The 230,686-nt window shown below is 62.6% G+C and carries 190 protein-coding genes, 3 tRNA genes, 1 other RNA gene and 3 pseudogenes (1 of these 197 cut by a window edge); 97 read left to right on the plus strand and 100 right to left on the minus strand.

What is annotated here, in order from left to right; all coding sequences use genetic code 11:
- Positions 1 to 200 precede the first annotated feature (200 nt).
- Positions 201 to 1,601, minus strand: coding sequence for an aminotransferase-like domain-containing protein (locus ACQ4WP_RS09940; RefSeq protein ID WP_436520131.1), 1,401 nt, complete (start codon positions 1,599 to 1,601; stop codon positions 201 to 203).
- Between the two features lie 166 nt (positions 1,602 to 1,767).
- On the opposite strand from ACQ4WP_RS09940, the pseudogene ACQ4WP_RS09945 reads away from it, so the two are divergent.
- The 9 genes and pseudogenes from ACQ4WP_RS09945 to ACQ4WP_RS09985 form a co-directional block, all read left to right on the plus strand.
- Positions 1,768 to 1,965, plus strand: a pseudogene (locus ACQ4WP_RS09945) (ubiquinol oxidase subunit II); the annotation flags it as partial.
- A gap of 245 nt (positions 1,966 to 2,210) precedes the next feature.
- Positions 2,211 to 2,564: an ElaB/YgaM/YqjD family protein gene (locus ACQ4WP_RS09950; protein ID WP_436520133.1), complete on the plus strand. Its 354-nt coding sequence runs from the start codon at positions 2,211 to 2,213 to the stop codon at positions 2,562 to 2,564.
- Between the two features lie 242 nt (positions 2,565 to 2,806).
- Positions 2,807 to 5,218 carry a catalase gene (locus tag ACQ4WP_RS09955; RefSeq protein WP_436520135.1) on the plus strand — a complete coding sequence of 804 codons (2,412 nt, stop codon included), beginning with the start codon at positions 2,807 to 2,809 and terminating at the stop codon, positions 5,216 to 5,218.
- 145 nt (positions 5,219 to 5,363) lie between these two features.
- Positions 5,364 to 7,118: an MFS transporter gene (locus tag ACQ4WP_RS09960; RefSeq protein ID WP_436520137.1), complete on the plus strand. Its 1,755-nt coding sequence runs from the start codon at positions 5,364 to 5,366 to the stop codon at positions 7,116 to 7,118.
- Positions 7,105 to 8,319 carry an HlyD family secretion protein gene (locus tag ACQ4WP_RS09965; RefSeq protein WP_436520139.1) on the plus strand — a complete coding sequence of 405 codons (1,215 nt, stop codon included), beginning with the start codon at positions 7,105 to 7,107 and terminating at the stop codon, positions 8,317 to 8,319. The genes ACQ4WP_RS09960 and ACQ4WP_RS09965 overlap by 14 nt, the downstream gene beginning before the upstream one ends.
- Positions 8,316 to 9,716, plus strand: a complete 1,401-nt coding sequence (locus ACQ4WP_RS09970) for an efflux transporter outer membrane subunit (RefSeq protein WP_436520141.1) — start codon at positions 8,316 to 8,318, stop codon at positions 9,714 to 9,716. The genes ACQ4WP_RS09965 and ACQ4WP_RS09970 overlap by 4 nt, the downstream gene beginning before the upstream one ends.
- A 910-nt stretch (positions 9,717 to 10,626) precedes the next feature.
- A complete protein-coding gene (locus ACQ4WP_RS09975; protein ID WP_436520143.1) occupies positions 10,627 to 19,248 on the plus strand; it encodes an SdrD B-like domain-containing protein in 8,622 nt (2,873 codons plus the stop codon).
- A 14-nt stretch (positions 19,249 to 19,262) separates the two neighbouring features.
- Positions 19,263 to 23,714, plus strand: a complete 4,452-nt coding sequence (locus ACQ4WP_RS09980; protein ID WP_436520145.1) for an OmpA family protein — start codon at positions 19,263 to 19,265, stop codon at positions 23,712 to 23,714.
- 161 nt (positions 23,715 to 23,875) lie between these two features.
- On the plus strand, positions 23,876 to 24,616 hold the full coding sequence (locus tag ACQ4WP_RS09985) for a hypothetical protein (protein ID WP_436520147.1): 741 nt from the start codon (positions 23,876 to 23,878) through the stop codon (positions 24,614 to 24,616).
- A gap of 29 nt (positions 24,617 to 24,645) precedes the next feature.
- Here ACQ4WP_RS09985 and ACQ4WP_RS09990 read toward each other — a convergent pair whose 3' ends face one another.
- The 13 genes from ACQ4WP_RS09990 to ACQ4WP_RS10050 all read right to left on the minus strand — a co-directional run bounded on the left by ACQ4WP_RS09990 (position 24,646) and on the right by ACQ4WP_RS10050 (position 42,101).
- On the minus strand, positions 24,646 to 25,617 hold the full coding sequence (locus ACQ4WP_RS09990) for a hypothetical protein (RefSeq protein WP_436520149.1): 972 nt from the start codon (positions 25,615 to 25,617) through the stop codon (positions 24,646 to 24,648).
- A gap of 131 nt (positions 25,618 to 25,748) precedes the next feature.
- Entirely contained in the window at positions 25,749 to 28,865 is a 3,117-nt protein-coding gene (locus ACQ4WP_RS09995) for an efflux RND transporter permease subunit (RefSeq protein WP_436520151.1), read from the minus strand.
- Positions 28,866 to 28,873: 8 nt separating this feature from the next.
- Positions 28,874 to 30,037, minus strand: a complete 1,164-nt coding sequence (locus ACQ4WP_RS10000; protein ID WP_436520153.1) for an efflux RND transporter periplasmic adaptor subunit — start codon at positions 30,035 to 30,037, stop codon at positions 28,874 to 28,876.
- 13 nt (positions 30,038 to 30,050) lie between these two features.
- Positions 30,051 to 31,466: an efflux transporter outer membrane subunit gene (locus ACQ4WP_RS10005; RefSeq protein ID WP_436520155.1), complete on the minus strand. Its 1,416-nt coding sequence runs from the start codon at positions 31,464 to 31,466 to the stop codon at positions 30,051 to 30,053.
- A gap of 17 nt (positions 31,467 to 31,483) precedes the next feature.
- A complete protein-coding gene (locus ACQ4WP_RS10010) occupies positions 31,484 to 32,191 on the minus strand; it encodes a CerR family C-terminal domain-containing protein (protein ID WP_436520157.1) in 708 nt (235 codons plus the stop codon).
- A 264-nt stretch (positions 32,192 to 32,455) separates the two neighbouring features.
- Positions 32,456 to 33,817 carry a hybrid sensor histidine kinase/response regulator gene (locus tag ACQ4WP_RS10015; RefSeq protein WP_436520159.1) on the minus strand — a complete coding sequence of 454 codons (1,362 nt, stop codon included), beginning with the start codon at positions 33,815 to 33,817 and terminating at the stop codon, positions 32,456 to 32,458.
- Between the two features lie 142 nt (positions 33,818 to 33,959).
- Positions 33,960 to 34,694 (minus strand): 2OG-Fe dioxygenase family protein, encoded by a 735-nt coding sequence (locus ACQ4WP_RS10020; RefSeq protein ID WP_436520161.1) that lies wholly within the window; start codon positions 34,692 to 34,694, stop codon positions 33,960 to 33,962.
- Positions 34,695 to 34,799: 105 nt separating this feature from the next.
- Positions 34,800 to 36,833, minus strand: coding sequence for a TonB-dependent receptor (locus ACQ4WP_RS10025; protein ID WP_436520163.1), 2,034 nt, complete (start codon positions 36,831 to 36,833; stop codon positions 34,800 to 34,802).
- A gap of 21 nt (positions 36,834 to 36,854) precedes the next feature.
- Positions 36,855 to 37,343, minus strand: a complete 489-nt coding sequence (locus ACQ4WP_RS10030; RefSeq protein ID WP_436520165.1) for a DUF6702 family protein — start codon at positions 37,341 to 37,343, stop codon at positions 36,855 to 36,857.
- Positions 37,340 to 39,715 carry a M1 family metallopeptidase gene (locus ACQ4WP_RS10035; protein WP_436520167.1) on the minus strand — a complete coding sequence of 792 codons (2,376 nt, stop codon included), beginning with the start codon at positions 39,713 to 39,715 and terminating at the stop codon, positions 37,340 to 37,342. The genes ACQ4WP_RS10030 and ACQ4WP_RS10035 overlap by 4 nt, the downstream gene beginning before the upstream one ends.
- A 165-nt stretch (positions 39,716 to 39,880) precedes the next feature.
- Entirely contained in the window at positions 39,881 to 40,342 is a 462-nt protein-coding gene (locus tag ACQ4WP_RS10040; protein ID WP_436520169.1) for a MarR family winged helix-turn-helix transcriptional regulator, read from the minus strand.
- A 101-nt stretch (positions 40,343 to 40,443) separates the two neighbouring features.
- Complete coding sequence (locus ACQ4WP_RS10045; protein ID WP_436520171.1) at positions 40,444 to 41,262, minus strand: sugar phosphate isomerase/epimerase family protein; 819 nt, start codon at positions 41,260 to 41,262, stop codon at positions 40,444 to 40,446.
- Positions 41,262 to 42,101 (minus strand): phytanoyl-CoA dioxygenase family protein, encoded by an 840-nt coding sequence (locus ACQ4WP_RS10050; protein ID WP_436520173.1) that lies wholly within the window; start codon positions 42,099 to 42,101, stop codon positions 41,262 to 41,264. The genes ACQ4WP_RS10045 and ACQ4WP_RS10050 overlap by 1 nt, the downstream gene beginning before the upstream one ends.
- A 109-nt stretch (positions 42,102 to 42,210) precedes the next feature.
- On the opposite strand from ACQ4WP_RS10050, the gene ACQ4WP_RS10055 reads away from it, so the two are divergent.
- Positions 42,211 to 43,170, plus strand: coding sequence for a LysR family transcriptional regulator (locus tag ACQ4WP_RS10055; RefSeq protein ID WP_436520175.1), 960 nt, complete (start codon positions 42,211 to 42,213; stop codon positions 43,168 to 43,170).
- Positions 43,171 to 43,173: 3 nt separating this feature from the next.
- Here the strand turns inward: ACQ4WP_RS10055 and ACQ4WP_RS10060 are convergent, their stop codons facing one another.
- Positions 43,174 to 44,244 (minus strand): M29 family metallopeptidase, encoded by a 1,071-nt coding sequence (locus ACQ4WP_RS10060; RefSeq protein ID WP_436520177.1) that lies wholly within the window; start codon positions 44,242 to 44,244, stop codon positions 43,174 to 43,176.
- Between the two features lie 291 nt (positions 44,245 to 44,535).
- Here ACQ4WP_RS10060 and ACQ4WP_RS10065 point away from each other — a divergent pair, with 291 nt between their 5' ends.
- Positions 44,536 to 44,982, plus strand: a complete 447-nt coding sequence (locus ACQ4WP_RS10065) for a hypothetical protein (protein WP_436520179.1) — start codon at positions 44,536 to 44,538, stop codon at positions 44,980 to 44,982.
- A gap of 268 nt (positions 44,983 to 45,250) precedes the next feature.
- Here the strand turns inward: ACQ4WP_RS10065 and ACQ4WP_RS10070 are convergent, their stop codons facing one another.
- Positions 45,251 to 45,655, minus strand: coding sequence for a hypothetical protein (locus ACQ4WP_RS10070; RefSeq protein ID WP_436520181.1), 405 nt, complete (start codon positions 45,653 to 45,655; stop codon positions 45,251 to 45,253).
- Here ACQ4WP_RS10070 and ACQ4WP_RS10075 point away from each other — a divergent pair.
- Entirely contained in the window at positions 45,654 to 46,409 is a 756-nt protein-coding gene (locus ACQ4WP_RS10075; protein WP_436520183.1) for a hypothetical protein, read from the plus strand. The two genes, ACQ4WP_RS10070 and ACQ4WP_RS10075, sit on opposite strands and share 2 nt — an antisense overlap.
- A 72-nt stretch (positions 46,410 to 46,481) precedes the next feature.
- On the opposite strand, the gene acpA is transcribed toward ACQ4WP_RS10075, so the two are convergent.
- Positions 46,482 to 48,602: an acid phosphatase gene (gene acpA / locus ACQ4WP_RS10080; protein ID WP_436520185.1), complete on the minus strand. Its 2,121-nt coding sequence runs from the start codon at positions 48,600 to 48,602 to the stop codon at positions 46,482 to 46,484.
- Positions 48,603 to 48,741: 139 nt separating this feature from the next.
- On the opposite strand from acpA, the gene ACQ4WP_RS10085 reads away from it, so the two are divergent.
- Complete coding sequence (locus ACQ4WP_RS10085) at positions 48,742 to 50,043, plus strand: cytochrome-c peroxidase (protein WP_436520187.1); 1,302 nt, start codon at positions 48,742 to 48,744, stop codon at positions 50,041 to 50,043.
- A gap of 137 nt (positions 50,044 to 50,180) precedes the next feature.
- The gene (locus ACQ4WP_RS10090) at positions 50,181 to 50,510 is read left to right on the plus strand and encodes a hypothetical protein (protein WP_035821678.1); all 330 of its coding nucleotides are present in this window, start codon (positions 50,181 to 50,183) and stop codon (positions 50,508 to 50,510) included.
- Positions 50,511 to 50,555: 45 nt separating this feature from the next.
- Here ACQ4WP_RS10090 and ACQ4WP_RS10095 read toward each other — a convergent pair whose 3' ends face one another.
- From ACQ4WP_RS10095 to ACQ4WP_RS10110, 4 genes are all read right to left on the minus strand, one after another.
- Positions 50,556 to 52,625, minus strand: coding sequence for a sensor domain-containing diguanylate cyclase (locus ACQ4WP_RS10095; protein ID WP_436520189.1), 2,070 nt, complete (start codon positions 52,623 to 52,625; stop codon positions 50,556 to 50,558).
- 173 nt (positions 52,626 to 52,798) lie between these two features.
- Complete coding sequence (locus ACQ4WP_RS10100) at positions 52,799 to 54,607, minus strand: ABC transporter ATP-binding protein (protein ID WP_436520191.1); 1,809 nt, start codon at positions 54,605 to 54,607, stop codon at positions 52,799 to 52,801.
- Positions 54,597 to 56,348, minus strand: a complete 1,752-nt coding sequence (locus ACQ4WP_RS10105) for an ABC transporter ATP-binding protein (protein ID WP_436520193.1) — start codon at positions 56,346 to 56,348, stop codon at positions 54,597 to 54,599. The genes ACQ4WP_RS10100 and ACQ4WP_RS10105 overlap by 11 nt, the downstream gene beginning before the upstream one ends.
- Before the next feature lie 165 nt (positions 56,349 to 56,513).
- Positions 56,514 to 57,395: a phasin family protein gene (locus ACQ4WP_RS10110; protein WP_436520194.1), complete on the minus strand. Its 882-nt coding sequence runs from the start codon at positions 57,393 to 57,395 to the stop codon at positions 56,514 to 56,516.
- A gap of 396 nt (positions 57,396 to 57,791) precedes the next feature.
- Between ACQ4WP_RS10110 and ACQ4WP_RS10115 the strand changes: the two genes are divergently transcribed.
- From ACQ4WP_RS10115 to ACQ4WP_RS10140, 6 genes are all read left to right on the plus strand, one after another.
- Positions 57,792 to 59,066, plus strand: a complete 1,275-nt coding sequence (locus ACQ4WP_RS10115; protein WP_436520196.1) for an amidohydrolase family protein — start codon at positions 57,792 to 57,794, stop codon at positions 59,064 to 59,066.
- 36 nt (positions 59,067 to 59,102) lie between these two features.
- Positions 59,103 to 59,621 (plus strand): GNAT family N-acetyltransferase, encoded by a 519-nt coding sequence (locus ACQ4WP_RS10120; protein ID WP_436520198.1) that lies wholly within the window; start codon positions 59,103 to 59,105, stop codon positions 59,619 to 59,621.
- 8 nt (positions 59,622 to 59,629) lie between these two features.
- Positions 59,630 to 60,163 carry a GNAT family N-acetyltransferase gene (locus tag ACQ4WP_RS10125; protein WP_436520200.1) on the plus strand — a complete coding sequence of 178 codons (534 nt, stop codon included), beginning with the start codon at positions 59,630 to 59,632 and terminating at the stop codon, positions 60,161 to 60,163.
- Between the two features lie 134 nt (positions 60,164 to 60,297).
- The gene (gene xylB, locus ACQ4WP_RS10130; protein ID WP_436520202.1) at positions 60,298 to 61,773 is read left to right on the plus strand and encodes a xylulokinase; all 1,476 of its coding nucleotides are present in this window, start codon (positions 60,298 to 60,300) and stop codon (positions 61,771 to 61,773) included.
- A 226-nt stretch (positions 61,774 to 61,999) separates the two neighbouring features.
- Complete coding sequence (locus ACQ4WP_RS10135) at positions 62,000 to 63,613, plus strand: methyl-accepting chemotaxis protein (RefSeq protein ID WP_436520204.1); 1,614 nt, start codon at positions 62,000 to 62,002, stop codon at positions 63,611 to 63,613.
- Positions 63,614 to 63,781: 168 nt separating this feature from the next.
- The gene (locus tag ACQ4WP_RS10140; protein ID WP_436520206.1) at positions 63,782 to 65,584 is read left to right on the plus strand and encodes a putative bifunctional diguanylate cyclase/phosphodiesterase; all 1,803 of its coding nucleotides are present in this window, start codon (positions 63,782 to 63,784) and stop codon (positions 65,582 to 65,584) included.
- Here ACQ4WP_RS10140 and ACQ4WP_RS10145 read toward each other — a convergent pair.
- From ACQ4WP_RS10145 to ACQ4WP_RS10195, 11 genes are all read right to left on the minus strand, one after another.
- Positions 65,575 to 65,805 (minus strand): hypothetical protein, encoded by a 231-nt coding sequence (locus ACQ4WP_RS10145; protein WP_436520208.1) that lies wholly within the window; start codon positions 65,803 to 65,805, stop codon positions 65,575 to 65,577. The two genes, ACQ4WP_RS10140 and ACQ4WP_RS10145, sit on opposite strands and share 10 nt — an antisense overlap.
- Entirely contained in the window at positions 65,802 to 66,257 is a 456-nt protein-coding gene (locus ACQ4WP_RS10150) for a TonB-dependent receptor domain-containing protein (RefSeq protein ID WP_436520210.1), read from the minus strand. The genes ACQ4WP_RS10145 and ACQ4WP_RS10150 overlap by 4 nt, the downstream gene beginning before the upstream one ends.
- Positions 66,254 to 66,433: a hypothetical protein gene (locus ACQ4WP_RS10155; protein ID WP_436520212.1), complete on the minus strand. Its 180-nt coding sequence runs from the start codon at positions 66,431 to 66,433 to the stop codon at positions 66,254 to 66,256. The genes ACQ4WP_RS10150 and ACQ4WP_RS10155 overlap by 4 nt, the downstream gene beginning before the upstream one ends.
- A gap of 136 nt (positions 66,434 to 66,569) precedes the next feature.
- The gene (locus tag ACQ4WP_RS10160; RefSeq protein ID WP_436520214.1) at positions 66,570 to 67,511 is read right to left on the minus strand and encodes a FecR domain-containing protein; all 942 of its coding nucleotides are present in this window, start codon (positions 67,509 to 67,511) and stop codon (positions 66,570 to 66,572) included.
- On the minus strand, positions 67,508 to 68,050 hold the full coding sequence (locus ACQ4WP_RS10165; RefSeq protein ID WP_436520518.1) for a sigma-70 family RNA polymerase sigma factor: 543 nt from the start codon (positions 68,048 to 68,050) through the stop codon (positions 67,508 to 67,510). The genes ACQ4WP_RS10160 and ACQ4WP_RS10165 overlap by 4 nt, the downstream gene beginning before the upstream one ends.
- 11 nt (positions 68,051 to 68,061) lie before the next feature.
- A complete protein-coding gene (locus tag ACQ4WP_RS10170) occupies positions 68,062 to 68,415 on the minus strand; it encodes a DUF3325 domain-containing protein (RefSeq protein WP_436520520.1) in 354 nt (117 codons plus the stop codon).
- Entirely contained in the window at positions 68,415 to 70,046 is a 1,632-nt protein-coding gene (locus ACQ4WP_RS10175; RefSeq protein ID WP_436520216.1) for a PepSY-associated TM helix domain-containing protein, read from the minus strand. Before ACQ4WP_RS10175 ends, ACQ4WP_RS10170 begins: the two co-directional genes overlap by 1 nt.
- A complete protein-coding gene (locus ACQ4WP_RS10180) occupies positions 70,043 to 70,399 on the minus strand; it encodes a DUF3649 domain-containing protein (protein WP_436520218.1) in 357 nt (118 codons plus the stop codon). The genes ACQ4WP_RS10175 and ACQ4WP_RS10180 overlap by 4 nt, the downstream gene beginning before the upstream one ends.
- Before the next feature lie 2 nt (positions 70,400 to 70,401).
- Positions 70,402 to 71,148 carry a DUF4198 domain-containing protein gene (locus tag ACQ4WP_RS10185; protein WP_436520220.1) on the minus strand — a complete coding sequence of 249 codons (747 nt, stop codon included), beginning with the start codon at positions 71,146 to 71,148 and terminating at the stop codon, positions 70,402 to 70,404.
- A 62-nt stretch (positions 71,149 to 71,210) separates the two neighbouring features.
- Positions 71,211 to 73,472, minus strand: a complete 2,262-nt coding sequence (locus ACQ4WP_RS10190; RefSeq protein ID WP_436520222.1) for a TonB-dependent siderophore receptor — start codon at positions 73,470 to 73,472, stop codon at positions 71,211 to 71,213.
- 293 nt (positions 73,473 to 73,765) lie between these two features.
- Positions 73,766 to 73,900: a hypothetical protein gene (locus ACQ4WP_RS10195; RefSeq protein WP_436520224.1), complete on the minus strand. Its 135-nt coding sequence runs from the start codon at positions 73,898 to 73,900 to the stop codon at positions 73,766 to 73,768.
- 168 nt (positions 73,901 to 74,068) lie between these two features.
- Between ACQ4WP_RS10195 and ACQ4WP_RS10200 the strand changes: the two genes are divergently transcribed.
- Entirely contained in the window at positions 74,069 to 75,712 is a 1,644-nt protein-coding gene (locus ACQ4WP_RS10200) for an alpha-D-glucose phosphate-specific phosphoglucomutase (RefSeq protein ID WP_436520226.1), read from the plus strand.
- A gap of 67 nt (positions 75,713 to 75,779) precedes the next feature.
- On the opposite strand, the gene ACQ4WP_RS10205 is transcribed toward ACQ4WP_RS10200, so the two are convergent.
- The gene (locus ACQ4WP_RS10205) at positions 75,780 to 77,354 is read right to left on the minus strand and encodes a POT-type proton-dependent oligopeptide transporter (RefSeq protein ID WP_436520228.1); all 1,575 of its coding nucleotides are present in this window, start codon (positions 77,352 to 77,354) and stop codon (positions 75,780 to 75,782) included.
- A gap of 81 nt (positions 77,355 to 77,435) precedes the next feature.
- The gene (locus ACQ4WP_RS10210; RefSeq protein ID WP_436520232.1) at positions 77,436 to 78,005 is read right to left on the minus strand and encodes a GNAT family N-acetyltransferase; all 570 of its coding nucleotides are present in this window, start codon (positions 78,003 to 78,005) and stop codon (positions 77,436 to 77,438) included.
- 99 nt (positions 78,006 to 78,104) lie between these two features.
- Between ACQ4WP_RS10210 and ACQ4WP_RS10215 the strand changes: the two genes are divergently transcribed.
- Positions 78,105 to 78,644 carry a PadR family transcriptional regulator gene (locus tag ACQ4WP_RS10215; protein ID WP_436520234.1) on the plus strand — a complete coding sequence of 180 codons (540 nt, stop codon included), beginning with the start codon at positions 78,105 to 78,107 and terminating at the stop codon, positions 78,642 to 78,644.
- Complete coding sequence (locus tag ACQ4WP_RS10220; protein WP_436520236.1) at positions 78,641 to 79,879, plus strand: MFS transporter; 1,239 nt, start codon at positions 78,641 to 78,643, stop codon at positions 79,877 to 79,879. Before ACQ4WP_RS10215 ends, ACQ4WP_RS10220 begins: the two co-directional genes overlap by 4 nt.
- A gap of 6 nt (positions 79,880 to 79,885) precedes the next feature.
- On the opposite strand, the gene ACQ4WP_RS10225 is transcribed toward ACQ4WP_RS10220, so the two are convergent.
- The 3 genes from ACQ4WP_RS10225 to groES form a co-directional block, all read right to left on the minus strand.
- Positions 79,886 to 80,362 (minus strand): hypothetical protein, encoded by a 477-nt coding sequence (locus ACQ4WP_RS10225; RefSeq protein ID WP_436520238.1) that lies wholly within the window; start codon positions 80,360 to 80,362, stop codon positions 79,886 to 79,888.
- A 253-nt stretch (positions 80,363 to 80,615) separates the two neighbouring features.
- Entirely contained in the window at positions 80,616 to 82,265 is a 1,650-nt protein-coding gene (groL, locus tag ACQ4WP_RS10230) for a chaperonin GroEL (RefSeq protein ID WP_436520240.1), read from the minus strand.
- Positions 82,266 to 82,315: 50 nt separating this feature from the next.
- Positions 82,316 to 82,606 (minus strand): co-chaperone GroES, encoded by a 291-nt coding sequence (gene groES / locus ACQ4WP_RS10235; RefSeq protein WP_010400979.1) that lies wholly within the window; start codon positions 82,604 to 82,606, stop codon positions 82,316 to 82,318.
- Positions 82,607 to 83,140: 534 nt separating this feature from the next.
- Here groES and ACQ4WP_RS10240 point away from each other — a divergent pair.
- The 5 genes from ACQ4WP_RS10240 to ACQ4WP_RS10260 all read left to right on the plus strand — a co-directional run bounded on the left by ACQ4WP_RS10240 (position 83,141) and on the right by ACQ4WP_RS10260 (position 85,394).
- Positions 83,141 to 83,887, plus strand: a complete 747-nt coding sequence (locus tag ACQ4WP_RS10240) for a hypothetical protein (protein ID WP_436520242.1) — start codon at positions 83,141 to 83,143, stop codon at positions 83,885 to 83,887.
- Positions 83,888 to 84,043: 156 nt separating this feature from the next.
- Positions 84,044 to 84,307, plus strand: coding sequence for a DUF904 domain-containing protein (locus tag ACQ4WP_RS10245; RefSeq protein ID WP_099378049.1), 264 nt, complete (start codon positions 84,044 to 84,046; stop codon positions 84,305 to 84,307).
- A complete protein-coding gene (locus ACQ4WP_RS10250) occupies positions 84,307 to 84,618 on the plus strand; it encodes a cell division protein ZapA (RefSeq protein ID WP_034747344.1) in 312 nt (103 codons plus the stop codon). The genes ACQ4WP_RS10245 and ACQ4WP_RS10250 overlap by 1 nt, the downstream gene beginning before the upstream one ends.
- Positions 84,619 to 84,672: 54 nt before the next feature.
- A non-coding RNA gene (gene ssrS / locus ACQ4WP_RS10255) (6S RNA) lies at positions 84,673 to 84,850 on the plus strand.
- Positions 84,851 to 84,929: 79 nt separating this feature from the next.
- Complete coding sequence (locus tag ACQ4WP_RS10260; protein WP_436520244.1) at positions 84,930 to 85,394, plus strand: EVE domain-containing protein; 465 nt, start codon at positions 84,930 to 84,932, stop codon at positions 85,392 to 85,394.
- 9 nt (positions 85,395 to 85,403) lie between these two features.
- Here the strand turns inward: ACQ4WP_RS10260 and lgt are convergent, their stop codons facing one another.
- Together lgt and ACQ4WP_RS10270 are read right to left on the minus strand one after the other, a co-directional pair.
- A complete protein-coding gene (gene lgt / locus ACQ4WP_RS10265; protein WP_436520246.1) occupies positions 85,404 to 86,234 on the minus strand; it encodes a prolipoprotein diacylglyceryl transferase in 831 nt (276 codons plus the stop codon).
- Positions 86,235 to 86,313: 79 nt separating this feature from the next.
- The gene (locus ACQ4WP_RS10270; RefSeq protein ID WP_436520248.1) at positions 86,314 to 87,225 is read right to left on the minus strand and encodes a LysR family transcriptional regulator; all 912 of its coding nucleotides are present in this window, start codon (positions 87,223 to 87,225) and stop codon (positions 86,314 to 86,316) included.
- Positions 87,226 to 87,398: 173 nt separating this feature from the next.
- On the opposite strand from ACQ4WP_RS10270, the gene ilvD reads away from it, so the two are divergent.
- Both ilvD and ACQ4WP_RS10280 read left to right on the plus strand, forming a co-directional pair.
- Positions 87,399 to 89,264, plus strand: coding sequence for a dihydroxy-acid dehydratase (gene ilvD / locus ACQ4WP_RS10275; protein ID WP_436520250.1), 1,866 nt, complete (start codon positions 87,399 to 87,401; stop codon positions 89,262 to 89,264).
- Between the two features lie 223 nt (positions 89,265 to 89,487).
- Positions 89,488 to 89,799 (plus strand): c-type cytochrome, encoded by a 312-nt coding sequence (locus tag ACQ4WP_RS10280; protein WP_034747381.1) that lies wholly within the window; start codon positions 89,488 to 89,490, stop codon positions 89,797 to 89,799.
- 228 nt (positions 89,800 to 90,027) lie between these two features.
- Here the strand turns inward: ACQ4WP_RS10280 and ACQ4WP_RS10285 are convergent, their stop codons facing one another.
- From ACQ4WP_RS10285 to folD, 5 genes are all read right to left on the minus strand, one after another.
- Complete coding sequence (locus ACQ4WP_RS10285) at positions 90,028 to 91,170, minus strand: branched-chain amino acid ABC transporter substrate-binding protein (RefSeq protein ID WP_436520252.1); 1,143 nt, start codon at positions 91,168 to 91,170, stop codon at positions 90,028 to 90,030.
- A gap of 368 nt (positions 91,171 to 91,538) precedes the next feature.
- Positions 91,539 to 91,892, minus strand: a complete 354-nt coding sequence (locus ACQ4WP_RS10290) for a DUF2486 family protein (RefSeq protein ID WP_436520254.1) — start codon at positions 91,890 to 91,892, stop codon at positions 91,539 to 91,541.
- The gene (locus ACQ4WP_RS10295; RefSeq protein WP_436520256.1) at positions 91,889 to 92,326 is read right to left on the minus strand and encodes a DNA polymerase III subunit chi; all 438 of its coding nucleotides are present in this window, start codon (positions 92,324 to 92,326) and stop codon (positions 91,889 to 91,891) included. The genes ACQ4WP_RS10290 and ACQ4WP_RS10295 overlap by 4 nt, the downstream gene beginning before the upstream one ends.
- A gap of 7 nt (positions 92,327 to 92,333) precedes the next feature.
- Complete coding sequence (locus ACQ4WP_RS10300; RefSeq protein ID WP_436520258.1) at positions 92,334 to 94,403, minus strand: M3 family metallopeptidase; 2,070 nt, start codon at positions 94,401 to 94,403, stop codon at positions 92,334 to 92,336.
- A gap of 49 nt (positions 94,404 to 94,452) precedes the next feature.
- Positions 94,453 to 95,298: a bifunctional methylenetetrahydrofolate dehydrogenase/methenyltetrahydrofolate cyclohydrolase FolD gene (folD, locus tag ACQ4WP_RS10305; RefSeq protein WP_436520260.1), complete on the minus strand. Its 846-nt coding sequence runs from the start codon at positions 95,296 to 95,298 to the stop codon at positions 94,453 to 94,455.
- Between the two features lie 472 nt (positions 95,299 to 95,770).
- Between folD and aceE the strand changes: the two genes are divergently transcribed.
- The 4 genes from aceE (at position 95,771) to ACQ4WP_RS10325 (ending at position 103,574) form a co-directional block, all read left to right on the plus strand.
- Entirely contained in the window at positions 95,771 to 98,467 is a 2,697-nt protein-coding gene (aceE, locus tag ACQ4WP_RS10310) for a pyruvate dehydrogenase (acetyl-transferring), homodimeric type (RefSeq protein ID WP_436520262.1), read from the plus strand.
- Positions 98,468 to 98,561: 94 nt separating this feature from the next.
- Positions 98,562 to 100,193 (plus strand): dihydrolipoyllysine-residue acetyltransferase, encoded by a 1,632-nt coding sequence (gene aceF / locus ACQ4WP_RS10315; protein ID WP_436520264.1) that lies wholly within the window; start codon positions 98,562 to 98,564, stop codon positions 100,191 to 100,193.
- A 10-nt stretch (positions 100,194 to 100,203) separates the two neighbouring features.
- Complete coding sequence (gene lpdA, locus ACQ4WP_RS10320) at positions 100,204 to 101,979, plus strand: dihydrolipoyl dehydrogenase (RefSeq protein ID WP_436520266.1); 1,776 nt, start codon at positions 100,204 to 100,206, stop codon at positions 101,977 to 101,979.
- A gap of 425 nt (positions 101,980 to 102,404) precedes the next feature.
- Entirely contained in the window at positions 102,405 to 103,574 is a 1,170-nt protein-coding gene (locus ACQ4WP_RS10325; RefSeq protein WP_436520268.1) for a hypothetical protein, read from the plus strand.
- Positions 103,575 to 103,596: 22 nt separating this feature from the next.
- Here ACQ4WP_RS10325 and ACQ4WP_RS10330 read toward each other — a convergent pair whose 3' ends face one another.
- Positions 103,597 to 104,316 (minus strand): TetR/AcrR family transcriptional regulator, encoded by a 720-nt coding sequence (locus ACQ4WP_RS10330; protein WP_436520270.1) that lies wholly within the window; start codon positions 104,314 to 104,316, stop codon positions 103,597 to 103,599.
- A 144-nt stretch (positions 104,317 to 104,460) separates the two neighbouring features.
- On the opposite strand from ACQ4WP_RS10330, the gene ACQ4WP_RS10335 reads away from it, so the two are divergent.
- From ACQ4WP_RS10335 to ACQ4WP_RS10345, 3 genes are read left to right on the plus strand one after another with little or no spacing between them, the layout of a single operon-like run.
- Positions 104,461 to 105,669, plus strand: coding sequence for an HlyD family secretion protein (locus tag ACQ4WP_RS10335; protein WP_436520272.1), 1,209 nt, complete (start codon positions 104,461 to 104,463; stop codon positions 105,667 to 105,669).
- 6 nt (positions 105,670 to 105,675) lie between these two features.
- Complete coding sequence (locus ACQ4WP_RS10340) at positions 105,676 to 107,274, plus strand: DHA2 family efflux MFS transporter permease subunit (protein WP_436520274.1); 1,599 nt, start codon at positions 105,676 to 105,678, stop codon at positions 107,272 to 107,274.
- Positions 107,275 to 107,314: 40 nt separating this feature from the next.
- Complete coding sequence (locus ACQ4WP_RS10345; protein ID WP_436520276.1) at positions 107,315 to 108,778, plus strand: efflux transporter outer membrane subunit; 1,464 nt, start codon at positions 107,315 to 107,317, stop codon at positions 108,776 to 108,778.
- Positions 108,779 to 108,786: 8 nt separating this feature from the next.
- Here ACQ4WP_RS10345 and ACQ4WP_RS10350 read toward each other — a convergent pair whose 3' ends face one another.
- Positions 108,787 to 109,704, minus strand: coding sequence for a LysR family transcriptional regulator (locus tag ACQ4WP_RS10350; RefSeq protein WP_436520278.1), 918 nt, complete (start codon positions 109,702 to 109,704; stop codon positions 108,787 to 108,789).
- 114 nt (positions 109,705 to 109,818) lie between these two features.
- Between ACQ4WP_RS10350 and ACQ4WP_RS10355 the strand changes: the two genes are divergently transcribed.
- From ACQ4WP_RS10355 to ACQ4WP_RS10380, 6 genes and pseudogenes are all read left to right on the plus strand, one after another.
- Entirely contained in the window at positions 109,819 to 110,418 is a 600-nt protein-coding gene (locus ACQ4WP_RS10355) for a short chain dehydrogenase (RefSeq protein ID WP_436520280.1), read from the plus strand.
- Between the two features lie 109 nt (positions 110,419 to 110,527).
- Positions 110,528 to 112,249: a dipeptidyl-peptidase 3 family protein gene (locus ACQ4WP_RS10360; RefSeq protein WP_436520282.1), complete on the plus strand. Its 1,722-nt coding sequence runs from the start codon at positions 110,528 to 110,530 to the stop codon at positions 112,247 to 112,249.
- Between the two features lie 155 nt (positions 112,250 to 112,404).
- Positions 112,405 to 113,097: a hypothetical protein gene (locus tag ACQ4WP_RS10365; RefSeq protein ID WP_436520284.1), complete on the plus strand. Its 693-nt coding sequence runs from the start codon at positions 112,405 to 112,407 to the stop codon at positions 113,095 to 113,097.
- Between the two features lie 103 nt (positions 113,098 to 113,200).
- Positions 113,201 to 113,932 (plus strand): BON domain-containing protein, encoded by a 732-nt coding sequence (locus tag ACQ4WP_RS10370; protein WP_436520286.1) that lies wholly within the window; start codon positions 113,201 to 113,203, stop codon positions 113,930 to 113,932.
- Between the two features lie 155 nt (positions 113,933 to 114,087).
- A pseudogene (locus ACQ4WP_RS10375) lies at positions 114,088 to 114,375 on the plus strand (MFS transporter); the annotation flags it as partial.
- 13 nt (positions 114,376 to 114,388) lie between these two features.
- The gene (locus ACQ4WP_RS10380; RefSeq protein WP_436520534.1) at positions 114,389 to 114,580 is read left to right on the plus strand and encodes a hypothetical protein; all 192 of its coding nucleotides are present in this window, start codon (positions 114,389 to 114,391) and stop codon (positions 114,578 to 114,580) included.
- Positions 114,581 to 114,635: 55 nt separating this feature from the next.
- Here the strand turns inward: ACQ4WP_RS10380 and ACQ4WP_RS10385 are convergent, their stop codons facing one another.
- Positions 114,636 to 116,795, minus strand: coding sequence for a prolyl oligopeptidase family serine peptidase (locus ACQ4WP_RS10385; protein WP_436520288.1), 2,160 nt, complete (start codon positions 116,793 to 116,795; stop codon positions 114,636 to 114,638).
- 173 nt (positions 116,796 to 116,968) lie between these two features.
- On the opposite strand from ACQ4WP_RS10385, the gene ACQ4WP_RS10390 reads away from it, so the two are divergent.
- Together ACQ4WP_RS10390 and ACQ4WP_RS10395 are read left to right on the plus strand one after the other, a co-directional pair.
- On the plus strand, positions 116,969 to 118,015 hold the full coding sequence (locus ACQ4WP_RS10390) for a lysozyme inhibitor LprI family protein (RefSeq protein ID WP_436520290.1): 1,047 nt from the start codon (positions 116,969 to 116,971) through the stop codon (positions 118,013 to 118,015).
- A gap of 3 nt (positions 118,016 to 118,018) precedes the next feature.
- Positions 118,019 to 118,522, plus strand: coding sequence for a hypothetical protein (locus ACQ4WP_RS10395; protein ID WP_436520292.1), 504 nt, complete (start codon positions 118,019 to 118,021; stop codon positions 118,520 to 118,522).
- Between the two features lie 2 nt (positions 118,523 to 118,524).
- On the opposite strand, the gene ACQ4WP_RS10400 is transcribed toward ACQ4WP_RS10395, so the two are convergent.
- The 5 genes from ACQ4WP_RS10400 to ACQ4WP_RS10420 form a co-directional block, all read right to left on the minus strand.
- Positions 118,525 to 118,935 carry a hypothetical protein gene (locus ACQ4WP_RS10400; RefSeq protein ID WP_436520294.1) on the minus strand — a complete coding sequence of 137 codons (411 nt, stop codon included), beginning with the start codon at positions 118,933 to 118,935 and terminating at the stop codon, positions 118,525 to 118,527.
- 106 nt (positions 118,936 to 119,041) lie between these two features.
- A tRNA-Lys gene (locus ACQ4WP_RS10405) sits at positions 119,042 to 119,117 on the minus strand.
- Positions 119,118 to 119,185: 68 nt separating this feature from the next.
- Positions 119,186 to 120,943: a GspE/PulE family protein gene (locus ACQ4WP_RS10410; protein WP_436520296.1), complete on the minus strand. Its 1,758-nt coding sequence runs from the start codon at positions 120,941 to 120,943 to the stop codon at positions 119,186 to 119,188.
- A 47-nt stretch (positions 120,944 to 120,990) separates the two neighbouring features.
- The gene (locus ACQ4WP_RS10415) at positions 120,991 to 121,779 is read right to left on the minus strand and encodes a class I SAM-dependent methyltransferase (RefSeq protein ID WP_436520298.1); all 789 of its coding nucleotides are present in this window, start codon (positions 121,777 to 121,779) and stop codon (positions 120,991 to 120,993) included.
- Between the two features lie 97 nt (positions 121,780 to 121,876).
- Positions 121,877 to 122,389 carry a glycine zipper 2TM domain-containing protein gene (locus ACQ4WP_RS10420; RefSeq protein ID WP_426085934.1) on the minus strand — a complete coding sequence of 171 codons (513 nt, stop codon included), beginning with the start codon at positions 122,387 to 122,389 and terminating at the stop codon, positions 121,877 to 121,879.
- A 399-nt stretch (positions 122,390 to 122,788) separates the two neighbouring features.
- Between ACQ4WP_RS10420 and ACQ4WP_RS10425 the strand changes: the two genes are divergently transcribed.
- The 5 genes from ACQ4WP_RS10425 (at position 122,789) to ACQ4WP_RS10445 (ending at position 128,115) form a co-directional block, all read left to right on the plus strand.
- The gene (locus ACQ4WP_RS10425; protein WP_436520300.1) at positions 122,789 to 123,187 is read left to right on the plus strand and encodes a barstar family protein; all 399 of its coding nucleotides are present in this window, start codon (positions 122,789 to 122,791) and stop codon (positions 123,185 to 123,187) included.
- Between the two features lie 156 nt (positions 123,188 to 123,343).
- On the plus strand, positions 123,344 to 123,952 hold the full coding sequence (purN, locus tag ACQ4WP_RS10430; RefSeq protein ID WP_436520302.1) for a phosphoribosylglycinamide formyltransferase: 609 nt from the start codon (positions 123,344 to 123,346) through the stop codon (positions 123,950 to 123,952).
- Positions 123,953 to 123,973: 21 nt separating this feature from the next.
- Positions 123,974 to 125,293 carry an RsmB/NOP family class I SAM-dependent RNA methyltransferase gene (locus tag ACQ4WP_RS10435; protein WP_436520304.1) on the plus strand — a complete coding sequence of 440 codons (1,320 nt, stop codon included), beginning with the start codon at positions 123,974 to 123,976 and terminating at the stop codon, positions 125,291 to 125,293.
- A gap of 122 nt (positions 125,294 to 125,415) precedes the next feature.
- Positions 125,416 to 126,774 carry a mechanosensitive ion channel family protein gene (locus ACQ4WP_RS10440; protein WP_436520306.1) on the plus strand — a complete coding sequence of 453 codons (1,359 nt, stop codon included), beginning with the start codon at positions 125,416 to 125,418 and terminating at the stop codon, positions 126,772 to 126,774.
- A gap of 132 nt (positions 126,775 to 126,906) precedes the next feature.
- Positions 126,907 to 128,115, plus strand: coding sequence for a DesA family fatty acid desaturase (locus ACQ4WP_RS10445; RefSeq protein WP_436520308.1), 1,209 nt, complete (start codon positions 126,907 to 126,909; stop codon positions 128,113 to 128,115).
- A 142-nt stretch (positions 128,116 to 128,257) separates the two neighbouring features.
- On the opposite strand, the gene rpmG is transcribed toward ACQ4WP_RS10445, so the two are convergent.
- From rpmG to radC, 3 genes are all read right to left on the minus strand, one after another.
- A complete protein-coding gene (rpmG, locus tag ACQ4WP_RS10450) occupies positions 128,258 to 128,425 on the minus strand; it encodes a 50S ribosomal protein L33 (protein WP_010400929.1) in 168 nt (55 codons plus the stop codon).
- A 22-nt stretch (positions 128,426 to 128,447) separates the two neighbouring features.
- Positions 128,448 to 128,684 (minus strand): 50S ribosomal protein L28, encoded by a 237-nt coding sequence (gene rpmB, locus ACQ4WP_RS10455; RefSeq protein ID WP_010400928.1) that lies wholly within the window; start codon positions 128,682 to 128,684, stop codon positions 128,448 to 128,450.
- A gap of 247 nt (positions 128,685 to 128,931) precedes the next feature.
- Positions 128,932 to 129,606, minus strand: a complete 675-nt coding sequence (radC, locus tag ACQ4WP_RS10460) for a RadC family protein (protein WP_436520310.1) — start codon at positions 129,604 to 129,606, stop codon at positions 128,932 to 128,934.
- A 179-nt stretch (positions 129,607 to 129,785) separates the two neighbouring features.
- Here radC and ACQ4WP_RS10465 point away from each other — a divergent pair, with 179 nt between their 5' ends.
- From ACQ4WP_RS10465 to ACQ4WP_RS10500, 8 genes are all read left to right on the plus strand, one after another.
- Positions 129,786 to 131,228 carry a hypothetical protein gene (locus tag ACQ4WP_RS10465; RefSeq protein ID WP_436520312.1) on the plus strand — a complete coding sequence of 481 codons (1,443 nt, stop codon included), beginning with the start codon at positions 129,786 to 129,788 and terminating at the stop codon, positions 131,226 to 131,228.
- Complete coding sequence (locus ACQ4WP_RS10470; RefSeq protein WP_436520314.1) at positions 131,120 to 131,695, plus strand: LamG-like jellyroll fold domain-containing protein; 576 nt, start codon at positions 131,120 to 131,122, stop codon at positions 131,693 to 131,695. Before ACQ4WP_RS10465 ends, ACQ4WP_RS10470 begins: the two co-directional genes overlap by 109 nt.
- A gap of 127 nt (positions 131,696 to 131,822) precedes the next feature.
- Complete coding sequence (locus ACQ4WP_RS10475; protein ID WP_436520316.1) at positions 131,823 to 132,278, plus strand: FKBP-type peptidyl-prolyl cis-trans isomerase; 456 nt, start codon at positions 131,823 to 131,825, stop codon at positions 132,276 to 132,278.
- 12 nt (positions 132,279 to 132,290) lie between these two features.
- Positions 132,291 to 133,238, plus strand: a complete 948-nt coding sequence (gene ispH, locus ACQ4WP_RS10480) for a 4-hydroxy-3-methylbut-2-enyl diphosphate reductase (RefSeq protein ID WP_071075777.1) — start codon at positions 132,291 to 132,293, stop codon at positions 133,236 to 133,238.
- Between the two features lie 297 nt (positions 133,239 to 133,535).
- A complete protein-coding gene (locus ACQ4WP_RS10485; RefSeq protein WP_034785168.1) occupies positions 133,536 to 134,465 on the plus strand; it encodes a branched-chain amino acid ABC transporter permease in 930 nt (309 codons plus the stop codon).
- Between the two features lie 23 nt (positions 134,466 to 134,488).
- Positions 134,489 to 135,706 carry an ABC transporter permease subunit gene (locus tag ACQ4WP_RS10490; protein ID WP_436520318.1) on the plus strand — a complete coding sequence of 406 codons (1,218 nt, stop codon included), beginning with the start codon at positions 134,489 to 134,491 and terminating at the stop codon, positions 135,704 to 135,706.
- A 12-nt stretch (positions 135,707 to 135,718) separates the two neighbouring features.
- Entirely contained in the window at positions 135,719 to 136,492 is a 774-nt protein-coding gene (locus ACQ4WP_RS10495) for an ABC transporter ATP-binding protein (protein WP_436508374.1), read from the plus strand.
- 11 nt (positions 136,493 to 136,503) lie between these two features.
- Positions 136,504 to 137,226 carry an ABC transporter ATP-binding protein gene (locus tag ACQ4WP_RS10500; RefSeq protein WP_436520522.1) on the plus strand — a complete coding sequence of 241 codons (723 nt, stop codon included), beginning with the start codon at positions 136,504 to 136,506 and terminating at the stop codon, positions 137,224 to 137,226.
- 133 nt (positions 137,227 to 137,359) lie between these two features.
- Here the strand turns inward: ACQ4WP_RS10500 and ACQ4WP_RS10505 are convergent, their stop codons facing one another.
- Positions 137,360 to 137,923: a phasin family protein gene (locus tag ACQ4WP_RS10505; protein ID WP_353660300.1), complete on the minus strand. Its 564-nt coding sequence runs from the start codon at positions 137,921 to 137,923 to the stop codon at positions 137,360 to 137,362.
- Between the two features lie 350 nt (positions 137,924 to 138,273).
- Between ACQ4WP_RS10505 and ACQ4WP_RS10510 the strand changes: the two genes are divergently transcribed.
- The 3 genes from ACQ4WP_RS10510 to ACQ4WP_RS10520 all read left to right on the plus strand — a co-directional run bounded on the left by ACQ4WP_RS10510 (position 138,274) and on the right by ACQ4WP_RS10520 (position 141,192).
- Positions 138,274 to 139,200: a DMT family transporter gene (locus ACQ4WP_RS10510; protein WP_436520320.1), complete on the plus strand. Its 927-nt coding sequence runs from the start codon at positions 138,274 to 138,276 to the stop codon at positions 139,198 to 139,200.
- A 63-nt stretch (positions 139,201 to 139,263) separates the two neighbouring features.
- Entirely contained in the window at positions 139,264 to 139,941 is a 678-nt protein-coding gene (locus ACQ4WP_RS10515; RefSeq protein WP_436520322.1) for a nitroreductase, read from the plus strand.
- A gap of 177 nt (positions 139,942 to 140,118) precedes the next feature.
- Positions 140,119 to 141,192: a serine hydrolase gene (locus tag ACQ4WP_RS10520; RefSeq protein ID WP_436520324.1), complete on the plus strand. Its 1,074-nt coding sequence runs from the start codon at positions 140,119 to 140,121 to the stop codon at positions 141,190 to 141,192.
- Between the two features lie 33 nt (positions 141,193 to 141,225).
- Here ACQ4WP_RS10520 and ACQ4WP_RS10525 read toward each other — a convergent pair whose 3' ends face one another.
- Positions 141,226 to 142,005 (minus strand): IclR family transcriptional regulator, encoded by a 780-nt coding sequence (locus ACQ4WP_RS10525; RefSeq protein WP_152250343.1) that lies wholly within the window; start codon positions 142,003 to 142,005, stop codon positions 141,226 to 141,228.
- A gap of 153 nt (positions 142,006 to 142,158) precedes the next feature.
- Here ACQ4WP_RS10525 and ACQ4WP_RS10530 point away from each other — a divergent pair, with 153 nt between their 5' ends.
- From ACQ4WP_RS10530 to ACQ4WP_RS10565, 8 genes are all read left to right on the plus strand, one after another.
- Positions 142,159 to 142,542, plus strand: a complete 384-nt coding sequence (locus tag ACQ4WP_RS10530) for a diacylglycerol kinase (protein ID WP_436520326.1) — start codon at positions 142,159 to 142,161, stop codon at positions 142,540 to 142,542.
- 130 nt (positions 142,543 to 142,672) lie between these two features.
- Entirely contained in the window at positions 142,673 to 143,677 is a 1,005-nt protein-coding gene (locus ACQ4WP_RS10535; RefSeq protein ID WP_436520328.1) for a sulfate ABC transporter substrate-binding protein, read from the plus strand.
- Between the two features lie 53 nt (positions 143,678 to 143,730).
- Complete coding sequence (locus ACQ4WP_RS10540) at positions 143,731 to 144,297, plus strand: RBBP9/YdeN family alpha/beta hydrolase (RefSeq protein ID WP_436520330.1); 567 nt, start codon at positions 143,731 to 143,733, stop codon at positions 144,295 to 144,297.
- 42 nt (positions 144,298 to 144,339) lie between these two features.
- Positions 144,340 to 144,978, plus strand: a complete 639-nt coding sequence (locus ACQ4WP_RS10545; RefSeq protein ID WP_436520332.1) for a peroxiredoxin — start codon at positions 144,340 to 144,342, stop codon at positions 144,976 to 144,978.
- 229 nt (positions 144,979 to 145,207) lie between these two features.
- Positions 145,208 to 146,017 carry a sulfate ABC transporter permease subunit CysT gene (cysT, locus tag ACQ4WP_RS10550; RefSeq protein ID WP_099408869.1) on the plus strand — a complete coding sequence of 270 codons (810 nt, stop codon included), beginning with the start codon at positions 145,208 to 145,210 and terminating at the stop codon, positions 146,015 to 146,017.
- The gene (gene cysW / locus ACQ4WP_RS10555; protein WP_436520334.1) at positions 146,014 to 146,940 is read left to right on the plus strand and encodes a sulfate ABC transporter permease subunit CysW; all 927 of its coding nucleotides are present in this window, start codon (positions 146,014 to 146,016) and stop codon (positions 146,938 to 146,940) included. Before cysT ends, cysW begins: the two co-directional genes overlap by 4 nt.
- A 2-nt stretch (positions 146,941 to 146,942) precedes the next feature.
- The gene (locus tag ACQ4WP_RS10560) at positions 146,943 to 148,013 is read left to right on the plus strand and encodes a sulfate/molybdate ABC transporter ATP-binding protein (protein WP_034747519.1); all 1,071 of its coding nucleotides are present in this window, start codon (positions 146,943 to 146,945) and stop codon (positions 148,011 to 148,013) included.
- A gap of 14 nt (positions 148,014 to 148,027) precedes the next feature.
- Positions 148,028 to 148,960, plus strand: coding sequence for a CysB family HTH-type transcriptional regulator (locus ACQ4WP_RS10565; protein ID WP_436520336.1), 933 nt, complete (start codon positions 148,028 to 148,030; stop codon positions 148,958 to 148,960).
- On the opposite strand, the gene ACQ4WP_RS10570 is transcribed toward ACQ4WP_RS10565, so the two are convergent.
- Both ACQ4WP_RS10570 and ACQ4WP_RS10575 read right to left on the minus strand, forming a co-directional pair.
- The gene (locus ACQ4WP_RS10570) at positions 148,957 to 149,310 is read right to left on the minus strand and encodes an MmcQ/YjbR family DNA-binding protein (RefSeq protein ID WP_436520338.1); all 354 of its coding nucleotides are present in this window, start codon (positions 149,308 to 149,310) and stop codon (positions 148,957 to 148,959) included. The two genes, ACQ4WP_RS10565 and ACQ4WP_RS10570, sit on opposite strands and share 4 nt — an antisense overlap.
- Positions 149,307 to 149,918: an immunity protein Imm33 domain-containing protein gene (locus tag ACQ4WP_RS10575; RefSeq protein WP_436520340.1), complete on the minus strand. Its 612-nt coding sequence runs from the start codon at positions 149,916 to 149,918 to the stop codon at positions 149,307 to 149,309. Before ACQ4WP_RS10575 ends, ACQ4WP_RS10570 begins: the two co-directional genes overlap by 4 nt.
- 325 nt (positions 149,919 to 150,243) lie before the next feature.
- On the opposite strand from ACQ4WP_RS10575, the gene ACQ4WP_RS10580 reads away from it, so the two are divergent.
- Positions 150,244 to 150,801 (plus strand): PEP-CTERM sorting domain-containing protein, encoded by a 558-nt coding sequence (locus ACQ4WP_RS10580; RefSeq protein WP_436520342.1) that lies wholly within the window; start codon positions 150,244 to 150,246, stop codon positions 150,799 to 150,801.
- Between the two features lie 82 nt (positions 150,802 to 150,883).
- Here the strand turns inward: ACQ4WP_RS10580 and ACQ4WP_RS10585 are convergent, their stop codons facing one another.
- A complete protein-coding gene (locus tag ACQ4WP_RS10585; RefSeq protein WP_436520344.1) occupies positions 150,884 to 153,301 on the minus strand; it encodes a TonB-dependent receptor plug domain-containing protein in 2,418 nt (805 codons plus the stop codon).
- A gap of 500 nt (positions 153,302 to 153,801) precedes the next feature.
- On the opposite strand from ACQ4WP_RS10585, the gene ACQ4WP_RS10590 reads away from it, so the two are divergent.
- The 4 genes from ACQ4WP_RS10590 to ACQ4WP_RS10605 all read left to right on the plus strand — a co-directional run bounded on the left by ACQ4WP_RS10590 (position 153,802) and on the right by ACQ4WP_RS10605 (position 161,332).
- Positions 153,802 to 154,968 carry an efflux RND transporter periplasmic adaptor subunit gene (locus ACQ4WP_RS10590; protein ID WP_436520346.1) on the plus strand — a complete coding sequence of 389 codons (1,167 nt, stop codon included), beginning with the start codon at positions 153,802 to 153,804 and terminating at the stop codon, positions 154,966 to 154,968.
- Entirely contained in the window at positions 154,968 to 158,144 is a 3,177-nt protein-coding gene (locus ACQ4WP_RS10595) for an efflux RND transporter permease subunit (protein ID WP_436520348.1), read from the plus strand. Before ACQ4WP_RS10590 ends, ACQ4WP_RS10595 begins: the two co-directional genes overlap by 1 nt.
- Complete coding sequence (locus tag ACQ4WP_RS10600; RefSeq protein WP_436520350.1) at positions 158,141 to 159,643, plus strand: efflux transporter outer membrane subunit; 1,503 nt, start codon at positions 158,141 to 158,143, stop codon at positions 159,641 to 159,643. The genes ACQ4WP_RS10595 and ACQ4WP_RS10600 overlap by 4 nt, the downstream gene beginning before the upstream one ends.
- 279 nt (positions 159,644 to 159,922) lie before the next feature.
- Positions 159,923 to 161,332 carry an MFS transporter gene (locus tag ACQ4WP_RS10605; RefSeq protein WP_436520352.1) on the plus strand — a complete coding sequence of 470 codons (1,410 nt, stop codon included), beginning with the start codon at positions 159,923 to 159,925 and terminating at the stop codon, positions 161,330 to 161,332.
- Positions 161,333 to 161,494: 162 nt separating this feature from the next.
- Here the strand turns inward: ACQ4WP_RS10605 and ACQ4WP_RS10610 are convergent.
- Positions 161,495 to 161,617 (minus strand): annotated as a pseudogene (locus tag ACQ4WP_RS10610) (aldo/keto reductase); the annotation flags it as partial.
- Positions 161,617 to 162,666 (minus strand): quinone-dependent dihydroorotate dehydrogenase, encoded by a 1,050-nt coding sequence (locus ACQ4WP_RS10615; RefSeq protein WP_436520354.1) that lies wholly within the window; start codon positions 162,664 to 162,666, stop codon positions 161,617 to 161,619. The gene ACQ4WP_RS10615 and the pseudogene ACQ4WP_RS10610, both read right to left, overlap by 1 nt.
- Before the next feature lie 206 nt (positions 162,667 to 162,872).
- Between ACQ4WP_RS10615 and ACQ4WP_RS10620 the strand changes: the two genes are divergently transcribed.
- Positions 162,873 to 166,184: a S41 family peptidase gene (locus tag ACQ4WP_RS10620; protein ID WP_436520356.1), complete on the plus strand. Its 3,312-nt coding sequence runs from the start codon at positions 162,873 to 162,875 to the stop codon at positions 166,182 to 166,184.
- 79 nt (positions 166,185 to 166,263) lie between these two features.
- Here the strand turns inward: ACQ4WP_RS10620 and ACQ4WP_RS10625 are convergent, their stop codons facing one another.
- Genes ACQ4WP_RS10625 through ACQ4WP_RS10635 form a run of 3 tightly spaced genes read right to left on the minus strand, consistent with a single transcriptional unit; the run spans position 166,264 to position 168,372 of the window.
- Positions 166,264 to 166,986 (minus strand): arginyltransferase, encoded by a 723-nt coding sequence (locus ACQ4WP_RS10625; protein WP_436520358.1) that lies wholly within the window; start codon positions 166,984 to 166,986, stop codon positions 166,264 to 166,266.
- A 60-nt stretch (positions 166,987 to 167,046) separates the two neighbouring features.
- The gene (aat, locus tag ACQ4WP_RS10630) at positions 167,047 to 167,763 is read right to left on the minus strand and encodes a leucyl/phenylalanyl-tRNA--protein transferase (RefSeq protein WP_436520360.1); all 717 of its coding nucleotides are present in this window, start codon (positions 167,761 to 167,763) and stop codon (positions 167,047 to 167,049) included.
- 30 nt (positions 167,764 to 167,793) lie between these two features.
- Positions 167,794 to 168,372 (minus strand): NUDIX hydrolase, encoded by a 579-nt coding sequence (locus ACQ4WP_RS10635; protein ID WP_436520362.1) that lies wholly within the window; start codon positions 168,370 to 168,372, stop codon positions 167,794 to 167,796.
- 186 nt (positions 168,373 to 168,558) lie between these two features.
- On the opposite strand from ACQ4WP_RS10635, the gene ACQ4WP_RS10640 reads away from it, so the two are divergent.
- Both ACQ4WP_RS10640 and ACQ4WP_RS10645 read left to right on the plus strand, forming a co-directional pair.
- Positions 168,559 to 168,635 (plus strand) — tRNA-Met (locus ACQ4WP_RS10640).
- Positions 168,636 to 168,777: 142 nt separating this feature from the next.
- Positions 168,778 to 168,854, plus strand: a tRNA-Met gene (locus ACQ4WP_RS10645).
- A 59-nt stretch (positions 168,855 to 168,913) separates the two neighbouring features.
- Here ACQ4WP_RS10645 and ACQ4WP_RS10650 read toward each other — a convergent pair.
- Positions 168,914 to 169,702, minus strand: coding sequence for a helix-turn-helix transcriptional regulator (locus ACQ4WP_RS10650; protein ID WP_436520364.1), 789 nt, complete (start codon positions 169,700 to 169,702; stop codon positions 168,914 to 168,916).
- A 110-nt stretch (positions 169,703 to 169,812) separates the two neighbouring features.
- Between ACQ4WP_RS10650 and ACQ4WP_RS10655 the strand changes: the two genes are divergently transcribed.
- On the plus strand, positions 169,813 to 171,015 hold the full coding sequence (locus tag ACQ4WP_RS10655; RefSeq protein ID WP_436520366.1) for an MFS transporter: 1,203 nt from the start codon (positions 169,813 to 169,815) through the stop codon (positions 171,013 to 171,015).
- Here ACQ4WP_RS10655 and ACQ4WP_RS10660 read toward each other — a convergent pair.
- The 7 genes from ACQ4WP_RS10660 to ACQ4WP_RS10690 form a co-directional block, all read right to left on the minus strand.
- Entirely contained in the window at positions 171,012 to 173,321 is a 2,310-nt protein-coding gene (locus ACQ4WP_RS10660; protein WP_436520368.1) for a xanthine dehydrogenase family protein molybdopterin-binding subunit, read from the minus strand. The genes ACQ4WP_RS10655 and ACQ4WP_RS10660 overlap by 4 nt on opposite strands.
- The gene (locus tag ACQ4WP_RS10665; protein WP_436520370.1) at positions 173,318 to 173,794 is read right to left on the minus strand and encodes a (2Fe-2S)-binding protein; all 477 of its coding nucleotides are present in this window, start codon (positions 173,792 to 173,794) and stop codon (positions 173,318 to 173,320) included. The genes ACQ4WP_RS10660 and ACQ4WP_RS10665 overlap by 4 nt, the downstream gene beginning before the upstream one ends.
- Before the next feature lie 151 nt (positions 173,795 to 173,945).
- Positions 173,946 to 174,731 (minus strand): anti-sigma factor family protein, encoded by a 786-nt coding sequence (locus ACQ4WP_RS10670; RefSeq protein WP_436520372.1) that lies wholly within the window; start codon positions 174,729 to 174,731, stop codon positions 173,946 to 173,948.
- Positions 174,728 to 175,255, minus strand: a complete 528-nt coding sequence (locus tag ACQ4WP_RS10675) for an RNA polymerase sigma factor (protein ID WP_436520374.1) — start codon at positions 175,253 to 175,255, stop codon at positions 174,728 to 174,730. The genes ACQ4WP_RS10670 and ACQ4WP_RS10675 overlap by 4 nt, the downstream gene beginning before the upstream one ends.
- A 21-nt stretch (positions 175,256 to 175,276) precedes the next feature.
- Positions 175,277 to 175,642 (minus strand): COG4315 family predicted lipoprotein, encoded by a 366-nt coding sequence (locus tag ACQ4WP_RS10680; RefSeq protein WP_436520376.1) that lies wholly within the window; start codon positions 175,640 to 175,642, stop codon positions 175,277 to 175,279.
- Positions 175,643 to 175,699: 57 nt separating this feature from the next.
- Positions 175,700 to 176,623, minus strand: a complete 924-nt coding sequence (locus ACQ4WP_RS10685) for a DNA-3-methyladenine glycosylase family protein (protein ID WP_436520378.1) — start codon at positions 176,621 to 176,623, stop codon at positions 175,700 to 175,702.
- A 67-nt stretch (positions 176,624 to 176,690) separates the two neighbouring features.
- Entirely contained in the window at positions 176,691 to 177,698 is a 1,008-nt protein-coding gene (locus ACQ4WP_RS10690; protein WP_436520380.1) for an XdhC family protein, read from the minus strand.
- A 100-nt stretch (positions 177,699 to 177,798) separates the two neighbouring features.
- Between ACQ4WP_RS10690 and ACQ4WP_RS10695 the strand changes: the two genes are divergently transcribed.
- A complete protein-coding gene (locus ACQ4WP_RS10695) occupies positions 177,799 to 177,939 on the plus strand; it encodes a hypothetical protein (protein ID WP_162835767.1) in 141 nt (46 codons plus the stop codon).
- Between the two features lie 31 nt (positions 177,940 to 177,970).
- Here the strand turns inward: ACQ4WP_RS10695 and ACQ4WP_RS10700 are convergent, their stop codons facing one another.
- The 15 genes from ACQ4WP_RS10700 to ACQ4WP_RS10770 all read right to left on the minus strand — a co-directional run bounded on the left by ACQ4WP_RS10700 (position 177,971) and on the right by ACQ4WP_RS10770 (position 195,437).
- Complete coding sequence (locus tag ACQ4WP_RS10700; protein WP_436503661.1) at positions 177,971 to 179,074, minus strand: M48 family metalloprotease; 1,104 nt, start codon at positions 179,072 to 179,074, stop codon at positions 177,971 to 177,973.
- A gap of 10 nt (positions 179,075 to 179,084) precedes the next feature.
- Positions 179,085 to 179,534, minus strand: coding sequence for a dUTP diphosphatase (gene dut, locus ACQ4WP_RS10705; RefSeq protein ID WP_436520382.1), 450 nt, complete (start codon positions 179,532 to 179,534; stop codon positions 179,085 to 179,087).
- A gap of 30 nt (positions 179,535 to 179,564) precedes the next feature.
- Positions 179,565 to 180,785 (minus strand): bifunctional phosphopantothenoylcysteine decarboxylase/phosphopantothenate--cysteine ligase CoaBC, encoded by a 1,221-nt coding sequence (gene coaBC, locus ACQ4WP_RS10710; protein ID WP_436520384.1) that lies wholly within the window; start codon positions 180,783 to 180,785, stop codon positions 179,565 to 179,567.
- Positions 180,786 to 180,802: 17 nt separating this feature from the next.
- The gene (lspA, locus tag ACQ4WP_RS10715) at positions 180,803 to 181,312 is read right to left on the minus strand and encodes a signal peptidase II (protein WP_436511946.1); all 510 of its coding nucleotides are present in this window, start codon (positions 181,310 to 181,312) and stop codon (positions 180,803 to 180,805) included.
- Between the two features lie 83 nt (positions 181,313 to 181,395).
- Positions 181,396 to 184,296 carry an isoleucine--tRNA ligase gene (gene ileS / locus ACQ4WP_RS10720; RefSeq protein ID WP_436520386.1) on the minus strand — a complete coding sequence of 967 codons (2,901 nt, stop codon included), beginning with the start codon at positions 184,294 to 184,296 and terminating at the stop codon, positions 181,396 to 181,398.
- Positions 184,297 to 184,377: 81 nt separating this feature from the next.
- Positions 184,378 to 185,349 carry a bifunctional riboflavin kinase/FAD synthetase gene (locus tag ACQ4WP_RS10725; RefSeq protein WP_436520388.1) on the minus strand — a complete coding sequence of 324 codons (972 nt, stop codon included), beginning with the start codon at positions 185,347 to 185,349 and terminating at the stop codon, positions 184,378 to 184,380.
- 177 nt (positions 185,350 to 185,526) lie between these two features.
- Positions 185,527 to 186,738 (minus strand): tetratricopeptide repeat protein, encoded by a 1,212-nt coding sequence (locus tag ACQ4WP_RS10730; RefSeq protein WP_436520390.1) that lies wholly within the window; start codon positions 186,736 to 186,738, stop codon positions 185,527 to 185,529.
- A 78-nt stretch (positions 186,739 to 186,816) separates the two neighbouring features.
- Positions 186,817 to 187,248: an ExbD/TolR family protein gene (locus tag ACQ4WP_RS10735; protein ID WP_180979394.1), complete on the minus strand. Its 432-nt coding sequence runs from the start codon at positions 187,246 to 187,248 to the stop codon at positions 186,817 to 186,819.
- A gap of 105 nt (positions 187,249 to 187,353) precedes the next feature.
- Entirely contained in the window at positions 187,354 to 187,782 is a 429-nt protein-coding gene (locus tag ACQ4WP_RS10740) for an ExbD/TolR family protein (protein ID WP_436520392.1), read from the minus strand.
- Between the two features lie 5 nt (positions 187,783 to 187,787).
- Complete coding sequence (locus tag ACQ4WP_RS10745; RefSeq protein ID WP_436520394.1) at positions 187,788 to 188,717, minus strand: MotA/TolQ/ExbB proton channel family protein; 930 nt, start codon at positions 188,715 to 188,717, stop codon at positions 187,788 to 187,790.
- An 86-nt stretch (positions 188,718 to 188,803) separates the two neighbouring features.
- Positions 188,804 to 189,460 (minus strand): energy transducer TonB, encoded by a 657-nt coding sequence (locus ACQ4WP_RS10750; protein ID WP_436520396.1) that lies wholly within the window; start codon positions 189,458 to 189,460, stop codon positions 188,804 to 188,806.
- 538 nt (positions 189,461 to 189,998) lie between these two features.
- Complete coding sequence (locus tag ACQ4WP_RS10755; protein ID WP_436520524.1) at positions 189,999 to 191,600, minus strand: SpoVR family protein; 1,602 nt, start codon at positions 191,598 to 191,600, stop codon at positions 189,999 to 190,001.
- Complete coding sequence (locus tag ACQ4WP_RS10760) at positions 191,600 to 192,868, minus strand: YeaH/YhbH family protein (protein WP_436520398.1); 1,269 nt, start codon at positions 192,866 to 192,868, stop codon at positions 191,600 to 191,602. Before ACQ4WP_RS10760 ends, ACQ4WP_RS10755 begins: the two co-directional genes overlap by 1 nt.
- A gap of 72 nt (positions 192,869 to 192,940) precedes the next feature.
- The gene (locus ACQ4WP_RS10765; RefSeq protein WP_436520400.1) at positions 192,941 to 194,863 is read right to left on the minus strand and encodes a PrkA family serine protein kinase; all 1,923 of its coding nucleotides are present in this window, start codon (positions 194,861 to 194,863) and stop codon (positions 192,941 to 192,943) included.
- 328 nt (positions 194,864 to 195,191) lie between these two features.
- On the minus strand, positions 195,192 to 195,437 hold the full coding sequence (locus tag ACQ4WP_RS10770; protein WP_436520402.1) for a hypothetical protein: 246 nt from the start codon (positions 195,435 to 195,437) through the stop codon (positions 195,192 to 195,194).
- Here ACQ4WP_RS10770 and ACQ4WP_RS10775 point away from each other — a divergent pair.
- Both ACQ4WP_RS10775 and ACQ4WP_RS10780 read left to right on the plus strand, forming a co-directional pair.
- A complete protein-coding gene (locus ACQ4WP_RS10775; RefSeq protein ID WP_436520404.1) occupies positions 195,436 to 196,467 on the plus strand; it encodes an adenosine deaminase in 1,032 nt (343 codons plus the stop codon). The genes ACQ4WP_RS10770 and ACQ4WP_RS10775 overlap by 2 nt on opposite strands.
- Before the next feature lie 36 nt (positions 196,468 to 196,503).
- Positions 196,504 to 199,035 (plus strand): ABC transporter permease, encoded by a 2,532-nt coding sequence (locus ACQ4WP_RS10780; RefSeq protein ID WP_436520406.1) that lies wholly within the window; start codon positions 196,504 to 196,506, stop codon positions 199,033 to 199,035.
- Here the strand turns inward: ACQ4WP_RS10780 and ACQ4WP_RS10785 are convergent.
- Positions 199,032 to 200,033: a response regulator gene (locus tag ACQ4WP_RS10785; RefSeq protein ID WP_436520408.1), complete on the minus strand. Its 1,002-nt coding sequence runs from the start codon at positions 200,031 to 200,033 to the stop codon at positions 199,032 to 199,034. The two genes, ACQ4WP_RS10780 and ACQ4WP_RS10785, sit on opposite strands and share 4 nt — an antisense overlap.
- A 3-nt stretch (positions 200,034 to 200,036) precedes the next feature.
- Positions 200,037 to 201,263 (minus strand): sensor histidine kinase, encoded by a 1,227-nt coding sequence (locus ACQ4WP_RS10790; RefSeq protein WP_436520410.1) that lies wholly within the window; start codon positions 201,261 to 201,263, stop codon positions 200,037 to 200,039.
- Between the two features lie 224 nt (positions 201,264 to 201,487).
- On the opposite strand from ACQ4WP_RS10790, the gene cqsA reads away from it, so the two are divergent.
- Positions 201,488 to 202,735 (plus strand): alpha-hydroxyketone-type quorum-sensing autoinducer synthase, encoded by a 1,248-nt coding sequence (gene cqsA, locus ACQ4WP_RS10795; protein ID WP_436520412.1) that lies wholly within the window; start codon positions 201,488 to 201,490, stop codon positions 202,733 to 202,735.
- A gap of 37 nt (positions 202,736 to 202,772) precedes the next feature.
- Here cqsA and ACQ4WP_RS10800 read toward each other — a convergent pair whose 3' ends face one another.
- Genes ACQ4WP_RS10800 through ACQ4WP_RS10810 form a run of 3 tightly spaced genes read right to left on the minus strand, consistent with a single transcriptional unit; the run spans position 202,773 to position 204,910 of the window.
- Entirely contained in the window at positions 202,773 to 203,222 is a 450-nt protein-coding gene (locus ACQ4WP_RS10800; protein ID WP_436520414.1) for a MarR family winged helix-turn-helix transcriptional regulator, read from the minus strand.
- Between the two features lie 57 nt (positions 203,223 to 203,279).
- The gene (locus ACQ4WP_RS10805) at positions 203,280 to 203,627 is read right to left on the minus strand and encodes a GIY-YIG nuclease family protein (protein ID WP_436520416.1); all 348 of its coding nucleotides are present in this window, start codon (positions 203,625 to 203,627) and stop codon (positions 203,280 to 203,282) included.
- Between the two features lie 23 nt (positions 203,628 to 203,650).
- Positions 203,651 to 204,910: an MFS transporter gene (locus ACQ4WP_RS10810; protein WP_436520418.1), complete on the minus strand. Its 1,260-nt coding sequence runs from the start codon at positions 204,908 to 204,910 to the stop codon at positions 203,651 to 203,653.
- A gap of 135 nt (positions 204,911 to 205,045) precedes the next feature.
- On the opposite strand from ACQ4WP_RS10810, the gene ACQ4WP_RS10815 reads away from it, so the two are divergent.
- Complete coding sequence (locus ACQ4WP_RS10815) at positions 205,046 to 205,441, plus strand: group II truncated hemoglobin (RefSeq protein ID WP_034754244.1); 396 nt, start codon at positions 205,046 to 205,048, stop codon at positions 205,439 to 205,441.
- A 4-nt stretch (positions 205,442 to 205,445) separates the two neighbouring features.
- Positions 205,446 to 206,825: a DNA recombination protein RmuC gene (locus tag ACQ4WP_RS10820; RefSeq protein WP_436520420.1), complete on the plus strand. Its 1,380-nt coding sequence runs from the start codon at positions 205,446 to 205,448 to the stop codon at positions 206,823 to 206,825.
- Positions 206,826 to 206,834: 9 nt separating this feature from the next.
- Here the strand turns inward: ACQ4WP_RS10820 and ACQ4WP_RS10825 are convergent, their stop codons facing one another.
- The 6 genes from ACQ4WP_RS10825 to ACQ4WP_RS10850 form a co-directional block, all read right to left on the minus strand.
- A complete protein-coding gene (locus tag ACQ4WP_RS10825; protein ID WP_436520422.1) occupies positions 206,835 to 207,749 on the minus strand; it encodes an MHFG family PEP-CTERM protein in 915 nt (304 codons plus the stop codon).
- A 302-nt stretch (positions 207,750 to 208,051) separates the two neighbouring features.
- Positions 208,052 to 208,834, minus strand: coding sequence for a hypothetical protein (locus tag ACQ4WP_RS10830; RefSeq protein WP_436520424.1), 783 nt, complete (start codon positions 208,832 to 208,834; stop codon positions 208,052 to 208,054).
- Complete coding sequence (gene moeA, locus ACQ4WP_RS10835) at positions 208,831 to 210,678, minus strand: molybdopterin molybdotransferase MoeA (protein WP_436520426.1); 1,848 nt, start codon at positions 210,676 to 210,678, stop codon at positions 208,831 to 208,833. The genes ACQ4WP_RS10830 and moeA overlap by 4 nt, the downstream gene beginning before the upstream one ends.
- A gap of 61 nt (positions 210,679 to 210,739) precedes the next feature.
- A complete protein-coding gene (moaA, locus tag ACQ4WP_RS10840; protein ID WP_436520428.1) occupies positions 210,740 to 211,861 on the minus strand; it encodes a GTP 3',8-cyclase MoaA in 1,122 nt (373 codons plus the stop codon).
- 29 nt (positions 211,862 to 211,890) lie between these two features.
- A complete protein-coding gene (gene chrA, locus ACQ4WP_RS10845; RefSeq protein ID WP_436520430.1) occupies positions 211,891 to 213,270 on the minus strand; it encodes a chromate efflux transporter in 1,380 nt (459 codons plus the stop codon).
- Between the two features lie 60 nt (positions 213,271 to 213,330).
- Positions 213,331 to 216,465: an Rne/Rng family ribonuclease gene (locus ACQ4WP_RS10850; RefSeq protein ID WP_436520432.1), complete on the minus strand. Its 3,135-nt coding sequence runs from the start codon at positions 216,463 to 216,465 to the stop codon at positions 213,331 to 213,333.
- 693 nt (positions 216,466 to 217,158) lie between these two features.
- Between ACQ4WP_RS10850 and ACQ4WP_RS10855 the strand changes: the two genes are divergently transcribed.
- The 4 genes from ACQ4WP_RS10855 (at position 217,159) to ACQ4WP_RS10870 (ending at position 220,320) form a co-directional block, all read left to right on the plus strand.
- Entirely contained in the window at positions 217,159 to 218,154 is a 996-nt protein-coding gene (locus ACQ4WP_RS10855; RefSeq protein ID WP_436520434.1) for an RluA family pseudouridine synthase, read from the plus strand.
- Between the two features lie 90 nt (positions 218,155 to 218,244).
- Complete coding sequence (locus ACQ4WP_RS10860) at positions 218,245 to 218,904, plus strand: HAD-IIIA family hydrolase (RefSeq protein WP_096237515.1); 660 nt, start codon at positions 218,245 to 218,247, stop codon at positions 218,902 to 218,904.
- Positions 218,901 to 219,278 carry a Rieske (2Fe-2S) protein gene (locus tag ACQ4WP_RS10865; RefSeq protein ID WP_436520436.1) on the plus strand — a complete coding sequence of 126 codons (378 nt, stop codon included), beginning with the start codon at positions 218,901 to 218,903 and terminating at the stop codon, positions 219,276 to 219,278. The genes ACQ4WP_RS10860 and ACQ4WP_RS10865 overlap by 4 nt, the downstream gene beginning before the upstream one ends.
- A gap of 40 nt (positions 219,279 to 219,318) precedes the next feature.
- Positions 219,319 to 220,320, plus strand: a complete 1,002-nt coding sequence (locus ACQ4WP_RS10870; protein ID WP_436520438.1) for a S49 family peptidase — start codon at positions 219,319 to 219,321, stop codon at positions 220,318 to 220,320.
- A gap of 384 nt (positions 220,321 to 220,704) precedes the next feature.
- On the opposite strand, the gene ACQ4WP_RS10875 is transcribed toward ACQ4WP_RS10870, so the two are convergent.
- Positions 220,705 to 221,097, minus strand: coding sequence for a hypothetical protein (locus ACQ4WP_RS10875; RefSeq protein WP_436520440.1), 393 nt, complete (start codon positions 221,095 to 221,097; stop codon positions 220,705 to 220,707).
- 256 nt (positions 221,098 to 221,353) lie between these two features.
- On the opposite strand from ACQ4WP_RS10875, the gene ACQ4WP_RS10880 reads away from it, so the two are divergent.
- The 9 genes from ACQ4WP_RS10880 to motD form a co-directional block, all read left to right on the plus strand.
- Positions 221,354 to 222,064, plus strand: coding sequence for a pseudouridine synthase (locus tag ACQ4WP_RS10880; RefSeq protein WP_436520442.1), 711 nt, complete (start codon positions 221,354 to 221,356; stop codon positions 222,062 to 222,064).
- An 88-nt stretch (positions 222,065 to 222,152) separates the two neighbouring features.
- A complete protein-coding gene (locus ACQ4WP_RS10885; RefSeq protein WP_436520444.1) occupies positions 222,153 to 223,151 on the plus strand; it encodes a fumarylacetoacetate hydrolase family protein in 999 nt (332 codons plus the stop codon).
- A gap of 139 nt (positions 223,152 to 223,290) precedes the next feature.
- A complete protein-coding gene (flhB, locus tag ACQ4WP_RS10890; protein ID WP_436520446.1) occupies positions 223,291 to 224,484 on the plus strand; it encodes a flagellar biosynthesis protein FlhB in 1,194 nt (397 codons plus the stop codon).
- Positions 224,481 to 226,577 carry a flagellar biosynthesis protein FlhA gene (gene flhA / locus ACQ4WP_RS10895; protein ID WP_436520448.1) on the plus strand — a complete coding sequence of 699 codons (2,097 nt, stop codon included), beginning with the start codon at positions 224,481 to 224,483 and terminating at the stop codon, positions 226,575 to 226,577. The genes flhB and flhA overlap by 4 nt, the downstream gene beginning before the upstream one ends.
- Positions 226,578 to 226,889: 312 nt before the next feature.
- Entirely contained in the window at positions 226,890 to 228,218 is a 1,329-nt protein-coding gene (gene flhF / locus ACQ4WP_RS10900; protein WP_436520450.1) for a flagellar biosynthesis GTPase FlhF, read from the plus strand.
- Complete coding sequence (locus ACQ4WP_RS10905; RefSeq protein WP_436520452.1) at positions 228,211 to 229,074, plus strand: MinD/ParA family ATP-binding protein; 864 nt, start codon at positions 228,211 to 228,213, stop codon at positions 229,072 to 229,074. Before flhF ends, ACQ4WP_RS10905 begins: the two co-directional genes overlap by 8 nt.
- Positions 229,075 to 229,118: 44 nt before the next feature.
- Positions 229,119 to 229,850 (plus strand): RNA polymerase sigma factor FliA, encoded by a 732-nt coding sequence (locus ACQ4WP_RS10910; RefSeq protein WP_436520454.1) that lies wholly within the window; start codon positions 229,119 to 229,121, stop codon positions 229,848 to 229,850.
- Positions 229,832 to 230,578 carry a flagellar motor protein gene (locus ACQ4WP_RS10915; protein ID WP_436520456.1) on the plus strand — a complete coding sequence of 249 codons (747 nt, stop codon included), beginning with the start codon at positions 229,832 to 229,834 and terminating at the stop codon, positions 230,576 to 230,578. Before ACQ4WP_RS10910 ends, ACQ4WP_RS10915 begins: the two co-directional genes overlap by 19 nt.
- 5 nt (positions 230,579 to 230,583) lie before the next feature.
- On the plus strand, positions 230,584 to 230,686 hold the start of the coding sequence (gene motD / locus ACQ4WP_RS10920; protein WP_436520526.1) for a flagellar motor protein MotD. 698 nt of this gene lie beyond the right edge of the window; only the first 103 of its 801 coding nucleotides appear in the window; it begins with the start codon at positions 230,584 to 230,586; its stop codon lies beyond the right edge, outside the window.

The raw sequence follows: 230,686 nt of genomic DNA on the forward strand, positions 1-230,686 counted from the left end.
TGGTTAGTCTTCTGAATGACGAACGGCCCGATCGAAAATTCGACCGGGCCGTCAAGGCAAAACCAAAGCGCTATGCCACTCGAGTTCTACGAAAAACTGCTTAAGTGAACGGCATTACCGCTCAAACGGTGGTTTTTTTTCGCCTGCAGCTTTGTCGCCGCCCGCCTGCGCTGGCGGGATCTCAGCCACCTCGCGTCTGCTTAAATCACGAACTCGCGGCGCACGGCCGGCTTGTGCGCCAGCAGCAGCAACAGCTTTTTCAAGGCGTTGGCCAGGAGCGCGCGGTCACGGATGCTGCCCAGCGAGATGCGGATGGCGTTTGGCGGGCGGCTGTCGTAGAAGGCGTCCGAGGCCGTGACGGCCACGCCCTGGGCGCGGGCGGTGGCGGCCAGTTCGCGCGAGGTCCAGTAGCTGGGCAGCGAAAACCACACATGGATGCCGTCGTTGCGCGGATGGCTGGTGCCGGTCAAAATCGTGCGGATGACGTCCTGGCGCGCATCGGCCTCGCTGCGTATGCCGGCCAGCAGTTCGTGCGCGGAGCCGTCGTGTATCCATTGCGTCGCCAGTGCCGTCGTCAGGGGTGTCGCCATCAGGGAAAACGAGCGCAGGGCTTGCACAAAGCGTTCGCGCAGCTGCGCGTCGGCGATCAATGTGTAGGCCATGCGCAAGCCCGGTGCCAGGCATTTCGACAGCGTGGCAATGTACGACACGTTGCCCGGCGCGTAGTGGGCCAGCGGCGGCGGCGCGTCGGAGGCCAGCAGCCAGTACGGATCGTCCTCGATGATGTGCATGCCGCAGCGCCGGGCCACTTCCGTGATGGCCTGGCGCCGCGCGGCGGGCATGGTGTGCGCCGTAGGGTTTTGCAGGGTGGGATTCAGGTAGACGAGGCGCGCATGGTGCTTGCGGCAGGCTTTTTCCAGCGCTTCGGGCAGCATGCCGTCCGCATCCGTTTCCACGATGATGGCTTTGCGATTGAGTTGTCCCGCGGCCAAGCGCAAGCCCGGATACACGGCCGGCTCCGTCAAGATGGTATCGCCGGGCCGGCTCAAGGTCAATATCAGCGCCGCCAGCGCCGCCTGCGCGCCGGGGCAGGCCACCACGTGCTCCGCCTCGACGTGGTCGAACATGGGCGCCAGCCAGACGGCCCCCGCCGCGCGGTCGGCTTTGCCGCCGCCGCCCAGGTGATAACTCATCAACAAATCGCTGTCCGTGCGCATCAGCACCTGCGCCACACCCTGTTTCAGCAGGTCGTCGAAATCCACGCCCACGGGCGGCGGCGGGATGTTCATGCTCAGGTCCAGCATCTGCGTCAATTCCACTTTCGGCGCGGCCACATAGGTGCCGCGCGCCCCTTGCCCTTCCAGCAGATTCCTGCGCTTGGCCTCGTCGTAGGCGCGCGTCACCGTCGTCAGGTCGACCTGGAGCAGGGCGGCCAGGCGGCGCTGCGGCGGCAGGCGGTCGCCCGGGCGCAGGCTGCCGTCGGACAGCGCGCGCTCCAACATGTCGGCGATCTGCAGGTAGCGCGGACCGCCGTACTGCATGAAGGGCGTGATCCACGCGCTGGCCTGGCTTCCTTCTTGTATGGATTTTGACTGTGACATTTTGTCTAAATGTATGGATATTTATTCCCATTATTATGGGGAAATGCCTGGTAAAAATCCATACATATGTGTGTGGAACAGGCTTTATCTTCAGGTAAGGACTATGCATAACTCATCGTTACTCCCCCCACGACGCCTGGCCGCTGCCGGGCGTTTTGTATGCTGCATGGCGCTGCTGGCGCTGGGCGGCTGCAGCACCCGGCTGCTCAATCCCAAGGGCGACATCGGCCAGCAGGAAAAAATGCTGATCCTGATTTTCCCCGGCCTGATGCAGCTGGTGGTCATCGCCGTCATTTTCCTGACCCTGTATTTCGCCTGGCGTTATGGTGCCAGCAATACCAAGGCCACGTATTGGCCAAAATGGCACCAGGCCGGTGGGGATTGTTATTTCCTACAGGCATTTAAGTCTGAGTCGCAAGGTGTGACAGCGCACAGTGGCGTACGGCAGGCGCGGTTAAGGTGGTGTCAACAGCTTGCTGCTGATCCAGTATTTGATATGGCTCAGCCCGGCAGCGTTTAGCCGCTTCTTTTTCCCCGAAGCGAGGAGAATCATGATTCGGTCACGGCATCGAGCATGGTTGAAATTATTCACTGTTAAAGGAAACCATCATGAACGCGATTGAAAAAACCAGCTCCGACCTGAACGGCACCACCCAGGATACCCGTCAGGATTTGCACCGCACCATCGACAAGGTGGCAAGTCAGGCCCAGCCCTTGGCCGACAAGGTGGCCACGCGCGCCCACGACGGCGTGGACCAGGTGGGTGAGCGCATCGAGCAGGTCAGCGATACCGTCAGCAAGGCCTCCGAAACTCTGATGGCGCGCGGCAAGCAGTTGGGCGCCGCCTGCCAGCGCGCCGGCGAGACGGGGCGCGGCTATGTGCGCGAGCGCCCTGCCGTGTCCCTGCTGATTGCCGCAGCGGCAGGTTATGGCCTGTCCAAACTGCTGGGTTCGCGTAAATAAGTTTTACGCAGTCCGGCAAGGTAGTTGTCGTGGGCGCCGTTCCCTTCGCCGTCATGGCGGAGCGGGCCAGCGCCCAAGCGCACAAGGTAGTGGCAAGCAGTAAAGCAGAGTGACGATGCGCTCCGTTTTGTTGTGGTTGATCGGCATACCTATTCCCATCATTATTTTGATTGCCCTGTTCGTGCGCTGAATGAGGGAGTTGTAGCGTTACTTCCCGGGGCAAACTACTCACAGGAGATGTAATGGCTAGCAACAAGAAAACGCCGTCCACGGACGGTGCGGGTTCCGTCTTGAGCAGCATGTCCGGTCCATCCGACAGCAAGGCGCCGTACAGCCTGGGCGCGGACAATGATGTGACCCGCTCGCTGCTGCAAAAAACGGCCGCCGGCCAGCAGCTGGCCGCCGCCATGGCGGTCAATCCCAAGGAAAACGGCCAGTATGGAGACGCGGCGCGCACGCCGGCCGAAGGCGTGCATGTGGCAGCCGGCGAACCGCTGGCCACGGCCAGCACCACGGGTGAAACGACAGCGTCGCCGAAGACCGGCGATGGCCATCCCGCGCTTGGAGAGAGTGCCGCGAATGCCTCGCTGGACCGCGCCAGGTCCGATGACAGTGGCTGCGTGCTGACGACTAACCAGGGCGTGCCCGTGGGCGACAACCAGAATTCGCTGAAGGCGGATTTGCGTGGCCCCACCCTGATGGAAGATTTTATTCTGCGTGAAAAGCTCACGCATTTCGACCACGAGCGCATCCCCGAGCGCGTCGTGCATGCGCGCGGTTCGGCCGCCCATGGTTACTTCGAATGTTACAAGGAGCAAAGCAAGCATACGCGCGCGGCGCTGTTCGCCAAGGCGGGCAAGCGCACGCCCGTCTTCGTGCGTTTTTCCACCGTGGCCGGCGAACGCGGTTCGACCGATACGGCGCGCGATGTGCGGGGCTTCGCAGTGAAGTTTTATACGGATGAAGGCAACTGGGATTTGGTGGGCAATAACATTCCCGTCTTCTTCATCCAGGATGCGATGAAATTCCCCGACCTGGTCCACGCAGTCAAGCCCGAACCGCACAATGGCATGCCGCAGGCGGCCAGCGCGCACGACACCTTCTGGGATTTCGCCTCGCTGTCGCCGGAAATCACGCACATGCTGATGTGGGCCATGTCCGATCGCGCCATCCCGCGCAGTTATCGGATGATGCAGGGCTTCGGCGTGCACACTTTCCGTCTCGTGAATGCCAGGGGACAATCCGTCTTCTGTAAATTCCACTGGTCGCCCATGGCCGGCACGCATTCCCTCGTGTGGGACGAAGCCGTCAAGATCAGCGGCGCCGATTCCGATTTCCACCGGCGCGACCTGTGGGAAGCCATCGAGTGCGGCGAGTATCCCGAATACGAGCTGGCCTTCCAGGTCTTCACGGAAGCGCAGGCCGAAGCGTTTCCCTTCGACGTGCTCGATCCGACCAAGCTGATACCCGAAGAACTGGTGCCTTTGATCCCCGTCGGCAAAATGGTCTTGAACCGCAACCCGGATAATTTTTTTGCCGAGACGGAGCAGGTGGCCTTCTGCACGGCGCACATCGTGCCCGGCATCGATTTTTCCAACGACCCGCTACTGCAAGGCCGCATCCACTCGTACGTGGACACGCAGATCACGCGGCTGGGCGGCGCCAACTTCCATGAAATTCCTATCAATGCTCCGCTGGCGCCGCTGCACAACAACCAGCGCGACGGCATCCACCGCCAGGCCATCAACCGTGGCCGGGTCGCGTACGAACCCAATTCGCTGGCGGGCGGCTGCCCGTTCCAGGCGGGCTCCAGGGGTTTCAACAGTTTTCCCGCCTCCGCCGAAGGCGACAAGGTGCGCGGCAAGCCCGAGAAATTTGCCGAGCATTATGGCCAGGCGCGCCTGTTCTGGATCAGCCAGACGCCGGTCGAGCAAGACCATATCGTGCATGCATTCCGTTTTGAACTGAGCAAGGTGCAGACGGTGGCGATTCGCCAGCGCATCGTCGCCATGCTGCGCAATGTCGACGAAACCCTGGCGCAGCGCCTGGCCGATGCGCTGGGTCTGGCGCTGCCGCCCGTCATGCCGCGCGCCTCCCTGCAACCGCTGCCGGCGTACCCGCCGTCGCCAGCCTTGTCGCTGACGTTCCGTCCCGGTAAAACGGGCATCCATACCCTGCGCGTGGCCATCCTGGTGGGGCCGGGCAGCGATGGCGCCCAGGTACGCAACATTTATGCCGCGCTGCTGGCCGACGGCGCTGTGCCGCGCCTGGTGGGTAGCCAGCTTGGCCGGGTCGACACCAGCGGCGGTGCGCCGCTCGATGTGGAAATCTCGCTCGAAGCGGGACCGTCCGTGTTGTTCGACGCCGTCGTGCTTGCCGACGGCCAGGGCGCCGTGCAGCAACTGGGCGATGATGCCAACGCGCTCGACTTCGTGCGCCTGCAATACCGCCACTGCAAGCCGATGCTGGCTATCGGCGCGGGCAAGGGCTTGCTGGACAAGGCAGGCGTGCCAGCGGCCCTGCCCGATGGCAAGCCGGATCCTGCCGTCATCGTCGCGCCGTCCGGTGACGTGGTGAAAGCCGTGGCCACCTTCAAGAAGGCGCTGGCAGCGCATCGGGCGTTCGCGCGCGAAACGGACCCGCCGAGGGTGTGAGTGACTGCATCAGCACAGGGGCCGGCCTCGCCGGTCCCGTTGCCTACCGTGTTTGCCCTGCCTGCGCAACGCCACCCAACAATGTAAACAATAAAAATGTCTTGCGGTGATATGCTGCGCATGAGAACTGTTCATTTGCAACTGTTTGCTTGATAGCAAAGCAGCAGCAAAGAACAGCTTCAGCAAACCGGATCGCGATTACCGCATGGACAAGTACACACCTCGCACCTGGGGGCCGGGCGAACGCCCGACCTTGCCCGGGTCGCCATCGATGCCCGAACATTCGACGCCCAAGCGTGTCGCGTATTTCATCGTCGGCCTGATCGTCGCGCTGACGGGGGGGCTGGGCAACGGCCTGGTGACGGCCAATTTGCTGAACCTGCAAGGTTCACTGGCCGCCTATGCCTACCAGATGCAGTGGCTGCCGGCCGCCTATGTGATGACCATCGTCTCCATGAACCTGCTGCTGGTGAAATTCCGCCAGCAGTTCGGCCTGCACCTGTTCACGGAAGCGTTCCTGGTGCTGTATGCGCTGGTGACGTTCGCTCACCTGTATGCCAATACCTTGCCGTCGGCGATCGCCGTGCGCGCCGCGCATGGCATGGTGGGCGGCGCCTTGGGGGTACTGGGCCTGTACTACACCTTGCAGGCGTTTCCTGCGCGGCACCGCCTGAAAGGCGTGGTGCTGGGCCTCGGTTTTGCCCAGCTGGCGTTGCCGCTGGCGCGCATCTTTACCTCCGAACTGCTGCAGATCGGCGAATGGCACGGCCTGTACCTGTTCGAACTGGGGCTGGCCCTGCTGGCGCTGGGCTGCGTGCTGGCCCTCAAATTGCCGCCCGGCGACCGCGTGCAAACCTTCGAACCGCTCGATTTCCTCACCTTCATCCTGTTCGCGCCCGGCGTGGCCTTGCTGTGCGCCGTGCTGGCGCAGGGGCGCACGGCATGGTGGATGGAGTCCGAATGGGTGGGCGTGTGCCTGGCGTGCTCCATCGTGCTGATCGCCGCCTCGCTGGCCATCGAGCATAACCGCGCGCGTCCGCTGCTCAACACGCGCTGGCTTACCACGAGCAAGATCGCCAAGCTGTTTTTATCTGTGCTGCTGTTTCGCATCGTGCTGTCCGAATCGACGGGGGCGGTGGGCTTCCTGCAAGCGCTGGGTTTGAACACGGACCAGATGCAGAACCTGTTCATCGTGGTGCTCTTGGGCAGCGTGGCAGGCCTGGTGGTCAGTGCGCTGACGATCAATCCGGCGGCGCTGAACCGCTCGCTGATGTTCGCGCTGCTGCTGATCGCCGCCGGGGCGCTCATCGACGCGCACGCCACCAGCCAGACGCGCCCCGTCAACATGTATGTCAGCCAGTTCCTGCTGGCCTTTGGCGGCACGTATTTCCTCGGTCCTACCATGGTGGCCGGCATGGGCGCCGTGATCGCCGAACCGCGCAACCTGGTGAGTTTTTCCGTGATGTTTACCATGACCCAGAACCTGGGCGGCTTGCTCGGTTCAGCCATCGTCGGCACCATCCAGACGGCGCGCGAAAAATACCATTCCAGTTACCTGGTCGAGCACCTGACCATGCTCGATCCGCAGGTGGCCGCGCGCGCGCAGTCCGGTGCGGCAAGTTATGGCGGCGTGCTGACGGACCCTGCCTTGCGCAGCGCCCAAGGCGTGGCGCGCCTGGGCGCCATCGCCACGCGCGAAGCCAATGTGCTGGCCTACAACGATGTTTTTTTGATGATCGCTGGCGTCGCCCTCGCTACTTTACTGTGGATGCTGGTCAGCCAGTCCTGGACCCGTATTACTACCGGCGCGCGTCGCCTGGTCGGCCCCGTGCGCGATGCGCAGACGGCCATGGCCATCGTCCCCATTACCAATTCGGAACCGAGCAATGACAGAAAATAACACCGCACCGCCAGCACCGACCCCTGCACCGACATCTGCACCAGCGTCACCGCCTGCACCTGCGCCCGCGGCCAGCGCCACGCCGCCGCAACCGGACCGGCGCCACCAGTGGCTGTCCGCGCTGACCTTTGCCGCCGTGGCTCTGGTGGGTGTGCTGATCGTGCTGTATGCGTGGCGTTTGCCGCCGTTCACCAGTCCCATCGTGACGACGGAAAACGCCACCGTGCGGGGACAGGTGACCATCATCGGCACGCAGCTGTCCGGCTATGTGGTGGAAGTGACGGTGCAGGATTTCATGGATGTGAAGGAAGGGCAGCTGCTGGTGCGTATCGACGACCGCATCTACCAGCAGCGCTACGAGCAGGCGCAGGCCCAGCTGGCCGCGCAGCAGGCGGCGCTGTCGAACTGGGCGCAGCAGAAGGCCAGCGCGCAGGCGGGTATTTCCGTCAGCGAAGCGGCCCTGGCCAACGCGGAAGCGCAGGCACGCAAGGCCAGCGCCGACTTGAATCGCGTGGAACAATTGGTGGCCGATGGTTCACTGTCGCAGCGCGAACACGACCAGTCGCGCGCCACGCAGGCGCAGATGGCGGCCGCGCTGGCGCAGGCGCGGGCCAATCTCGACATCGCCCAGCAAAGCGTGCATAGCGTGGTGGTCAACAAGCAGGCGCTGGAAGCGGCCGTGGCGAACGCGCAGGCGGCCGTCAAGGCAGCGAAGATCGACCTCGAAAACACGCGCATCGTGGCGCCTTCAGATGGCCAGCTGGGCCAGGTGACGGTGCGCCAGGGCGCGTACGTGAACTCCGGTGCGCAGCTGATGGCACTGGTGCCGCGTCAGATGTGGGTCATCGCCAATTTCAAGGAAACGCAGATGAATGGCGTGCAGGAAGGGCAGAGCGCCACCTTCCACGTCGACGCGCTCGATGGCGCCGTGCTGACGGGCCAGGTGGAGCGCATCTCGCCGGCCACCGGTTCCGAATTTTCCGTGCTGCCGGCCGATAATGCGACGGGCAATTACCTCAAAATTGCTCAGCGCATTCCCGTGCGCATCCGCATCGATGCGGGGCAGGCGAACGCGCGCCGGCTCGTGCCGGGCATGTCGGTGGTGGTCAGCGTCGACACGTCCGCCGTATTGAACGACTCGGCGGACAATCCCGCGCCACCGCCAGCACCGAAAAAGACGACAGTGAAGGCCAAACCATGAAGCGTCGCCTCCTGCAGATTGCCTGCGTGCTGGCGCTGGCCGGCTGCGCCGCCAACGCGCCACCGCAGCCCGCAGCGGCCCTGCAACTGCCGTCCGGCTGGCGCGCGCAAGGCGAGGGCGGTGTAGCGTCCTCGCATGACACACAGGTGGAACAGCTGTGGTGGCAGGCCTTCGGCGATCCCGTTTTAAGTGATCTGATGGGCGAGGCGCTGGCGCGCAATGGCGACTTGCGCGTGGCGCGCGCCCGCGTGCAGGAATACCGCGCACGCCTGGCGCAGGCCGATGCCAACCGCGCGCCGAACCTGGCGTTCGACGGCTCTCCCACGCGCACGCGCACGCTGGCGTCGAGCGGCAAGCCGTATGTGACGAATGTCTTTCAGGCCGAACTGCAGGCCAGCTATGAAATCGATGTGTGGGGCCGGTTGGCCAATCTGAGCGACGCGGCCGGCGAAAGCTACCGCGCCGAGCAGGCCAGCCTTGATGCGGCGGCCCTGTCGATCGCCGCCAGCGTGGCCACGGCCTACCTGAATTTGCGCGGACTCGACGCACAGCTGGTGCTGACGCAATCGACCTTGCAGCTGCGCGAACAGTCGCGTGAGCTGGCGCGCAAGCAGTTCGAGGTGGGCTACAGCTCGCGGCTGGAATGGTTGCAGGCGCAATCGGAATACCATGCGGCGGCCGAGCAGGTGCCGCAGCTGCAGCGGCAGATCTTTGAGCAGGAAAACGCGCTGGCCGTCCTCGTCGGCGGCAATCCCGGCCCCATCGCGCGCGGCTTGCCGCTGGCCGAGCTGGCGCCGCCGGCTGTGCCGGCCGGCCTGCCGTCCGAATTGCTGCGCCGGCGGCCCGACATCGCGCGCGCGGAACATAAGCTGGCTGCCGCCAATGCCAGCCTGGCCGCCACGCGCGACCAGCTGCTGCCCTCGTTCAAGCTGACGGCGACGGGCGGCGGGCAAGCCACGACGCTCACCGATTTCCTGCATGCGCCGACGGCCCTGTGGCGCCTGACGGCGCTGGCGGCCGGCCCCCTGTTCGACGGCGGGCGGGTGCAGGCGCAAACGGATGCGGCCGGCGCGCAGCGCGACCAACTGGCATACACGTATGAAAACGTGGTGCGCAACGCCTTCGCCGAAACGGAGAATAGCCTGGGCGCCATCTACCGGCTGCAGCAGCAAGCCGTGGAAAACGATGCGCGCCGCGCCACGGCGCTTGACACTCTGCGCATCGCGCATAATCGTTACCGCAATGGCTATGCATCGTACCTGGAAGAACTCGACGCCCAGCGTACCCTGTACAGCGCCGACGTGGGGCTGCTGCAGTTGAAGACGCGTATCCTGGTTGCCTCGGTCGACCTGTACCGGGCCATGGGCGGCGGCTGGTCGGCGGCTGCCCGCCCTTAGAGCCTGTCCCAGCAGGGGATGTATTTATCTGCCGGGACACCCTCTTCATCGCTGTTGTGGCGGGCAGCTTGCCGCTGCCTGCCTGTTGCCCGCAGCATCCGGTTTTTTTGCCAGGATGCATGCTGAATCAGTACCCTCTTGCCTCCCTGTCTCTCCAGAAATCCCTCCCTTTCCCGGGCCGTGACGGCGCGCCGCCGATTTTCCCATGTTGTATTTAGACAACATCAATTTCATGGTGATGTACATGAAAAATTTCCGCATGGAATTATTGTGTGGCTTTTAATGTGTATTGCTGGCGATGCCAATAAATGTTGCATTTGAATTATTGTAAATATCATATGGCAACCATTCCATTTTTTCTATGTACGGTAGCGTACATAGTGGCACATTGAGCGAAATTGGTATCTTTAGCGCCATTTTGTGCAGTTTAATGGTTATTAAGACAAGAAAGCTATTTTAATGCTAATTGTAAAAAGTAATAAAATGGACACACTTATTATCTTGAGCGCAAGTAGCTGTGGGGAATTTTTGTGTTTTCTTGCTCATTCTCAATTTATTGATTATTTAACATTCTCATTGCTTGTCATGCATCAAAAAATGCACCAAAATGTCGCAGATCATCAATGTTGTCAAAATTACACATTGAATATTTGTTGACTTTCGTGCCGCCTTTCCATGCCAGGAAGGTGAAAAAACAGGCTGTTCGCTGTTTTTTCTGAGCCGGAAGTGCCGTTGCAGCACACCGCACAACCTCCTGACGACTGCCATGCTTATGTCCTCCTTTTTGCGAACTTTCTTTTCCTGTCTGATCTCCTGCAAGCGGGGAGGACCGCGCGGTCTCCTGCAACGGCTGCTATGGCTGATCGTCTGCATCTGTACCCTTGGCGGGGCGGGCACGGCGTCGGCGGCGATGGTTGATTTGTCCGTTTCCGCCTATCTGCAAACGCCGGACCCCGTGCCGCGCGGCGGCAAGGCCAGCTTTTCGGTGGTCGTGACGAACAATGAAGATCTGGTTGATGCGACGGGCACCGTGCGCCTGGCAGTGGAACTGCCTGTCAATGTGAATTTTGCATCGAGCACGGCACCGAGCGGTTGCGCCTTCAATCTGGCGGCCAGTCCGCAACTGCTCAATTGCACGCGTAGCGGACTGGGTAAGACAGCGAATTGGATAGTCAATTTCAGCGGTAACGGCTCGACGGCTTCTGCCGTGGCGACCAAGGCCAGCGTGTCTTTTGCCAACGTGGACACGGACGGTAACAACGTCAACAACGATTCGATCAAGACGGTCACCGTCATCAAGGGTGCCGACCTGAGCGTTGCCACCAGCGGCACGACCGGCTTGAGCGGTTGCCCCGCAGCTTGTACGGCACAGGCCGGCGCAGCTGTGGCTTACCGGGTGGACGTGGCGAATGCCGGTCCGGACAGCGCATCGCAATTCAAGGTTACGTATAACTTGCCGGCCAGCGCGGATTTTACCTATGCATCGGCGTCAGGTACTGGCTGGACATGCGCCCCTTCGGGCACCGTGCTGACCTGTGCTTACAGCGGTGCGGCCATCGGCGTCGGGCAGCAGGCTCCCCCCATCACGATCGGCGGACGCATCGTGAAGAACATCGCCGGCACCATCACCAATGGCGCGTCGGTGGCCTCCAGCGACTTGCAGACCGGTGATCCGGAAGACCGCAACAATGGGCCCAGCCAGGTCATCGTCACAGTGAAGCCGGGCACCGACCTCGATGCCCGTCAAACCCTGGTGTCGAATGCCAGCGGCCTGAGCTCGTTGACGGAAGGCGAGGCAGTCAGCCTGAACTTGTGGGCCGCCAATAGCGGCACGCAGGACGCCAGCGGCGTCACCGTGAAGACGACGGTTTCCAGCGATTTCATTATCGGCATCTTGCCGACCGGCTGCGCCAAGGCTGGCCGCACGATCACCTGCAGTGTCGGCGCGCTGGCGCATGGCAGCACCTCTTCCAAGTTCCTGATTCCGCTGACCGTCGCCGCAGGTGCGACTGGCGGCGCCAACGTCGTGGACGTGGCACGCAGTGCACCGCTCGATGGCTTGAACAATCCGGCCTCGGCCACCTACACCATCGTCGCGCCATTCGCCCACCTGACCCTGACCAAGAGCAAGTCGCCAGGGCTGGTCGCGGCCAATGGCCTGATCACCAATACCATCACGGTCACCAATGCGAGCACCTCCACCAGCGCCGCCAGCGGTACCGTGACCGTGACCGATACCTTGTCGTCGCAAGAAAGCTATGTCAGCGCCAGCGGCACCGGCTGGACATGCAGCGTGGCCGGGCAGCTGGTTACCTGTACCTACACGATCCCTGGCAGCCTGGCGCGCGGCGCGAAACTGCCTGCCCTGGTTCTGACCACGCGCGCGCAAGCCGGTTTTACTGGCACCTTGAGCAATACCGCCTGCACCGGCATGGCCGCCGGGTCGGCGCACCAGCCGCCGGATAATGCGAGCACGGGCAATTGCGCCACCGCCAGCGTCACATCGACGCCGCTGAACGTCGACCTGGCCATCGTCAAGACGGCGTCCCTGGTCAGCTTGCCTGCCGCGTCCACTACCTTCAGCTATACGCTGACGGTCAGCAATTCCGGTCCCGATCACGCACCGACCGTCAAAGTGGTCGATGCCTTGCCACACTGGTACAACCGCAGCGGCACCACCACGGTTGGTAGCGCCGTACTGGCCGGCAGTGGCGCTGGCGAAAGCTGCAGTTTCGGCTCGACCGTGACGTGTACCGTGCTCAATTTGGCCAATGGCGCGTCGCGCACCATCACCATCACGCTCAACCGCCCATTGAAGGATGGTGGTTTGCTCAATACCGCCACGGTATCGAGCCCGAATGCCATCGACACCGATACGTCCAATAACAGTTCCAGCATCGCTGTCACCGTGGTGCCGCAGGCCGATGTCGGCGTCACGGCGATGGCCGGTGCGCCGAACCCCGTGCGTGTCGGCGTGCCGCTGGTGTACACCACCTCGATCCGCAACAATGGGCCCAGCAGCGCGGCCAATGTGGTGCTGCGCCAGGTCATCGATCCGGCCCGCATGGCCTATGTGATGGCCGGCTCGGCCAGCATCGCGGGCAGCGTTGCCCAATGCACGCTGGTGCCCGCCTTCAGCGGCGCGCCATATGCGGGACAGTCTGGCATCGAATGCAAGAACTTTGCGCTCAGCGACGGCGAGACGCGCCAGCTGATTTTCTCGGTCATTCCTGTGTTCCCTTACCCGGATGCGCTCGACGCGACCTATATCAGCAGCGCTACCATCAGCACGACGACCGACGACAGCAATGCGGCCAACGATAGCAACAGCACCACGGTCACCGTGATCAGCAAGGAGCTCGATCTGAGTGTGTCGGCCGTCGATACGGGCTACGAACAGAGCCCGTTCGGTGATGCGCTGGAGTACCAGGTCAGCGTGCAAAACAATGGACCTTCGCTGGCCACCGGCCTGAAGCTGGTCGTGACTCCCGTGCCGCCTCCGCAAAACGGCGCGGCCGTGCCCTATACCATGCTGTGGAATACCGCCGGCAGCAACTTGCCGGCCGGCGCCTCGTGCAGCCAGCCAGGCGGTGCGGGCATGAATGTGGTGTGCTACCTGGCCAGCTCGCCCGGCGGCAGCACCTTGGCCAGCGGCGTCAATCGCGTCTTTGGCCTGAAGTTCGATACGGGTCCCGTCAGCAACGCGCCGCTGGGATCAATCACCTACAAGATCAGCGCCAGCGTCGAATCGCTGGAAACGGGTGCGGCGCCGTTTGCCGGCGACAAGCTGGCGACGAACAACGTGGTGGAGGAAACCACCACCGTGCTGCCGAAGACGGATCTGATGCTGGTATCGAAAACCGTTTCGCCTGCATCGCCGTTCAGCATCAACCAGCCTTTTACTTACACCCTGGTAGTGGGGAATCTGGGTCCCGCCCTCGCGGCCAGCACGGTTGTCACCGATGTGCTGCCGGCCGGCTTCGTGCTGACGGCCGCACCGACGGCGCGCCTCGGCTCCGGCGCTCCGCTGACCTTGAACAACTGCGTCAGCAGTGGTTCGCCGGTCACCGTGACCTGTACGCTGGGCGTGCTGCCGATTGCGTCCGGCGCAGCTGACACGGCCAATCTGGTCACCGTCACCATCCCCGTGAAGGCGCCATACCCGGCCTATGCGGGACCGTTCGCCAGCAATATCACGAATACCGCCAGCATCGTGCCGACGCCGGGTACCTCGCGCGATCCGAATGCCGGCAACAACAGTTCCAGCGTCGACGTGCAGATCGTCAAGTCGAGCATCACCGGCTCTGTCTATAACGATGCGAACCGCAGCAACAGCATGGATGCCGGTGAAAAAATTACCAGCAGCGTAACATTCTCGCTGTACGGCCAGGATTTCTGGGGCAACGATATCGGCACGGCGGGCGCACCGCTGACCCTCAATACCAGCAGCGGCGAGTTTCTGTTTGACCGCCTGCCGCGTTCCGCAGCCGGCGGCTACACCCTCGTCGAGACACAGCCGGCCAATTATGCCGACCTGTTTGAAGTCGCGGGCACGGCCGGTGGCACGCCGCCGCCGGCCAGCTGCGACGGCGGCGTCAACTGCTCTGCCAGCGCTGCGCACAACACCATCAGCCAGATCGTGCTGGCGCCGAATACCGCGGCGACCGGCTACTTGTTCCAGGAATACGCACATGCTGCCATCAGCGGCTACGTGTACGCCGACAAGAACAATAATGGCTTGCGCGAGGCGGGCGAAAACGGCATCGCCGGCGTGCAGGTGAAGCTTTCCGGCCAGACCTTCTGGGGCGCCGACGTGTGCGCCGCGATGGGCAGTGCCTGCACGGCCACCACCGACGCAAATGGCAAATACAGTTTCATCAATGTGCCGCCAAGCCGTCCGGGAGAGCCCTATACGCTTACCGAACTGGCCCAGCCTGCCGCTTATGCTGATGGCAAGGAGCAGAACGGTGCCTCCGAGGTGGTGGCAAACAGTGCGGGACGCGCGGCGCCGGAAGGCATCGTCGTCGGCAGCATCGAACCGGGCCTGAGCTACACCGAGCGCAATTTTGGCGAACTGGCGTTGGCGTCGATTGCCGGCAGCGTCTACATGGACAGCAACCGCGATGCGGTGCGCCAGGGTGCCGAAAGCACGGGCGTGCCCGGTGTCACGCTGACCTTGAGCGGCAACGACTATCTCGGTCATCCAGTCTGTCCAGGCAGTGCTGTACCGAGCTGCACCTTCCAGACGGGCGCGGATGGCAGCTACCTGATTGCTGGCCTGGCGCCGAGCGACGCCACCGGCTATGCCGTGACGGTAACGCCGCCGGCCAGCCTGTATCACACGGGTGCGCAGGCTGGTAGCCTGGGTGGCCTGATCGACGGCGCGGTGCGCGTGCCTGGCACCGGCGTGCCGGGTGCGGCTATCCGGACTGCTGGCACCATCGTGCTGCTGCCCGGTGCCACGGCGACGGGCTACCATTTCGGCCAGGCACCAGGCGCGGCGGGCGGCGTGGCGCAGTCGCTGTCCGGTTACGTGTATGTTGACGCGAACCGCAACGGCCGCAAGGATGCGGGCGAGGCGGGCATTGCCGGCGTGACGGTCACCCTGTCGGGCACCACGGCTGACGGCTTCGATGTCTGCAGCGTGATTGTGCCTGCCTTGTGCACGCTGCAAACGGCGGCCGACGGCGCCTACAGCTTCACGGGCCTGCCGCAAAGCGACAGCAGCGGCTATGCCGTTGTCGAAATCCAGCCTGCCGCCTACCTCGATGGCGCGGAAAGCGTGGGTACTGTGAATGCTGTCGCGACAGGCCGCATCGGCGGCAGCGCACCCCGTTTCGACCAGTTCAGCGGCATCGTGCTGCCGAACGGCGGCAGCGCGCGTGATTACAATTTTGGCGAACTGACAGGCAGCATCGCCGGCAAAGTCTACCTCGATGTGGATGGCAATGGCGCGGCCAGCAGCAGCGACACGCCGCTGGCGGGCGTGACCTTGACATTGACGGGTGGCGCAGGCGGTCCGGTGACGGTGCTGACCGATGCCAACGGCGCCTACCATTTCGACGGCCTGCTCGCTGGTAGTTATACCGTGACACAAACGCAGCCGGTCAATTACGCCGATGCGGGCCAGGTAGCCGGCAACGGCGGTGGCAATACCAGCGTGGCCAACGTGGTCAGCGCCATCGCACTCGTACCGGGTGCGCAATTGACGGGCTATGATTTCGGCGAGAAGACAGGCGCCATCAGTGGCGCCGTCTACGTCGACGCCAACGATAACGGTGTACGCGATACGGGTGAAACCACGGGTATCGCCGGCGTTACCATCAGCCTGTCCGGCATCGCCCACGATGGCGTCACGCCGGTCAACCGCACGGCCATCACGGCCGCCGACGGCAGCTACAGCTTCCTCGACCTGCCGAACGCGAATGCGGCCGGCTATACGCTGGTGGAAACGCAACCGGCCGCCTATCTGGACGGACGCCAGCGCAAGGGTTTGATCGACGGCGCCGCATCCTGCGGCTATCCTGCCTGCGACATCGGCACGACCAACGCCATCGCGCGCATTCCTTTCGACGCGGCAAAGAGCCATACGCGTTTTGACTTCGGCGAACTGCTGGCGGCGAGTATTTCCGGCCGCGTGTACGGCGATGCGAACGACAGTGGCAGTTACGAGAAGGGCGAGGGCTTGCCTGGTGTGAGCCTGACGCTGAGTGGCGTCGACAGCCACGGCAAACCGGTCAATGTCAGCGTCGTCACGAGTGCCGATGGCAGCTACACTTTCCCTGGCCTGTATCCATCGGGTCCGGGCGGTTACACGGTGACTGAAACGCAGCCGGCCGGCCTGGGGAATTATCCTGGCGCGACGGGTACCTTTGTCGGCAGCATCAACGGCAAGCCGGTCGGTACCGGCGTGGTGGATGTCATCAGTGCCATCGTTCTGCCGCCCCAGGGCAATGGTAGCGGCTATGATTTCCGCGAGCAGGTGTCGTCGTTGCGGGGTTTCGTGTATCGCGACCTGAACGATAACGGCGCCATGGATGCGGGTGAGGCGGGCATCGCCGAGATTGAAATCACCTTGCGCGGCGCGAACGGTTTTACCCGTACGATGCTGACGGGAACCGATGGCGGCTACCGCTTCGACAGCCTGCCTGCCGGTACGTACAGCCTGCTGGAAAGCCAGCCTGCCGTGTATCTCGACGGCCGCGAAACGGCCGGTAGCGCTGGCGGCAAGGTGAACAACGCCAGCTTCGGCGCGGCGCCAGAACACAATACGATCAGCGATATCGTGTTGCCGGTGGCGACGCAGGCGAGCGGCTACCTGTTTGGCGAACGCCATATGCTGGGCAAGCTCGGTGGCGTGGTGTATGCCGACCTGAACAATGACGGTGTCCAGAACGATGGCGAGAAAGGCATTGCCGGCGTGACGGTGGCCCTGAGCGGCATTTCCGTCGATGGCAAACCGGTCAAGCTCAGTCTGGTGACCGGTGCCGACGGCAGCTATCTGTTCGATACGGTGCCAGTCAGCGATGCCGCCGGCTACACCCTGACGGAAACGCAGCCGACCGGTTATTTGGACGGCAAGACGGTGGTGCTGCCAGGATCGGTTGGTACGGCCCACGCCAACAAGCCTGTCGGCGTGGGCAACAAGGATACGATCACCGGCATCAAGCTGGCGGCGGGCGACGACATGCGCGGTTATCTGTTCGGCGAGAAGGGCATACCGCAATTGAAGCCGCCCATCATTAACGGCTACGTATGGCTGAACTACGACGGCAGCCGTGTGCGTCCGCTCGACGGCAGCCAGGCTGGCGTGGCTGGCTGGACGGCCGAACTGCACCAGGAAGGCAGGTTGATCTGCCGCGCCATCACGGATGAGAAAGGCTTCTACCAGTTCGACAACCTGCATTGTCCCGGTTACGAGGCAAGTGGCTTGCCGACGGGTTCCGGCTACGCGATCACCTTCCTCAAGGATGGCAACAACATGCCGAACGTGCCCGTTTCGACGGGAGGCGAAGGCCTGGTGGTGCCAGGTGGCAGCCGCATCACCAACCTGACCTTGCGTGACGGCGACCGTGTCGTCGAGCAGAACTTGCCGCTTGATCCGGCCGGCGTGGTGTACGACTCCGTGACACGCAAGCCGGTGGCTGGCGCCGTGGTGTCGATCAGCGGCCCTGCCGGTTTCGACGGCGCCACGCACCTGGTGGGTGGTGTTGCCGAGCAGACGCAAATCGTGGGCAGCGACGGCATGTACCAGTTCCTGCTGCAGAACGGCTTCCCCAGCGGCGTGTATACGCTGAGTGTGGTGGCACCGGCGAACTACCTGCTGGCGCCGTCGGGCAGCCTGCCGGCCTGCAAGGGACCATTGACGGTGGGCCTGGTACCGGATCCCGCCTTCATCCAGGCCAGCGAATTGGCGCCAGCATTGTCGACGAAGATGGAACTCGATCCGAATAACTGCACGGGACTGATCGCCGGAGGCGCCAGGACCACGCAGTATTACCTGAGTTTTGTTATCACGAATGGCGGTTCGGCACCGATCCTGAACAACCATATTCCGCTCGACCCGCTGGGCAGCGACAGCATCATGGTGACGAAAACGACACCGATGCTGAACGTCACGCGCGGCGACCTGGTGCCGTACACGATCACGGCCAGCAATGCGCAGGCGGCAACGCTGGGGGCGATGGAAGTGCGCGACCTGATACCGGCCGGCTTCAAGTACCGCGTCGGCAGCGCTACCCGCAATGGCGTGCCGGCGGAACCTGTCGTCGATGGCCGCAGCCTGCGCTGGAAGGAAAGCGGTTTCGCGCCGAAGGAGAAGAAGACCTACAAGCTGATGCTGATGGTGGGCAGTGGTGTCGGTGACGGCGAATACGTCAACCAGGCCTGGGCAGCGACAGGCGGGACGCGTATTTCGAACCTGGCTTCTGCCACGGTGCGGGTGGTGCCGGATGCCACTTTCGATTGTCCCGACATCATCGGCAAGGTATTCGACGACCAGAACGCGAATGGCTACCAGGATGAAGGCGAAGCGGGTATTGCCGGGGTGCGCATGGCTACGGCGCGCGGCTTGCTGGTGACGACGGATGCGGAAGGACGCTTCCATGTGGCTTGTCCGGCGATTCCGAATGCGGACCGCGGCTCGAACTTCGTCATGAAGCTTGACGACCGTACCCTGCCGAGCGGCTACCGCGTCACGACGGAAAATCCGCGCGATGTACGTCTGACCCGAGGCAAGGTGGTCAAGCTGAACTTCGGCGCCACCATCCACCGTGTAGTGCGTCTTGAGTTGAGCGACGCTGCATTCGTCGCGGGCGAAACAGCCTTGCAGGCGGAATGGGCCGGACGCATCGAAGGACTGTTGGCCAACTTGCGCGCCAAGCCATCGGTACTGCGCATCGCGTATGCCGGTGGTGACGATGCCGCGCTGGCGCAGCGCCGCAGCAAGGCGCTCGAAAGCGAGATGCAGGCGCGCTGGCAGGCACTGCAAAACGAATACCCCCTCGTTATCGAGATCGAGGGCGCACAATGAAACCGAAAATGACCATGAACGTTAGCAATCAAGGCACCCTCAAAGCGGCAGCCAGGCCGGCCCCCAAGCGGCTCGTGTATTTGCTCGGCAGCATAGGCTTTGTCTGTCTGGGCGCGCATGCGCAACAGGCAAATGAGCACGCGCTGCGGGGGAAAATGCGGGATCACGGCCAAAGCATGGGGGCGCAGCAGCCCTCAAGCGGCGAGCAGGAGTCGCCGGCTTTCAGCGGCCTGGCGCCGTCTGGCCTGAGCCGCGCCGAGCGCCGCTTGATCCTGGAAGCGGTGCCGCCGGCCGCGCCGGCGCAGCAGAGCGTGACCTTTGACGACCTGCTGTCGGGCACCAATTTCAAGTCTGGCCGCGATGTGCCGCTGCCGGCCGCCACGGCCCGGCTAGAGGCGCTTGCCGCACGTTTGCGCGGCAAGCAGAAGGTGCGCGTGCAGGTGATCGGGCATACGGACAAGCAGCGCATCGCCGCCTGGCTGAAGCCGACTTTTCCGACGAACCAACATCTGTCGGAGGCGCGCGCGCTCGCCGTCACGGCCTATCTGATGCGAGCACTGGACTTGCCGGCATCGGCCTTTTCCGCCAGCGGCAAAGGCGAGAGCGAGGCAATCGCGTCGAACGCCACGCCGCAAGGCATGGCGCAGAACCGCCGCACGGAAATCCGTGCCTGGTACGAGGAAGCGGTCGAACTGCCTGCCGTGGCCAGCCCGCCCGCCAGGCGTATCGAAACGGTGGTGCAGATCGACGATTGCGCCGTCGCCAGTCAGGCGGCCAACCGCGATGCGGCCTTCTCCATCAGCATTGACGGCGTGGTGCAGGACGCCGATACGCAGCAGCAGGAGGCTGATCGCCAGCGTTGCGTCGACGTAGCGCTGGAGCGTTCCGACATCCAGGTCAAGTACGATCCCCTGAACGTTGCGCCGGCCTTGAATGTCTGGCTGGCGGCACCCTACGCGCAGCGCCAGGCGCCTGTGCGTTTTGGCACCTACACCAATTACGCTTTTTTCCAGCAGCGCGCCGAGATCCGCATTTTCGCCAAGGGACAGGGTACGCAGGAACAGCCATTTGCCATCGTGCCCGCGACGATGGGGGAAGCCACGGCCTGGCAGGCGCCGGCTGATGCGCCGGAGCAGATAGGCTACCTGCTGCGCGTGTACGACAGTAGCGGCAAGTTCGACGAGACGCGCCTGCAGCCACTGCGCCTGCTCGATGTTGCGCCGGTCGAAGCGCCGGGCAAGAAGGCCGGCGGCGAAGCTTTGGCCGGCTGGGGCGAGTCGAGTCTGATCCTGCGCAATATCGATGCATCGGGCGGCAGCGTCACCATCAGCGGCGAGAAGATCAAGCCTGGCCAGCAGGTGACGGCGCTGGGCATGGCCGTGCCGGTCGACGCCAACGGCAAGTTCGCCATGCGCCAGATCATGCGTCCCGGCCCGCATACGGTGGAAGTGGCCGTGAAGGATGACAGCGGGGCGGGCATGACCTTCCGCCGCAACTTGAATATTGCCGACAGCGACTGGTTTTATGTGGCGCTGGCCGACCTGACCATTGGCCGCGACCGCACCAAGGGGCCGGCTGAACTGGTCACGGGCGACACGCAGCACTATAAAAACGAGACCTGGGCCGACGGCCGTGGCGCGTTTTATTTGAAGGGCAAGATCAAGGGCGACTATCTGCTGACGGCGAGTGCCGACACGCGCGAGCAGCCGCTGCGCGACCTGTTCCACAACTTCCAGAGCAAGGACCCGAACTATCTGTTGCGCCGCATCGATCCGGATAAATACTATCCCGTGTACGGCGACGACAGTACCACCGTCGACGACGCGCCAACCCAGGGGCGCTTTTACGTGCGCCTGGAAAAAGGCGATTCGTCTGTCATGTGGGGTAATTTCCAGACCACCTGGAGCGGCTCGGAACTGGCCCAGTACAGCCGTGGCCTGTATGGCGCCAATCTGCTGTGGAATGGCGCCGCCAGCACCAGCCATGGCGAAAAGGCCAGCACGGTCAACGCCTTTGCCGCTTCGCCGGGCACCTTGCAGTCGCGCGAGGAATTTCGCGGCACGGGCGGTTCGCAATACTATCTGCGCCACCTGGATCTGACCCAGGGTTCGGAACGCCTGTGGGTGGAAGTGCGCGACAAGGATTCGGACCTGGTGATCGAACGCATCCAGCTGACGCCCTCGCAGGATTATGAAATCAACTACCTGCAGGGACGCCTGACCTTGCGCTCGCCGCTGTCCTCCGTGGCCGATGGCGGCGCACTGGTGCAAAGCGCCAGCCTGAGCGGTAACCCCGTGTACCTGGTGGCGACATATGAATATGTACCGGGCCTGAGCGCCATTTCCGGCACCTCGGTGGGGGTGCGCGCCAGCCACTGGTTCAACGACCATGTGCGCATCGGCGTCAGCAATTACCACCAGGGCGAACAGGGTTCGGACCAGACCCTCAAGGAGCTGGACCTGACCTTGCGCTACAAGCCGGGCACCTGGATCAAGGCCGAGGCTGCCCGTTCCAGCGGCGACGCCAGCAGCGTGCTCAGTTCATCGAGCGGCGGTTTTGATTTCAACCAGACGACGGCGGGCGGACGCCCCGCCAATGCGAAGCGCTTCGACGGTGCGCTGGACCTGGCTGACCTGGGTGGCGCGGCGCGTGGCCGTATCGCTGCCTACTGGCAGGACCGCGAAGCCGGTTACGCGGGACCAGGCATGCAGACCCTGAACGGCGAGGCCGTGCGGCAAACGGGCCTGGCGGCGACCTTGCCGCTGGGCGAACGCACGGAAATGTCGCTGAAGGCGGACGACCGCACGGCCACCAGCCAGGATGCGCGCGCAGTGGAAGCGGCACTGCGCCACAAGCTCGATGCCGAGTGGGGTGTGTCGGCAGGCCTGCGGCACGACCGCCGCGAGAATGCCGCCGGCGCGGGTGGGGACAATGCCAGCGCCATCCTGAGCCAGGATGGCGGGCGTAGCGACGCCGTGTTGCGCATCGACTATCGGCCACTGCAGGAGGGCCAGCAAGCCCGGGACGGCGCGCTGGAAAAGACTCCGGCATCGAGCACCGTGCCGCAGCAGGGCCTGGAAGGCGGCATCACGGGCCAACTGGTGACGCAGGGCCGTGAGGCGGGCATGGCTGGCGGTCCGCAGTACGGCCCCGACACCACGCTCGCTTCCGGCGTGGCATCGGCGCGCGTGGCAGGATTGCTGTATGCACCGTGGGACATGTACGGCTTCGTCCAGCATACCTTGTCGCGCAGCGGCAACCGTGCCCTGAATGACCGCGCGGGACTGGGTGGCACCTACCAGGTGAGCGAACGCCTGCGCCTGGGGGCGGAAGCGTCGGGCGGCAGCGGCGGCGTGGGTGGCCAGCTGTTCGGAAACATGCAGATGGATGAGCGCAGCAGCGTATACCTGAACTACCGCATGGAGACGGAAACGCCCGATGTGAACTACAGCGGCCGCCAGTCCACATTGACCGCGGGTAGCCGCTATCGCCTGAATGACAAGGCGGGCCTGTTTGCAGAAAGCCGCTGGGGCAATGGCGCGGGGCCGCAAAGCCTGACGCATGCGTTCGGGGTGGACCTGGCGCCCACCGAGCGCTGGATCACGGGCATCAAGTTCGAGACGGGCACCCTGTCGAATCCCCTGTCGGGCGACTTGAAGCGCGATGCCATCGGCCTGACGGCGGCGTATGCCTACGAGCGGCTGAAATTTTCCAGCGCGCTGGAGTTCCGCACCGACCGTACAAAGTCGCTGGGAACGGTGGACGGCAGCTGTGCCACCGTGCCGGCTGACGGCGGCTGCGTCACGGACGCGAACAGTGAACACCGCAAGGTGTGGCTGACGCGCAATGCGCTGAGCTACCAGTTGGACCGCGATTGGCGCCTGCTGGGCAAGTTCAACCTGTCGCGCAGCAGCTCCACGCGAGGCGCCTTCTACGATGGCGATTACACGGAAGTCGTGACGGGCGCGGCCTATCGTCCGGTCGACAACGACCGCTGGAACACCCTGTTCAAGTACACGTACTTTTACAACCTGCCATCGCCAGGCCAGGTTGACGGCGTCACGGGCGGGGTGCTCGATTACACGCAGAAAAGCCATATCCTGAATGTCGATACGACGTATGACGTCAGGCCATGGCTGTCCGTTGGCGGCAAGTTCGGTGTGCGCACAGGCCAGCTGCGGGCGTCGAAGACTCAAGGCGACTGGTTCTCCAGCCGCGCGGAATTGCTGGTACTGCGCGCCGATATTCATATCGTCAAGGAATGGGATGCCCTGATCGAGGGACGCAGGCTGAAGGCGCGCGAGGCGGGGGATGCGCGCGCCGGCGCCCTGATCGGCGTCTACCGGCACGTGGCGAAGCACGCCAAGATCGGCATCGGCTACAACTTCACGACCTTCTCGGACGATTTGACGGATTTGTCGTATCGCAGCCGGGGCTGGTTCCTGAACGCCATCAGCACTTTCTGACGCCCATAGACGCGCCAGGAAAGCAGGACAGTCTCGCGGCTGTCCTGCTTTCGCCGTTCGCGTGCCTCCCCGGCGAGCTTGCCGGGGCGGCCGGTGTAATATTGAGTCAGGGAAAGCGGTGGCATGGTGCCAGCGGCTCCCGTCACGAACGAGGTTGTAACATGACGATTTTTGGCATAGGCATCCACATACTGATCGCGGTATTTTTTGCGATTCACGTGGTGCGCAACGGGCAGCAGTTGTACTGGCTGCTCATTTTATTCATGTTCCCGCTGCTGGGCAGCGTGGTGTATTTCTTCGCCATTTACCTGCCCAATTCGCGCCTGCCGCAAGGTGCGCGCAAGGTCGCTTCGGTAGCCGTGCAGGTACTCGATCCCAACCGCGAATTGCGCGAGGCGAAGGCCGCCTTCGAGTACACGCCGACGGCGCAGAACCAGATGCGCCTGGCCAGCGCGCTGCTCGAAGCGGGCGATGCGCAGGAAGCGGCATCGACGTATGAAGCCTGCCTGCGGGGAGCATTTTCATCGGACCTGGAAATTCGCCTGGGCGCGGCACGCGCCTGTCTGGAATGCGCGCGCGGCGCCGAGGCCTTGATGCACCTGGAATTCATCCGCCGCAACGACATCCATTTCCGTCCCGAGATGGTGTCCCTGCTGACTGCGCGCGCGCTGGCGCAAAGCGGGCGCCAGGCCGAAGCGAAGGCGGAATTTGACGATGCGCTGACGCGCTACAACAGCTTCGAGTGCCGCGCCGAGTGCGCGATCTGGGCGCTGCAGCAGGGCGACAAGGTGTTGTCGGAACGCCTGCTGCTCGACATCGACAGCGCCATGGCCCGCTGGAGCAGCCATACGCGGGCCATGTATGCGCCGCTGCTGGTGCGCCTGGAGGCGGCACGCAGGTAGCGGCATGGCGGTGCCTGGTGGGTATTTGCTTACACGCCAGGCACCGTATTCTTCCCTTCCACCAATTTATATCCCTTGCCATCGAAGCCGTAGCGCGCGCGGCCGTTCAAGGGCGTGGCGATGCGTGGCGGGTCTTCATCCGGCTTGACCTTGACGCCGGGTTTGATCTTTTCGGACGCGCCCGTGAAGTCGATCAGCAAGTCGTCGTGGGCGCCGCCGTTGCGCGCGGGGGCGAAGCGCCACTTGCCGTCGACCATCCAGCACTCGTCCATGTCTGGCGTGCAGGCGCCCATATTGTCCGAGTACAGGTCGATGCCGCCATCGAGCGCGGTTACCTTGCCATCGCCGATTTCAAACAGGGCCAGTTGCGTGATGGTGTAACCCTGGCCCGTATAGCCGTGGCGGATCGCCAGTCCCGGCTTGTTCGCACCCAGCATGATCCAATGGACTTCGCCCAGCTGCCCGGACGAACCCAGGGCTGCGATGTTTTCCAGTCGTTTCACGACTTGCCACTGGCCGTCTTCCGGCTGACCCTTGGGTGCCAGGAAAAAAACGTTCAACAGCCCCGACGAGGCGTGCGCCGATTCTGCCGTGCCTTCCGTGTTGGCCGTTTCCGCATTCGCCACCAGGATAGCGCGGCCATCGGGCAGCAGCCTGTGGCTGACGGCACTGACCACATAGCTGAGTTTGTCGACATGGTTGTCCGGATCGGGCAGGTCGGCCAACGCATCGTCGCTGTCGCCGCGGTAGTCCTTGCCAAAGACGGCACGCATCATGCCCGCCTCGCGCTTGCGCGCCTGCGGCGTGTTCATCTCTTCCGTCTTGGGCGCGGTGGCGGCCGGCGGCGGCACGTGCTCTGCCGATGCCGTATCGGCAGCGGCGGCGGGGACATCGGCTACCACGTCAGCTGCCAGGTCGGCGCTGGCGGGGGCGGTCTTGTCCGAGCAGGCGCCGAGCAGTGCGGATACCAGTAGCAGGACGAGCGGGGTGCGGTAATTCATAGGCAGGGCAGATTGCGTTCATGGAGAATGGCCGCAGTATGCCAGATAGATGGAAGCGAGGGAGCGCGGCCTGCCGGCCGGTCCTTCGCTTCCTTGCCCGCAGGGGGCGATTTTGCCATCAGGTGTGGCGCTTATTTTTCCAGCGCCACCTTGTCGTCGCGCCGCGCCGGCGCTTTCTGGCGGCGCAGTTTCGCCATGCCGCGCTTGAGCAGGTGTTCGAGGTCGTCGATGTAGGTGAACACGGCCGGCACCACCAGCAGGCTCAATAAAGTCGAGGTGATCAGGCCGCCGATGACGGTGATGGCCATCGGCGAACGGAAGCTGGGGTCGGCGCCCCAGCCCAGCGCCAGCGGCATCATGCCGGCGCCCATGGCAATCGTCGTCATCAGGATGGGGCGGCTGCGCTTGTGGCAGGCGTCGACCAGCGCATCGAAGCGGTTCATGCCGGCCTGGCGCGCCAGAATCGCATAGTCGACCAGCAGGATCGAGTTCTTGGTGACGATTCCCATCAGCATGATCAGGCCGATCATCGACGGCATCGACAGGGCGCTGCCCGTGATCAGGAGCGCCACGAAGGCGCCGCCGATCGACAGCGGCAGCGCCGCCAGGATGGTCACCGGCTGCATGAAGTCCTTGAACAGCAGCACCAACACGCAGTAGATGCACAGCACGCCGATCAGCATGGCCAGGCCGAAGCTGGCGAACAGCGAGGCCATCTCCTGCGCGTCGCCCAGTTCGGCGATCTTCACGGACGGCGGCAAATTCTTCATCGATGGCAGCGCGCGCGCTTCCTCGTTCAGTTCGCCGAGCGTGCGCGAACCGAGTTCCACGTCGAGCGTGACGTTGCGGCTGCGGTTCAAACGGTCGATCTGCGCCGGGCCGCTTTCCATCGTCACGCTGGCCACATTCGCCAGGCGCACGGGGCCATTCTTGCCGGGCACGCTCAGGCGCTCGATGGCGGCCAGGTCGGCGCGCACGCTGTTGGGCAGCTTGACGCGGATCGGCACCTGCCGCTCGGGCAGGTTCATCTTCGTCAGGTCCGTGTCGTAGTCGCCAGCCGTGGCTACGCGCACCGTCTCGCCGATGGCTGCTGCCGTCACGCCCAGGTCGGCCGCCTTGGCGAAATCAGGACGCACGATGATTTCCGGGCGCACCAGCGAAGCGCTGGAATTGACGTTGCCGATGCCTTTCAGGCCGCGCAGTTCACGCTCGACCTTTTGCGCCGCCGCCATCAGCGCCACCGGGTCTTCCGAGCGCAGCACCAGTTGCATCTTGACGCCAGTGTCGGGCGGTCCCACCGTGAAGCGGGCGCCGGGTATCGTATCGAGCTTGTGGCGCAGCTGCGTTTCCAGGTCCGCCATCGATTCCTTGCGCTCCGTGCGGTGCACGGTGGTCAGGGTCAGCACGGCGCGGCGCGCCTCGGCCGCTGCGCCGGGGGCGAAGGCGTCGCCGCTGGAGCCACCGCCAATCGAACTGAAGACGCCCTGGATGCCCGGCGTGCGCATGGCAGCATCGCGCGCCAGCGCCGCCACGGCCTGTGTTTCGCCCAGGGTGGAGCCGGGCGGCAGTTCCAGGTTGATCTGTGTCTGCGCGCGGTCGGCGGCCGGCACGAAGCCCGTCGGCAGCAGCGGCACGAGGGCGATGGCGCCGACAAAGAACAGGGCTGCGGCGATGGCCGTGATGCCACGGTGGTTCAGGCACCAGCGCATGACCGTCAGGTAGCGCGTCATCAGCCAGCCATCCTGCTCTTCCTTGTGCGGCAGGGGTTTCAGGAGGTAGGCGGCCATCATCGGCGTGAGCAGGCGCGCTACCACCAGGGAAGCCAGCACGGCCAGCACGGCCGTCCAGCCGAACTGCTTGAAGAACAGACCGGGAATGCCGCTCATGAAGGCCGTCGGCAGGAATACGGCCACCAGTGCGAAGGTGGTGGCGATCACCGCCATGCCGATTTCGTCGGCCGCTTCCATGGCCGCTTCCATGGGCGACTTGCCCATGCGCAGATGGCGCTCGATGTTTTCGATTTCCACGATGGCATCGTCGACCAGCACGCCGACGACCAGCGCCAGCGACAGCAGGGTGACGGTATTGAGCGTGTAGCCGAACCAGTAGATGCCGAGAAAAGCCGGCATCACGGACAGGGGCAGGGCGGCCGCGGCCACCAGGGTGGCGCGCCAGTCGCGCAGGAACCACCACACCACCAGTACGGCCAGCAGCGCGCCTTCGTACAGCAGCTCCATCGAGCCCACGAAGTTTTCCTCGACGGGGAAGGCATTGTCGATCGACTGCTGCAGCACCACGCTGGGGTTTTCCTTCTGTAGGTCGGCGATGGCGTCGCGCGCGCCCTTGGCGACTGCCACTTCGCTGGCGCCCTTGGTGCGGAACACTTCAAAGGCGACCACGGTCTTGCCATCCTGTTCGGCCAGCGCGCGCGGTTCGGCGACCGTGTCGCGCACGGTGGCCACCTGGTCCAGGCGCACATGGCGTCCATCCGGCAGCGGCACTTCCACGCGCGACAGTTCATCGGCCGTTTTGACGGTGGCGATGGTGCGCACCGACTGCTCGGCGCCGCTGATGTCGCCCCTGCCACCGGGCGCTTCGCGCTGCACCAGGCGCAGCTGGCGCGAGACGTCGAGCGCCGATACCTTCAACGCCGCCATGCGCGCTTCGTCGAGTTCCACCTGGATCTCGCGGTAGACGCCGCCGACGCGGGTAACGGCGCCCACGCCAGGCACCGTCAAAAGGCGCTTGGCCACCGTATTGTCGACGAACCAGGACAGGTCGGGAGCATCGAGCGGGTTGTCCACGCCCCCTTTCGCCGTGGCGATAAAGGTCAGTACCACGCGCCCGGCGGTGGAAGCCTTGGTGACGGTGGGGTCGCGCAGCTCGGCCGGCATGTCCGCCTTGACCCGCGCGACGGCGTCGCGCACGTCGTTGACGGCTTCGGCGATCTGCTTTTCCAGGATGAATTCGACGGTCACCGTGACGACGCCATCGAGCACCTTGGTGTAGATGTTTTTCACGCCTTGCAGGGTGGCGACGGAGTCTTCGATCTTGCGCGCCACTTCCGTTTCCAGCTGGGCCGGCGCGGCGCCGGGCAGCACCGCGCTGACGGTGACGATGGGCAGTTCGATGTCGGGGAAATCCTGCACCGGATTGGCCTTGTAGGCCAGCAGACCGGCCAGGGTCAAGAGCGCAAACAGCATGATGGCCGGGATCGGGTTCTTGATCGAGAGGGAGGAAAAATTCATGATTTTCCTTACTTTTTCGCCGCGGCCGGCCTGGCAGCTGCTGCGACCGGGGTTTGTACATTGCGTACCAGGTCGCCGTCGTTGAGGAAGCCTGCGCCGCTGACGACAATCGTCGTGTCGGCCGTGATGCCGCCTAAAATCTCGATGCGGTCGCTCAGGCGCCGTCCGGCCTGCACCTTGATCTGGCTGACCCGCTGGTCGGCATTCAGGCGGAAGACATAGCTGAAGCCATCGCGCACGGCAATGGCCTGCTGCGGCACCGTCAGCGCGCCCGACGTGCCCAGTTCAAATTCGCCGCTGGCGTACATGCCGGCCTTGAATGGCGCATTGTTGCCGCTGCTGGCCGGCAAGTCCACATACACGAGGGCGGACCGGGTTTGCGGGTCGACCGTGGGAGCGATCATGCGCACCTTGCCCGTCAAAATGCTGCCGTTGGCCGCCTTGACTTGCGCCAGGGTGCCCGGTTTCAGATTCAGCAGCTCGGTGGCCGTCACTTCGGCGCGCCATTCGAGGCGGCCTTGGCGGATCATGCGGAACAGTTCCGTGCCGGCGCCCACGACGGAGCCGACGGTGGCCGAGCGCGAGGAGATGATGCCGCTGTCGGGCGCCACCACCTGTGTGTATTTCAGGCGCAGCTGCTGCGACGCCAGTTGCGCCTTGGCGGACGCGATGCGCGCGTTGGCTGTCTGTTCGGCCGTCAGATACTGGCTGATCTGCTGTGCGCTGATGGCGCCCGTGCTTTGCAGCGAGCGGGCGCGCTGGGCATTGGCAGCTGCTTCCGCCGCATTCGCTTCGGCCTCCAGCATCGCCGCTTTCGCCTGCGCCACGTCGGCGTTCACCGTGTCGTTCGAGAACACGGCCAGCACCTGGCCGGCGCGCACCACGTCGCCCACGTTGACGCGCACGTCCGTCAGGCGCAAGCCGTTCGATTCGCTGCCGATGACGGCTTCCTGCCAGGCGGCCACGTTGCCGTTGGCCTTCAGCTTGATGGGCAGGCTGGCCGTTTGCGGCTTGGCCGTGGTGACGGTGAGCGCAGGCTTTTGTGCCGCGCTTTTATCCTTGGCATCGTCGGCCGCCGTGGAGGAAGGGGAGTACAGGGAAACGCCGGCGCCCAGCACCACACAGAGGGCGGCCAGCGCCAGTGCCATCGGTTTCAAGGTCATTTTTTTCATGTTGTCGTATCCGTCAAGGTGTGTTGTTGGCGATGGCGCTGCTGCTGTTCCAGCCGCCGCCGGCGGCGCGGTACAGCGCCACCCAGGCGACGCTGCGTTCGCGCTCGAGGTTGACCATCGTGTTTTCGGCGGCCAGGCGCGTGCGGCGCGCGTCTTCCAGTTCGATCAGGCTGGCCAGGCCATTCTTGTAGCGGTCTTCGGTGGCGACAAACGAGACGCGGTAGCCTTCCAGCGCCGTTCTGGCGTGGGCGCTGCGCGCGTCCGTGCTGGCCAGGTTGACCAGCGCTTCTTCCACTTCGCGCACGGCCTGGCGCACGCCGGCGCGGTATTTCACCACCGCTTCGTCGTAGCGCGCCGTGGCCGCATCGACCTGGGCGCGGCGCGTGCCGCCGTCGAAGATGGGCAGGCTGACGGCCAGCGGGCCGATGCTCCAGGTGCTGGCCGTGATGCTGTCGCCGCCGCTGCGGATATTGCCCTTGCCGATGGAGCCGGCCAGGCTCAGACGCGGGTAGCGCTGCGCCTGCGCGCCGCGCACTTCGAAGCTGGCCGCCGCCACTTCGCGTTCGGCGCTGTAGATGTCGGGACGCTGGCCCAGGGTTTGTGCCGGCAGTTCCACAATCGCCACGGGCGAGGGCGCAACAAAGGGGCTGGCCGCCAGCTTCTGGCGCAGCGACGCTTCCGGCATGGCCGACAGGGCCACCAGCGCCTTGATATTGACGTCGCAGGCGGCGCGCTGTTCGATGGCGCGGCTGGCGCCTTCGGCGGCGCTGGCACGGGCCAGGGCCGCATTGGCGGGCGGCTGGAAGCCGGCACCGGCGCTCAGTTCCGTCAGGCGTGCCGAGTCGCGGCGCGAGACGGCGTCCTGTTCGGACACGGCCTGCAATTGCTGGCAGGTGCGCAAGGCGTAGTACTGGTTCGCCACCTCGGCGGCGACCGAGACGCGGGCATCATGCCAGCCTGCGCGGGCGCTGTCGTAGCGCTCCTGCGCCGCATCGCGCGTGGCGCGCTTGGCCCCAAACACATCGATTTCCCACGACGCCTGCAGCGCTGCCTGCGAGGTGGTGCCGCTGGGCTGGGCCGATTGCTGGCTGGTGCGCACCACGCTGCCTGTCGCATCGAGCGTGGGCGCCAGCGCGGCGCCGCTGGCGATGCTGTCCACGCGCGCCTGCACGATGCGCGTGCCGGCGGCGGCGATGGTAGGGCTGACCTGCTGCGCGTCGGTGATCAATTCCACCAGCAGGCTGTCGCTCTGGCCTTGCCACCAACTGGCCAGGTCCGTCAGCTTGCCGTTATGCGGCAACGGCGCCTGCCACTGCGCGGGTGCGCTGGCGGCCACTGCTGCGGGCGGCCCTTGCAGGGCGCAACCGCCCAGCGCCAGCATGATGCTGGCGGCCACGGCGCGTTGAACGGTGCATCGAATAGTCGTCATGCTGGTCCTCGTGCTTGTCATTGAGCGGTAGGGGTAGAGGGGGGGATGGCCAGGCGTCGGCGCTCCACATCGGCCATGGCCAGCGCGTAGTCGGTCATGCGCGCCAGCCAGGTGTCGATGGCGTGCGGCGATTCCAGCAGTTGCGGACGCAAGGTTTGCAGCACTTCGGCGCCCACCATGTGTTGCAGCGCCAGCGAAGCGATGGAAAACGCCAGGCGGTGCATGTCATCGCTGTTGTCGGGCGCGCCCAGGTGGCGCGCCAGTACGCGCGTCAGCGCCTCGTGTTCGGGACGGATGTTCTGGTCGATCTCGCGTGCCCACAGGCCCGTCGGTTCGAGCATTTCGCGGCACCACAGGCGCATGCAGTCGCGTGCGATCTCGCCTTGCTGCATGGGGGCGAGCAATTGCGCATAAAAGCCTTCCAGGCTTTGGCGCAAGGTGAAATGCGGTTGCTCGTACAGGGCGATATTGTCTTGCGGGTTCGACGACTGCTGCGCAAAGGCGGCACGGTACAAGCCCGCCTTGTCGCCAAAATAGTAGCTGATGGCGGCCGCGTTGGTGCCGGCCGCCTGCGCCAGTTCTCGCGTGGAAGTCTTGGCGTAGCCCTGCTCGGCAAACAGGCGGATGGCGCTATGCAGCAGCCGCTCGCGCGATTGCTCGCCGTCGGAACGGGGCTTGCGCCCGTCGTCGGCATGGGAAGTGGGGATGGTGTTTTTTTCAATCATGCCGGAGATTTAATCATATATCTCAAACGATTGATATAACTAAATCGATTGATTTAGTTAAGGGAAGATGAAGATAATGTAAAACGCGGGCAAAAAAAAGCCCGCGGTTGTATTCGCGGGCGTAATCCAATGTTCGGAGAACGAATTGGAGGAGACAGTTCTACTATAGCGCTGAAAATGGTGCAGTGCAATACAGTAGAACTACTATGTTGGTCTCTTCTAGTTGGCAAAAAATCAGCATTTCATGTTGCGGCGCACAGAAGCTCAGGCCCTGCTGCGCAGGGCCAGCGTAAACGTGCTGCCCGAGCCGTAGTCGCTGTTGAAGAATAGGGCGCCACCGATGGCGTTGGCCAGGTTCTGGCACAGGTACAGGCCCAGTCCAGCGCCTTCCACGTGGCGCGTGGAGGTGGAATCGAGTTGCGAGAAGGCCTGGAACAGCTTGGCCTGGTCTTCTTCCTTGATGCCGGCGCCGCTGTCGGCGATGCTCATTTCCGTCACCAGAACGCCGTCTTCCTCGCGCTGGGACAGGCTGATGCGCACCGTGCCCTGTTCCGTGAACTTGATGGCGTTGTTGAGCAGGTTGATGAGGATTTGCGTCAGCGCGCGGCGATCCGTGTCGATGATGGCGGGCGGGCGGCCCGCTTCTCCCAGGGCCATTTCCAACGCCAGGCCTTTTTGCTGGGCCAGGGGGCGCAAGGTGTCGGCCACTTCGGCCATCAGCGCCTGGCAGTGCACGGGCTCGATCGACAGGGTCAGTTTGCCTGCCTCGATCTTGGCCACGTCGAGGATGTCGTTGATCAGCGAGAGCAGATGGCGCGCGCTGGCGCGGATGGTGTTGAGTTGCTTGTCCTGATCCGACGTCAGGGGGCCGGGCAGTTTCATCAGCAGCGCGCCCGTGAAGCCGATGATGGCGTTCAGCGGCGTGCGCAGTTCATGCGACATATTCGCGATGAAGGCGGACTTCATGCGGCTCGCCTCGGCCAGTTCCAGGTTTTTCAGGGCGATTTCGCGGTTGATGGTTTCCAGTTCGGCCGCATGGTGCGCCAGGCGCATGTTCAACTCGATTACCTGGCGCTCGCGCGCCTGCAGTTCGCCGTTGACCTGTACCGCCTGTTCATACGTGGAAATGAGCAAATCGAGGATTTGCTGGCGCTCCGCATTGATGAAGTGCTTCTGGTCGCCCAGGTACAGGGCGATGCCGATTTCCACGTTCTGGTTCTTGCGCAGCTTCTGGTTCATCAGCATGTGGCTGATGCGGTTGAGCAGGTAGTCTTCCGCGTAGGGCTTGCGGATGAAATTGTCGGCACCGCACTCGATGCCGCGGATGATATCCTTCGGGTCGTTGAGCGAGGTGACGAGGATCACGGGGATGTCGCGCAGGGTCGGATCGGACTTGATGGCGCGGCACAGGTCGTAGCCATTCATTTCAGGCATGACGATATCGGACAGCACCAGGTGCGGCTTGCGCTCGCGGATGGCGGCCAGGGCCAGCTGGCCATTCGCCGCCACGCGCGCATTGTAGTGCAGCGACTGGATCAGGCGGCGCAAGCGCTCCGCCTGGGTCGGGCTGTCCTCGACGATCAGGATCTCGATTTCGTCAGGCTTGATTTGGTTGTTGGAGTCCACAGACCTCTCCTAGAATTTCAGTGTGGTGATGCTGGGCGCGGTGAGCACGCAATATCGACATCCTGTGACTATATCGGATTTAAGTCTGCAAAAGTAACTTACAAGTAACTATTTTGGCCACAGGGAATGCTGTGGCCAACGCTTAATTCTCGCCCTGGAACTGGCCCGCGCGATAGGTCAGCACGAGCGTATCGCGGTGGCCATGTTCGCCGATGGGCTGGATCGGCGTCGATTCGTGGATCACGGCGGCATCGTCGAGCAGCAGCAGCGACCATGGCTCGGTCAGGGTAAAGCGCTTGCCGTTGGGGCCGTCTGCCTCGAAGATGCGCGTCTCGCCGCCCTTGACCTGTTCGCGTCGGATCAGCAGCACGGCGACGAAATCGACGCCGTCGCGGTGCGCGCCTTCCGGCGTGGGGCGGCCGATGCCATCGGTCGTATCGATGCGGAACTGGTGCGCCTCGATGAACCACGGCTGGCTGCCCTTGACCTGCGAGCAGGCGTCGCCCAGCGCGCGGATCAGCTGTTGCCAGGCTGGTTGTGCGACGATGGCCGGCTCGACTGGCTCGAACAGGCGGTGCATGCCGCCGTGCAGGGCGTTGTATTCCACCGGTTGCCAGTGCGGACGGTGCGCCGTCTGCGTCAGGCGCGCGCCATCCTGCACGAAGCATGAGTGGCGCCGGCGGCGATAGCGGCCGCCATCTTTCAGGTAATTGTCCAGCGCCAGCGCGTTCCAGCTGGGTTCGAGCGCGCGCAGCGCGGCCAGCGGGCAGCCGGCCAGCGCCGCCACGTCCTGCGGGCGCAGGACGGCATAGCCGTCATCGCGCAAGGCGTCCTTGACGTGGGACGGGTCGGTAAAGATCGGTGCGGAAGTGCTCATGGCGGTGCGGGCCGCAACGCGGCCTGTCTCAGTTTATCCAGCCTGGCATTCTACGACTTCGCGGCGTTTCCTGTGCAGCGTCCGCCAGGAATTATGCTTGTTGAGTTAAAAATTCTTTACCAGGGTCAGACGCAGCGAGCGCGATTCCACCGGATGGAAGTGGATATCGTCGACCGGCTGCGCCTCGCCGGGCAGGCGCGAGGCATAGTAGTAATCGATGGCCGAGTCGCGCCGGTTGGCCAGGTTGTAGCCTTCCACCTCCACGCGCAAGGTCCTGTCGATCTGGTAGGCGATGCGCCCGTTCAAGCCCACGCTGGCCGACGAACGCACGCTGTTGTCTTCAATCAGGGGGCGTGGACCGAAGTAGCGCAGGCGCAAAGAACCCGACCACGGCCCTGGCGGCGTCACCGTCATGGCCAGCTGGGCCACGCCTTCGATGGCGCCGGGGATGAAGTCGCCCGCCGGGTCGCTGCCGCGCGAGCGTGCCCGCGCATACGCCAGGTCCACGTCCAGCGACAGCCAGCTGGCCGCCTTGTAGTAGCTGGAAAACTCGATGCCGTAGCGCCGGCTGGGGCGGCCCGCCTCGGTGGCGCCCGCGTCGCCGATGAACAGCAGCTCGGAATCGAAATCCAGGCGGTACAGCGACAGCGACGTTTGCAGGCCGGCGACGGTGGCGCTGCGCAAGCCCAGTTCCAGCCCCCGCGAGCGCACCAGGGGCGTGACCTTGTCGGCCGCTACACCCGTCTTCGGGTCGACCGTGATCGTCGTGCCGCGCGCGTCGTTGCTGTGAAAACCATTGCCGATGTTGATGTACGCTTCTGTGTCGCGCCACGGACCGGCGATCACGCTCAGGCTGGGGCTGAACAAATGGTCGCTGGCCTGGCCCGAATTGGCGGCGCGGTCGCTGCGCACGTCGAAGCGGTAGGCGTCCGCGCGCAGGCCGGCCACGGTGCGCAGCCAGCGCGACCAGCGCGTGCTGTTTTCGCCATACACGCCGATACTCGATTCGACGATATGGTCTTGCCGCGTGGTCGACACGATCTGGCGCTGGCGCGTGTTGTACAGGCCATTGTGGATATTGTCGTTTTGTAGCTGCAGGCCGATGGTGGTGTCGCTGCTGCCCCTGTCCGTGTGGCGGTGCCAGGTATGGCTGGCATCGAGGCCGGCCGTCACGCGCCGGTCGGGCTGGGCGAACTGGTCGCCGTTATCGGGGTCGTCCAGCGCATACGTAAAATTCGAGAACAGGGCCAGGCGGTTGGCGATCACATACGCGCTGACCTTGGACGATATATCGTCCCTGGTCTGGCGCCAGGCGCCCGACAGGCTGTAGCGCTGCGCCTTGCCGCCGTCGCTGGCATCGATGGCGTCGAAGCGACCCAGCGTGCCGTCCTGCACGGCCCGCAGCGGAATCTGGTCGGTGGCATTCCAGCTGGCGTCGTACGCCATGGCCGTGACGTTGAAGCCGTTGTTGGCATAGCCTACACTGTAGCGCAGTACGCCATTGAGCTTGCGGTAGCGGTCCGGCTGCGTGAACGGGCCATCGTTATGCTGCGCTTCGAGCGCGTACAGCAGGCTGCCGTCGCCCGCATCGAGTGTATCGGCCAGCAGGGCGCGGCGAAAGCCGTTTTGCCCGATGCCCACGCTGGCGATACCCTGCGTCAGGCGGTTCGCGTAGACGATGGAGGCCGCTCCCGCCGAGGAAAAATCGCCTTGCACCGCCGAATACGGCCCCTTTTTGTAATCGAGGCGCATGGCCAGTTCTGGGATCAGGAAGTTCAGGTCCGTCCAGCCCTGTCCGTGGCCATGGCTGCGCTGGTTCACGGGCATCTCGTCGACGGTGGTGCGCAAGTCCGTGCCGTGATCGAGGTTGAAGCCGCGCAGGTAGAACTGGTTGGCCTTGCCTTCGCCGCTATGCTGGCTGACGATCAGCCCCGGCACGGCTTCGAGCAATTCGCCGGGCCGGTAGCTGGTGCGCGCGTCGAGCTGCTTTTGCGTGACGCTGCCCGCGTTGGCCGAATCGGCCACGCCCAGTTGGTTCAGGCGCGAACCGTCGACCAGCACGCGCTGGAAGATGTCGTCGGCATGCGCGGCGGGTGAAAACAGGGCGGCGAGAAGGAGAGGAAGATAGCGTGGCGTCATGGGTGTATGGGTGTGGCGGGCTTACCGGATCGGCAGTTCCGTGTTCTGGCGGTCGAAAATCAGCGTCTGGATGGTGCCGCTGTCCTGCACGTTGAGGGTATTGCGCTGGCTGGGCAGGAAATCGATCAGCAGCTGGTTGTGGATGCGCGTGGCGGGGGCCAGGCGCGTGCGTTCGATCTCCTGGAAGATCACCACGTTGTCGGCATTGACCTTCATGCCGACCCAGTTCAGGCGCAGGCGCTTGCCGTCCGGTCCCACGAGATAAAACTGTTTTTCGACATAGCGGCGCAGCGCCGCTTCGCTGTCTTCCTGGCCCAGGTCGAACTGGCGCTGGTACAGGTTCGTCAGCAGCGCCTCGACATCGTGGCCCGTGTAGGTGTGCACTACTTCCGTGGCCCCGCTGGCCACGTTATAGCTGATGTCGGCGATGCCCATGTGGAAGTTATGGGCGCCGGCCGTCATGCTGGCGCAGGCCAGCAGGGCGGCGGCCTGCGCGCGCCAGCGCTTCACGCCTCGTCGCCCTTGGCCGAGCCGCCGTTCTTGCCTTTCAACGGCGTATGAAAATCGCGCATCAGGTTATCCTTGGGCGACTTCTCGCTCTTGAACAGTTCCAGGCGCGATGGCGTGACTTTTCTCGGCCAGCTATTGTTGCTGGTGTCGATGTCGGCCGTTTCCCAGTACGGGTCCTGCACCAGGCCCACCATCGGTTCATCCGTGATGACGACCTTGGTGATCTTCTTCGGCGAGTAGCGCCACACTTCGGCCGGCACGCGCTCGACGTACTTCTTGCCGCTTTTCAGTTCGATTTCGAGTATCAGGGGCATGACCATGCCGCCCACGTTCGACAGGTCGACCAGGTACAGGTGCTTGCCCTGTTTCAGCAAGTCCTTTTCCCACGGTTCCAGGCCGGCCAGCGCTTCGGCATAGCTGTTGCGGTCCTTGTTGGTCACCGTGAAATCGTCGTGCTGGTTGTAGAAATCCTTCAGTTCCGGATGCGCGTCGACGCGGCGCGGCATGCCTTTGTTGGCGCGGCTCGTGACGGATTCCGGTTGGGCGTCCTTTTGCGCCTTTTTCCAGGCTTTTTCCGTTGCCGGATCTTTTGAGCTCACGCCGTATTCGCTGATGCCGTCGATGCTGATGTCGACCGGGTCGGTCGTATAAAACCAGCCGCGCCAGAACCAGTCCAGGTCCGTGCCGGAGGCGTCTTCCATGGTGCGGAAAAAGTCGGCGGGCGTGGGGCGCTTGAACTTCCAGCGCTGCGCATATTCCTTGAACGCGTAGTCGAACAGTTCGCGCCCGAGGATGGTCTCGCGCAGGATATTCAGACCCGCCGCCGGCTTGGCGTAGGCGTTGTTACCGAACTGCAGCAGCGATTCGGAGTTCGTCATGATGGGCACCTGGTCGCGGCTACGCATATAGTCGACGATTTCGCGCGGCTCGCCGCGCGAGGCCGGGTAGTTTTCCTCCCACGCCTGCTGCGCCAGGTATTGCACGAAGGTGTTGAGGCCTTCGTCCATCCACGTCCACTGGCGCTCGTCCGAGTTGATGATCATCGGGTAGTAGTTGTGGCCCACCTCGTGGATGATCACGCCGATCAAGCCATACTTGGTGCGCTTGGAGTAGCTCAGCTCGCCCGTCTTCTTATCCTTGACGGGGCGCGGGCCGTTGAATGAGATCATCGGATATTCCATGCCGCCCACGGGGCCGTTGACGGAGATAGCTGTCGGGTACGGGTAGGCTATGCTGTACTTGTTGTACTGTTCAATCGTGTGCACGATGGCTTGCGTGCTGTACTTTTCCCACAGTGGATTGCCCTCTTTCGGATAGTAGGACATGGCCATCACATCGCTGCCGCCCTTCTTGTAGCCCTGCGCATCCCAGATGAACTTGCGGCTCGAGGCCCAGGCGAAGTCGCGCACGTTGGCCGCCTTGAAGTGCCACGTTTTTTGCGCGCGGCTGACGGACTTTTCGGCCGCCTCGGCTTCTTTTTGCGTGACGATGACGACGGGCTTGTCGCTGCCGCGGGCTTTTTCCAGGCGCTCGCGCTGCGCGGCGGACAGCACGTCCTGCGGATTTTGCAGCGCGCCCGTGGAGGCGACGATATGGTCGGCAGGGACGGTGAGCTGCACGTCGTAGTCGCCAAATTCCAGCGTGAATTCGCCCGAGCCGAGGAACTGCTTGTGCTGCCAGCCGGCCGCGTCGTAATAGGCCGCCATGCGGGGGAACCACTGCGCCACTTCGAACAGGGCGTTCTTGTCATCGAAGACTTCATAGCCGGCGCGCCCGCCCAGCACCTTCTGTTCGTTGATGCGGTAATCCCAGTCGATCTGGAAGACGAAATCCTGGCCCGGCTTCAGGGCTTGCGGCAGGTCGATGCGCATCATCGTGCGGTTCACTACGTATTTCAAAGGCTGGCCATCCGCGCCTGTCAAGCGGCGGATATGGAAGCCGCCCTGGAAGTCGCCGCGCGCCAGGATGCCGCGCAAGCCTTCGAATTTCATGGTGTCTTCGCCCGCCGTTTTGGCCCACGCCTGGCGCGAGGGCGCCGTGGCCATGCGGCGCGCGTCGGAATCGGGCTGGTAGATGTTCTGGTCCAGCTGCACCCACAGGTAGCCGAGGGTGTCGGGCGACTGGTTGTGGTAGGTGATACGGCCGCTGCCAGCGATCTCGCGTTTGGCTTCGTCCAGGGTGGCGCGGATGGTGTAGTCGGCGCGCTGCTGCCAATAGGCGTGGCCCGGCGCGCCGGACGCTGTGCGGTAGGTATTCGGGGTGGGCAGCACTTCTTCGAGCTGGCGGAACTTGTCGTCGAATGGTTCTGCGGCGAAGGCCGACACGGTAAAGCAGAGAGCCAACGAGGCTACGGAGCCGAAAGGTATGCGCATAGTCACCCTGATGTTGTTGTAAGGAAATAGTGGCAACTATTCTATACGCAGGGTGAGGCCATCCATGTATCGATTTGTAATAAAGAAAGGCGGATTTTGCGCCAGCTTTTGCCTGGCGCTGTCAGGGGGATGTTTTGCCTGATTTTGCTTGGAAAAGCAGCGCTTTTACTCACTTTTCATCAAGCTGTCGCGCAACTGGTTCAGCTGTTGTTTCATGTCCACAACCTGTTCCACGCTGCAGTGGCTGGCCGTCAGTATGGCTTCGGGCAACAGAGCCGCTTCGTGGCGCAGCTGGTCGCCCTGTTCCTTGAGGGAAATGATGACCTGGCGCTCGTCGCTGGCGGCGCGTGTGCGCGTCAACAGGCCCGCTTGCTCCATGCGCTTGAGCAGGGGCGTCAGGGTGGCCGAGTCGAGGAACAGGCGCTCGCCCACTTCCGATACCGTCAAGCCGTCGCGCTCCCACAGCACCATCATCACCAGGTATTGCGAATAGGTCAGGCCGAGTTTGCGCAGCAGCTTGCGGTACAGCTTGTTCATGGCAAGCGAGGTCGAGTACAGCGCAAAGCACAGCTGGCTGTCCAGGCGCGGCACCTGGTGCAAGGGGTTGGGGGCGGTGGTGGTATCCATGGGCACAGTATATATAGTGCGCTACTTAATGACAAGCGTGGCTGGCCTGCGCCAGGGCCCCGGACCGGCTGGCCCGGGGCATGGGGAGCGGTCGTGGCGTACTACTGCGCGTACCGCGCGCGCAGCAGATTGAGCATGGCGACGTTCTGTTCCCAGGCATCCGTCACCGGTTGCTGCGTCCAGGGCAGGGTTTGCGTGTATGGTGCGGGGCCGAATTCCGGCGTGAATGTCATGCGCTCGGCGCCGGCTGCGCGGCGCAGGGCGACGATGGCATCCCACCACGCCAGGTGGGCGTCGAGCGCCTGCTTCGCTTCCGGCGCGCGGAAGTCGGCCACCTGCGGCCCCTGCGCATGGCCCACGCGCGCATGCACGTGGCGCACCAGCGGCAGTACTTGCGCCAGGGTTTGCGGCTGGTCTTCCAGCAGGGATTCGCAGGCGCAGCACCAGTGCGACAGGTCGGCCGTCAAGGGCAAATCCGGGTACTGCGCCAAATAGGGCAGCAGCAGCATCGGGTGGCCGCTGAAGCGGCTGCGGTGGAGCTCATGCACGATGGGCACGCCGTGCTTAGCCGAGATGGCGGCGGCCAGGTCGAGCAGCTCTGCGTTCTGCGCCTGGCTGTAGTAATCCTTGCCCGTGTGTGTGTTGACCAGCACGGGACGCGCCAGGCAGGCGTTTTCCAGCAATTCCGCCAGAGCGGCGCGGTGCATGGTGAAATCGCGGTGGAACACGGTTTCCCACTGCGCGGCGATCAATTCCAGGCCTGCTTGCGCGATGCGGTCCGTCCATTCCTCGCGCAGGGCCGCGTCCAGCGGCAGCGACATTTCGATGCCGTCGAAACCGGCCGCCAGCACCTTGTCGATGAAGACATCGGGCGCCAGGTGGTTATTGCCCCAGTGGGCGGCGAAAACCTGGATGCGCATCAGACGAAGCCCCGCACGGGGAACGCCGCGTCGCGCTGGATCCAGTTGTGGGCTGCGTACTCGGTCTGGCCATCGGTGGCGTGCAAAGTATACGCGTGGCGCGAGACGGGCGAGCGGTTCGGCGCGCTGTAATGGGGCAGCAAGCCGTGGAAGCAGACGAGGGCGCCCGCCTTGACTTCCAGTGGTACGGCCGTGCTGTCGTCGGGCCACGGCATGGCATCGAGTTTTTCCACGCGCACGGCGTCGCCGTTGCGGATGAAGCGCTCGCGCAGGGGGCCGCGGTGGCCGCCCGGTTCCGCCCACAGGCAGCCGTTGTCCAGTGTTGCGTCTTCCAGCGCGAACCAGAAGGTGGTCACGCTGATGGGCGTGGTTTCAAAATACGTGGCGTCCTGGTGCCAGCGCACTTCGCCGCCGATGCCGGGCTGCTTGAAAATGTACATTGATTGCCAGACCTGGGCGTCTGCCAGGCCCAGGTCGCGCGCCACTTCGGCCAGTTTCGGGTCGCTGGAAAAGCTGCGGAAGACGGGGTCCAGGTCGTGCATGGCGTGGCCGATCTTGTTGATCGACAGGGACTTGGCCTGCTTTAACTGTCCATCCGCGCCGAACGCCTCTTCCTCGAAGAAGCAGCGGATGGTGTTGTCGGAGGCGAGAAAATAATCGTTGGTGTTTTTTGCCTGGTCGCGCGTGGTGAAGATGGACTGGCTGACGCTGGGATCGAATTCGTTGACAATCTGCTCGGCGCGCGCGCGCAAGGCGGCGATTTCGTCCGCACCCTTGAAATCGGGCAGGATGATGTAGCCGTCGCGTTGGTATTGTTCTTGTTGAGATTGATTCAGCATGGCGGCGGCTCCGGAGGTCAATGGAAAGCGCCATTGTAGGATGGGCGAGGGCGGCAAACAATCGCCCTGCAGTTGACAGATTGTCGCTAAAACGAAGACAATCTTTGACATGGATCAACTAAAAGCGATGGAAATCTTTGTCGAAGTGGCGCGCCAGCGCAGCTTTACGCTGGCCGGGCAGCGCCTGGGCCTGACGCGGGCCATGGTCAGCAAGACCATCATGCAGCTGGAAGAGCGCCTGCATGCGCGGCTGCTGCACCGCTCCACGCGCGAAGTGAGCCTGACGGATGCGGGCCGCGCCTACCTGGCGCCGTGCATGGCCACCGTCAGCCAGGCGCAGGAGGCGGCGCGCATGGTGGCGCACGTGGCGCAGGCGGGAGCGGGGGCGGAGCTGGCCGGGCCGCTGCGCATCCAGGCGCCATCGAGTTTCGGCAGCGCGTGGCTGGCCGATGCCGTCGCCCGTTTCAGCCTGCTGCACCCGCAGGTGCGGGCCGAGTTGTTTGTCGACGATGCTCTGCTCGACCCGATACGCCACGGTTTTGATTTGACGATACGGGTCGGCGGCATCCCGGACAGCAGCGCGCTGGCCATGCGCCCGCTGGCGCCGTGCCGCGCCGTGCTGTGCGCCAGCCCCGCCTACCTGGCGCAATGGGGCGTGCCGCAGACGCCGCAAGACTTGTTGCAGCATCAGTGCCTGCATTTCAGCCACCTGACCGATGGCACGAACTGGCATTTCCAGCGGGGAGAAGGGGAGCAGCGCGAGGAGGTGAGCGTGCGCGTGCAGGCGGGCTTCACGGCGAATAACGGGCTGGTGCTGCACCAGGCGGCGCAGCGGGGACTCGGCATCGTCTACAGCACCACCTTCCTCGCCTGGTGCAAGCTGCTCGATGGCAGCCTGCTGCCCGTGCTGTCCGACTGGGACCTGCCGTTGAACCACCTGAGCGCCCTGTATCCGGCCAGTCGCCAGCCATCGCTCAAGGTGCGTGCGCTGATCGATTTCCTGGTGGCCGAATACCAGCCCGTGCCGCCGTGGGACCGCGAGCTGGAGGCGGCGGGATTCTTCAGATGAGTGTCAAGTGAAGGCGACGGGTTCCACGGTCCACGCGCCATCCGCATACACGCGCTCGTCGTCCAGATAAACGGCTTCGGTGACGGCGAAGATGTCGACGTGGTAGCGCGCATCCTTGCGCTTGAATTGCGGCTTGGCGTACACGCCATGCTTGGCGCCCAGTGACAGATGGATGCCGCACATGCGTTCATACGTGCCGATGTCGTTGACCAGCTGTTCGCGCGAAAAGGCGCGGTTCATGCCGAAGCCCAGTTCGCGCACCCACACATCGCCTTCATGGGCGCGGATGATCTCCAGCATGGCGGTAAATTCCGGCGTGGCGTGCTCGGTGCCCGTCACACGGCCCTTCTCGATGATCAGGGTGATCGGCGTGTCGGGGCGGTTGACCATGAAGTGCGTGTCGCCAAAGACGAAGATGCGCACGCGCCCGTTCACCGCTTCCAGGTCCTGCGCTTCCGTAAACACTTCGCCCAGGGGGAACTGGCCGCCGATATTGTTCATGCCGGCGTAGTCGCCGATATTCAGCTTGGCCGATTCGAACGGCGAAGCGAACACCAGCTGCTCGCCGCCGCTGTCGAGCATGCCGTGGCGGGCGCCGTCGATGCGCGCCTTCAGCGCATGGCCGACGCCGCGATAGTAGGCCGGGTCGTAGGCCAGCGAGGCAATGTAATGCAATCCCTGAACGCCGGGCATGCGCGACAAATGCACGTGTTCGATCACTTTCAAGCCCCGCTTGAACAGCTCGATGCGGATGCGGAACGCTTCCAGGCGGAAGCTGGTCGACTGGATCAGCACGACGAGGCTGCCGGCGGGCAGTTCGGCAAACGCGGCCAGCACGGCGTCGGGCGTGACATCGTCGAAATCGATGAAGCTCGCGTCCGGTAAGGCCTGGCGATAGGCTTCCGTCAACACGACGTTGAGCCAGCTGCGCTTGTCGCAGACGATCAGGGCCGGTTCGTCCGGGCGGTGACAGATGGCCATGGCCAGCAGGTCGGCCACGTTTTGCGCGGCCACTTCGGTGGCGGCGGCGCTGATGGCATCGAGCCGGCTGGTGTCATTTTCGGGAAGCGTCATGGTGCGGATTTCGTCTGGCGTATGGTAAGCCAGGCATTATAAGGCGATTGCCGGGCGTGTCGTCGATACCGCGCCGTTTCAGGCTTGCTTCTGTGGCAAGGATGCTCAAGCCCCACCGGGGAAGGCCGATTATCTTGTGTAGTGCCGTATGGCAATGTATTATTTGTAAAACAGGCCAGATACACGAGTGGCATGCGGCGCGTACGCATGGCCTCTTGTGCAATGTGATGCAGGACGACACCCATCCTGATGAGGATGGTGCAATGAATAGACTTCGACGAGTGTGATGCGATGAGTGTGATTGGACAAGATATTCCGATGGAACGGCCCGATGCGGATGGTCGCGCGGCCCTGCTTGTGCCCATCGCAAGCATCAAGGAAGATGTGCTGTTGACGATACGCAGGGGCGCAGCCATCGTCGGCTTTGCCAACCACGACCGTACCGTCACCGTGTATTTTGAAAGCAACCGTTTCGACGATCCCGCGCTGGCGAAGTGGGAACACAAGGCGCGCAAGGCCTATGATCGCCTGATCGATAATGCCCCCACCGTATCGAAGCTGACCACCAGCCCCGCCAATTTCGAGCAAATCGGCTATATCAATGGCAAGGGCATCACCATCCGCCATATGGATAGCCTGAAACGCTGGCTGACGTATTCGGAGGCGATGCAGACTTGTCCCGAGAGTGAGATTATTCCCCGCACTGTTATCGCCAAAGCCGAAAGCGTCAAAGTCTGATCGCTGCTGAAAAATGTCCAGGGCGTTGTTGCCTGTGCCTCGCCGTACTAACGTACTGTCTTCGGCGTGGCGCCTAGCCCTGGGCATTTTTCAGGCGTTCATGGCATGCGGACGATTGGCCAGGGCGTTGTTGCTTTGCCTCGCCGTACTGGCGTACTGTCTTCGGCGTGGCGCCTAGCCTTGGGTATTTTTCAGGCGTTCATGGCATGCGGACGATTGGCCAGGGCGTTGTTGCTTTGCCTTGCTGTACTGGCTGAGGGTACCCTCCCTACACCACGATAATATTCGCCTGCGCCTGGAGCGGGCAGGGCTGGTCGTCTTCGACGATCGGCCGGCCTGGCGTCGTCTCCCCTCCCAGCGCCAGGTCGTCGTGCCGTTTTTGCTGTCGCGTAAGGTAATATTGCAACAAGGCGCAGCCGGGATCTGGCGACAGCATTGGCCGCTGCGCTTGCCAAGAGGAATGACGATATGAACCAGCAAGACGTGCGCAGGGCGACGGGGCGCAGCCAGGAAAAGGTTGGAATGTGCTTGAAAAAGTGAATGAACGTTGTATTAACGCCGCTTGCGGCCGGGAATTGCTGCTGCGCGTGGCTTGTTGTCCATTTTGCGGCACGCGCCAGGCGGCCGAACCCATTGTTTTGCAGAAAGTAGTGCCGCCGCCGGTGCCGCGCATGCCGCCGCCGGTGCCCGTCGCCCCGCCCATTCCCGTGCCGCCGCCCGCGCCTCAGTCCGCTCCCGCTCCCCAGCCCGTGCCGCCGCCGGTTCCCGCGCCAGCCAAGGCGCCGCCCGCGAAACCGGCCGCCAGGGGGTCGGTGCCGCCACCGCGTCCGCCCGTGCGCTTGCGCACCTGGATCGCGGCGGCAGTGGTGCTGACCGGTATCTGGTTCTTCAACAAGCCCGCCGACAAGCCGGCCAGCGTGGCGGAACAGGTCGAGGCCGCTACCGCGCTGGCGGCGCAGTGCGACCTGGACGGGGCGCGCAGCGCGCTGGCCGTGCTGAAAAGCGCCAAGGCGCCCGCCGCGCACATCAAACGCTTGCAGGCGAGCATCACCAAGTCTGCCGCTACTTGCGACGGGCAACAGCAGCGGGCACAGGCGTGGACGGCGCTGCAAGACAGCGTCAGCCAGGCGCTCGATGCGGGCAAGCCGGATCTGGCCGCCACGCGCCTGGCCATCTACGTGAAACGCTGGGGCGACGATCCCGACAGCCTGGAACTCGACGCCAAGGTGAAAGTGGCGCAAGCCAGCGCCCAGCTCGACGCGGCCGACGCCTGCCTGGCCAGGTCGGACCGCGTCTGCCTGGAAAGCAGCCTGATCGCCGCCGAGCGCTACAAGCGACCGGAACTGGCGGCGCGCACGCAGGCACTGCGTACGGCCTTGTCGCAACTGCTCGAGCGTTCGTTGCTGGACGCGGCGCCGGGACAATAACCTGGCGCCAACAGGTAAAGCGCCCGCCGCGGCCAAGCCGGGCGGGCGTCGCGTTGCCGTTTGAATCGATGCTTACTCTTGTGGCACCAGCGCCAGCGCCGCGCTGAAGTCGCCCATCGGCTTGCCGCCATTGGCTACCAGCGCCTTGTCGCGCGTGTTCAAGCCGTCGAGCACGGGTAGCGCAAAGCGGTGCGTGATGGCGCGCAGGATCGATGCCGAATCGTATTGCGTATGGTCAACCAAGCCCTTTTTCACGTACGGCGAGACGAGGACGGTCGGCACGCGCGTGCCCGGACCCCAGCGGTCACCCTTCGGCGGCGCAGCGTGGTCGTAGAAGCCGCCGTTTTCATCGTAGGTGACGATGATCAGCATGTTTTTCCATTGCGGACTCTTTTTCAGCTGGGAGATGACGCTGGCGATATGCGCGTCGCCGTCGGCCACGCTGGCGTAGCCCGCATGCTGGTTCAAATTGCCCTGCGGCTTGTAGAAGGCCACGGGCGGCAGCTTGCCGACGCCCGCGTCGGCCAGGAACTGGCTGTCGAAGTCGCGCAGGTGGGCGGCGCGGTAGGCGGGCGCCTTCACCGGGTCCATATTCGCAAAGTAATTGAACGGCTGGTGATGGAACTGGAAGTTCGGCGGATTCGGGAAGCTGCCGGCGCGCGCGCTGGCCGTGGCCAGGGCCATCGTATCCTTCCAGGCGCCCGCATACCAGGCCCAGTCGATGTTTTTGCCAGAGAGCAGGTCGCCGATATTCGTCTGCGTCTGCTGCGGCAGGGTGTTGGCCTTGCCGGTGTCCGCATACAGCTTGCTGCTGTCGCCGGACGCGGGGGCGTTGCTGCTGGGCTGGAATGGCGGCTGCATGGTATTGACGGCGTAGAACATGCCCGTGCTGTCGGCCGGCGTCAGCGCGCCGTCGTTGGCATAGGCGGGCGCGCCGTTCAGGACCGTGCCTGGCGCCGTGGCGGACGGTGTCAGGCGCAGGAAGTTGCCGTTGGCATCGACGTCGATCTTCGCGATCGATCCTTTTGCCACCGAGGTATCGGCATTCGGATAGGTGGGTGCGCAGGCGCAGATCAGGTACTGGTGCGTGAGGAAGGAGCCGCCGAAGGCGCCGATGAACAGATTGTCGGCCAGCGCATATTGTTTGGCGATGTCCCACAGCTGCATCTTGCTGCCGTCGTAATAGCCCATGGACAGGCCGCCCGCATCGGAATAGGCGGCGAACTTGTCGTTGGCGCCGCCGTTGATCTGCATCTGGTTGTTGTAGAAACGGTGCACCAGGTCGCGCGTGATCACCGATTGCGGCAGGTACAGGGGGCTGCTGGCGTCATCGATCTGGAACGGTTTGTTCGGCAAGTTGGCCGACTGCGCCTGGGTGATGACGCTGCCCTGGCCGGCCGCCGTCATGCCGCCCCAAGTGGGCGGCAGCACGGGCAGGGTGCTGCCGTCGATGTCTTTTTGCGGCACATAGGCGGTGCTGGAGGTGGGGTTGACGCCCGGTACGCCGTTCGCGCCCGGGAACAGGCCGTACAGATTGTCGAAGCCGCGGTTTTCCGCGTAGATGACGACGATGGTCTGGATGTTGTTCAGCGCCAGTGCGCCGTTCAGGGCGGCCAGCGCGTCGGCGGGCGCCGCCTGTGTGCTGGCGCTGGCGATCAAGGCCGTCACGCTGGCGTTTTCCGCCTTCAGTTTCGCCAGCTCGTCGCCGCTGGCCTTGTTGAAGTCGGACGCCAGGCCCGCTTCCGACACGCCCAGGCGCGCCGCCAGCTTGCTGCTGGCGGCCGTAAAGTCGCCGCCGTTGCCGTCCATGATTTGCGCCAGTTCCGTCGACAGGGCGCTGACGAAGGTGCTGTGCCCGACGGGTGCGCGCAGCAGCAGTTTTTGCGTGACCTTGGCGCCCGCGTCGCCGATGGTTTCATGGCGGATGGCGTCCGTGCCGATGGTCACGAGCACGGCGCCCTGGCCGTCGAGTGTGTAGCTGCCGTTGGCCGCCGTGCGCACGGCGGCCGAGCCGCTGTCGCACGTCAGTTTGGCGGTGGCGCTTTCCAGGCACACCTGGGCGTTTTCATAGTAGCTGCCGATCACCTGACCCGTGGTGCTGGGCGTGATCGCATAGTTGCTGCCGCAGGCGGCCAGGCCCAGCGACAGTAACAACGGCAAGGGCCGTAAAGAGGGTTTTGCGTGCAAGTTCATGTTCATGCCTTCTGGGTGGAAAACGTCGCATGCTAGGCAGGCAATATGTCAGCTCTGTGACATGTCAGCGCCTGTTACATGACGTAATGTACGGACTTGATACATTAGGTTTTGCAGGGTTTTGTCACGCAGTTGTCACATGCCGTTGCTACGCTGCCAGCCCATGATGAAAACGATTCCTCCCCTGCTGCTGGCCATCTGCGTGCTTTCCGCCTGCCAGCCCGCGCCGCCGAAAGACGCCCAGGCCGCGTCCGTGCCCGCCTACCTGGCCGGGGCCTACGCGCCCACCCTGAAACGCCAGCCTTCGGTGGCGGCAATAACGGCCATGGGCCGCGCCATGTTTTTCGAGGCTAGCCTGTCCGTGTCGGGGAAGATGTCATGCGCCAGTTGCCACAGTCCCGAACACGCGTATGGTCCGCCGAACGCGCTGGCGGTGCAGCTGGGCGGCCCGGAACTGAAGGACGCGGGCACGCGTGCCGCGCCCTCGCTGCGCTACCTCCAGAACGCGCCCGCATTTACCGAACATTTTCATGATGACGATGGCGACGACAGCGTCGACGCGGGCCCCACGGGCGGGCGCAACTGGGACGGTCGCGCCCAGTCCGGCCACGAACAGGCGTTGGCGCCCTTGCTGTCGCCGCGCGAGATGGGCAACCGCGATGCGGCCGCCGTCGTCGCCAAACTGCAGGCCGGCCCCCTGGCGGCGCAGTTTCGCCAGACGTATGGCGCGGATATCTTCGAGCAGCCGGGCCAGGCCTTGCGCTGGGCGCTGATGTCGCTGGAAGTGTTCCAGGAAAGCCCGTTGGACTTCTATCCGTACACCAGCAAGTACGACGCCGTGCTGCGCAAGCAGGCCAGCTTGACGCCGCAGGAAGCGCGCGGCCTGGCCCTGTTCAACGCTGAAGCCAAGGGCAATTGCGCGTCCTGCCATATCAGTCAGGTGACTTCCGGCGGCGTCTTTCCCCAATTTACGGACTATGGCTTGATCAATATCGGCGTGCCGCGCAACGGCAAGTTGCCGGCGAATGCCGACCCGGCGTTCTTTGACCAGGGATTGTGTGGTCCGGATCGCACCGACTTGAGAGAGCACAAGGAATACTGCGGCAGTTTCAAGACGCCGTCCCTGCGCAACGTCGCCCTGCGCAAGGTGTTTTTCCACAACGGCAGCTTTGACAGCCTGGAGCAGGTGTTGCGTTTTTATGTGCGGCGCGACACGGCGCCGCAAAAATGGTATCCGAAAGATAAGAGTGGCAAGGTGCGCAAATACGACGACCTGCCGCCCGGCTTGGCGGCGAACGTGAACGTGGAAGCGCCGTTCGATCGCCAGCCGGGCCAGGCGCCCGCCCTGAACGAAGGAGAGATCGCCGACGTGATCGCCTTCCTGCGCACGCTGACGGATGGCTATCAGGCGCCCCATCCGGCGCAGGGAAAACATGGTTGAAAAATATCAAGATACCATTGCTTACAACTACGCCACAAAAGCCTGTTTTTATGTGCGTTAGCGCACGCTAGAAAATTTTAGGCAGGTGTATATTGCGAACTGATCTGTGTCTTTTGATAACAATGAAAGGGAATATCATGAAAGTAAGCAAAAATTGGATGACCGTATGCGCCGCCGGGATGATGGTCGTGGCACTGGCTGCCTGCCAGAAGAAGGATGATGTCGCTGCCGGTCCTGCTGAACAAGCGGGCCAGAAGATCGATGCGGCCGCTGCCAAGGCTGAAGCCGACATCAAGGCCGCCGCTACCAAAGCCGACGCCGCCGTGAGCCAGGCCGCTGCCGATACGGGCGCCAAGATGGACCAAGTCGCCGCTGACGCCGACAAGAAAATGAGCGAAGCGGCCGATGCCGTCGGCAAGAAAGTGGAAAAAGCCGGCGAAAAGATGCAGGACGCCGCGCACAAGTAATCGCGCCAGGGCCGGCCAGCGCCGGCCCGGTCCCCGCAGCTGTCGTCAGGTGATGGCGGTTGCGGCCACGCCATCGCTGGCGTCAGCTTGCCTGCGATGCGCCGCCGTCGCTGTATCAGCACCGTCCATACCGTCCGTTCCCCCCAGCACCACGCTCAAATCGACAAAACCGTCGCGCCACGCGCGTTCCAGGTCTTGCTCCACCGCTTCCAGGGTGGTTCTTTCCACCTGCTGAAAACCGCGCAAGCCATACGCCCGGTTGCGCCCGTGCGCCTTGGCCAGGTACAACGCCATGTCGATGAGGTTGACGCTGCGTTCCCACGTGAGCGGCCGTCCCAGCGGCGCCAGTGGATAGGGCGCAAAGCCAACGGACACGTGCACCTGGATGGCCTGTCCCTGGTAGTGGATGACCTGTGCCGCCATGCCATTGAGGATGCGTCGCGCGATATCGTCGAGCCCGTCGCGCGCGACGGCAGGCAGGAAGGCGAGGAATTCCTCGCCGCCCCAGCGCACGATCATGTCTGTTTCGCGCAACACGTCGTGCAGCGTTTCAGCGATCGTCGTCAACACCAGGTCGCCCGCCGCATGGCCGTAACGGTCGTTGATGTGCTTGAAATGGTCGACATCGAGCAGGAACAGCGCGCCCACGACATCGGCGCCGCCGTAGGCCGGTAGCGGCTTGCCCGCATGGTTGCGCATGAATTCCTGGAAGTGGCGGCGGTTATACAGGGCCGTCAGCGGGTCGCGCGAGCTCTGGCGCTTGAGTTCCTGGTTCTTGACTTTCAGCTGCACGTTCGCGTGGCGCACCTTGCGGTACAGCAAGCCGACGATGACGGACGCCATGGCCAGTACCAGCGCCAGCAGCCACCACACGCGCTGCTGCAGGCGGCGGTTGTCGATCTCGGTACTCTTGAGCTGATTCTCGCGGCTCAAGAGTTCGATCTGGCGCTGTTTCTTCTCCGCCTCATACTTTTCCTGTAATTCATACACGGCCTTTTGCCGTTGCTTCTCGAACAGCTGGTTGGAAATGCCCCGTTCGCGGTGGTACGCCGTGACGGCGCCGCGCATGTCACCCGCCTTTTCCAGCGCCATGCCGTATTCCAGCAGCACGGCCTGCATGTCCGGCTGGTTGGCCGTGCGCTCGTAGTAGGCCAGGCCCGTGGCCACGCTTTGCTTGCCTTCCTGCAGGCGTCCCTGGCCGATCAGCGCCTGGCCGATGTTCAGGCGTGCCGTCGCCTCCACCTGTTCATTGTTGACCAGGCGCCCCGCCGTGATGGCTTCATTCGCATAGCGCAGGGTGCGCGCGTAGTCGTTTTCCTTCAGATAGCTGTCCGACAGATTGACGAGGGTAACGGCGACCATGCCGCGGGCGCCCAGCTGGCGTTCCAGCGCCAGGGCCGCCAGCAGGGCGCGCTGGCCCCGTTGCGGCTGCTGCGCGTCGAGCGCCAGCCCGTACTCCGTATTCTTCGCCTGCGCCATGCGGCCCGGTGATGCCAGGGTGGCCGAGACGACGAGCAGCTCATCGAGCACTTCGAAGCCCTTGTCGTATTCGCGCATCTGCGTGTACAGCAGGGTGAGGGCATTCAGGGCGGCGGCCAGGTTGGAGGGGGAATTGCTCTGGCGCGCCAGGTCCACGGCCGCTTGCAGCTTGGCCAGCGCGAACGGAAAATTGCCTTCCTCAGCCCACGACTGGCCCGCGCTGATGGTGGCCTGCACGCGCACGGGCAGGTCCTCCGTGCGGTTGGCGATCTTTTCCGCTTCGAAGGCCAGCAGGTGCGAGGCGCGGCGTTCGTTCAGGGCAAACGTGATGTAGGCCTTGCTGAGCATGCCTTTCGCCAACGCCACGTCGCTCTTGTTCAAGCGGGCGTAGGCGATCAACTCATCGGCAAGCTGCATGGCGAGGTCGTTCTGCCCCAGGCGCATGCGGACGGTGCTCAGTTGGGTAAGGAATTCCGCGCGCACTGGCAGGGGTGCGCTGCGCGCCTGCGTTTCCACTTCTTGCAGGCGCTGCAGGGCGCGCGCGGGCACGAAACGGCCATCCTCGCGCACGGCGGCAATATGCTGCTCAAGGTTGCTGACCTGGGCATGGGTGGCGGGCGGCAGCAAGCAGGCCAATACCAGCAGCCAATGCGCCTTTCGCCATGATGCCCGTCTCTGTCTGCCTGCCAACGTCCCGCCCCCGAATGACCCACTGTCTGCAACAGATTATATTCTGTTGCAATCAAGAAATATCATGCGGGGCGCAGAAATGTGCGAAAGTGCACACTGCAGGCATTGACAGGATGTCATTATTGCGCCAGCTGCTGCAGCAGATACAGGCGCTGGTACAGGCCGCCTTCGATCTGCATCAAGGCGTCGTGCGGTCCTGCTTCCGTGACGCGGCCATGGTTGAGCACGATGATCCGCTCGGCGTCGCGGATGGTCGACAAGCGGTGGGCGATGGCGATGATGGTGACCTTGCCACGCAATTCGTTGAGGGCCAGCTGCACGATCTGCTCCGTCTGGCTATCGATGCGCGAGGTCGCTTCGTCGAGCAGCAAAATGCGCGGCTGGCCGGCCAGCGCGCGGGCAATCGCGATCAGCTGCTTTTGTCCTGATGACAGGCGCGAGCCGCCTTCGCCCAGCGGCGTGTCGTAGCCGTGTTCCAGCGCGGCGATGAAGTCGTGCGCATGCGCGGCGCGCGCGGCTGTCTCGATCTGCGCCTGCGTGTAGCCGCGGCCCATGTCGATGTTTTCGCGCGCCGAGGCGGCCAGCAGGAAAGGGTCTTGCGGCACCAGGCCCACGTCGGCGCGGAAGTGCTCGTTGTCGATGCTGTCGAGGGCGACGCCATTGATGGCGATGCTGCCCTGCTCGACGGGATAAAAGCGCAGCAGCAAGGAGAGCAAAGTCGACTTGCCGCTGCCTGTGTGGCCGACGATGCCAAAGAAGGCACCTTGCGGGATGGTCAGCGACAGGTCGTGCAGCACGGGCTGGTTTTCCACGTAGGCGAAGGTCAGGTTCTTGATGTCGACGGCGGGCAGGTCGATGTCCGTTTTCGCATGCCGCAGGGCCGGTGCTTCCCTTCCCTGTGCATGTTCCAGCGCCTGCGCTTCGTCCAGCAGGGCCGAGACGCGCGCCGTGGCCACCACCGACTGCTGCAACTGGCTGAATTGCATGGTGATCTGGATCAGCGGCTCGATCACGCGCGCGATATAGCTGATGAACGCATACAGCACGCCTACTTCCAGGGCGCCCATCTCGCGCCGGCCGAAGCTGAAGATGACGACGGCCAGCAGCACGATGTTGAGCATGTCGAGCGCGGGGCGCAGCAGCCAGGCGTTGGCGCGCAATTCCTGCATGCGCGCCGTGTAGTGGTCCTGGTTGATGCCCGTGAAGCGCGCGCCGAAGCGCTTTTCCGCGTTATTCGCCTGCAGCACGCTCATGCCGCCTATCGATTCGGCGATCTGCCCATTGATTTCGCTGCGCAGGGCGCGCGCGCGCGTGACGGCCGGCGCGCTCCAGCGTTGGTACAGGAAGACGATGACCAGCACGGCCGGCAGCAGGGCCAGCACGATCAGCATCAAGCGCCAGTCGAGGAAGGCCATGGCGGCCATGGTGCCGACCAGCACGATGGAGCTGTCGAGGATGACGAACAGCACCTGCACGTACAGCGATTTCACCGCTTCCGTGTCGTTGGTGACGCGGCTGACCAGCTGCCCCGTGATGGCGCGGTCAAAGAACGCCATGGGCAGGCGCAGCACGTGCTGGTAGACGGTTTCGCGCAGGCGCTGCACCGAGCGCATGGCCAGGCCGGACAGGCGCACCAGTTGCAAATAGCGCAGGCCGGAAGCGACCCAGCCCGTTAGCAGGCAGCCGCCCAGCAGCAAGGACATGCGCGTCCAGTCCAGGTTGCGCGGCAGCAGATGCTGGTCGATCAGGGCCTTGCCCAATATCGGCCCCGTCACTTCCAGCGCGGCGGCGAGGATCAGCCAGAACGTGGCCCAGTACAAATGGCGCAGGTCGGGCGCGGCGGCGCGGCGCAGCAGGCCGATCGCTTGCGCGGCCTGGCGCCGCACGGATGGCGTGGCGGCGTTGGCTTGGTCGGTCTTAGATGGCATCGAGGCTGGCCTCCAGTTGTTGATAGCGCCACTGGCTGGCATACCAGCCGTCGCGCTGCATCAGCGCGTCGTGGTTGCCCGTTTCCGTCACGTGGCCGTCGCGCAGCACCAGGATCAGGTCCGCGTTGACGACGGCGCTCAGGCGGTGGCTGGCGATGATGGCGCTGCGCTCGGGACGCTTGCGGCGCAGTTCTTCCAGGTGCTGCAGGATGCGCGTTTCCGTGCCCGTATCGACGGCGGACAAAGCATCGTCCAGCAGCAGCAAGCCGTTGTCGGCCAAGAGGGCCCGGGCAATCGCCACGCGCTGGCGCTGGCCGCCGGACAGGGTGATGCCTTTCTCGCCCACGTGGGTTTGATAGCCGTCGGGGAATTGCAAAATATCGGCATGGATGTCGGCCAGCTGCGCCGCCCGTTCCACCTCCTCGCGCGTGGCGCCGGGGCGGGCCAGGGCGATATTGTCGGCGATGGTGGCGGAGAACAGGAATGATTCCTGCGGCACCCAGCTGATGGCCGCGCGCAGCGCATGCAGGGTGTAGGCGTCGAGCGGCTGGCCATTCCACGTGGCCGTACCCGATTGCGGCGTGACCTGGCGCAGCAGCACGCGCAGCAGGGTCGACTTGCCGCTGCCCGTGGGGCCGACCAGGCCCAGGGTCTGGCCCGGTTGCAAACGCAGCGAAATGCCGGACAGCGCTGGCGCCATCTGGCCCGCGTAGGCAAAGCCGATGTCCGTCAGTTGCAGGGGGCCGGGCGTGAGCGTGGCGATGCTGCCATGGTCGTCGATGGCCAGCGGCGCGTCGAGCATCGGCTGCAAGCGCTGCCAGGCGGCGCGGCCCCGTTCGATCAGCGAGAGTACCCAGCCGGCGGCGAACATGGGCCAGATCAGCTGGCCCAGGTACATGGAAAAGCTCGTCAGCGCGCCGATGGTCAATTGATCGTGCCACACCAGGTAGCCGCCCAGGCCCAGGGTCAGCGCCGTGGCGGCCGTCAGGGTCAGGCCGACGGCCGGTTCATACGCCGCTTCCCAGCGCTGCGCCGTCAGGCTGGCGTTGGCCGCGTGGCCGGCCAGGATGGAGAACTGCTTGCTGCTGCGCTCTTCCAGGCCCAGCGCGCGCAGGGTGCGCACGCCCGACAGCGATTCCTGCACATGGTCGTTCAGCGCAGAAAAGCGCTTCAATGAATCCGTCGACGCCGTGTGGATATGGCTGGAGATGCGCCAGAAGGCCAGTCCCATCAGCGGGAAGGGCAAGAGGGCGATGCAGGCCAGGCGCCAGTCCACGCCCAGCAGCATGATGCCCAGCACCATCAGCAAGGTCAAGGTGCCGTCGAAGCCGGCCAGCATGGCTTCGCCGGCGGCCATTTCGATGGCGTCGATGTCGTTCGTCGCCAGCGCCATCAGGTCGCCCGTGCGCTGGTTCTGGTAAAACGACGCGCCCTGCTGCGACATGCGCGTGTAGAAGCGCGTGCGCAGCATCACGCCCAGCTGGTAGGCGGCCTTGAACAGGGTGATGCGCCAGCCCACGCGCAGGAAGTAGATGACGACGCCCACGGCGAGCAGGGTCAGTAGCTCAAGCCACAGTTCGGCAGCCGTCATGCGGTGCGCGGCCAGTGCGTCGATGATGGCCCCCACGCGGCGCGGGATCCAGACGGTCAGTGTTGCCACGCCTGTCAGCATGACGGCGGCGGCGGCATACGCCGGCCAATGCTGACGCACGAAGCCGGCGATGAGCCTCGATAAACTCATGGTTACCTTTTGTTTTTAGTAATGGGGTGTCGCGGGGCGGAAGGACGGGCACGCGGACTGAAAGTACGCGTAGGATACAACAAGGCGGAAAACTGCGCTGTGGACGGGGACGCAAAAAACGGGCCGTAGCCCGTTGTGTTGCTGCGCCAGCTTGCTGCGCGAGGCTTACTTGCGGCCGCTGCCTTTGCTGCCGCCCAGCATGTCGAGCTGTTTCGATGGCGTGCCCTTGGGCGCTACCTTGGCTGCCGGCTTGGCGGCTGGCGCTGGGGCGTGCTTCACGGCAACTTTAGCCACGGTCTTGCCGGCGGCGCTGGCCGGTTTGGCGACTGATTTGCTGGAAGGAAATGGCTTGGCGGCAGGCTTGGCCGGTGCTGGCGCGGCGGCTTTCGCTGGCGCAGCGGCGGTGGCGGGTGCAGGTGCTGGCTTGACCGCTTCCGGCTTGGCCGCTGGCTTGGCTTCGACTGCTTTCACGGCGGGCTTGTCGGCGATCTTCTCGGCAACCTTTGCCGGTGCTGCCACTGGCTTGGCTGCGGGTGCAGCAACAGCGACGGGGGCGGGCGCTGCCTTGGCGGCAGGCTTGAGCACTTCGGCCGGCTTCGCGGCAACGGCGGTAGGTGCCGCTGCTGGCGCTGCAGGTGCAGGTGCGGCAGCAGGTGCGACCACGGCCAGTGCTGGCCTGACCGCTGCCGGGGCGGTTGCGACGGCCGGGGCGGCCGCATCGAGGCGCGCTTTGGCCGAGGCCAGCAATTCCGCCTGGGTGCTCGAGGCGATGCCGAACAGCTGGCGGCTGTATGCCAGCACGCTCTCGATATTCGGCTGCGCCTGGCTGGTGCTGTAGCTGAAGAAGTCGCGCGGATCCTGCGTTGCCAGCAGGTGCTGCGCCGTTTCCGCCGTGTGCGACAGGGCAGCCTTGCCTGCGTTCAGGTTCAGGGCGATGATTTTCTCGGCGCTTTCGAAGACTTTGCTGGTCAGGGTGTTGAAGATTTGCAGCTGGTTTTCCAGTTGCGACTTGGCGGCGCTGGAAATTTGTTCTGGAAGCGGAAACATATTTACTCCTTTGTACGGATTAAAATGCTGGCAAAACGCTCTGCAAAATCCCGAAAACCAGAGTTGGCCGCGTTTTGTAAAGTGGGTAGCGTGCTGAACAGCTGATCATGGACTGATTATGATGCAACGCAATATGAATATTCTAGCGGTGATTCGAGTTAGTTGAAAGTTATTTTCTCAAGGGCGTGCGCCGCGTGCCTGGCGCGCACTTGCTGCATTCATGCGCCTGGCAGCATTTGCGGGAAGTTTGCGCACGCGCAAGGTGTTGTCAGCGAATCTATGGCTATGCTTTTGCCAGTGACTGCATTCGTGCACTGCAGCATGCCGGGATGGAATGTATTAAATAGCAATTAATTTGAAGCGCCAGGCACCGTAGTCAACCGAAGGAGTGTCCGCATGGACCTTGTCATCCGCAATGCCAGCTTGCCCGATGGGCGCCGTGCCATCGATATCGCCATCGAGGACGGCCGCATCGCCGCCGTCGGCCCCGCCTTGCCCGTGACGGGCGCGCAAGAGATCGACGCCGCCGGCGACCTCGTCACGCCGCCGTTTGTCGATGCGCACTTCCACATGGACGCCACGCTCAGCTATGGCTTGCCGCGCGTCAACGCGTCCGGCACCCTGCTCGAAGGCATCGCCTTGTGGGGCGAACTGAAGCCGCAGCTGACGCAGGACACGCTGGTGCAACGCGCCCTGCAGTATTGCGACTGGGCCGTGGCGCGCGGCTTGCTGGCCATCCGCTCGCACGTGGATATCTGCGACCCGCGCCTGCTGGCCGTCGAAGCGCTGCTCGACGTCAAGCGCCAGGTGGCGCCCTACCTCGACCTGCAACTGGTGGCCTTTCCGCAGGATGGCATCCTGCGTAGTCCCGGCGCCTTCGACAATCTGAAGCGCGCGATTGCCATGGGCGTGGACGTGGTGGGCGGCATCCCCCATTTCGAGCGCACCATGGCCGATGGCGCCGAATCCGTGCGCCTGCTGTGCGAATTTGCCTGCGAGCGTGGCCTGATGGTCGACATGCATTGCGACGAGTCGGACGACCCGCTGTCGCGCCATATCGAAACCCTGGCCTTCCACAGCCAGCGCCTTGGCATGCAGGGCAGGGTGACGGGTTCGCACCTGACGTCCATGCATTCGATGGACAATTATTATGTGAGCAAGCTTTTGCCCCTGATCCGCGAGGCGGGCGTGGCGGCCATTGCCAACCCCCTCATCAACATTACCTTGCAGGCGCGCCACGATACGTATCCGAAGCGGCGCGGCATGACGCGCGTGCCCGAGATGCTGGCCGCCGGCATCCCCGTCGCCTTTGGCCACGACTGCGTGATGGACCCGTGGTACAGCCTTGGTTCGGGCGATATGCTGGAAGTGGCGCACATGGGCTTGCACGTGGCGCAGATGACGGGCCAGCAAGCCATGCACGAGTGCTTTTTGGCCGTGACGGAAACGCCGGCGCGCATCCTGGGCCTCGATGGCTATGGTATCGCGCCCGGCTGCCATGCGGACTTGCTGATCCTCGATTGCGGCTCCACGGTGGAAGCGCTGCGCCTGCGCGCCGCGCGGCGCTTGGTGCTGCGGCGCGGGAAAGTCGTCAGCGAGGCGCCGCGCGCCAGTGCGCGCCTGCACCTGCCGGGCCGGCCCGAGACGGTCAATTTCTGCCTGGGGCGCTGATACAATCTGGCATAACTTGTTATCGGGAGCACCGCCTTGAAAGAAATTGATATCCGCCCGGCCAATGAAGCCGACTTCGACGCCATGTGGGTCATCTTCCAGGTCCTGGTGGCCGCTGGCGACACCTATACCTTCCCCGCCGATACCTCGCGCGAAGAGTGCCACGCCTACTGGTTCGGCCGTGGCGTGCAAAGCTATGTCGCCGTGATGGGCAGCGAGCGCCTGCTGGGCATGTACAAGCTGGTGGCGAACCAGCCGGGCCACGGCGCGCACGTGGCCAATGCCTCGTTCATGGTCGATCCGGCCGCGCAGGGCGTGGGCGTGGGCCGCCTGCTGGGCGTGCACTGCATGGAAGAAGCGCGCCGCGTCGGCTACCTGGCGATGCAGTTCAACTTCGTCGTCAGCACCAACCTGGCCGCCGTCACCTTGTGGAAAAAGCTGGGCTTTAGCGTCGTCGCCACCCTGCCGCTGGCCTACCGCCACGCGCAGCTCGGCTATGTCGACGCCTACGTGATGTACCAGCTGCTGACCGATCCGATGCAGTGGCCGGCATGAGCGGCGCCATGACAGAGTCGATGACGGTCATCGAGACACCCCGGCTGCGGCTGCGCACCGTCACGCCCGGCGATGCGGCGTTCTACCTGGCGCTGGTCAACGAGCCATCATGGATCGCCAATATCGGCCAGCGCCATCTGCATACCGTGGAAGCGGCCCGCGCGGCCCTGGAGACGGGAGCGATGGCGCAGTTTCGCCAGCATGGCTATTCCTTCTGCATCGTCGAGCGGCGCAGCGACGGCATCGCCATCGGCATTTGCGGTCTGATACTGCGCGCCAGCCTGCCCGGTCCCGACATCGGCTACGCCCTGCTGCCCGCTTACTGGGGCCAGGGCTATGCCCATGAGGCGGCCGCCGCCGTCATGCGCCATGCGCAGCACGTGCTGCGCCTGCCCACCGTGTACGGCATCACTTCGCAGCAGAACCAGACGTCGATCAAGCTGCTCAACAAGCTGGGACTGCGTTTCGAGCGTTTTGCGCGCCTGCCGCCGGACGGCAAGGACACGAATGTCTACCGCTGCGACTTCCGTCAGCATGGTTGAACGCGCTGGCTGACGCGTATCGGAAAAGTGTGAAAAAGTATGCGGAAAGGCGTGCTGCCGCCGGCGCCGGGCGATTACCATAACCTGAAATCGCCGCCGTGCGCGGGCGCCCATACACTTTTCATGGAACCATCGTGACCTATCTCGGCATCGATATCGGCACTTCCGAAGTCAAGGCCATCCTCACCGATGACGCCCAAACCATCCTTGCCAGCGCCGGCGTGACCCTGCGTGTCGCCAGCCCCCATCCCGGCTGGTCGGAACAGCATCCCGAAGACTGGTGGCACGCCATGCTGGACGTCATCGCCGCCATCCGCAGCGCGCAGCCGCTGGCGTTTTCCGGCTTGCGCGGTATCGCCCTGTCGGGCCAGATGCATGGCGCCACCCTGCTTGACAAGCAGCAGCATGTGCTGCGCGCGGCCATCCTGTGGAACGACACGCGCGCCTTTGCCGAATGCGTGGAACTCGAGGCGCTGGTGCCGGAGTCGCGCGCCATCACGGGCAACCAGGCCATGCCCGGTTTCACGGCACCCAAGCTGCTGTGGCTGCAAAAGCATGAGCCGGCGCTGTTCCGCGCCACGGCCAAGGTCCTGCTGCCCAAGGATTACGTGGCGCTGCGCCTGACGGGCGAGTACGTGTCCGACATGTCCGACGCTTCCGGCACCCTGTGGCTGGACGTGGCCAAACGCGACTGGTCCGAGCGCATGCTTGCCGCCACGGGTTTGACGCGCGAGCACATGCCGCGCCTGGTCGAAGGCAGCGCCGCCGCCGCGCAGGTGCGCCCGGCCCTGTGCCAGGAATGGGGCATCGCGCACACCGTGCTGCTGGCCGGCGGCGCGGGCGACAACGCTGCCGCCGCCATAGGCCTGGGCGTGGTGGAACCGGGCGCCGGCCTGCTGTCGCTGGGGACGTCGGGCGTGCTGTTTGCAGGCAGCGATGGCTATGCGCCCAATCCGGGCCAGGGTGTGCATGCATTCTGCCATTGCCTGCCCGAGCGCTGGCACCAGATGAGCGTGATCCTCAGCGCCGCGTCCAGCCTCAGTTGGGTGGCGCGGCTGACGCAATCGAGCGACATCGGCGCATTGGTATCGCTGGCGGAAAACGTGGAAGCGCGCACGGCGCCCATCTTTTTGCCATACCTGAGCGGCGAGCGCACGCCGCATAACGATGCCACGGCGCGCGGGGTGTTTTTCGGCTTGTCGACGGAACACGGGCGCGCGGAACTGGCCTACAGCGTGATGGAAGGCGTGGCCTTTGCCATGGCCGACGGCAATGCAGCCTTGCGCAACGCCGGCACGCGGCTGGAAGAAGCGTCGTTCGTGGGCGGCGGTTCGCGCAGCCGCTTCTGGGCCCAACTGTGCGCGAATGCCTCGGGCTTGAACGTGCTGCGGCACGACCATGGCGTGGCCGGCGGCACGCTGGGCGCGGCGCGCCTGGCGCGGATGGCGGTGACGGGCTTGCCGCCAGCGCAGGTGTGCACGCGCCCGCCCGTGCAGGAAACGGTGGTGCCGCAGCCGTCCGGCGTGCTGGATGAGCGCCTGGCGCGTTACCGGCGTTTGTATCCGCTGCTGCGCGAAGAGTTCGCGGGAGCGGCCGCGGCGGCGCGCTAGCGCTGCCGGCAAGATTGCCGGCCCGACCATGCTGCGAGCCCGGCAATATGGCCAGACAGTCAACCTTTCCGTGTAATTTGTTGTTTCTATGCTGAAAGTGTTTCTCTAGTGAAAGTGTCCCTTGGTTTTTCACGGAGCACGCTGCATGATTTCCTCATCGGTGAGAATTGGATAGTTTTTGGCGACGCCTTTGTTGCCATCCTGTTCTTGCCGCTGGGAGAAATACATGCAACTCGCGAATCTGAAAATCTCCGTCCGCCTGGGTCTGTTGGGTGCCTTCTTCTTTCTTGCGCTGGTATTCGTTGGCGTGCGCGGCTGGAGCGCGCTCGACGCCGCCAGTGCGCGCAGCGCGGACGCCATGCAACGCTCCGTGGCCCTGACGGAAGCGGTCGACGCGGCGCGCAGCGCGCAGGTGGAATTCAAGATCCAGGTGCAGGAATGGAAAAACATCCTGCTGCGCGGCGGCGATGCGGCCGCCTTCCAGCGCTACCGTGAAGCGTTTGTCGCCAGTGGCGCGCAGACGCGCAAGGAATTGAAAAGCCTGCAGACGATGATGGGGGCGCTGAAACTCGACACGGCGCCCGTGGAGCAGGCGCTGCAGGCGCACGATGCGTTGGGCGTGAGCTACCTGGCGGCGCTGCAAAAATATGATGGCGCGCGCGCCGACAGCGCGCAGGCCGTCGATGCGCTAGTCAAGGGTATCGATCGCGAACCGACGCGCCAGATCGACGCCATCGTCGCGGGCATAGGCAAGCAGTCGCACAGCCTGATGGCGCAGATGAAGGAGCAGGACGCGGCCGCGCACCGCAGCGCGAGCATCGCCATGCTGGCCACCGTGCTGGTGACCCTGGTCGTGGGGTCAATCACCGTATGGTGGCTGATCCGCAGCATCACGGTGCCGCTGGGTGCGGCCGTCGGCATCGCCCAGCAAGTGGCGGCCGGCGACTTGCGCGCCGTGGTGGCCGACAGCGGCCGCGATGAAATTGGCGACCTGCTGCGTGCCTTGAAGGCGATGAGCGGCAACCTGGCCGACATCGTGGGACGGGTGCGGGCCGGCACGGACGCCATCGCCACGGCGTCGGGTGAAATTGCCAGCGGTAACATGGACCTGTCTTCGCGCACGGAGGAGCAGGCCAGCTCGCTGGAAGAAACGGCCGCCTCGATGATCGAGCTGACCTCCACCGTGCGGCAGAATAATGATAACGCGGACCAGGCGCGCCAGCTGGCCGGCGGCGCATCCGACGTGGCGCAGCGGGGCGGCGAGGCCGTGGCGCAGGTGGTGCAGACCATGAGCCATATCAATGCTTCGTCGAAGCGTATCGTCGACATCATCGCCGTCATCGACGGCATTGCCTTCCAGACGAATATCCTGGCGCTGAATGCGGCCGTGGAAGCGGCGCGCGCGGGCGAGCAGGGACGCGGCTTTGCCGTCGTGGCCACCGAAGTGCGCAGCCTGGCGCACAGGTCGGCCGCGGCGGCCATGGAAATCAAGCAGCTGATCGGCGAATCTGTGCGCACGGTGGAAGAGGGCAGCGTACTGGCCGGCCAGGCGGGGCGCACGATGGATGACGTGGTCAGCAGCGTGCAGCGCGTCAACGCCATCATCGGCGAGATCGCCGTGGCCAGCGTAGAACAGCGCGATGGCATCGAGCAGATCAGCATCGCCATCAGCCAGATGGATGGCGTGACGCAGCAGAATGCGGCGCTGGTGGAACAGGCCGCCGCCGCCGCGGACGCGCTGCAGCAGCAGGCAGCCAGCCTGGCCGATGCCGTCAGCATCTTCAAACTGCACGCCGTTCCCGGCGTGGCCGCGCCGGCCCGGAGACTGTCGCTGACCTGACGCGGGCCCGCCTCGCGGCGTTTGATGCCAGTCAAGCGGCGCCCGATCAGGCAAAAAGTCCGGCGAAATTCTTATACTATTTCCTTTCCGCATGGATCTGCGCCCGGCCGCGTGGCGCGCGTTGCAAAGGAAAACCATGTTCTTCACTTTCCGCCTGCCGGGTAACGCATGACGGCGCTGCTGCTGGCGCTGTGCCTGGGCCTGGCCGTGATGCTGAGCGTGCTGCTGGCCTGCCAATGGCATGCGGCGCGCGCCTGGCGGCTGCGCCATGCGGCCGGGGCCGTGCTGCAGGCGGCGCAGGCCCACAGCTTGGCGCTGCTGCACGCATTGCCGGCGGCCGTCATCGGCACCGACCACGATGGCGTGGTGCAGTACCTGAATCCCCGCGCCAACGCCATGGGTGGCCTGCTGGGCGACGATGGCCTGGGCCAGCCCGTGACGCAGTTGCTTCCGCTGTTCCATGACGGTACGCCCATCGATGCGGCGCGCCAGGTGCGCGACTGCGTGGCGCGGCAGGAAGTACTGGAAGTGGTGCGCGGCGCCGTGCTGCTGCGCCATCTCGATGGCAAGCGCATCGACGTGCAGTACAGCTGCGCGCCGCTGGCGCAGGGCGGTGCGGTGTTGCTGCTGCACGATGTGTCGGCGCGCCGGCGCGCCGAGCAACAGCTGGAATTCATCGCCCACCACGACGGCTTGACGGGGCTGCCGAACCGCCTGCATTTCCAGATCCGCTTCGAGCACGGCATCGCCTACGCGCGCCGCCACCAGGGCTTGCTGGCCGTGCTGTTCGTCGACATCGACCGCTTCAAATCCATCAACGACAGCCTGGGGCACGACGTGGGCGACCAGGTGCTGACGGAGTTCGCGCGCCGGGTGCAGCAGTGCGTGCGCAAGGTCGACACGGTGGCGCGCCAGGGCGGCGACGAATTCATCATCCTGCTGACGGAATTGCGCACGGCACACGATGCCGAGCGGGTGGCCGAAAAAATCGTCGCCGCCATCGGCGCCCCCTTCGTTATCGGCGAATACAGCTTGTCGGTGGCGGCCAGCGTGGGCGTGGCCCTGTACCCGGACGATGACGATGACGTCAATGCGCTGATCGAAAAGGCCGACCTGGCCATGTATGCGGCCAAGCGCCACGCGCCGGGTACTTGTCTGCGCTACGCCGCGCGCATGCAGACGCAGTCGTATTCGCGCACCATCCTCGAGACGGCCCTGCGCCATGCGCTCGAACGCAACGAATTCGCCCTGTTCTACCAGCCGCGCATGGACCTGAAGACGCGCAGGATCACGGGCGTGAAGGCGCTGCTGCGCTGGAAGCATCCGGAACTGGGACTGATGATGCCGCTCGATTTTTTGCCGGTGCTGGAAGAAAGCGCGCTGATCCTGCCGGTGGGCGCCTGGGTGCTGGCCACGGCGGTGGAACAGGCGCGCAGCTGGATCGCGCAGGGGCAGATGCTGACGGTGTCCGTCAGCCTGTCGGCGCGCCAGTTCTACCAGCGCGATATCGCGCGCAATTTCGCCGCCGCGCTGGAGGCGGCCGGCGTGCCGGGGCACTGCATCGAGTTGGAAATCGCCGCCGGCATCCTGATCGAGCGCAGCCAGAACTGCGAACTGATACTGCGCCAGTTCCGCCAACTGGGCATGGCAATTGCCATCAGCGATTTCGGCACGGGCGATGCTTCGCTGAACTACCTGAAACGCTTTCCCACGGATGCCGTGAAGATCGAAAAGTGTTTTGTCGACGACCTGGGCAAGCCCGGTGGCGACAGCGCCATGGTACGCGCCATCGTGGCGATGGCGCGCACGCTCGGACTGCGCACCATCGCCGGCGGCGTCGAAAGCGGCGAGCAGCTGGAACTGCTGGCCGAGATGGGCTGCGACGAGGCGTTTGGCTACCACCTGGGCCGTGCCATGGCGCCCGAGGGCATCGAGGTGCTGCTCAAAAGTAGTGAAGTCATTCAGAACTGATAGCGCAGCGACAGCATGGCGTTGCGCGGATCGCCGTAGTAGCCGTCCATGCCCGTCGAGTAGTACTTCTTGTCGAAGACATTATTGAAGTTCAGGGTCGCCACCAGCTGCGCACTGACCTGGTACAGCGCCATCAGTCCCGCCACCGCATACGCCTTTTGCGTGAAGCGTTCGCCATTCGGCCCGCGGTCATCCATGTAGATATCGCTCTGCCAGTTCACGCCGCCGCCCAGCACCAGGCCAGGTTCTCCTGCTTCAGCTGGAAGACGGCGGCGCTGGTGGTGAGCTTGCCGCCGAAGAATTCGCCCTTCGCACCCACTTCGTAGTGCTTGCCTTCCAGCGGTGCCAGGAAGCGGCTGTTGACGTCGCGCTGGCTTTGCGGCGTGAAGATGCAGGTGTAGCTGGCGTAGGCCGACCAGTGCTGGCCCAGGTCGTAGACGAGGCCCGCATACGGCGTGATCTTGCCGTTTTCGCGCATGGCGTCGTACAGGTTCGTGTCGTTGGCATAATCGCTGCGGATGTCGCGTTTCCAGTATGACAGGCGCGCGCCGCTGTAGCCGGGTACCGGCATGGCGCCATTCCAGTGATGGATATCCGGCACCGTATAGTCATAGCCATCGAGGCGCCAGCCCGGATAGATGGGGCTATTCGTCTTGAGTTCCGAGGCGCTCACGCCCAGCACCAATTCGTGCTTGCGGCCGAAGGCCTGGAACGGGCTACTTCGCCCAGGGTCGCGGCAATCGGCGCGGCGGGCGATGCCGTACCCGCCTTGCGCAGCACGTAGCTGCGTTCCCCGCTGGCCAGTGCCTGCGGCACCGGGTAGCTGCCGTTCAGGCCCGGCGTGCGCACGCGCGAGGGGAGTCAAACGGGGTGGGTGCATGGTCTGGCCTTTCCGGTGGGGTGTCGTTGCAAGATGTCGTTGCAAAATGTCGTTGCAATACCCACAGGACAGGCCATGGTGAAAAAAAGGGCCAACTTTTCACAACTATTTTTTACGGGCCGCGAGGGTGACCCAGTACGGGGTGCGGTACAGCACGTCGACGGGCAGGATGCGCGCGAGGTTTTCCAGCACGGCGTCCGTGTCGTCGAGCTGGAAGGCGCCTGACAGCCGTAAGCCCGTCACTTGCGGCTCCACGCGCAGCAGGCCGGGGCGGTAGCGTGACAATTCGGCAGCGAAGGCATCGAGGCGCATGTCCTGTGCCGCCAGCATGCCGCGCGCCCACGCATCGGCCTGCAGCGGCGCCGGCGCGGGCAGGTTGGCGTGGCTGGCGTCGAAGCGGCTTTGCTGGCCCGCCATGACCGTGCGCACGGTGGCCGACGGCGCGCGCGGCGTAATTTCCACGGCATGTTCGAGCACCGTCACGCGGCTGCCATCGTCGTCGACGCGCACGGTGAAGCGCGTGCCCAGCGCGCGGATGCGGCCATGGCAAGTGGTGACGATGAAAGGTCGGTTGCCCGCATGGTCGGGGCGCGTCTGTACCAGCACTTCGCCGCGGCGCAGGGTCAGCCGGCGTTCGGCGGCGCCATACGCCACATCGACGGCGCTGTCCGTGTTGAGCACCAGGGTGCCGCCATCGGGCAAGGATACTTCGCGCCGTTCGCCCACGCCGCTGCGGTAATCGGCCAGCATCTCGTGGCGCACCAGCAGCCAGGCGGCGGGCGCAGCCATCAGCGCCAGCAGCACCTGTATGGCCACGCGGCGCTGCGGCCGGCGCAGCACGGGCGCGGCCAGATCCGGCGGCAGCAGATTCGCCGTCTGGCTCACCTGCTGCACCCTGTGCCAGGCACGCGCGTGTTCCGGGTCGAGTGCGCGCCATTGGGCCGACGCCGCCAGGTCATCCGGCGTGGCCTGGCCCGACTGCTCCAGCAAATACCATTCGACCGCCTGGCGCGCCACCTTGCGCGACAGCGGAGCAGCGGCGCTCATGCCGGCAGATCCGGCGCCCGCAGCACGCATTCGGTCAGGGCCTCGGCCATGTAGCGCTTCACGGAGCGCTCGCCGATGCCCAGTTGCGCGGCGATGTCCGCATACGCATGGCCTGCGATCTGCGCCATGATGAAGACGGCGCGCACCTGCGGTTTCAGGCCGTCGAGCATGGCATCGACCGCTTGCAGCACCTGCACGATTTGCGCGCGCTGCTCGGTCGATGGCATATGGTGTTCGGGCAGGGCAGTGAGTGCGTCCAGCCACGCGCGTTCCAGCGACTGGCGGCGCAAGTGGTTGATCAGCAGACGTTTTGCGACCGTCGCCAGATAGGCTTTCGGTGCGCGCAGGGCCGGCGTTTGCGGCTGCGCCGTTGGGCCGGCCAGCAGGCGCGCGAAGGTATTCTGCATCCAATCGGCCGCCTCGGCAGCATTGCCCAGGCGCCGCTGCAGCCAGTGCGCCAGCCAGCCGTGGTGTGCGCGGTAAGGGTTTTCCAGCTGCGTGGGCAGCAGGGGGGAGGGCGCGAACGGACTGCCTGGCATGGCCACGATAACTACAGCACTGCCAGCGCGATGACGGCCAGCACGGCCGCGCCGCCGATGACGCGCGCCAGGCGCATGGCCTGGTGGGGCGCATAGGGCAGCAGCCAGATCAGCAGCAAGCCGCAGCCCGTCAGGCTGCCGATCCAGTAGACCAGGCCGTAGCCGCCGCCGGCGATGTGCATGGCCCAGGCCAGGGCGGCCGCCAGCGCCAGCCAGCCGGCCCACTGCAGGCGGCGGCGCAGCGGCGCGGGCGGTTCGGCGCCGCGCCCGTGCAGGTCGGCGTAGTGGCGGTCCATCGCCAGGCATAGCGACGACAGGCCTGCATAGCACAGCGCGAAGACGAGGAAGTTCGACAGCAGCTCCATCACGCGGCCTCCATCGTCGTTGCCGGCTTGGCGGCGTCCGTTGCTTTTTGCGCCTTCGATGCCTTCACGGGCAGCGGTTTCAATTTGAACGCCGCATACGCGAGGCCCAGGCCCAGCACCAGCACCACCAGGTCGAAGGCGGCCACCGCCACGGGGCCGCGGCCCAGGAACAGGGTCACGCCCAGGTGCGACCCGGTGGTGAAGACGTTCAGCACGGGCAGCGATGCCAACAGGAAGGCGCCGGCGGCCAGCTGCATGCGCCACATCGTGCGCGATGGGCGCAGCTGGGCGATGATGGCGGCCAGGGCCCAGGCGCCGAAGAAGCAGGCGATTTCCTCTTTCGGCCGGTCTTCCATCGTCACCGACAGCAGGCGGTTGGCCCAGAAGTAGGCGCCGAAGGCGATCGGAATGCCGGCGATGGCGCCGATGTTGAGCGCTTCGACCAGGCGCAGGCCGAAGCTGGCGCGCTTGCCGGCGGCCAGCGCCTTGGCCTGCTTCTGGCGCGTCTTGACGGCCCACAGCAGGGCGCCCGTGGCGACCATGGCGCAGCCGGCCAGGCCGGAGAGGAAGAACAGTGCGCGCAGCAGCGGGCCGCCGAAATGCGCGACGTGCAGTCCAACCATGACGCCTTGCGTGGCGGCGGCGCCGGGCTGCGCGTCGCCATCGGTCGACAGCAGCTTGCCGGTGACGCCATCGAATTCCATCGACGGCTGCTTCGACGACATGTCGCGTCCGCCGGCGCGCGTCAGCGAAATGGTGGCGTGGGCGTCGCCCGGGTGGTTGACGGAGATGCGTTCGACTTTGCCGCCCCAGTGCTGCTCGGCCTGGCGCACGAGGGGTGCCAGTGGCGTCAGCGGCGCGGCCACGCCGGCCGGCTTGCTGTCGCCCGAGCGGCCCGGGAAGGCTTCGGCGAAGAAGGCATCCTGGTCGCCCTTGTAGGCGGCCGTGGCGCCCGATGGCATGTACAGGAACATCAGGGTGACCAGGCCCGTATAGGTGATCATGATGTGGTAGGGCAGTGCCAGCACGGCTGTCACGTTGTGCGCGTCCAGCCACGAGCGCTGGCCCTTTTTCGGCCGGAAGGTAAACAGGTCCTTGAAGATGCGCTTGTGCGTGACGATGCCGCTGATGATGGAGACGAACATGAACATGGCGCAAAAACCCACGATCCAGCGGCCCCAGATGGCCGACATGTAGTGCAGGTCGAAATGCAGGCGATAAAGGAATTCGCCACCCCGCGTCTCGCGCGGCTTCGACAATACTTCGCCCGTGGCCGGGTCGGCTTTTTCGCTATGAAAATTACCGCGCCGTCCGCGTTTCTTTTCTCCGGGTTGCGACGGCTTGCTCCAGCCCAGTTGCGTGGCGGGATTGCGCTCGCCGGGCAGGCTGATGAACCAGCGCGTGGCACCCGTGGCGCGTTCTTCCATCGCTTTTTGCGCGACATTGGCCGCTTCCTCGGTGCTCACCTGGCTGGCGGCGGCGCCGTGCAATTCGGGCTGCATCCACAGGGTGATTTCATTGCGGTAGTAACTGGCCGTGCCGGCGCAAAACACCAGCAGCAAGATCCAGCAGACGAGCAGGCCGGACCAGGTGTGCAGCCACGCCATCGACTGGCGGAAACCTTCTTTCATGCGAGACTCCAGGATAGTGCGTCCATCGACTGCAGGATGGCGGCGATGACGGCGGCGGGAATCAGAAGGCCCAACCAGGCGCGCAGGGCGCTGCGCGTGGCGAAGACCCACATCACCACGCAGGTGTAGATGGCAAAGGACAGCAGGGTGGCTGTCATGACGGCTTCGGAACGGGCCATGGGCAGGCTCACCGACAGCAGCATGGTGACCAGCGCGGCCAGCACGTAGCCGCCAACGATGGCCGCCACGCTGCGCGAAGCCACGCCGAGGCGGTAGAGCGCACCGGCGGAGAGCCGCAGACGCGCGATTTTTTCAGCGGTGCTAGTGGATTCGGTATTGGCTGGCGCTTGCATGGTCAGTCGTGATCCTTGCTCGGTGGCAGGGCCGGGCCGGCCGGCAGCGGCGTCACGCCTTGCGGCTGCACCAGGCTCAGGGTGGTCACGAACATGGCCTTGTCATAGGCTTGCGCACCGCGCTGGCCGGCCGTCTTGTCTGTGTGCTGCACTTCCAGTACATAGCTTCCCTTCCATGGCAGCGGGAAGCTGACCAGGCCTTGCGCATCGCTCCACGCTTCCTTGCCCCAACCCGATTGCACCACGGCGTTGACCTTGGCTTGCGCCAGCGGCTTGCCCTGGTAGCTGACCTGGAACTGGCCTGGTTTGCCGGTCGGTACCAGGTCCAGGGTCAGTGCGGGCACTTGCGCCTTGGCGTCGGCGACCAGGCGCGCGGCGGGAATCCACACGGTGCGTGTGGCCTTGCCATCCTTCTTCTCTTCCCATGACGGGTAGTTGTCTTCCTCGACGATGATGCTTTCGCCGGCGCCCACCTTGCCATTCAGGATGAACGCGCCGGCCGTCTTGCTCGCCTGCAGCGACTGCGCGCCCTTGGCCGACACCCACGTCACGTTCTTGATGCTGAACTTGTCCAGCAGGCCGGGCGACGCTTCGCGCAGGTTGTCGCCGAATTCGCCGAAATACACGCTGGCTGCCTTGCCGTCCTGCTGCAGCCAGATCTGGTGCGCGCTGGCCGTGCCAGAAGCGATGGCCGTGCCCAGCAGGGCGGTGGCGAGGGCGCCGAGGCGCGCGATGGAAGTGAGGTGCATGGTGTATGCCTTATCTTGTTATGTGAATGGAAAATCGGCCGGGTTCCCAAGGACAGCGTGCATCAGTACTGGTAACGCAGGTTCAGCGCCACGTTGCGCGGTTCGCCGTAGTAGCCGCCGTTATAGAAACCCACGCGACGGAAATACGTCTTGTCGAACAGGTTGTTGACATTCAGGCTGGCCGACAGTTTCGGGCTGATCTGGTAGCGCGCCATCAGGTTGGCCAGCACGTAGCTGCCCTGGCTGACCCGGATCCTGCTTTTGTCCGGCAGGGTGGCCGTCGTGTAGATTTCGTTCTGCCAGTTCAAGCCGCCGCCGATGGTCAGGTTCTGCAGCTCGCCCGGCAAGCGGTAGGTGGTTGAGACGCGCAGCATATTGGTCGGCTGGATGGTATTGGTCAGCACGCCCTTGGCATCCTTCGAGCGGTTGTGCGTGTAGCCGGCGAACAGCTGCCAGCTGCTCAGGGGGCTGCCTGACACTTCCGCCTCGTAGCCGCGGCTTTTCGTGCCCTTGCCCGTCGAGACATAGGGGCGGCTGCCGTCCGGCAGCACGACGTTCAGCGGCACGGACGCATCTTCCTCGCCCAGGTTGTCCTGCCTGGCTTCATACACGGCGAACGAGGCGTTCACGGCGCCGTCGAAAAAATCGCTCTTCACGCCCGCTTCCACGTTGCTGCCCGTGATCGGGTCGAGGAAGGCGTTGTTCTTGTCCTTCAGGTTTTGCGGCTTGAACAGGTCTGTATAGCTGGCGTACAGCGAGGTGCTCTTGCTGACGTCGAGCACCACGCCCGCGTACGGCGTGACGACGTCCTTGGTGTCATACGCGGCAGTGCGCCCCGTGTAGGCATTGCCGGTATCGTAGTTTTCCTTGTAGGTCTTCCATTTGCTCACGCGGGCGCCGCCCAGCACCTTGAAGCTGTCCGTGACATTGATGCGGGTGGCGATGAAGGCGCCCGTCTGCTGCGTGGTGACGACGCCGCGCGCGCCCGTGTACACCACATCGGGCTCAGGCACGTTGCCCGTCCAGTGGCGGTAGTCGGCGATCTCTTCCGAGAACGGCAGCGGCTTGCGCAGTGCTGCCGCTTTCGTCGTGCCAGTGCGTTTCCAGCCATTGATACCCAGCACCAGGTCATGCTGGCGGCCGAAGAGGGGAAAGGTGCCGTTGGCGGAAATATCCAGATTGTCCTGTTTTTCTTCGTAGGGGAAGGCGCCGCTCCAGACCTTCAATCCGGAGCCGTCGCGACGCGGATATTCCGCGCCACCGAAATACAGCTTGCCGTCCCAGGAGCTGTCGAGGCGTCCGTAGGCGGCCCGGATCTTCCAGCCGTTGGCGAAGCGGTGGTCGAGGTAGACATAGCTGTTCTGGAATTCGCGCTCCCAGCTGCTCCACTTGGCCGCCATGTTGAACGAGCGCGGCATGTTGGCGGGCGTGCCATCGCTGAAGAACAGGGGCGTGGTACCCCAGCTCGTGCCTTTCGGCGTGTTCTTTTGATAGTCGATGCCGGCCGTCAGCATGGTATGGGCCGTCAAGTCCGCCTCCAGCAGCATGGAGGCGACCACCTTGCGCTCCTTGTAGACGTCAAGATAGGAATGGCGGTTCTGCCCCACCAGCACGGCGCGCCCGCGGATGCTGCCGTCCGCGTTCAACGGTCCGCTGATGTCGCCTTCGAGCCGATATTTGCTCCATGAACCCGCCGTCAGTCCGGCCGAGGCGGCCAATTCCTTGCCGGGGCGCTTGTGCAGCATATTGACAGTGGCTGACGGGTCGCCATTGCCGCTGACCAGGCCCGTGGCGCCGCGCACGATTTCAATGCGGTCATACACGGCCGTGTCGAACAGTCCGTTGGCGCCCGAATTGACGGCGACGCCATCGATCTGATAATTGCCGATGGAAAAGCCGCGCGCTGAAATACTGATGCGTTCGCTATCGAGTTCCTGCACCGTCACGCCCGTCGACTGCACCAGCACGTCGGCCAGGCTGTTCAGGCCCATGTCATCCATGCGCTGGCGCGTCACCACGGAAATCGATTGCGGTGTGTCGCGGATCGACAGGCCCAGGCGCGTGGCCGTGGCCATCTGTTTGGTGGTGTAGGAGCCCGTGTTTTCCGTCGCCGCCTTGTCTTGCTGGCCCAGCACCTTGATCTCGCTCAAGGTGGCTTCAGCGGGCGTGGCCGGCGTTTCCACTGCCACGGCCGCGCTGCTCCCCAGTGCTGCCGCCAGCAATGCCGAATGCACGGCGATGGCCAGCGGACGCAGGGCAAGGTGGGAAACCGGTGGGGGAAACGGGCCGGCAACCATGCCGGCCAGCGAACGTGCTCGCGCCATGAAACATCCTTCTTCTCGTGTGCCCACCGTCGAGCGGCTGGCGTTTTTGGTATGGGAGGCTTGCTTGGCGGTGGTGCCTGGCTGGCGCAGCGTGTCATCCAGCCGGGCATCAGTCAGGCGACTGCGTGCAGACTCCGGTGGGAGTTGAAAATGTGAATGAGAACTATTCTTATTATAGTGCGGGGTTGTGAGAGATGCAAGAGTACGATGTTGTAAACGAGGACGGCCGCCCCATTGCCGGCGGCGGCCGTGCGTGCGCAGGAACGCTGGCGTTGACAGCTGGCCGCGCAGGGTCAGCATGGCGTGCGCGGTTCGCCGTAGAAGTTGGAACCATAGGCGGCCCACACACGCGCGTAGTATTTCTTGTCAAACAGCTTGTTCACCGTCAGCGACAGCTCCAGCTTGGGACTGAGGCTGTAGCCAGTCACGGCGTCCGATGTATGAGTCCGCAGCCAGGAATGCCGCATATGAGAATGATTCTCATTATATGGCATGCCGGGATGCAGCGTTAAGCGGCTTGGCGCACCGTGGCAGACGTACAACGCTTTGCCGCTTGCCTGGCATGCGTTACCATCGGAAGTTAATAAGGAGGCAAGATGGCTATTCAAATTATCAATACGGCGCCGATGGCAGGCCAGCGGCCCGGCACCTCGGGCCTGCGCAAGAAGGTGGCGGTCTTCAGTGCACCGCAATACCTGGAAAACTTCGTGCAGAGCGTTTTTGACACGCTCGGCGACTGCCATGGCCAGACTTTGGTGCTGGGCGGCGACGGCCGCTTTTACAATCGCGCGGCCATCCAGACGGTGCTGCGCATGGCGGCCGCGCATGGTTATGCGCGCGTGCTGCTGGGGCAAGGCGGCATCCTGTCGACGCCGGCCGTCAGCTGCGTGATTCGCAAGCATCGTGCCAGCGGCGGCCTCATCCTGTCGGCCAGCCATAATCCCGGTGGCCCTGATGGCGATTTCGGCATCAAGTACAACATCGCCAATGGCGGCCCGGCGCCCGAGAAGGTCACCGAAGCCATCTACGCGCGTACGCAAGCCATCACCGAATACCGCATCAGCGACGCTGCCGACATCGACCTCGATGCGCTGGGATTGGCGCGCATCGAGCAAATGACGGTCGAAGTGATCGACCCCGTCGCCGACTACGCGGAACTGATGCAGCAGCTGTTTGATTTCGACGCCATCCGCGCCCTGTTCGCGGGCGGCTTGCGCCTCTGCTTCGACGGCATGCACGCCGTTTCCGGCCCGTATGCGACGGCCATCCTGGAAGGCATGCTGGGCGCGCCGAAGGGCAGCGTCATCAACGGCGTGCCCCTGGAAGACTTCGGCGGCGGCCATCCCGACCCGAATCCCGTCAACGCGCAGCAACTGATCGCCATCATGGCGGCCGGAGATGGTGACAATGCAGCCCCCGACTTCGGCGCCGCCTCGGATGGCGACGGTGACCGCAATATGATCGTCGGGCGCCGCTTCGACGTCACGCCGTCGGACAGCCTGGCCATCCTGGCCGCCAACGCCAGCGTGGCGCCCGGCTACCGCGCCGGCTTGAAGGGCATCGCCCGCTCGATGCCGACGTCGGGTGCGGCCGACCGGGTCGCCGCCGCGCTGGGCATCCCGTGCTACGAGACGCCGACGGGCTGGAAGTTCTTCGGCACCCTGCTCGACGCCGGCATGGCCACCTTGTGCGGCGAGGAAAGCTATGGCACAGGCTCGAACCATGTGCGCGAAAAGGATGGGGTGTGGGCCGTGCTGTTCTGGCTCAACCTGCTGGCAGAGAAAAAACAATCGGTGGAAGAGATCGTGCGCGCGCACTGGGCCACGTATGGCCGCAATTACTACTCGCGCCACGATTACGAAGATATCGACAGCGTGGGCGCGCAACAGCTGATGGAAGCCGTGCGCGGCCGGCTCGCCGCCTTGCCGGGCCAGACGCTGGGCGGCTGTACGGTGGCGCTGGCCGACGATTTCAGCTACACGGATCCGGTCGACGGCTCCGTGGCGACGCAGCAGGGCATCCGCGTCATCATGACAGACGGCGCGCGCATCGTGCTGCGCCTGTCCGGCACGGGCACCGAAGGCGCCACTCTGCGCCTGTACCTGGAGCGCTACGAAGCCGATCCGGCCCGGCATGCCATCCCCACGCAGGAGGCGCTGGCGGGACTGATCGCCGTGGCCGAGCAACTGGCGCAGATCCGCGCCCGCACGGGACGCGACGCGCCGACGGTAACGACCTGACAAGGACAGGCAAAAAAAAGCGCCCACGATGTTCTGTGGGCGCTCTTCATTTCAGCTTACTTGTAGATCATGCCTTGCCCGGCACCACGGCCTGGCGGTAGTTGTCGACCATCTTGTAACGCCTTGCATACAGGCCGAAGGCCAGCATGGCGACCGCGGCAAAGGCGGCGAAGAAGAACATCTGGAAAGCCGTCACGCTGATGCCGCTCTCGGCGATCTTGCCGATCACGCCCTCGTTCATGACGCTGCGGTTGACGATCAGCACCCACAGGTTGCCCACCGTGGTCGACAGATTCCAGAAGCTCATGATGGCGCCCTTCATCGAGACGGGCGCCTGGCTGTAGGCAAATTCCAGTCCTGTCGCCGAGACCAGCACTTCGCCGAACGTCAGCAAGGCGTACGGCAGGATTTGCCACATGATGGAGACGGCGTTGCCGCTGTCGAGGGCCAGTTGCAGCAAGCCGATGACGATCCACGCCAGTGAGGAAAAGCCGATACCGGCCGTCATGCGGCGCAGGGCTGTCGCTTCCAGGCCGAAGCGGTTCAGCATCGGGTACAGCACCAGGTTGTTGAACGGGATCAAGAGCATCACGAGCATCGGGTTCAGCGCCTGCATCTGCGCCGGCAAGAACCAGCTTGGTTTTTCCATGGTGTTCGCCTGCACGATCCAGGTCGAGGCCTTCTGGTCGAACAGCGAGAAGAATGGCGTGACGAGGGCGAAGATGACGAGGATGCGCAGGACGGCGCGCACGCCTTCGACGGCTTCGTCGGGGTGGATGCCGCGCGCGCGTTCCAGCTGCATGGCCGTGCCGATGCTGCCGAAGGCCAGCAGCAATACCAGCGCGGTACACGCCGAAATCACGAAGCCCCATTCGGGAATGCTGTAGAACGCATACAGGGCGCCGATCACGCCGACGTAAGCCACATACAGGCCGGGACGCGAACCGCCATCGACGCGGGCCAGCAGGGCCGTGCGGGCCACGCGGGTGAACGAATCGGGGTTCGGCGGCGCCGGCGGCACGTGCACGTACTTCTTGGCGCCCATCCAGAAGACGAGGGTGGCGGCCAGCATCATCAGGCCGGGGATGCCGAAGGCGATCGATGGACCGAAGTCGCGCAGGAACATCGGCATCAGCAGCGAAGCGAAGAAGGAGCCGAAGTTGATGATCCAGTAGAACAGGTCGAAGACCAGCTTGGCCTTGTGCTTGTTGGTCTGGTCGAATTGGTCGCCCACAAACGAGGCCACCAGCGGCTTGATGCCGCCGGAACCGAAGGCGATCAGGAACAGGCCGAAATAGAAGCCGTTGACGCTGTTTTCAAACAGCGCCAGGCAGGCATGGCCGGCGCAATACACGAGGCTGAGCCAGAAGATGGTGTTGTATTTGCCGAAGAAGCGGTCGGCCAGCCAGCCACCCAGCAGCGGGAAGAAGTACACGCCGATGACGAAGGTGTGGAAGACGTGCTTGGCTTCACCCGTGCGCTGGTCGATCGGGATCATCAGCAGCAAGGTGCTGATGAGGAATGGCGTCAGAATGTTGCGCATGCCATAAAAGCTGAAGCGTTCGCAGCCTTCGTTGGCGATGATGTACGGTATTTGCCGGGGCATTTTGCCCGTGGCGGTTTGTGTCTCGGCCGATGACATTGGCTCTCCCCAAGTTTTTTTTGTAAGCCGCGATGCTAAGGCCTGCCGCGTTTGCTTGCAACAGAAAAAACGGTCTGTCCGCTATTTCGCAGGGATTTGTAAGGTATTGATTTTCATAAAGACATTACTTTCGGCACTTGCACTTGCACTTGCACGCATCGGGCGGGATAGCAACAGCTGCATTTGCAGCATGCCATCCGACGCGGGACCGTCCGCCAGGGTAAAGCCGCAGCCCAGGTACAGGGTCAACGCCGCGTGGTTGTCCTGTGCCACGGCCAGGCGCACGTGGCTCAGCTCGGGAATGGCGCAGGCATGCGCGATGGCCACCTGCACCAGTCGCCGTCCCGCACCGCGCCCGCGCGCCTGCGGCGCCACGTACACGCCCCACAGGCTGGCCTTGTCATGCACGACGGCGATCGGTTCGCGGCGCAGGCCGGCAATGGCGATCAATTGTTTCTCGTTGAAAGCGCCAAATATTATTTGGTGGGAAGTGGCGCGCAAGCGCTTGGCTATCTGTGCCAGCGGCAAGTCGCTTTCCGCAGCGTGCGTGGTGCAGAAGGCGGCAGGCAGTTCGGCGATGCCGGCCAGGCGCAGTGCGCGGTAGGCGCAAGCGTCGTCTGGCGTAAGGAGGCGGACAGTGATGGCAGGCATGTGGGCGAGTATCGGCCTTCGATGCCAGAAAGTAAACCTTGCCTTACGGCGGCTTCAAGCATAAGATATATCTTATTGCGATATATCTTAAGGAATACCATGTCCCTTTTTCTTTGCGGCACGCACCCGCTGCGCGCGGCAACCCACAGCCAGGGCGATGCGCCGGGCGCCGCTGCCAGCGTTGCCAACCATGCTCCCGCCGCGCGCGGACCGAAAATGTTCGATGCGGGCACCTTGCGCTACCTGGTGCTGCAATTGATCGCCGACAAGCCGCGCCACGGCTACGACATCATCAAGGCCATAGCCCAGCGCGCCGGCGGCGCCTATGCCCCGAGTCCCGGCGCCATCTATCCGCTGATGCACGGCCTGGTGGGGCACGGTTACGTGGCCGTCAGCCTCGATGGCAACAAGAAGCTGCACAGCATTACACCGGAAGGGCTGGTCTTCCTGGAAGCGAACCGCGCGTATGTCGACGCGATTGCCGCCAGGGTCGATGCGCCGGCCGGCGCGGATGACGATCTGCGCCACCTGATGCACGAATTGAAGGCGGCGGTGCTGGCGCGTGGGCGCGCGGGCGATACCGATGCCATCCGCGCCATCCTGCGCCAGGCCCGCACCGATATCGAGGCGCTCGCATGACGGCCCCAGCGGTGCCGCTGCTGACGCCGGCGCGCGAACGTGCGATGCTGTGGCTGCTTGCGCTGACGCAATTTACTGTCATCATGGATTTCATGGTGATGATGCCGCTGGCGCCCCAGCTGATGCAGGCCTTCGGCATCGGCCCGGCCGCCGTCTCGGGCGCTGTCTCGGCCTATGCCTGGTGCGCGGGCTTGTCCGGTTTGCTGGCGGCCACGTATATCGACCGCTTCGACCGCAAGAAGCTGCTGTTGACCATGTTTTGCCTGTTCACCGTGTCGAATCTGGCCTGCGCGCTGGCGCCGAACTTCCATGTGCTGTTATGGTCGCGCGCCTTTGCGGGGCTGACGGGCGGCGTGCTGGGCGCCATCGTCATGGCCATCATCGGCGACGTGATCCCTTCCGAGCGGCGTGGCGCGGCCACGGGCATCGTCATGACTTCGTTTGCCATGGCGGCCGTGGGCGGCGTGCCCATCGGCGTGGTGCTGGCCGCGCACTTTGGCTGGGCTTCGCCCTTCTTCCTGCTGGTCGTGCTGTCGCTGCTGATCTGGCTGGGCGCGGCGCGCGTGCTGCCCTCGCTGACGGCGCACATGGGCGCGGCCCCCACGCCGCTGCGCCAGGTGCTGCCGAAGCTGCTGGCGCTGTTCCGGGAACGGCGCCACCTGGAAGCGTTTGCCTTGTCCGTTGTCAACATGACGGCGGGCATGCTGGTGATCCCCTTCATTTCGCCCGTGCTGGTGGGCAATATGGGGCTGGCGCCGGCCGACGTCACCTGGGTGTATCTGGCGGGCGGCTGCGCCACGATCTTCACGGCGCGCCTGATCGGCCGCTGGGCGGACCGGGCCGGCAAGCAGCAGGTGTACCGCTGGGTAGCCCTGCTGTCGATCGCGCCACTGCTGTTCATGACGCACTTGCCCCAGTTGCCGCTGCTGGCGCTGATGCTGGTGTTTCCGTTTTTTATGGCCCTCGTCTCGGGGCGCACGATACCGTTGCAGGCATTGCTGACGACGATCCCGGAGCCACACAAGCGGGGCGCCTTTCTCAGCGCCAATTCAGCCCTGCAAAGCCTGGGCAGCGGTCTGGGTGCCTGGCTGGGCGGCCTGACCCTGCAGACGGACGCGGCCGGCCACATCAGCGGCTATGGCATCAATGGCTGGCTGGCGGCGGGTTTGTCGCTGTGGACGGTGTGGTGGGTGGCGCGCGTGCGCGGCGCGGCGCCGCAGGGGGCGCCGGCGTAGGCGGGCTTACTGCGTGGCGATGCGCTGCATGGGCGCGTTGTCCTTGCGCCATTGTTCCAGGCTCAGCAGGTCACCGTTGACGATATCGTCCACAAGGATGCGCTTGCCGTCGGGCGTGACGACAAAGCTTTCCCAGCGGTGGGCCGCGTCCGGCGTGCTTTCGAAAAAGCTCAGCTGATAGCAGGCGACGCCATCGACCAGGCGCGTCTCGGGCGACGTTTCCATCACGGCGCCGTGCGCGCGGCCGCCCGAAGCCTTTTCGATATGCGCCGACCAGGCCTTGATTTCCGGCAAAGCCATCAACGCATCGACGGCGCGCGCGTTTTGCTCTTGCGCCGCCGCCTGGCTGCTCGCGGCCGGGCCATTGCTCTCGTGCGGCGCGGACTGCTGGTGCAGATAGAAAGCGCCGAGTCCGGCGGCCAGCAAGCCGGCCAGGATGCCGGCGATGATGGTGGTTTTGGAAGAAGAGGCGCGTGGCGGCATGATGGTGGCATGAGAAAGAAGGACGATGGCGGCCATGCTAAAGCAAAATGCGCAGGCCGGCAATCGCCGGGCTTGCCAAACGGGATGGCCAGTGGGTTTGCCAAACGGGTTTGCCAAATCGACAGGCGAAAAAAAAGCCACCTTCCGTAGAAGATGGCTCTCGGGGCTGCCGGGCAGGGCAGGCAGCTTTTGCTCTGCCTGTCCTGTCCCGGCCATGCATCCCTGCGCGCTGTCGGCGCGGGGACGCGGGGGGTTACATCATGCCGTCCATGCCGCCCATGCCGCCCATACCACCCATGCCGCCACCCATGCCGCCGCCTGCTTTGTCGTCAGCGATTTCGCAGACCATGCAGTCGGTTGTCAGCATCAGCGAAGCGATCGAAGCGGCGTTTTGCAGCGCCGAACGGGTCACTTTGGCTGGGTCCAGGACGCCCATTTCAACCATGTCGCCATACGTGCCGTTGGCAGCGTTGTAGCCGTAGTTGCCCGTGCCAGCCAGTACGGCTGCCACGACGACGGACGCTTCTTCGCCAGCGTTTTGCACGATCATGCGCAGTGGCTCTTCCATTGCGCGCAGGACGATCTTGATACCAGCGTCTTGATCAGGATTGTCGCCCTTGACCTTGATGTTGGCGCGTGCGCGCAGCAGGGCTACGCCGCCGCCAGGCACGATGCCTTCTTCCACGGCAGCGCGGGTGGCGTGCAGTGCATCTTCAACGCGGGCTTTTTTCTCTTTCATTTCGACTTCGGTGGCTGCGCCAACCTTGATCACGGCAACGCCGCCAGCCAGTTTGGCTACGCGCTCTTGCAGTTTTTCACGGTCGTAGTCCGAGGTCGCTTCTTCGATCTGTACACGCACTTGTTTCACGCGTGCTTCGATCGAGGCAGCTTCGCCGGCGCCATCGATAACGATGGTGTTTTCCTTGCCCACTTCGATGCGTTTCGCCTGGCCCAGTTCGGCCAGGGTCACTTTTTCCAGGGTCAGGCCGACTTCTTCAGCGATCACTTGGCCGCCGGTCAGGACAGCGATGTCTTCCAGCATGGCTTTGCGACGGTCGCCGAAGCCAGGTGCTTTCACTGCGCAAGTTTTCAGGATGCCGCGGATGTTGTTCACAACCAGGGTCGCCAGCGCTTCGCCTTCGATGTCTTCTGCGATGATCAGCAGTGGACGGCCAGCTTTTGCGACTTGTTCCAGTACCGGCAGCAGGTCACGGATGTTCGAGATTTTCTTGTCGCACAGCAGGACGAATGGGCTGTCCAGTACGGCAACTTGTTTCTCTGGGTTGTTGATGAAGTATGGCGACAGGTAGCCGCGGTCGAACTGCATGCCTTCAACGATGTCCAGCTCGTCGTTCAGCGACTTGCCGTCTTCCACGGTGATGACGCCTTCTTTGCCGACTTTTTCCATCGCTTCAGCGATACGCTCGCCGATCGAGTAGTCCGAGTTTGCCGAGATCGCGCCAACTTGGGCGATTTCTTTGGTCGTGGTGCAAGGACGGGCGATTTTCGCCAGTTCTTCGACGGTCGCGGCAACTGCTTTGTCGATACCGCGCTTCAGGTCCATCGGGTTCATGCCGGCGGCAACGAACTTCATGCCTTCGCGCACGATGGCTTGTGCCAGCACGGTCGCGGTGGTGGTGCCGTCGCCGGCGTTGTCGCTGGTGCGGGAAGCAACTTCCTTGACCATTTGCGCGCCCATGTTCATGAGCTTGTCTTTGAGTTCAACTTCTTTCGCTACCGACACACCATCCTTGGTGACGGTAGGGGCGCCGAACGAGCGCTCCAGGACGACGTTGCGGCCTTTCGGGCCCAGCGTTACTTTGACTGCGTTGGCGAGGATATTGACGCCTTCGACCATCTTGGCGCGCGCTGCGTCGCCGAATACTACTTCTTTAGCTGCCATGTTCAATTCTCCTGAGTTTCGGGATGTATCTGTCTACAACGTGGAAACAATTACTTGACGACGATCGCCATGATGTCTTCTTCGCGCATGACCAGCAGCTCATCGCCGTCAACTTTGACGGTTTGGCCGGCGTACTTGCCGAACAGGACGCGGTCGCCCACTTTGACATCCAGAGGACGCACTTTGCCGTCGTCGAGAATCTTGCCATTGCCTACGGCAAGGACTTCGCCTTGATCCGGTTTTTCAGCAGCTGCATCAGGAATGATGAGGCCGGACGCAGTTTTGGTTTCCTGGTCGAGGCGTTTGACGATGACGCGATCGTTCAATGGGCGCAGATTCATACAAAACTCCTTAAAGTTCAATGGATAAGTGTTGCTAAATGAATACATTCCTGGCACAGCGCCAGACGTGCTTTCAGTGACCGCCGTTGAAAGCAGCCCGCAACGATCAAGCAAACCCCATGTCATCCTGTCCTTGCCAGTATCCGGCAGTGGTGCATCGCGGCGTCGCCCGCCGCGTAGCGTTCCCTGCAGTGGTCTGGCAAGCACCATCAGTCCTGAGGATTGCTACGAAAGAGTTTGTTAGCACTCTCTACTAACGAGTGCTAATTATAGGGACGGTAGGGGGCTTATTCAAGGGCTTATTCTCCGGAAAGATAAGCATAGACGTTCTGCGCAGCCTGCATTTACGCAGAGTTTGCGCTGGCGCAAGCCAACTTCCCGGGCGTCAGCAACAGGCGCGACTCTAGCATGCCGTCCGGATGGGGGGCGTTCCTGTACGCACAGGAAACAGAGTTTCACTATGGAATTTGATAAGATGATTGCAATTGCATATCAATATCGCCACATATCACCACTTGCACCAGAAAGAACACCATGCCATTCCCGATTTCCCATACCGCGCTGCGCCTGCTGGGCGCCACTGTCATCGGCCTCGCCTGCCTGGGCAATGCCGCCGCGCAAACGCCCACCATTCTCGACGAGATCAGCGTGGCCACCCTGACGCCGCTGGAAAAGCAGATGCTGCTTAACGACCTGTTCAACGATTTGAACAAGGATGACGACGACCAGGAAGCGCATGTGTGGGACAACGGCGGCGACAGTGGCGTGCTGGTGAAAGTGACGTATAACTTCAGTAATTCCGGCATGACGGAACACAGCCTGAAGGCGCACGTCTGCCGCGACCTGAAATTCGTCGTCACGGCGGCCGGCAAGTCGCAGGACCTGAGCCGCCGCACCTGTTCGCAAAATAGCGGCAACTGGGATGTGCAGGGCAAGGACCCGGCGCCCGTCGTGTATCCGCCTTTCCTGTCGGACGTCACCATCGCCAAGCTCAATGCCAAGGAACAGAAAGCACTGCTGACGGCCGCCGTGCGCACTTTGAAAGATGAAGAGGATGGCAAGACACGCCAGTGGAGCAACAAGGGCTTGGGCAATGCGGCGCCGCTGGCAGTGCGACTGACGCCCTCGCGGACGGACGCCAAACCTGGCAGCTACCGCCGTACTTGCCGCGACTTGACGATGGTGCTTGACGGCAAGGGCGGACAACAGACGCTGACGCGCCGCTCTTGCGAAAACCGCTATGGCGGACTCGATATCGAACCCGATTACGTCGACGAGTAAAACGCTGCCATCGCGGCGCGGCCAGATGCGCGCACTTGGCGAAAAGCGCCGGAAAAATCGTGTATTGTCCGCCAACTGCCCTGCATTGATGTAAATATGTGTGACAGCGGCGTGATTCGATTGACGCCCATGGAGCGTCCGCCCTATAGTGGCGGGATGATTTCCGAATTCAACGAATTATCCGACAAAATAGGCCTGCTGGCCGAAATGACCCATGCGCTGCGCCGTGAAAACGCGCAATTGCGCAAGGACAATGCCGCGCTGGCCGCCGACAACGCGCAGTATGTGCAACGCATGCGCGAGGCGCAGGAGCGGGTGGAGGCGTTGCTGGAAAAAATTCCCGAACTGGTGCAAGCTGGCCTGGAGCAAGCCGCTTCGGAAGCGGGTGCCTACATTGCTGAGAACGAGAAGGAAGCGTAATGCCGCGTGTCGATGTCAATATCATGGGCCAGTCCTATAGCATGGTGTGCCGCGACGGCGAAGAGCGCGCGCTGCGCGAAGCGGCGATCTATCTCGATAGCAAAATGAAAGCCATCCGCGACGCGGGCAAGGTCAAGGGCAATGACCGCATCGCCGTGCTGGCCGCCTTGGGCGTGGCCGCAGAATTCCTCTCCGTGAAGTCGCCGCAAGGTCCGCTGTCGGAATTGACGATACTGGAAGTGAAGCAAAAGATATCGGCCATGCACACAGTATTGGATAGCGCGCTGACGCCCCAGGAAAATCTTTTTTAAGCGCGCGCGCTACGATTTTTCTTTGCGATGTGCGATCAAAGGAGTAAACTTGGGTCTACCCTGCGGTGTTCGCGATTGCCATATATTCCTTGAACCATTTATGCGCATCGGTTGCGAATTTTGTTTGATGGGAGTGAGCGTCGCTCGTTCGACGAACCCGAAATTGAACTAACGTGACCACCTTGAACCGTTTGGTTCGGGATGCCGGCATAGCGGCACAGGCGGGGCCCAATTTGCATTACCACTGAAAACGGTTGCCGCATCGATGCGCAACCGTTTTTTTACGTCTGTCGCTGTGACACGGAGTCTAGATGAAACAATATTGGCTGATGAAATCCGAACCCGATGAAGTGAGCATCGACGACTTGATGGCGGCGCCGCAGCACACCATGCCCTGGTTCGGCGTGCGCAACTACCAGGCGCGCAACTTCATGCGCGATGGCATGCAGGTGGGCGATGGCGTGCTGTTTTATCACTCCAGCTGCCCGCAGCCGGGCGTGGCGGGCGTGGCCGAAGTGGCCAGCGGCGCGTATCCCGATCACAGCCAGTTTGAAGAGGGTGGCAAGTATTTCGATGCCAAGGCCACCCCTGAGCAGCCGCGCTGGATCAGCGTCGACGTGCGCGGCCTGAAGAAGACGGCGCTGCTGCCCCTGTCCGAGATGCGCCAGATGCCGGAGCTGGAAGACATGCTGCTGCTCAAAAAGGGCAGCCGTTTGTCCATCACGCCCGTGACGCCGGCGCAATGGAAAGTGATTACAAGCAGCTTGAAGGCATAGGGAGGTCGATCAGGCGTCCGCCACGCGGGCCTTGGTGGGCGGTGTGCCCATCACCTGGCTTTTATAGGCCCACACCAGCAGCGCGATGGCGCCGACGATCATCGGCAGCGACAGCATCTGGCCCGAGGTGATCGGCACGCCCAGCCACACGACTTCCCAGTCAGGCGTGCGGAAGTATTCCGTGAAGAAACGCGCGCAGCCGTACAGCAGGGTGAACATGGCACCGACGGCCATGCGCGGGCGCTGCTTGCGTGCATACAGCCACAGGATGATGAACACCAAAATGCCGTCGACCATCATCTGGTAGAGGGGCGACGGGTGCACGGGATACGGAATGCCCGGCCATTGCATGGCCCATGGCAGGGTTTCCGGCGCGATGCGGCCCGGCAGTTCGGCATTGATGAAGTTGCCCAGGCGGCCGGCGGCATAGCCGAGCGGCACCAGCGGGGCGATGAAGTCGAGTACGTCGAACAGGTTGCGGCCCGCCTTGCGGCTCCACAGATACATGGCCAGGATGACGCCGAGGAAGCCGCCATGGAAGGACATGCCGCCATGCCAGACCATGAAGATCTCCAGCGGATTTTGCATGAAGTATGCGGGGCGGTAGAACAGTACTTCGCCCAGGCGCCCGCCGATCACCACGCCCAGCATGCCGTAGAACAACATGTCATCGAGGTCTTCCTTCTTCCAGCCCAGCACGGCGATATGCGGTTGCTTGATGCGCACGCGGCCCAGGATAATGAACAGGGCGAAGGCCAGCACGTACATCAGGCCGTACCAGTGCACGGCGAGCGGGCCGATCTGGATAGCTATCGGGTCGGGCATCGGGTGGTTCAGCATGGGGTTTCTTTCTTTGTTTAAAGCTAAGGTTGCGTAGTATGGCGGCGCTTGCGGTTTTTTGCCTTAGCGGCCACTTAATTTAAGGGGTAGTCGTGCTGATCTGCTTGCGCAACAGCGCCAGGAAACCCTGCAGCACGGTGGAAGGATTGTCGCGGCGCCAGGCCAGGCCCGTTTCCACCAGCGGCGTGGCGTCCTGCAGCGGCCTGTATTCTACGCCCGGGCGCATCAGATTCGATACCGATTGTGGCACAAGCGCGATACCCATGCCAGCCGAGACGAGGCTGACGATGGTTTGCATCTGGATCGCTTCCTGGCCGATCTGTGGCGTGATGCCGGCTGCGCGGAACACGCCCAGTATCGCGTCGTGCAGGGCGGGCGATATCGCGCGCGGGAAGATGATCAAAGGCAGGGGCGGCACGTCGCGCAGGCGCACGGGTCCCGGCGTATTCAAGATGGCGAGGCCGGATGGCGCGGCCAGCACCAGCGGTTCGGTCAGCACGGGCAGGTAATCGAGCTCCCCTTTCGCCTTCTCGGGCAGCGGCGGGATCAACAGGCCCGCATCCGTGCGCCCGGCCAGCAATTCGTCCAGCTGCAGGTCGGAGGTGGCTTCCTGCAACTGGATCTGCACTTGCGGATAGGCCGTCTGATACGCGCGCAGCAGGGGCGGCAGCACGCTGTAGTCGGCCGAGGAAACGAAGGCCAGGCTCAATCGTCCCGCCTCGCCCTGTGAGGCCCGCCGTACCAGCGCGGGCAAATCGAGCGCCTGTGCCAGCAGCCGGCGCGCCTCGGGCAGCAGGGCGCTGCCTGCCGGCGTCAGCTGTACTTCGCGGCGCGTGCGCACGAACAGGGGCGCGCCCAGCAACTCTTCCAGGGCCATGATGGTTTGCGACAGGGGCGGCTGCGTCATGTGCAGGCGTGCGGCGGCGCGGCCGAAGTGCAATTCCTCGGCGACGGTGACAAAGTAGCGCAGCTGGCGCAGCTCAAGATTCATATGTGTTTCCATGCGGATTGATTGCTGTGATACATAAAACGACTCACAGACACGTGTATCATATATTTGACAGTGGGGCGCGCGCAAGGCACTCTGACGTACCCCCACGGCATGCAGGGTTTTGTTGAAATCCGCGCAGTCAGGCATTATTCATTTCTCGGAAGGTCCCCATCATGCCGCAATACCGCTCCCGCACCACCACCCACGGCCGCAACATGGCTGGCGCCCGCGCCCTGTGGCGCGCCACCGGCATGAAGGATGGCGACTTCGACAAACCGATCATCGCCGTCGTCAACTCGTTCACCCAGTTCGTGCCAGGTCACGTGCACCTGAAAGACCTGGGGCAGATGGTGGCGCGCGAAATCGAGGCGGCCGGCGGCGTGGCCAAGGAATTCAACACCATCGCCGTCGATGACGGCATCGCCATGGGCCACGGTGGCATGCTGTATTCGCTGCCCTCGCGCGACCTGATCGCCGACTCCGTCGAATACATGGTCAACGCCCACTGCGCCGACGCCATGGTCTGCATTTCGAACTGCGACAAGATCACGCCGGGCATGCTGATGGCCGCCATGCGCATCAACATCCCCGTCGTGTTTATTTCCGGCGGGCCGATGGAAGCGGGCAAGGTCATCAAGGTCGTCAACGGCACGCAAAAGATCATCAAACTGGACCTGGTCGACGCCATGATCAAGGCGGGCGACAGCAGCGTCTCCGACGCCGATGTGGCGGAAATCGAGCGTTCGGCCTGCCCGACCTGCGGTTCCTGCTCCGGCATGTTCACGGCCAACTCGATGAATTGCCTGACCGAGGCGCTGGGCCTGGCCCTGCCCGGCAACGGCACCATCCTGGCCACGCACTCGGACCGCCAGCAGCTGTTCCTGCGCGCGGGACGTCTGATCGTCGAACTGGCCAAGCGCCACTACGAGCAGGACGATTACACGGTGCTGCCCCGTTCCATCGCCTCCAAGGCCGCGTTCGAAAACGCCATGGCGCTCGACGTCTCCATGGGTGGCTCGACCAACACCGTGCTGCACTTGCTGGCCGCTGCCCACGAAGCGGAAGTGGAATTCACCATGGCCGACATCGACCGCATTTCGCGCAAGGTGCCATGCCTGTGCAAGGTGGCGCCGATGACGGACAAATACCATATCGAAGACGTGCACCGCGCGGGCGGTATCGTGGGCATCCTGGGCGAACTGGCGCGCGCCGGCCTGCTCAACACGACCCTGCCGACCATCCACGCGCCGACCCTGGCCGACGCCATCGCGCAAAACGACATCATGTGCACCGACAATCCGGCCGTGCATGAGTTGTTCCGCGCCGCACCGGGCGGCGTGCCGACGCAGACGGCATTCTCGCAGTCGGAGCGTTTTGCGGCCGTCGACACGGACCGCGCCACGGGCTGCATCCGCGACAAGGCGCATGCGTATTCGCAGGATGGCGGCCTGGCCGTCCTGTACGGCAACCTGGCCGAAAAGGGCTGCATCGTCAAGACGGCCGGCGTGGATGAAAGCATCCTGAAATTTTCGGGCAAGGCGCGCGTGTTCGAAAGCCAGGATACCGCTGTTGAAGCGATTTTGGCCGATACCGTGCATGAAGGCGACGTCGTCATCATCCGCTACGAAGGTCCGAAAGGCGGCCCGGGCATGCAGGAAATGCTGTATCCGACCTCGTACATCAAATCGAAGGGCCTGGGCAAGGCGTGCGCGCTGTTCACTGACGGGCGCTTCTCGGGCGGCTCCTCGGGCCTGGTGATCGGCCACGCCTCGCCGGAAGCGGCCGAAGGCGGCGCCATCGGCCTGGTGGAAGAGGGCGATTTCATCGATATCGACATCCCAGAACGCACTATCAACCTGCGCGTCACGGATGCCGAACTTGCCGCGCGCCGCGCTGCCATGGAAGCGAAGGGCGATTGCGCCTGGCTGCCCGTCAACCGCGAGCGCTACGTGTCGCAGGCGCTGCAGGCGTATGCGGCGCTGACGACATCGGCCGACCGTGGCGCCGTGCGCGATCTGTCGCAGCTGAAGAAACGCTGATTTGTTGTGTAAGTGCGACGGCCGGCCCCGTTTGACCGTGCGGGGCCGCTTGTCGTTACATCGCCTTACAAACAACATGGTCATGGACGCGCAGATGGGGCAGAATATGAGTGCCTAATCGTTACTACATTGCGTTACTACATTGAAACGCTTGATCTGGGCTCGTGGTGCATCTGCGGAAACACAGTAAAATGCCGCAGGAAGTAACTTTGGAGAATAGACAATGAAACGTTTTATGTTGGTGAGTGTATTGACCGTATCGGCTCTGGCATCGCAAGCAGCGTTGGCCAATCCGGACCTGGCGAAAGCAAAAAACTGCATGGCTTGCCACGCGGTGAGCACGAAACTGGTGGGCCCTGCGTTCAAGGACGTGGCTGCCAAGTACGCCGGTCAGAAAGACGCGGAAAACAAGCTCGTGGCGAAAGTCATGAAGGGCGGTTCCGGCACCTGGGGCGCGATCCCGATGCCAGCCAATCCGCAAGTGAGCGATGCGGAAGCCCACACCCTGGTCAAATGGGTACTGGCACAGAAATAATCTGTGCCGCAGTACTTGCAATTAGCGCGCCGGCAATCCCGGCGCATTTTTTTTGCCTGCTGCCTGCAAATTCCCCATGCCTTCCAGGGATGCTGCGCGCGCCAGAAGCAACTGGTGGAGCGCAAGGTGGGCGATATCGGACTGCTCCTGCAGCGGACAGCCTGCGCCGCCGCACCACCTTCGACGCGCTGGCCGAAGGCTTGCTGGCTTATGTGGCTGAGCAGCCGCTTACTTGACCACTTCCATCTTGGTTTTCTTGCCATCCCGGTAGGTGAACAAAGTCAGTGCGCCATCCTTGATGTCGCCGTTGGCATCGAACGAGATGGGGCCCGTCACGCCCTGGTAGTGTACCTTGGCCAGGAAAGGCAGGTAGACGGATGGCTTCGACGATTTGGCGTCGGCCATGGCGGTGGCCATGGTCATCACGGCATCGTAGACATACGGCGCGTACAGCTGCACTTCCATATTGTATTTCTGCTTGTAGCGGGCGCGGAAATCGTCCATGCCTTTTTGCTGCGTGCCCGTCACGCCGCCCGCTTCCGCGCAGGTGACCATGTCTTCACCCACGGCGTCGCCCGCCAGCTTGCCCAGCGGTTCCGTGCACAAGCCATCGCCGCCCATGAACTTGGCCTTGATGCCCAGCGCCTTCATCTGGCGCAGCATGGGGCCACCCACCGAATCCATGCCGCCAAAGAAGATCAGGTCGGGATTTTTCGACTTGATGCTGGTCAGGATGGCATTGAAGTCGGTCGCGTTGGCATTCGTAAATTCCTTGCCGACGATTTGCACGCCAGGCGCCGCTTTCTTGGCGCCCTTGACGAACTGTTCCGCCACGCCCTGGCCGTAAGCCGTGCGGTCATCGATGACGGCGATTTTCTTCGCTTGCAGCTTGCCCACGGCATACGCGCCCAAAGTCCCCCCCAGCTTGTTGTCATTGGCCACCACGCGGAAGGCTGTGTTGAATTTCTGCTGGGTATACGTCGGGTTGGTGGCGGCCGGTGAAATCTGCGGAATGCCGGCATTGAAGTAAATGCGCGAGGCGGGAATCGTCGTGCCCGAGTTCAGGTGGCCGACGACGCCGTTGACCTTGGCGTCGACCAGCTTTTGCGCCACGGCCGTGCCCTGTTTGGGATCGGCTGCGTCATCTTCGGGCACCAGCACGAATTTCACGGCTTTGCCGTCGATCTTGAAGCCTTTGGCGTTCAAATCCTCGATCGCCATCTTGGCCGCGTTCTCGTTATCCTTGCCCAGGTGGGAGCTGGCGCCAGAGACCGGGGCGACGTGGCCTATCTTGATGATTTCCTGTGCGCCCGCATGGCCGACAAAGGCGAGGGCGAGGGCGAGAGGAAGGACTTTGGTCTTGAGCAGCATAAACATTCTCCAATGGATAAAGATACGGCGGCGTCTCGTGAAAACCGCTACGACAGGCGGTACGTGTGAAGAAAGGTACAACAAAAAACAGGCGGCGCAAAGCCGCATTTCGGGCTTTTTGCATTTTGTCGCAACAATCACCAAAGTGAGGCGCGATGCACCGATTTCGCAGGCGCGAGCGCACCAAAGAATGGCGTTGGAAGGGATACAGGTGTAGAGAAGTTGGGCCAAATATGCCCAGTAAACTTACAACACCTGACAAAACCGTAGCGAGCGGAAGGGAGAGGTGGCTAAGAAGCGCAACCGTACTCTAGTACGGTGAGCATCGCAGGGCGCCTATACCGACGCGCAGTAGGTTTTGACAGGTGTCACTGCAAATGTCCTAGCTCATGGCTTACCGCATGCGCCACGATCTGTTCCAGCGACTGCTGCAAATCTTCGCGCAGGGCGCCGCGCATGCCGATCAGGGCGTTTTGCAGGGCCGTCTGCAAGACGTGGGCGATGCGTTCTTCCAGCAGATGGTCGATCTTGCCTTGCACTTGGTGCAGGATGCGCTGCGTTAGCCGCTGTTCGATGGCGTCCCAGTCGGGCTGCGCCACCGTTGGCGGCAACGCTGGCGTTGCCTCAACAGCAGGCTCGACTGCCATGACGGGAGCCACTTCCGGCCCCAGCAGAACCTCCGTCAGCAGGGGGATGCCCTGGTCGAATGGCTGCTGACTCATGCTTTGCCCACTGAGTTTCCTGCCACAAAGTGCGTCGGCTGCACGTCTTGCTGGCGGTAGTGCAGGAAGCGCTGGCGGCCCGCCTGCGCATCTTGCTCCTCCATGGAGACGATCTCGAAGACGCGCTGGAACTGCGCATAGTTGGGCGGCGGCAACTGCGACAGGTTGACGAGGATGTCGTGGTGCGGCAGCTCGGCCGCCGCGTCATCGGTCAGGATGATGGGCGTTTGCGCTGCCAGCGGGTCGCCGGCCAGCACGTGCGGCAGGAAATCCGTGGCGGAAATGGTCCACATGGCGCTGTTCAAGGCGTCGAGCTGGGCGCTGTCGGCCGCCAGCACGACCACCTTGTTGCCGGCCATATAGGCCTTGCGCGCAAGGCGGCAGGCGTAGGCCAGCTTGTCCGGCACGTTGCTGTGGAAATCGACGCGGCTCATGGCGGGCTCAGGCAGCCATGCCGCTGTGGCGCAGCAGGGCATCGATGGACGGTTCGCGGCCGCGGAAGGCAGTAAACGACTCCAGAGCGGGGCGCGAGCCGCCGACGGACAGGATTTCTTGCAGGTAACGTTTGCCGGCAGCCGTGGTGGCGGCCGGCCCCAGCGCCTTGGCTTCCTCGAAGGCCGCATAGGCGTCGGCGGACAGCACCTCGGCCCACTTGTAGCTGTAGTAGCCGGCCGCATAGCCGCCGGAGAAGATATGCCCAAAGGCATTCTGGAAGCGGTTGAAGGCGGGCGGGATGATCAGCGAAAACCTGGCGCGCACGCCGTCGATCAGTTGCTGCACGCTCTGGCCCGTGCTGGCGTCGTAGTCATAGTGCAAATGCATGTCGAGCAAGGAAAATTCCACCTGGCGCAGGGTTTGCAAGCCGGACTGGAAATTCTTGGCCGCCAGCATCTTGTCGTACAGCGCGCGCGGCAGCGGCGCGCCCGTGACGGCATGCGCCGTCATGTGTTCGAGTACTTCCCATTCCCAGCAGAAGTTTTCCATGAATTGCGATGGCAGTTCCACGGCATCCCATTCGACGCCGGCAATGCCCGACACGCCAAGCTCGTCGACCACCGTCAGCATATGGTGCAGGCCGTGGCCGAATTCATGGAACAGGGTGATCACTTCATCGTGGGTAAACAGCGCTGGCTGAACCTTGCCGTCGATCACGGCCGGTTCTGTGAAATTGCAGGTCAGATAGGCGATCGGCGTTTGCACCTGCTGCGCGTCGGCACGGCGGCCGCGCGCGTCGTCCATCCAGGCACCGCCGCTCTTGCCCGCGCGCGCATACAGGTCCAGATAAAACTGGCCGACCAGCTGGCCGTCGCGCTCGATGCGGTAAAAGCGCACGTCAGGGTGCCAGACGGGCGCCGTATCGGGTTTGATCTCGACCGCAAACAGGTTCTGGATCTGGCGGAACAAGCCATCGATCACCTTATGCTCAGGGAAATATTGCTTCACTTCCTGGGCCGAGAACGCGTAGCGGCGTTCCTGCAGCTTTTCGGAAGCGTACGGCACGTCCCACGCTTGCAGCTCGTCTATGCCCAGTTCTTCCCTGGCGAATTGTTTCAGTTCTGCCAAGTCCTTCTCGGCGAACGGGCGCGCGCGTTTGGCCAGGTCTTCCAGGAAAGCGATGACTTGCGCGGGCGAGGTGGCCATTTTGGAAACCAGCGACACTTCGGCGAAATTGCCGTAGCCGAGCAGTTTTGCCTCTTCGTTGCGCAGCCGCAACAGGGTGACGATGTTGTGCGTGTTGTCCCAGTCCTCTTTCTTGCTGAAGACCTCGCCCTGGTCCGAGGCCTTGGTGGCGTTGGCGCGGTAGATGGTTTCGCGCAGCGCGCGATTGTCGGCAAATTGCAGGATCGGGTAATAAGAGGGGAAGTGCAGCGAGAATTCATAGCCTGCTTTGCCCGCCTTCTCGGCGGCGGCGCGCGCGGCGGCCTTCACGTCGTCGGGCAAGCCTGCGAGATCAGCTTCATTGTCGACCAGCAACTTGTAGTCATTGGTGGCGTCGAGCACGTTTTCGGAAAAACGCGTACCGACGGCCGCGTGTTCTTCCTGGATGGCGCCAAAGCGCTCTTTCTTATCCTCGGGCAACTCGGCGCCGCCCAGGCGGAAGTCGCGCACGGCATTGTCGACGATGCGGCGGCGCGCCGGCGACAGGCTGGCGAAATCGGCGCGGGCCTGCAATTGCTTGTATTTGCCGAACAGGATTTCGTTCTGTCCCAGCTCGGTCAAGAATTCCGTCACTTTGGGCTGGTTGGCATTGTAGGCGGCGCGCAGTTCGGGCGTATCGACCACGCTGTTGAGATGGTTGACGATGCTCCAGGCGCGGCCCAGGGTTTCGGCGATTTGGTCCTGGGGCGCGACGAAGTTTTCCCAGCTTACTTCTTCCATGGGTGCTTCCAGCCGCGCCACCGTGGCGCGCGCCTGGGCCAAAAGGGTATCGATGGCAGGCGTGACATGCTCGTGCGTGATCGCGTCGAAGCGTGGCAGTCCGGAAAAATCAAGCAGGGGATTGGTATTCATCGTCGCTTCCATATATTAAAAGGGGCGGTCATGCCGCCCCGGGTGATTCTTAAATGCGCTCGGCGGCCTGGACGGTGTTCATCAATAGCATCGTGATCGTCATCGGACCCACGCCACCGGGCACGGGCGTGATGTGGGAGGCGACGTCTTTCACTCCGGCAAAATCCACGTCACCGCACAGCTTGCCGTCATCGTCGCGGTTCATGCCCACGTCGATGACGATGGCGCCCGGCTTGACCATGTCGGCCGTCAGGGTGTTGCGGTGGCCGACGGCGGCCACGACCACGTCCGCCTGGCGCGTGTACAGGCCCAAATCCGGGGTCGCACTATGGCAGATGGTGACGGTAGCGTTCGCTTGCAAGAGCAGCAGTGCCATCGGCTTGCCGACGGTGTTGCTGCGGCCGATGACGACGGCGTGCTTGCCGCGCAAGTCCACGCCCGTGCTTTCGATCAGTTTCATGCAGCCGTACGGCGTACAGGGGCGGAAGCCGGGCAAGCCCGTCATCAGTTCGCCGGCGCTCAGGACGGAATAGCCGTCCACGTCTTTCGTCGTGGCGATCGCTTCGATGACCTTGTGCGGGTTGATGTGCTTGGGCAATGGCATTTGCACGAGGATGCCGTGGATGGCCGGGTCGGCGTTCAGGCTGGCGATGCGCGCCAGCAAGTCCGCTTCGGGCAGGTCCGCTTCATATTTTTCCAGCACCGAGTGAAAACCCACGTCGCCGCACGCCTTGACCTTGTTGCGGACATACACCTGGCTGGCCGGGTCTTCGCCGACGAGAATCACGGCCAAACCGGGCTGGGTGCCCTTGGCCGTGAGGGCGGCGGCGCGGGTGGCGATCTCGCTGCGCAGTTTTTGGGAGAGGGCGATTCCGTCGATCAGTTGTGCTGGCATAGTAGGGAGGCTGTGTGGGAGGGAAAAGACAGATTATAAAGCCGGGCGGCGCAAAGGGGCGGTTTTGGCGCCAAGCCGTTATGTTAAAAAGCGGGCCAGAGACGCGGGCCTGAGAAAATGCCGATGGCGGCGTTGCAGCTCCTTGCCGTACTGGCGTACTGTCTGCGTCGCCGCGCCTTGCCCTCGACATTTTTCAGGCCCGCTTGGCCCGGTATGCCTGTGCGGGCGACCGGGGTGTTAATTCGTTTTGCTGGTGCGCACATCATAGTTTCCGGGCGGAATTTGCGGCAGTGCAGCATAAATTTCATAGGGATATTTCACAATGCGAAATGCTATATCGTAATTTGAAAAATAGTAAATACGCTGTTAGAATCCCCACACTAAACCGACTTAATAGTAAATAATCAGCGAAATACCGTCCGACAGCGATCCGGAAAATCGGGGTGGGGCGTTCACAAAGGAGACTCAACAGATGTCAGCTCAACTGAACCAGGTAACGACACAGATCGGCACCGACCCGGATATGCAGGAAACCAAGGAGTGGCTGGACGCGCTCGAAGCCGTGCTGGAAAATGAAGGTCCAGAACGCGCGCATTACCTGATGGAGCGCATGGTTGACCTGGCCCGCCGCCGCGGCGCCCAGATCCCGTTCTCCAGCACCACCGCCTACGTCAATACCATCCCCACCAAACAAGAAGCACACTGTCCCGGCAACCTGGAATATGAAGAGCGCCTGCGCTCGTGGATGCGCTGGAACGCCATGGCCATGGTAGTCAAGGCCAACCGCGCCGACGGCGACCTGGGCGGCCACTTGTCCTCGTTCGCTTCGCTGGCGAACATGCTGGGTATTGGTTTTAATCATTTCTGGCACGCGCCAACGGCCGACCACGGCGGCGACCTGCTGTACATCCAGGGCCACTCCTCGCCCGGTGTCTACGCGCGCGCCTTCCTCGAAGGCCGCTTGACGGAAGAGCAAATGCTGAACTTCCGCAAGGAAGTCGATGGCAAGGGCCTGTCCTCGTACCCGCATCCGAAGCTGATGCCTGACTTCTGGCAGTTCCCGACCGTGTCGATGGGCCTGGGCCCGCACATGGCGATCTACCAGGCGCGCTTCCTCAAATACCTGCACGCACGCGGCATCGCCAAGACCGACAACCGCAAGGTCTGGGCCTTCTGCGGCGATGGCGAGATGGATGAGCCGGAATCGCTGGGCGCGATCGGCCTGGCCGCACGCGACATGCTCGACAACCTGGTCATCGTGGTCAACTGCAACCTGCAGCGCCTGGACGGCCCTGTGCGCGGCAACACCAAGATCATCCAGGAACTGGAAGGCGAATTCCGTGGCGCCGGCTGGAACGTCGTCAAGGTCATCTGGGGTCCGGGCTGGGACGCCCTGCTGGCACAGGACAAGGAAGGCATCCTGCAGCGCGTGATGATGGAAACCGTCGACGGCGAATACCAGAACTACAAAGCGAAAGATGGCGCCTACGTGCGCAAGCACTTCTTCGGCAAGCATCCGAAGCTGCTGGAAATGGTTGCCAACATGACCGACGACGACATCTGGCGCCTGACCCGTGGCGGCCACGATCCGCACAAGATCTACGCGGCCTTCAAGATCGCCCAGGAACACAAGGGCCAGCCAACCGTCCTGCTGGTGAAAACCATCAAGGGCTACGGCATGGGCAAGTCCGGCGAAGCGCGCAACACGGCGCACCAGACGAAAAAACTGGACGACGAAGCCATCCGCGAAATGCGCGACCGCTTCTCGCTGCCTATCCCTGACGACAAGCTGGCCGACATCCCGTTCTTCAAGCCAGCCGACGACGCGCCGGAAATGGTCTACCTGCACGAGCGCCGCAAGGCCCTGGGTGGCTACCTGCCGCAGCGCCGCCAGAAGTCGGAAGAGACCCTGCCGGTGCCTGGCCTGGACGCGTTCAAGAACGTGCTGGAAGCCACGCCTGAAGGCCGCGAAATCTCGACCACGCAAGCCTTCGTGCGCGTCATTTCGACACTGCTGAAAGACCCGAACCTGGGCCAGCGCGTGGTGCCTATCCTGGTCGATGAATCGCGTACCTTCGGCATGGAAGGCCTGTTCCGCCAGATCGGCATCTACAACCCGAAAGGCCAGTTGTACGAGCCGGTCGACAAAGACCAGGTCATGTACTACCGCGAAGACAAGGCTGGCCAGATCCTGCAAGAGGGTATCAACGAAGCGGGCGGCATGAGCTCGTGGATCGCCGCGGCGACGTCGTATTCGACCAACGACCGCATCATGATCCCGTTCTACACCTTTTACTCGATGTTCGGCTTCCAGCGCATCGGCGACCAGGTATGGGCTTCGGCCGACATGCGCGCCCGCGGCTTCCTGATGGGCGGCACGGCCGGCCGTACGACCCTGAACGGCGAAGGCTTGCAGCACGAAGATGGTCACAGCCATATCTTCGCCGCGACCATCCCGACCTGCATGCCTTACGACCCGACCTTCAGCCATGAAGTCGCCGTCATCATCCAGGATGGCCTGCGCCGCATGATCGCCAACCAGGAAGATGTGTTCTATTACATCACGATCATGAACGAGAACTACGCCCAGCCAGGCATCAAGCCAGGCCAGGAAGAAGGCATCCTGAAAGGCATGTACAAGCTGCAGGAAGGCCAGGCTGACGCCAAGTTGCGCGTACAACTGATCGGTTGCGGCACCATCCTGCGCGAATCGATCTTCGCCGCCGAATTGCTTGCCAACGACTGGGGCGTGGCTGCGGACGTGTGGTCGGCGCCGTCGCTGACTCTGGTGGCCCGCGATGGCCAGGATGCGGAACGCTGGAACATGGTCAACCCGTCGAAAGAGCAGCGCGTGCCGTACGTGACGTCGCTGTTGCAGGACACGAACGGCCCGATCGTCGCCACGACCGACTACATGCGCGCGTTTGCAGAACAGATCCGCGCCTTCATGCCGAAGGGCCGCACTTATAAAGTACTGGGCACCGATGGCTTTGGCCGCTCGGACAGCCGCGCCAAGCTGCGCGAGTTCTTCGAAGTGAACCGTTATTATGTCACCGTGGCCGCGCTCAAATCGCTGGCAGACGAAGGCAAGATCGACGTGTCGGTGGTGGAGCAGGCGATTGCCAAGTACGGCATCGATGCGAACAAACCGAATCCGGTGACCCAGTAATCGTTGTGCGGACCCGATGATGCCAGGGCGGTGCGAAAGTGCCGCCCTGGCGTGTGTGCGGGTCCATCTGACAAATAAAATAACGGAGCAAGCTATGAGCATTGTGGAAGTCAAAGTCCCGGATATCGGCGATTTCAAGGAAGTCGAGATCATTGAACTGATGGTCAAACCAGGCGACACGGTCAAGGTCGACCAGTCCCTGATCACGGTCGAATCGGACAAGGCCAGCATGGAAATTCCATCGAGCCACGCCGGTGTCGTCAAGGAATTGAAAGTCAACGTGGGCGACAAGATCGCCGAAGGTTCGCTGGTCCTGCTGCTGGAAGTGGCGGACGACGCCTCGGCGCCTGCGCCTGCCGCCGCTGCTGCCCCGGCGGCAGCACCTGTCGCTGAAGCCGCCGCGGCCGCGCCAGCGCCTGCCGCCGCTTCCGGCGCGCCGGCTTTGGTGGAAGTGACCGTGCCCGATATCGGCGACTTCAAGGAAGTCGAAGTCATCGAATTGATGGTCAAGGTGGGCGACGCGATCAAGGTCGACCAGTCGCTGCTGACGGTCGAATCGGACAAGGCCAGCATGGAAATTCCATCGAGCCATGCCGGTATCGTGAAAGAATTGAAGGTCAAGGTCGGCGACAAGGTTGCCAAGGGTTCGCTGGTGCTGGTCGTGGAAACGACGGGCGCCGCTGCCCCTGCCGCTGCTGCACCAGCCACCGCTCCTGCACCTGCCGCGCCAAGCGCCGCCGTCGCTTCGGCACCGGTCGCTGCCGCTGCTGCCGCCCCTGCCGCAAATGGCAAGCTGGCGCACGCATCGCCATCGATCCGCAAGTTCGCGCGCGAACTGGGCGTGGACCTGACCCGCGTGGGCGGTTCCGGTCCGAAAGGCCGCATCACCCAGGAAGACGTGCAGAACTTCGTCAAGGGCGTGATGTCGGGCGCTGTTGCCGCGCCAAATGCGCCGGTCGCCAAGGCCGGTTCCGGCGTGGGCCTGGACCTGCTGCCATGGCCGTCGCTGGACTTCAGTAAATTCGGCACGACCGAATTGCTGCCGCTGTCGCGCATCAAGAAAATCTCGGGTCCGAACCTGCACCGCAACTGGGTCATGATCCCGCACGTCACGCAGTTCGACGAAGCGGACGTGACGGACCTGGAAGCGTTCCGCGTCGATACCAACGCGGCCAACGCGAAGAACAAGGATGCGGCCAAGCTGACCATGCTGGCATTCGTCATCAAGGCGTCCGTCGCCGCACTGAAGAAATTCCCCGCGTTTAACGCTTCCTTGGATGCCAAGGGCGAAAACCTGATCCTCAAGCAGTACTACAACATCGGCTTCGCCGCCGACACGCCGAATGGCCTGGTGGTACCGGTGATCAAGGGCGCGGACCAGAAGTCGGTTTCGCAGATCGCCCGCGAAATGACGGAACTGTCGCTGCAGGCGCGCGAAGGCAAGCTGAAACCGGCCGACATGCAGGGCGCCAGCTTCACCATTTCGTCCCTGGGCGGCATCGGCGGCACGCACTTCACGCCTATCGTGAATGCGCCGGAAGTGGCGATTCTGGGTCTGTCGAAAGCCTCGATCAAGCCGGTGTGGGATGGCAAGGCCTTCCAGCCACGTTTGATGATGGGCACCTCGCTGTCCTACGACCACCGCGTGGTCGATGGCGCGATGGGCGCGCGATTCTCCGTGTACCTCGGCGAAGTCCTGGCCGACATGCGCAAAATTCTGCTGTAAGGAGCGATTGATGAGCACAGTAGAGGTAAAAGTACCGAATATCGGCGACTTCAAGGAAGTCGAAGTCATCGAATTGATGGTCAAGGTAGGCGACACCATCAAGGTGGACCAGTCCCTGATCACGGTCGAATCGGACAAGGCCAGCATGGAGATTCCTTCGACCCACGCGGGCGTCGTCAAGGAAATCAAGGTCAAGGTTGGCGACAAGATCGCCGAAGGCAGCGCGCTGCTGGTGGTGGAAGCATCTGAAGGCGCGGCTGCGCCTGCGCCAGCACCTGTGGCGGCCGCTCCGGCAGCCACTGTCGCTGCAGCACCAGCGGCACTTGTCGCCGCCATCCCGGCCGGCAATTATAGCGGCCAGGTCGACATCGACGTCGACATGATGGTCTTGGGCGGTGGTCCTGGCGGCTATTCGGCGGCGTTCCGCGCGGCCGACCTGGGCCTGAGCACCGTGATCGTCGAGCGCTACGCCACCCTGGGTGGCGTGTGCCTGAACGTGGGCTGCATCCCGTCGAAGGCGCTGCTGCACGTCGCTTCCGTCATCGATGAAACGGCGCACATGTCCAACACCGGCGTGACGTTTGCCAAGCCGAGCATCGACATCGACCAGGTACGCAAGTACAAGGAAGGTGTCATCTCGAACATGACGGGTGGCCTGGCCGGCATGGCCAAGGCGCGCAAGACGCAAGTGGTCACCGGCGTGGGCCAGTTCCTGTCCGCGAACCACATCGAAGTGACGGCAGGTGACGGCTCCAAAAAAGTCGTGCAGTTCAAGCAAGCCATCATCGCCGCCGGTTCGTCCGTGGTGAAGCTGCCCTTCGTGCCGGAAGACCCGCGCATCGTCGATTCGACGGGCGCGCTGGAATTGCGCCAGATCCCGAAACGCATGCTGGTCATCGGCGGCGGCATCATCGGCCTGGAAATGGCCACCGTGTATTCCACTTTTGGCGCGCGCATCGACGTGGTCGAAATGATGGATGGCCTGATGCAGGGCGCCGACCGCGATGCCGTCAAGGTGTGGCAGAAGTTCAATGAAAAGCGCTTCGACAACATCATGACCAAGACCAAAACGGTGGCCGTCGAGGCACTGCCGGAAGGCATCAAGGTCACGTTCGAAGCCGCTGAAGCGGGCGCCACGGCGCCAGCGCCGCAAGTCTATGACCTGGTGCTCGTCGCCGTGGGCCGCAGCCCGAACGGCAAGAAGCTGGCCGCCGACAAGGCCGGCGTGAACGTCACGGACCGCGGTTTCATCGAAGTCGACAGCCAGATGCGCACCAATGTGCCGAACATCTTCGCCATCGGCGACCTGGTGGGCCAGCCGATGCTGGCGCACAAGGCGGTGCATGAAGCCCACGTTGCAGCGGAAGCTGCCGCCGGCCAGAAGTCGCACTTCGACGTCAAGGTGATTCCATCGGTCGCCTACACGGACCCGGAAGTGGCATGGGCCGGCATTACGGAAGACGAAGCGAAAGCCAAGGGCATCAAGGTCGAGAAGGGCCACTTCCCTTGGGCAGCCTCCGGCCGCGCCGTGGCCAATGGCCGTGCCGAAGGCTTCACCAAGCTGCTGTTCGATGCGGAAACGCACCGCATCATCGGTGGCACCATCGTCGGCACGCATGCAGGCGACATGATCGGTGAAATCGCGCTGGCCATCGAAATGGGCTGTGACGGCACCGACATCGGCAAGACCATCCACCCGCATCCAACCTTGGGCGAGTCGATCGGTATGGCGGCCGAAGTGTACGAAGGTGTGTGCACCGACTTGCCGCCACCGCGCAAGCGCTGATAAAAAGTCAACTTTCAGTATTAAAAACCGGGACGTGTTCCCGGTTTTTTTATATCCCTTGATCTTGGCAGCGTAAACCGTAGACGGGCTGTGGCGAATCCGCCCGATGTGAAAATTGGTGAGTATTGCCGCATGGAAAAAATGGCAGAATGGAGGTCTGTCACCATGTTTTGCTTTTGCTTCGACAGAAGCGTGTGATTTTTCCAGGAATGTTGCCAGTGTGTGGGTCGGTCAAATTCCGCTGTACTGAGAGCCTGTCCCAGTAGATGAATACGTCCCCTGCTGGCGCCCCTCAGAAGCGGGGACTGCGTTGATCGTCGTCGCGTGGCTCGCCACGCGTCCTCCTCACGCCTTGTCCGCGCTCCTGATGAACTACCAGCAGAAGACGCTCCCTACTGGGATAGGCCCTAAGAAAGTTTTGCAACATGAAAAAGTTTACCGCCCTTCATATTGCCGATGTTCGTTTGCGTCGGGCTGATGAGCAAGAGCAAGCCGTGATGCTGCATGCCTTGTACCAGGATGTGGCTGCTATCCTGGCTGCGGGCAAGCAGATCGATGCGATTTTCTTCACGGGCAAGCTGGTGGCGCTGGACGCCTGTGCCGGCACGACGCCCCTGTATGTCTACGAATATTTCCTGCGTCCCTTGCTGCAGGCGGCCAGCTTGCCCGGTGCGCGTTTCTACCTGGTGCCGGGCAGCCGCGTGCAGGGTGTCGCGGCTGCGGCGCTGGGCAATGCAGGCTTCAGTTTTTTCTCCGCCGATGAGCACGCCAGTGCCGAGCAGCGCGCGCACTACAAGAATATCCACGCCGTGTTCCACGGCCACCAGCATACGGGTGACGCCAGTTCGCTGATGAAGTCGCTAGGCATCCTGTTCAAGAGCAATCCCGGCAGCCTGTACGGTGCGCATGGTCAGATGGCGGCGTTTTCCGTGCTCGAGTTTGGCACAGGCGGAGCCGATGGCGACGCGCCAGGCACGCAGTGGAAGGTCTCCCTGCACGAGTTCGACGAAGTGAGCAAGAACTTCGCCGTGTCGGTGCTGTACACGCCGAATGGCCAGGAAACGGGGCAGATGGATGCCGAGTATGTGTTTGCCACCTTGCTGCCGCAGCTGGCAGGCGAACGCGCCTATTTCGATGGCTTGCTGGGCAAGGCGGGCGCGCAGCAGCGTGAGGATGCTGGCGTGGCTGCCGATGCGCGCGAATTCCTGATCGAGCTGGCGTTCGTGATGTTCGAAGCCAAGACCCTGTTCCTTGGCGAAGCTGAACTGCAGCGTTTTGCCAGCGACTATTGCGCTGTGAAGGGCTGGAACATGGCGGCAGGGGAGTGGCTGACGCCGCTGTATGCGCATGGCTTGCTGCTGCTGGCCGACGGCCAGGTGGCGTTTTCCTTCGATTACTTCCGCACCTACTTCCTGGCGCAGCGCTTTGAAACTTCGTTCGACCTGATGCGCTATGGCCCGGAACGCCATGATGGAAGTGAGTCTTCACTTCGCCTTGATGACCTGTCGGCGGCCCAGCCTTTCCTGCGCGCGCTGGGCTTGAGCGATGAACACGCCGCAGCGGCGGTGCCGGAAGATTGTAGCCGCCCTGGCTGACTTCCCCGTCAATCGTCCTGCGTCAGTCCGCGAGCGGCTGGCGCAAGGTGCCGCGCAGGAACAGATCCAGGCTGAGCGCCACCGTGGCGCGCAATCGCGCCACGTCCGGTTGGGCTTGCGGTGGAAACAGCAGGCGCGACATCTGATCTCCCAGCAGGCAATTGAGCAGGTGTAGCGCCAGGATGGAGGGCGTCAACTCCGCGCGAAACAGCGGCGCGATGTCGGGACGGCTGAAAAACTTGGTCAGCATCTCGCGCGTCTGCCCCGGTCCCACCTTGTAAAACGTTTCTGCCAGGTCCGGGTGGGTGGCCGCTTCGGCCACCACCATGCGATTCAGGCGGATGGCAGCGGGCATGGTGACCAGTTGCACGAACAGCAGGCCGAATTCCCCCAGGATGGTGGGCAGGGGCCGCATATCGGTTTCCAGCGCCGGCATGGTCGAGAAATAGGCGGCGCGGCGCAGTTCCACCACGGCATTGAACAAGCCCGACTTGCCGCCAAATTTCACATAAATCGTGCGCACTGCCACATGGGCTTCGCGGGCGATCATTTCCAGGCTCACCTTTCCATACCCTTTTTCCAGAAACAGGCAGCCGGCCGTGTGCAGCAGGTTTTCCATGCGCGCTTCCATGTCGGCCGCGCGCGGGCGGCCGGCCGGCTTGCCGCAGCAGGAGAGCTCCTGGGCGGCGGCGTCGGATTCTGTATCGGTTGGCAAGGTATCGCTGAGGCCGGGATCGGACATGGTCTGGGTCTCTTTATAAGTTGGAAGGTAAGTGATGGCTTACACTGTAGTGCAAATTAAAATGAAATGCAATCGTTTCATTTCTTGACAAGCGCTTTTCTTTGTCCAATAATGAACCTATATCATTTCATTTTCGGAGCGAGTATGTCCAACCAGCCAGGTCAAGCAGAGCACAAGGTGCTGAGCGCCGTCCCACCCGCGGCCCCTGCCGCACCTTCCGCGCCCGCCGCTTCCGCCAGCTCCGCAGCACCGAATAATCGCGTGAAAATCATCGCCGGCCTGATCGTCCTCGTCGCGCTGGGCGCCGGCGCGCGCATGTGGTACCGCAGCCACTATTTCGTGGAAACGGAAAACGCCTACGTGTCCGGCCACGTGCATCCCGTCTCGGCGCGCATTTCCGGCGTCGTCACCAAGGTTTTCATCGACGACAATCAAATGGTGAAAGAGGGCGACGTGATCGCCGAACTCGACCCGTTCGACCAGCGCGTCAAAACCGAGCAGATCGCCGCGCAGATCGCCAGCGCCGAGCAGCAAGTGCTGCAAGCCGACGCGCAGATCGCGCAAGTGCAGGCGCAGGCCAGCGCCGCCCAGGCGCAAGTGGCGCAGGCCGATGCGCAACTGCTGCGCGCGAAACAGGATGCGGAGCGTTATGGCCAGCTGTACACGAGCCAGATGAAAGCCGTCTCGAAAGCGGAGCTGGACGCCGCCAACGCGGCCCGTTCCAGCGCCGTGGCCGACCTGGCCGCCCGCCGCGACAGCGCTTCCGCCGCCAAGGCGCAGATTGGTGCGGCGCAAGCTGCGCGCGACGTGGCCAAGGCCCAGGTGGCCGTGCTGCGCGTGCAATTGAAGGACGCGGAGCAGCAGCTGCAATACAACCGCGTCCTGGCCCCCGTCGCGGGTCGCATCGGCAAGCGCAACGTGGAAACGGGCATGCGCGTGCAGCCTGGCCAGCAATTGACGGCCATCGTGCAAGACAACGTATGGGTCACCGCCAACTTCAAGGAAACCCAATTGGCCGACCTGCACCGCGGCCAGAGCGTGCACGTGACCATCGACGCCATGCCGGGCAAGAAACTGGTGGGTACGGTCGACAGCTTCGCTCCTGCCTCGGGCGCGCAATTCGCGCTGCTGCCAGCCGATAACGCCACCGGCAACTTCACCAAGATCGTCCAGCGCGTGCCCGTAAAAATCGTCTTCCAGCCGGAAGACATCAAGGCCATGAATGGCCGCCTGGTGCCGGGCATGTCGGTGATCGCCGAAGTGGAAGTGAACCAGCCCGAGCCGGCTCAGGACAAGGCCGCGCGCCACGCCGCCGCGCCAGCTGCTCCTGCCGCCCAGACCACCGCCCGCTAAGCTTCCATGAGCAGCCCCTCCACCACGCTGGCGAAGCCGCCGGCGTTTCCCGTGATCGACGAGAAAGTCTCCGGGCGCACCTGGCTGGCGGTCGCCGCCGGCATGCTGGGCGCCTTCATGGCGGTGCTCGACATCCAGATCACGAACTCCTCGCTCAAGGATATCCTTGGCTCGCTGTCGGCCACCCAGGAAGAGGGCTCGTGGATTTCCACGGCCTACCTGGTGGCGGAAATTATCGTCATTCCCCTCACCGCGCTGCTGGCGCGCGTGTTTGGACTGCGTACCTACATGATAGGCACCACCGCGTTCTTCCTGCTGTTCTCTACCCTGTGCGGGGCGGCGTGGAACCTGGAAAGCATGATCGTCTTCCGCATGCTGCAGGGCTTTACCGGCGGCGCCCTGATCCCCATGGCGTTCACCCTGGTGATGATCAAGCTGCCGCCGTCGAAGCGCGCCGTGGGCATGGCCATTTTCGGTTTGACGGCGACCCTGGCGCCGGCTATGGGCCCGACCCTGGGCGGCTATCTTTCCGAGCTGTATGGCTGGCCTTCGATCTTCTACATCAACTGGGTGCCTGGCGTGCTGCTGATCGCCGGCATGATCTATGGCCTGGACAAGGAGCCGATGAAGCTGGCGATGTTCTGGAAAGCCGACTGGCTGGGCATCTTCTTCATGGCCTTGGGTCTGGGCTGCCTGACCATCTTCCTGGAAGAGGGCAATTCGAAGGACTGGTTCGACTCGGGCTTCATCATTGCCTTTGCCGCGTTGGCCCTGACGGGCATCCTGGGCTGGGTCGTCACCAGCGCCACGCGCGCCGAACCGTTCGTCAACCTGGCGCTGTACGGCCAGCGCAACTTCCTGGTGGCCACCGTGCTGTCGGCCGTGACGGGCATGGGCTTGTATGGCTCGGCCTTCTTGCTGCCCCTGTTCCTGGGTCAGATCGCCGGCTATTCGCCGATGCAGATCGGTGAAGTCATCATGTGGGTGGGCTTGCCGCAGTTGCTCATCATGCCCTTCGTCGCCAAGCTGTCGTCCGTGGTGGACAACCGTATCCTGTGCTCGTTCGGCCTCCTGCTGTTCGGCGGCTCGTGCATGATGAATGCCTACATGGACGCGTCCACCGGCTACGACCAGCTGCTGTGGTCGCAGGTGGTGCGCGCGCTGGGCCAGCCCTTCGTCATGCTGACCCTGTCGAACTTCGCCATGAAGGGCATCGCGCCGAAGGACATGCCATCCGCTTCGAGCTTGTTCAACATGACGCGCAACCTGGGCGGTTCGATCGGCATCGCCCTGCTGGCCACGGCCCTGAGCACCCGCGAGCACTTCCATTCGCAGCGCCTGGGTGAAGCGATCAATGCGTATTCCAGCGCCACGCAGTTGCGCATCGAGCAGCTGACGTCGTCGTTCATGGCCAAGGGCTATGATGCCGTCACGGCAGGCAACCAGGCCTTGCAGGCGATCGACGGCATCGTGCGCCGCGAAGCGTATGTGATGGCCTACAACGATGGCTTCTTCCTGATCGGCGCCATCCTGCTGGCCTGCATCGTGCCCCTGTGGCTGGCCGACAAACTCAAAGCCCCCGGTGGCGGTGGCGGCGGTCATTGACCACGCACGCAAACACCTCAAGAACAAGAAGGTACACATCATGCAAACAGTATTGACGAAAATCGCGCTGGCCGCTTCCCTTGCCCTGGTGCTGTCCGCCTGCGGCACCGTGGGCCAGGATTTCACCGCCCCGGCGAATGTGGCCGGCATCGACAACGGCGTTTTCCGCCACGGCGCTGCCGCAGCGGATGCCGCGCAGCTGCCCAAGGAATGGTGGAGCATCTACGGCGACGCCACCTTGGACCGCCTCGAGCACAGTGCGCTGCAGGACAATCCCGGTGTGAAAGCGGCCGGCGAGCGCCTGCTGCAGGCGCTGGCGCAAAGCGGTACGGCGCGCGCCAACCAGGGCCCGAGCGTGAATGTCAGCACGGGTATTTCGAACTCGCGCACCTCGGCCAACACCTCGCAGGGCCTGGCCCTGGGCAACCGCTCGATCAGCGGCAATAACTTCTCCGTGGGCGGTTCGCTGTCGTACGAAGTCGACTTGCTGGGGCGTGTAAAACGCATGGTCGAAGCGGCTGATTCGCAGGCGCTGGCGGCACAGGCCGACCGCGACGGCGTGCTGCTGATGCTGTCGGCGCAAGTGGCCAGCAATTACTGGCAGCTGCGCGGGCTGGACGCTGAAATGGCCATCCTGAATGGCGCGCTCGATACGCGTCGCGAGTCGGCGCAGCTGGTCGAGGCGCGCTTCAATGCGGGACTGACGAATGAGCTGGACCTGGCGCGCGCGAAAGTCGAACTGTCGAACGCGCAAGCCGACCTGCATGAAGTCAAGCGCCAGCGCAACCAGCTGGAAAACAGCCTGGCCACCCTGACGGGCAAGCCGCCGTCGGCGCTGCAATTGCCGGTGGCCGCCGATCCGTCGGCCTTGCCGCTGCCGCCAAGTATCCCCGTCGGCTTGCCGGCCAGCCTGCTGGCGCACCGCCCGGACCTGGTTTCCAGCGTGGCGGGCCTGCGTGCGGCGAATGCGCAGGTGGGCGTGGCCGAAGGCGCGTTTTATCCGACGCTACAATTGACGGGCAACTTCGGCTACGCGTCCGAAAAGCTGCGCGACCTGGCGCAGGGCGGTTCGCGCCAGTTCAGTGTTGGTCCGCTGGCCCTGTCCCTGCCGATCTTCGACGGTGGCCGCAACCAGGCCAACCTGGACCTGTCCAAGGCGCGCTATGCGGAAGCCGTGGCGAATCACGAAACCAAGCTCCTGACGGCCTTGCGCGAAGTGGAAGATGCCTTGTCCGACGTGGAGCAGCGCCAGTTGCAGGGCGACGCCCAAGCCCTGTCGCAGGCCGCGGCGGCGCGCGCCTATCTGGTGGCGCGCACGCGTTACGAGCGCGGCATTTCGACCTATCTGGACGTCACCGATGCCCAGCGCAGCTCGCTGACAGCGGACCGCGCCGCCGCGCAGATCAAGACCCAGCGTTTGCTGGCAACCGTCGCCGTGGCCCGTTCCCTGGGCGCCGGCTGGAAACCGGACGGCGAGCTGGCGAAGCTGGCGAAGGCCATCTAAGTTCTCAGTTACGTGAGCGTGGCCGGCGGCGGTGTCGCCGCCGGCCCGTAGCGTTCCAGCAGAAAATCGATGAAAGTCGTCAGCTTCGGCGTGGGCTGGCGGTCGCGCGGATACAGCACATGCATCAGGCGCGGCGCCGGCACGTAGTCGGTCAGCAGCGGCACCAGGCGGCCCGCCGCGATATCGTCGGCCAGCAGAATTTCCGCCTGCATGACGATGCCGAAGCCGTGCAGGGCTGCCATGCGCAGCGCCTGGCCATTGTTCGAGCGGAAGCGGCTCTCGCGCACGGGGCTGCCATCGTCGCCGCCGCTCCTGGCCAGGCGCCAGCGCACATGGCGCGTCCACTGCATGAAGTCCAGGCATTCGTGGCGCGCCAGGTCGGCCGGCGTGCGCGGCATGCCGTGTTTGGCCAGGTAGGCGGGCGCGGCGCAAATCACCATCGCATACGGGCGCAGCGCGCGCGCCACCATGGCGGAATCTTCCAGCTTGCCGATGCGGATGGCCGCATCAAACCCTTCTTCCACCAGGTCCACCGTCCTGTCGTTCAAGTTCAATTCCAGACTCACTTCCGGATACGCATCGAGGTAGTCGGCCAGCAGCGGCGCGATGCACTCGCTGCCGAAGGATACGGGCGCGGTGATTTTCAGCTTGCCGCGCGGCGCCGTGCGCATGGCTTCCGCGCCACGTTCGGCCGCATGGATGCTGGCCAGTATCTGGCGGCACTGTTCCACATACTGCTGGCCGATTTCCGTCAGGCTTTGCCGCCGCGTAGTGCGCGCCAGCAAGCGCGCGCCCAGCCGCTCTTCCAGGTATTTAATGTGCTTGCCCACCATCACGGGCGAAATCTGGAACGCCTCGGCGGCGGCTGTGAAACTGCCTGCGTCGACGACGGCGACAAAAATCTCCATGCTGCGCAATTTATCCATGGCTACCTTGATTGCAAACTATGGGTTAGTAATCTTATTAATTCTAGCGTATTTATTCCTTTTTGTAAGCGGCGCATACTGGCTCCACCGTTCAACCCAGACAAGGACAGCATCATGAAAATCGTCATCATCGGCGCCAGCGGCACCATCGGCACGGCCGTCGCAGCGCAATTGGCGCAACGCCATGAAATCATCGAAGTGGGCAGCCGTAGCGGCACGCACCAGGCCGACATGGGCGACATCGCGCAAGTGCGCGCCTTGTTCAAGCGCATCGGCAAGGTCGATGCCGTCATCGTCACGGCCGGCAAGCTGCATTTCGGCCCCCTGGCAGAATTTACTCCTGAGCAATTCCAGCTGGGCCTGGACAGCAAGTTGATGGGGCAGGTCAACGTGGCGCTGGTGGCGCAGGAATACCTGAACGATGGCGGTTCGATCACGCTCACCAGCGGCATCGTGGCCGAGCAGCCGATCCGCTTCGGCGCGGCCGCCAGCATGACGAATGCGGCCGTGGAAGGCTTCGTGCGGGGCGCCGCCATCGAACTGGCGCGCGGCGTGCGCATCAATGCCGTCAGCCCCACGGTCCTGGCCGAATCGCTGGAAGCGTATGGCCCTTTCTTTTACGGCTTCGAGCCGGCCGCCGCCAGCCGCGTGGCCCTGGCCTACAGCCGCAGCGTGGAAGGGGCGCAGACGGGGCAGGTGTATAAGGTCTGGTAAGCCGCTTGCCATGCCATGGGGGCAGGTGGGACAATCGCAGGCTGAGCAAGAAAGCGGTAGCGCGCCATCCGCGCCAGCTGCTTCTGAGAAAAATCCAACCGAGACCCCCATGAAAAACATCCTGATTCCCCTGCTGATGGCCGCAGCCGTCGGCAGCGCCTGCGCCGCAACGCCGGCCACCCCGGCCACCGCCGCGCAACTGACGGCCATGAGCGCCCGTTACGCGCCCGTCGCGCTGAGCGCCGATGTCACGCACCTGTCCGCGGGCGACCGCCAGGCCATCGCCAAGCTGGTCGAGGCGGCCAAACTGGTCGACGTGCTGCAACTGCGCCAGCGCTGGTCCGGCAACGAAGCGCTGTGGGCGGCGCTGAAGAAAGACAAGTCGGCGCTGGGCCAGGCCCGTCTGAATTATTTCTGGATCAACAAGGGCCCATGGTCGGTGCTCGACGCGCACGCCTCGTTCATGCCGGCCAGCTATGCCGGCATCGCCATTCCCGCGCACAAGCCGGAAGCGGGCAATTTCTATCCGCAGGGCGCCACCAAGGCTAGCCTGGAATCGTGGATGAGCGGCTTGTCGCCGGACGGCAAGCAGCAGGCGCAATGGTTCTTCACGACGATTCGCGCGGGCAAGGATGGGAAGTATCAGACCGTCAAGTATTCGGACGAGTACAAGGTAGAGCTGAAACAGCTGGCCAGGCTGCTCGACGAGGCGGCGACCGCCACGGACAATGCTTCCCTGAAGAAATTCCTCACCCTGCGCGCCAAGGCTTTCCTCGACAACGATTACCTGCCATCGGACTTCGCCTGGATGGACCTCGATTCGCCCGTCGACATCACCATCGGCCCGTATGAAACGTATAACGACGAGCTGTTCGGCTACAAGGCCGCGTTCGAGGCTTATGTGAACATCCGCGACCAGGCGGAAACGCAAAAGCTCAATTTCTTCGCCAAGCACATGCAAGAGCTGGAAGACAACCTGCCGCTCGACGCGCAATACCGCAACCCGAAAGTGGGCGCGCTGGCGCCGATGGTGGTGGTCAACCAGGTGTATGGCGCCGGCGACGGCAACATGGCCGTGCAGACGGCCGCCTACAACCTGCCCAATGACGAACGCATCATCAGCGCGCGCGGCTCCAAGCGCGTGATGTTGAAAAACGTGCAGGAAGCCAAGTTCAAGGCCACCCTGACGCCGATCTCGAAACTGGTGCTCGCGCCCGAAGCGCAGCAGGACGTGGACTTCAATTCCTTCTTCACGCACATCCTCGCGCATGAAATCATGCACGGCCTGGGCCCGCATGCCACCGTCGTCGATGGCAAGCCATCCACGCCGCGCCAGGACTTGAAGGAAGCGTATTCCACCATCGAGGAGGCCAAGGCCGACATCACGGGCTTGTTTGTGCTGCGCTACATGATGGACAAAGGGCAACTTAACGATACCCTGGGCCAGGGCGACGTGGCCGAGCGCAAGCTGTACAACACCTTCCTCGCCTCCGGTTTCCGCACCCTGCATTTCGGCCTGACGGATTCGCACGCGCGCGGCATGGCCATCCAGATGAATTACATCCTCGACAAGGGTGGTTTTGTGTCTCTGGGCGACGGCAAATTCGGCGTCGACTTTTCCAAGATCAAACAGGCCGTGATCGACCTGGACCGTGAATTTTTGACCATCGAGGCGACGGGCGACTATGCGCGCGCGAAAGACTTGATGAGCAAGTACGTGGTCATCCGTCCTGAAGTGCAGGTCGCGCTCGACAAGATGAAGGCCGTGCCGAACGATATCCGCCCGGAATTCGTCACGGCCCGCGCCCTGGATCAAGCGACGAAGAAATAAACCTGACCCTGACGCTGCATTGTCAGAGTGAAAAGCCGGTGCATCTGCGCCGGTTTTTTTTCGTCTTTATTTATGAAAAGTTGCCAGTATTTCCTTGTGGAAATATTTTTACCGCTTACTCTGCAGTGGTATATCCTTTTTCCCCCATCGATCCCATGCCAAATCCGCTCTTGCTGATGAGCTTGCTCATCGTTTTGTCTCCTGTGCCCGCCGTGGCTACCGCCCAGCTCACCGATCTGGAAAGCCGCTGGCTGCAGGCGGGCCAGCCCGTCATCGCGTTTGCGCGCGCGCAAGGTTTGCCCATCGATATCATCGTGCAACCCCAGGATGCGCCCGGTGCCGTGCCGCTGGCGCTGGGCTACAAAGCGGGGCGCTGCAAGCTGGTGCTGTCGCTGCGCGGCAATGTGCAGGCGGACAGTGTCTTGCAGGGCGTGCCACCCAAGCGCCATGGCCTGATGATGGAAGCGATGACGGCGCATGAAATCGGCCATTGCCAGCGCTATGCACAGGGCGACTGGCACGCCTTGCCACGCGGCTTTATCGAACCATCCAGCATGCAGCGCGGCAAGTTGACACCGCTGGCGCAGGAGCTGCGCGAGACGCGCCGCGAAGAGGCCTATGCGGACCTGGTGGCCCTGGCCTGGATGCATGGACGCCACCCCGGGCAATACCCTGATGTGCTGGCCTGGATGCGCGGCGTGCGTGCCGGTGGCGATAGCGCGGGCGGTTCGCACGCCACGCAGGCATGGCTGGCGCTGGCCGATGGCGAAGGCGCATTTGCTGGGGCCGCTTCACCATTTGAACAGGCGCAAGTATTGTGGCGGAAGGGCTTGAGCGGTGACAAATAAACGCTGATTTTTACGCGGATGCCCTGTCAGCGTGTGCTGTCGCACGGAGCTTTGCGTCCGGCAGGGGTCTAATCTGGGTATCACTAACCAGAGAGGAATCATCATGAACAAAATGATCGCACTCATGCTGGCCGCCAGTGCCAGCGCCCTGCTTGCCGCCACACCCGCGTATGCGCAGGATGCCTCGTACAAGAGTTTGACGGACAAGGCAACGGCAGACTACAAACAGGCCAAGGCCGCTTGCGATGCCCACAGCGGCAACGCGAAAAAAGTCTGCGTGGAAGAAGCCAAGGTGGCGCGCGTCAAGGCCGATTCGGATGCCGTGGCCCAATACCGCAACACGCCGCGCGAACTGGGCAAGGCCCGCAAGGACGTCGCCAATGCCGAGTATGACATGGACAAGGCCAAGTGCGGCGACCGCAAGGGCGCCGAAAAAACCACGTGCATGAATGATGCCAAGGCGGCGAAAACGGCCGCGCTGGCTGACGCCAACACGGGCGCCAGGGCCGGCACCAACGTCGCGCAAAATCCGCCTGCCACCACGAAGGAAAATTGCGACGCCATGGATGCGACGGCCAAGGCTGCCTGCGTGACGCGCAATGCGGCCAGCAGCACCAAGGTGGCAGTGGAAGACTCCGTCATCACCACCAAGATCAAGGCAGACCTCGTCAAGGACAATGACTTGAAAGCGCTGGACGTGCACGTGGAAACGGTGAATGGCGTCGTCATGCTCAGCGGCTTCGTGCCGACACAGGCACAAGTGAAAAAAGCCGCCGACCTGGCCCGTGGCGTGGAAGGCGTGACGGATGTGAAGAATGGCTTGAAGGTGAAGTAGGCGGCATTTTTTATAAAACTTGCAGCCAGGACTGGAGCGGCACGCAGCAGTGATGCTCCAGTTTCTCGGCTGTATAAATTACGATCATAATGCAGCATGAGAAAAATCCCACCGGCTGGTGTGGATCGGTATCCACTTTTTCTCATGAGGGCGGCATGCTTTCTTATCTTTTTTCGCAATGGCTGGAGCGGTGCGGCCTCCACTTTGCCTGGGGCATCGTCGCCATTACTTTCCTCACCGCCTTGACCTCGTCGGCCGCGCTGGGCTTGCCGGGGACGCTGAGGCAGCCCTTGAACCGCGAATTTGGCTGGGATGCCGAGCAGATTTCCTCGGCCCTGGCCGTGTGCTTCGTGCTGTTTTGCCTGATGGGGCCGTTTGCCGCCATCCTGATGGAGCGCTTCAGCTTGCGCAATGTCATCTGCGTGGCCCTGGGCTTGATCGCTGCCAGCCGCCACCGTGGTGCCCACGGTGAAGCTGGTGGGCGCCACGTTTGGCCGGGAGCAGGCGGGCATGGTGTTTGGCTGGATCTTCGCCGGCCACCAGCTGGGCGCTTCCGTGGCCGGCTATGGCGCGGGCCGCATCCGCACCCTGATGCTGACCTACAATCCAGCCCTGTTCGCGGCCGTGGCCGCCGCCCAGCCCGCATGAAAAAAGCCAGGCCCGCATGAGCGGAGCCTGGCTTTTCAAGAAGCGTGCAGCAGGTTTATTTCAAGTACTTTGCTAACCAGCCTTCCACTTCGCTGTAGAAGAAGCGGCTGTTCTCGCCCTTCAAGATCCAGTGGTTTTCGTCCGGGAACACGAGCAATTTCGCCGGCACGTCCAGGCGTTGTTGTACGGCAAAGTTCATCAAGGCATTGTTGGCCGGCACGCGGTAATCGAGTTCGCCCACGGTGATCAGGATGGGGGTGGTAAACCCCGTGCCTTTTTCATGGTTGCCCGCTTGCATGACCGGGCTTTGGTCGCGCCACACGGGCAGGTCCGACCAGACGGGGCCGCCCGCATTGGTTTCACGGCCGAAACCGCCATCGCTGGTGCCCCATTGCATGATCAAGTCCATTTCGCCCGCGTGCGAGACGATGGCCTTGTAGCGCGTGGTGGTCGCCTGCAGCCAGTTGGCCAGGTGGCCGCCATAGCTGGCGCCGCCGGCGGCCAGTTTCGTGCCGTCGATGAAGGCGTATTTCTTGATGGCTTCATCGACGCCCTGGTTGACTTCATCGCCCGGTCCCTTCAAGGGGTCGAACTGAATCGAGCGCGAGAATTCCTCGCCATAGCCGGTGGAACCCTTGTAGTCCGTCAGCAGTACGACATAGCCGGGCTTGGCCAGCAAATGGTAGTTCCAGCGCAGCACGAACTGGTCGCGCCACATGCTGGCCGCGCCGCCGTGGATGACGGTAAACAGCGGATACTTCTTGTTCGGATCAAAGTTGGCGGGCTTGACGAGCATGTTGTGGATCTGGCGGCCATCGGCCGTGGTGAACCAGAAGTGTTCGGGCGCCTGCCAGTCGATTTTATTTGCCTTGTCCGTGTTGAAGGCCGTCAGCCGCTTCGGCTGCTTGCCATTGAAGGCATAGATTTCCGGCGGATTGATGGCGGATTCCCACACGCCCACCAGGGCCTTGCCGCCGCTGCTCAGAGAATTGATGCTGCCCGTTGGCAAGGATGGTTCCTCGCGCACGTCGCCACCCTTGGCGTCGATCGAGTACAGCTTTTCCAGGCCTGCATGTTCGTAGCTGAAGATGACGCGCTTGCCGCCTTCGGGCAGCACGAAGCGCGAAATCGACCGGTCCAGCTTGGCCGTCAATATACTTGGCGCAGGGTTGCTCATTGGCCAGGCAAAACTGGCCAGGCGTTTCACGTCGTACACTTTACCTGGCGTTTGCGCATCGCTCAAGGCGAACAGAGTCTTGCCGTCGGCGGTAAATCTCAAGGCACCGTAGCTATGTTTGTCCTGCGTCAAACGCTGCGCTTCGCCGCCCGCCACGGGCAGCAAATACAGTTGCGAAACCACGGCTTCACGCTGGGCAGCATCGCGGTTGGTGGCCGCGTTGAAGACGACGGCCTTGCCATCCGGCGCCCAGACGGCGTCCAGCGATTGTCCCTCGTCGCCCTGGCCGCCGCCAAAGCCCGGCAGGGTGACCAGTTGCGTGCCTGACAGGATGTCGCGCGGTGTGTTTTCACCTTTCGCCTCAGGCTGCGCATCGACGATGAACAGACGCACTTGCTTGTCGGTCAGCCATTTGTCGAAATAGCGGGGCGCCGTCGTTTCATACGAACGGGCGCTGACCTTGCGTTCCTTGCGTTCTTTGGCGCTTTGCTTGACGTCGGCTTCCGTCTTGTTGCCTGGATAGATATCGCTGATGAACAGCAATTGCTTGCCGTCCGGGCTCCATTTCGGCATGCGCGCGCCCAGGGTCAGCGAGGTCAGGCGCTGCGCTTCGCCGCCAGCGGCCACGTCGAGGCGGTAAATCTGTCCCGCTTCATCGCCGTCACGCTTGGCGACGAACACCAACTGGCGGCTGTCCGGCGACCAGGCCACGGCGCCTTCGCCACCCTTTGAATAAGTCAGGCGGCGCGCGGGGTTGTCGTCAAGCAGCGACTTGACCCACAGGTCCGACCATTGCTCCTTGCTATCGTAGGCGCTGTCGACCACGGAAAACACGGCCCACTTTCCATCCGGGCTGGCGACGGGCGCGCCCACCCGTTTCATCAGCCACACGTCTTCATGCGTGATGGCGTGTTTGGCTTGCGTTTGCGTGGCGGCAACTGGTATAGCCGCCGTGGTATCGGCGGCGTGGGCAAGCGAGGCGCAGGCTGCTGCGATCAGCAGGGAGCCGAGGGAACGGCGAAGACGGGGTGAGGTCATGGGCGTGGTCCGGGAAGTGAAAAAAGTACAGCGGGCAACATTATTGCCCATCGATTCCTCCACTGCCAAGGCCATGAACCGTTACTTACCAGGCAGGCGCACGCATGGCGGACGGGCATGGCGTATTCGATCAGTTAAACTTGCCGCTTTACTCACGCTGGCGCTGCTTGACCATGAAAATTTGTCTATCTTTATTGAAAACGCTATTGCTGGGCGCGGGCGCGCTGCTTGCCGCCCCGGGCTTTGCCGCTGCCGCCGCACCGTACCCGAATACCAGCGCCATGGGCGTGGGTCACGCGGAAAGCACGGCCTGGTATGCGGGCTGTCTGAAGGTCAAGGATGCGGCGGCGCCGCCCGCCGACCTGCCGGCGCCATCCGCCGTGGCATCCTTGCAGCAATGCCAGGCGACGGACCTGTATTACGATACCAAGAGTATGTCCTCGCCCAAGCCCGCGGACTGGCGTCCCGTGCGCCATTGCGCCGTGGCAACGCAAAACAGCGCCGTGCTGATGATGCTGTACCAGAATGGACAGGGCGTGCAGAAGGCCCCGTTGCTGGCGCTCAAGTATGCGTGCAGCATCGATGCGGCGCCGGCCGAGATGCAGGGCCGCATCGAACATTTGCAGCAGATCAATGCCAGCGGGCGCGGCATGATGGACTGGTGCGACGACATCACCAGCGGCTACATGATGGGCGTGTGCGGCGCCATCGATGCACGGCAAAAGCAGCGCGTGCGCGCGCAGACTGCAGGCAAAGTCAGTGTAAGCATGCCTGCCGTGGCGCAAGCCTCGCTGCAAAAGCTGCAGACGGCGGCAAGCAAGTTTGCCGATGCGCGCGCGGCCCATGAAGCGGATTTGAGCGGCACGGCGCGCGCCGCCCTGAGTATCGCGGCCCGTACGGCCGAGCTCGATCTGCTGGCGCACGATCTGCGTGAATACGAAGCGGGCAAGCTGCCTGCAAGCATGTCGAAGGCGCAGGTGGCGGCGCTCGACAAGGAACTCAACGCCATCTACGGCAAGCTGATGAAAAAGCCGGCGGAAACCTATGCGGGCGCCGTGGGCAAGGATGGGGTCCGCGCCACCCAGCGCCTGTGGCTGGCGTACCGCGATGCCTGGATGAATTTCGGCGCCGCGCGCTATCCGTCCGTCACCAGCGACACCTGGGCCGGCCTGCTGACGGCGCGGCGCAATGCGCAACTGCAAGATTTGCTGGAGAATTGAAGCATGCGCGAAGCGTATTACCACGAAGACGATTTTTGCATGATCGAATTGCTGCCGCTGGATAATTTGCAGCACTGTTTGACGCAGATGGGCGAGCAGCAGGCGTTCGCCGACGCACACCGCAGCGGCGCCGGCTGGACGGAGATGTACGTACCCGAGGCGCCGCCGTCGCAGATGCGCGCACTGGGCCTCACGGCCGATCAACTGCGGCTGGCGCTGGCGGATGCCATGCCGCCGTATGACGCCGTCTACACGGGCTACAGCACTTACCGGGTGGAATGCAAGAACGTGCTGGCCTTTGGCGGCGACAAGACTGAGACCCTGTTTGCCGGCCTGGACGACAAGGGCATCGTGGTGGATTTGTGGTGCAGCGATGGCATGCCTGAACTGTTGCTGCTGCCTTTGAAAGAGCAGCTGTTGCTGGCTGACTGGGGCGCCGGGTTTGCGTGTCCGCTGGCCGATGGTGACTTGTTCGCGCGCTATCTGCAGGAATACGAACTCGATTAAAACTATTCGCAGGCGATGGCATTCGGTTGCGCCACCTTGATCACCGACGCCAGGCGCGCCATGTCGTTGCCATCGCCCTGTTCCACATACGCTTGATAGGTGTCGATGACGATGCGCGCGCGGGCTTGCCAGCCGCAATTGTCGGCCTGGCGCGCGGGCACGCGCAGCAGGCGGCGCGCCTCGCCATCGTTGGAAAAGCAGAACCACGCATCGTGCGTCGCTGCGGGGCGGGGCAAACGACCCCATTGCGCCTTGTCGGGCACGAAGCAGACGCGGTTGCCGATGATCTGCAAGCTCATCTCGTCCGTGCGCGCGCTGTACTGGCCGTCGAGCACGATGGGCGGCTGTACTTGTGCTTGCGCCTGCGCGGACAGGCAGGCGGCGGCCAGGAGGAAGGTGGCGGCAAGTTTCATGCGTTTCTTTCAGGGCTGGCAAGACGAAGCGCCAGTATAACCGCGAGGGTCACGGAAACGGAAAAAGCCCATCCGTGAGGATGGGCTTTTTAGTACTGCGCATTCGTGGTAGGCCGTGCGGGATTCGAACCTGCGACCAACGGATTAAAAGTCCGCTGCTCTACCAGCTGAGCTAACGACCCGAAAGAGGCCGCATTATATATCAGTTGAAAAAGAATGCAAAGCATTCCTGCGAGAAAGTGCTGGCCAGCTAATGCAGGGCTGCCGTGAGCTTCAGCACTTCATCGATGCTGGTCGTGCCGTCGATGATCTTGCGCGCGCCGGCGAGGCGCAGCGGCGTCATGCCGTCGAGGATGCTCTGGCGGCGCAGCGCGTGCAGGTCGGCGCCCGCCTTGACCAGCTGGCCGAACGTTTCCGTCACGCTCAGCAGTTCATAAATGCCGGCACGTCCCAGGTAGCCGCTGTGCCGGCACAGGGCGCAGCCAACCGGGCGGTACGTGGCCTGCGGCCGTTCCAGCTGGCCGCCCGTCAGGCGCTGCCATGAGGATTCGCCCGGGGCGGTGTCCAGTTGCTTGCAGCCCGCGCACAGGCAGCGCAGCAGGCGCTGCGCCAGCACGCCGATCAGGCACGCTTCCAGCAGATAGGCAGGCAAGCCCAGTTCCAGCAGGCGCATGACGGCCGAGGGCGCATCGTTGGTATGCAGGGTCGACAGCACCAGATGGCCGGTCAGTGCCGCCTGCATGGCCATCTCGGCCGTGGCCAGATCGCGGATTTCTCCCACCATGATGATGTCGGGATCTTGCCGCATCAGCGCCCGCACGCCATCGGCAAACGACAGTTCGATGCCGGCCTGGGTTTGCACCTGCATCTGGTTGAAGGCCGGTTCGACCATTTCAATGGGGTCCTCCACCGTGCATACATTGACTTCGCTGCCGGCCAGCGCCTTCAAGGTGCTGTACAGGGTGCTGGTCTTGCCCGAACCGGTGGGACCCGTTACCAGCACGATACCGTGCGTACGCGCCGTCAACTGGCGCCAGCGTTCGGCGTCCGCGGGCGGAAAGCCCAGATCAAACAGGCTCTTGATGGCGATCTCGGGATCGAAGATGCGCATGACGAGCTTTTCGCCGAAGGCCGTGGGCAAGGTGGATAGGCGCAGTTCGATTTCCTGGCCTTGCGCATTGCGCGTCTTGATGCGGCCATCCTGAGGGCGGCGCTTTTCCACCACGTCCATGCGCCCGAGCAACTTGATGCGCGCCGTCATGGCCAGCAGCACCACGGGCGGCAATTGATAGGCCTGGTGCAGCCGGCCATCGATGCGCAGGCGCACGAGGCCCGCGTCGCGCTTCGGTTCCAAATGGATGTCGGACGCGCGCTGGGCAAACGCGTATTGCCACAGCCAGTCGACGATGTGCACCACGTGCTGGTCGTTGGCGTCGAGGCTGGTCTTGTTGCGCCCCAGCTCCACCAGTTGTTCGAAATTGTGGCGCAGCGCCAGGTCTTGCGTGGAGGCCTGCCGGGCCACCTTGACGGAACTGGCCAGGCTGAAAAATTGCGCGATGGCGTCGGCGATGTGCAGCGGGTTGGCGATGACCAAGCTCAGCTTGCGTGGCGCCAGATTCCCCAGCTGCGCCTGCCAAGCCAGCGCGTACGGCTGGGCCGTGGCGATGACGATGCGTTCTGGCGTGCTTTCCACGGGCAGGATGTTGAAACGGGCCGCATAGCCGGCCGTCATGACGTCGGCCACCTGGCTGAAATCGATGTGCAAGGGATCGATGCGCAGGTACGGCAGGCTTGCGCGTTGCGCCAGCCACGCGCACAGGGTATCGAGCGTCAGCGCGCCGTGGGCGATGCTGCATAGCGGATGCAAGGGCGGCGCCGGCAGCAGGGCGGCTTGGGCGACGATGGAGCCCGCTTGTGCCGCGTCGAGCAAGCCGTCTTCCTGCAGCCAGGTCAGCAGTTGCGGCAGTTCCAGCGGCGCGTTGGGAGAAGGAGGAGAGGAAGCGGGCATGGCCGGTGCCTTTCAGGGCTGCCGGCCTTGCGTGGGTGTGCCGGCGCTTACAGGGTGCTGACGATGCCCTTGACCCAGGTCTTGGCGGGCAGCTTGGTCTCGGCGACGATCTGCTTGGCCCGTTCCAGCAAGGCCGCTTGCGCTTCGGCACCGAGTGCCACTTTCGTCTTGAAAGCGATCGCCACCACGTTCCCATCATGGACTTCCGGCAGGCAGATCACCTGTTCAAACGCAAACTTCATCGCCTTGATGTTCTTCGCGTAGCTGGGGTGGTCGCCAAACAGGTTGACCGTCATGATGCCGTGCGGTGCCAGGCAGGCGCAGCAGGCGGTATAAAAATCCGCGCTGTCTAGCACGGGACCGCGCGCCGTGGCGTCGTACAGGTCCACCTGCAGCGCGTCCAGGGTGCCGTGGTTGGCCTCGTCGTTGACGTAGTCGAGCGCATCCATCTCGCGCACGTGCAGGCGCTCGTCGTTGGGCGGCAGCTTGAACATCGAGGCGCAGATGGTGATAACGGAAGGATTCAGTTCGATGGCATCGACTTGCGCCTGCGGGAACTGGCGGTAGCAGAACTTGGTCAGCGCCGCCGTGCCCAGGCCCAGCTGGGCGAGGCGCTGCGGTTGCTCGATCCACAGCATCCACGCCATCATCTGCTGCGCGTATTCGAGCTCCGGCCAGTCCGGCTTGCGGATGCGCATGGCGCCCTGCACCCATTCCGTGCCGAAATGCAAATAGCGCACGCCATCCATTTCGGACAGGGTGACAGGGGCATAACGGGGCTTGCGCGCAGGGCGCGAGGATTCGACTTGTTCGATGGATTTTCGTTTGATAAGCATAAGGCGGCCTGAAAGTGTGCCGCATTATAGCCCGTGCCGTGGCGCCATAAAAAATGCCAGCCGCTGGGGCTGGCATGCTACGGGCCGGTTGTCGCGCTTACTGCTGTGCGGGTTCGATCGATACGCGCAGACGGACGCGTTCGCCCGGATCGTAGGACATGATGCTCGTATAGTTGCGGCCGCGGTAGTCGTAGGTGACCTGATAGCCATTGTTGCGCGATTCCCAGTGATCGACCTGGCGGCATTGCTTGACGGCTTGTTCCTGCATGCCGCCCTGGTAGTTGTTCTGGTTGTCGACGCGGTCGCCGACGACGGCGCCGGCAATCGCGCCAGCAGCAGCGGCGGCCGTGCGGCCATTGCCACCACCGACCTGGCTACCGAGCAGGGCGCCGGCGATACCGCCGACGATGGAGCCGCCAGCGCTGCGCTGCTGCGGCGGTGCCTGTACTTGCACGTATTCCGTACGGCATTCCTGGCGTGGACGATTGATCTGTTCCACTTGCGGCACGACGCGCACGACCTTGCCGAAATCTTCAAAGTCGGCGGCCTGGGCGAGTGGCAATGTGCCGATACAAAGGGCTGACATCATCAATTTGGCTTGCAAGTTCATTTCTAACCTCATTATGTAGAGAATCTTTCAGGGTATTTTTTACAACTTGGGACTATAGTAATCCCGCCAGACCGGGACAAGTGTTTCGCATGGCAACAAAATGTAACAGCCCGAGCCCCTTGCCCCACAGTCTGTAACATGCACTTTCAATCGATACAGGATGTTGAAGTGACTTGAAACCAGCGGTTTGTAACAAATCTTGCGTTTGACATCATATTCGGGTTGATTCATACAGGACAACACGTTACCCTAATACGCGTATGGCTTATATAAAATCGCACTGAATCGCATAAAAGTTGATACAGATCGAATCACCGCGTGCGCATTGACCCGCGTGCGGGGATGCAATAAGAAGAGCAGCTAGAAAATCCATACATAACAGGTCGATTTGAGGGAAAAATGAGTTTGTTACTAACCGTGCCGCCCAACCTTGTCCAGTCCATCCGTGCCTTTCGCGTGACCGAGTTACAAGACGAGGCGATCCGTCTCGGGCAGCACTTTTTATATGCGCATTGCAACGCTGGACAGACCAAACAACAAGTCATCGGTATTATTGCAGAAGCATTCCTGTTTCCGAAAAACCTGGCGAAGAATTTTGATGCCTTGCGCCTGTGCCTGATGGACACCATGCACAAGGCCGGTACGCAAACAGGCTTTCTGGTGGTGCTCGAGCAATTGCCAAATACGCAAAAATTCGACAAGGAAGCGCGCGAGATCCTGCTCGACGTGTTCCGCGACGCGGCCGACTACTGGGCCGAGAAGAAAGTGCCGTTCCGCGTCTTCTATTCGTTCGAGTAAATACTTACTCTTGCCGTGGCGCCGTAAAACCGGCCTCCCATGCAGACGGCAATCGGCATCGCCGGGCGGCTGCGGCGCTCCGGCGCCTATGTTGCGCCGCAACAATAATACCGGCCTTTCTAGATTCGCATCGCCATAGCGGGTACAATGCGCGCTATGAAAAATATCGTTATCCTCATTTCCGGACGCGGCAGCAACATGGAAGCGGTCGTACGCGCGGCGCAAGCCGAGCAATGGCCAGCCCGGATTGCCGCCGTCATCAGTAACCGGGCCGATGCCCAGGGATTGGTTTTTGCCGCGGAACATGGGATAGCGACGGCAGTCGTTGCCAACAAGGATTATGCCAGCCGCGAACAGTTCGATGCGGCGCTGCAAGCCGTGATCGACGGCTTTGCCCCCGACCTGGTCGTGCTGGCCGGTTTCATGCGCATCCTCACAGAACCGTTTGTCGAGCATTACGCGGGGCGCATGCTGAATATCCATCCGTCGCTGCTGCCGCTGTTCCCGGGCATGGCGACGCACCGCCAGGCGCTCGAGGCGGGCATGACGGAACACGGCGCGACCGTGCATTTCGTGACTGCCGAGCTCGATCATGGCCCGGCCGTGGCGAGCGCGAAAGTCCCCGTCTTGCCAGGCGACACAGAAGAGAGCTTATCGGCGCGCGTGCTGGTACAGGAACATCTGCTTTACCCGCGCGCCATCCGCCTGTTCATTGACGATAAACTGTCAGTCGAGCATGGCCAGGTCCGCGTGGACCCTCAATAAAATATTACAGGAAGAATAACAATGAGATTGCCACCAGCGATACTTGCCAATGCTGAAGAAGTATTGCGCGAAATTTTACGTTTCACGGCCCCGGCCGACACCACCCTGTCGCGCTATTTCCGCGACCATCCGCGCCTCGGTTCGCGCGAACGCGGCGCCATCGCCGAAGGTATTTATGCCGTGCTGCGCAACAAATCGTTCTTCACGGACTTCGCCGAAGCGGGCAGTGGCCCGACCATGCGCCGCCTGACCATCCTCGGCCTGGCCGAAGCGGTCGGTGCCGACTCCCTGGGCGGCTTGACGGAAGAAGAAGTGGAATGGCTGGAACGCATCACGCAGATCGACCGCAGCCTGATGCCGTCGAACATGCGCGCCAACATGCCGACCTGGCTGTTCGACAAGCTGATCGCCCAGTTCGGCGAAGCGGAAACCATGAAGCTGGCCGATGCGCTGAACGCGCCGGCGCCGCTGGACTTGCGCGTCAACTCGCTCAAGGCCACGCGTGAGGACGTGATGCTGGCCCTGGCCGAAGCACCGATCCTCAGCACGCCGACGCCATATGCGCCGCTGGGTTTGCGCGTGATCAAGAAGCCTTCGCTGCAAAACATGCCTTTGTTCCAGAGCGGCGCCATCGAAGTGCAAGATGAAGGCAGCCAGATCCTGTCGCAGATCGTCGGCGCCAAGCGCGGCGAGATGGTGGTCGATTTCTGTGCCGGCGCGGGCGGCAAGACCCTGGCATTGGGCGCGCTGATGCGCAACACGGGCCGTTTGTATGCGTTTGACGTGTCGGAAAAGCGTTTGGCCAAGCTGAAGCCGCGCATGGCCCGCAGCGGCCTGTCGAACGTGCATCCGGTGCAGATCGCGCATGAGCGTGATGCCAAGATCAAGCGCCTGGCCGGCAAGATCGACCGCGTGCTGGTCGATGCCCCGTGCAGCGGCCTGGGCACCCTGCGCCGCAATCCGGACGTGAAATGGCGCCAGCAACCGAATTCCATCGTCGAGCTGCAAGCCAAGCAGGCAGCCATCCTGGCCGGCGCGGCGCGCCTGGTCAAGGGCGGCGGCCGTTTGGTGTACGCCACCTGCAGCTTCCTGAACGAAGAAAACGATTTTATCGCCGAGCAATTCCTGGCGGCGCATCCGGACTTCACCCTGGTGCCGATGAACAAGGTGCTGGCCGAACAGAAGATCGAGCTGGAAATGGGCGATTACCTGAAATTGTTGCCGCACCTGCACCATACCGACGGCTTCTTCGCCGCCGTGTTCGAGCGCAAGATCATGCCGAAAAAAGTCTACGCCGATGAGAAACCGGCCGACGACGTTGACGCTGAACAAGCCGAGTAAGCCTGTCACGGGCCGCCGCTGCACCCTGCAGTGGCCGCTTTCAATGCCGCCAGCCCGCCTGGCGGCATGGGCTAGATGCCCATCCGTACCACCTCTGTCCCACCTTCCGGACCTCTTGCGCCATGAATGAAACCCCGCTGCTCAACCTGATCACTGATTTTGTCAATGATTTCCGTCAACCGGCCATCCTGTGGCAGGCGCTGCTCATCGTCGCTTGCCTGGCCCTGAGCTGGCTGCTGGTGCGGCAGTTGCGCGAATTCCTGCACCAGCGGGCGGAAGCGGCCGCTGTCCCGGCCACGCCGGAAACCTTGCAGCGCACGGACAGTTTCATCCGCATCCTGACGCCCGTGCTGGCGGCCATGCTGCTGGGCATTGCGCAACATTTCCTGGCCAAGTTCCAGTCGGTGAACCTGCTCAGTATTGCCATCCCCCTGTGCACCTCGATGGCGCTGGTGCGCTTCGGTTTTTATGTGCTGCGCCGCATTTTTGCCCGTCATGGCGACATCAGTCCCACCATGTTGTTGCTGGAAAAGATATTTACAGTCGTGGTGTGGGCCGGCATGGCCATGTACATCACGGGCCTGTGGCCGGAATTGCATACCTTCCTGGAAAGCATCGTCGTGCCGCTGGGACGCAACAAGGTCTCCGTGGCTGCCATCTTGCAAGCCGCTATTTCGGTGGCCGTGCTGCTGGTGCTGGCCATGTGGGCCGGCACCTCGCTCGACGAGCGCCTGATGAAAATGCAGGGTCTGCACACTTCCTTGCGCGTGGTGCTGTCGCGCATGGGGCGCGCCGTGCTGATCCTCGTTTCCGTGCTGGTCAGCCTGTCGCTGGTGGGCATCGACCTGACGGTGCTATCCGTGTTTGGCGGCGCCTTTGGCGTGGCGCTGGGTTTTGGCTTGCAAAAGATCGCCGCGAACTTTGTCTCCGGCTTCATCATCCTGCTCGACCGCAGCCTGACCATCGGCGACATGATCACTGTCGGTCAATTTACGGGTAAGGTGACGCAAATCAATACGCGCTATACTGTGTTATTGGGTGGTGATGGCGTTGAATCCATCGTGCCGAATGAAATGCTGATTTCCGGCGGCGTGCAAAACATGTCGCTGAGTAACCGCATGGTCTGGCTGTCGACGGCCGTGTCGGTGGGCTATGAAACGGATCTCGATGTCATCTTCCCCTTGCTGGAAGCGGCGACGGCCAAGGTGCCGCGTGTGTCGCAAAGCAATCCGCCATCGGCCACCCTCGTGCGTTTTGGCGCCGACGGCCTCGACGTGCAGATCGGCTTCTGGATCGCGGATCCGGAAAACGGCACCGGCGGTGTGAAGTCGAATGTGAACCGCGCCATCTGGCGCACCTTGCAGGAACATAAGGTCACTGTACCGTTTCCGCAACGCGAATTACGTATTGTTGGTACGCCTCCTGCCCCGCTCGCGGGTGCGGCAGAGGGTGAGTCCGCGCCATCCGGCACCCAGCCTTAACCTCGCTGCCTGCCTCCGATTTTGCCTGATCGCACCCATTAGGGCGTACAATTACGCCTAAAATTAACTCTGCAGGACCTCCAGAGTCACTGGAGCGACCGTGCGCATGCCTGTCCACTTGGAGTAGTAGTAATGACATTGAGTTCCGTTTTACACGACGTTTTGCAGTTCATGGCAACTGGCATTACTGATCTGTCCGCATGGCAAGTTTTCCTGTACACCATGGTGGTCACGCATATCACGATCGCCAGCGTCACGATTTACCTGCACCGCCACCAGGCCCACCGGGCGCTGGAATTGCACGCCATTCCCAGCCATTTCTTCCGTTTCTGGTTGTGGCTGACGACGGGCCAGGTCACCAAGGAATGGGCGGCCATCCACCGCAAGCACCACGCCAAGTGCGATACGGAAGAAGATCCGCACAGCCCCGTGACGCGCGGCATCAAGAAAGTCTTCTGGGAAGGTGCCGAGCTGTACCGCGCTGAATCGAAGAACATGGAAACCATGGCCAAGTACGGCCACGGCACGCCGACGGACTGGATCGAGCGCAAGCTGTACACCAAATACAGCTGGCTGGGCGTGGTGTCGCTGTTCGTCATCAATTTCGTGTTGTTCGGCGTGATCGGCATTTCCGTGTGGGCCGTGCAAATGATGTGGATACCCATCACGGCAGCCGGCATCATCAATGGCATCGGCCACTACTGGGGTTACCGCAACTACGATTGCGCCGACGCGGCCACCAACATCATTCCGTTTGGCATCCTGATCGGCGGCGAAGAGTTGCATAATAATCACCATACGTATGCCACGTCGGCCAAGCTGTCGTCGAAATGGTATGAAATCGATATCGGCTGGGCGTATATCCGCGCGCTGGAAATGCTGGGCCTGGCCAAGGTGAAAAAGCTGGCGCCGGAACCGAAGTTCTCGCACGGCAAGCTGGAAGCGGACTTCGAGACCTTGCAATCGGTCATCGCCAACCGCTATGACGTGATGGCCAAGTACGCGAAATCGATCAAACATGCCTGGAAGGAAGAGCTGGAACACCTGAAGCACAAGGCGGAACTGGAAAAGCGCTTCCTGAAATCGTCGCGCAAGCTGATGCAGCGCGAGCCGGGCAAGCTGGCCGGCGCGCAGCAGCAGCAATTGTCGGAATTGTTCCAGCACAGCAAGGCGCTGGAAACCATGCACCACATGCGCGTGGAACTGGGCGCCATATGGGAGCGTTCCCACTTTACGCGCGAGCAATTGCTGCAAAAGCTGCAAGACTGGTGCACGCGCGCCGAAGCGTCGGGCATCAAGTCGCTGCAAGATTTTTCATTGCGCCTGCGCAGTTATGCATAAACAAGCTGCTGCAGCATATCAAGGCCCTGGATTCCAGGGCCTTTTTTTCGTCCCGGTAAAGTTGGAGGGAGTCGGCTGAAAATCAGGGCGAAAAAAAAACCGCTCATCGGAGCGGTTTTTTCATCAGAGAACACAATATCAATTACTTGATTTTGGTTTCTTTGTACGTTACGTGCTTGCGTGCTTTAGGATCAAATTTCATGATCTCCATTTTCGCAGGCGTCGTACGCTTGTTTTTGGTAGTCGTGTAGAAGTGACCCGTACCGGCGGTCGATTCTAACTTGATTTTGTCGCGGCCTGATTTTGCCATGATAGCTCCCTTATTCTGCTAATTAGACTTTTTCGCCACGAGCGCGCATATCGACCAATACGGCGTCGATGCCGACTTTATCGATGACGCGCAGACCGGCGTTGGACAAACGCAGGGAGACCCAGCGGTTTTCAGATTCAACAAAAATACGACGATTTTGCAAGTTAGGCAAAAAACGACGTTTGGTTTTGTTGTTTGCATGGGAAACATTGTTGCCGACCATCGGCTTCTTCCCAGTGACTTGGCAAACACGTGCCATGGCGCACTCCTTAAAGATATTCCAAATTGGAAAAACGAGAGTATATCCAAAATAAGCAGATTTATCAATGACTTGCGAAAAACAATTGTGTCATGTTGTATTGAAATAATTTAACAATTTGACTTTTGCCCTTCTTCATAGGGGAAAGCACTGGTAAACAGCGCTGTTTACTGTTAGATAAGCGTCTCGCTGCTGTCACGTATGTCCTTGTTTACACATGGTTAACTGCGAGCAGGGCGGCGCTGGCCTAGATCTGGCCGTGTTCCGCAAAGGAATGCACTTGCCGCCCGGCCACGACGAAATGGTCGAGGGTGCGCACGTCCACCAGCGACAAGGCCTGCACCAGCGCGCGCGTCAGCAATAAATCCGATTCGCTCGGTTCCGGCGTGCCGGACGGGTGGTTGTGGGCCAGCATGACGCTGGCCGCGTTGTGCAGCAGCGCCTGCTTGACCACTTCGCGCGGGTACACGCTGGTATGGGTGAGGGTGCCACGAAACATTTCCCGGGTCGTGATCAGGCGGTTCTTGACGTCCAAAAACAACACGTGAAATGCTTCATGCGGCAGGTTGCCCAGAGTCAGGCGCAGGTAATCCTTGACGGCGTGCGGTGAATTGAGAGCCTGGCCCGTCTGCAAGTCCTCGATGATGGCGCGCCGCGCCAGTTCCAGCACCGCTTGCAGTTGGGCAAACTTGGCGCTGCCCATGCCATGCACGGCGGAAAAACTCACCAGGCTGGCGCCGAACAGGCCCCGCAAGGAACCGAAGTGTTCCACCGTGTCGCGCGCCAGTTCCACCGCGCTCTTGCCGCGCACGCCCGTGCGCAGGAAGACGGCCAGCAATTCCGCATCCGACAGCGATTGCGCGCCATCCTCGATCAAACGTTCGCGCGGCCGCTCGCGGGCCGGCCAATCCTTGATGCCCATGATTCCTCCCATGCCGCGCCCCAGGCGGAAGCGGCGCCTGCTGACGATTGTCGCCTCGTCTGCGCGCGGCCATGCTGCGCTATCTCGCCTTCATGGCAGATCATATTAAAAAAAACCAAGATGCCTGCCTTGGGTATTTTCAGGCGCTATCATTTACCTGTCGTTACACTCTATGAAAGTTGCAGCGACGGGGAGTCAGGGCCCTGAACTCAATGTCTTCCACTTGTTTCGCAGGAGCAGTCATGCCTTATATCAAAGTTATCAACGGCGTCATGCAAGAGTTCAACGCCGCCGGCGTCAATACGGGCAAGGTCAGCGGCATCGGCCTCAATTCGCATGCGTATCTGGAGCGCCGTAACTGGAGCAAGGCCCCGCAGTTCACGCCGAGCGACAAAAATCCCGATTACACCACCGATTTACCTTATCTTGCCGCCAATGGCTTCAAGTACATCCAGGTGATGGTGGCGCCTTTTAGCGGAAAACCTGGCAATTTGAACTGGGGTGCCATCGTAGGCCAGCCAAAATTCGCAGACGACAACTCATTAAGCGCGCTCAATATCAGGCCTGAATACTGGGATGCTGTAAAAGCGCTGCTCGATTGCGCCTTGGCCAACGGCATCGGCATCATCGCCTGTCCATTCTGGAATCCCTATGCCGTGCCGCAATTGGTGGGGGAAGCGGGCGCTACTGATGCTACAAAAGACGAGCAGGCCGCAGCCGCGCGGGTCGCACTGACCAATCCACAGTCGAAAACACGTCGCTACATGCGTGCCTTTGCCCAGGCTTTTGCACAGCGTTACAGCAACCACGCCGGCATCGCCGCCTGGATGGCTGCACAGGAACTGAAGGACGTGACGGAGATTGACTTGACCGCTACCCGGGAAATCATCCAGGAGACGGCGCAATTGCTGCGTGACAACGATGGCCTGGCGCGCATGATTTCTTCCGGTAATGCCGGCATTGCCCATACTTCGCCCCGTCAAGGCTCATTGCAGCAATACGTCACGGAAACCCTGCCATTGATGAATCCGGACCCGGTCGACTGCATTTGTGAAAACCTGTTCCCGGGTAATGAATATGTGAGTAGCGCCCTGGACAACAGCGCGGATTTGCCGGCCGACTTCGTCTCGTCTTCGCTCGCTTACCTGCAAGTGATGCAGCGCGCGACCAAGGACCTGGGCAAGCCGTATTACCTTGGCAGCTTTTGCCTGTCGAAAAAGCAAGAGCTGGCGTTGCAAGATACCGAACGGCAAGACAACTTGCACGCCTTGCTGAGCGCCATACGCCGTACGGGCGTGCAACTGGCGTGCTATTGGGACTGGAATGGGGGGAAGTCCATGGAAGACGACGGTCTGAACCTGGTGGAGGCACCGCCCTATAGCAACGGACGCAAGGCCGTCTGGGACGCCTTGCGCGGCGACGACGCCATCCGCCCGGTGCCGCCCAAGCCTTGCTTCGGCGTGAAGAAAACTTGCAATTCCAGCCTGGCCTGCAGCTCACCGTGCCGTCGTCCGTGCGTTACGAGAGCGCGGATTTTTCGCTGTCGTATTGTATCCGGCAACAGGCTTTTTCCTCGATGGTCGGCCGGGGCGGGGCTTTTGTTGCGCATCAGGCGGACATGAAAGGATGGACGCTGCTCACGCAGGATATCCAGACTTTCCTGTTCCTGCGGAACAGTGCTGGTCAGGGCTTCAATAACAATGGTCACGGCGTGAACGTGGACACTCCCAACCGCTGGCTGCGCTGCACCTACACCGTCAAGCATGATGGTTCCATCAGCCTGTACGTTGACGATTTCCTGATGTCACAGGGCAGTAAAATGGTGACGCCATTCGCGCAGGCCACCGGCACGCCCCTGGTGATCGGCCGCAGCGTGGATGCGCTGGAGCACGGCACGCCTGCCTGGCAGCTGTCGGACGTTATCCTGTACGACCGCGTGCTGACGCCCAAGGAAGTGTATGACTATGGCCAGTACGGCATCGTGAACAGGCCCGTGGGACGCTGGAAGCTCGACGGCAACCTGGAAGACAGCTCGGGCTTCGGCAATCACGCCAGCACGGCTGACGGGTTGACGTACGTCAACGTCTGATAGACGGCAGGTGATGCGGGCGCGGCCATGTTTTTTGACAAAAGCATGGCCGCGTCGAGATGGCATGGGGCGCGCTGGCTCAGGGTGGCTTACAATATCGTTTTGCACCAGTTACTTGAAAACTACTATGTCCAACGAGCAACCAGCAGTCGTCACCGAAGCGGCTTACCTCACCCTGCATTATCGTCTTGCTACTGTTGACGGTACTGATATTGTCACTACCTTCAGCGGAAATCCTGCTACCTTGATGCTGGGGCAGGGCCAGTTGGCGCCATTCCTCGAGCAGCGTCTGCTGGGCTTGCCTGAAGGCACGCACCAGACGTTCGAGCTGGCCGCGGGCGAAGGCTTTGGCGAGCGCAATCCCGAGCTGGTGCAGTCGGTCTCGCGCGCGACCCTGGACGAGAACTCGGTGCCGGGCGCCGACTACAAGATTGGCGACCTGGTCGACTTCGCCGCGCCGGGCGGCGGCCGCTTTGCCGGCGTGCTGCGCGAAATGCGCGAGGACTCGGCCTTGTTCGACTTCAATCATCCGCTGGCCGGCCAGTCGCTGCGCTTTGAAGTCAAGCTCATTTCGGTGCTGTAAAAAGGAATAGCGATGGATAAAGAACTGTTACTGGCCCAGCCCCGCGGTTTCTGCGCTGGCGTCGACCGGGCGATCGAAATCGTCGAGCGCGCCCTGCAGCAATTTGGCGCACCGATCTATGTGCGCCATGAAATCGTCCACAACGCCTATGTGGTGGCCGACTTGCGCAACAAGGGCGCCATCTTCATCGACGACCTCGATGATGTGCCTGCTGGCAATACGCTCGTGTTTTCCGCGCATGGCGTCTCGAAAGCCGTGCGCGCCGAGGCGGAATCGCGCGGCCTGAGCATTTTTGACGCGACTTGCCCGCTGGTCACCAAGGTGCACATGGAAGTGGGCAAGATGCGCCGCGAAGGCCGCGAGATCATCATGATTGGCCACGATGGACATCCCGAGGTGGAAGGCACGATGGGCCAGGCCGACATGGGCATGCATCTGGTGGAAACGCTCGACGATGTGGCGGCATTGCAGGTTGCCAATCCGGAAAGCCTGGCCTATGTTTCGCAAACAACGTTGTCAGTTGACGACACTCGCGACATTATTGCGGCCTTGAAAGCGAAATATCCGAATATCGCCGAGCCGAAAAAAGGCGACATTTGCTACGCCACCACGAACCGCCAGGAAGCCGTGAAATTCATGGCCCCGCAAGTGGAAGTGGTGATCGTCGTGGGCAGCCCGAACAGCTCGAATTCGAACCGCTTGCGCGAAGTGGCCGAGAAGATGGGCACGCCAGCCTACATGGTCGACAATGCCTCGCAGATCGACCCCGCCTGGCTGGAAGGCAAGCTGCGCGTGGGTGTGACGGCTGGCGCCTCGGCGCCCGAGGTGCTGGTGCAAGCCGTCATCGACCGCTTGAAAGAGTGTGGCGTGAAGAGCGTGCGCCCGCTCGACGGCGTGCAGGAAGCCGTGACGTTCCCGATGCCGAAAGGCCTCGATGGCCTCAAGCGCGACGTCGCCTGAGTCTGCAAGGTTGCTGAGTATCGATGAAATAGTTACCTCAAAACCGAATTTAATTCGGAAATGATTGATTTATTCCAAGCTTAGTTTTTGCAAAAGATCGTTATGATTGCCTCAAGCTTGAATATGTTGTCGTTATGACTAAGCAAGGTTGCGCCCGTTTTGAGTGCGTGCACCATGTTGGTGAGAACGGTCCAGGGATGGCACTGCAGGAATTCTTCCTCCGGTGCCGTTTTTGTATCAGCGACCCATGTTCTGGCGGAAGTTGTTCCCGAAAAATGCATATTTGATAGGGCAATCATGGATACATTCATCCAGCAGATCATTAACGGCTTGGTGCTGGGCAGCATGTACGCCTTAGTCGCCCTCGGTTACACGATGGTGTACGGCGTCTTGAACCTGATCAACTTCGCCCACGGCGATGTGCTCATGATTGGCGCCATGGTGGGCTTGACCATCCTCAAGCTGCTGGGCATTTATGTGCCGGACTGGCCCGGCTACCTGAAACTGGCCACCGCCATCCTCGGCGCCATACCCATCTGTATTCTGGTCAACATCATCATCGAGCGGGTCGCCTACCGCCGCCTGCGCAACGCCCCCCGCCTCGCCCCCCTGATTACCGCCATCGGCGTCTCCATCCTGCTACAAACCTTTGCCATGATGATCTGGACGCGCAATCCGCTGCCATTTCCCCAGTTGCTGTCGACCGACCCTATCAACATAGGCGGCGCGGTGATTTCGCAAACGCAAGTGCTGCTGCTGGCCCTGGCCGCGCTGTCGATGGGTGGATTGGTGTTGCTGGTGGAAAAAACGAAAATGGGCCGCGCCATGCGCGCCACGGCGGAAAACCCCCGCGTGGCGGGTCTCATGGGCGTCGATTCCGATAAGGTCATCGTTGCCACCTTTGCCATCGGCGCCGCGCTGGCGGCCGTGGCGGGCGTGATGTGGGGCGCCAATTATGCGTCCATCCAGTTTTCCATGGGCGCCATCCCCGGCTTGAAAGCCTTTTGCGCGGCCGTGCTGGGCGGTATCGGCAATATCTATGGCGCCATGCTGGGCGGTATCTTGCTGGGCATTATCGAAAGCCTGGGCGCCGGCTATATCGGCGACATCACGGGTGGCTTCCTGGGCAGCCACTACCAGGATATCTTTGCCTTCGTCGTGCTGATCATCGTGCTGACCCTGCGCCCGTCCGGCATCATGGGCGAACGCGTTGCCGACCGCGCCTGACGTGAAACTGGGAGATTAAGATCATGGCACTACTCGACTTCGACGCAAAAAAGAATCCGGCCAAGGCCTACGCCGGCATGCTGGGCCTGGCCGCGCTGCTGATGGTGTTCCCGTTTTTTGCCGCCCAGTTCGGCAACTCGTGGGTGCGCATCATCGACATGGCCTTGCTGTACATCATGCTGGCCCTGGGCCTGAACATCGTCGTCGGCTTTGCCGGCCTGCTCGACCTCGGCTACATCGCCTTTTATGCCGTGGGCGCCTACCTGACGGCCTTGCTGGCGTCGCCGCAATTTGCCATCCTGCTCGAATCGGTGGTGAATCAATATCCGGGGCTGGGTGAAACCCTGGTGCAACTGATGGGACCGGAAATCCGCGAAAACGGCATCCACCTGTCGATCTGGCTCATCGTGCCGCTGGCCGCCTTTGTTGCCGGCCTGTTCGGCGCCCTGCTGGGCGCGCCCACCTTGAAGTTGCGCGGCGACTATCTGGCCATCGTGACCCTGGGCTTTGGCGAGATCATCCGCATCTTCATGAACAATTTGAACGACCCGATCAATTTCACGAATGGGCCGCAAGGCATCAATCTGATCGACCCCATCCGCATCTTCGGCGTCAACCTGGCGGGCGAGGCGGGCACCAACAGCACCGTCATGGTGGCGGGATTTTCCATGCCCTCCGTGAACGCCTATTACTTTTTGTTCCTGTTCCTGTGCATTGCCGTCGTGTTCGTCACCAAGCGCCTGCAGCATTCGCGCCTGGGCCGCGCCTGGGTCGCCATCCGCGAAGACGAGATCGCCGCCAAAGCCATGGGCATCAATACGCGCAACGTCAAATTGCTGGCCTTTTCCATGGGCGCCTCGTTCGGCGGCGTGGCGGGCGCCATGTTTGCCTCGTTCCAGGGCTTTGTTTCGCCCGAATCGTTCTCACTGACGGAATCGATCGCCGTGCTGGCCATGGTGGTGTTGGGCGGCATCGGCCACATCCCCGGCGTGATCCTCGGCGGCGTGATTCTCGCCTCGATACCGGAAGTGCTGCGCCACGTGGTGGAACCGGCCCAGCAGGCGCTGTTCGGCCATGTGGTGATCGAGGCGGAAGTGCTGCGCCAGCTGCTGTACGGCTTGGCCATGGTCTTGATCATGCTCAACCGTCCCGCCGGCCTGTGGCCATCGCCGAAGCACGAGGACCGGCCAGACCACGATGTGGACCAGCCGAATAAATCCACCGGCGTCGTGTCTGCTTAAGGGAGGGATAGCATGAGCGAACAGATCATTCTCAATATCGCCGGCGTGAACAAGCGTTTCGGCGGCTTGCAGGCGCTGACGGACGTGGGCATCACCATCCGGCAAGGGCAGATCTATGGCTTGATCGGCCCGAACGGCGCCGGAAAGACCACTTTCTTCAACGTCATTACGGGCCTGTACCAGCCCGATACGGGCACCTTCGAGCTGGCCGGCAAGCCGTATTCGCCGTCGGCGCCGCACAAGGTGGCGAAGGCAGGCATCGCCCGCACCTTTCAGAATATCCGCCTGTTTGGCGACATGACGGCGCTGGAAAACGTCATGGTGGGGCGCCATGTGCGCTCGCACCAGGGCGTGTTCGGCGCCATCTTCCGCCACAAGGCGGCGCGCGAAGAAGAGGCGTCCATCCGCCAGCGGGCGATGGAACTGCTCGACTTCGTCGGGATCGCCCAGTTCGCCAACCGTACGGCGCGCTTCCTGTCGTATGGCGACCAGCGGCGCCTGGAAATCGCCCGTGCGCTGGCGACCGATCCCACCCTGCTGGCCCTCGATGAGCCGGCGGCCGGCATGAATGCCACGGAAAAGCTGGCCCTGCGCGAGTTGCTGGTGAAGATCAAGGCGGAAGGCAAGACCGTGCTGTTGATCGAGCACGACGTGAAACTGATGATGGGACTGTGCGACCGCATCACGGTGCTCGAATATGGCAAGCGCATCGCCGAAGGCTTGCCGGCCGAAATACAACAAAACCCGGCCGTCATCGAGGCTTACCTGGGGGGATCGCACGCATGAGTAACAATGGCTTGAACAAGACTGTATTGAAAGTGGCGGGCCTGCACGTGGCCTACGGCGGCATCAAGGCGGTGAAAGGCATCGACCTGGAAGTCAATCAGGGCGAGCTGATCGCCCTGATCGGCGCAAACGGCGCTGGCAAGACGACGACCTTGAAAGCCATCACGGGCACTTTGCCTGAATGCAAGATCGAAGGCACGATCAGCTATCTGGGCGAGTCGCTCAAGGGCACGAAATCGTTTCACCTGGTGGAAAGGAAACTGGCCATGGTGCCGGAAGGGCGCGGTGTGTTTACCCGCATGTCGATCCGCGAAAACCTCATGATGGGTGCTTACACGCGCACGGACAAGGTGGGCGTCGAGGATGATATCGCCCGCTGGTTCGACGTGTTTCCCCGTCTGAAGGAGCGGGCGGCGCAGATGGCCGGCACCCTGTCCGGCGGCGAGCAGCAGATGCTGGCCATGGCGCGCGCCCTGATGAGCCATCCGAAGTTGCTGCTGCTCGATGAGCCGTCGATGGGCTTGTCGCCCATCATGGTGGAAAAAATCTTCGAGGTGATCCGCAAGGTCTCGTCCGAAGGCATCACGATCTTGCTGGTCGAACAGAATGCCCGCCTGGCCCTGCAGGCGGCGCACCGCGGCTATGTGATGGATTCTGGGCTGGTCACCATGGGCGGCAACGCGGCCGCCATGCTCGATGACCCGCGCGTGAAGGCGGCGTATCTGGGGGAGTGATCGCGTTCAGGAAGTGTTCAGGCATAAAAAATGCCCCAGCTAGGCTGGGGCATAATGGCATCCGTCGGGGAAGTGCGGGATGGATGCCTGGAGGAGCTGGTAACAGCGGACCGCCGGAGCGGTCGCGCCAGAATTACTTGGCAGTGCGCGGAACGGCTTTTTCAGCTGCTTGCGTGAACTGGTTCACGGCCGATGTCAGGTTCGCTTCGATGGCTTCGACGGCTTGCTTGCTGGTTTTCGAGAATTGCTCGTAGCCTGCATTGGCATTGCCGATGGCGCTTTTCAGGATGGCGACGGCGTTTTCCGAACCGGCTGGCGCATTCTTGGTCACTTCTTCCACCAGCGACAGGACTTTGCGGTTGGTTTCAGCGATTTGCGATTCAGCAGCTTTGCTGAATTCGGCTTGCGTGCCGGACGTGATGGCAGCCAGGTGACGACCGTAAGCGATGGCTTTTTCGGCGCTAGGCTGGGCTTGAGCAGCGCTCAGCGAGAAGAATTCTTGTGGATCTTTTGCCGACAGCAATTGCTTGGCGGCGGCGGTCGATTCTTCCAGCGTTGCCTTGGCAGCGGTCAGGTTCAGTTCGACGATCTTTTCGATGCCTTCGAAGGCTTTGCTCGTCAGCGACGAGAACAGGGCGAATTGGGCTTCCAGGTTGGTTTTGGTAGCGGACGAAAATTGCTCAGGAATTGAAAACATATAAATCTCCAAAAAATCGAAATCTGGTTAATTTGATGCTGCGTGTACCGTTTGGGAAAGCAGGTGAATCTAAATTTTCAAGCTGAACAAGAATTGTGCAACGCAACAAACCCTATTCTACGGCGAAAAAAAACGAAGTCAAGCGATTCTTGTGCGATGCAACAATTGAATAGATTTACATCAAAAGTCATTGTTTCTAAAGAGAAATATTTGATTTCTGCGTGTCAATAGTTTGTGCTTAAACTATCGTTTCCAGGGGCTGCAGGGACGATTGCGGCGCAGCATGCTAGACTTTGTCTCCCGCACTGGCGTAGCGCCCCGGTGCCGACCCCGTTTCCCGAGTTGATACCATGTCCAATCTTCCCGCCGCGGCTGGCGCCAGCGGCAAAGCCCCCAAAGCCTCTTTCTTGACGACCCTGTCGCCGATGGCCTTGCCCGGCTTCTTCGTGTTGTTATGGAGCACAGGTTTTATTGTCGCCAAGTTCGGCCTGCCGTACGCGCCACCATTGACCTTTTTGCTGCTGCGCTTCCTGGGCGTGCTGGTGATCCTGCTGCCGCTGGTGCTGCTGTTGCGCGCGCCGTGGCCCGTGGGACAGTTCCGCCAGATCGCCGTGGCCGGCATCCTGATGCAGGCCGGCTACCTGGCCGGCGTCTGGTGCGCCATCAAGCTGGGCATGCCAGCCGGTTTGAGCGCGTTGATCGTGGGCATGCAGCCCGTGCTGACGGCGTGCGCCGCGCCCTTGATCGGCGAATCCGTGCGTCCGCGCCAGTGGCTGGGCCTGTTCTTTGGTTTGCTGGGCGTGGCCCTGGTCGTGTATGCCAAGATCAACCTCGTGGGCCTGACCGTGGAAAGCGTGCTGCTGTGCGTGTTTGCCTTGCTGTCGATGACGGCCGGCACCATGTATCAAAAACGCCACTGTCCCCAATTCGACTTGCGCACCGGCACGGTAGTGCAGTTTGCCGCCTCTATCGTGGTGGTGTTGCCGTTTGCCCTGTATTACGAAGGACTGGATTGGCATTTCAGCAGTGTGCAATGGACGGCGAATTTTATTGGCGCCTTGCTGTGGTCGGTACTTGTGCTATCCATCGGCGCCATCTTCCTGCTGTTCGCCCTGATCCGCCGCAGCGACGCCACAAAAGTGACGGGCTTGCTGTACCTGACGCCGCCCACGACGGCCGTGATGGCCTGGCTGATGTTTGGCGAAGCATTTAATATGCTGGGCATCGCCGGTATGCTGGTGGCCGTGGTCGGCGTGGTGTTTGTGGTCAAGAAATAGATAGAGCGGGAGAGCAGGGCAGTGAGCAAGCAAGCATCTGAAACACAGTCGACGCAACAAGCCGTGGACGCCGTCATTGGGTCGCGCCGTTCGATCCGCGCCTTCCTGCCCACGCCGGTGGTGCAGGACGATATCGCGCGCATCCTGGAAGTGGCGGCGCGCGCGCCCTCGGGCGCCAACATGCAGCCGTGGAAAGTGTATGTGCTGTCGGGCGAAGCGCGCCTGCGCCTGTCGCGCCGCATCCTCGACGCCTATGCCGCGCCGAAGGCGCCCGATGCGCCCGCGCGCACGGCGTCGTATATCTATTACCCGCGCCAGTGGACGGCGCCGTTCATCGAGCGCCGCCGCAAGATCGGCCTGGACCTGTATCAGCTGCTGGGCCTGGAGCGGGGCGACAAGGCCGGCATGGCGGCCCAGCATGGACGCAATTTCCAGTTTTTCGATGCGCCCGTCGGCCTGATCTTTACCATCGAGCGGGTGCTGGAACAGGGTTCCTGGCTCGACTATGGCATGTTCTTGCAAAATATCATGCTGGCGGCGCGCGCGCGGGGACTCGACACGTGCCCGCAAGCGGCCTTCATCCACTACCATGACATCATCCGCGAGGAACTGGGCGTGCCGGCCAGCGAAATGGTGGTGTGCGGCATGGCGCTCGGCTATGCCGACCCGGACAAGATCGAGAACCGCTTGAGCACGGAACGCGAGCCGCTGGCCGGCTTTGTTAAATTCATGGACAAATAGCGATTTCCAGCGATGGGCACAAGCAATCAGTTGATTAAGGATGAGTTTGTTTGCTGATCGCCAACGATTTGTATTTCGTTGTTGCAATAAATACTGTCCCAACTGTTAAATAGGCTTGCGATTACTCTGCATTTCGCTACACTGCATTAATGCAACAGCTTCACGGGGAATTATCGAATGGCTAAGTTTAAACTTGCGCTGGGTGTCCTGGCTTCCCTGCTGTTTGCGTTGGCGCCGGCTGCGGCCGTGCACGCCAAGGAAGCGAACGGAAAATCCTCAGCCTCCAAGAAACACAATACCAAGAAAGTCAAAGTCGTGTTGCGCAAGGGCGCGACGGCCGCGCCGCGCGACAAGACCGTGCGCCGGGTCGTCATGGTGCGCGGCAAACGCAAGGTCATCTATCAAAAAGTCAGCAGCGTGGCCGTGCCCATGGCCGCACCGATGCCCACCATGGGCGACTTGGCCGGCCTGAACCTCACGCGCGATCCGCTCGACCTCAAATCGAGCGTGGCGCTGGTGCTGGACCAGGCCAATTCGGAAGTGCTGTTTGAAAAGAATTCCAATGTGGCCCTGCCCATCGCCTCCATCACCAAGATGATGACGGGTCTGGTGGTGGTCGAAGCGCGCCAGGATATGGATGAAGTGCTGACGATCACGGACGAGGACGTCGACCGCGCCAAGTTCAGCAGCTCCCGCCTGAAAGTGGGTTCACAATTGACGCGCGCGAATATGCTGCATATCGCCCTGATGAGTTCGGAAAACCGCGCCGCCTCGGCGCTGGGCCGCAATTATCCGGGCGGCTTGCCATCGTTTGTCGACGCCATGAACAGCAAGGCGCGCCAACTGGGCATGCTGGATACGCATTACGTCGATTCCAGCGGCTTGTCGAAAATGAACGTGGCCAGCGCGCGCGACCTGGGCAAGCTGGCCATGGCCGCCTTCCGCCATCCGCTGCTGCGCGAGTATTCGACGGACCCGAAAGCCATCGTCGAAGCCAGTGGCCAGCCCATGCAGTTTGGCAATACGAATCATCTGGTGGCCAATCCCGGCTGGGAAATCGGCTTGCAAAAGACGGGTTTCATCAATGAGGCGGGACGTTGTCTGATGATGCAGGCCGTCATCGAAGGACGGGCCGTGATCATGGTCTTCCTCGATTCCAAGGGGAAACAGTCGCGCACGGCCGATGCGGGCCGCATGCGCAAGTGGCTGGAAGCCTTGAAACCAGCCAACATGAGCCTGCCAGGAGGCTAAAAGTGTTCAGGGCGGCATTGCTGCCCTGTATCTTTACTCTTGGGGGATAAATCCCAAGGTGACGGAAATCTGGTTCGCCGTCTCCACCAGGTCCACCAGCCACTCATCTTGCAGGCGGTCGGCCGGGGCGGAAATCGACAGGCCGGCGATCAGCTTGCCCGAGTCGTCGCGTATGCCGGCGGCCATGCAGCGCACGCCCAGTTCCAGCTCTTCATTGTCGCGCGCATAGCCGCGCTCGCGCACCAGGCTCAGTTCGCGCTCGAGTTTTTGCAGATCCGTGATGGAATTCTTGTTGTGCCCGGCCAAGCCCGTGCGCGTGGCATACGCGCGGATGGCTTTTGGCTCATCCACGGAGAGGAACAATTTACCGGTCGAGGTCAGGTGCAGCGGGCCGCGGCCGCCGATGGCGCGCACCACCTGCATGCCCGAGCGCTCGGAAAAGGCGCGGTCGATATAGACGATCTCGTCGCCCTGGCGCACGGACAGGTTGATGGTTTGCTGGGTTTTCTTGTGCAGCTGGCGCATGAAGTCCAGCGCCGCTTCGCGCACGCTGAGGCGGCTTTTCACCACATTGCCCAGTTCCAGCAGGCGCATGCCCAGCCGGTACGTGCCCGGTTCGATGCGGTCGACAAAGCGCGTCAGCACCATGTCGTTGAGAATGCGGTGCGCCGTCGACGGGTGCAGACCGGATACCTTGGACAATTCCTTCAGGCTGACCGGGTCGGAATATTTGGCCAGGGCATCGAGCAGGGCGACCATGCGCTCGATCACCTGGATCGTCGTCTTCGGGGCAGCGACCGGTTCAATTTTCATGATGGATTTGGTGCAATGCAGTATTCATGCTTCTTTATACCATGATGTGAAAAAATAGTGAAATGTTCCGAGATATTCAGCGAATAAATTGTCACAATTCTCATGCTGGCCGTCATAATTGACGACTGGACGTACTTTGAATCACGGAAAACTATGCAACCTGTCAATGAATTCAAGAGCAAAAGTGGTTTGAAACGGATTTTTTCCGCCTTTTTCTACTCGCTCGATGGCTTGAAAGCGGCCTGGCGCCACGAACACGCGTTTCGCCAGGAGCTGGGCCTGTTCGTCGTCGGCACGGTGATCGCCTTGCTGCTGCGCATCTCCGCCTTTGAAAAACTGCTGCTGATCGGCGTGCTGCTGCTGGTTTTGATCGTCGAATTGATCAATTCCGCGCTGGAAGCCGTGGTCGACCGTATTTCGCTCGAACGCCATCCGCTGTCGAAAAACGCCAAGGATTTCGGCAGCGCCGCCGTCTTGCTGACCTGCATCCTGGCCTTCGCTACCTGGGCCGTTGTATTGTTTAACCGTTTCTATTAACTGCTTTATCCCCGTTGTGCACCGTCCATATGCGAAAAACGCATATAAAACGGCGAAACGCTTCGTTCTCTTTGCGGCCATAGCGCCGTAATCTGGTGGCTCTGAAAGTTCAACCACACGGGGATCTTAGATGCTGTCGAAAAAAATCATCATTGCCGCCGCCATCAGCGCGTTTGCCCTTCTGCAAACGGCGCAGGCTGCCGATATCACCCTGCTCAACGTGTCGTATGACCCGACGCGCGAGCTATACCAGGATGTGAACACGGCGTTTGCCAAGGAGTGGAAAGGCAAGACGGGCGACAACGTCAAGATCAAGCAATCGCACGGTGGTTCCGGCAAACAGGCGCGCGCCGTCATCGACGGCCTGGAAGCGGACGTGGTGACCCTGGCCCTGGCCTACGACATCGATGCGCTGGCCGAGCACAAGCTGCTGGCCGCCGACTGGCAAAAGCGCTTGACGCACAACAGCTCGCCTTACACCTCGACCATCGTGTTCCTGGTGCGCAAGGGCAATCCGAAAGGCATCAAGGATTGGAACGACCTGATCAAGCCGGGCGTCTCCGTCATCACGCCGAATCCGAAAACCTCGGGCGGCGCTCGCTGGAACCATCTGGCAGCCTGGGGCTACGCGCTGCGCCAGCCAGGCGGCAATGAAGCCAAGGCCAAGGACTTCCTCGGCAAACTGTATAAAAACGTGCCCGTGCTCGATTCCGGCGCGCGCGGCGCCACCACCACTTTCGTTGAACGCGGCATCGGCGACGTGCTGATCGCCTGGGAAAACGAGGCTTACCTGGCCGTCAAGGAACTGGGCCCGACCAAGTTCGACATCGTCACACCCCCCGTCAGCATCCTGGCCGAGCCGCCCGTCGCCGTTGTGGACAAGTTCGCCGACAAGCACGGCACGCGCAAGGTGGCCGAGGCTTATCTGAACTATCTGTACACGGATGAGGCGCAAGACATCATCGCAAAAAATTACTACCGCCCCGCCACGGACAAGGCCGCGAAGAAATACACATCGCAGTTCGCCAAGGTCAAGCTGTTCACCATCGAGCAAGTGGCCGGTGGCTGGACGACCGCGCAAAAGGCGCACTTTGCCGACGGCGGCATCTTCGACCAGATCTACCAACCCAAGTAATATCGGATGGCAATCGGGAACGCTTGCCAGACTGCTACTAAAAGGGAACTATCATGGCGCTGCGCAGCTTTTCCGATTACCGGGTACTGATCGTGCCGGGCTTGCATAACAGCGGTCCCGAGCACTGGCAGAGCCGCTGGCAGCGCCTGTATCCGCAATTCGAGCGGGTCGAGCAGGACGACTGGAACGAACCCGACCTGGCCACTTGGTCGGCACGCCTGGACCAGGTGCGGCGGCAAGATGCGCGTTCCACCCTGATCGTCGCCCACAGCTTTGGCTGTTTGACGACGGCGCACAGCCTGGCCCGCGACCCGCAGGGCGTGGCCGGCGTGCTGCTGGTGGGGCCGGCCGATCCGGACAAGTTTGGCGTGGCGAAAGCTTTGCCGCAAAAGCGCTTGCCTTGCCCTGGCATATTGATCGCCAGCCAGACGGACCCGTGGATGACAGCCGAGCACGCGGCGCAGTGGGCACGGCGCTGGAATTGCAAGTATATTGATGGCGGTGCGCTGGGCCATATCAACGCCGAGTCGCGCCTTGGTGACTGGGTCTACGGCCAGGCGCAACTGCAAACACTGTTTGATCTGGCGCAAAGCGACAAGCGCCACCGTCAGGCAGCCTGATTCGACGAACATCCCGCCACACAACCTCACAAGGAGATCACGATGACTTTACGCCTGGGCGATGTCGCCCCTGATTTTGAACAAGACAGCTCGATCGGCACGCTCAAGTTCCACGAGTGGGCTGGCAATTCCTGGGTGGTGCTGTTTTCCCACCCGGCCGATTTTACCCCCGTGTGCACGACGGAGCTGGGCCTGACGGCCAAGCTCAAGCCGGAATTCGACAAGCGCAACGTGAAGGCCATCGCCCTGTCCGTGGACGCGGCCGAGTCGCACAAGAGCTGGATCAAGGATATCGAAGAGACGCAAAACACCGTGGTGGGCTTCCCCATCATCGCCGACGTCGACAAGAAAGTGTCGGTGCTGTACGACATGATCCACCCGGAGCAATCCGTCACGGCCACCGTGCGCTCCGTCTTCATCGTCGACCCGAACAAGAAAGTACGGCTGATCCTCACGTATCCGCTGAGCACGGGCCGCAATTTCAACGAAATCCTGCGCGTCATCGATGCCCTGCAACTGACGGACGGCTACACGGTGGCCACGCCCGGCAACTGGAAAGATGGCGACGACGTCATCATTCCATTAACCGTGCAAGACCCGGACGTGATCAAGCAGAAGTATCCGAAGGGATTTACGGCCGCCAAGCCCTACCTGCGCTTGACGCCGCAGCCAAATAAATAAAAGTTTTTACTTTTACAAAAACGCACCTCGCCGGTGCGTTTTTTTTCGCCCGCCGATTCTGCCAGCAAGTATGCAAAATCCATCTAAGCAAATGAGAAATGGTTAGTTCTTTTTATAACGGTTGCATGTGATTATTGCGCCCTATAACTCAAAAATGTAATAAGAAGGAGTTTCTATGTCTGCAGCATCAGCAGCGCCGGTCAAGGCGCGCGGAGCGCCGTTTCGGGTCATGCCGGGTTTCAAGCTGTCACTGGGCTTCACGCTCTTTTACCTGGCCTTGATCGTTCTCATTCCGCTCTCGTCGGTGTTCCTGAAAACCTTCACCATGACGTGGGATGCCTTCTTCAGTGCCGTCACGTCCGACCGCGTGATGGCGTCGTACCGACTGACGTTTGGCGCCTCGCTGATTGCCGCCCTGCTGAACGTGGTGTTTGGCGGCATCCTGGCCTGGGTGCTGGTGCGCTATAAATTCCCCGGCAAGCGCATCATCGATGCGCTGGTCGACTTGCCGTTCGCCTTGCCAACGGCCGTCGCCGGCATCACCCTGACGGCCCTGTATTCCTCGAACGGCTGGTTTGGCCAGTTCATCGAAGGCGTGCTGGGCATCAAGGTGGCGTTCACGCCGCTGGGCGTGGTGGTGGCGCTGACCTTCATCGGCTTGCCCTTCGTCGTGCGCACCGTGCAACCGGTGCTGGAAGACGCGGAAAAGGAACTGGAAGAAGCGGCCGCCAGTCTGGGCGCCAATTCCCTGCAAACGTTTATCCGCGTCATCTTCCCCACGATTTTGCCGTCCTTGCTGACGGGCTTTGCGCTGGCCTTTGCCCGTGCCACGGGCGAGTACGGTTCCGTGATCTTTATCGCAGGCAACATGCCGATGGTGTCGGAAATCACGCCGCTGTTCATTATTACCAAGCTGGAGCAATACGATTACGCGGGCGCCACGGCCATTGCCGTGGTGATGCTGGTGGTGTCCTTCCTGCTGTTGTTGACGATTAACCTGCTGCAAGCATGGACGCGCGGAAAGGCGAAGAAATCATGAGTACCAATGTTTCTGCGGTTGCGAATGTGGAAGATGCGCGGCCAAAAGCGCGCCGTTTCGAACCGAATGTCGGCCCCGTCGTGCTGGAACCATTGTGGGTGCGCACGGTATTGATCACCATCGCCTTGCTGTTCCTGACGGCCTTCCTGATCGTGCCCCTGGTGGCCGTGTTTGCCGAAGCGTTCAAGAAGGGCTGGGAAGCGTATATCGCCGCCATCATCGATCCGGATGCGATTTCAGCCATCAAGCTGACCCTGATCACGGCGGCCATCGCCGTGCCGCTGAACCTGGTGTTCGGCGTGGCTGCTTCCTGGTGCATCGCCAAGTTCGAGTTCCGCGGCAAGAGCATCCTGCTGACCCTGATCGACTTGCCGTTTTCCGTCTCGCCCGTGATTTCCGGCCTGATCTATGTGCTGATGTTTGGCGCCCAGGGCTGGTTCGGCCCGTGGCTGCAGGAACACGACATCAAGATTCTGTTTGCCGTGCCCGGCATCGTGCTGGCCACCATCTTCATTACCTTCCCGTTTGTAGCGCGCGAACTGATCCCGCTGATGCAGTCGCAGGGCAGCGAAGAGGAAGAGGCGGCACTCGTGCTGGGCGCCTCGGGCTGGAATACTTTCCGCCGCGTGACTTTGCCAAATATCAAATGGGGTCTGCTGTACGGCGTGATCCTGTGCAATGCCCGCGCCATGGGCGAGTTCGGCGCCGTGTCCGTGGTCTCCGGCCATATCCGCGGCGAAACCAACACCATGCCGCTGCAAGTGGAGATTTTGTACAACGAATACAACTTCGCCGCCGCGTTTGCCGTCGCCTCCCTGCTGGCCTTGCTGGCGCTGGTGACCCTGGCCCTGAAAGCTTTCATTGAGTGGCGTTTGAACGAGAGCGACGCCGACGATTCCGCCTTACGTTCCACGGAGCACTGATCATGACCATCGCAGTTAAAAACATCCACAAGCGTTTCGGCGATTTCGTCGCCCTCGACAATATCTCGCTGGACTTTCCCGCCGGTGAACTGACGGCCCTGCTGGGCCCCTCCGGTTGCGGTAAAACAACCTTGCTGCGCATCATTGCCGGTCTGGAACATCCGGACAGCGGGCAAGTGCTGCTCGATGCGGAGGACGCGTCGAACCGCCACGTGCGAGAACGCCAAGTCGGTTTCGTCTTTCAACACTATGCGTTGTTCAAGCACATGACGGTATTTGAAAACGTGGCGTTTGGCTTGCGCGTGAAGTCGCGCAGCGAGCGTCCGTCGGAAGACCAGATCCGTCGTAAGGTGAAAGATTTGCTGGAACTGGTGCAGCTGGACTGGCTGGCCGACCGCTATCCGCCGCAATTGTCGGGCGGGCAACGCCAGCGCATCGCCCTGGCGCGCGCCCTGGCTGTCGAGCCCCGCGTGCTGCTGCTGGACGAGCCGTTCGGCGCTCTGGATGCCAAGGTGCGCAAGGAATTGCGCCGCTGGCTGCGCCGTTTGCACGACGACTTGCACGTCACCAGCATTTTCGTCACGCATGACCAGGAAGAGGCGTTGGAAGTGGCCGACCAGGTGGTGCTGATGAACAAGGGCACCGTCGAGCAACTCGGTTCCCCGGAACAAGTCTACAACCATCCGGCTTCGCCCTTTGTCTACGGCTTCCTCGGCAACGTCAACCTGTTCCACGGCCGCGTGCATGACGGTGTGATGGCCACCGGCGACGCCAGCTTCGAAGTGCCCGATTACGCGGGCGTGAGCGACAGCAAGGGCACGGCCTATGTGCGTCCGCACGACCTGGAAATCGACCGCTACACGCAGGGCGCGGAAGGCATCGTGGTCAAGCTGAGCCGCGCGCATGCGATCGGCCCGCTGGCCCAGCTGGACTTGCAGCGCGTCGATAACAGCGAACTGATCGAAGCGGTGATGTCGAACGAGCGTTTTACCCATCTGCAGCTGAAAGAGGGCGAGACCCTGGTCGTGCGCCCGAAACGATTACACGTGTTCGTTGAACCGACAAGAACCTAAGAGGCTGGAACACCATGAATTTTCAACAACTGCGCTCGATCCGCGAAGCGGCCCGCCGCGGCTATAACCTGACGGAAGTGGCGAACGCCCTGTTCACGTCGCAGCCGGGCGTGAGCCGGCAAATCCGCGAACTGGAAGACGAGCTGGGCGTGGTCATCTTCGAGCGCAACGGCAAGCGCTTGACGGGCTTGACGGAGCCGGGCAAGGGCATCCTGAAGATCGTCGACCGCCTCTTGATCGAGGCGGAAAACCTGCAGCAGGCCAGCCTCGAATACAGCGGCCAGACCAGCGGTACCTTGTCGGTGGCAGCCACGCACACGCAGGCGCGCTATGCGCTGCCGAAAGTGGTGCAAAGCTTCCGTGCCGCTTTCCCCGACGTGCGTATTGCGCTACAACAAAGCGCGCCTGAACATATTGCGGAATGGGTACTGTCAGGCAAGACCGATATCGGCATCGCCACGGAAGGCCTGAGCCAGTTCCCCGACCTGGTGTCGTTCCCGTGCTACCGCTGGAGCCATTTGATCGTCGTGCCGGATGGCCACCCGCTGCTCGAACATACACCGATCCGCCTGGAAGACCTGGCGAAATATCCCTTGATTACCTACGACAAGGGTTTCACGGGCCGCGGTCATATCGACGACGCGTTCGCCAAGGCGGGCGTGGCCACCGATATTATCTTGACGGCCATGGATTCCGACGTCATCAAGCAATACGTGGCGCTGGGCATGGGCGTGGGCATCGTGGCATCGATGGCCTTCGACCATGGCCGCGACAAGGGCTTGCGGGCGATGGAAGCGTCGCATTTGTTCGCCACCAACACGACGCGCCTGGCCGTGCGCCGTGGCGCCTACCTGCGCGCCTACGCCTACGAGTTCATCCTGCAACTGGCGCCGGACCTGACGCGCGAAGACATCGACCGTGCCATGGCGGGCGAGGAAGCGCTCTAGCCGATGGCCGCCCTTTGTGCGCGCGTCAGGCTGGCCACGGCGCGCGCGTAGCTATCCTGCACCAGTTCCGCCAGGTAATCAGCCGGGAAGCACGCTACATCGACGATGGTGACCCAGTGAAAGCGGCCCATGTAGCGGGCCGGTTTGACGCCGGGCATGTCTGTCAGTTCAATAAAGCGTTCCGCGCTGACCCTCAGGCTGAAGCGCCACTGCTCGGGTGCGCTGGTCTTAAAGTAGGCAAATTTCTTGCCACTCACTTCAACCACGAGGATGTTCGACGGCGGGCCGTACAGCACGGCTTGCGCGCCGGGCAGCGCCGCGCAAAAATCGTTCAGTTCATCTGTTGTCATTCGTTAACCGCCATGAATTGTTGCGTGTTATGGTCGAAGGCATAGGCCGTGCCGGCAGGAGAGTCCAGCAGGCGGATAAAGCGATCATCCACGCTGAGCACGGCACCGAGCGAGACCAGGGCCACGTTGGCGCTGTCGTTGATGTAGTCGTCGCTCTCGTCGTTGGCAGTGAAGCGCCAGCCGCTGTCGTCGGCATTGTCGGGCTCCTCGCGGTACAGATAGCCGACGGGCGCGCCATCTTCCAGCACTTTCTTTGTCACGCAGCACAGGCCAGCGTAGCGGTTGACGAGGTTATCGTCATCGTCGTGCTGCGTATTGATGATGTGGCGCGCCGCGAAGGCGACGGGATCCTTGGCGTGCAAATCGGCGATGTAGCCGGGCATGTTGTCGAGCTTGCCGGTGAAATGCCCATGCGGCTCGACCGTATCCACCAGCACCCACATGCGCTCGGCCCCCGGCGCCTGCGGATCGTCGCTGGGGAAGGTGAAGATCAGCTTGACCACCTCGCCCGGACGCACCTGGGCGATGGCCTCGGGCGGTGATTTATAGAAGGTGTAGGGATGGCGCGCCGCCAGTTCGGCGGCGTCGGCCAGGTGCCAGCTGGGCATGGTTGTCCGTCGTCAAGAAGAGTAACACCCATGGTAGCCGATTGCGTGTCAGGATGACCACGCTTACCTTCAGCTTTGGCATGTGCCGATATACAACAATCCTCTTTCCCTGAACGGCGCCCGATCATGGCAAGGATGGTGGCAAGCCCCGTGATAGCCGGTCTCGGTAATAAATTGATGAGGTCGATTGAAAATTCCAATGGTAACATTTGTTTCTCTTATTGCACTTTTATTTCTTGAGTGATATCTTTTGCTCAGTGGTGCAGAATATGATAAAAAAATAATTAAAATTGCATTAATTGAAATATTTAGATTGAGGAAATATATGAACACGACTAAACATGCACTGCTGGGGCTTTGCCTGAGCGTCTCGGCTTGTCTGGCGCCATTGGCCCAGGCTGCGAGCTGGGTGGAAATCACCGATCCTGCCATGACTGGCTTCTCGGTGGGCGGCAAGACCGTCACCTATGGCAGCGTGGCAGCCGACTCGGTCTGGGTCTATGACGGCGCCAATCCGTCTGGCGCACAAAGTGCGGCCGCCATCCAGAGCTTGGTCAGCAGCAAGTTTGGCCTGTCGTCCAGCGGTACCGGCTCTCTGGTCTTTGCCGCCCAGGGCGACCTGGCCAGCAGCAAGTCCGGTTCGTTTACCGTCAACTCCAGCTTTGACTACCTGGCCGTGCATTATGGCCGTGGCGAACTGTTGTTCCACTGGGACACGCCGCTTGCCGCTAATACTGTCTTCAGCATTGCCAACCTGCCGCGTGGCCTGAGCAATTTCCGTGCGTTCAATTCGGTCTCGGCAGTGCCTGAGCCAGCGACCTACGGCATGCTGCTGCTGGGCCTTGGCTTGGTCGGTTTTGTGGCGCGCCGCCGCCGCGTCTGAGCCTGCAGCGCCTGCGGGCGCAAGACATGAAAAAGCCCGGAAACGCGATGCATTCCGGGCTTTTTGCATGGCAGAGCGCTATTTACCAGCTATAGCCAGCCTTGGCGTAGTAATAGCGGCCGTTGAAACCGTTCGGCGCGAAGCCGCTGTACGGCTGAGTGCCGCCATTGTTGAGGTTACCCACGCTGGTGATCTGGTCCGGATAGCGGTTGGTGACGTTGTCGATGCCGGCTACCAGGCGCCAGTTCTTGCCCAGCTTGACGGAACCGGACACGTCCAGCACCCATTGCGGATCGTAGTGCTGGTCTTGCAGGGCATTGTTTTGCGGCACGATGAAAGTGCCATAGCGGGTCACGACGCCGTGCGCATTCCAGATGCCGAAGCTGTAGTCGGCGGCCAGGCTGAACTTGTCCTTCGGCGAACCGACGGTGGCGCGCGCTATGGTCTGGCGGTCGATCAGTTTCAGCTTGTTGGCCGTCAGGATAGCCGGGTTGTCCGCAACTTTCTGCACCGAAGTCTTGTTGTGGTTGTAGGCCACGGTCAAGTCCAGACGGTCCTTGTCCTGCAAGTCGATGCGGAAGGTGCTGACGATGTCCACACCTTCCGTGCGCGTATCGACGGCGTTGGTGAAATAGCGTCCTGCGCCCACTGGCGTGCCTTGCGCTGCCAGGATTTTTTTCAAATCCTCGCTGAGGATCAGATTGGCAGAGAACAGGATGCGGTCATCGATGTCGATGCGGTAGGCGTCCACCGTCGTCGTGAAGTTGCGGGTCGGCTGGAACTGCAGGCCCAAACTGTAGTTGCGGGCTTTCTCCGCCTTCAGGTCTTGTGCGCCAAGGGCGCGCGCTTGCGGCGTGTTGACGGCAAAGGTACCCGTCTCGATGGCCGTATTCGTGCCGTCGATGACCTGGAAGTTGGTGGTGGTGATGGTGTAGTACTGCTGCGCCAGCGATGGCGCACGGAAGCCGCTCGACACGGTGCCGCGCAGGGATAGCGCATCGCTGAATGAATAGCGGGCCGAACCCTTGGCCGAGGTGGTGCTGCCGAAATCGCTGTAGCGCTCATGGCGCAGGGCCACACCACCGGAAAGGTTTTTCGTCGCTTCTGCTTCCAGGTTGACGTAGATCGATTCATTGTGGCGGCTGTGGCTGCCCGCGTTCTCGGGACGGAAGCCGGCAAAGCCCTGCGAACCGCCACCGGTATACGATGCTTTCTCGCCAGCGCCGATCGTGTATTTCTCATGGCGCGCTTCGGCGCCTACTGCCACCGTCAGCGGTCCCGTAAAGTAAGCGACGGGAAATTCGCGCGCAGCATCCAGATTGAGTACGGTCTGTTCGTTTTTCAGCGAGCCTACATAGAAGTGCGTGGGGCTGGCGGCAGCCAGGTCGAAATTGACGGTATTGTCGAGATCCAGCTTGAACTTGTTGCTGCCGTAATTCAGGCTGGCATCCCAGCGCCAGCCTGCCGCCTCGCCGCGCAATCCTGTCACCAGCGACTGGTCGGTCAGAGTGCTATTCTGGATCGGCAAAAATCCTTCAGGGAAGATCGACGAGCGCGTGACGTATTGCCCATTTTTGTCTTTCACCAGGCCTGCGCGCCAGGTGGCGCCAGCCGAGGTGTCGCGCTGGCCGTAACCGCCGAAGGCATACCAGTCCAGGTTGTCGCTGAGATGGTATTCGCTGTTGATGAAGACGGTAGCCGGTTTGCTCTCGGCATCGCCATAGCGCAGGTTGACCTGGCCATAGCGCGGTTCCAGCGGGTTGCTGAAATCGCGACCGGCACGGTTGGTCGGACCGCGATCCGCCACTTCGGCCGAGACGCGCACCCAGCCGTCCTCGCCCAGGGCGAAGCCGGCCGAACCCTTGATGGATTTTTGCTTGCCGTCGCGTTCCTGTGTCTGGCCATAGCCCACTTCGATATCGCCGCCGGCCGCGCCTTTTTTCAGGATGATGTTGATCACGCCGGCGATCGCATCGGAGCCGTACTGGGCCGCCGCGCCATCGCGCAGCACTTCCACGTGGTCGATGGCGGCCAGCGGGATGGCGTTCAGGTCGACGGGCGCCGAGCCGCGGCCCAGGGTGCCGTTGACATTGACGACGGCGGAGGTGTAGCGGCGCTTGCCGTTCACCAGCACCAGGGTCTGATCGGGCGACAGGCCACGCAGCTGGGCAGGGCGCACGGCATCGCTGCCATCGGCACCCGTCGGACGGGGGAAGTTCATCGATGGCAGCAAACGTGCCAGCACGGTGGCCAGTTCGGCCGAACCCGTGCTTTGCAGGTCGCGCGATGTGAGGATGTCGATCGGCGATTCGGAATCGATGGTGCGGCGGTTCTTGGCGAAGGTGCCGGTGACCACCACCGATTGCAATTCCCCTTCGGCCGGCAGCTCTTGCTGCGCTTGCACATGCATTGGCAGGCTGAAGCAGGCGATCAGGCTGGCGGCGATAACGGTTTTCACGGGGAGGGCGGGAAGCTGGGAGCGGGCAGTGCTTGAACTCATCGACAATATCTCTTCGGTTAGTGGTTGCGCGGACCATGGCGGTCCGGTGATGAAATCAGCTTAGCAGCGGGCGAACGGTGTGCTTACGAATCGTTCTGTCTATCGATATGCAATAAATATCTGAAACACGCCAAACTGGCGCGAGTAGTGCATATGGCCTTGTCTCCAGCATACGACCGGGCATGGCAAGGCTGCAATGCTGCACCGCAGTAAATTGTCGGCTGTTGTATAAATACGACTATATGTAATGAGAGTGGGTAGTCTGGCATGAAGAACACGTTTTTCTACCCATAGCTGTCCGAACTCCTGGATGAAGCGCTCCCCAAGCTAGACGCGCTAAAGAAATATTCAGGCTGTGATTGCGCGAACCAACAACTCCCTTCAGCACCGCTCTCGAACTTAAAAAATGCTTGACCTTCCAAGTGTGTCAGGTCGGATAAAGACAATGGGATCTGCTTCAGATCAACAAAACCAAGTCGACTCCAGTCGCGAAAGGCACAATGATGAAAGTCAAACCAATAACCCTGATCACTGCGGTGCTAGGCGCTGCGTTCACCATCAGCGGATGCAAGGAGACGGCATCCTCTCCCGCTGCCGCAAAGCCGCCCAGCGTTCCAGTGGCCGAAGTGATCGTTCGTCCGGCAACACCCTATGTCGAGTTCAACGGCTCGCTGACCGCGGTCAAGCGGGTTGAACTGCGCCCGCAGGTGGCCGGCTACATCCAGGACGTGAGCGTGCCTGAAGGACGCTTTGTCGAGAAGGGCCGCAGGCTCTTTGACATCGATCCACGCGTGTTCCAGGCCGCGCTGAATGCCGCAACAGCGCGCTTGAGCGAGGCTGAAGCGGCATCGATGCTGGCCCAGGCGGAGTATGCGCGAGCCGAACAGCTGTTTGCCAAAAAGATCGTCGCGCGTGATCGTCTCGACATGGCAACCGCTTCGCTACATGCTGGCAAGGCACAGGTCGATGCCGCAAAAGCTGCGCGAGATACTGCGCAATTGGATCTGAGTTTCACGCACGTCACGGCGCCGATCAGTGGACGTGTCGGGCAAGCCCTCGTCACCGAGGGCAATTACGTCACCAGTGGCGTGACGCCCCTTACGACGATTGTCTCCATCGATCCGCTGCATGTTTATTTCGATGTCGACGAACGCACATATTTGCGCTCGCTTGCAGCAGGGCGAGCCAATGCTACCCCGCATGGGACGCAGGCGGCAAAGATTATGGTGGCACTGGCCACCGACAAGACGTATTCGCGACCCGGCCGTGTCGATTTCCTCTCCAACGCTGCTGATCGCGGGACGGGAACTGTGCGTGTCCGCGCTGTGGTCGACAACCCCGATGGAAAACTGACGCCCGGTCTCTTTGCCAAGGTCAGGCTGGAGACGGGGGCGCCGCAAGTCAGGGTGCTGGTTTCCGATCACTCGATAGGCACGGATCAGGGGCGCCGCTATGTGCTCGTGGTTGGCAAAGGCGACAAGACGGAATATCGACCCGTCGAGCTTGGCCCGGTTGTCGACGGTTTGCGCGTGATCGAGCAAGGACTGCAACCCGGTGAGCGCATCGTCGTCAAAGGGCTGGTACGCCCGGGCATGCAAGTGACGCCACAGTCAGCCGCGATTGACGGTACGCCCATTGCTGTGCCGAAAACCTCGGGGGCCGCGTAATGTCTTTCCCACGTTTCTTCATCGATCGCCCGATCTTTGCCATCGTCCTCTCGGTTCTGATGGTGCTCGCCGGGATCGTTGCTTTCTTCCAGATGCCACTCAGCGAGTATCCGGCGGTGACGCCGCCGACCGTGCAGGTGACCGCCGCCTATCCTGGCGCCAATCCCAAGGTGATCGCCGAAACGGTGGCGGCGCCGCTCGAGCAGGCAATCACCGGGGTCGAGGGCATGCTGTACATGTCGTCGCAATCGGCAACCGATGGTCGCATGATCCTGACCGTCACTTTCGCGCAGGGGACGAATGCCGACATGGCACAGATCCAGGTGCAGAACCGGGTCGGGCGCGCGCTGCCGCGTTTGCCTGAAGAAGTACAGCGCCAGGGCGTCGTCACACAGAAGACCTCGCCGGACATCCTGATGGTGGTACACCTGCTGTCACCCGACAAACGCTACGATCCCCTGTACATGTCGAATTACGCCTACCTCCAGGTGCGCGACGAGCTGTCCCGCATCCCCGGGGTCAGCGACGTCCTGGTCTGGGGCGCGGGTGAATACAGCATGCGGCTCTGGCTCGATCCAAACCTGATCGCCGCACGTGGCTTGACGGCCGGCGAGGTGATTGCCGCGGTACGCGAACAGAACGTGCAGGTGGCAGCCGGTTCCGTCGGCCAGTCTCCCGATTCCAGTGCCGCGTTCCAGGTGACGGTCAACACGCTCGGACGATTGACCGACGAGGAACAGTTCGGCGACATCATCATTCGCACGGGTGCCGAAGGCCAGGTGACGCGCCTGCGCGACGTCGCCCGCATCGAAATGGGCGCGGACGCCTATGCGCTGCGCAGCCTGCTTGACGGCGAGCCGGCCGTCGCCTTGCAAATCATTCAGAGTCCAGGCGCCAACGCGCTCGACGTTTCGCAGGCGGTACGGGCGACCATGCAGCGGCTTGAGGGCAATTTCCCGGCGGGACTCAGCTCGCGCATCGCCTATGACCCGACGGTCTTTGTGCGCGCCTCGCTGGAATCGGTGGCAACCACCTTGCTGGAGGCGATCATTCTCGTCGTCATCGTGGTGGTGCTGTTCCTGCGCAACTGGCGCGCCTCGCTCATTCCCCTCATGGCGGTGCCGGTATCGCTGATAGGCACCTTCGCCGTCATGCATCTGATGGGATTCTCGCTCAACACCCTGTCCCTGTTTGGCCTGGTGCTGTCGATTGGCATCGTCGTCGACGACGCGATCGTGGTGGTCGAGAACGTCGAACGTCACATCGAAAATGGCGAAGAGCCCAAGCAAGCCGCAAGGCGCGCCATGGACGAGGTCACGGGCCCCATCATCGCGATCACCTCGGTGCTCGCCGCCGTTTTCATTCCGACCGCCTTCCTGAGCGGCTTGCAGGGCGAGTTCTATCGCCAGTTCGCGCTCACGATAGCCATCTCGACCATCCTGTCGGCCGTCAATTCGCTTACGCTCAGCCCGGCGCTTGCCGGCCTCCTGCTACAGCCCCGCAAGGCCGGCGTCGTGCATGATCCGCGCAGCCTGCGTGGCCGCGCCGAGCGCCTGTTTCAAATGCTGGGCCGGCCGTTCCAGCGCGCGCCGGATGCCTATGGCAACACAGTGCGCAAGGTCGTCGGGGTCAGCAGTGTGGCGCTGCTGGTGTACGGTGGCCTGCTGGCACTGACCTTCTTCGGCTTCAAGGCCGTGCCGCCGGGCTTCGTGCCGATGCAGGATAAATACTATCTTGTTGCGATCGCTCAGTTGCCCAACTCGTCATCGCTGGATCGTACCGAGGCGGTCGCCAAGGAGATGTCCAAGATCGCGCTGGCCGAACCTGGCGTTGAAAGCGTCGTTGCCTTCCCTGGATTGTCCATCAACGGCTTCGTCAACGTGCCGAACGCCGCGGTCATGTTCGTCATGCTCGACCCGTTCAAGGATCGCACGACCCCCAATCTCTCCGCGGGCGCGATCGCCGGGAGCCTGCAGGCGAAATTCGCCAGCATTCCCGACGGCTTCCTCGGTGTGTTCCCGCCGCCGCCGGTACCCGGCCTTGGCGCGACTGGTGGTTTCAAGATGCTGGTCGAGGACCGCGGTGGGGCCGGGCTCGATGCCCTGGTCCAGCAGACCCATATCCTGATGACCAAAGCCACCGAGTCGGGACAGGTGGCCGGACTCATGACCAGCCTTGACGTCAATGCACCGCAGCTCGACGTCGCCATCGATCGTACCCAGGTCAAGAGCCAGGGGGTTCGCCTGGCCGATGTGTTCGAGTCGCTCCAGATCTATCTCGGTTCCCTGTATGTCAACGATTTCAACCGCTTCGGCCGGACCTACAAGGTGACGGCTCAGGCCGATGCGGAGAACCGCATGCAGGCCGAGGCCATTGGCCGCTTGCAGGTGCGCAACGCGGCCGGCGACATGCTGCCTTTGTCGTCGTTTGTCACCGTCACGCCCAGTTCCGGTCCGGACCGCGTGGTCCACTACAACGGCTACCCGTCGGCCGACATCGCGGGTGGCGCAATGGCAGGCGTTAGTTCGGGGCAGGCGGTTGCTGTCATGGAACGTCTGGCGAAGGAGTTTCTGCCTGAAGGCATGAGTATTGAATGGACTGACCTCACCTACCAGCAAAAGCTGGCCGGCGATTCGGCGCTGTTCATTTTCCCGCTGTGCGTGCTGCTCGCCTATCTCATCCTTGCTGCGCAGTACAACAGCTGGCTGCTGCCCTTGGCGGTCCTGCTGATCGTGCCGATGTGTCTGCTGAGCGCGATCATAGGCGTGTGGCTGGTGGGCGGCGACAACAACATCTTCGTGCAGATCGGGCTCATTGTGCTCGTCGGATTGGCCGCCAAGAACGCCATTCTCATCGTCGAGTTCGCACGTAGCCTGGAAATGGAAGGATCAAGCCCGCTCGATGCGGTCATCGAGGCTTGCCGGTTGCGGCTGCGACCCATCCTGATGACCTCGCTTGCTTTCATCGCTGGCGTCGTTCCGCTGGTATTCGCCAATGGCGCCGGTTCCGAGATGCGCCAGGCCATGGGTATCGCGGTTTTTGCCGGCATGCTCGGCGTGACACTGTTCGGATTATTCCTCACGCCGGTGTTTTACGTGGTGATGCGCACCCTGGCGGCCCGCTTCGAGCGCCGCACGCCAACGACCAAGACAAGCATGGACAGGAGCACGTCATGAATAGCCCGTATCAAACAGTTTTAGTCTCGCTGAGTGCGCTCATTGTGCTGGCCGGATGCGCGGTAGGCCCCGACTATTCACCACCTGTGCCGCCGTTGCTGCCATCGTCGCAGTTCTCCGGCGGAGCCGGCCAGACGGATGCCGGTCTCGTCCCGGGGGCGGTCGAGGTGGAGTGGTGGCGCACCTTCGACGATACGGCGCTGGTCACCTTGATCCAGCGGGCGCTCGCGGCGAACCATGACGTCGGCATAGCTGCCGTTCGTCTCGAAGAGGTAAAAGCCATGCTGCGTGAAGACAGGCAGGGCTTCCTGCCGAGTGGCGGAGCCGCGCTCGGTTACGAGAAGCGTCGTTTGAGCAAGATCGAGACGCTTCCCGGCCAGCCGCGTCAGAGCGAAACCTATCGCGGCGCCGTCGATGCTTCCTGGGAAATCGACCTGTTTGGCCGCGTGCGGCGGTCCGTGGAAGCGGCGCAGGCGCAGGCGGGCTCACGCGAGGCGTTGCTGCGCGGTGTGCAGGCGGGCGTTGCTGCCGCTGTGGCGGGCACATGGTTCGAGCTGGGCGGCATCGAGGCTGAACTCGCTGTTGTCGCCAGCATCAGGCAAAGCCAGCGCCAAAGCCTGGCTCTGGTCGAACGCCTGATGAGCGTGGGGGCTGCCAGCGAACTCGACCGGCTCCGTGCCGAGGCCTTGTTACGCACAGTTGAGGTAGCCGTGCCCGAGCTGGAGCGCCGCCGCGCGGCCTCCGTCAACGCACTGGCCATCCTCCTGGGCGAAGTCCCCCAGACGTTCAGCCTTCCCGCTGCCATGCCTGCGCGTGAAGCGCTGACAGTTAGGACGATTACTGTCGGCGATCCCGCCACGCTCCTCGCACGGCGCGCCGATATTGCGGCGGCAGAACGAAGCCTTGCTGCGGCGACCGCCCGGATCGGGGTGGAGACGGCCGGTCTCTACCCCGAGATCCAGGTGCTCGGTTCAATCGGGCTCGTTGCGGGCAGTCTCGATGCAATGGGTGACGCTGGAATGCAGTCCAGCTTCATCGGTCCGGTCATGCGTTGGAATCTGCTCGATAGGGGGCGCGTGCGCGCCCGGATCGCCGCCAGCGAGGCACGTGCCCAGGCGGCCCTGCTCGTCTATGACCAGACCGTGTTGCGCGCACTACAGGAAACAGATGATGCCTTCAAAACCTATGGCACCGCCGGTAGCACGCTTGGACTGCGCCTGCTTGAGTCGGCGGCAAATCGCGAGGCGGCGCATCTTGCCAGGCTGCGGTTTTCAGAAGGTGAAGGCCTCTACCTGGATGTACTCGAAGCGGAACGCGCCGACTTTGCAAGCCAGCGTGCGCTGGCGGTCGCTCGCACCAACCAGCGGCTTGCCGTTGTCAGCATCTACAAGGCACTGGGCGGCGGCTGGGAGATCTGTGCGCAGACAAATTACGACTGCGGCGGAGCCAGGGCCATTCCTCGATCGCGCTTCGCGAAACAACTCACCGACAGGCATTGACCTTCCTATCGCTGAACTGTAAGAGATGGCGCAAACACTTGGGCACCTGGCCGATCACTGTTACGGCAATGATCGCTTGGAGTGCCCGATCCTCGCGCATGTGGTTGAACCGATGATAGGGCCTCCTCACACTCCCATAGAATCAAGCAGGGATCGACCGACAAGCGATTTAACAGGTTTTTAGCCTAGTTTTGCTTTCTCTATTGACCATCCCAGCGTTGTAAGCCAAACACTCAGTATCAATCGCAATAAGCGGGAAATTGATTTTGGAGAACTCCAATGCAACAATTTATACCTGATCCGAAGAGATGGGCTGCTCTGGCTTTGCTTTGCGCCTCCCAGTTCATCGTGATCCTTGATACGTCCATCATCGGCGTGGCACTTCCCAGCATGCAGACGGACCTCGGATTCAGCGCCAGCGGGCTGAGCTGGATCTTCAATGCCTATGTCATCGCTTTTGGTGGTCTGCTGCTGCTGGGAGGACGGTTGGGCGACTTGCTGGGTGCCCGCCGCATTTTTACGAGCGGATTTGCCATACTTACCTCCGCTTCGCTGTTGGCCGGGCTGGCACAAAGCCAGGAAGTGTTGCTTGCCGGTCGCGCACTGCAGGGAGTTGGTGCCGCATTGATCGCACCGTCGGCTCTGACGATCGTCATGCGCCTTTTCGGGCATGACGGTGCCGAACTTGGCAAGGCATTCGGCTTCTGGGGCGCCGCAGCTGCCGCCGGTGGCTCGGCTGGCGTGTTTCTCGGTGGCGTCATTACCGAATGGATGACTTGGCCCTGGACCTTCCTGATTAACGTGCCACTTGGCCTGCTTGTGCTAGCGCTGATTCCGGTCGTGCTGCGCAAGTCTCCGTGCAGCACCGGTGCCGTTGATTGGTTTGGAGCGATCAGTGTGACTGGTGCGCTTGTCAGCCTTGTCTATGCCATCGTCACCATCGAATCTGCCGGTTTTGGCTCTGTGCCGATTTTGCCGATTTCGGTCGGGTTGTTCGTCGTCTTCTTGATCAGCCAGTTCGTGCGACGCGAACCGCTGCTTCCTCTTGGTATCTTCAAAACGCGGAACCTGGCGGCGGGCAATCTCGTGATGGCACTGCTTGGGGCCGCCTGGATCCCGCTCTGGTTTTTCCTGAACCTCTATCTCCAGCAAATCCTTGGTCTCTCGGCGCTCGCCAGCGGCTTGGCACTCCTGCCCATGACCATTACGATCATGATCGTGATGGTGGGCTTCTCGGGCAAGCTTATCGGACGGTTTGGCGTCAAGCTCAACCTTGTACTCGGCTTGTTCCTGATGGCTGGCGCGCTGCTGATGTTTGCGAACCTGCCGCTGAACGGTTCGTACGTGACGCATGTTCTCCCGAGCTCCATACTCGCCGCCCTGGGTATGGCCCTGGCGTATATTCCGACGACGATGACAGGCATGGCTGGCGCCAAGCCCGAGGAAACAGGCCTGGCTTCGGGCCTGATCAATACGACCTACCAGATCGGCTCTGCCATAGGTCTCGCCATTATGGTTGTGCTCTCGACCTCCGGTATCGGCCACGGCACCGGCCAGACCAGCGACGGCATGCTGGCGGGTTTTCAGGCTGCATTCCTGGGAGCTGGCGTCGCCGCCGGCCTGGCCGCGTTCGCCGCACTGGTGTTCGTTGGATCTACCAGTCCGCGACGAGAGGTGCCGGTGGGCTAACGCCCTCAAGTCAGTGGAAGCTGGCAATGGTGCGTGAGGCAAGTCCGGAGCAATGCTCTACGCTTACGCAACGCCCTGGCGTGCCCGCAGCGCACATCGTTTTTCGGTCGAATCGACAGTCTACGTGGCGCACGAGTGCATGGGCCAGGGAATTTGCCGGCAGCTATACAGCACGCTAATCGATGATTTTCCGTCGGCTTCGCTATTCTGTTCGCCGAAGGTCATCGTGCCCAGGCAAATCCTGCTCACTTCCAGGCTGCTGGAGCCCAGCTTGATCTTGTTGATCATTTCGCCTGTTTGCCGTGCAGCGCGCGCGCGCAATCCTTGATCAAGGCCGGACCAGCGTAAATCAGGCCGCTGTACAGCTGCACCAGCTGCGCGCCTGCCTCGAACTTGGCCACGGCGTCGCTGCCTTGCATGATGCCGCCCACGCCGATGATGGGCAGCGCGTCGCCCAGTTCCGCCTTCAGCAAACGAATGACATTGTTCGACAGTTCGAACACGGGCGCGCCCGACAGGCCGCCCGCTTCCGCGCCGTGCGGCATGCCTTCGACGGCGCTGCGCGACAGGGTCGTGTTGGTGGCGATGACGCCGTCGATCCGGTGGCGCGTGAGCGAGTCGGCAATGCTTTTGACTTGTTCGCCATCCATGTCCGGGGCGATTTTGAGGGCCAGCGGCACGTAGCGTTTGTGCTTGTCCGCCAGGCGCGCCTGCGCTTCCTTCAGTTGCGACAGCAGGGCGTCGAGTTCGGACGCGCCTTGCAGCTGGCGCAGGTTTTTCGTGTTGGGCGACGAGATGTTCACCGTCACATAGCTGGCGTAGGGGTAGACTTTTTCCAGGCACAGCAGGTAGTCGTCGGCTGCCCGCTCGATGGGCGTGTCGGCGTTCTTGCCGATGTTCAGGCCCAGCACGCCGGCGCGGTTTTGGTAAAACTTCGACGCCTGCACGTTCGCCACGAAGGCGTCCACGCCGCCATTGTTAAAGCCCATGCGGTTGATGATGCCCTGCGCCTGCGGCAGGCGGAACATGCGCGGTTTCGGATTGCCGGCCTGCGCGCGCGGCGTGACGGTGCCCACTTCGATGGAGCCAAAACCCAGATCGGCCAGCGCGTCGATGTAGGCGCCATCCTTGTCCAGGCCCGCAGCCAGGCCCACGGGATTGGGGAAGGTGATGCCCATCACCGTGCGCGGATCAAGTGCCGGTTTGCCGGCCAGCTTCGTCAGACCCAGCGCGCTAGCGCGTTTCAGGGCGGGCAGGGTGAGATGGTGGGCCGCTTCGGCATCCATCGAAAACAGCAGCGGGCGGGCGAGGGAGTACAGGAATTTTTCGGACATGGGGGCGCTTTGAGTATAGGTGTGCGCGCGGCCGGGAAGGGCTGGCGGCGCGCGAAATAAGTGCCGTATTTTACCGTGTTCCACGCGGCTGCCGGGTGTATAGTTCTTGTTGGTCTGATGCAATATTAATTCCTTGTTAATTCGCACCCGGCCACGGACCTTCCTGTTTTTTCTCTGTTCTGTTTACTTCATAAGCGAGACATCGATTGAAAAAGACACACATCTTGACGGCCATCGCCGCTGCCAGCGCACTGCTGCTGAGCCATCCGGCCCTGGCCCTGCCCAATACGCAAGACACCCGCATGCTGAGCGAACCGGCCGTCTCCAGCCGACACATCGCCTTCATCTATGCGGGAGATTTATGGCTATCCAACCTCGATGGCGGCGGCGCGCGGCGATTGACGTCGGACCTGGGCGACAAGTCCAACCCCGTCTTTTCGCCTGACGGCAGCCAGATCGCGTATAGCGCCAACATCGATGGCAATGTCGACGTGTATGTGATCGCGGCGGCGGGCGGCGTGCCGCGCCGCCTGACCTTCCACCCGGGCGCGGACCTGGCGCAGTCGTTTACACCCGATGGCCAGGCCGTGATGTTCACCTCGCCCCGCGCCGCCTTCAACAACCGCTTCCAGAAGCTGTTCACGGTGCCCGTGGCGGGTGGCGTGGAAACGCAGCTGGAGATCCCGAATGCATCGCGCGCCACGTATTCTCCGGACGGCAAGCGCATCGCCTATAATCCGCTGATGCCCGCCTTCAAACAGTGGAAGCGTTACCGGGGCGGCACCAATTCCTGGCTGTGGCTATTTTCGTCCAGCGACAAATCCATCGAAAAAATCCCCCAGCCCGCGACGCGCTCGAATGACGTCGATCCGATGTGGATTAAGGACAGCGTGTACTTCCGCTCCGACCGCAACGGCGAATTCAACCTGTTTGCCTACGACGTCAAGACGAAAGCCGTGCGCCAGCTGACGCAGCACACGGATTTCCCCGTGTTGAACGCGTCGGCGGCGAACGGCACCATCGTCTACGAGCAGGCCGGCTACCTGCACTCGCTCGATATCGCCAGCGGCCAGGCGCACAAGCTGGCCATCGGCGTGGCCAGCGACCTGGGGCAGACGCGCCCTCGCTGGGTCAAGAACGCGAAATACATCCGCGACGCCTCGATTTCGCCGTCGGGCGCGCGCATCGCCTTCGAATACCGGGGTGAGATCGTCACCATCCCCGCCGACAAGGGCGACGTGCGCAACCTGACGCAGACGGCCGGCGCCCATGAGCGCACGCCTATCTGGTCGCCCGATGGCCGCTCGGTCGCGTATTTCTCGGACGAGTCGGGTGAATACGCGCTGCATGTGCGCGCGCAGGATGGCAAGGGCGCCGTGCGCAAGTTCAAGCTGAATGGCAGCGGCTTCTATGACAACGCCGTCTGGTCGCCCGACAGCAAGAAGATCGCGTTTGCCGACAATGGCTGGAGCATGTACGTGATCGACGTCGGCACGGGCAAGCTGCAAAAGGTCGCCACGGAACCGATGTATGGCATCGACAAGAGCATGCGGGCCTCGTGGGCGCCCGATTCGCGCTGGCTGGCCTACACGCTCAATTCGCCCACCTACACGCGCAGCGCCTACATTTATTCCGTCGAGCAGAACAAGTCCATGCCGGTGACCGATGGCCTGTCCGACGTGGCCCAGCCCGTGTTCGACAAGAGCGGCAAATACCTGTATTTCTTCGCTTCGACGAATGCAGGCCCCAGCAATAACTGGTTCTCGCAGCAGAATGAAGACAACCTGGTGACGCGCACCGTGTGGATGGCCGTGCTGCGGCGCGACTTGCCGTCGCCGCTGATCAAGGAAAGCGACGAGGAAAAGGCTGCCAGCGCGGACGCCAAAAAAGACATGGACAAGGCGGAGCCGGAAGCGAAAAATGAGCCAAAGGTCGATCCGAAGACGGGCCGCGACGACCCGAAAGTGACCGTGGCGCCGGTGGCGCCGATCAGCATCGATTTCGACGGCATCGCCACGCGCATCGTTGACCTGCCGTTGCCGGCCGCGCAGTTCTCCAGCCTGACCGCCGGCGCCGCGGGGCAGATATTTTTGCTGCGCGAAAGCGACGGCAAGAAGGCCGTGCAGCGCTTCGACCTGAAGGAGCGCAAGGCGGAAACCGTGGTGGCGGAGGCCGATGATTTCGAAGTGTCGGCCGACGGCAAGAAGCTGCTGTACCGCCAGAAGGACAACTGGGCCATGGGTAGCGCCACGGGCAAGCTGCTGGCACCCGGCGAAGGCAAGATCAAGGTCGACGCCATCGAAGTGAAAGCCGATCCGCGTGCCGAGTGGACGCAGATTTTCAATGAAGTCTGGCGCATCAACCGCGATTATTTCTATGATCCGGGCATGCATGGCGTGGACTGGAAGGCCATGCGCGACAAGTACGCCGTCTTCCTGCCCGAGCTGTCCAGCCGCGCCGACCTGAACCGGTTGATTCAGTGGATGTGCAGCGAACTGGCCGTGGGTCACCATCGCGGTGGTGGCGGCGACGATTTTATCGAGGCGAAGAAGGTGCCGGGGGGCTTGCTGGGCGCCGATTATGAAGTGAGCAACGGCCACTACCGCTTCAAAAAAGTGTATGGCGGCTTGAACTGGAATCCGGCCTTGCGCGCGCCGCTGACGGAGCCGGGCCTGAACGTCAAGGCGGGCGAATACCTGCTGGCCGTCGACAGCCGCCCGCTGGCGCCTCCCACCAACTTGTACAGTGCCTTCGAGAATACGGCCGGCAGGGCCATCGACCTCACTGTGGGGCCATCGGCCGACGGCAAGGGCGCGCGTACCATCACCGTGGTGCCCGTGCCCACCGAGGATGCCTTGCGCAACCGCGACTGGATCGAAGGCAATATGCGCAAGGTCAATGCGGCGACGGGCGGCAAGGTGGCATACGTATACGTGCCGAATACGGCGGGGCTGGGCCACACCTACTTCAAGCGCTACTTCTTCCCGCAGGCGGACAAGCAGGCGATCATCGTCGACGAACGGTTCAATGGCGGCGGCAGCGTAGCCGATTACTACATCGAGATCCTGCAGAAGAAGGAAATCGCCTGGTGGACCATGCGCTATGGCGCCGACATGAAGACGCCGTCCGCCTCGATCCAGGGACCGCGCGCCATGCTGATCGACGAGACGGCCGGTTCGGGCGGCGACCTGCTGCCGTGGATGTTCCGCAAAAATAACATGGGTCCGCTGATCGGCAAGGCCACCTGGGGCGGCCTGGTGGGCGTGCTGGGCTTCCCGGTGCTGATGGATGGCGGCTTCATCACGGCGCCGAACCTGGCGTTCTGGACGCGCGAGAATGGCTGGGGCGTGGAAAACGAAGGCGTGCCGCCCGATATCGAAGTCGAGCAAACGCCGGCAGACGTCATCGCCGGCCGCGATCCGCAGTTGGAAAAGGCGATTGAGGTGATCCAGGCCGAACTGGCAAAGAATCCGCCCGTACAGCCCAAGCGTCCGGCGTTTCCGGACAAGAGCAAGTAAGCTGAAGTGCAGGGGTCAGACCCTCGCGATTGTTAGCTCAGAGCTTGGCGCTAACGCTAGTGGGGGTCTGACCCCAGCATTACATGGTGACCCACTGCCCCTTGATGCGCGCTTCCAGCGGCTTGAAGTTGATTTTATAGGCCATCTTCGGGCTTTGCGCGATCCAGTAGCCCAGGTAGATATACGGCAGGCCCAGTTCGCGCGCCTGGGCGATTTGCCACAGCACGTTGTAGGTGCCGTACGAGGCGCCCGGCACGTCCGGTTCGAAGAAGGTGTAGACGGACGACAGGCCATCGGCCAGTACGTCGATGATGCTGACCATGCGCAGGGTGCCATCCGGCTCGCGAAACTCCACCAGGCGCGTGTTGACCCGGCTTTGCAGCAGGAATTGCGCGTACTGGTCGCGGCTGTCCTGGTCCATGCCGCCGCCTGCGTGGCGCGTGCTCTGGTAGCGCAGATACAGCTCGTAATGCTCGTCAAGAAAGGACAGGGTGGCCACACCCGCTTGCAGGTCGGCGTGCCGGCTCCAGGCGCGGCGCTGGTTGCGGTTCGGCGTGAACTCGCCCGTCACCACGCGCACGGGAATACAGGCCTGACAGCCATCGCAATATGGGCGGTAGGTGAAAATGCCGCTGCGGCGAAAGCCGTTGCGTACCAGTTCCGAATACACGTCGCTGTTGATCAGGTGCGAAGGCGTGGCTACCTGTGAGCGGGCCTGGCGGTCATCCAAGTAGCTGCACGGATAGGGTGCCGTCGTGTAGAACTGCAGGGTGGCAAACGGTAGTTCGTTCAGGTGCGTCATGCTGATCCTGTCTGGTCTGGCCGCGGCAATGGATGTCTGCGTGAAGCTATCATAGCTTTTTTACGCGGGCGACGCAGCATGCCAATCGGTGATTTTCGCTGCTTCAATGGCGATGCGCACGTGGGCCAGGAAGCGCGCGCGTGAAATGGGCGCCGCGCCCAGCGAAGCCAGGTGTTTTGTTTCTTGCTGGCAGTCAATCATGGCCACGCCGTGCGCCTTTAAAAAGCGCACCAGCTGCGCCAGTGCGATCTTCGAACCATCCGTGACGCGGGCGAACATCGATTCGCCATAGAACATGCGCCCGATCGACACGCCATACGCGCCGCCCACCAGTTCCCCGTCCAGCCACAGTTCCGACGAGTGTGCGTAGCCCAGCTTGTGCAAGCCCGTGTAGCCGGCGATGATCTCGTCTGAAATCCACGTGCCCGGGCCATCCTTGCGCGGTGCGGCGCAGGCGCGCATCACCCCTTCGAAATCGCTGTCGAAGCGCAGCTGCCAGCGCCCGTCCGTGGTGGCGCTGCGCTCGACCTTGCGCAGCGCCTTGGTCAGGCTGTCGGACACCTTGAAATCCTCCGTCATCAGCACCATGCGCGGATCGGTGCTCCACCACAGGATAGGCTGGCCTTCGGAAAACCAGGGGAAGATGCCGTGCTTGTAGGCGTCGAGCAGGCGTGCGGGCGACAGGTCGGCGCCGGCTGCCAGCAGGCCGGGCGCTTCGTCCGTCAGGGCGCGCGAGACGTCGGGAAAGGGCGTGTGGGTGTCGAGCCAGGGAATCATGCCATCGCAATGGTAACGGGGTGGATGGGCTTACTCGGAATCCGGGCGCGCCATCGGGCGCGTGATGTCGCCCGTATGGAAACCATAGCTGCCGCCTTCGCGGATTTTCACGCGGTCGGCAAAGAACAGTTCCAGGGTGGCGCGGATGGTGGGGAAGGCCAGGTCATCCCAGGGAATCTGCGCTTCCGTAAACAGCTGCACCTCCAGGCTTTCGATGCCCGGCGCGAAATCGAGGTCGCGCAAACGCGCCAGGTAAAACAGGTGCACCTGGTGCACGCGTTGTACGTTCAGCAGCGAAAACAGGGGACCCAGCTCGATATTGGCGCCCGCTTCCTCCACCGTTTCACGCTCGGCCGCGTCGGAGGTCGTTTCATCGTTTTCCATGAAGCCGGCAGGCAGGGTCCAATAGCCCAGGCGCGGCTCGATGGCGCGCTTGCACAGCAACACCTGCAACTGGCCATCCTTTTCCCAGACGGGGATGGAGCCGACCACCATTTTCGGGTTCTGGTAATGGATGGCGTCGCAGTTGGCGCAGACATAGCGCGGACGGTTGTCGCCTTCCGGGACGGACAGGCTGACAGGATAGGCGCATTCGGAGCAGAATTTCATGGGCGGGCTTAGGAAAATGGGTGTCTAGTGTAACGCTTACTGTACACCGATTGCGCGCGGCGTGGCGTGACGGGTGGACAGAATGCCAAGCGGCAATTGGCCGACCTTTTTTAATTAAATGGATCTATTGCAGTCGAAGTTGAGATAGCTATTGCCTAAGCCTCCCGTTTGCCCTTATAATTCGAGTGCGGGGTGGAGCAGTCTGGCAGCTCGTCGGGCTCATAACCCGAAGGTCACAGGTTCAAATCCTGTCCCCGCAACCAATGCCTGAAAGCCGCTGACTCTTGCAAAAGATCAGCGGCTTTTTCCATTGCTGGCCAGCGGAAAACTCCGGCAGACGGGGCAGGGATGAGATTGTCAAATCATGCCCTTTACGCCCCGCAACAATCTGGTATATAATTCGTCTGCGGGGTGGAGCAGTCTGGCAGCTCGTCGGGCTCATAACCCGAAGGTCACAGGTTCAAATCCTGTCCCCGCAACCATTTCGAAGCCGCTGGTTCCTCGCAAGAGGGTCAGCGGTTTTTTCGTTGTGCGCTGCCGTTCACTGCGGCTGCTGGCGCGCATACACCACCAGCCGCAAATGGCGGTCCGCATCGATGGTCAGCGAGGTGTGCTCATAGGCGAGCTGCTCGCCGTCGATTGTCAGGCGGCGCACGCCTACACACGGTGCATGCACGTCGTGGCGGTGCCACCACTGCTTGAATTCAGGCGACACTTTTTCCAGTTCCACCACCAGTGCGTGGATATCGGCTTCCTGCGTGGCGCGCGCGTAGTCGCGGCGAAAGCTCGACAGCATCAGCGGCGCCTGCTCTTCCCAGGCCGTGAAGCGCTGGTGCAGCAGCGGGTCGGTAAATAGCAGCCACAGCAGATTGCGGCGCGCGGCAGCATGCGCGCCGAAACCAAACAGGGTATCCGCGCCCGCATTGAACGCCAGCACATCCCAGCGCAGGTTGAGCACATACGCCGGATGCGCCAGTTCGTGCATCAAGCGGCGCACCGGCGGCGGCACCACGCAATACGTCTTGCCTTCTTCGGCCGGCGGACGCGCATGCGCCAGCAGGAACAGGTGGCGGCGCTCGCCCGCGTCCAGTTTCAGCACCTGCGCCAGCTTGTCGAGAAAGGTGCTCGAGACGCCGATGTCGCGCCCCTGCTCCAGCCAGGTGTACCAGGTCAGCCCCACGCCGGCCAGCGCCGCCACTTCTTCGCGGCGCAAGCCCGGCGTCCTGCGCCGCCCGCAGCCGGGCAAGCCCACGTCTTCGGGTGACAGCCGCGCGCGCCGCGCCTGCAGGTAGGCGGCCAGTTCGTGGCGGGTGCGGGCCAAAGTGCGCATGGTGCTGCCTTTCCTGTGAGCCTGTTGCTATCAGTAATAGCATAAACAGTTAAATTGTAATTGTTTATATTGTATTCCAGAATGCCTGCTTTCTTCCCGAAAGCTTGCCCATGTCTGACTATTCTTCCTCCAGCGGCCTCGCGCCTGCCACTACCGCGCTGCCGGCCACCGTCTACCTGATCGCCGTGGGCGCGTTCGCGCTGGGCATGGCGTCGTATGTGACGGCGGGCTTGATGCCGATGATCGCCGGTGCGTTTTCCATTTCCCTGGCGATGGCCGCGCAGCTGGTGACGGCGTTTACGCTGGCCTATGGCCTCGGCTCGCCCCTGGCCGTGGCCCTGCTGCCGGCGCGTGCGCAGCGCGCCGGCCTCTTGATCGCCCTGGCCGTGTTCGTGCTGGCGAACGGGGCCAGCGCGCTGGCGCCCGGTTTCAGCAGCTTGCTGGCATGGCGGGCCATTGCCGGTATCGGTGCCGGTGTCTACCTGGCGCTGGGCATCGCGGCGGCGGCCGGCGTGTCGCCGCCGCAGCAACGGGGCAAGGCCATCGGCGTGATCATGGGCGGCATGGCTGGCGGCACGGTGCTGGGCGTGCCATTGAGCCTGTTGCTGGCGCAGCAGCTGGGCTGGACGGCGGCCCTGTGGCTGGTCGCCATCCTCGGTGCGCTGGCGCTGGCGGGCTTGCTGTGGAAGCTGCCCGCGCTGCCTGCATCGGCCGCACCGGCCACGTCGCTGCGCCGCAAGCTAGCCTTGCTGGCCGATGGGCAGGTGCTGGCCATCCTGCTCGTGTCGCTGCTGGCGGCCATCGCCAGCCTGGGCATGTACACCTTCATCGCGCCGCTGCTGGCATGGTCCGCGCAGGGCGCAGCGATTTCCGCCACGCCCTTCCTGTGGGCGTGGGGCGTGGGGGGGATCGTTGGCAGCGTGCTGGTCGGGCCATGGGCGGACAAGGTGGCGGCGCCGAAACTGACCTGTTTCATCTTGTTGTTGCTGGCGCTGGCCTTGTGTGCGCTGCCGCTGGCGGCCGGCTGGTCGGCGTGGCTGATGCTGGCGCCGATCGCGCTGTGGGGCGCGGCTGGCTGGGCGTTGCAAGTGCCGCAAAACCAGCAATTGCTGGCCGTGCGCGCGCGGCAGGGCGATGGCAACCTGGCCATCGCCCTCAACGAATCGGCGTTGTACCTGGGCAGCGCCATCGGCGCCGCCGCAGGCGGCTTGCTGCTCCTGCTCAACTGGCCCATGTGGCTGCTGGCGGCTGGCGCCGCCTTTGTCGCCGCCGCAGCGTTGCTGCTGCAATTGCCTGCCGCGCGGCGCTCCTAGCCTTTCTTCGCCAGTTGCATGCCGACGGGCAGGGCGCGGATGCGCTTGCCCGTGGCGGCGAAGATGGCGTTGCACAGGGCCGGCGCGATGGGCGGCGTGGCCGGCTCGCCCACGCCACCGAGCTCCATGTCCAGGGTGCCCGGCACCAGGTGCGTGTGGATCACGCGTGGCGCGTCGGCTGCGCGCAGCACGGCGTAGTCGTGGAAATTGCTTTGCTCGACCCGGCCATTCTTGAAACTGATCTCGCCGCTCATGGCCAGCGACAGGCCCATGATGCAGGCGCCCTCGATCTGCGAGCGCACGCGGTCCGGGTTGATCTGCGGTCCGCAATCCATGGCGATATCGACCCTGGGCACGATGACTTCGCCGGCCGCGTTGATCTCCACTTCGATCACGGCCGCCACATAGGTGACAAAGCTGTAGGACACGGCCAGGCCCAGTCCCCGTCCCTTGGGCAGCTTGCGGCCCCAGCCAGCCTTGGCTGTCGCCAGCTCGATCACGTGGCGCATGCGGCCTATGTCGACCGGGTATTTCGCCGGGTCTTCGCCATAGTTCCAGCCATCGGACAAATCGGCCGGATTGATCTTGCGCGCAGGACCCAGAAGTGCCAGCAGGTAGTCGCGATGGTCCTTCTTCGCCGCATGCGCCAGTTCGGCCGTAAATGACTGGATGGCAAACGCGTGCGGGATATTCGACACGGAACGGAACCAGCCGATGCGCGTGTGGGCCGGCACCTCGGGTACTTCGACGCGGATGTTCGCAATCGCATACGGCACGTTGATGGCCGACATGCCCAGCTCGAATGGCGCCTGCTTGTTCGCGCCGGCGGCAAAGGTCGAGGTGATGGTTGGCGCAGCCGTGCGGTGCAGCCAGGCCGTCGGCATGCCTTTCGCATCGAGCGACGCTTCCAGCCGTTCGACGGACACCGTGTGCAGGTAGTCGTGCTGCAGGTCGTCGTCGCGCGTCCACGTCAGCTTGACGGGCGCGCCATCCATGGCTTGCGACAGCAGCGCCGCCTCGACGGCGAAATCGGGTTTCGATTTGCGCCCGAAGCCGCCACCGAGCAGGGTCACGTGCACGGTCACGTCGTCATACGCCAGACCCAGGGCCTTGGCCACGTTGCTGCGCGTCGCTTGCGGCGCCTGCACGCAGGCCCACACTTCGGCCTTGCCGTCAGCGATGCGCACGGTGGCGGCGGGCGGTTCCATGGTGGCGTGGGCCAGGTGGGGCAGATAGTATTCGGCACTCAATTTCCGCGCGGCGGGAGCGGCGGCCAGGGTGGCCACCGTCTTGCCCTGGTCGCGCGCCGGGTTTGCCGGCTGGCGCACGGCCGCTTCCAGCGTCTGGCGGAAAGCCTTTGAATCGTAGCCGCCGTTCGGGCCATCTTCCCATTCCAGCACCAGCGCTTCGCGGCCCTTGATGGCGGCCCAGGTGTTGCTGGCGATGATGGCCACGCCGCCCAACGGATTGAACATGGCCGGTGGCGGACTGCCTGCCAGCTCGACGATGCGCAGCACGCCAGGCACTTTCAGGGCCGCCGTCTTGTCCACGCTTTTCAGCTTGCCGCCAAATACGGGCGGACGGGCGATGACGGCATACGCCATGCCATCGAGGCGCGTGTCGATGCCGAAGTGGGTGTTGCCCGTGACGATGTCATGCAGGTCGATGCCGCGCGTGCTGGTTTGCCCGATGTAGCGTAGCTCTCCGGCCGTTTTCAGGCTGATGCGCGCGCGTGGCGGCACCGGCAGTTTGGCCGCTTCCCCGGCCAGGGCACCGAACGACAGGGAGCGCCCGCTGGACGTGTGCACGACGGCGTGGTTGGCGGCTTTCACTTCCGTCACGGGCACGTCCCAGCGCACGGCGGCCGCCGTTTCCAGCATCAGGCGTGCCGTGGCGCCCACGTGGCGCATGGCGCGGAACGAGTGGCGCATGCTGCGCGAACCGTCCGTATCCTGGCTGCCGTAGCGCGCCTCGTCGGCGGGCGCCTGCTGCACGCGCACCTGCGCCCAGTCGGCGCCCAGTTCGTCGGCCGCCACCATGGGCAGGCTGGTGCGGATGCCCTGGCCCATTTCGGAACGGTGCGCCACGATGGTGACGATGCCGTCGGCGGCGATCGACAGGAAGACCAGGCTGTCGTCGACCACGCCGCCGGCCATACTGTCGCCGCCGTACTTGACGGCGTCGGCCGCCATCACCAGGCCGGAAGGGCCGGCCACCAGGCTCAAACCGGCCAGCGCGCCGGCGGCCTTGAGCCAGTTGCGCCGCGCAGGCGAGGCGGGGGCGGGGATGTTTTCAAGGATGCTCATTTGGCAGCTCCTTTCGCGTTGATGCTGGTGGCGGCCTGCTTGATGGCTGCGTGGATGCGCGTGTAGGTGCCGCAGCGGCAGATATTGCCGCTCATCGCTTCGCGGATCTGCCGGTCGTTCGGCGCCGGCGTCTTGTGCAGCAGGGCCGTGGCCGACATGATCTGGCCAGCCTGGCAATAGCCGCATTGGGGTACGCCGTGTTCCTGCCAGGCTTGCTGTAGCGCAAAGCCCACCTTGTCTTCGCCCACCGCTTCGATGGTGGTGATCTTCTTGCCGGCGGCGGCCGATACGGGCGTCACGCAGGAGCGGATGGCCTCGCCATCTAGGTGTACGGTGCAGGCGCCGCACAAGGCCATGCCGCAGCCGAATTTGGTGCCGGTCATGCCCAGTTCGTCGCGCAAGGCCCACAGCAGGGGCGTATCTTCAGGCAGGGCAAGGTCGTGCTGCTTGCCATTGATGGTCAGGGTCGTCATGTTTATTCCTCGGAGTGGGGATGGTGCGGGGAAGCGCGACGGCCATCCGCCATACGGATGAGCGCATCAGTATGGGATGGTAGCACCAGCCGCCCTGCGCTGCAGGGAGTGGGGCCGGTGGCGGCCGTCGGGTGCCCCACGTCGACCTGCTTTAGCGCGCCTGCTCCAGCTGCGCGTACACGGCGTCGGCGATCTTGCCCAGCGCCTGTTTGGGCAGGCTCGCCGACAGGGCATAACCGAGCTGGCCGTCGATCCAGTAAAACACGCTCAAGTCCTTTTCCTGCGTGTAGCGGAAAGCCGTTTCCTGCCTGCCGGCCCGCTCCTTGGCCACGTACAGGGTCAGGCGCTGGCCTTTGCCATCTTCATACATGAATTGCGCCACGGGGCCATCGCCATCGCCGGGCAGCAGGCGCCCGCCGATCAGCTGGTAGCCGAGCGGCGACAGCGCGGGCGGCTGCAGTTTCGTGCCCAGGCGTTTCGACAGCCATTGCACCAGATGGGCTTCCTGTGCCGCGCCCACCTCGACGGGGTGGCGCACTTCGGGCGTATAGACGGCGTGGGCGATGGCGGCGCTGCGCGCCAGGGAGGGCGGGCTGGCGCTGGCGCTCACGCTGTCGCCGCCACGCAGCAGCCAGCCGCCCGCGCCGCCCGCGATGACCAGCACGATGGCCGCTGCTGCCTGCATGACGTGGCGCTGCCAGGCGCCGTTCGCCGCCGGTGGCGATGCCATCTGCAGCAGGGCCGGCGGCACGGCTTCGTCCAGCACGGGATCGAACAGGACGCGCAATTGCCGGTTCTGTTCGCGCCACGCGTCCACCCGGGCGGCATCATCCGGATGCGCGCGCAGGTAGGCATCGATGGTCGCGCGCTGCTCTTCCGGCAAGACATCGTCGGCCAGGGCATGCAATTGCGCTTCGCTGATGGCTTGCATTGTCATTTCACGACTTTCAGGGTGGGTGGGCCGCTGCCCTGGCTGCCGGCAGGGCGGCCATCGAGCAGGGTACGTAATTTGTCGCGTCCGCGCGACAGGCGCGACATGACGGTGCCGACGGGGATGTCCAGGGCGGCCGCCACCTGCTCGTACGGCATCTGTTCGAGCGCGACGAGCAGGATCACTGCGCGCTGCCCCAGCGGCAGGCGGGCCAGCGCCGCATCCATTTCACCGATGGCGATGGCTTGCCCCGGTGCGCGTTCCGGGGCGGGCAGCACGGTGTCGTCGTCCAGCTCCTGCAGTGCCAGGCCGGGGCGGCGCAGCTGATCCACGTGCAGGTTGTGCATGATGGAAAACAGCCAGGGCCGCATCTCGCCGCCGCGCTGCCACTGGTCGAACTTGCGCCACGCCCGCTCCACGGTGTCCTGCACCAGGTCGTCCGCATGCACGTCGCCCACCAGCGCGCGCGCATAGCGGCGCAGGCCGGGCAGGCAGGCTTGCAGCTGGTGGCTGTCCTCTGGCGTGGTCATCGTGGCGGCGGGACGGGCTGCTTACGGCTTGACGACGTGCCACACGTTCTTGAAATTGTCGCCGGCCACGTCGCCCGGCTTCTTGTCTTCCTTGTACAGGTACAGGGGCTTGCCCTTGTAGGTCAGCTGCATGGCGCCATTGTCATCGCGCTTGATACTGCCATACGGGGCGGCGGGTGCCGCTTCGGTGGCGATGACGGCGGGCCAGGCCACCAGGCAGCCGCCGCTGCAGGCGCTCTTGCCGCTGTCGGCGACATCCTTGTCGAACACATACACGGTCATGCCGCTGGCGCTGACCAGCATGCCGTTGGCGGGCATGACGTCGGCGGCGAAGGCCAGCGAGGCGGATAACAGGGTGGCGAGGGTAGCGATAGCGGTAAAGCGCATGATGGTCTCCTTGAGGTTTTGAGGGCTTGCAAGGGATAGACGCATGCCGTCCGCCGTTTATTCCCGCTCTGGTGAATTATTTTTTGCCAGCGCGTGCAGGCTGGCCCACAGGTGGGCTGCCGCCATGGTGCGGTGCGGCGCATACTGGCGCAGCCATTGCTCCGTGCGCGCCATGCCCGGTTTAACGTCTTCGCCGAGCAGCTTTTGCAGGGCGGCGCGGATGGCCACGTCGCCGTGCAGCGAGCAGTCGGCATAGCCGTAGCCGCGCAGCAGCGCGTAGTTGACGGTCCACGGGCCGATGCCCTTCACGGCCAGCAGCGCTTGCGAAATGGCCGCCACATCGCCGGAGGGAGGCAGCTCCAGCGACAATTCTCCGTCGTTGACGAGGAGCGCCAGGCGCAGCACGGTTTCCGCCTTGGCGCGCGAGAATTTGCGGCTGGTCAGTTCTTCCACCGACAGCCTGGCCACGTCGCGCGCTTCCGGGTAGCACCACAAACCGCTGCCGTGTCGGCGCCCCGCCTGTAAGATAAAGGTGCGGCGCAGAGAAATGGCGAACGACAGGTTGATCTGCTGGCCGATGATGGCCCAGGTCAGCGCCTCGAAGGGGCCGGCCGATTGCACTATGCGCAAGCCCGGATTGACGCGGACCAAAGGCGCCAGCAGCGGGTCTGCGGCGGCCAGCTGGGCGAATGGCTGCGGATCGATGCGCAGGCCGAGGATGTTCAGGAGGGCGCCGTGCAGGGGCGTTTGAAGGTCGGCGACGGTATTGTCATTGTCGTCGATCTCGGCGCGGCAGACGGCCGCATCGTCCGTGAACGCCACATCCAGCACGACAGGCACGCCTTGCAGCAGGATGCCCTTGCGCAGGCCTGTCGGCGTGACTTGTTCGGCCACGGCTTCCGCATCGCGGCTGTGGAAGGCGATGACATCGTCGCGGCGGTAGCCGGCGGGCAGGGGGAGGGTCCAGTGCAGCAGGGTCATGGTTGGCCAAAGTCAGGGACGGTATCAGGGAGGCGGTGCGGGCGCACCGCGTTTCTTGATTTTGTATCTAACGCGCGCAGATGTCGGTGCCGGGCGGACTCAGGGCCGCCGCGTGCTGGATCTGCAGCGCGTCGGGCACGCCGTTTTTCACGGCCGTCAGTTCGGCCAGGATGGAAATGGCGATTTCGGCCGGCGTCTTGCTGCCGATGTACAGGCCGATGGGGCCGTGCAGGCGCGCCAGCTGTTCCGCGCTGACGTCGAACTGCAGCAGCCGCTCGCGGCGCTTGGCATTGTTGGCGCGCGAACCGATGGCGCCCACGTAAAAGGCCGGCGACTTCAATGCTTCCATCAGGGCCAGGTCATCGAGCTTGGGATCGTGCGTGAGAGCGACGACGGCGCTGCGGCTGTCGAGTTTCAATTCCAGCACGAGGTCGTCGGGCATGGCGTGCAGCAGGGGCACGCCCGGCACGTTCCAGCCGCCCCGGTATTCTTCGCGCGGGTCGCAGACGATGACGTGGTAATCCATGGCCGTGGCGATTTGCGCCACGAAGCGCGACAGCTGGCTGGCGCCGATGATCAGCAAGCGCCAGCGCGGGCCGTGCTGCGTGGTGAGCGTTCCGTCGTCCAGGGCCAGCACGGCGCCCGGCGCGGCGCGCTGCAGGGTGACGGCGCCGCTGCGCAAGTCGAGCCGGCGTTCTACCAGTTCATGGGCTTCCAGGCGCGCCAGCAGTTCGGCCACGCGGCTGCCCGCATGCAGCGGTTCGATGGCCAGTTCGATGGTGCCGCCGCACGGCAGGCCGAAGCGGTGCGCCTCGTCGGCGCTGATGCCGTAGCTGACGATGTCCGGCTGCGTGCGCACGATGCCATGCACGCGCACGGTGTCGATCAAATCATCCTCGATGCAGCCGCCGGAGACGGAACCGACCACCGTGCCATCGTCGCAGATGGCCAGGGTGGCGCCCACGGGACGGGGGCTGGAGCCCCAGGTCTTGATGACGGTGACCAGTTCGCAGCGGTGGCCGGCGGCAAGCCAGGCGGCGCTGGTTTTCAGAACTTCAAGATCGATGCTGTCCATGGGCCGCGAGAGTTACATGCCGCATGTTTGCGGCAAAGTATGGAAAAGTATTCAAGATTGTGGATATACTACCTGCTCCACCACCCTGCGGAGAATTTTCATGTCAAATGAAGTCAAGACGCAAGAAGAGGGTATTCCCAAGTTCGGCAAGCTGCTCATTGTCCTGTTTTTAGCCGTGGTGTTCTGCGGTGCCCTGACCTGGATCATGGGCACATACTTTCCGAATTTCCCCGGCGCCTGAGCAAACCTGCTGCATCAGGCGCCTTTGGCATTTAAGGCTTCAGCGGTTTTTTTGCCGCCTGCTTGGCGCGCACGTCGGTGACGGCGCGGTTGATGGCCGCCATGCGCGAGTTGGTGCCTGGATGCAGGGCCGTGTAGCCGTTGGCCACCGTGGCCGGTACTTGCGTGGCCAGGCGTTGCCAGAAGCGGGCGGCGTTGTCGACGTTGTAGCCGGCGCGCGCCAGCAGGTAGATGGCCAGGGTGTCGGCTTGCACGTCGAGTTCCTGCGGCATGGCCTTGATGCCGGCGGCGCCCGTCAGCATCGACACGTCGGGCTGCACGGCGCCCAGGCTGTCGATGATGCTGCCGGCCGTACCTGCCGTGCGCTGGCTGCGCGCGTGGTCGAGGATATTGTGCGCCATTTCGCGGGCGATGACGAAGGCGATGCCTTCGTCGTTTTGCGCCGCATTGACCATGCCGCGCGTAAGCATGATGCGCGCGCCGTCCGAGTATGCGTTGATATTGTCCGCATTGCCCAGGGCGACGCGAAAGGCGCAGGCGCGCGTGACGGGAATTTTGAGGTCCTGTTGCTGGCCGTCGCGGGCGATGGTCATGTTCAGGCTCGCGCTTTTCGAGGCCAGCGGGCCGACGATGGCGCCAAACGGGCCTTCGGCCTTGGGACCGGCCGGCAGCGGCTTGCCTTCGGCAGCCAGCAAGCCGTCGCCCTTGCGCAAGCCGGCGCGCGCGGCACCGCTGCCCGGCAAGACGCCGGAGACCTGCATCTGTTCGCCGTAGCCGAGCGCCGCCTGCGCCGCGTCGGCATAGATGCCAGGGTAGGAATACTTATTCTGCGCCGTGAAGCCCAGCAGGTTGCGCGCATACGTCTTGCACAGGTCCGCATTGTTGATCAGCAGGGGCGCCGAGACTTTCGACAGGCGATCCTGCAGCGCCACCATCTTCACCAGCTCTTCCTGCGCCGCCTTCTGCTGCGCCGTCGGGGCCGGGGCGTCGGGCGCTGGCACCACGTTAAACGGGCCGCTGACATTCGTCGTCGGCGTGGTGCAGCCGGCCAGAATGGCCGCGCCGGCCAGCAGGAGTGGAGTGGCCAATCGGCGCAGCGAGGTTGGGGCTGGGATCAGATGGCGGAAACCTGGCATAAGACAATCCTTAATGTTTGCCGGTGCTGCCGAAACCGCCAACACCGCGTTCGCTGTCGCCGAATTCCTCGACGACGTTAAAGCCCACTTGCAGCACCGGCACGATAATCAGTTGCGCCAGGCGTTCCATGGGGTTAAGCGTGAATGCGCTCTGGCCCCGGTTCCAGGTTGATACCATCAGCTGGCCCTGATAATCGGAGTCGATCAAGCCTACCAGATTCCCCAGGACGATGCCGTTTTTGTGGCCCATGCCGCTGCGCGGCAGGATCATGGCCGCATACGACGGGTCGCCGATGTGGATGGCCAGGCCGGTGGGAATGAGTACCGTCTGGCCAGCTTCGATGGTGATGGACGAGGCTATGCAGGCGCGCAGGTCCAGGCCGGCGCTGCCTGGGGTGGCGTAGGCCGGCAGCAGTTCTTGCATGCGGGCGTCGAGGATCTTGATGTCGATATTTTTCATTAATCTAACTAAGCTAAGTCGTATAAAGGGTTACTTGAGGAGCGAATTCTTGGCCAGCCGCTTCGAAATTTCCGAAATCAGCTGGCGCGCCAGGTTCAGTTTCGAGGCGCGCGGCAGCACGGTATGGCCTTCTTCGTCGAACAGAATGATGGTGTTGTCGTCCTGGCCAAACGTGTTCTGGCCGATATTGCCGACCAGCAGAGGGATGCCCTTCTTTTCACGCTTGGTCGAGCCGAATTCCACCAGGTTTTCCGACTCGGCGGCAAAGCCGACGCAATACGGATAGCCGGCCAGGTTGGTGCGCGCCGCCACGGTGGCCAGGATGTCGGGGTTTTGCGCGAACTGCAGTTCGGGCACGGAGCCGTCGGCCTGCTTTTTCATCTTCTGTTCGCTGGCGTTGGCGACGCGCCAGTCGGCCACGGCGGCCACGGCGACGAAGACATGCTGGCCGTCGACGTGGGCCAGTACTGCATCATGCATCTGCTGTGCGCTTTGCACATCGATGCGGCGCACGCCGAAGGGTGCGTCCAGGGCCGTCGGGCCGGAAATGAGCAGCACCTCGGCGCCCGCTTCGCGCGCCGCGCGCGCCACCGCATAACCCATCTTGCCCGAGGACAGATTGGTGATGCCGCGCACGGGGTCGATGGCTTCAAAAGTCGGGCCGGCCGTGACCAGCACGCGCTTGCCCGCCAGGACTTTCGGCTGGAAGGCGGCGATCAGCTCCGTCAGCAGCTGTTCCGGTTCCAGCATGCGGCCCAGGCCCACTTCGCCGCACGCCTGTTCGCCGGCGGCCGGGCCAAACAGTTTGATGCCGTCGTCGCGCAGCTGCTGCACATTACGCTGCGTGGCGGGGTTCTGCCACATTTCCACGTTCATGGCCGGCGCCACCAGCAAAGGCAGGTGGGCCGGGCGGGCCAGGCACAGGGTCGACAGCAGGTCGTCGCACACGCCGTGCGCCAGTTTGCGCATGAAGTCGGCCGAACACGGCGCGATCAGGATGGCGTCCGCATGGCGCGTCAAATCGATATGCGCCATGTTGTTGTCTATGCGCGCATCCCATTGGCTGGTGTGCACGGGGTGGCCGGACAGGGCCTGCATCGTGACGGCCGTGATGAAGTGGCTGGCTGCATCCGTCATCACCACCTGCACCGAGGCGCCTGCGCGGGTCAAGCTGCGGCACAGTTCCGCCGCCTTGTAGCAGGCGACGCCGCCCGAAAGCCCCAGGACGATTTTTTTGCCGGACAATTCCATGCCGTTCTCCTGCTGGTTTATTTGTTTACCCGGCGCAGTTCATCGATGATGAACAGGGCCGCGCCGATGCAGATGGCGCTGTCGGCGATATTGAAGGCGGGGAAATGGCCCCAGCTTTTCCAGTGGAAGTCGAGGAAATCGACCACGTGGCCGTACATCAGGCGGTCGATGGCGTTGCCCAGCGCGCCGCCGAGGATCAGCGCCAGGGCCCAGCAGAACATGCGCTGGCCGGCGTGCTTTTTCAGCAGATAAATGATGTAGATGGCCGCCGCCAGGGCGATGGCGGTGAAGAAATAGCGCTGCCAGCCTCCCTGGTCGGACAGGAAGCTGAACGCAGCGCCCTTGTTATACGCGAGCACCAGGTTGAAATACGAGGTGATGACCATCTCCTGCGCATAGCGGAAGGTCTTCAGGATCGTGATCTTGGTGATCTGGTCGAACAGGATGACGATGGCGGCGATACCCAGCCAGGGTACCAGCGACGATGAAGAGGACGATTTCGATGAAAAACGGTTTTTAGTGGCCATATTTTTCCAGGGAAGATAAAGCCGCCGCCTGGTGGCAGGCGGCGGTTGGAAGCGGGACGCAGGCAGCGCCCCGAGGTGACAGTCTATGCGAAACGGCGCGATTCGCCTTTTCCAAACAGATTGCTGACGCAGCGGCCGCACAGGGTAGCATGCGCGGCGTCCGTGCCCACGTCACTACGGTAATGCCAGCAGCGCTCGCACTTCGGCGCCGTCGACGCGGCCACGACCACTTCCTCGGCCGCTTCCTCAAGCACTTCGACAACGCTAGCCTGCGAGGTGATGAAGACGAATTTCAAGTCCTCGCCCAGGGTCGTCAGCAGCTTGTACTTCATCGGCGCGGCCTTGATCGTCAGTTCCGCCTGCAGCGAGGAGCCGATGGCGCCCGAGGTGCGCAAGTCTTCCAGCTGCTTCGTCACGTCCGTGCGCACGGCGCGCAGGGCCGTGTATTTCTCCAGCAGGTCGGCGGCGTCCGAGACTTCCGGCAACTGCCACCAGGTTTGCGTGAAGATGGTTTCATCGCTGGCGGCATACGCTTCACTTCCGGCGAAGACGGCCCACGCTTCTTCGGCCGTGAACGACAGGGCCGGGGCCATCAGGCGCAGCAGGCTTTGCGTGATATGCCACAGGGCCGTTTGCGCCGAGCGGCGCGCGTGCGACGTCAGGCCCGAGGTGTACAGGCGGTCCTTCAGGATGTCCAGGTAGAAGCCACCCAGGTCTTCCGAACAGTACGTTTGCAGCTTCGAGACCACCGGGTGGAACTCGTAGCGCGCGTAGTTGTTTTCGATCTGCTGCTGCAGCGATGCCATGTTGGCCAGCGCATAGCGGTCGATTTCGAACATCTCCGCCACCGGCACGGCATCCGTGGCCGGATTGAAGTCCGAGGTGTTCGCCAGCAGGAAGCGCAGGGTGTTGCGGATGCGGCGATACGATTCGGTCACGCGTTTCAGAATTTCGTCGGAGATCGACAGCTCGCCCGTGTAATCGGTCGAGGCGATCCACAGGCGCAGGATGTCCGCGCCCAGGGTGTCCGAGATCTTTTGCGGCGCCAAAGTATTCCCCAGCGACTTCGACATCTTCTTGCCTTCGCCATCGACCGTGAAGCCGTGCGTCAGCAGCGCTTTATACGGTGGATGGCCGTTCAGCATCGACGACACGAGCAGCGAGGAATGGAACCAGCCGCGATGCTGGTCCGAGCCTTCCAGGTACAGGTCGGCCGGGAATTGCAGCTGCGTCGAGTGCGAACCGTGGCCTTGCGGGCCGCCCAGCACCGTCTGGTGCGTGGCGCCGGAATCGAACCATACGTCCAGCGTGTCCTTGTTCTTGGCGTAGATGGCCGCTTCGTCGCCGATCAGGTCTTTCAAGTCCAGCGACTGCCATGCCTCGATGCCGTCTTTTTCGATCAGCTTGGCCACTTGCTCCAGCAGTTCCGGCGTGCGCGGATGCAGGTCGCCCGTTTCCTTGTGCACGATGAAAGCCATCGGCACGCCCCACTGGCGCTGGCGCGACAGGGTCCAGTCCGGACGGTTGGCGATCATGCCGTGCAGGCGCGCCTGGCCCCAGTCCGGGAAGAACTCGGTATTGGCAATGCCTTTCAACGCCGTCTCGCGCAAGGTCGCGCCGCCGTCTTTCGGCGTCACGTCCATGCCGGCGAACCACTGCGAGGTGGCGCGGTAGATGATCGGTGTTTTATGGCGCCAGCAATGCATGTAGCTGTGGTCGAACATCTTGACTTCGAACAGCGCGCCCGCTTCGCGCAAGGCATTGCAGATCGGCTTCGACGCTTCCCAGATGGTCATGCCGCCGAACAGGGGCAGGGTGGAGGCGAACTTGCCATCACCCATGACGGGTTTGATGATGTCGTCGTCCTTCATGCCGTGCGCCTTGCACGAGATGAAGTCGTCCAGGCCGTAGGCTGGCGCCGAGTGCACCACGCCCGTGCCGCTTTCCGTGGTCACGTATTCGGCCAGGTACAGGGGCGACAAGCGGTCATAGAAAGCGTCAGCCGCATGCAGCGGGTGGCGGAAACTGATGCCGGCCAGGGCCGCGCCATCGCAGGTGGCGATCGTCGTGCCATCGAGCTTGAAGCGCGCCAGGCTGGCCACGACCAGGTCTTGCGCCAGGATCAGCAGCAATGGCTGGCCATCGCGCTCGGTTTTCACCAGCGCGTATTTGACTTCCGGGTGCACGTTCAGCGCCTGGTTCGACGGGATGGTCCACGGCGTGGTGGTCCAGATGACGATGAAACCGTTATCCGTCGGCAGCGATGGCAGGCCGAACGCAGCCGCCAGTTTTTCCGGTTCGGCGAACTTGAACCCGACGTCGATGGCGGGATCGCGCTTTTCCGCGTATTCCACTTCCGCCTCGGCCAGCGCCGACTGGCAGTCGAAGCACCAGTTGACGGGCTTCAGGCCGCGGTACACATAGCCTTTTTCCAGCAGCTTGCCCAGCGCGCGCAATTCGTCCGCTTCATTGCCGTGCGCCATGGTCAAATACGGGTTGTCCCACTCGCCCAGCACGCCCAGGCGGATGAAATCCTTCTTCTGGCGCTCGACCTGCACATTCGCGTAGGCGCGGGCTTTTTCCAGCACTTCGGCCGTCGGCAGGTTCTTGCCGTGCAGTTTTTCGATCTGGATCTCGATCGGCATGCCGTGGCAATCCCAACCCGGTACATACGGCGCGTCGAAGCCGGCCAGCGAGCGCGACTTGACGACCATGTCTTTGAGGATCTTGTTGACGGCGTGGCCCAGGTGGATGTCGCCGTTCGCGTACGGCGGGCCGTCATGCAGGATGAACTTTGGCCGGCCGGCGGCAGCCTTGCGCACGCGCTCGTAAATCTTCTTGTCTTGCCATTGCTGTACCCATTGCGGCTCGCGCTTGGCCATGTCGCCGCGCATCGGGAACGGGGTTTCTGTCATGTTGACCGGGTATTTGCTTTCAGGCTTCTTATTCTGCTTGGGCGTGGCTGGCTTGTTTTGATCGGACATAGTCTTCTTTAATGGTATGGAGTATATTTTTGCAGCGGGTTTGCGGCGGCAGGTGCCGCCAGGCGGCGGAGTTGGCCGGCGTCAAATTCGGTCGGTGGCGGTAATGGCGCCGCTGCGCTGCTCAAAATAGGCGCGCGCCTGGTTCGAGTCGCGCTCGATGGCGGCCGTCAGGGTAGGCAAGTCGTCATACTTTTCTTCGTCGCGCAGCTTTTGCAAAAATTCCACGCGTACCAGCTTGCCGTAGCAGGATTGATTGAAATTAAACAGATGCACTTCCAGCAAGACGCGGCCGCTGTCATCGACGGTGGGGCGCACGCCCAGGCTGGCCACGGCGGGCAGCGGCTGCGACGCCAGGCCGTGCACTTGCACGATGAAGACGCCGGACAGGGCGGGACGGTGCGCCACGCGCAGGTTCAAGGTAGGGAAACCCAGGGTGCGGCCCAGTTTCCGGCCGTGGATCACGTGGCCTGAAATGGCGTACGGGTGGCCCAGCAACTGAGTGGCCAGCGGGAAATCACCGGCGGCCAGGGCCAGGCGCACGGCGGACGACGAGATGCGCGTGCTGCCATTCATGACGGTGGGCAATGTTTCTACATGGAATCCATACTGGCGGCCCGCTTCCTGCAACATGGCCACGTCGCCGGCGCGCCGGGCGCCATAGCAGAAATCGTCGCCGACCATCAGCCATTTCACGTGCAAGCCGTCGACGAGGACTTTTTCCGTGAATTCCTGCGGCGTCAAGGCGGCGAATTGCGCACTGAAGTGCTCGACGACGACTCTGTCGATGCCGGCGTCGTCCAGCGATTGCAGCTTGTCGCGCAGGTTGGCGATGCGCTGCGGCGCCTTCGACAGGTCGCCCGCGCGCTGCGCGAAGAATTCGCGCGGGTGCGGTTCGAACGTCATCACGGCCGCTTCAATGCCGAGCTCGGTGGCAGCCTCGCGCACGCGCGCCAGCAAGGCTTGATGGCCGATGTGGACACCGTCAAAATTGCCGATGGTCAGAGCGCAAGGCGCTCGTGCCTGGGCATTGGGAAGTCCGCGGAATACCTTCATAGGAATCTGATGAAAAACTGTGCCAAAAGGGGGATTATACGGACTGTTTCAGGGATGCACACCCGGCAGGGCGGGCACGGGGCTAATTTCCCTGCTGAAATGATAAAAAGCGTTGCCGGCGGGTGAGCTGGCAACGCTTTTGATGGCACTAAATAATCAGCGCTATTTCGATGTCAATTACTTATTCATCAAGGTCCAGTAACGGGCCAGGTCTGCCGCGCCATCGGTGCCCTTGACGGCCCTGAGTGCCGTCGTTGCATTGGACTTCTTGCCGGCGTGAATGTAAGCGATGCCCAGATGCAGCTTGGCTTCTTCCGCATATTTGGCGGTGCCCAGTTTCACGGCGTCATTCATCAAGCCCAGGCCCTTGTCGGTCTGGCCATCGTAGACCAGAGCAAAGCCCAGCTTGCTCAAGCTGTCTGCGTCCTTGTTCTTGACGTACTCCGCTTCCGACTTGGCGGCGCTGGCTTTCAGGTCGGCCTGGGTTTTCAGGGCCAGGTCTTTCAGGCGCTGGTGACGCGGGGCATCGGCGCCGGTACCGAGCACGCCTTTTTTGTAGCCTTGCTCGATGATGCTCAACGCTTCACCCGGATTGCCTGCTTGCAAGGCCAGTTGGCTGATTTCCATGTATTCGGACGGCTTGGTGAACAGGCCGTTGGCCAGGCGCAGGCGCTGCACGTCCAGGCCCAGGCGTTGCGAGAAGCCAGGTTTGCCCGAGACGCGGTTCAGCAGGTCAGCCCAGTAGCTGGTTTTCGGATAGGCCGAGGCCAGTTTTTCCAGGGTGGCAACGTAGCCGCCCTTGTCGTTTTGCTTCAACTGGATGTTGGCCAGCATTTGCAGGCTCGCTTCCGAGTTGCCGCCGCGCGCTTGCAGTTCCTTGGCCGCTTCGGCGTAGTTGCCGCTGACGTAGTAGGTCTGGATCAGCAGTTCGCGCATCTGCGCATCGTCGCGGTCTTTCAGCGAGCGTTTGATCCAGGTGACGGTATTGGGCCAGTCCTTGGCGCGGTAGTACATGCCTGCCAGCGCTTGCGTGAATTTGGGGGCTTCGGCGGCGCTCAGGCGGCCGGAATTGATGACGGCTTCAAAGGCCTTGATGGCGGTGCCGTTATCGCCGGAGGCAGCAGCGGCCGAGGCGCGCACGCGCTCGATCTGGTAGCTTTCAAAGGCGGTCTTGCCGCCGACGCTGTCAGCTTCGCGCAGCTTGGCCAGTGCTTCCTTGTTTTTGCCGCTGCTAGCGAGTTTTTGCGCTTCTTGCAGTGGCTTGCCCACTTCGGCACGCACGGTGTCCGCGGCATATGCCAGCGAGCCCAGGCCGATTACAGGAGTTGCTGCGGTAAAACCGATAGCGGCCATGACGAGGCCGAGATGAGCGAGACGAAACTTGGACATGAGAAAGTCTTTCAGTAAAAAGCGAATAGGCAGGAAGTCCTGCCTATTCGGATGTAAAGAGAACCTGATTGCTACAGCTTACTGGAATTGCTCGTTGCCGACCAGACCGATTTTGGTCACGCCCAGACGCTGCGCCGACGCCATCACACCGGCGACGACTTTGTATTCCACCAGCTTGTTCGGACGCAAATGCACTTCCGGCTGGTCTGCTTGTGCAGCAACGTTGCTCAGCTTGGCTTCCAGCGTATTACGATCAGGTACGACCTGGTTGTCCCACAAGATCGTACCGTCAAAATCGACATCGATCGTGACGACCACTGGTTCGGTTGTCGGTGGCGGCGGGGTGCCGACCGGCATGTTCAAGTTCACCGAGTGGTTTTGCTTAGGAATCGTGATGATCAACATGATAATCAGCACCAGCATCACGTCGATGAGGGGCGTCATGTTCAGTTCCATCATTGGTTCCGGATCCGCGCCTGGAGCGCTTCCCGAACCGACATTCATACTCATAGTGTTTCCTTTAAGAAGTCCAACGAAGCACCGGGCGAAACTGCCGCCCGGTCAGCTTCTGGCAGTGGCGTCCCCATGTTGCCGGGACGCCGCTGCCAGTCGCTATCAGCCCTTGTCAGGTGGTTCGGTGATGAAGCCGACCTTCTGGATCCCGGCACGTTGGGTCGTGTAAATAACCCGGCCGATCGATTCGTAGCGTGTTTCTTGGTCGCCACGAACGTGTACTTCCGGCTGCGGTACTTTCACTGCTTCAACTTTAAGATAATCGAACAATTCGTTCGTGTCTTTCAGTCTGGTCTGGCCCAGGTAGATCTCGCCGTCCTTGTTAACAACGATGTTAACGTTTTGCGGCTTGGTTTGCAGGGCTTGGTTGGTCTCTACAGGCAGATTGATTGTCTGCAATTTGAGAACAACCGGACTGGTGATCAAGAAAATGATCAGCAAAACCAACATGATGTCGACGAGCGGCGTCGTGTTGATTTCGGACATTACTTGATCTTCATCTCCGCTGTCGGAGCCGACGGACATCGACATGATTCTTATCCGATCTTTTTAGCGCCGGCAGCACGGCCAGCTTCGCTGGTGGACATGACGCCGGAAACCAGAACCGAGTGAACGTCGGCGCTGAACGAGCGGATGTCTTCCATTGCGGTTTTGTTGCGACGCACCAACCAGTTGTAACCCAGAACGGCAGGAACAGCGACCAGCAGACCGAAAGCGGTCATGATCAGTGCTTCACCAACTGGACCTGCCACTTTGTCGATCGATGCGTTACCGGTCATGCCGATAGCGGTCAGTGCGTTGTAAATACCCCAAACGGTACCGAACAGACCGATAAACGGTGCGGTCGAACCAACGGTTGCCAGGAACGACAGGCCATCTTGCAGACGCGATTGGACTTTGTCCGAAGCGCGCTGGATCGACATCGTCACCCAGGTCGACAGATCGATTTGTTCCAGCAGGGCGCCGTCATGATGTGCGGTTGCCTTGGTGCCCGATTCAGCGATGAAGCGGAATGGCGAACCTTCTTCCAGGGTTGCCGAACCAGCAGCGATCGAAGGTGCTTTCCAGAATTTGGCAGCGGCTTCTTTGGCTTGCTTGAAGATCTTCATTTGATCGATCAGCTTGGTGATGATGATGTACCAGGTACCGATCGACATGATGACCATGATGATCAGGGTAGCGCGTGGCACGAAGCCGCCGTCCCACACTGCTTGCAGGCCGAACGGGTTGTGCACTTCTTCGGTTTTGGCTGGAGCTGCGGCATCGGCGGCTGGAGCTGCTGCGTCTGCTGCTGGAGCGGCGGCATCTGCGGCAACTGGTGCTGCTGCAGCGTCTGCCGCAGGAGCCGAAGCGGCAGCCGATGCTGGCGCGTCAGCGAATGCCGGAGCTGCTACCAGAGCGGTAGTAGCGGTAACGGACAACAGAACCGCGGCAAAAAATGCGGACAAACGGGTATTCTTAAACATGCTTCCTCCAAAATTAAAAATAACAGATCGCTGAACGTAATGACAACGAAATCATAGTGTGAGACAGGGGATAACTGTCTCGGGTTTTAATCCAGCGACCAAACGTATTGCATTTGCTGCCAGCCTTGTTCCGGCTTGCCGTCAACTGTTGCCGGCTTAAATGTACAGCGGCTGATACCTTGCACTGCGGCTTTGTCCAGGTCTCTGAAGCCGCTGGACTTCACGATCTTCGAATCAGCGACCTTGCCGTCGACACCGATCAGGAACGACAGTGTCACCACACCGGTTTCCTCATTGCGCTGCGACGACTTTGGATAAGCCGGTTTTTCGCAGACACTGAAGTCAACCACGGCCGGCGTACGCACCGATTTGGCTGGTCCAGGAGTTGGCGCAGGCTGTGCAGGCGCCGTTGGCGGTGCCAATACATTCGTGGCTGGCTTCACGGCAGTCGTATTGGCAATCACGTTCTGCTGTGGTGGCGGCTGCTGCACGTTCACCTCGACTGGCGGAATGAATGGCGGCGGTGGCGCCTTCATTTCTGGCGGCGGTGGTGGCGGTGGAAGATCCTTCGGTGGAGGCGGTTTGACTTCCTCGATAATCTTGGTTTCAACCGGTTCCATCATTTTGGTGACCAACCGCTTGCCCAAGCCCGTCACGATCCCGTAAGCCGCGAGAACGTGCAGCAGGACAACGATAGTGATGCCTGTGTAGTTCTTGGGACTTTTCTCGTTCGAAAAATTCATGCCTGCTTTCTCCAAATACCATCTCTTGTCTTGCAACTGAACCCCAAAATGACGACACAAAGCTCCAGCCGTATCCGGGACGTCGCCGAATTATACATACGAATTCTTTATTTTACACAGATTTTTAACGCCTAAAACCGGTTAAATTTTTGACGCTTTTGCGCCCTGAAAACGTACTTGCTTATGTCATCTTTGCACGCTTTCGGACATAAAAAAAGGCGGTCTTATCGGTTTTTTACAGCCGTTTTGGGCGACCACTGCTAAGTTCTCCGATGTGCCCATATGGCGGAATTATATTTCGTGATATTCAATATGGAAACAGCTAAATTTGGAGAAAAATATTTCTTTTAGGAAATATTTTGCCTCGGAACCAGACCACTTAGTCATGAGCGCGCACCAATCGGGTGCGAAAGGAACTTCACCCAGGTCAAAAAAGACGCTCCTGGCGGCCGTTTCGACGCCGCCAGGCCATACGGAATTCCTATGGTGGTATAGGATGCGCTTATGTTCTTGCTAAAATAATTGCCAAGAAGATCACTTATGGCCGTGCCGGCGCATCGTCGCGCCGGTTGCGCTTCTCGCGCCGGCAATTCAGGGTGCCCAGGACGAGGCCCTGCGGATCGACCGTATCGAGGTGCACATCGAAGCCCCACAGTCGCGCCACGTGCTTGAGCACTTCGGCCGCTTGCTGGTTCAGCGGACGGCGCAGGAATTGCGTGTGGCGCAGGGTCAATGCGCGGTCGTCGCGCGTATTGACGGACCAGACCTGGATATTCGGCTCGCGGTTGCCCAGGTTGTACTGTTCGGCCAGCTGCTGGCGCACGTAGCGGTAGCCGGCATCGTCATGGATGGCGGAAATGGCCAGTTTTTCATTCTTGTCGTCGTCGAGCACGGCAAAGAAATGGAATTCGCGGATCAGCCGCGGCGACAAATACTGGGCGATGAAGCTTTCATCCTTGAAGTTGCGCATGGCAAAGTCCAGGCTCTTGCGCCAGTCGCTGCCGGCGATGTCGGGGAACCAGACGCGGTCTTCATCCGTCGGATGCTCGCAGATGCGGCGGATGTCGCTCATCATGGCAAAACCCAGCGCATACGGGTTGATGCCGCTGTAGTAGGGGCTGTCGATAGGCGGCTGATAGACCACGTTGGTATGGCTTTTCAGAAATTCCATCATGAAGCCGTCGCCCACCACGCCTTCGTCATACAGCTGGTTCAATATCGTGTAGTGCCAGAAGGTGGCCCAACCCTCGTTCATCACCTGGGTTTGCCGCTGCGGATAGAAATACTGGGAAATCTTGCGCACGATGCGCACCATCTCGCGTTGCCATGGTTCCAGCAGCGGCGCGTACTTCTCGATGAAGTACAGCAGGTTTTCCTCGGGTTCGGGCGGAAAGCGGGGGGCGGCCTTGCGCTGGTCGTCTTCGTCCTCGTCATCTTCACGCCGGGGCAGGGTGCGCCACAGCTGGTTGATCTGCGACTGCACATACGCTTCACGCTCTTTCTGGCGCGCATACTCCTTCACCATCGACAGTTTCGCCGGGCGCTTGTAGCGGTCCACGCCATAGTTCTGGATGGCGTGGCAAGAGTCGAGCAGCAATTCCACCGCATCGACGCCATGGCGCTGCTCGCATTCGGCGATGTAATTCTTGGCAAACACCATATAGTCGATGATGGCATCGGCATCCGTCCAGGCGCGGAACAGATAGTTGCCCTTGAAGAAGGAGTTGTGGCCATAGGCCGCATGCGCGATCACCAGCGACTGCATGGTCAGGCTGTTTTCCTCCATTAAATAGGCAATGCACGGGTTCGAGTTGATGACGATCTCGTAGGCCAGGCCCATCTGGCCCCGCTTGTAGCTTTTCTCGGTGGAAAGAAAATGCTTGCCGAACGACCAGTGGTTGTAGGAGACGGGCATGCCGACCGAGGTGTAGGCATCCATCATTTGCTCGGCCGTGATGATTTCCAGCTGGTTCGGATAGGTATCCAGGCCGAACTGTTTCGCCACGCGGCGGATTTCCTCGTGGATTTGTTCGATCAGCTCGAACGTCCATTCCGACTGCTCGGGCAGGGCGTTCGGGTGGCGCAGGCGCACGAACGGTTCGCCCGGGGTGTTGCTGGCGCGGTCAAAGGCTGCACTCATCATTTCACCTGTTTTTTGAACAGTTCGCGGAAGACCGGGTAGATATCGGCCGGCGTGACGATCTTTTGCATGGCGAAATGGGCATGATGGTCGAGCACGCCCGCATATTGTTCCCACAGGTTTTGCTGCGGGCCGTCGGTGATCTCGACATAGGTGTAGTACTGCACCTTGGGCATGATGGTGTTGATCAGCAACTGGCGGCACAGCACGGAATCGTTGTCCCAGTTGTCGCCGTCGGACGCCTGCGCCACATAGCTGTTCCATTGCCCCGCGCCATAGCGCTCGTCGATGATGGTATTGAGCAAGTGCAGGGCGGAAGACACCACGGTGCCGCCCGACTCGCGCGAATTGAAGAATTCATGCTCGTCCACTTCGGCCGCCGCTGTATGGTGGCGGATGAAGACGACCTCGATTTTGTCGTAGGCGCGCTTGAGGAACAGATACAACAGGATGAAGAAGCGCTTGGCCGTGTCCTTGCGCGATTCGTCCATGGAACCGGAGACGTCCATGATGCAGAACATGACGGCCTGCGACATCGGCTTGGGCACCTTGATGCGGTTGCTGTAGCGCAAGTCGAACGGGTCGATGAAGGGAATCGCCAGCAAGCGCGTATGCAGGTGGTGGATCAGGCGGCGCAGCTCCACCACCAGCGGGTCGCTGTCGGGCGCCCCTTCGTGCAGCAGGGCGGCCAGGTCTTCTTCAGCCTGCGCCAGCTGCCTGCGGGCGCCGCCGCCGACGGCGATGCGTCGCCCCAGCGCGCCGCGCAGGGAACGCAGCACGTGGATGTTCGATGGCGTGCCCGACATATTGTAGCCGGCGCGCTGGTTCTTGAATTCCGTGGTGGCCGTCAGCTGGGTTTTCACCATGTGCGGCAATTCCAAGTCCTCGAAGAAATAATTCATGAATTCTTCGCGCGACAATTCGAAGATGAAATCGTCTTCCGTCGTCTCGTCGCTATTGCCCGCCTTGCCCCGCCCGCCGCCCCCGCCGCCTTTCGGCCGGGCGATCTGGTCGCCTTTCAGGTATTCCTTGTTGCCGGGATTGACCACTTCCCACACGCCGCCATGCGCGTGGCCGAACGACGGTTCGCCCACGTCCTTGACGGGGATGCTGACCTTTTCGCCATTCTCGACGTCCGTGATCGAGCGCCCCTTGATGGCGCGTCCCACAGCATCCTTGATCTGGCCCTTGTAACGCCGCAGGAAACGCTCGCGGTTGACGGCGGATTTATTCTTGCTCTGCAAGCGCCTGTCGATGAGGTATGTCAAAGGGTGCCTCCTTGCCTCTCGTCTTGCGCGCCCCGCCAGTCACCGGGCGGGAGCGCGCCTCCGCTGTCCGCGCTAGGATGACTTGCGTACGCGCAAGTACCATTCGCATAACAGGCGTACCTGCTTGGCCGTATAGCCTTTTTCCACCATGCGGGCCACGAAGTCGGCGTGCTTGTTGGCATCGTCGGCACTGGCCTTGGCATTGAAGGAAATCACGGGCAGCAATTCCTCCGTATTCGAAAACATTTTCTTTTCGATCACGGTGCGGAACTTTTCATAACTGGTCCAGGCGGGATTCTTGCCGCCATTCGACGCCCGCGCGCGCAGCCCGAAGTTGACGATTTCATTGCGGAAGTCCTTCGGATTGGAAATGCCCGCCGGCTTCTCGATTTTCTCCAGTTCATTGTTCAGCGATTCGCGGTCGAAACTTTCGCCCGTGTCCGGATCGCGGTATTCCTGGTCCTGTATCCAGAAATCGGCAAACGTCACATAGCGGTCGAAAATGTTTTGCCCGTATTCCGAATAGCTTTCCAGGTAAGCCGTCTGGATCTCCTTGCCGATGAATTCCACATAGCGCTGCGCCAGGTGCTCTTTAATATAGGAGAAGTAGCGCTGCTCGAGTTCCGGCGCGAACTGCTCGCGCTCGACCTGCTGTTCCAGTACATATAGTAAGTGCACGGGATTGGCGGCCACTTCGGAATTGTCAAAGTTGAACACTTTCGACAGGATCTTGAAGGCAAAGCGCGTCGACAGCCCGTTCATGCCCTCGTCCACGCCCGCATAGTCCACGTATTCGTGCATGGACTTGGCTTTCGGGTCCGTATCCTTGAGGTTTTCGCCATCGTAGACGAGCATCTTCGAGAAAATGCTGGAGTTTTCCGGGTCTTTCAGGCGCGACAGGATGGCGAACTGCGCCATCATGCGCAGGGTGCCGGGCGCGCACGGGGCCTTGACCAGCGAGGAATTGGCCACCAGCTTGTCGTAGATCTTGATTTCATCGGTCACGCGCAGGCAGTACGGCACCTTGACGATATAGATACGGTCAAGGAAAGCCTCGTTGTTGCGGTTGTTTTTAAAGGTCTTCCATTCCGACTCGTTCGAGTGGGCCAGGATGATGCCGTCGAAGGGAATCGCGCCAAAACCTTCCGTGCCCTTGTAATTGCCTTCCTGTGTGGCCGTCAGCAAGGGATGCAAGACCTTGATGGGCGCCTTGAACATTTCCACGAATTCCATCAGGCCCTGGTTGGCCAGGCACAGGCCGCCCGAATAGCTGTAGGCGTCCGGGTCGTCCTGGGCGTAGTCTTCCAGTTTGCGGATGTCGACCTTGCCCACCAGCGAGGAAATATCCTGGTTGTTTTCGTCGCCCGGCTCCGTCTTCGAGATGGCGATCTGTTTCAGCACGGAAGGGTAGCGCTTGACGACGCGGAACTGGTTGATATCGCCATTGTATTCATGCAGGCGCTTGACGGCCCACGGGCTGGGGATGTTGCGCAGATAGCGGCGCGGGATGCCGTAATCCTCTTCCAGAATGGTGCCGTCCTCTTCCTCGTTGAACAGGCCCAGCGGCGATTCGTTGACGGGCGAGCCTTTCAGGCAATAGAAGGGCACGTGTTCCATCAGCGCCTTGAGTTTTTCCGCGATGGACGACTTGCCGCCGCCGACCGGCCCCAGCAGATACAGGATCTGTTTGCGTTCTTCCAGGCCTTGCGCGGCGTGGCGGAAATACGAGACGACTTGCTCGATGACTTCCTCGGTGCCGTAGAACTCGCGGAAGGCGGGATAGATCTTGATCACCTTGTTGGCGAAGATGCGCGACAGGCGCGTATCGTTGCGCGTGTCGACCAGTTGCGGCTCGCCGATGGCGGCCAGCATGCGTTCGGGCGCGCTGGCATAGGTCAGCTTGTCCTTCTTGCACAGGGCCAGGTATTCGGTGAGCGACATTTCCTCTTCGCGGGTGCGCTCGTAGCGTGCTGCATAGTTATCAAAAATGGTCATGTCAATGTCCTTTAATGTAAACCTGTACTGCCAGTCACCATGGCCGCCCGCCTGGCACTCGCCTGGGCTTGCCGTCTGAACTTTTCCTGTACCCCGTACCGATTTTTATTGTTGTTTCAAGCCCGGCTGTCTTTGCGAGTCCGGATTGCCCGGACCAAAAAACTGGCGCTTGATGCCGTGCGCTGACGTGGCCAGCCGGCTTTTTTTTCACTGTTGATAGCGCTTGTTGCACCTACCTTTACCCCATGAAATTAATTATTGCTCTAAAGGATCAGGAAGTCAAAAGATATGTCAGCATATCCTTAATACTTGTTTGTAAATTGTTGATTTAATTGGATAAATCATCAGATTTTCCATCGATTTCAATGAACCTTTTTGTACCTTTTAAACCATCATACGACAATTCGCCAGCGCGTGCCGGTGCCGGCCATGCCGCCGCCGCTGCCAGCGCCATGGCGGCCGGGCGCCGGTGAGGCCGGCCATCTTGCGCTAAGATGCCTGCATGTCCGATGGCCCTGCGCGCCGCGCGTGTGCGGGCCAGCATTTTTATCGTCACCTTATAAGGAACACCCATGATGACCCCCCCATTGCGCGCGATCGTCCGCGGCATGCCGAAGGCCGAACTGCATATCCATATCGAAGGTTCGCTGGAGCCAGAACTGATTTTCGCACTGGCCGAGCGCAATGGCGTGCCGCTGGGCTATGAATCGGTGGAACACTTGCGCAGCGCCTATGCTTTTACGGATTTGCAGTCTTTTCTCGACATTTATTACGCTGGCGCAAGCGTGCTCTTGAAAGAGCAGGATTTCTATGACATGACGCAAGCCTATCTGCGCCGCGCCGAAGCCGACAACGTCTTGCACACGGAAATTTTCTTCGACCCGCAAACGCACACGGCGCGCGGCGTGGCGATGGCTGATGTGGTCAATGGTATTCACCGCGCCTGCCAGGACAGCCCTGTCAGCGCCGCCCTGATCCTGTGTTTCCTGCGCCATTTGAGCGAGGAAGAGGCATTCGAGACTTTGGCCGATGCGCTGCCGCACCGCGACAAGTTCATCGGCATCGGCCTCGATTCGTCGGAAGTGGGCAACCCGCCCGAGAAATTCTCGCGCGTGTTTGCCCGTTGCCGCGAGCTGGGCCTGCACCTGGTGGCCCACGCAGGCGAAGAAGGTCCGCCAGCCTACATCCGCACGGCGCTGGACGACTTGCAAGTCGAACGCATCGACCATGGCGTACGCTGCCTGGAAGATGCGGACCTGACGGCCCGCCTGGCGCGCGAACAAATCGCGCTGACCGTTTGCCCCTTGTCGAATACCAAACTGCGCGTGTTTGACCAGATGCACGACCATAACCTGGTGCAATTGCTCGACGCCGGCCTGCTGGTGACGGTGAACTCGGACGATCCCGCGTATTTCGGCGGCTACATGAACGACAATTTCGACGCCATTTTCGATGCCTTGCCGCTGGGCCTGTCCCACGCGCAGCGTCTGGCGCGCAACGGTTTCATCGCCGCCTTCCTGCCGCAGGCGCAGAAAGATGCCTTCCTCGCCACCGTCGATGCGTATTTCGCCCGGCACGCCGCCGCGCACGGCGCCGCGCAATAACGCATCACTATCCACGTTCATAAAGACCCGCCGCCCATGCTACGCCTCTCCCTGAAAATGACCGGCCGCGACTGGCGCGCCGGGCAACTGCGTTTCCTGCTCGTCGCGCTGATCGTCGCCGTGGCGGCCCTGTCGGCCGTCGGCTTCTTCGTCGACCGCCTGCGCGCGGGCCTGAACCGCGACGCGCACCAGCTGCTGGGGGCCGACCTGGTTATCAGCGCCGACCAGCCCGTCAATCCCGTCTGGCGCGCCGAAGCCGCCAAGCGCGGCTTCATCCTGGCCGACACGGTGACCTTCCCCAGCATGGCGCAGGCGGGCGAGGGCGAGCAGTCGAACTCGCAACTGGCATCCATCAAGGCCGTCTCGCCCGGCTACCCGCAGCGCGGCAAGCTGAAAATCACCACCAGCACCAGTGAGGCGCAGGATGCCGTCGGTCAGCCGACCAGCCAGGTGCCGGCGCCAGGCACCCTGTGGGTCGATGCGGCAATTCTGTCCAGCCTGAACGCCAAGCTGGGCGACACCGTGACACTGGGTGACAAGGCATTTACGGTCACGCAACTGATCGCCAGCGAACCGGACCGGGGCGCATCGTTCCTGAACTTCGCCCCGCGCGTGATGCTGCCCCTGTCCGACCTGGCGGCCACGGCGCTGGTGCAGAACGGCTCGCGCGTATCGTACCGCTTGCTGCTGTCGGCGCCGCCAGCCAAGGCGGCCGAGCTTGCGCAATATCAAGCCTGGCTGGAAAATCAAATCAAGACGCAGGCCATCAAGGGCGTGCGCATCGAATCGCTGGAATCGGGCAGCCCGCAGATGCAATCGACGCTGGACCGCGCCGACCGCTTCCTGTCGCTGGTCGGCTTGCTGTCGGCCATGCTGGCCGCCGTCGCCGTGGCCATGGCGGCGCGCCGCTTCATGCTGCGCCACCTGGATGCCTGCGCCATGCTGCGCTGCCTGGGCCTGACGCAAAACCAGGTCACGGCCATGTATGTGATCGAGTTTTTATTGGTGGGCCTGGCCGGCAGCGTGGTGGGCGTGGCCGTCGGCTTTGGCGGCCACCTAGTGCTGCTGGAATTGCTGGGCAAGCTGGTGCAGAGCGATTTGCCGCCCGTCTCCCTGCTGCCCGCGCTGCAGGGCGTGGCCACCGGCATGCTGTTACTACTGGGTTTTGCCCTGCCGCCGATTTTGCAGTTGCGCAATGTCCCCCATAACCGCGTGATCCGCCGCGAACAGGAGCCGCCGCAGGCGCTGGCCGTGGCCACGTATGGCCTGGGCATCGCCGCCTTCGTCGTGCTGCTCTTGTGGCAGGCGGGCGACGTGAAACTGGCGCTGCTGACGGCGGCCGGTTTCCTGGGCGGCTTCGCCCTGTTCGGCCTGGCCGGCTGGCTGGGCATCAAGTCGCTGAAAACCCTGCGCGGCGTTTTTAAGCACCAGGGCTGGCGCTTCGCCGTCACGTCCTTGCAGCGCCGCCCGGGCGCCACCGTCATCCAGGTGGTGTCGCTGGCCCTGGGCCTGATGGCCTTGCTGCTACTGACGGTGGTGCGCGGCGACTTGATGGTGGCCTGGCGCAATGCCACGCCGCCGGACGCGCCGAACCGCTTCATGATCAATATCCTGCCCGAGCAAAAAGACCCGATCGCCGCGCGCCTGGCGCAGGCCGGCGTGGTCAACGCGCCCTTGTATCCGATGATACGCGGGCGCCTGGTGGCCGTGAACGGCAAGGCCATCACGGAAACCACCTACGAGGATGACCGCGCCAAGGGCCTGGCCGACCGTGAATTCAACCTGTCGACGATGGCCACCATGCAGGAAGAAAACAAGCTTGTCGCCGGCAAGTGGTTCGGCAATGCCGCGGGCGCGCCGGCCGAAGCCTCGGTGGAAGAGGGCATCGCCAAGACCTTGAAATTGAAACTGGGCGACAAGCTGCGCTTCGACATCGCCGGCCAACCTGTCGAGGCGGCCATCACCAGCTTGCGCAAGCTGGAATGGGGCTCGATGCGCGTCAATTTCTTTGTCATCATCAATCCGGCCGCCATGGCGGACACGCCGCAGACGTGGATCACGGCATTTCACCTCCCACCCGCGCAGGCGGAGCTGGGCAACGCCTTGCTGCGCGACTATCCGAACCTGACGGTGGTGGACGTGGGCGGCGTGCTCAAGCAAATCCAGGGCGTGCTGGACCAGGTGGTGACGGCCGTCGAATTCCTGTTCGCCTTTACCCTGGCGTCGGGCTTGCTGGTACTGTATGCGGCCTTGATGGGCTCGCAGGACGAGCGCACGCGCGAAGCGGGACTGCTGCGCGCGCTGGGCGCCACGCGGCGCCAGCTGGCGCAGGCGCAGCTGATCGAATTCTCGCTCGTGGGCGCGCTGGCCGGCTTGCTGGCGGCCACGGGCGCGGCCGCCATGGGCTGGGCCCTGGCCACGTACCAGTTCAAGTTTGCCTGGAGCTTCGCACCGGGCGTATGGGCCTTTGGTTTACTGGCCGGCGCCCTGTGCGCGATCGCCGGCGGCTGGCTGGGCTTGCGCAATGTATTGAAACATCCGCCGCTGCAAACACTACGGGAAAGCTAGGCGCTGTCGCCTGTCTGTGCGCGTAAAAATTGCGCGTAGGACATAACCGGCTGCCCCAGCAGGTGCGGCGGCACGTCGAACAGGGCCCAGAAATACGTCACGCGGCCCAGGCAGATGGTGGGCGCGGCGCAGTAGCGGAACCAGTTTTCGCCGATGTGCGCCGCATACATGCCGTCGCTGTCGGCGTCGGAAAAGTACGGGATCACGCGCATTTCCAGCAGGGCCAGCAGCAAGGACTCCGGTGCGTCGCTGTCGCGTGCCATTTCGTACTGCGTGTGCAGGCTGCGTTCCGTCTCGATGATCATCAGCTTGGCGTGGCCATCGCGCGTGAAGAACAGGATGCCGCTGGGATTTGGAAAGATATAGTATTCGACAAAGCCATGGCGCTGGCACAGCTCGTGCACCACCATGGCCAAGGCCTCGTCTTGCAGGAAATTGTAGTCGTGCAGCATCAGCAAGTCGCGCACGGTGTCCGACTGCTGCAGGAAGAATTCGCGTTGCAGGGCATGGACTTCCTGTTCCAGGATATCGAGCGCATCGTCGTCGCTCTTCTTGATGTAGCGGTCGATCAAGCCCCGGTTGAAGGCTGTCACGGCCACTTTTTCATCGGCCGCTCCTGTAAATAAAATCTTCTTGCACGGCAAGTCGCGCACCGCCTGGCAGAATTCCAGGCCATTCATTTGCGGCATCGAATAATCGACCACCAGCACGGAGGGCACGGCAAAGCGCTGTGCCTGGCCGCTGATGCGCCAGATGCGATCGAGATCGAGCGCCACGTTGCACTGATCGGGCGGCAGATTTTGCGTGTCGAAATTGACGTGCAGTGGCGTCTCGCCCAGTTGCGTGCTGTGGCGCAGCCAGTGCAGCGCGCTGCTGGTATCGTGGAAAGTCTTGCGCGCCAGGCCGGGATCGAGCTGGAACGCCAGGCTTTTCAGGAAGGAATCGCTGTCGTCGATCAATACGGTCAGAGTCGGATGGGTGTAGACGGGCAGTTGCATGCGTCACCTTGCGGGAGAAGAGGGTTGGAAGCGGGCAGGCAGGGACTGGGGAAATTCCAGGATGAAGATCGCATAGGCATGCTCGCGCGATATGCAGCGGATGCGCGCCTGCCAGGCAGTGATGATCTGGCGGCACAGTGCCAGGCCGATGCCGCTGCCGTTATGCACGGGATAGGAATAAAAACGCTCGAAGATCAACGGCAGGCGGACCGGCGCGATGCCGCAGCCCGTGTCGATGAACAGCAGCCTGGGCACAGGGCGGGCGCCGTCGATGATGATGCGCACGCGGCCCTTGCCGGCCCGCTGGATGGCTTTCAGTGCATTTCTCAGCAGGTTCAGCAGGATCACCACGCACAGTTCGTCCTGGCCTGCGAACTGGAAGTCGGCGCGCATGTCCACCGTGACGCTGGCCCGCTGCAGCTTGCCGGTAAACGGGTAGCGCTTGAGCACGGCGTTTACCATCGCCAGCATCGAGAGCGACTGGCTGGGCTGCAGGTTGCGATTCACGGCACTGGCGCTCATCAGGAACAAATCGATCATGTGCTGCATGTGGCGCACTTCGAACTGGATACGCGACAGGGCATCCTGCAGCGGCGGCATATCGTCTGCCTGGCCAGCCAGCTGCGGCAGCAGCCGGCGCATGCCCCGCACATTCGCTTCCACGCTGGTCAGCGGCGTGCGCAGTTCGTGCGCCACGGAACCGAGCCCGGCCGCCATGCCCGCCAGCCGTTCCCGTTCCAGCACCTTGCTGCCCACTTTCACCACGGACAGCGCGGCGATGGTGAACCAATGCACGGGCAATTGCTGCAGCACTTCACGCTGCAGCAGGTAGGCGCCTTCTCCTTGCAGGATGACGGCCAGGCAGGCGGCGCCCGTACCGATCAGGTAGGCGCGGCAGGCCAGTCCCGTTTCGAAATGAAACAGCACCACCAGGCCGATCAGCAGCGATTGGCTCCAGATGGACGAGGCATGATTCATCAGAAACATGAAGGTAAAGAAGAAGGGCAGGATGTAGCTGAGCGCGAACAGCAGGTAGCGCGACAGCCAGCGGACCGAGAAGCGGCGCGCAAACAGGCCGGCCACGCAGATGCCCACGCCCGTCAGGCGAAGGATCAGGTTTTCATAGGCTTGTGGGAAAAAAAAATGCCACAGCAGGTAGTACAGCGGCATTGCCACCGTGCCCACGGCGGCCAGCATGGCGACGCGGCTGGCCAGGTTTTCATGCGGCACGCGTTCATGTAGCAGCGAATGGAGCAGGCGTCTGCGCCAGTGTGTCCATCCTCCTTGCCATTGCTGCGTCATGACTCTGCCTTGATCCTCTTCAGAACATTATCATCGCGTAATTTTTCTTGGTTGTACGGTTATCTCGCCGGACATTGATATACGTCAATGGATGGGTTGGCAACACGGTGAAGGCTTTAATCCGTAGCAAACCTTTCCCCCAGGAGAAAACCATGACCATCACTATCAGCCTGCACGCCCCATCCTTCGACCGCGCCGAACACTGCCTGCCCGACTACATCGTGCGGCGCATGGATGCGCATCACATCACGCGCATTGAAAAACTGCTGGGCGGCCAGCATCCCCATGCCTGGCAACCGACACCCGCCCATGCCATTTTTCTGGCGGGCAATGACTATCTTTCCATCGCCGCCGAGCCGGCGCTGGTGGCGGCCCAGGTGGCTTCCCTGCAGGCGAATGCGGGCGGCATGCTGATGTCGGCCGTGTACTTGCAGGAAGGCAGCGAACAGCACCGGCTGGAAAGCCGGCTGGCCCGCTTCATGGGCTGCGAGGACGGCATCCTGGCGCAGTCCGGCATGGCGGCCAATGTCGGCTTGCTGCAGTGTATCGCCGGCCCCGGCATCCCCGTCTACCTGGACATGCAGGCCCACGCCTCGCTGTGGGAAGGCGTGCTGTCGGCGCAGGCCCAGGCCGTCGCTTTCTTGCACAACGACATGGTCCACCTGCGGCGGCAAGTGGAAAAACATGGCCGCGGCGTGATCGTCGTCGATGCCCTGTACAGTACCAACGGCAGCCTGGCGCCGCTGCTGGAACTGCTGGACATTGCCGAGCGCAGCGACTGCGTGGTGGTGGTCGACGAGTCCCACTCGCTGGGCACGCATGGCCCGCAAGGCGCGGGCCTGGTGGAAGCCTGGGGCTTGGGCCACCGCGTGCATTTCCGCACGGCATCGCTGGCCAAGGCCTTCGCGGGACGTGCCGGTTTCATCAGTTGTTCCAGCCGCTTCAAGGGGTATTTCTTGTCCGAATCGCGCCCTGCCATCTTCAGCTCCTGCCTGCTGGCCCACGAGCTGGCATGGCTGGACGCGGCGCTCGATTTCATCATGGCCGCCGACGCGCGCCGCGCCATTTTGCGGCGCCACACGCTGCAGGTGCGCGAGGGCTTGAGCGCGCTCGGCTACAACGTCAGCGACGGTACGGAGCAGATCGTGGCGCTGGAAGCGGGTGGCGAACCGGCCACCCTGGCCCTGCGCCAGGCGCTGGAGCGGCAAGGCATTTACGGCGCCATGTTCTGTGCCCCGGCAACGGCGAAGAACCGCGCCCTCGTGCGACTGACCCTCAACGCGGGACTCGACGAGACGGCCATCGCCAGGCTGCTGGCCGCCTGCGCGGCGGTGCGCGCCGAAGTGGGCATGGAACATTGGCCGTCGACGCGGCGCGTGCGCAAGCTGGCGCTCGTGTAGGGCCGGCAGGCTGGCCGGCGCCAGCCGCTTGGCAGCGTCAGCCGGCCAGCCTGCCCAGGATGGTGGATAGCGCTCCCAGCTGCTCTGCCGGTGCGTCCTGCAGCAATTCGCGGCCCACCGCATGCGCGGTGGTGCTGGCATGTTCCAGCAATTCCTGGCCGGCGGCAGTCAGCACGGCATAGCCGACGCGCGCGTCGCGCACATCGGCCTGGCGCACCACCAGGCCGATTTTTTCCAGCGGCATCAGGGAGCGCGTGACGCCCGAGGCCGTCAACGCCAGGCGTTCGGCCAGGTCGATGCGGCGCAGGCGCGCACCGGGTGCGCGCTGCAGCTGATACAGCAATTGATAGTCGCTGAAGCTCAGACCATGCACATTACCCAGGGCGCTGTCGAAGCGGCGCACGATGAGTGCCTGGGCGCGCGCCAGGCGCAGGCAAAAGTCCAGCGCGCCATCGCTGTCCGGCGACGGGGGAGTGTGATCGTTCATGGCTGCCATTTTAGTCGCTGCGAAGTGCTTGAGTGCGCAAGTGTAAAGCAATACTGCTCAATACAGTGGCTGCCCCTGTTCCAGCCACTGTGCGCGGCGCAGGGCCAGCAGGGCACACAGCTCGGCGTCCGCATCGAAGGCGGGGTCGTCGGGCAGCCTGACGGTGTCGATGATCTCGCAGGAAAAGGCCGCCGCGCCGTCGCGCCGCCAGTCAGCCTGCAGCAGGGCATTGCGGTGCTGGCCCAGGTTCAGTTCGAAGCGGTGCCGGTTCAGCATGCCGGGTGCGTTACGGCTGCATTCGAGCAAGGTCCGTCCGCTGGGCAGGTGCCGCAGGGCAATGATGCCCAGCGGCGGCGGTTGTTGCCGGTAGTGTGCTTTCAAGGTTGCCTGTCGTGTCTTGTCCATGTTTTATTTCTCCCATCGTTTGTTCAAATCGTTGCTGGTCCGGCGATGCGCGGGATGGCGGTGAAGAGGGCCGCCGCCACGGCGGCCGCCAGCAGCAGGGCGCCGCCGCCGCAGAACAGCTCACCCACGCTCAGGTGGCGTAGCAGCGCTCCCGTGGCCGCCGCCGACAGGGGCGCCAGGCCCAGGAAGATGCCCATGAACAGGGCCATGGCCCGGCCCAGCATGGCGGGCGCCACGCGCCGCTGTATCCACGTAAAGATGGCCACCTGCAAGTAGCCGCCCAGCATGCCTGTGACGGCCAGCAAGGCTGCGCCTTGCCAGGCTGCGCTGATTTGTCCCAGCGTCATCAACAGGCAACCCACGATGGCGTCGACGAGCAGCAAGGTGGCGCCGAAACGCCGGCGCAGCCAGGCGCCGCCCAGGCTTGATGCCAGCATGCCGGCCAGGGTGCCGGCGCCGTGCGCGCCCATCAGCAGTCCCAGCGCCGCGGCACCGTGCAGGCGTTCGCTGGCCAGCACGGGCAAGGCCACCTGCAGCGGTCCCATGACGAAGAACGCCACCACCGCCCAGTAGGCATAGCAGCTGCGCAAGGGAATGTCGCGCCACACCATGGCCAGGCCCGCCGCCGTGTAGCGCCACATGCCTTGCGCCGCGGCGGCGGCTGCCAGTGGCCGCAGGCTGACTTGCCGCAAGGTCCAGGCGGAGAACAGAAACGTCAGCGCATCGATGGCAAAGGCGGCGGCCAGCGCTGCCATGGGGGTTTGCTGCGCGCCATCGTGAGCGCCGAGTACCAGCGCCGCCAGCAGGGGGCCTGCCAGCAAGGACAACTGGCGCGCGCCCATCTGCAAGCCATTGGCTTTTTGCAACGATTGCAGCGGCACGGCCTGTGGCAGGATGGCCGTGCCTGCCGGGATGGCGAAGGCGGTCGCGATCCCCAGCGCCAACGCGGCCGCATACGCCAGCGCCAGGCTGGCGTGGTCTAGCAACAGCAGTGCTGACAGCAACAGCAGGATGGCGGCGTTCGCATATTTGCTCAGTAGCATCACGCGTCGGGGCGTATAGCGGTCGGCAACGGTGCCGCCCAACAAGATAAGCACGGCGCGCGGGGCGCCCATCAGTGCCACGGCGATGCCCAGGCTGAAGCTATCGCCGGTCAGGCTCAGCACCAGCCAGGGCAGGGCCAGCATGCTGAACTGGTCGCCCAGCATGGACACCAGGCCGCCGCCCAGCAGCCAGCGGAAGTTGCTATTGCGCAGCAACGGAGAGTCTATAGCGCTTGGCATGGTCGTTTTGTCCGTGTTTGAAAAATTGCATAGTAGTTGATATAAGCTTGATCAGTCAAGTATATTGCCATTTATTGTGGCATCGTAAGCCACGCGGCTGCGTGGGGCGCCGACGCTTGCGCTATCATGGCGGCCATGACTGATACCACTGCCCCCACCTTGTACGAGACCATCGGCGGCGCCCCCGTGCTGCGTGAAATGGTCGACCGCTTTTATGATCTGATGGAACTTGAGCCCGAGTTCGCCGGCATCCGCGTCATGCATCCGCCATCCACGGATGGCTCGCGCGACAAGCTGTATTTCTTCCTGACGGGATGGATGGGTGGGCCGGATTTGTATATCGAGAAATTCGGCCACCCGCGCCTGCGCGCGCGCCACTTGCCCTACGCCATCGGCACCAGCGAGCGCGACCAGTGGTTGCGCGCCATGGCCTGGGCCATGGAAGACACGGGCATCGAAGAGTCCCTGCGCGTGCGCCTGATGGAATCGTTCTATCAGACAGCCGACTGGATGCGCAACAAACCTGACTGATCCCATGAGCCCAATCGAGTTTTACAGCCTGCTGGGCGCCGTCGGCTTCGCCATCGTCCTATTGATCCTGATCCTGCTGCGTCCGCGTGGCGTTGCCGGCGATGGCGCCACCACGCTGGCGCTGGTGCAGCAGCACCAGCAGCAAAGCCTGGAACGCATCGACCGCGTCGAACGCGAAGTGCGGCTGCAGTTGCAGGCGTCGGCGCAGGCGACGCGGCAGGATCTGGCCGCCGGCCTGGCGCAATTCCAGGCGGCAACCCTGCAACAGCTCGACAGCCTGCGCACGCAAATGCAGGCGCAGGGGAAAGTCGGGCGCGAAGAGCAGGCGCAAAGCCTGGCGCGCTTTGCCGACAGCACGAATCAAACCCTGGCCCAGCTGACAGAATCGAATGCGCAGCGCATGCTGGAAGTGCGTGCCACCTTGGAGAACAAGATCCGCGACTTGCAGGCTGACAATGGCGCGCGCCTGGAAGAGATGCGCAAGACGGTCGATGAAAAACTGCACGCGACTCTGGAAACGCGGCTTTCCGCCTCGTTCCAGCAAGTGTCGGAGCGGCTGGAAAAAGTCCACCAGGGCCTCGGTGAAATGCAGCAGCTGGCGCTGGGCGTGGGCGACCTGAAGCGGGTGCTTACTAATGTGAAGACGCGCGGCACCTGGGGCGAGGTGCAGCTGGAAATGCTGCTGGAGCAGGTACTCACTGTCGACCAGTATGCAAAGAACGTGGAAACCGTGCCGGGCAGCGGCGCGCGCGTGGAATTTGCCCTGAAACTGCCGGGCTTGAGCGATGGCGGGCCGCCCGTGTGGATGCCCATCGATGCAAAGTTTCCCAAGGAACAGTACGAACGCCTGGTCGAAGCGGCCGAGCGGGCCGATGCGGATGGCGTGGCCCTGGCCGGCCGCGAGCTGGAGCGTGCCGTGCGGGGCGAGGCGAAAACCATCGCCGAGAAATACCTGGCGCCGCCGCAGACCACGGATTTCGCCATTTTGTTCCTGCCCACCGAGGGGCTGTATGCGGAAGTGCTGCGCCGCCCGGGACTGGCCGACGAATTGCAGCGCGTGCATCGCGTCAGCATCGCCGGGCCATCCACCCTGACGGCCTTGCTCAACAGCCTGCAGATGGGTTTCCGCACCCTGGCGCTGGAAAAGCGCTCGTCGGAAGTATGGCAGGTGCTGGGCGCCGTCAAGACGGAGTTTGGCAAGTTCGGCGACGTGCTGTCGCAAACCCGGCTGACCCTGGAAAAGGCGGCGAAGAATATCGAAAGCGCGGAAGTGCGCAGCCGGCAGATGGCGCGCAAATTGAAATCCGTGGAAGCCTTGCCGGGCGAGGCGGCCGCCTTGCTGCTGGGAACGGCAGATGCCGGCTTGCCCGGCGAGGGCGAGTAGGATTGTCGTTCAGGCCGCCGGCGCTTGCCGGCGGCGCAGCGCGGCATAGACGATCAGGGCCAGTCCTGCCAGCAGCATGGCCCAGGTTTGCGGCTCGGGCACGGCCGGCAAGACATTCGGGCCGGTGGGCGGCAGCGTCGGCAGGATCACGGTGGGCGGCACGATGATGCTGCTGCCCTGGTCTGGCGGCCGGCCACCGCCGCCACCTCCGCCGCCGCCGCCCATGCCGGCCGGTGGTGTGATGCCGCCGACGGTACGCACATAATCGAAGGGCAGGAAAGGAATGCTGGCCACCTCGGCCGGCATGGCGCCACCCGTGAAAGAACCGCCGCGCAAGGCGTCGGGATTATCGATCAGGGGCACGCCTGCCGCTTCCGGGGCGGCGGGCACGGCGGCAACGGGCGCGCCACCGCCGGGAGCTGCACCGCCTGCTGCCGGCGGCGCCGATGCGGGCGCCTGCGTGATGCGGCTGACATTGCGGCAGATCGTCGGCACGAGGATGCATTGTCCCTGCACGCAGTACACGAGCCCCCGTTCCTGCATCTGTTCGCTCCAGCCTGAACGCGTCACATTGCGGCAAACGCGGCCCGGCCCGAAATGCATGTCGCTGATGCGCGCCTGGTAATTGCCTTTGCCACGGATGGCGTCGCGGCTGATCACGACGATTTCATCGTACTGGCGCGCGCGCATGCGCGCCTTCAATTCTTCGCGCACCTGCGGCGCGATGTCCGGGTACCTGTCCACGGCAGCCACCACATCGCCCATGAACGGGTCGGCACCGGGACGGTTCCAGCTGCAGTGTTCCAGCACGGCGGCCCGAGGGGCCCCTTTGGCATAAGCCGGCAGCGGCGCCAAGGACAACATGCCAAGCAGGCAAGCCGCTCCCAGCATGCTGGCGCCCGCGATCCATGAGCTGTGTTTCATTGGTAGTTTCCTCGTGAAAACAATATCAAAATTATATTTTTGTGTGAATTAAGATGTTATCACCAAAGAAACTGTAGTATCAACAAATAAATAAAATAATTACAATTATTGTTGTGTTTATTAATATTTTATTTAAAGAAATAATTAATATTTTTATCTTGATAGCTGAACGGTAGCAGTGCAGGGGAAATTGATTGCGAAGGGGCAATGCTCGCGGCCCGCGCAGGGCGGGCCGGTGGTGAGGGCAGTGGGGTTTTGAAGGATGCGCCGCCAGCAGGCGGCGCTAAGGTAAGGAACGCGTGTTAAATGCGGCCCGGGCAGGCTTGCGTATCGAAGGCGGGATAGCCGATGGCGGGCAGCTTGTGCAGCCACTTGCGCATCAAGGTGCGCGCGCCTTGCGTATCGTACTGTCGCCCCTGCTGCAAATCTGCGGTGAGCGTGTCAAGCTCTGCACAGATGGATTGCTTGCCAGCCTGGGCCGCCAGCAGGGAGGCCAGCAGTTCCGGCAGCACGACCGCCGCCGGCGCCACCTGGCGCGTGGCGCGGTAATGCTGCCAGTAGCGCTCGGCGGCATCGCCATCAAAGCTGGGGATGAAGCCGAACGTGGCGTCATCGCGGTGCAAGCGGTAAACAGTGGGAAAGTAATGGGAGCCCGTCAGCTCGTCGGGGAACAGGTCGCGCCGCAGGACGTCGATGGCCAGCGATCCGTTGCGCTCGACGCGTACGGGACTGGGCGAGTCGTACTGGTCCACGCTCACCATGGCTGGTGAGTTGCCTTGCATTAAGATGATCTTCTGCGTGTAATGGCGCCCGCCCAGGTGGCCGCACAGGGCCACGAAGCTATCGTTGATGGCGGTGACGGCGGCAACGTCGCCGCAGTCGGGCCGCAAGGGCGTGTTTTCCTGCCACACGAGCGCCTGGTCGCTGGTGCGCACGAGGCGGATGCTGCCCACGGTTTCGCCGTGCAAGTCCCCCTTTGCATCCTCGATGCGCTCGTCGAAGCGCACCGTGTAGCCATTGCTGTGGACTTCGCCGGCGTACGCCGCCATGCCCTGTAGCAGGGCCAGTGCCAGTATCAGTTTCATATTAGTCCATGGAACAGCACGATATCGACCAGGTCGCCGGCTGCCACGTGGCCTTGTGCTTCATGCAGCACGATCATGCAATTGGCTTGCGTCATCGAGCGCAGGATGCCGGAGCCTTGCGCACCCGTCACGCGCACGTGCTGGCGGCCGTCCGCGCCGCGCTCGACGATGCCGCGCTGGTATTCCGTGCGGCCCCGCTTCTTGCGGATCGGTGCTTGCGCCGCCACTTGCAGCAGGGGCAGGCAGGCCGTGTCCGCATCGGCGCCCATCAGGCGCAGCAAGGTCGGGCGCGCGAGGAAATAAAACGCCGCCATCACGGCCACCGGGTTGCCGGGCAGGCCCAGCAGCAAGGCCGTGTCGCCCTCGCTGGAAATCTGGCCAAAGGCCATGGGGCGGCCCGGGCGCATGTTGATCTGCCAGAAAGCCACTTCACCCAGGCGTGCCAGGATGTCGCGCGTAAAATCGGCCGCGCCGCTGGAGACGCCGCCCGAGGTGATGATGACGTCGGCCTTGGCGCAGGCGCCGCGCAGGGCCGCTTCCAGCGCTTGCGGCTGGTCCTTGACGATGCCCATGTCGAGCACCTCGCAGCCCAGGCGCGTCAACATGCCCAGCAGGGTGTAGCGGTTGCTGTCGTAGATGCAGCCTGCGGCTAGTGGCTCGCCGATCGAGCGCAATTCCTCGCCGGTGGAAAAGAAGGCCACGCGCAGGCGCCGGCGCACGGGCACCGTGGCGATGCCCAGCGAGGCGAGTAACCCCAGTTCGGCCGGTCCCAGGCGCTTGCCCTGCAGCAGGGCAGGCTGGTCCTGCATCAAGTCTTCGCCCTTGAAGCGGCGGTTGTCGCCGGGGCGGATGCAATCCGGCGCCAAAGTGATGCGGTGTTCGCTAACCTGGCTCACCAGTTCCTGCGGCACCACGCTGTCGCAGCCGTCCGGCATGACGGCGCCCGTCATGATGCGCGCGCATTGCCCGCGCCGCACGGTGACCGTGCCGGGACGGCCCGCCAGGATGGTGTCGACCACGGCCAGGGTCACGGGCGTGCCGCCACCGAGGTCGGCACCATGCAGGGCATAGCCATCCATGGCGGAATTGTCGTGCGCGGGCACGCTGATGGGCGAGATGATGTCGGCCGCCAGGATGCGCTCGAACGCTTGCGGCAGCGGCAGTTCCTCGCTCTCGGCGACGGGCGCCACGCTGTCGGCCAGGATCGCTTGCGCCATCGGCACGGACAGGCCCTGCACCTGCAGGGCGGCCAGCTGGTCCGGGGTATTGATGTTGCCAAATGCGCTATTGTTCTCGAAGAGCACTTCGGCCAGTTTCAAGGGACCGTGCCAAGTGCGCATGCGGCGCTCTCCACTGCGCAGATACGCATCGAGCTGGGGCAAGGCCGAGGTTTTTACCAGGCAAAAGACGGGGTGGGGGCGGCGCACCGTCGATCCCGTCGCCGGGTCGGTCTCTTCGGTGACGGCGATGGCCAGGTCGGCATTGTCCTGCATCAAACCGGCCGCCAGGCGCGTGGCCAGGTCGGGCGGCAGCAGGGGCGAGTCGCACGGCACAGTCAGCAGATATGGCGTGCTGGCGTGCTGCATGCCGCTGTGCAAGCCGGCCAGCGGACCCAGCTGGCCCGGCAGTACGTCAGGCCACACGGGCAGGCCGAAGTGCGCGTAGTCGCCGGCCTCTGCGTGGACACTGATGGCCAGCTGGCCCACTTGCGGCGCCAGGCGCTGCAGCACGTGGCGGGCCAGGGGCTGGCCATGCAGGGGCAGCATGCCCTTGTCGCGCTGGCCCATGCGCATGCCGAGGCCGCCGGCCAGGATCAGGCCGGTAATGTCGTGTGTGTTGATCATGTCAGGTAGGAAGTGGGTGCATGCGCCATGGTAGCAGCGGCGGGCGTGCGCTGCGCCCGATTCAGCCGCCGATATACGACATTTCCACTTTCTTTTTACCGTGCTCAAGCGCGCCGCCTGTCAAATCCGTCTGGCTGGTGCGCAATTGCGAATAGCGGTCGCTGCGGCCGCGCCACAGCTGCGCCACGGCCGAGGAAATTTCCGCATCGCTGTGGTCGCCGCGCAGCAGGCTGCGCAAGTCGTGGCCGCTGCTGGCGAACAAACACGTGTACAGCTTGCCCTCGGTCGATAGGCGGGCGCGGCTGCAGTCTGCGCAGAACGCTTGCGTGACGCTGGAAATGAGGCCGATTTCGCCGCCGCCATCTGCGTAGCGCCAGCGCGCCGCCGTCTCGCCCGTGTAGTTGGGGTTGATGGGTAGCAAGGGCATGTGCAAGGCTATGCGCCGCACCACTTCGGCGGACGGGATGACTTCCTGCAAGTTCCAGCCGTTCGAGGCGCCCACGTCCATGTATTCGATGAAGCGCAAGATGTACGGCGTGCCCTTGAAGTGGCGCGCCATGGGCACGATTTCCTGCTCGTTCATGCCGGCCTTGACGACCATGTTGATCTTGATGGGCCCCAGACCCGCCGCGTGCGCCGCATCGATGCCGTGCAGCACGTCGGCCACGGCAAAATCGACATCGTTCATGCGCTTGAAGGTGGCGTCGTCGAGCGAATCGAGCGAGACGGTGACACGGTTCAGGCCCGCCTCCTTCAGCGCTTGCGCCTTCCTGGCCAGCAAGGAGCCGTTCGTCGTCAGGGTCAGGTCCAGCGGCTGGCCCGATGGCGTGCGCAGCTCGGCCAGCATGGCGATGAGCTTTTCGATATTCTTGCGCAGCAGCGGTTCGCCGCCCGTCAGGCGGATCTTTTCCACGCCGTGCGCCACGAACAGGCGCGCGATGCGCGTGATTTCTTCAAAGGACAGCAAGTCCGTGTGTGGCAGATACACGTGGTTCTTGTCGAACACGTCCTTCGGCATGCAGTACACGCAACGGAAATTGCAGCGGTCGGTAATCGAGATGCGCAGGTCGTGCAGGGGCCGGCCCAGGCTGTCGGCCACGTTGCCGCTGGGACTTTCCAGCCGCGCGGGGATCACCAAAGCCCCATTGCGGGCCTCGGCGAGGTAGATAATCTTGTCAGCCATGAAAGGTGATGCCACTTACGTAAAGTCGGTCAAGGCAGATACGATAGCACGAGGCCGAAGATGGCACAGGCGAACAGCAATTTGATGGTGCCCATTTGAAACTTGATCAGCGCCACGCCGGCCCCCAGCGCGATGGCGATGGCCAGCCAGTCCCAGTGCGGCAGCGGGTTTGCTTGCCAGAAGACATGGCGGCCAAAGAACAGGGCCAGGCTGGCGATGACGCCCACCACGGCCGCCGAGATGGCCGTCAGGGGCGCGCTCAGGCGCAAGTTGCCGCGCGATGCTTCCACCAGAGGCGCGCCGGCCAGGATGAAGATGAACGAAGGCAGGAAGGTGAACCAGCTGGCGACGAGCGCGCCGCACACGCCCGCCAGCCACAGGTGTTCACCAGCGATGCCGGCGGCATGGCTCCAGCCGCCCACAAAACCGATGAAGGCGACGATCATGATCAGGGGGCCGGGCGTGGTTTCGCCCAGCGCCAGGCCATCCATCATCTGCGCGCTGCTGATCCAGTGGTAGTGGTCGACGGCGCCCTGCACCAGGTAGGGCAGCACGGCATACGCGCCGCCGAACGTGAGCAGGGCCGCCTTGCTGAAAAACACGCCCATCTGCGCCAGCGGCCGGTCCGCGCCGCCCGCCAGCGCCAGGCCCAGCCAGGCGAGGAAGGCCAGCACCAGGCCCAGCGCGCAGGTGGCCAGCAGGCGCGGCCAGTGGAAACGCGCGTGATCTGGCGTGGGCGTGTCGTCATCAATCAGGGCGGCGCCGTAGTGGGCGGCGCCGCCATGCGGCGTGCCGCCGGCATGGAAGTGGGCCGGCAGCCAGCGGCCGCCCGCCATGCCCAGCAGGGCGGCGGCGAGCACGATCAGTGGAAATGGCAGCTGTAGCGCGGCGATGGCACCAAATGCGCCCGCCGCGATGGCGATCAGGGCGGGGCTGCGCAAGGTGCGCCGGCCCAGGCGCCAGGCGGCCGCCAGCACGATGGCGACGACGGCCGGCTTGATGCCGTACAGGATGGCGGCGATGGCGCCCATGTGGCCATACGCCATGTAGAGCCAGGACAGGACGATCAGCACCAGCAGCGAGGGCAGCAGGAACAGCAAGCCCGCCACCAGGGCGCCGCGCGTGCGATGCATCAGCCAGCCGATGTAGATGGCCAGCTGGGTCGCTTCCGGCCCCGGCAGCAGCATGCAGTAATTGAGGGCGTGCAGGAAGCGCTGCTCAGAAATCCAGCGCCGCTTTTCCACCAGTTCCGCATGCATCATGGCGATTTGCCCGGCCGGGCCGCCAAAGCTGACGCAGCCCAGCTTGAGCCAATACCAGAAGGCGCCGCGCAGGCTGACGGGGGCGGGACGGGGGAGGTTGGCATTCTCGTGCATGGCGGGCGGAGGGCTGGCAAAGGGTTGGGACATAAAAAAGGGGAAGCCTGAGCTTCCCCTTTCATCGTTGGCGGCTGGGCGAACCCGGCGCGCTTATGGACGTTGCGTGTTGACCTGGATCAACGGCTCATCCGATTGCGGCGGCAATGGCTTGCGTTCGCGCGGCTTGCGTACCGGGGCCACGGCCTTGGCCGCCGCTTCCTGCGCCAGGCGCAGTTTTTCCGGATCGGTGGCAGCCAGGGTCAGGCCAGCCGAACCGAGCACTGCGCTCAAGTCCAGCGGCGCGGGCACCGGCGCTGGAGCCGGTGCGGAAGCCGGTACTGGAGCAACGACAGGCGCAGGAGCAGGAGCAGGAGCAGGAGCAGGAGCAGGAGCAACCACCACCGGAGCGGCTTCCACCACGGCAGGCGCTGCTTCAGCTACTGGCGTTGGTGCTTCTTCGATCACGGCGATGGCTTCCACCAGCGGTGCAGCTTCCACGACAGGCACGGCTTCGACGATGATTTCCGCTGCAACTGGCGCAGGCGCTGGTGCAGCGTCCGCTTTCTCGACAAAGCTGTACTCGGCAGCTGGTGCCGGTTCGGCAGCGGCTGGTTCAGCTTGCGCTGCAGCCGCTTCGACAGGGGCTGCCGGCACGATCACTTCAGCAACTGGTGCGGCTTCTGCGGCAGGAGCGGCTTCTTCGACCTTGGCGATGTCCACGACCTTGGCCACTTCAACCACTTCGACCACTTCCACGACTGCAGCTTCCACTGGCGCGGCAGCGACGGCAGCCACGACGGCTACTGGAGCCGCATCAGCTACAGCTTCCGGCGCCGGAGCGACCGTAAAGCTGATTGCCGGCGCGTCCTGGCCTTCGTTCTCGCCATTTGCCGATTCGATCAGCTCGCCCGTTTCGCGGTCGCGGCGGTTGCGGTTGCGGCCACCACGACGACGGCGGCGGCGCGGTTCTTCGCCATCCACGTCGATTTCCGTCTCTTCGCCTTCAGGACCGGCATTTACCGGTGCTTTCAGCAAGCTCGTTGGTGCGGCATCAGCGTCCGGACCTGCCGATGGCACGACCACGTTGACGGCGCTGGCGGTGGCGCCAACCAGGGCCAATTCTTCAGCTTTCACTTCAGCAACAACAGCCTTGTCGGCGCGTGGTTCGCGTCCTTCGCGTGGCTGGCGTGGCGGACGTTCCGCGCGCTCAGGACGCTCTGCGCGTTCCGGACGCTCGGCGCGCTCAGGACGTTCACCGCGTTCGCGTGGTGCCGCCGTTGCATCGCCGGCTTCACGCGGTTCGCGTGGCGGACGCGGAGGGCGTGGCGGACGGGCTGCCTTTTCCAGTGCTTCAGCTTCCTTGGCTGCGTCGTCCTGGGCTGGACGGCCCTGGCCCGGTTCGCGTTCTTCGCGGCCAGGCTTGCCGTTGCGGCCACGGCCACGCGGGCCACGGCTGTTGCGGTCGCCACGGTCGGTGCCGGCCGGTTTGGCCGGTGCAACAGGGGCGGGGGCTGCTGCCACCGGGGCCGGGGCGCCGGTGAAGAAGCTGATGATCTTGGCGATAAGGCCTTGTGGCGCGGCAGGTGCGGCCACCGGGGCAGCCTTGGCTTCGACGGGCTTGCGCTCGACCAGCGGTGCCGGCTGGTCGGGGGTGATCGTCTTGACGACGGCTTCCTGGCGCGGCTTGGCTTCTTCCTTCTGGCGCTTGCTGTAAGCCATGTCGGTTTCAGCGCTTTCCGCCAGGTTGTAGCTGGCCTGGCTGTCTTCCAGACGCGGATCGTCGTGCTTGATGCGTTCCAGCTTGTAGTGCGGCGTTTCCAGATGCTTGTTCGGGATCAGGATCACGGCGATGCGGTGGCGGTTTTCGATTTTGAGCACTTCGCCGCGCTTTTCGTTCAGCAGGAAGGCACCCACATCGACGGGCACTTGCACGTGGATGGTGGCCGAGTTTTCCTTCATCGCCTCTTCCTGGATGATGCGCAGCACCTGCAGGGCGGACGATTCGGTATCGCGGATGTGTCCCGTGCCGGAGCAGCGCGGGCACGTCACGTGCGAGCCTTCGGACAGCGAAGGACGCAGGCGCTGGCGCGACAGTTCCATCAGGCCGAAGCGGGAAATCTTGCCCATTTGTACACGGGCACGGTCATGATGCAGCGCATCTTTCAAGCGCTGTTCCACTTCGCGCTGATTTTTTGCCACTTCCATGTCGATGAAGTCGATGACGATCAAGCCACCCAAGTCGCGCAGGCGCAGCTGGCGGGCCACTTCTTCGGCCGCTTCGCAGTTGGTGTTGAAGGCGGTCGTCTCGATGTCGGCGCCGCGCGTGGCGCGGGCCGAGTTGACGTCGACGGAGACCAGCGCTTCGGTATGGTCGATCACGATGGCGCCGCCCGATGGTAGCGGCACGGTGCGGCTGTAGGCCGTTTCGATCTGGTGTTCGATCTGGAAGCGCGAGAACAGCGGCACGTCGTCGCTGTAGCGTTTTACGCGGTGCACCATGTCGGGCATCACGTGGCTCATGAACTGGTGCGCCTGGTCGTAGATCTCGTCGGTGTCGATCAGGATCTCGCCGATGTCGGGCTGGAAGTAGTCGCGGATGGCGCGGATGACGAGCGAGGATTCCTGGTAGATCAGGAAGGCGCCGTTGGCCGACTTGCCGGCGCCTTCGATGGCGCGCCACAGTTGCATCAGGTAATTCAAGTCCCACTGCAGTTCATCGACGTTGCGGCCGATGCCGGCGGTGCGGGCAATGACGGACATGCCAGCTGGCAAGTCCAGTTTATCCATGGTTTCGCGCAATTCCTGGCGCTCTTCACCTTCCACGCGGCGCGATACGCCACCGCCGCGCGGGTTGTTCGGCATCAATACCAGGTAACGGCCGGCCAGCGAGACGAACGAGGTCAGGGCAGCGCCCTTGTTGCCGCGCTCTTCCTTTTCCACTTGCACCATGATTTCCTGGCCTTCGCGCAGCGCCTCCTTGACGGAAGCGTTACGCACATCGACGCCTTCGCGGAAATACGTGCGGGCAACTTCCTTGAAAGGCAGGAAGCCGTGGCGGTCTTCGCCATAGCTGACGAAGCACGCTTCGAGCGATGGCTCGATGCGCGTGATCACGCCCTTGTAGATGTTGGATTTGCGCTGTTCGCGCCCGGCTGTCTCGATATCGATGTCGATCAGTTTTTGTCCGTCGACAATCGCTACGCGCAGTTCTTCTTGCTGCGTGGCATTAAACAACATGCGTTTCATTTTTATAACTCCGCGGCCCGTAGGCCATCTCAAAGCCGCTTCCGGGGAAGCGGCGAAGTACAGGGATATATGCGAGAACGGGAGTGTTGGCGGGGGAAATGCCTTAGCGTGCGGAGCAACAACGCGTACGAGGTATACGTTACGGCCGCAACAGGCGCGGTGAGGTCGATCGTCATGCCGAGTGCACAGGACACCTGCAACTCATCTGAAACAGCCCGAACGAGAATGAACTACATCGGGGGGCAGAGAATGCAAGTGGTCAGCAAATTCAGAGCCAAATCGTCAGCCGGCTCATTACAGGGATCGCGATGGCGAGGCTTGGCCTCAGCCTATTCATCGACAACCTCAGGTGGCCGCATACGGGGTTTGGCGAAAACGGCAAGCGTTATCAACTTCATCAACCCGCGAGCCCGACTCGATAAGTCGCGCTAACGGGTACTTATCCTTATAATCCCACACTCACTTCAGCATCTCCACGCGTTATCCGATTACAACTACGGTGCAACCTTGATTCGCGCAGGGATGGTGCATATACATTTTTTTCCACCGAATTTGCAATTTGGCGAGGCCGGTGGAGACGCCCCTGTGTAAAATGTGCTTTTATTCTTACACTCGCAGCAGCCAGGGCCGCAGCAAAAACAATTATATATTCAAAATGAAGGACTTAGAGAGATTTCTGGGAAGACATAGTAAATGAAGAGTCAAAAAGATGTTGTTCCCCCTTCAACACCCCCGCTTCAGCCGCAAGCCCAATTTGTAACGATCGCCGAGGAAGAAGCAGGCCAGCGCATCGACAACTACTTATTAAGAGTGTGCAAGGGAGTGCCTAAAAGCCACATCTACCGGATCTTGCGATCGGGAGAAGTGCGGGTTAATAAAGGCCGTATCGATCAGCTGTACCGTCTCGCCGCCGGCGACGTGGTGCGCATTCCACCCGTGCGCGTGGCCGAAAAGGCGCCCACGGGCGCGCCGGCCGCCGAATTCAAGATCATCTTTGAAGATGCGCAGCTGCTCGTCATCGACAAGCCGGCCGGCGTGGCCGTGCATGGCGGCTCGGGCGTCTCGTTCGGCGTGATCGAGCAATTGCGCGCTTCGCGCCCCGACGCCAAGTTCCTGGAACTGGTGCACCGCCTGGACCGCGACACGTCCGGCTTGTTGTTGCTGGCAAAGAAACGTACCGCATTGACGAATTTGCACGAGCAGATGCGCGACGGCGTCACCGACAAGCGCTACCTGGTGCTGGTGGCGGGCGACTGGAAGAATGCGCGCCAGCATATCAAGCTGCCGCTGCATAAATATACGACGGCCGAAGGCGAGCGCCGGGTGGCCGTGCAGGCCGATGGCCTGGCGTCGCACACGGTGTTTTCACTGTTGCATAAATATCACAACTTCGCCTTGCTGGAAGCGGAATTGAAGACGGGACGCACGCACCAGATCCGCGTGCACCTGTCCTCCTCCGGTTTCCCCATCGCCGGCGACGATAAATATGGCGACTTTGCTCTCAACCGTGCCCTCTTGAAAGCCGATAGCACGCGCGGCGCCCTGAAGCGCATGTTCCTGCACGCGCACCAGATCACGTTTACGCATCCGGAGACAGGCAAGAGTCTGACCCTGAACGCGCCGCTGGCTGCCGAATGCGAGCGTTTCTTGGTAAGCTTGGGCAAACCATTGGCCGTTGCTGCACGATAGCTATCCACCGCGTGCGCGCGACACTACTCACAAGGTAGTCAGTCGCCATCATTCATTCTCAAGGAGCCGGCGGCTTTGCCGTCGGGAAACATGGCAAGAAAGCAATTTGATCTGATCGTCTTCGATTGGGACGGTACGCTGATAGATAGTACCTCGACCATCGTCAAGTGCATCCAGGCGTCGGCCAAAGACCTGGGCTTGCCAATTCCCACCGAGTTGCTGGCCTCGCATGTGATCGGCCTGGGCTTGCAGGAAGCGATGCAGCTGGTGATGCCCGATGTCGAGCCGAAATACCATGCACGCATGGCCGAGCGCTACCGTTATCACTATCTGTCGCGTGACCATGAGTTGACCCTGTTTCCCGGCGTGCAAGAAATGCTGCAGGAACTCTCGCAGCAAGCGTACTTTCTGGCCGTCGCCACGGGCAAAAGCCGTGTCGGCCTGAACCGTTCCTTGAATGCCGTCAAGTTGCTGTCGCTGTTCGATGCGACGCGCTGCGCCGATGAAACGTTTTCCAAGCCCCATCCGGCCATGCTGCAGGAGCTGACGCGCGAACTGGGGCAGGACATGCGCCGCACCGTGATGATCGGCGATACCAGTCATGATTTGTTGATGGCAAGCAATGCGGGCGCGGCCGGTATTGCCGTAGAGTATGGGGCGCATCCTGTGGAGCAATTGCAGGCTTGCAATCCCTTGTATTCGGCCGCCACGGTGGCCGACCTGCACCAATGGCTGAGCGAGCACGCATGATGAGCGATGTTGTCGACGTATTCATTTGTGCCGCCGATGCGGTGGCCGATGGTGGCAAGGGCATGCGCTTTCCCGTCTCTGCCGGTGGCGAAGCGACCACCGGCTTTGTCGTGCGCCACGGCGGCAAGGCGTATGGCTACCTGAACCGCTGCGCCCACGTGCCGATCGAACTGGACTGGGCCGAGGGCGAGTTTTTCGAGTCCAGTGGCTTGTACCTGATGTGTTCGACGCATGGCGCCATCTATGTGCCGGAGAGCGGCCTGTGCGCGGGTGGACCCTGCAAGGGCGGTCGCTTGCGCCCGATTCCCGTGAGCGAGCGCGATGGCCAGCTGTACTGGCAACCCGATGAGTATGTCCAGCCGCTGCCAGCCTGAAGGCGGGTTTAGGTCTTCTGTAATTTAAATAAAGTGAACCATGAGCGATAACACGAATGACACGGTGACGGGGCCTGCGCCAGCCGCCAGCGGCGGCGCCCCGGCCGGCCACTGGGAGCGCGACGTGCTGGAAAAGCTGGTATTTGCCACTTTGCAAGAGCAACGCGCGCACCGCCGCTGGAGCATCTTTTTCAAGGTCTTCGGCCTGCTGATCGTGCTGTTCGCCCTGTGGGTGTTTTATGACTACAACACGGCCGATGACAGCGAGACCCTGGGCCGCCACACGGCGCTGATCGACATTAGCGGCGCCATCGACTCCGAAGGTAGCGGCTCGGCTGCCGTCGTCATCCCCGCGTTGGACAAGGCATTTTCCGATGCCGGTTCCGTCGCCGTGGTGCTGCATATTAATAGTCCGGGCGGCAGTCCCGTGCAGGCTGGCATGATCGTTGACGAGATGCGGCGCCTGCGCAAGGGCTATCCGGACAAGCCCTTGTATGTGGTGGTCGATGAAATGTGCGCCTCGGGCGGCTATTACATCGCCGCCGCCGCCGACCGCATCTACGTCAACAAGGCCAGCGTGGTGGGCTCCATCGGCGTGCTGATGGATGGCTTCGGCTTTACGGGCGTGATGGAAAAGGTGGGCGTCGAGCGGCGCCTGCTGACGGCGGGCGAGAACAAGGGTTTCATGGACCCGTTCAGCCCGTTGACGGAAAAACACAAGGCGTATGCGCAAGGCATGCTCAATGAAATCCACCAGCAATTCATCGACGTCGTGCGCACGGGACGGGGCAAGCGCCTGAAGGAAACGCCGGATACCTTCTCCGGCTTGTACTGGACGGGCGCAAAAGCCGTGGAAATGGGCCTGGCCGATGATTTCGGCACGGTCGACAGCGTGGCGCGCGACGTCGTCAAGGCGGAAGACATCGTCGACTACACGCAGCATGAAGGCTTGCCGGAACGGGTGCTGAAAAAATTTGGCGCCGCCATGGGCGCCGGTGCCATGAAGGCGGCCGTGCAGCAGTCACAACCGGCATTGCGTTGAGGACATCACTCTTGGCAGGCAGGCAAGCCAGTCGAGAATGATTTTCAATAAGGTGGTATTTTGGCTTGAAAAAGGGACTGCTTGGGCTATAGTGAAGGCGTAGTTCTTTTCAAGGAGGGGCGATATATCAACTATGTTGTCAGTACTAACTTGATTGGCAGGTCTTGGAACTACTCGCCGCATCGCAGATGTGGTTTTGAGTGAATTTACATTCCTCACTAAAGTCCCGTTGGGGCTTGGGAACGGCGGCGCAATGCCGCCGTTTCCTTTTGTGCGTCGTTCGTGCTGGATGTGCTGGCGCGAAGCGTCGTTGTTGCGTTGTCTGGGCGAGATGGCAAGGTAGGCATGCGAGGGTGAGGCATGGCTGGTTCGATGGCGGTGCGCTCAGGCGGCGCAGCCGTTGCAGTGTGCGGGCAGGGGCGGGGTGGCTGCTTGCCGGGCCGGCGCCGTTGCTGTGCTGCTGGTGCTGGTGCTGGTATCGGGCGGCGTTTCCGCCATGGTGGGTGCGCTGACGTTGTCGGCTGCCGTATCCGTATCCGTATCCGCGTGTGCAAAGCCGCCCTGTTCCAGCCAACACATGAAATGGTATTGCGCCTCGGCATGCCAGTGCGTCTGGCGCGCTGGTGCCGGCGGCGCGTTCGCATCCTGCGGCGCAGGGGCGTTGCGCCAGCGCGCCACGCCGAGTTTGACTTTGTGCATGGCCGCCTGTTCCACGGCGATGCGCTTGCGCATGTCGGCGATGCTGCCTTGTAAGGCGATGGTATCGGTATGCTTCATACAATATCCTTGTGAGTCGTTGTTTGGTTATTATTCCTAAAGCTCATTAGGCGGATTCCTAACGAAGTTTCAGTCTATCAATGCGATATTCCGAGCGCTTGATATATCTCAAAGAAATTGGCCATTTATATCGAAATCTCACCTTGTGCTTCGCCTTATGTGTGCCTGCGCAAGGCTGGCGCGCGCTCCGCCGCCAGGCGCAGGCGGTGCGCGCCGCCGCTTCACGCTGCCAGCTGCTTCTGGTAAAGTCACGCCCATGAGTAAATTATCCCTAGACCGCATCCTGCAATCGCAGGGTTTTGGCACCCGTAAATATTGTCGTTCCCTCATCGAGGATGGCGATGTCGTCATCGATGGCGTCACCCAGACCAATTACCGCACCACCGTCGAGACCGAAGGCTTGGTGCTGCACGTTTTCGAAGAAGAGTGGGTGTACCGCGCGCACCTGTACCTGGCGCTGAACAAGCCTGCCAACTTCGAATGCTCGCGCAAGCCCAGTCATCACCCTGGCGTGCTGACCCTGCTGCCGGAACAGTTCACCTGGCGCGAAGTCCAGCCCGTCGGCCGGCTCGACCACGATACGACCGGCATGCTGCTGATGTCCGACGATGGCCCATTTATCCATGCACAATCGTCGCCGAAGCGTCACGTTCCAAAGATTTACCAGGCTGTCACGCAAGAACCCGTGACCGATGAACTGGTGGCGCAGCTATTGGCTGGCGTGCAATTGCACGATGAACCGGCCCCGCTGGCGGCCCTGGTCTGCGTCCAGCGCGGAGAATTCCAGCTGGAAATCGTGCTCGAGCAAGGCAAATACCACCAGGTCAAGCGCATGCTGGCCGCCGCCGGCAACCATTGCAGCGCGCTGCACCGTTCCGCCATCGGCAGCCTGACGCTGGAATCGCTGGGCATCGCCGAAGGCGAGTGGTGCTACCTCACGCCCGAGCAGATCGCGCTGCTGGCGTAAATCCCTCCTGACCGCCAAAGCCGGGGATGTCCCGGCTTTTTGGCGTCTTTAGTCCCTAATTGCCTGCATTTGACGAAGTTTCCTCCACATGAAATTAGCTACCCTGAAGGATGGCACGCGCGACGGCCAGCTGGCTGTCGTCTCGCGCGACCTGAAAACCGCCCATCTGGCCGATGGCATCGCCTCGACCCTGCAAAAGGCGCTCGACGACTGGAGTTTCATCGCGCCCCAGCTGGACTTGCTGTACCAGACCATCAATAGCGGCCGCGGTCATCGCGCCTTCGAGTTCGATACGGCCAACTGCATGGCGCCCTTGCCGCGCAGCAGCCTGCGCGTGGCTGGCGCCTCTTACCTGCAGCAGATCGAGCGGGCCTGCAAGGCGGCGGGCGTTGACGCGCCCGCCAACTTGCGCGAGGCGCCACGCCTGTATCAGGGCGCCAGCGACGATTTCCTCGGCGCCAACGACGACATCACCCTGGCGCACGAGCAGTGGGGCATCGATTACGAAGCGGGTATCGCTGCCATCACGGACGACGTGGCCATGGGCTCGACGCCGGACCAGGCACACCTGAACATCAAGCTCTTGATGCTGGTCAACGACATTAGCTTGCGCAGCCTGGCGCACGACGAACAGGCGAGTGGCTACGGCTTCCTGCAGGCGAAACCGGCCATGGCCTGCTCGCCCGTGACCATCACGCCCGACGAGCTGGGCGACGCCTGGCGCGGCGGCAAGGTGCATTCCGCCCTGCGTTGCAGCCTGAACGGCAAATTGACGGGCCAGCCCCACGCGGGCGCCGACATGGCGTTTAATTATCCGCAATTGCTCGCCCATTTGTGCCAGACGCGCAACGCGCGCGCCGGCAGCGTGGTCAGTGCGGGCGGCGTCGCCAACAAAGAAGTCAAGAAGGGCTTTTCCAGTATCGTTGAGCGACGTAACCAGGAGATGATCGCCGATGGCGTCGCCAGTACGCCCTATTTGCTGTTCGGTGATGTGCTTCGACTGGAAATGCTGGGTGATGATGGTAAGTCGCTGTTTGGCGCCATCGAGCAGACGGTGAAGCAAGCCGAAGCGCGCAAGTCGCGTTAAGTTTCTTATAGGCAAAGGGAAATGCAGGGGATTTGCCCCCCTGTTCCGCCGATGGCATTCGCCCGCTGGAACCGATAATGCGTCATGCCCAGTCCGTATTGCGCCTAATCAGGCTGCAGGACTTCACCGGAGTTGATTGATGTCGGAAGACAGCGACGCAGAAAAGACCGAAGCCGCGTCACCGAAGCGCCTCGAGCAGGCGCGTGAGGAAGGCGACGTTCCGCGATCGCGTGAAGTGGCAACGTTCACTGTGCTGATGGCGTCCGGTTGTTGCCTGTGGTTTGCCGGCGACGCCATCGTGCGGCGGCTGACGGCCGTCATGGTCTCCGGCCTGACCCTGGATCGGGAGCAAATCCTCAATCCCGACGCGATGATGCTGCGCATCGGCTACGACGTGGGCTCCGTCTTGCTGACTTGTTTGCCGTACGCGCTGGCCATCATGCTCGTCGCCCTGGCTTCTCCCGTGCTGGTGGGCGGCTGGCTGTTCAGTTCCAAGGCGTTTACCCCCAATTTTGGCAAGCTCAACCCGATTCGCGGCCTGGGCAACATGTTTTCCAAGAATTCGCTGGTGGAATTGCTCAAGGCTGTCGCCAAGACCATCGTCGTCGGCGTCGTCGCCTGGATGGTGATGCAGCACCAGAAAGACGCCGTGCTGGGCCTGTCGGTCGAATCCTTGCGCGCCGGTTCGGCCCATTTGATCAGCCTGCTGATCACGGCCTTCCTGATGATCGTGGGCGCGCTGGGCCTGATCGCCGCCATCGACGGTCCGTACCAGATGTGGCACTACGCCAACAAGATGAAAATGTCCTTGCAGGAAGTCAAGCAGGAATCGAAGGAGTCGGACGGCAATCCGCAGATCAAGGCGAAGATACGCCAGATGCAGCATGAAATGTCGCGCCGCCGCATGATGGCCGACGTGCCGACGGCCGACGTGGTGGTGACCAATCCTACCCACTACGCGGTGGCCTTGAAGTATGGCGAGAATTCGCGCGGCGCGCCGCAGGTGGTGGCCAAGGGCATCGACGAGGTGGCGGCGAAGATCCGCGAACTGGCGGGCGAACACAAGGTCGCCATCCTGGAAGCACCGGCCCTGGCGCGTGCGCTGTACAAGCACACGGACATCGGCGACGAGATCCCCGCGGCGTTGTATGGCGCCGTGGCCGAAGTGCTGGCATATGTGTTCCAGCTGCGCAGCTACGGCAGTGGCCACGGCCAGCGGCCCGACAAGCCGAAAAAACTCGATGTGCCGCCGGAGCTCGATCCGCTCGACCCCGCATCGCAGACCAAAGCCGCATCCGACGCAGCAGACAAGAATAAAGGAAGTACACCATGAACGGCCTGAGATTGCCAGCCTGGCTCAGCGGAATGAGCAGCAACGCCAGCAAGGGTCTCGCCGCGCCGATCATCATCATCATGCTGCTGGCGATGATGGTGCTGCCGCTGCCGGCCTTCATCCTCGATATTTTCTTCAGTTTCAATATCGCGCTGTCCATCATCGTGCTGCTGACGGCGCTGTACACGGTCAAGCCGCTCGACTTCATGGCGTTCCCGACCATCCTGCTGGTGTCGACCATGCTGCGCCTGTCGCTGAACGTGGCGTCCACGCGCGTGGTGCTGACGGAAGGCCATACGGGCGCCGACGCTGCCGGTAAAGTGATCGAAGCGTTCGGCCACTTCCTGATCGGTGGCAACTACACGGTCGGTATCGTGGTGTTCATCATTTTGACCATCATCAACTTTACCGTGGTGACCAAGGGTGCGGGCCGTATCGCCGAGGTGGGCGCCCGCTTCGCGCTGGACGCCATGCCCGGCAAGCAGATGGCCATCGATGCCGACCTGAACGCCGGACTGATCGGCGAAGACGAAGCGCGTCGCCGCCGCACGGAAGTGGCGCAGGAAGCGGAATTCTATGGCGCCATGGACGGTGCCAGCAAATACGTGCGCGGCGACGCCATCGCCGGCATCATGGTTACCGTCATCAACATCGTCGGCGGCTTGCTGGTGGGTTTGCTGCAGCATGACATGGGCTTTGCCGACGCGCTCAAGAATTACACCCTGCTGGCCATCGGTGACGGCCTGGTGGCGCAGATTCCTTCGCTGATCATTTCCACGGCGGCCGGTATCGTCGTCTCGCGCGTGGCCAGCGACCAGGACATCGGCACCCAGCTGGTGGGCCAGCTGTTCGCCAAGCCGCAAGTGCTGTACATTACCGCCGCCATCATCGGCGGCATGGGCTTGATTCCGGGCATGCCGAACATGGTCTTTCTTCTGCTGGCCTCGCTGCTGGCCGGCTCCGCCTATTTGATCAGCAAGAAACGCACGCAGGAAAAAGCGGCGGCCGAGAAGCCGGCCGAAGTGCCGCAAGCCACCGTGGCGCCCGAGCAGGAAGAAGCCAGCTGGCAAGACATCATGCCCGTCGATACCCTGGGCCTGGAAGTGGGCTATCGTTTGATCCCGCTGGTCGACAAGACGCAGGGCGGCGAATTACTCAAGCGCATCAAGGGCATCCGCAAGAAATTTGCCCAGGAAGTGGGCTTTCTGGCGCCGCCCGTGCATATCCGCGACAACCTGGAATTGAAACCTTCCGCCTACCGCATCACCCTCAAGGGCGTGGAAGTGGGCGTGGGCGAAGCGTTCAACGGGCAGTTCCTGGCGATTAATCCCGGCATGGCCAGTGGCACCTTGCCGGGCCTGGCCACCAGCGACCCTGCGTTCGGGCTGCCCGCCACCTGGATCGACGCGAGCTTGCGCGACCAGGCGCAATCGATGGGCTACACGGTGGTCGATGCGGGCACCGTGGTGGCCACGCACCTGAACCATTTGATCACCTCGCACGCTTCCGAGCTGCTGGGCCGCGCGGAAGTGCAGTCCCTGCTCGACCACCTGGGCAAGGATGCACCGCGCCTGGTGGAAGACCTGGTGCCGAAGATGCTGTCGCTGTCGACCCTGCAAAAGGTGCTGCAGAACCTGCTGGCCGAGGGCGTGCATATCCGCGACATGCGCAGCATCATCGAGACCCTGGCCGAGCATACGGTCAATACGCAAGACCCGAACGAGTTGACGGCGCTGGTGCGCGTATCCCTGGGCCGCGCCATCGTGCAGCAATTGTTCCCCGGCGCGGCCGAACTGTCGGTGATGACCCTGGACAGCCGCCTGGAGCGCCTGCTGATGCAAGCCATGGGCAATGGCAGCGATGGCGCCGGCATCGAGCCGGGCCTGGCCGATACCATCGCGCACCAGGCGGGCCTGGCTGCCCAGCAACAGGAAGCGCTGGGCCTGACGCCGGTGCTGCTGGTGCCGGCGCCGCTGCGCGCCTTGCTGTCGCGCTTCCTGCGCCGCGCCTTGCCGCAGCTGAAAGTGCTGTCGCATGCGGAAGTGCCGGAAACCAAGACCATTCGCGTCACCAGTCTGGTGGGCGCGCAGTAGTTGGCATTGTTAGCATCGGGGTCAGACCCCCGCTAGCGTTAGCGCGGAGCTTTGCGTTAGCATCGGTGGGGGTCTGACCCCAGCCTCCCGGTCCTTGCTTTTGGTCAAATAAACATCAATTTCCTCCCGGCAAACTGAATAACGGGTACTTTCCCGTCCTGTTCCTTCGATCGTTTCCTCCAGGCATCGCTAATAATGGAAACTGTCCGGGTGATCTGTGTCCATGAGGAAGACAGCACCCAAGCAACAGGAGTCGACGATGGTCACACAGTTCAGCCAATATTGCGCCACCCCCGCCTTGGGAGGCCGGTCATGAATGTGAAGAAATTTACGGGCGCTTCGTCGCGCGATGCGCTGCGCAAGGTGCGCGAAGCGCTGGGCCCCGATGCCGTGATCCTGTCGAACCGCCAGGCCGATGGCGTGGTGGAAATCCTCGCGCTGGCCAATGACGATGCCGCTTCGCTGGCCTCGCCGCCGGCCGCGTCCGAAATGGCCCAGCCCCGTCCCCAGTTGCAGACCCAGTTCGCCACGCCGCAGCGCGCAGCCGCCCCGGCCCAGCGCCCGGCTGCGCCACGCCCGGCCGCGCCGCGCCAGGCTTCTTCCGAGCCAGTGGACATGGCCCGCATGCAGCAGATGATGGCCAGCGCGCTGGCGCACGTCAAGGAAAATGCCGCCGCCGAGATGAGCGGCATGATGAATGAAATCCGCGCCATGCGCGGCATGATGGAAACCCAGCTGGCGGAAATCTCGTGGGGCTCGACGCAGCAGCGCGAGCCGCAAAAAGCCGTGGTGTTGCGCGAAATGCTGGCCGCCGGTTTTTCCGCCAGCCTGGCGCGCTACCTGATCGACAAGCTGCCCGCCGGCCTCGATGGCGCGCAAAGCATGCGCTGGATCAAGACCGTCCTCAGCCGTAACCTGAATACGGTCGCCAATGAAGACGCCATGCTGGAGCAGGGCGGCGTGTTTGCCCTGGTAGGCCCGACCGGTGTCGGCAAGACCACCAGCACGGCCAAGCTGGCGGCCCGCTGCGTGATGCGCCACGGCCCGGAAAAGCTGGCCCTGATTACCACCGATGCCTATCGTATCGGCGCGCACGAACAGCTGCGCATCTATGGCAAGATCCTCGGCGTGATGGTGCATTCGGTGAAGGATGAGGCAGACTTGCGCATCGCCCTGAAGGAATTGAAGAACAAGCACACGGTGCTGATCGATACGGTGGGCGTGAGCCAGCGCGACCAGATGGTGACGGAACAGGTGGCCATGCTGTCGGGCGCTGGCGCCGATGTGAAACGCCTGCTGTGCCTGAATTCCACGGCGACGCAGGAAACCCTCAATGAAGTGGTGCGCGCCTACCAGGGCAGCGGCCTGGCCGGCTGCATCATGACCAAGCTCGATGAAGCGGCGTCGATCGGCAATGTGCTCGACGTGGTGATCCGCCAGAAGCTGAACCTGTTTTATGTGTCGAACGGCCAGCGCGTGCCGGAAGACCTGTACCTGGCCGACCGCGGCTACCTGATCGACCGCGCCTTCAAGCTCAAGCGCGATGCGGCGGCCACGCAGTTTTCCGATGCCGAACTGCCGCTGCTGATGGCGCAGGCGGCCGCCCGCAACAATGAAGCGCGCGGGGTGCACCTTGGCTAATTTCGATTTCGACCAGGCCGAAGGCTTGCGCCGCATGCTGGCCGGCCCGCAGCCGCGCGTGATGACATTTTTATCGGCCACGCCGCAAGATGACAAGGGCGCCATGCTGGTCAACCTGGGCGCCTCGCTGGCTTACGGCGGCAATGATGTGCTGCTGCTCGACGCCAGTGGCGGCAGCGATGGCGTGGCTGCGCGCCTGGGACTGGCGCACGGCGCCAGCCTGCGCGACGTGGCGCGCCAGCAGTGCGCCTTGAACCAGGTCATCCACCAGGTGCCGCAAGGCTTTGGCGTGGCCAGCCTGGGCGCACGCAACCATCTGATGGACAGCATGGACTATGCGGGCGAGGACGAACTGCGCCGCCTGGGCAAGACTTTCGAAGTGCTGGCGCGCCAGAGCGGCATCGTGCTGGTCGACGGCGTCGTGGCCGACGAGGGTGCCTGCTTCCCTGTGCCGCTGATGGCCTCGTCCGACATCGTGGTGCAAGTCTCGAGCAGCGCCACCTCGATCAAGGCCGCGTACTGCCTGATCAAGCGCCTGAGCCAGGAACTGGGACGCCGTCCGTTTGGCATTCTGGTCACCGGCGCTTCCGAATCCGAGGCAAAAGTGGTATACGATAATATGGCGCAGGCGGCGAGCCGCTACCTGGCCGTGAAACTGACCTCGATGGGGTCGGTGCCTGCCGATGAGTATCTGCATCGCGCGGCGCGGCTGGGTCGCAGCGTGGTCGATGCCTTTCCGCTGGCGGGAGCCTCGGTGGCGTTTCGCGGACTGGCCGAGCGGCTGGCCCGTTCGGCGGCACCGGTGCTCGGTGGCACCTTGTACCAGACGGGGAGCCTGCACCAGTTCAGCGCCTGATTCCATCATCAGCACACGATAGCAGTTAAAACAATAAGCAGCCTATGTACACGGTCAAAGGGAAATCGAACAAGGACTATTTGCTGACGGAGCACATTCCGTTGGTGAAGCGTCTGGCGCACCATATGAAGGCGAAATTGCCGCCTTCGGTCGAGGTCGATGACCTGATCCAGGCCGGCATGATCGGTCTGCTCGATGCCATTAGCCGCTATGAAGAGACGCATGGCGCGCAGTTCGAGACGTATGCCGTGCTGCGCATCCGCGGCGCCATGCTCGACGAATTGCGCACCAGCGACTGGCTGCCGCGCAGCATGCGCCAGAATATGCGCAAGATCGAGGAGGCGATGAGCGCCTTGCAGCAGCGCCTGGGCCACCCGCCGACGGAGTCGGAAGTGGCGAAACTGCTGAAAATGTCGCTCTCGGACTACCAGGAAATGCTGGGCGACGGCGGCGGCCACCAGTTGCTGTACTACGAAGACTTTCATGACCCGGACGGCAATGACAGCTTCCTCGACCGCCATTGCGTGGACGAGGACAGCGACCCCTTGCGTTCCCTGCTCGATACCGATTTCCGGCAATCCGTGATCGATGCCATCGACGCGCTGCCGCCACGCGAGAAAATACTCATGGGCCTGTATTACGAAGAAGAGCTGAACCTGAAGGAGATCGGTGCGGTGATGGGTGTCTCCGAATCGCGCGTCTCGCAACTGCATACCCAGGCCGTCGCGCGCCTGCGCGCAACCTTGAGGGAGCAGGCGTGGACTGGTCCAGCGTAATCGGGCTGGCGCTGGCGCTGGCGGGCCTCTTGGTCGGCCAGGCACTGGAAGGCGGCAAGATGGCCTCCCTGCTGCAGCCGGCCGCCTTTGCCATCGTCATCGTCGGCACCTTCGGCGCCGTGCTGCTGCAAACGCGGCTGCGCACCTTCGTGCGCGGCCTGGAAATGCTGCGCTGGGTCTTCCTGCCGCCGGCCGACACGCGTGCCGCACTGGCGCGCGACATCGGACAATGGAGTTTGACGGCGCGCCGCGATGGCCCGCTGGCGCTCGAGCGCCTGATGGAAAACACGGCCGACCGCTTCAACGCCAAGGGCTTGAGGATGATCGTTGACGGCATCGCGCCCGACAAGCTGCGCCAGCTGCTCGACGTGGAAATCTCCGCCTACGAGCTGGCCGAGCGCCAGGCCGTCAAGGTGTGGGAATCGGCGGCCGGCTATTCGCCCACCATCGGTATTTTGGGCGCCGTGCTGGGCCTGATCCACGTCATGGAAAACCTCACCGACCCGAGTAAATTAGGCAGCGGCATCGCCGTGGCCTTCGTCTCGACGATTTATGGCGTGGGCCTGGCCAATCTGCTGTTCCTGCCGGTGGCCAATAAACTCAAGGCCATCGTCACGCGCCGCGTGCTGCAGTACGAAATCACGGCCGCCGTGCTGTACGACATCGCCACGGGCGACCATACGCGCATCATCGAAGAGCGCGTGGCCAGCCTGCTGCACGAGCACTGAGCATGATGCGGCGCGCACGCAGGAAGTATGACGAGGAACCGGACAACCAGGACCGCTGGCTGATCTCGTACGCCGACTTCATCACTTTGCTGTTCGCCTTTTTCGTCG

The sequence above is a fragment of the Janthinobacterium lyxosi genome (assembly GCF_051380665.1).
GTDB lineage: Bacteria > Pseudomonadota > Gammaproteobacteria > Burkholderiales > Burkholderiaceae_D > Janthinobacterium.

Coding starts and splice junctions, on each gene's coding strand:
- ACQ4WP_RS09940 (WP_436520131.1), bottom strand. CDS start 1,601: ATGTCACAGTCAAAATCCATACAAGAAGGAAGCCAGGCCAGCGCGTGG.
- ACQ4WP_RS09950 (WP_436520133.1), top strand. CDS start 2,211: ATGAACGCGATTGAAAAAACCAGCTCCGACCTGAACGGCACCACCCAG.
- ACQ4WP_RS09955 (WP_436520135.1), top strand. CDS start 2,807: ATGGCTAGCAACAAGAAAACGCCGTCCACGGACGGTGCGGGTTCCGTC.
- ACQ4WP_RS09965 (WP_436520139.1), top strand. CDS start 7,105: ATGACAGAAAATAACACCGCACCGCCAGCACCGACCCCTGCACCGACA.
- ACQ4WP_RS09970 (WP_436520141.1), top strand. CDS start 8,316: ATGAAGCGTCGCCTCCTGCAGATTGCCTGCGTGCTGGCGCTGGCCGGC.
- ACQ4WP_RS09975 (WP_436520143.1), top strand. CDS start 10,627: ATGGTTGATTTGTCCGTTTCCGCCTATCTGCAAACGCCGGACCCCGTG.
- ACQ4WP_RS09980 (WP_436520145.1), top strand. CDS start 19,263: ATGAACGTTAGCAATCAAGGCACCCTCAAAGCGGCAGCCAGGCCGGCC.
- ACQ4WP_RS09985 (WP_436520147.1), top strand. CDS start 23,876: ATGACGATTTTTGGCATAGGCATCCACATACTGATCGCGGTATTTTTT.
- ACQ4WP_RS09990 (WP_436520149.1), bottom strand. CDS start 25,617: ATGAATTACCGCACCCCGCTCGTCCTGCTACTGGTATCCGCACTGCTC.
- ACQ4WP_RS09995 (WP_436520151.1), bottom strand. CDS start 28,865: ATGAATTTTTCCTCCCTCTCGATCAAGAACCCGATCCCGGCCATCATG.
- ACQ4WP_RS10000 (WP_436520153.1), bottom strand. CDS start 30,037: ATGAAAAAAATGACCTTGAAACCGATGGCACTGGCGCTGGCCGCCCTC.
- ACQ4WP_RS10005 (WP_436520155.1), bottom strand. CDS start 31,466: ATGACGACTATTCGATGCACCGTTCAACGCGCCGTGGCCGCCAGCATC.
- ACQ4WP_RS10010 (WP_436520157.1), bottom strand. CDS start 32,191: ATGATTGAAAAAAACACCATCCCCACTTCCCATGCCGACGACGGGCGC.
- ACQ4WP_RS10020 (WP_436520161.1), bottom strand. CDS start 34,694: ATGAGCACTTCCGCACCGATCTTTACCGACCCGTCCCACGTCAAGGAC.
- ACQ4WP_RS10025 (WP_436520163.1), bottom strand. CDS start 36,833: ATGACGCCACGCTATCTTCCTCTCCTTCTCGCCGCCCTGTTTTCACCC.
- ACQ4WP_RS10035 (WP_436520167.1), bottom strand. CDS start 39,715: ATGCGCATACCTTTCGGCTCCGTAGCCTCGTTGGCTCTCTGCTTTACC.
- ACQ4WP_RS10040 (WP_436520169.1), bottom strand. CDS start 40,342: ATGGATACCACCACCGCCCCCAACCCCTTGCACCAGGTGCCGCGCCTG.
- ACQ4WP_RS10045 (WP_436520171.1), bottom strand. CDS start 41,262: ATGCGCATCCAGGTTTTCGCCGCCCACTGGGGCAATAACCACCTGGCG.
- ACQ4WP_RS10050 (WP_436520173.1), bottom strand. CDS start 42,101: ATGCTGAATCAATCTCAACAAGAACAATACCAACGCGACGGCTACATC.
- ACQ4WP_RS10055 (WP_436520175.1), top strand. CDS start 42,211: ATGGATCAACTAAAAGCGATGGAAATCTTTGTCGAAGTGGCGCGCCAG.
- ACQ4WP_RS10060 (WP_436520177.1), bottom strand. CDS start 44,244: ATGACGCTTCCCGAAAATGACACCAGCCGGCTCGATGCCATCAGCGCC.
- ACQ4WP_RS10065 (WP_436520179.1), top strand. CDS start 44,536: ATGAGTGTGATTGGACAAGATATTCCGATGGAACGGCCCGATGCGGAT.
- ACQ4WP_RS10075 (WP_436520183.1), top strand. CDS start 45,654: ATGCCGCCGCCGGTGCCCGTCGCCCCGCCCATTCCCGTGCCGCCGCCC.
- ACQ4WP_RS10070 (WP_436520181.1), bottom strand. CDS start 45,655: ATGCGCGGCACCGGCGGCGGCACTACTTTCTGCAAAACAATGGGTTCG.
- acpA (WP_436520185.1), bottom strand. CDS start 48,602: ATGAACTTGCACGCAAAACCCTCTTTACGGCCCTTGCCGTTGTTACTG.
- ACQ4WP_RS10085 (WP_436520187.1), top strand. CDS start 48,742: ATGCCGTTGCTACGCTGCCAGCCCATGATGAAAACGATTCCTCCCCTG.
- ACQ4WP_RS10090 (WP_035821678.1), top strand. CDS start 50,181: ATGAAAGTAAGCAAAAATTGGATGACCGTATGCGCCGCCGGGATGATG.
- ACQ4WP_RS10100 (WP_436520191.1), bottom strand. CDS start 54,607: ATGCCATCTAAGACCGACCAAGCCAACGCCGCCACGCCATCCGTGCGG.
- ACQ4WP_RS10105 (WP_436520193.1), bottom strand. CDS start 56,348: ATGAGTTTATCGAGGCTCATCGCCGGCTTCGTGCGTCAGCATTGGCCG.
- ACQ4WP_RS10110 (WP_436520194.1), bottom strand. CDS start 57,395: ATGTTTCCGCTTCCAGAACAAATTTCCAGCGCCGCCAAGTCGCAACTG.
- ACQ4WP_RS10115 (WP_436520196.1), top strand. CDS start 57,792: ATGGACCTTGTCATCCGCAATGCCAGCTTGCCCGATGGGCGCCGTGCC.
- ACQ4WP_RS10125 (WP_436520200.1), top strand. CDS start 59,630: ATGACAGAGTCGATGACGGTCATCGAGACACCCCGGCTGCGGCTGCGC.
- ACQ4WP_RS10135 (WP_436520204.1), top strand. CDS start 62,000: ATGCAACTCGCGAATCTGAAAATCTCCGTCCGCCTGGGTCTGTTGGGT.
- ACQ4WP_RS10140 (WP_436520206.1), top strand. CDS start 63,782: ATGACGGCGCTGCTGCTGGCGCTGTGCCTGGGCCTGGCCGTGATGCTG.
- ACQ4WP_RS10160 (WP_436520214.1), bottom strand. CDS start 67,511: ATGAGCGCCGCTGCTCCGCTGTCGCGCAAGGTGGCGCGCCAGGCGGTC.
- ACQ4WP_RS10165 (WP_436520518.1), bottom strand. CDS start 68,050: ATGCCAGGCAGTCCGTTCGCGCCCTCCCCCCTGCTGCCCACGCAGCTG.
- ACQ4WP_RS10170 (WP_436520520.1), bottom strand. CDS start 68,415: ATGGAGCTGCTGTCGAACTTCCTCGTCTTCGCGCTGTGCTATGCAGGC.
- ACQ4WP_RS10175 (WP_436520216.1), bottom strand. CDS start 70,046: ATGAAAGAAGGTTTCCGCCAGTCGATGGCGTGGCTGCACACCTGGTCC.
- ACQ4WP_RS10180 (WP_436520218.1), bottom strand. CDS start 70,399: ATGCAAGCGCCAGCCAATACCGAATCCACTAGCACCGCTGAAAAAATC.
- ACQ4WP_RS10185 (WP_436520220.1), bottom strand. CDS start 71,148: ATGCACCTCACTTCCATCGCGCGCCTCGGCGCCCTCGCCACCGCCCTG.
- ACQ4WP_RS10190 (WP_436520222.1), bottom strand. CDS start 73,472: ATGGCGCGAGCACGTTCGCTGGCCGGCATGGTTGCCGGCCCGTTTCCC.
- ACQ4WP_RS10200 (WP_436520226.1), top strand. CDS start 74,069: ATGGCTATTCAAATTATCAATACGGCGCCGATGGCAGGCCAGCGGCCC.
- ACQ4WP_RS10205 (WP_436520228.1), bottom strand. CDS start 77,354: ATGTCATCGGCCGAGACACAAACCGCCACGGGCAAAATGCCCCGGCAA.
- ACQ4WP_RS10210 (WP_436520232.1), bottom strand. CDS start 78,005: ATGCCTGCCATCACTGTCCGCCTCCTTACGCCAGACGACGCTTGCGCC.
- ACQ4WP_RS10215 (WP_436520234.1), top strand. CDS start 78,105: ATGTCCCTTTTTCTTTGCGGCACGCACCCGCTGCGCGCGGCAACCCAC.
- ACQ4WP_RS10220 (WP_436520236.1), top strand. CDS start 78,641: ATGACGGCCCCAGCGGTGCCGCTGCTGACGCCGGCGCGCGAACGTGCG.
- ACQ4WP_RS10225 (WP_436520238.1), bottom strand. CDS start 80,362: ATGCCGCCACGCGCCTCTTCTTCCAAAACCACCATCATCGCCGGCATC.
- groL (WP_436520240.1), bottom strand. CDS start 82,265: ATGGCAGCTAAAGAAGTAGTATTCGGCGACGCAGCGCGCGCCAAGATG.
- groES (WP_010400979.1), bottom strand. CDS start 82,606: ATGAATCTGCGCCCATTGAACGATCGCGTCATCGTCAAACGCCTCGAC.
- ACQ4WP_RS10240 (WP_436520242.1), top strand. CDS start 83,141: ATGCCATTCCCGATTTCCCATACCGCGCTGCGCCTGCTGGGCGCCACT.
- ACQ4WP_RS10245 (WP_099378049.1), top strand. CDS start 84,044: ATGATTTCCGAATTCAACGAATTATCCGACAAAATAGGCCTGCTGGCC.
- ACQ4WP_RS10250 (WP_034747344.1), top strand. CDS start 84,307: ATGCCGCGTGTCGATGTCAATATCATGGGCCAGTCCTATAGCATGGTG.
- ACQ4WP_RS10260 (WP_436520244.1), top strand. CDS start 84,930: ATGAAACAATATTGGCTGATGAAATCCGAACCCGATGAAGTGAGCATC.
- lgt (WP_436520246.1), bottom strand. CDS start 86,234: ATGCTGAACCACCCGATGCCCGACCCGATAGCTATCCAGATCGGCCCG.
- ACQ4WP_RS10270 (WP_436520248.1), bottom strand. CDS start 87,225: ATGAATCTTGAGCTGCGCCAGCTGCGCTACTTTGTCACCGTCGCCGAG.
- ilvD (WP_436520250.1), top strand. CDS start 87,399: ATGCCGCAATACCGCTCCCGCACCACCACCCACGGCCGCAACATGGCT.
- ACQ4WP_RS10280 (WP_034747381.1), top strand. CDS start 89,488: ATGAAACGTTTTATGTTGGTGAGTGTATTGACCGTATCGGCTCTGGCA.
- ACQ4WP_RS10285 (WP_436520252.1), bottom strand. CDS start 91,170: ATGCTGCTCAAGACCAAAGTCCTTCCTCTCGCCCTCGCCCTCGCCTTT.
- ACQ4WP_RS10290 (WP_436520254.1), bottom strand. CDS start 91,892: ATGAGTCAGCAGCCATTCGACCAGGGCATCCCCCTGCTGACGGAGGTT.
- ACQ4WP_RS10295 (WP_436520256.1), bottom strand. CDS start 92,326: ATGAGCCGCGTCGATTTCCACAGCAACGTGCCGGACAAGCTGGCCTAC.
- ACQ4WP_RS10300 (WP_436520258.1), bottom strand. CDS start 94,403: ATGAATACCAATCCCCTGCTTGATTTTTCCGGACTGCCACGCTTCGAC.
- folD (WP_436520260.1), bottom strand. CDS start 95,298: ATGCCAGCACAACTGATCGACGGAATCGCCCTCTCCCAAAAACTGCGC.
- aceE (WP_436520262.1), top strand. CDS start 95,771: ATGTCAGCTCAACTGAACCAGGTAACGACACAGATCGGCACCGACCCG.
- aceF (WP_436520264.1), top strand. CDS start 98,562: ATGAGCATTGTGGAAGTCAAAGTCCCGGATATCGGCGATTTCAAGGAA.
- lpdA (WP_436520266.1), top strand. CDS start 100,204: ATGAGCACAGTAGAGGTAAAAGTACCGAATATCGGCGACTTCAAGGAA.
- ACQ4WP_RS10325 (WP_436520268.1), top strand. CDS start 102,405: ATGAAAAAGTTTACCGCCCTTCATATTGCCGATGTTCGTTTGCGTCGG.
- ACQ4WP_RS10330 (WP_436520270.1), bottom strand. CDS start 104,316: ATGTCCGATCCCGGCCTCAGCGATACCTTGCCAACCGATACAGAATCC.
- ACQ4WP_RS10335 (WP_436520272.1), top strand. CDS start 104,461: ATGTCCAACCAGCCAGGTCAAGCAGAGCACAAGGTGCTGAGCGCCGTC.
- ACQ4WP_RS10340 (WP_436520274.1), top strand. CDS start 105,676: ATGAGCAGCCCCTCCACCACGCTGGCGAAGCCGCCGGCGTTTCCCGTG.
- ACQ4WP_RS10345 (WP_436520276.1), top strand. CDS start 107,315: ATGCAAACAGTATTGACGAAAATCGCGCTGGCCGCTTCCCTTGCCCTG.
- ACQ4WP_RS10350 (WP_436520278.1), bottom strand. CDS start 109,704: ATGGATAAATTGCGCAGCATGGAGATTTTTGTCGCCGTCGTCGACGCA.
- ACQ4WP_RS10355 (WP_436520280.1), top strand. CDS start 109,819: ATGAAAATCGTCATCATCGGCGCCAGCGGCACCATCGGCACGGCCGTC.
- ACQ4WP_RS10360 (WP_436520282.1), top strand. CDS start 110,528: ATGAAAAACATCCTGATTCCCCTGCTGATGGCCGCAGCCGTCGGCAGC.
- ACQ4WP_RS10365 (WP_436520284.1), top strand. CDS start 112,405: ATGCCAAATCCGCTCTTGCTGATGAGCTTGCTCATCGTTTTGTCTCCT.
- ACQ4WP_RS10370 (WP_436520286.1), top strand. CDS start 113,201: ATGAACAAAATGATCGCACTCATGCTGGCCGCCAGTGCCAGCGCCCTG.
- ACQ4WP_RS10385 (WP_436520288.1), bottom strand. CDS start 116,795: ATGACCTCACCCCGTCTTCGCCGTTCCCTCGGCTCCCTGCTGATCGCA.
- ACQ4WP_RS10390 (WP_436520290.1), top strand. CDS start 116,969: ATGAAAATTTGTCTATCTTTATTGAAAACGCTATTGCTGGGCGCGGGC.
- ACQ4WP_RS10395 (WP_436520292.1), top strand. CDS start 118,019: ATGCGCGAAGCGTATTACCACGAAGACGATTTTTGCATGATCGAATTG.
- ACQ4WP_RS10400 (WP_436520294.1), bottom strand. CDS start 118,935: ATGAAACTTGCCGCCACCTTCCTCCTGGCCGCCGCCTGCCTGTCCGCG.
- ACQ4WP_RS10410 (WP_436520296.1), bottom strand. CDS start 120,943: ATGCCCGCTTCCTCTCCTCCTTCTCCCAACGCGCCGCTGGAACTGCCG.
- ACQ4WP_RS10415 (WP_436520298.1), bottom strand. CDS start 121,779: ATGCTTATCAAACGAAAATCCATCGAACAAGTCGAATCCTCGCGCCCT.
- ACQ4WP_RS10420 (WP_426085934.1), bottom strand. CDS start 122,389: ATGAACTTGCAAGCCAAATTGATGATGTCAGCCCTTTGTATCGGCACA.
- ACQ4WP_RS10425 (WP_436520300.1), top strand. CDS start 122,789: ATGAGTTTGTTACTAACCGTGCCGCCCAACCTTGTCCAGTCCATCCGT.
- purN (WP_436520302.1), top strand. CDS start 123,344: ATGAAAAATATCGTTATCCTCATTTCCGGACGCGGCAGCAACATGGAA.
- ACQ4WP_RS10435 (WP_436520304.1), top strand. CDS start 123,974: ATGAGATTGCCACCAGCGATACTTGCCAATGCTGAAGAAGTATTGCGC.
- ACQ4WP_RS10440 (WP_436520306.1), top strand. CDS start 125,416: ATGAATGAAACCCCGCTGCTCAACCTGATCACTGATTTTGTCAATGAT.
- ACQ4WP_RS10445 (WP_436520308.1), top strand. CDS start 126,907: ATGACATTGAGTTCCGTTTTACACGACGTTTTGCAGTTCATGGCAACT.
- rpmG (WP_010400929.1), bottom strand. CDS start 128,425: ATGGCAAAATCAGGCCGCGACAAAATCAAGTTAGAATCGACCGCCGGT.
- rpmB (WP_010400928.1), bottom strand. CDS start 128,684: ATGGCACGTGTTTGCCAAGTCACTGGGAAGAAGCCGATGGTCGGCAAC.
- radC (WP_436520310.1), bottom strand. CDS start 129,606: ATGGGCATCAAGGATTGGCCGGCCCGCGAGCGGCCGCGCGAACGTTTG.
- ACQ4WP_RS10475 (WP_436520316.1), top strand. CDS start 131,823: ATGTCCAACGAGCAACCAGCAGTCGTCACCGAAGCGGCTTACCTCACC.
- ispH (WP_071075777.1), top strand. CDS start 132,291: ATGGATAAAGAACTGTTACTGGCCCAGCCCCGCGGTTTCTGCGCTGGC.
- ACQ4WP_RS10485 (WP_034785168.1), top strand. CDS start 133,536: ATGGATACATTCATCCAGCAGATCATTAACGGCTTGGTGCTGGGCAGC.
- ACQ4WP_RS10490 (WP_436520318.1), top strand. CDS start 134,489: ATGGCACTACTCGACTTCGACGCAAAAAAGAATCCGGCCAAGGCCTAC.
- ACQ4WP_RS10495 (WP_436508374.1), top strand. CDS start 135,719: ATGAGCGAACAGATCATTCTCAATATCGCCGGCGTGAACAAGCGTTTC.
- ACQ4WP_RS10505 (WP_353660300.1), bottom strand. CDS start 137,923: ATGTTTTCAATTCCTGAGCAATTTTCGTCCGCTACCAAAACCAACCTG.
- ACQ4WP_RS10510 (WP_436520320.1), top strand. CDS start 138,274: ATGTCCAATCTTCCCGCCGCGGCTGGCGCCAGCGGCAAAGCCCCCAAA.
- ACQ4WP_RS10520 (WP_436520324.1), top strand. CDS start 140,119: ATGGCTAAGTTTAAACTTGCGCTGGGTGTCCTGGCTTCCCTGCTGTTT.
- ACQ4WP_RS10525 (WP_152250343.1), bottom strand. CDS start 142,005: ATGAAAATTGAACCGGTCGCTGCCCCGAAGACGACGATCCAGGTGATC.
- ACQ4WP_RS10530 (WP_436520326.1), top strand. CDS start 142,159: ATGCAACCTGTCAATGAATTCAAGAGCAAAAGTGGTTTGAAACGGATT.
- ACQ4WP_RS10535 (WP_436520328.1), top strand. CDS start 142,673: ATGCTGTCGAAAAAAATCATCATTGCCGCCGCCATCAGCGCGTTTGCC.
- ACQ4WP_RS10540 (WP_436520330.1), top strand. CDS start 143,731: ATGGCGCTGCGCAGCTTTTCCGATTACCGGGTACTGATCGTGCCGGGC.
- ACQ4WP_RS10545 (WP_436520332.1), top strand. CDS start 144,340: ATGACTTTACGCCTGGGCGATGTCGCCCCTGATTTTGAACAAGACAGC.
- cysT (WP_099408869.1), top strand. CDS start 145,208: ATGCCGGGTTTCAAGCTGTCACTGGGCTTCACGCTCTTTTACCTGGCC.
- cysW (WP_436520334.1), top strand. CDS start 146,014: ATGAGTACCAATGTTTCTGCGGTTGCGAATGTGGAAGATGCGCGGCCA.
- ACQ4WP_RS10560 (WP_034747519.1), top strand. CDS start 146,943: ATGACCATCGCAGTTAAAAACATCCACAAGCGTTTCGGCGATTTCGTC.
- ACQ4WP_RS10565 (WP_436520336.1), top strand. CDS start 148,028: ATGAATTTTCAACAACTGCGCTCGATCCGCGAAGCGGCCCGCCGCGGC.
- ACQ4WP_RS10570 (WP_436520338.1), bottom strand. CDS start 149,310: ATGACAACAGATGAACTGAACGATTTTTGCGCGGCGCTGCCCGGCGCG.
- ACQ4WP_RS10575 (WP_436520340.1), bottom strand. CDS start 149,918: ATGCCCAGCTGGCACCTGGCCGACGCCGCCGAACTGGCGGCGCGCCAT.
- ACQ4WP_RS10580 (WP_436520342.1), top strand. CDS start 150,244: ATGAACACGACTAAACATGCACTGCTGGGGCTTTGCCTGAGCGTCTCG.
- ACQ4WP_RS10585 (WP_436520344.1), bottom strand. CDS start 153,301: ATGAGTTCAAGCACTGCCCGCTCCCAGCTTCCCGCCCTCCCCGTGAAA.
- ACQ4WP_RS10590 (WP_436520346.1), top strand. CDS start 153,802: ATGATGAAAGTCAAACCAATAACCCTGATCACTGCGGTGCTAGGCGCT.
- ACQ4WP_RS10595 (WP_436520348.1), top strand. CDS start 154,968: ATGTCTTTCCCACGTTTCTTCATCGATCGCCCGATCTTTGCCATCGTC.
- ACQ4WP_RS10600 (WP_436520350.1), top strand. CDS start 158,141: ATGAATAGCCCGTATCAAACAGTTTTAGTCTCGCTGAGTGCGCTCATT.
- ACQ4WP_RS10605 (WP_436520352.1), top strand. CDS start 159,923: ATGCAACAATTTATACCTGATCCGAAGAGATGGGCTGCTCTGGCTTTG.
- ACQ4WP_RS10615 (WP_436520354.1), bottom strand. CDS start 162,666: ATGTCCGAAAAATTCCTGTACTCCCTCGCCCGCCCGCTGCTGTTTTCG.
- ACQ4WP_RS10625 (WP_436520358.1), bottom strand. CDS start 166,986: ATGACGCACCTGAACGAACTACCGTTTGCCACCCTGCAGTTCTACACG.
- aat (WP_436520360.1), bottom strand. CDS start 167,763: ATGATTCCCTGGCTCGACACCCACACGCCCTTTCCCGACGTCTCGCGC.
- ACQ4WP_RS10635 (WP_436520362.1), bottom strand. CDS start 168,372: ATGAAATTCTGCTCCGAATGCGCCTATCCTGTCAGCCTGTCCGTCCCG.
- ACQ4WP_RS10650 (WP_436520364.1), bottom strand. CDS start 169,702: ATGCGCACTTTGGCCCGCACCCGCCACGAACTGGCCGCCTACCTGCAG.
- ACQ4WP_RS10655 (WP_436520366.1), top strand. CDS start 169,813: ATGTCTGACTATTCTTCCTCCAGCGGCCTCGCGCCTGCCACTACCGCG.
- ACQ4WP_RS10660 (WP_436520368.1), bottom strand. CDS start 173,321: ATGAGCATCCTTGAAAACATCCCCGCCCCCGCCTCGCCTGCGCGGCGC.
- ACQ4WP_RS10665 (WP_436520370.1), bottom strand. CDS start 173,794: ATGACGACCCTGACCATCAATGGCAAGCAGCACGACCTTGCCCTGCCT.
- ACQ4WP_RS10670 (WP_436520372.1), bottom strand. CDS start 174,731: ATGACAATGCAAGCCATCAGCGAAGCGCAATTGCATGCCCTGGCCGAC.
- ACQ4WP_RS10675 (WP_436520374.1), bottom strand. CDS start 175,255: ATGACCACGCCAGAGGACAGCCACCAGCTGCAAGCCTGCCTGCCCGGC.
- ACQ4WP_RS10680 (WP_436520376.1), bottom strand. CDS start 175,642: ATGCGCTTTACCGCTATCGCTACCCTCGCCACCCTGTTATCCGCCTCG.
- ACQ4WP_RS10685 (WP_436520378.1), bottom strand. CDS start 176,623: ATGACCCTGCTGCACTGGACCCTCCCCCTGCCCGCCGGCTACCGCCGC.
- ACQ4WP_RS10690 (WP_436520380.1), bottom strand. CDS start 177,698: ATGGACAGCATCGATCTTGAAGTTCTGAAAACCAGCGCCGCCTGGCTT.
- ACQ4WP_RS10695 (WP_162835767.1), top strand. CDS start 177,799: ATGTCAAATGAAGTCAAGACGCAAGAAGAGGGTATTCCCAAGTTCGGC.
- ACQ4WP_RS10700 (WP_436503661.1), bottom strand. CDS start 179,074: ATGCCAGGTTTCCGCCATCTGATCCCAGCCCCAACCTCGCTGCGCCGA.
- dut (WP_436520382.1), bottom strand. CDS start 179,534: ATGAAAAATATCGACATCAAGATCCTCGACGCCCGCATGCAAGAACTG.
- coaBC (WP_436520384.1), bottom strand. CDS start 180,785: ATGGAATTGTCCGGCAAAAAAATCGTCCTGGGGCTTTCGGGCGGCGTC.
- lspA (WP_436511946.1), bottom strand. CDS start 181,312: ATGGCCACTAAAAACCGTTTTTCATCGAAATCGTCCTCTTCATCGTCG.
- ileS (WP_436520386.1), bottom strand. CDS start 184,296: ATGTCCGATCAAAACAAGCCAGCCACGCCCAAGCAGAATAAGAAGCCT.
- ACQ4WP_RS10725 (WP_436520388.1), bottom strand. CDS start 185,349: ATGAAGGTATTCCGCGGACTTCCCAATGCCCAGGCACGAGCGCCTTGC.
- ACQ4WP_RS10730 (WP_436520390.1), bottom strand. CDS start 186,738: ATGTCCAAGTTTCGTCTCGCTCATCTCGGCCTCGTCATGGCCGCTATC.
- ACQ4WP_RS10735 (WP_180979394.1), bottom strand. CDS start 187,248: ATGAGTATGAATGTCGGTTCGGGAAGCGCTCCAGGCGCGGATCCGGAA.
- ACQ4WP_RS10740 (WP_436520392.1), bottom strand. CDS start 187,782: ATGTCGATGTCCGTCGGCTCCGACAGCGGAGATGAAGATCAAGTAATG.
- ACQ4WP_RS10745 (WP_436520394.1), bottom strand. CDS start 188,717: ATGTTTAAGAATACCCGTTTGTCCGCATTTTTTGCCGCGGTTCTGTTG.
- ACQ4WP_RS10750 (WP_436520396.1), bottom strand. CDS start 189,460: ATGAATTTTTCGAACGAGAAAAGTCCCAAGAACTACACAGGCATCACT.
- ACQ4WP_RS10755 (WP_436520524.1), bottom strand. CDS start 191,600: ATGAGTGCAGCCTTTGACCGCGCCAGCAACACCCCGGGCGAACCGTTC.
- ACQ4WP_RS10765 (WP_436520400.1), bottom strand. CDS start 194,863: ATGACCATTTTTGATAACTATGCAGCACGCTACGAGCGCACCCGCGAA.
- ACQ4WP_RS10775 (WP_436520404.1), top strand. CDS start 195,436: ATGATGACCCCCCCATTGCGCGCGATCGTCCGCGGCATGCCGAAGGCC.
- ACQ4WP_RS10770 (WP_436520402.1), bottom strand. CDS start 195,437: ATGGGTGTTCCTTATAAGGTGACGATAAAAATGCTGGCCCGCACACGC.
- ACQ4WP_RS10780 (WP_436520406.1), top strand. CDS start 196,504: ATGCTACGCCTCTCCCTGAAAATGACCGGCCGCGACTGGCGCGCCGGG.
- ACQ4WP_RS10785 (WP_436520408.1), bottom strand. CDS start 200,033: ATGCAACTGCCCGTCTACACCCATCCGACTCTGACCGTATTGATCGAC.
- cqsA (WP_436520412.1), top strand. CDS start 201,488: ATGACCATCACTATCAGCCTGCACGCCCCATCCTTCGACCGCGCCGAA.
- ACQ4WP_RS10800 (WP_436520414.1), bottom strand. CDS start 203,222: ATGAACGATCACACTCCCCCGTCGCCGGACAGCGATGGCGCGCTGGAC.
- ACQ4WP_RS10805 (WP_436520416.1), bottom strand. CDS start 203,627: ATGGACAAGACACGACAGGCAACCTTGAAAGCACACTACCGGCAACAA.
- ACQ4WP_RS10810 (WP_436520418.1), bottom strand. CDS start 204,910: ATGCCAAGCGCTATAGACTCTCCGTTGCTGCGCAATAGCAACTTCCGC.
- ACQ4WP_RS10815 (WP_034754244.1), top strand. CDS start 205,046: ATGACTGATACCACTGCCCCCACCTTGTACGAGACCATCGGCGGCGCC.
- ACQ4WP_RS10820 (WP_436520420.1), top strand. CDS start 205,446: ATGAGCCCAATCGAGTTTTACAGCCTGCTGGGCGCCGTCGGCTTCGCC.
- ACQ4WP_RS10825 (WP_436520422.1), bottom strand. CDS start 207,749: ATGAAACACAGCTCATGGATCGCGGGCGCCAGCATGCTGGGAGCGGCT.
- ACQ4WP_RS10830 (WP_436520424.1), bottom strand. CDS start 208,834: ATGAAACTGATACTGGCACTGGCCCTGCTACAGGGCATGGCGGCGTAC.
- moeA (WP_436520426.1), bottom strand. CDS start 210,678: ATGATCAACACACACGACATTACCGGCCTGATCCTGGCCGGCGGCCTC.
- moaA (WP_436520428.1), bottom strand. CDS start 211,861: ATGGCTGACAAGATTATCTACCTCGCCGAGGCCCGCAATGGGGCTTTG.
- chrA (WP_436520430.1), bottom strand. CDS start 213,270: ATGTCCCAACCCTTTGCCAGCCCTCCGCCCGCCATGCACGAGAATGCC.
- ACQ4WP_RS10850 (WP_436520432.1), bottom strand. CDS start 216,465: ATGAAACGCATGTTGTTTAATGCCACGCAGCAAGAAGAACTGCGCGTA.
- ACQ4WP_RS10855 (WP_436520434.1), top strand. CDS start 217,159: ATGAAGAGTCAAAAAGATGTTGTTCCCCCTTCAACACCCCCGCTTCAG.
- ACQ4WP_RS10860 (WP_096237515.1), top strand. CDS start 218,245: ATGGCAAGAAAGCAATTTGATCTGATCGTCTTCGATTGGGACGGTACG.
- ACQ4WP_RS10865 (WP_436520436.1), top strand. CDS start 218,901: ATGATGAGCGATGTTGTCGACGTATTCATTTGTGCCGCCGATGCGGTG.
- ACQ4WP_RS10870 (WP_436520438.1), top strand. CDS start 219,319: ATGAGCGATAACACGAATGACACGGTGACGGGGCCTGCGCCAGCCGCC.
- ACQ4WP_RS10875 (WP_436520440.1), bottom strand. CDS start 221,097: ATGAAGCATACCGATACCATCGCCTTACAAGGCAGCATCGCCGACATG.
- ACQ4WP_RS10880 (WP_436520442.1), top strand. CDS start 221,354: ATGAGTAAATTATCCCTAGACCGCATCCTGCAATCGCAGGGTTTTGGC.
- ACQ4WP_RS10885 (WP_436520444.1), top strand. CDS start 222,153: ATGAAATTAGCTACCCTGAAGGATGGCACGCGCGACGGCCAGCTGGCT.
- flhB (WP_436520446.1), top strand. CDS start 223,291: ATGTCGGAAGACAGCGACGCAGAAAAGACCGAAGCCGCGTCACCGAAG.
- flhA (WP_436520448.1), top strand. CDS start 224,481: ATGAACGGCCTGAGATTGCCAGCCTGGCTCAGCGGAATGAGCAGCAAC.
- flhF (WP_436520450.1), top strand. CDS start 226,890: ATGAATGTGAAGAAATTTACGGGCGCTTCGTCGCGCGATGCGCTGCGC.
- ACQ4WP_RS10910 (WP_436520454.1), top strand. CDS start 229,119: ATGTACACGGTCAAAGGGAAATCGAACAAGGACTATTTGCTGACGGAG.